This is a genomic window from Cryobacterium sp. PH31-O1, assembly GCF_030063455.1.
Lineage (GTDB): Bacteria > Actinomycetota > Actinomycetes > Actinomycetales > Microbacteriaceae > Cryobacterium.
The window spans coordinates 57,672-246,660 of the sequence record NZ_JASITB010000008.1 but is presented as its reverse complement, the minus strand read 5'-3'; the positions used below and the strand labels follow the sequence as shown (position 1 = coordinate 246,660).

Annotated in this window: 179 protein-coding genes, 1 tRNA gene and 2 pseudogenes (1 of these 182 running past the window's edge); 109 read left to right on the top strand and 73 right to left on the bottom strand. The window is 64.5% G+C overall.

What is annotated here, in order from left to right; genetic code table 11:
• Positions 1–432: 432 nt before the first annotated feature.
• Positions 433–1,851: a chromosomal replication initiator protein DnaA gene (gene dnaA / locus QMK31_RS16490; protein ID WP_283502028.1), complete on the bottom strand. Its 1,419-nt coding sequence runs from the start codon at positions 1,849–1,851 to the stop codon at positions 433–435.
• 464 nt (positions 1,852–2,315) lie between these two features.
• Here dnaA and rpmH point away from each other — a divergent pair, with 464 nt between their 5' ends.
• The 8 genes from rpmH to QMK31_RS16450 all read left to right on the top strand — a co-directional run bounded on the left by rpmH (position 2,316) and on the right by QMK31_RS16450 (position 7,526).
• Positions 2,316–2,453, top strand: coding sequence for a 50S ribosomal protein L34 (gene rpmH, locus QMK31_RS16485; RefSeq protein ID WP_010204566.1), 138 nt, complete (start codon positions 2,316–2,318; stop codon positions 2,451–2,453).
• 40 nt (positions 2,454–2,493) lie between these two features.
• Positions 2,494–2,871, top strand: coding sequence for a ribonuclease P protein component (gene rnpA, locus QMK31_RS16480; protein ID WP_283502027.1), 378 nt, complete (start codon positions 2,494–2,496; stop codon positions 2,869–2,871).
• Positions 2,868–3,179 (top strand): membrane protein insertion efficiency factor YidD, encoded by a 312-nt coding sequence (yidD, locus tag QMK31_RS16475; RefSeq protein ID WP_283502026.1) that lies wholly within the window; start codon positions 2,868–2,870, stop codon positions 3,177–3,179. Before rnpA ends, yidD begins: the two co-directional genes overlap by 4 nt.
• An 8-nt stretch (positions 3,180–3,187) precedes the next feature.
• Positions 3,188–4,171: a membrane protein insertase YidC gene (gene yidC, locus QMK31_RS16470; protein ID WP_283502025.1), complete on the top strand. Its 984-nt coding sequence runs from the start codon at positions 3,188–3,190 to the stop codon at positions 4,169–4,171.
• Between the two features lie 11 nt (positions 4,172–4,182).
• Entirely contained in the window at positions 4,183–4,776 is a 594-nt protein-coding gene (locus QMK31_RS16465; protein ID WP_502853423.1) for a Jag family protein, read from the top strand.
• A gap of 11 nt (positions 4,777–4,787) precedes the next feature.
• Complete coding sequence (gene rsmG, locus QMK31_RS16460; protein ID WP_502853430.1) at positions 4,788–5,528, top strand: 16S rRNA (guanine(527)-N(7))-methyltransferase RsmG; 741 nt, start codon at positions 4,788–4,790, stop codon at positions 5,526–5,528.
• A 76-nt stretch (positions 5,529–5,604) separates the two neighbouring features.
• Positions 5,605–6,576, top strand: coding sequence for a ParA family protein (locus tag QMK31_RS16455; RefSeq protein ID WP_283502023.1), 972 nt, complete (start codon positions 5,605–5,607; stop codon positions 6,574–6,576).
• On the top strand, positions 6,576–7,526 hold the full coding sequence (locus tag QMK31_RS16450) for a ParB/RepB/Spo0J family partition protein (protein WP_283502022.1): 951 nt from the start codon (positions 6,576–6,578) through the stop codon (positions 7,524–7,526). The genes QMK31_RS16455 and QMK31_RS16450 overlap by 1 nt, the downstream gene beginning before the upstream one ends.
• Before the next feature lie 982 nt (positions 7,527–8,508).
• Here QMK31_RS16450 and QMK31_RS16445 read toward each other — a convergent pair.
• The 6 genes from QMK31_RS16445 to QMK31_RS16420 all read right to left on the bottom strand — a co-directional run bounded on the left by QMK31_RS16445 (position 8,509) and on the right by QMK31_RS16420 (position 16,328).
• Positions 8,509–9,465 (bottom strand): D-alanine--D-alanine ligase family protein, encoded by a 957-nt coding sequence (locus QMK31_RS16445; protein ID WP_283502021.1) that lies wholly within the window; start codon positions 9,463–9,465, stop codon positions 8,509–8,511.
• 55 nt (positions 9,466–9,520) lie between these two features.
• The gene (locus QMK31_RS16440; RefSeq protein ID WP_283502020.1) at positions 9,521–10,870 is read right to left on the bottom strand and encodes an aminotransferase-like domain-containing protein; all 1,350 of its coding nucleotides are present in this window, start codon (positions 10,868–10,870) and stop codon (positions 9,521–9,523) included.
• 100 nt (positions 10,871–10,970) lie between these two features.
• Positions 10,971–11,294 (bottom strand): thioredoxin, encoded by a 324-nt coding sequence (gene trxA, locus QMK31_RS16435; RefSeq protein WP_092110604.1) that lies wholly within the window; start codon positions 11,292–11,294, stop codon positions 10,971–10,973.
• 10 nt (positions 11,295–11,304) lie between these two features.
• Positions 11,305–12,276, bottom strand: coding sequence for a thioredoxin-disulfide reductase (trxB, locus tag QMK31_RS16430; protein ID WP_283502019.1), 972 nt, complete (start codon positions 12,274–12,276; stop codon positions 11,305–11,307).
• 190 nt (positions 12,277–12,466) lie between these two features.
• Positions 12,467–14,092: a murein biosynthesis integral membrane protein MurJ gene (gene murJ / locus QMK31_RS16425; protein ID WP_283502018.1), complete on the bottom strand. Its 1,626-nt coding sequence runs from the start codon at positions 14,090–14,092 to the stop codon at positions 12,467–12,469.
• Positions 14,085–16,328: a DUF6049 family protein gene (locus QMK31_RS16420; protein ID WP_283502017.1), complete on the bottom strand. Its 2,244-nt coding sequence runs from the start codon at positions 16,326–16,328 to the stop codon at positions 14,085–14,087. Before QMK31_RS16420 ends, murJ begins: the two co-directional genes overlap by 8 nt.
• Positions 16,329–16,504: 176 nt before the next feature.
• On the opposite strand from QMK31_RS16420, the gene QMK31_RS16415 reads away from it, so the two are divergent.
• From QMK31_RS16415 to QMK31_RS16365, 11 genes and pseudogenes are all read left to right on the top strand, one after another.
• On the top strand, positions 16,505–17,935 hold the full coding sequence (locus QMK31_RS16415) for a CCA tRNA nucleotidyltransferase (RefSeq protein WP_283502016.1): 1,431 nt from the start codon (positions 16,505–16,507) through the stop codon (positions 17,933–17,935).
• On the top strand, positions 17,925–18,806 hold the full coding sequence (locus QMK31_RS16410; RefSeq protein WP_283502015.1) for a carbohydrate ABC transporter permease: 882 nt from the start codon (positions 17,925–17,927) through the stop codon (positions 18,804–18,806). Before QMK31_RS16415 ends, QMK31_RS16410 begins: the two co-directional genes overlap by 11 nt.
• A complete protein-coding gene (locus QMK31_RS16405; protein WP_283502014.1) occupies positions 18,793–19,623 on the top strand; it encodes a carbohydrate ABC transporter permease in 831 nt (276 codons plus the stop codon). The genes QMK31_RS16410 and QMK31_RS16405 overlap by 14 nt, the downstream gene beginning before the upstream one ends.
• Before the next feature lie 45 nt (positions 19,624–19,668).
• Positions 19,669–21,009, top strand: a complete 1,341-nt coding sequence (locus tag QMK31_RS16400; protein WP_283502013.1) for an ABC transporter substrate-binding protein — start codon at positions 19,669–19,671, stop codon at positions 21,007–21,009.
• A 164-nt stretch (positions 21,010–21,173) separates the two neighbouring features.
• A pseudogene (gene rpsF / locus QMK31_RS16395) lies at positions 21,174–21,542 on the top strand (30S ribosomal protein S6); the annotation flags it as partial.
• Between the two features lie 240 nt (positions 21,543–21,782).
• Entirely contained in the window at positions 21,783–22,301 is a 519-nt protein-coding gene (locus QMK31_RS16390) for a single-stranded DNA-binding protein (protein ID WP_092110566.1), read from the top strand.
• A gap of 48 nt (positions 22,302–22,349) precedes the next feature.
• On the top strand, positions 22,350–22,613 hold the full coding sequence (rpsR, locus tag QMK31_RS16385; protein ID WP_035835236.1) for a 30S ribosomal protein S18: 264 nt from the start codon (positions 22,350–22,352) through the stop codon (positions 22,611–22,613).
• A gap of 9 nt (positions 22,614–22,622) precedes the next feature.
• On the top strand, positions 22,623–23,072 hold the full coding sequence (gene rplI / locus QMK31_RS16380; protein ID WP_283496543.1) for a 50S ribosomal protein L9: 450 nt from the start codon (positions 22,623–22,625) through the stop codon (positions 23,070–23,072).
• 579 nt (positions 23,073–23,651) lie between these two features.
• A complete protein-coding gene (gene dnaB, locus QMK31_RS16375) occupies positions 23,652–24,959 on the top strand; it encodes a replicative DNA helicase (protein ID WP_370448759.1) in 1,308 nt (435 codons plus the stop codon).
• A gap of 95 nt (positions 24,960–25,054) precedes the next feature.
• Entirely contained in the window at positions 25,055–25,690 is a 636-nt protein-coding gene (locus tag QMK31_RS16370; protein WP_283502012.1) for a DUF308 domain-containing protein, read from the top strand.
• Positions 25,691–25,761: 71 nt separating this feature from the next.
• On the top strand, positions 25,762–25,956 hold the full coding sequence (locus tag QMK31_RS16365) for a hypothetical protein (RefSeq protein WP_283502011.1): 195 nt from the start codon (positions 25,762–25,764) through the stop codon (positions 25,954–25,956).
• 67 nt (positions 25,957–26,023) lie between these two features.
• Here QMK31_RS16365 and purB read toward each other — a convergent pair whose 3' ends face one another.
• Together purB and QMK31_RS16355 are read right to left on the bottom strand one after the other, a co-directional pair.
• Positions 26,024–27,406 carry an adenylosuccinate lyase gene (purB, locus tag QMK31_RS16360; RefSeq protein ID WP_283502010.1) on the bottom strand — a complete coding sequence of 461 codons (1,383 nt, stop codon included), beginning with the start codon at positions 27,404–27,406 and terminating at the stop codon, positions 26,024–26,026.
• Positions 27,403–27,930 carry a low molecular weight protein-tyrosine-phosphatase gene (locus QMK31_RS16355; protein ID WP_283502009.1) on the bottom strand — a complete coding sequence of 176 codons (528 nt, stop codon included), beginning with the start codon at positions 27,928–27,930 and terminating at the stop codon, positions 27,403–27,405. Before QMK31_RS16355 ends, purB begins: the two co-directional genes overlap by 4 nt.
• A gap of 126 nt (positions 27,931–28,056) precedes the next feature.
• On the opposite strand from QMK31_RS16355, the gene QMK31_RS16350 reads away from it, so the two are divergent.
• Complete coding sequence (locus tag QMK31_RS16350) at positions 28,057–28,347, top strand: hypothetical protein (protein WP_283502008.1); 291 nt, start codon at positions 28,057–28,059, stop codon at positions 28,345–28,347.
• The gene (locus tag QMK31_RS16345) at positions 28,335–29,801 is read left to right on the top strand and encodes a lipase family protein (protein ID WP_283502007.1); all 1,467 of its coding nucleotides are present in this window, start codon (positions 28,335–28,337) and stop codon (positions 29,799–29,801) included. Before QMK31_RS16350 ends, QMK31_RS16345 begins: the two co-directional genes overlap by 13 nt.
• Positions 29,802–29,829: 28 nt before the next feature.
• Here QMK31_RS16345 and QMK31_RS16340 read toward each other — a convergent pair whose 3' ends face one another.
• Positions 29,830–30,222, bottom strand: a complete 393-nt coding sequence (locus QMK31_RS16340) for a phage holin family protein (RefSeq protein ID WP_283502006.1) — start codon at positions 30,220–30,222, stop codon at positions 29,830–29,832.
• An 89-nt stretch (positions 30,223–30,311) separates the two neighbouring features.
• Between QMK31_RS16340 and QMK31_RS16335 the strand changes: the two genes are divergently transcribed.
• The 14 genes from QMK31_RS16335 (at position 30,312) to QMK31_RS16270 (ending at position 42,784) form a co-directional block, all read left to right on the top strand.
• Positions 30,312–31,418: a histidinol-phosphate transaminase gene (locus tag QMK31_RS16335; RefSeq protein ID WP_283502005.1), complete on the top strand. Its 1,107-nt coding sequence runs from the start codon at positions 30,312–30,314 to the stop codon at positions 31,416–31,418.
• 118 nt (positions 31,419–31,536) lie between these two features.
• Complete coding sequence (locus QMK31_RS16330; RefSeq protein WP_283502038.1) at positions 31,537–32,628, top strand: thiamine pyrophosphate-dependent dehydrogenase E1 component subunit alpha; 1,092 nt, start codon at positions 31,537–31,539, stop codon at positions 32,626–32,628.
• Complete coding sequence (locus QMK31_RS16325; RefSeq protein ID WP_283502004.1) at positions 32,628–33,632, top strand: alpha-ketoacid dehydrogenase subunit beta; 1,005 nt, start codon at positions 32,628–32,630, stop codon at positions 33,630–33,632. The genes QMK31_RS16330 and QMK31_RS16325 overlap by 1 nt, the downstream gene beginning before the upstream one ends.
• Before the next feature lie 112 nt (positions 33,633–33,744).
• Positions 33,745–35,142, top strand: a complete 1,398-nt coding sequence (locus QMK31_RS16320) for a dihydrolipoamide acetyltransferase family protein (protein ID WP_283502003.1) — start codon at positions 33,745–33,747, stop codon at positions 35,140–35,142.
• Between the two features lie 56 nt (positions 35,143–35,198).
• On the top strand, positions 35,199–36,263 hold the full coding sequence (locus QMK31_RS16315; RefSeq protein WP_283502002.1) for a metal ABC transporter substrate-binding protein: 1,065 nt from the start codon (positions 35,199–35,201) through the stop codon (positions 36,261–36,263).
• A 7-nt stretch (positions 36,264–36,270) separates the two neighbouring features.
• A complete protein-coding gene (locus QMK31_RS16310; RefSeq protein WP_283502001.1) occupies positions 36,271–37,068 on the top strand; it encodes a metal ABC transporter ATP-binding protein in 798 nt (265 codons plus the stop codon).
• Positions 37,069–37,962 carry a metal ABC transporter permease gene (locus QMK31_RS16305; RefSeq protein ID WP_283502000.1) on the top strand — a complete coding sequence of 298 codons (894 nt, stop codon included), beginning with the start codon at positions 37,069–37,071 and terminating at the stop codon, positions 37,960–37,962.
• Entirely contained in the window at positions 37,962–38,813 is an 852-nt protein-coding gene (locus QMK31_RS16300; protein WP_283501999.1) for a metal ABC transporter permease, read from the top strand. Before QMK31_RS16305 ends, QMK31_RS16300 begins: the two co-directional genes overlap by 1 nt.
• Positions 38,810–39,214: a Fur family transcriptional regulator gene (locus QMK31_RS16295; protein ID WP_283501998.1), complete on the top strand. Its 405-nt coding sequence runs from the start codon at positions 38,810–38,812 to the stop codon at positions 39,212–39,214. The genes QMK31_RS16300 and QMK31_RS16295 overlap by 4 nt, the downstream gene beginning before the upstream one ends.
• 196 nt (positions 39,215–39,410) lie before the next feature.
• Entirely contained in the window at positions 39,411–39,647 is a 237-nt protein-coding gene (gene rpmB, locus QMK31_RS16290; protein WP_035835252.1) for a 50S ribosomal protein L28, read from the top strand.
• Complete coding sequence (gene rpmG / locus QMK31_RS16285) at positions 39,647–39,814, top strand: 50S ribosomal protein L33 (protein ID WP_035880539.1); 168 nt, start codon at positions 39,647–39,649, stop codon at positions 39,812–39,814. Before rpmB ends, rpmG begins: the two co-directional genes overlap by 1 nt.
• A 2-nt stretch (positions 39,815–39,816) precedes the next feature.
• Complete coding sequence (gene rpsN / locus QMK31_RS16280; protein WP_092110538.1) at positions 39,817–40,122, top strand: 30S ribosomal protein S14; 306 nt, start codon at positions 39,817–39,819, stop codon at positions 40,120–40,122.
• Positions 40,123–40,433: 311 nt separating this feature from the next.
• Positions 40,434–40,721 carry an HU family DNA-binding protein gene (locus QMK31_RS16275; RefSeq protein WP_035835256.1) on the top strand — a complete coding sequence of 96 codons (288 nt, stop codon included), beginning with the start codon at positions 40,434–40,436 and terminating at the stop codon, positions 40,719–40,721.
• A 74-nt stretch (positions 40,722–40,795) separates the two neighbouring features.
• Entirely contained in the window at positions 40,796–42,784 is a 1,989-nt protein-coding gene (locus QMK31_RS16270) for a bifunctional copper resistance protein CopD/cytochrome c oxidase assembly protein (protein WP_283501997.1), read from the top strand.
• 18 nt (positions 42,785–42,802) lie between these two features.
• Here the strand turns inward: QMK31_RS16270 and QMK31_RS16265 are convergent, their stop codons facing one another.
• Positions 42,803–43,885 carry a hypothetical protein gene (locus QMK31_RS16265; RefSeq protein WP_283501996.1) on the bottom strand — a complete coding sequence of 361 codons (1,083 nt, stop codon included), beginning with the start codon at positions 43,883–43,885 and terminating at the stop codon, positions 42,803–42,805.
• 137 nt (positions 43,886–44,022) lie between these two features.
• On the opposite strand from QMK31_RS16265, the gene QMK31_RS16260 reads away from it, so the two are divergent.
• Positions 44,023–45,357, top strand: coding sequence for an ATP-dependent DNA helicase (locus QMK31_RS16260; protein ID WP_283501995.1), 1,335 nt, complete (start codon positions 44,023–44,025; stop codon positions 45,355–45,357).
• A 37-nt stretch (positions 45,358–45,394) separates the two neighbouring features.
• On the opposite strand, the gene QMK31_RS16255 is transcribed toward QMK31_RS16260, so the two are convergent.
• From QMK31_RS16255 to QMK31_RS16230, 6 genes are all read right to left on the bottom strand, one after another.
• Positions 45,395–45,991, bottom strand: a complete 597-nt coding sequence (locus tag QMK31_RS16255; RefSeq protein ID WP_283501994.1) for a hypothetical protein — start codon at positions 45,989–45,991, stop codon at positions 45,395–45,397.
• 51 nt (positions 45,992–46,042) lie between these two features.
• Positions 46,043–46,453, bottom strand: coding sequence for a DUF4383 domain-containing protein (locus tag QMK31_RS16250; RefSeq protein WP_283501993.1), 411 nt, complete (start codon positions 46,451–46,453; stop codon positions 46,043–46,045).
• A gap of 183 nt (positions 46,454–46,636) precedes the next feature.
• Positions 46,637–46,900: a GlsB/YeaQ/YmgE family stress response membrane protein gene (locus tag QMK31_RS16245; RefSeq protein ID WP_283501992.1), complete on the bottom strand. Its 264-nt coding sequence runs from the start codon at positions 46,898–46,900 to the stop codon at positions 46,637–46,639.
• Between the two features lie 224 nt (positions 46,901–47,124).
• On the bottom strand, positions 47,125–48,045 hold the full coding sequence (locus QMK31_RS16240) for a Rossmann-fold NAD(P)-binding domain-containing protein (protein ID WP_283501991.1): 921 nt from the start codon (positions 48,043–48,045) through the stop codon (positions 47,125–47,127).
• Positions 48,046–48,059: 14 nt separating this feature from the next.
• The gene (locus QMK31_RS16235; RefSeq protein ID WP_283501990.1) at positions 48,060–49,016 is read right to left on the bottom strand and encodes an alpha/beta hydrolase; all 957 of its coding nucleotides are present in this window, start codon (positions 49,014–49,016) and stop codon (positions 48,060–48,062) included.
• A 299-nt stretch (positions 49,017–49,315) separates the two neighbouring features.
• Positions 49,316–49,389 (bottom strand) — tRNA-Gly (locus tag QMK31_RS16230).
• 71 nt (positions 49,390–49,460) lie between these two features.
• On the opposite strand from QMK31_RS16230, the gene dcd reads away from it, so the two are divergent.
• Both dcd and QMK31_RS16220 read left to right on the top strand, forming a co-directional pair.
• Positions 49,461–50,042, top strand: coding sequence for a dCTP deaminase (gene dcd / locus QMK31_RS16225; RefSeq protein ID WP_283501989.1), 582 nt, complete (start codon positions 49,461–49,463; stop codon positions 50,040–50,042).
• A gap of 71 nt (positions 50,043–50,113) precedes the next feature.
• A complete protein-coding gene (locus QMK31_RS16220; RefSeq protein ID WP_283501988.1) occupies positions 50,114–50,635 on the top strand; it encodes a hypothetical protein in 522 nt (173 codons plus the stop codon).
• A 34-nt stretch (positions 50,636–50,669) separates the two neighbouring features.
• On the opposite strand, the gene QMK31_RS16215 is transcribed toward QMK31_RS16220, so the two are convergent.
• A complete protein-coding gene (locus QMK31_RS16215; RefSeq protein WP_283501987.1) occupies positions 50,670–51,470 on the bottom strand; it encodes an isocitrate lyase/PEP mutase family protein in 801 nt (266 codons plus the stop codon).
• Positions 51,471–51,574: 104 nt separating this feature from the next.
• Positions 51,575–52,885 (bottom strand): MFS transporter, encoded by a 1,311-nt coding sequence (locus QMK31_RS16210; RefSeq protein WP_283501986.1) that lies wholly within the window; start codon positions 52,883–52,885, stop codon positions 51,575–51,577.
• Positions 52,886–53,104: 219 nt separating this feature from the next.
• Here QMK31_RS16210 and dnaK point away from each other — a divergent pair, with 219 nt between their 5' ends.
• From dnaK to QMK31_RS16185, 5 genes are all read left to right on the top strand, one after another.
• On the top strand, positions 53,105–54,979 hold the full coding sequence (gene dnaK / locus QMK31_RS16205; protein WP_283501985.1) for a molecular chaperone DnaK: 1,875 nt from the start codon (positions 53,105–53,107) through the stop codon (positions 54,977–54,979).
• Positions 54,980–54,988: 9 nt separating this feature from the next.
• A complete protein-coding gene (locus QMK31_RS16200) occupies positions 54,989–55,615 on the top strand; it encodes a nucleotide exchange factor GrpE (protein WP_283501984.1) in 627 nt (208 codons plus the stop codon).
• Complete coding sequence (locus tag QMK31_RS16195) at positions 55,608–56,606, top strand: DnaJ C-terminal domain-containing protein (protein WP_283501983.1); 999 nt, start codon at positions 55,608–55,610, stop codon at positions 56,604–56,606. The genes QMK31_RS16200 and QMK31_RS16195 overlap by 8 nt, the downstream gene beginning before the upstream one ends.
• A gap of 2 nt (positions 56,607–56,608) precedes the next feature.
• Entirely contained in the window at positions 56,609–57,022 is a 414-nt protein-coding gene (locus QMK31_RS16190; RefSeq protein ID WP_134556418.1) for a heat shock protein transcriptional repressor HspR, read from the top strand.
• A gap of 130 nt (positions 57,023–57,152) precedes the next feature.
• Positions 57,153–58,277, top strand: a complete 1,125-nt coding sequence (locus QMK31_RS16185; protein ID WP_283501982.1) for a class I SAM-dependent methyltransferase — start codon at positions 57,153–57,155, stop codon at positions 58,275–58,277.
• 21 nt (positions 58,278–58,298) lie between these two features.
• On the opposite strand, the gene QMK31_RS16180 is transcribed toward QMK31_RS16185, so the two are convergent.
• The 4 genes from QMK31_RS16180 to QMK31_RS16165 form a co-directional block, all read right to left on the bottom strand.
• The gene (locus QMK31_RS16180; protein ID WP_283501981.1) at positions 58,299–58,892 is read right to left on the bottom strand and encodes a histidine phosphatase family protein; all 594 of its coding nucleotides are present in this window, start codon (positions 58,890–58,892) and stop codon (positions 58,299–58,301) included.
• Positions 58,889–60,211 carry a glycosyltransferase 87 family protein gene (locus tag QMK31_RS16175; RefSeq protein WP_283501980.1) on the bottom strand — a complete coding sequence of 441 codons (1,323 nt, stop codon included), beginning with the start codon at positions 60,209–60,211 and terminating at the stop codon, positions 58,889–58,891. The genes QMK31_RS16180 and QMK31_RS16175 overlap by 4 nt, the downstream gene beginning before the upstream one ends.
• 221 nt (positions 60,212–60,432) lie before the next feature.
• The gene (locus tag QMK31_RS16170) at positions 60,433–63,906 is read right to left on the bottom strand and encodes a DEAD/DEAH box helicase (protein WP_283501979.1); all 3,474 of its coding nucleotides are present in this window, start codon (positions 63,904–63,906) and stop codon (positions 60,433–60,435) included.
• A 94-nt stretch (positions 63,907–64,000) separates the two neighbouring features.
• Entirely contained in the window at positions 64,001–64,489 is a 489-nt protein-coding gene (locus QMK31_RS16165; RefSeq protein ID WP_283501978.1) for an Lrp/AsnC family transcriptional regulator, read from the bottom strand.
• 188 nt (positions 64,490–64,677) lie between these two features.
• Between QMK31_RS16165 and QMK31_RS16160 the strand changes: the two genes are divergently transcribed.
• The 4 genes from QMK31_RS16160 to QMK31_RS16145 are packed head-to-tail and all read left to right on the top strand — an operon-like array spanning position 64,678 to position 67,886.
• Positions 64,678–65,748 (top strand): thiamine pyrophosphate-dependent enzyme, encoded by a 1,071-nt coding sequence (locus tag QMK31_RS16160; protein WP_283501977.1) that lies wholly within the window; start codon positions 64,678–64,680, stop codon positions 65,746–65,748.
• On the top strand, positions 65,741–66,763 hold the full coding sequence (locus QMK31_RS16155) for an alpha-ketoacid dehydrogenase subunit beta (RefSeq protein ID WP_283501976.1): 1,023 nt from the start codon (positions 65,741–65,743) through the stop codon (positions 66,761–66,763). The genes QMK31_RS16160 and QMK31_RS16155 overlap by 8 nt, the downstream gene beginning before the upstream one ends.
• Positions 66,756–67,085 carry a biotin/lipoyl-containing protein gene (locus tag QMK31_RS16150; protein ID WP_283501975.1) on the top strand — a complete coding sequence of 110 codons (330 nt, stop codon included), beginning with the start codon at positions 66,756–66,758 and terminating at the stop codon, positions 67,083–67,085. The genes QMK31_RS16155 and QMK31_RS16150 overlap by 8 nt, the downstream gene beginning before the upstream one ends.
• A 3-nt stretch (positions 67,086–67,088) precedes the next feature.
• Positions 67,089–67,886 carry an alpha/beta fold hydrolase gene (locus QMK31_RS16145; RefSeq protein ID WP_283501974.1) on the top strand — a complete coding sequence of 266 codons (798 nt, stop codon included), beginning with the start codon at positions 67,089–67,091 and terminating at the stop codon, positions 67,884–67,886.
• Positions 67,887–67,953: 67 nt separating this feature from the next.
• Here the strand turns inward: QMK31_RS16145 and QMK31_RS16140 are convergent, their stop codons facing one another.
• From QMK31_RS16140 to hisC, 4 genes are all read right to left on the bottom strand, one after another.
• Complete coding sequence (locus QMK31_RS16140) at positions 67,954–68,745, bottom strand: ABC transporter ATP-binding protein (protein ID WP_283501973.1); 792 nt, start codon at positions 68,743–68,745, stop codon at positions 67,954–67,956.
• 7 nt (positions 68,746–68,752) lie between these two features.
• Positions 68,753–69,664: an ABC transporter permease gene (locus QMK31_RS16135; RefSeq protein ID WP_283501972.1), complete on the bottom strand. Its 912-nt coding sequence runs from the start codon at positions 69,662–69,664 to the stop codon at positions 68,753–68,755.
• 28 nt (positions 69,665–69,692) lie between these two features.
• Entirely contained in the window at positions 69,693–70,685 is a 993-nt protein-coding gene (locus QMK31_RS16130; RefSeq protein ID WP_283501971.1) for an ABC transporter substrate-binding protein, read from the bottom strand.
• A 92-nt stretch (positions 70,686–70,777) separates the two neighbouring features.
• A complete protein-coding gene (gene hisC / locus QMK31_RS16125; RefSeq protein WP_283501970.1) occupies positions 70,778–71,839 on the bottom strand; it encodes a histidinol-phosphate transaminase in 1,062 nt (353 codons plus the stop codon).
• A gap of 270 nt (positions 71,840–72,109) precedes the next feature.
• On the opposite strand from hisC, the gene QMK31_RS16120 reads away from it, so the two are divergent.
• From QMK31_RS16120 to QMK31_RS16110, 3 genes are read left to right on the top strand one after another with little or no spacing between them, the layout of a single operon-like run.
• The gene (locus QMK31_RS16120; protein ID WP_283501969.1) at positions 72,110–74,263 is read left to right on the top strand and encodes an ATP-dependent Clp protease ATP-binding subunit; all 2,154 of its coding nucleotides are present in this window, start codon (positions 72,110–72,112) and stop codon (positions 74,261–74,263) included.
• Positions 74,264–74,315: 52 nt separating this feature from the next.
• The gene (locus tag QMK31_RS16115; protein ID WP_283501968.1) at positions 74,316–75,365 is read left to right on the top strand and encodes a zinc-dependent alcohol dehydrogenase family protein; all 1,050 of its coding nucleotides are present in this window, start codon (positions 74,316–74,318) and stop codon (positions 75,363–75,365) included.
• A gap of 54 nt (positions 75,366–75,419) precedes the next feature.
• Positions 75,420–75,890: a hypothetical protein gene (locus QMK31_RS16110; RefSeq protein WP_283501967.1), complete on the top strand. Its 471-nt coding sequence runs from the start codon at positions 75,420–75,422 to the stop codon at positions 75,888–75,890.
• A gap of 7 nt (positions 75,891–75,897) precedes the next feature.
• On the opposite strand, the gene QMK31_RS16105 is transcribed toward QMK31_RS16110, so the two are convergent.
• Positions 75,898–76,503, bottom strand: coding sequence for a nitroreductase family protein (locus QMK31_RS16105; RefSeq protein ID WP_283501966.1), 606 nt, complete (start codon positions 76,501–76,503; stop codon positions 75,898–75,900).
• Positions 76,504–76,677: 174 nt separating this feature from the next.
• Here QMK31_RS16105 and QMK31_RS16100 point away from each other — a divergent pair, with 174 nt between their 5' ends.
• Positions 76,678–76,995 (top strand): hypothetical protein, encoded by a 318-nt coding sequence (locus QMK31_RS16100; RefSeq protein ID WP_283501965.1) that lies wholly within the window; start codon positions 76,678–76,680, stop codon positions 76,993–76,995.
• Between the two features lie 22 nt (positions 76,996–77,017).
• Here QMK31_RS16100 and QMK31_RS16095 read toward each other — a convergent pair whose 3' ends face one another.
• From QMK31_RS16095 to QMK31_RS16060, 8 genes are all read right to left on the bottom strand, one after another.
• Positions 77,018–78,703: a long-chain-fatty-acid--CoA ligase gene (locus tag QMK31_RS16095; RefSeq protein WP_283501964.1), complete on the bottom strand. Its 1,686-nt coding sequence runs from the start codon at positions 78,701–78,703 to the stop codon at positions 77,018–77,020.
• Positions 78,700–79,782: a threonine aldolase family protein gene (locus QMK31_RS16090; RefSeq protein ID WP_349361575.1), complete on the bottom strand. Its 1,083-nt coding sequence runs from the start codon at positions 79,780–79,782 to the stop codon at positions 78,700–78,702. Before QMK31_RS16090 ends, QMK31_RS16095 begins: the two co-directional genes overlap by 4 nt.
• A 33-nt stretch (positions 79,783–79,815) precedes the next feature.
• A complete protein-coding gene (locus tag QMK31_RS16085) occupies positions 79,816–80,886 on the bottom strand; it encodes an ABC transporter permease (RefSeq protein ID WP_283502037.1) in 1,071 nt (356 codons plus the stop codon).
• Between the two features lie 38 nt (positions 80,887–80,924).
• The gene (locus tag QMK31_RS16080; protein ID WP_283501962.1) at positions 80,925–81,809 is read right to left on the bottom strand and encodes an ABC transporter ATP-binding protein; all 885 of its coding nucleotides are present in this window, start codon (positions 81,807–81,809) and stop codon (positions 80,925–80,927) included.
• A 124-nt stretch (positions 81,810–81,933) separates the two neighbouring features.
• A complete protein-coding gene (locus tag QMK31_RS16075) occupies positions 81,934–82,665 on the bottom strand; it encodes a response regulator (RefSeq protein WP_283501961.1) in 732 nt (243 codons plus the stop codon).
• Positions 82,662–84,044, bottom strand: coding sequence for a sensor histidine kinase (locus QMK31_RS16070; protein ID WP_283501960.1), 1,383 nt, complete (start codon positions 84,042–84,044; stop codon positions 82,662–82,664). The genes QMK31_RS16075 and QMK31_RS16070 overlap by 4 nt, the downstream gene beginning before the upstream one ends.
• 141 nt (positions 84,045–84,185) lie before the next feature.
• The gene (locus QMK31_RS16065; RefSeq protein WP_283501959.1) at positions 84,186–84,854 is read right to left on the bottom strand and encodes an SDR family NAD(P)-dependent oxidoreductase; all 669 of its coding nucleotides are present in this window, start codon (positions 84,852–84,854) and stop codon (positions 84,186–84,188) included.
• Entirely contained in the window at positions 84,854–86,263 is a 1,410-nt protein-coding gene (locus tag QMK31_RS16060; RefSeq protein WP_283501958.1) for a DUF6421 family protein, read from the bottom strand. The genes QMK31_RS16065 and QMK31_RS16060 overlap by 1 nt, the downstream gene beginning before the upstream one ends.
• A gap of 471 nt (positions 86,264–86,734) precedes the next feature.
• Between QMK31_RS16060 and QMK31_RS16055 the strand changes: the two genes are divergently transcribed.
• A complete protein-coding gene (locus QMK31_RS16055) occupies positions 86,735–88,237 on the top strand; it encodes a hypothetical protein (RefSeq protein ID WP_283501957.1) in 1,503 nt (500 codons plus the stop codon).
• Positions 88,238–88,247: 10 nt separating this feature from the next.
• On the opposite strand, the gene QMK31_RS16050 is transcribed toward QMK31_RS16055, so the two are convergent.
• Entirely contained in the window at positions 88,248–89,138 is an 891-nt protein-coding gene (locus QMK31_RS16050) for an amidohydrolase family protein (RefSeq protein ID WP_283501956.1), read from the bottom strand.
• Between the two features lie 71 nt (positions 89,139–89,209).
• Here QMK31_RS16050 and QMK31_RS16045 point away from each other — a divergent pair, with 71 nt between their 5' ends.
• The 4 genes from QMK31_RS16045 to QMK31_RS16030 all read left to right on the top strand — a co-directional run bounded on the left by QMK31_RS16045 (position 89,210) and on the right by QMK31_RS16030 (position 90,855).
• A complete protein-coding gene (locus QMK31_RS16045; RefSeq protein WP_283501955.1) occupies positions 89,210–89,695 on the top strand; it encodes an SRPBCC family protein in 486 nt (161 codons plus the stop codon).
• A 159-nt stretch (positions 89,696–89,854) separates the two neighbouring features.
• The gene (locus QMK31_RS16040; protein WP_283501954.1) at positions 89,855–90,277 is read left to right on the top strand and encodes a DUF3592 domain-containing protein; all 423 of its coding nucleotides are present in this window, start codon (positions 89,855–89,857) and stop codon (positions 90,275–90,277) included.
• Between the two features lie 179 nt (positions 90,278–90,456).
• Complete coding sequence (locus QMK31_RS16035) at positions 90,457–90,660, top strand: hypothetical protein (protein ID WP_283501953.1); 204 nt, start codon at positions 90,457–90,459, stop codon at positions 90,658–90,660.
• Positions 90,661–90,708: 48 nt separating this feature from the next.
• Positions 90,709–90,855, top strand: a complete 147-nt coding sequence (locus QMK31_RS16030) for a hypothetical protein (RefSeq protein WP_283501952.1) — start codon at positions 90,709–90,711, stop codon at positions 90,853–90,855.
• Positions 90,856–91,099: 244 nt separating this feature from the next.
• On the opposite strand, the gene QMK31_RS16025 is transcribed toward QMK31_RS16030, so the two are convergent.
• The 4 genes and pseudogenes from QMK31_RS16025 to QMK31_RS16005 all read right to left on the bottom strand — a co-directional run bounded on the left by QMK31_RS16025 (position 91,100) and on the right by QMK31_RS16005 (position 95,561).
• Entirely contained in the window at positions 91,100–92,329 is a 1,230-nt protein-coding gene (locus QMK31_RS16025) for an FtsK/SpoIIIE domain-containing protein (protein WP_283501951.1), read from the bottom strand.
• Positions 92,330–92,467: 138 nt separating this feature from the next.
• Positions 92,468–93,158, bottom strand: a pseudogene (locus QMK31_RS16020) (FtsK/SpoIIIE domain-containing protein); the annotation flags it as partial.
• A gap of 498 nt (positions 93,159–93,656) precedes the next feature.
• On the bottom strand, positions 93,657–94,340 hold the full coding sequence (locus tag QMK31_RS16010) for an FHA domain-containing protein (protein ID WP_283501948.1): 684 nt from the start codon (positions 94,338–94,340) through the stop codon (positions 93,657–93,659).
• Between the two features lie 87 nt (positions 94,341–94,427).
• On the bottom strand, positions 94,428–95,561 hold the full coding sequence (locus QMK31_RS16005) for a cation:proton antiporter (RefSeq protein ID WP_283501947.1): 1,134 nt from the start codon (positions 95,559–95,561) through the stop codon (positions 94,428–94,430).
• 86 nt (positions 95,562–95,647) lie between these two features.
• On the opposite strand from QMK31_RS16005, the gene QMK31_RS16000 reads away from it, so the two are divergent.
• From QMK31_RS16000 to QMK31_RS15990, 3 genes are all read left to right on the top strand, one after another.
• The gene (locus tag QMK31_RS16000; protein WP_283501946.1) at positions 95,648–96,484 is read left to right on the top strand and encodes an SDR family NAD(P)-dependent oxidoreductase; all 837 of its coding nucleotides are present in this window, start codon (positions 95,648–95,650) and stop codon (positions 96,482–96,484) included.
• A gap of 126 nt (positions 96,485–96,610) precedes the next feature.
• Positions 96,611–98,080 (top strand): APC family permease, encoded by a 1,470-nt coding sequence (locus QMK31_RS15995; protein ID WP_283501945.1) that lies wholly within the window; start codon positions 96,611–96,613, stop codon positions 98,078–98,080.
• A 170-nt stretch (positions 98,081–98,250) separates the two neighbouring features.
• Positions 98,251–100,086 carry an HNH endonuclease signature motif containing protein gene (locus QMK31_RS15990; RefSeq protein ID WP_283501944.1) on the top strand — a complete coding sequence of 612 codons (1,836 nt, stop codon included), beginning with the start codon at positions 98,251–98,253 and terminating at the stop codon, positions 100,084–100,086.
• Between the two features lie 34 nt (positions 100,087–100,120).
• Here QMK31_RS15990 and QMK31_RS15985 read toward each other — a convergent pair whose 3' ends face one another.
• The gene (locus QMK31_RS15985) at positions 100,121–104,356 is read right to left on the bottom strand and encodes an SCO7613 C-terminal domain-containing membrane protein (RefSeq protein WP_283501943.1); all 4,236 of its coding nucleotides are present in this window, start codon (positions 104,354–104,356) and stop codon (positions 100,121–100,123) included.
• Between the two features lie 138 nt (positions 104,357–104,494).
• Positions 104,495–105,310 carry an alpha/beta fold hydrolase gene (locus tag QMK31_RS15980; RefSeq protein ID WP_283501942.1) on the bottom strand — a complete coding sequence of 272 codons (816 nt, stop codon included), beginning with the start codon at positions 105,308–105,310 and terminating at the stop codon, positions 104,495–104,497.
• Positions 105,311–105,391: 81 nt separating this feature from the next.
• Here QMK31_RS15980 and QMK31_RS15975 point away from each other — a divergent pair, with 81 nt between their 5' ends.
• Together QMK31_RS15975 and QMK31_RS15970 are read left to right on the top strand one after the other, a co-directional pair.
• Positions 105,392–106,312 carry an AEC family transporter gene (locus QMK31_RS15975; RefSeq protein ID WP_283501941.1) on the top strand — a complete coding sequence of 307 codons (921 nt, stop codon included), beginning with the start codon at positions 105,392–105,394 and terminating at the stop codon, positions 106,310–106,312.
• Between the two features lie 115 nt (positions 106,313–106,427).
• A complete protein-coding gene (locus QMK31_RS15970; RefSeq protein WP_283501940.1) occupies positions 106,428–107,186 on the top strand; it encodes a fumarylacetoacetate hydrolase family protein in 759 nt (252 codons plus the stop codon).
• Here QMK31_RS15970 and QMK31_RS15965 read toward each other — a convergent pair.
• Genes QMK31_RS15965 through QMK31_RS15955 form a run of 3 tightly spaced genes read right to left on the bottom strand, consistent with a single transcriptional unit; the run spans position 107,177 to position 110,330 of the window.
• Positions 107,177–107,839 (bottom strand): GntR family transcriptional regulator, encoded by a 663-nt coding sequence (locus tag QMK31_RS15965; RefSeq protein ID WP_283501939.1) that lies wholly within the window; start codon positions 107,837–107,839, stop codon positions 107,177–107,179. The two genes, QMK31_RS15970 and QMK31_RS15965, sit on opposite strands and share 10 nt — an antisense overlap.
• 24 nt (positions 107,840–107,863) lie before the next feature.
• Positions 107,864–109,084, bottom strand: coding sequence for an acyl-CoA dehydrogenase family protein (locus QMK31_RS15960; RefSeq protein ID WP_283501938.1), 1,221 nt, complete (start codon positions 109,082–109,084; stop codon positions 107,864–107,866).
• 52 nt (positions 109,085–109,136) lie between these two features.
• Entirely contained in the window at positions 109,137–110,330 is a 1,194-nt protein-coding gene (locus QMK31_RS15955; protein WP_283501937.1) for a CaiB/BaiF CoA transferase family protein, read from the bottom strand.
• A gap of 228 nt (positions 110,331–110,558) precedes the next feature.
• Here QMK31_RS15955 and putP point away from each other — a divergent pair, with 228 nt between their 5' ends.
• Complete coding sequence (gene putP / locus QMK31_RS15950; RefSeq protein WP_283502036.1) at positions 110,559–112,061, top strand: sodium/proline symporter PutP; 1,503 nt, start codon at positions 110,559–110,561, stop codon at positions 112,059–112,061.
• 95 nt (positions 112,062–112,156) lie between these two features.
• Here the strand turns inward: putP and QMK31_RS15945 are convergent, their stop codons facing one another.
• Positions 112,157–113,341, bottom strand: coding sequence for a PucR family transcriptional regulator (locus QMK31_RS15945; RefSeq protein ID WP_502853391.1), 1,185 nt, complete (start codon positions 113,339–113,341; stop codon positions 112,157–112,159).
• A gap of 164 nt (positions 113,342–113,505) precedes the next feature.
• On the opposite strand from QMK31_RS15945, the gene QMK31_RS15940 reads away from it, so the two are divergent.
• The 4 genes from QMK31_RS15940 to QMK31_RS15925 are packed head-to-tail and all read left to right on the top strand — an operon-like array spanning position 113,506 to position 119,477.
• Entirely contained in the window at positions 113,506–114,837 is a 1,332-nt protein-coding gene (locus QMK31_RS15940) for an MFS transporter (protein ID WP_283501935.1), read from the top strand.
• Between the two features lie 34 nt (positions 114,838–114,871).
• Positions 114,872–116,551: a thiamine pyrophosphate-binding protein gene (locus QMK31_RS15935; protein ID WP_283501934.1), complete on the top strand. Its 1,680-nt coding sequence runs from the start codon at positions 114,872–114,874 to the stop codon at positions 116,549–116,551.
• Positions 116,548–118,224, top strand: coding sequence for an amidohydrolase (locus QMK31_RS15930; protein ID WP_283501933.1), 1,677 nt, complete (start codon positions 116,548–116,550; stop codon positions 118,222–118,224). The genes QMK31_RS15935 and QMK31_RS15930 overlap by 4 nt, the downstream gene beginning before the upstream one ends.
• Positions 118,221–119,477 carry a M20 family metallo-hydrolase gene (locus QMK31_RS15925; RefSeq protein WP_283501932.1) on the top strand — a complete coding sequence of 419 codons (1,257 nt, stop codon included), beginning with the start codon at positions 118,221–118,223 and terminating at the stop codon, positions 119,475–119,477. Before QMK31_RS15930 ends, QMK31_RS15925 begins: the two co-directional genes overlap by 4 nt.
• A gap of 16 nt (positions 119,478–119,493) precedes the next feature.
• Here the strand turns inward: QMK31_RS15925 and QMK31_RS15920 are convergent, their stop codons facing one another.
• Both QMK31_RS15920 and QMK31_RS15915 read right to left on the bottom strand, forming a co-directional pair.
• Positions 119,494–120,102, bottom strand: coding sequence for a putative antibiotic biosynthesis monooxygenase (locus tag QMK31_RS15920; RefSeq protein WP_283501931.1), 609 nt, complete (start codon positions 120,100–120,102; stop codon positions 119,494–119,496).
• A 24-nt stretch (positions 120,103–120,126) separates the two neighbouring features.
• Positions 120,127–120,963 (bottom strand): exodeoxyribonuclease III, encoded by an 837-nt coding sequence (locus QMK31_RS15915; protein WP_283501930.1) that lies wholly within the window; start codon positions 120,961–120,963, stop codon positions 120,127–120,129.
• A gap of 108 nt (positions 120,964–121,071) precedes the next feature.
• Here QMK31_RS15915 and QMK31_RS15910 point away from each other — a divergent pair, with 108 nt between their 5' ends.
• Together QMK31_RS15910 and QMK31_RS15905 are read left to right on the top strand one after the other, a co-directional pair.
• A complete protein-coding gene (locus QMK31_RS15910) occupies positions 121,072–122,073 on the top strand; it encodes a TIGR03557 family F420-dependent LLM class oxidoreductase (protein WP_283501929.1) in 1,002 nt (333 codons plus the stop codon).
• A 48-nt stretch (positions 122,074–122,121) separates the two neighbouring features.
• Positions 122,122–122,922: a coenzyme F420-0:L-glutamate ligase gene (locus QMK31_RS15905; RefSeq protein WP_283502035.1), complete on the top strand. Its 801-nt coding sequence runs from the start codon at positions 122,122–122,124 to the stop codon at positions 122,920–122,922.
• Here the strand turns inward: QMK31_RS15905 and QMK31_RS15900 are convergent.
• Positions 122,919–123,269: a nuclear transport factor 2 family protein gene (locus QMK31_RS15900; RefSeq protein ID WP_283501928.1), complete on the bottom strand. Its 351-nt coding sequence runs from the start codon at positions 123,267–123,269 to the stop codon at positions 122,919–122,921. The two genes, QMK31_RS15905 and QMK31_RS15900, sit on opposite strands and share 4 nt — an antisense overlap.
• Before the next feature lie 134 nt (positions 123,270–123,403).
• Between QMK31_RS15900 and QMK31_RS15895 the strand changes: the two genes are divergently transcribed.
• From QMK31_RS15895 to cofC, 3 genes are read left to right on the top strand one after another with little or no spacing between them, the layout of a single operon-like run.
• Positions 123,404–123,640 carry an AbrB/MazE/SpoVT family DNA-binding domain-containing protein gene (locus tag QMK31_RS15895; RefSeq protein WP_283501927.1) on the top strand — a complete coding sequence of 79 codons (237 nt, stop codon included), beginning with the start codon at positions 123,404–123,406 and terminating at the stop codon, positions 123,638–123,640.
• Entirely contained in the window at positions 123,637–124,050 is a 414-nt protein-coding gene (locus QMK31_RS15890) for a type II toxin-antitoxin system VapC family toxin (protein WP_283501926.1), read from the top strand. Before QMK31_RS15895 ends, QMK31_RS15890 begins: the two co-directional genes overlap by 4 nt.
• Positions 124,010–124,702, top strand: a complete 693-nt coding sequence (gene cofC, locus QMK31_RS15885; RefSeq protein WP_283501925.1) for a 2-phospho-L-lactate guanylyltransferase — start codon at positions 124,010–124,012, stop codon at positions 124,700–124,702. The genes QMK31_RS15890 and cofC overlap by 41 nt, the downstream gene beginning before the upstream one ends.
• 33 nt (positions 124,703–124,735) lie before the next feature.
• On the opposite strand, the gene cofD is transcribed toward cofC, so the two are convergent.
• The 5 genes from cofD to QMK31_RS15860 form a co-directional block, all read right to left on the bottom strand.
• Positions 124,736–125,728 carry a 2-phospho-L-lactate transferase gene (gene cofD, locus QMK31_RS15880; RefSeq protein ID WP_283501924.1) on the bottom strand — a complete coding sequence of 331 codons (993 nt, stop codon included), beginning with the start codon at positions 125,726–125,728 and terminating at the stop codon, positions 124,736–124,738.
• The gene (locus QMK31_RS15875) at positions 125,725–126,501 is read right to left on the bottom strand and encodes an ABC transporter ATP-binding protein (protein ID WP_283501923.1); all 777 of its coding nucleotides are present in this window, start codon (positions 126,499–126,501) and stop codon (positions 125,725–125,727) included. The genes cofD and QMK31_RS15875 overlap by 4 nt, the downstream gene beginning before the upstream one ends.
• Entirely contained in the window at positions 126,492–127,508 is a 1,017-nt protein-coding gene (locus tag QMK31_RS15870; RefSeq protein WP_283501922.1) for a putative F420-0 ABC transporter permease subunit, read from the bottom strand. The genes QMK31_RS15875 and QMK31_RS15870 overlap by 10 nt, the downstream gene beginning before the upstream one ends.
• Positions 127,505–128,506, bottom strand: coding sequence for a putative F420-0 ABC transporter substrate-binding protein (locus QMK31_RS15865; RefSeq protein ID WP_283501921.1), 1,002 nt, complete (start codon positions 128,504–128,506; stop codon positions 127,505–127,507). Before QMK31_RS15865 ends, QMK31_RS15870 begins: the two co-directional genes overlap by 4 nt.
• Positions 128,507–128,686: 180 nt before the next feature.
• Positions 128,687–130,084, bottom strand: a complete 1,398-nt coding sequence (locus QMK31_RS15860; protein WP_283501920.1) for an aminotransferase-like domain-containing protein — start codon at positions 130,082–130,084, stop codon at positions 128,687–128,689.
• A gap of 152 nt (positions 130,085–130,236) precedes the next feature.
• On the opposite strand from QMK31_RS15860, the gene QMK31_RS15855 reads away from it, so the two are divergent.
• The 9 genes from QMK31_RS15855 to QMK31_RS15815 all read left to right on the top strand — a co-directional run bounded on the left by QMK31_RS15855 (position 130,237) and on the right by QMK31_RS15815 (position 140,282).
• Positions 130,237–131,112: a nitrilase-related carbon-nitrogen hydrolase gene (locus QMK31_RS15855; RefSeq protein ID WP_283501919.1), complete on the top strand. Its 876-nt coding sequence runs from the start codon at positions 130,237–130,239 to the stop codon at positions 131,110–131,112.
• Positions 131,113–131,138: 26 nt separating this feature from the next.
• Positions 131,139–132,572 (top strand): dihydropyrimidinase, encoded by a 1,434-nt coding sequence (gene hydA / locus QMK31_RS15850; protein WP_283501918.1) that lies wholly within the window; start codon positions 131,139–131,141, stop codon positions 132,570–132,572.
• A 10-nt stretch (positions 132,573–132,582) separates the two neighbouring features.
• A complete protein-coding gene (locus QMK31_RS15845; RefSeq protein WP_283501917.1) occupies positions 132,583–133,599 on the top strand; it encodes a TIGR03842 family LLM class F420-dependent oxidoreductase in 1,017 nt (338 codons plus the stop codon).
• Positions 133,600–133,603: 4 nt separating this feature from the next.
• The gene (locus tag QMK31_RS15840) at positions 133,604–134,554 is read left to right on the top strand and encodes an ABC transporter permease (RefSeq protein ID WP_349361574.1); all 951 of its coding nucleotides are present in this window, start codon (positions 133,604–133,606) and stop codon (positions 134,552–134,554) included.
• Positions 134,551–135,372: an ABC transporter ATP-binding protein gene (locus QMK31_RS15835; RefSeq protein ID WP_283501916.1), complete on the top strand. Its 822-nt coding sequence runs from the start codon at positions 134,551–134,553 to the stop codon at positions 135,370–135,372. The genes QMK31_RS15840 and QMK31_RS15835 overlap by 4 nt, the downstream gene beginning before the upstream one ends.
• Complete coding sequence (locus QMK31_RS15830; protein WP_283501915.1) at positions 135,369–136,139, top strand: ABC transporter permease; 771 nt, start codon at positions 135,369–135,371, stop codon at positions 136,137–136,139. The genes QMK31_RS15835 and QMK31_RS15830 overlap by 4 nt, the downstream gene beginning before the upstream one ends.
• 45 nt (positions 136,140–136,184) lie before the next feature.
• Entirely contained in the window at positions 136,185–137,330 is a 1,146-nt protein-coding gene (locus tag QMK31_RS15825) for an ABC transporter substrate-binding protein (RefSeq protein ID WP_283501914.1), read from the top strand.
• A 102-nt stretch (positions 137,331–137,432) separates the two neighbouring features.
• A complete protein-coding gene (locus QMK31_RS15820) occupies positions 137,433–138,755 on the top strand; it encodes an aspartate aminotransferase family protein (protein WP_283501913.1) in 1,323 nt (440 codons plus the stop codon).
• A gap of 27 nt (positions 138,756–138,782) precedes the next feature.
• Positions 138,783–140,282 carry a CoA-acylating methylmalonate-semialdehyde dehydrogenase gene (locus tag QMK31_RS15815; protein WP_283501912.1) on the top strand — a complete coding sequence of 500 codons (1,500 nt, stop codon included), beginning with the start codon at positions 138,783–138,785 and terminating at the stop codon, positions 140,280–140,282.
• Positions 140,283–140,330: 48 nt separating this feature from the next.
• Here the strand turns inward: QMK31_RS15815 and QMK31_RS15810 are convergent, their stop codons facing one another.
• Positions 140,331–141,263 (bottom strand): LysR family transcriptional regulator, encoded by a 933-nt coding sequence (locus tag QMK31_RS15810; protein ID WP_283501911.1) that lies wholly within the window; start codon positions 141,261–141,263, stop codon positions 140,331–140,333.
• Between the two features lie 63 nt (positions 141,264–141,326).
• Here QMK31_RS15810 and QMK31_RS15805 point away from each other — a divergent pair, with 63 nt between their 5' ends.
• The 4 genes from QMK31_RS15805 to QMK31_RS15790 all read left to right on the top strand — a co-directional run bounded on the left by QMK31_RS15805 (position 141,327) and on the right by QMK31_RS15790 (position 143,938).
• Positions 141,327–141,515, top strand: coding sequence for a hypothetical protein (locus tag QMK31_RS15805; protein ID WP_283501910.1), 189 nt, complete (start codon positions 141,327–141,329; stop codon positions 141,513–141,515).
• A gap of 31 nt (positions 141,516–141,546) precedes the next feature.
• The gene (gene pyrE, locus QMK31_RS15800) at positions 141,547–142,095 is read left to right on the top strand and encodes an orotate phosphoribosyltransferase (RefSeq protein WP_283501909.1); all 549 of its coding nucleotides are present in this window, start codon (positions 141,547–141,549) and stop codon (positions 142,093–142,095) included.
• On the top strand, positions 142,095–143,150 hold the full coding sequence (locus tag QMK31_RS15795; RefSeq protein WP_283501908.1) for a hypothetical protein: 1,056 nt from the start codon (positions 142,095–142,097) through the stop codon (positions 143,148–143,150). The genes pyrE and QMK31_RS15795 overlap by 1 nt, the downstream gene beginning before the upstream one ends.
• Positions 143,151–143,299: 149 nt before the next feature.
• Positions 143,300–143,938: a hypothetical protein gene (locus tag QMK31_RS15790; RefSeq protein ID WP_283501907.1), complete on the top strand. Its 639-nt coding sequence runs from the start codon at positions 143,300–143,302 to the stop codon at positions 143,936–143,938.
• A gap of 27 nt (positions 143,939–143,965) precedes the next feature.
• Here QMK31_RS15790 and QMK31_RS15785 read toward each other — a convergent pair whose 3' ends face one another.
• The 3 genes from QMK31_RS15785 to QMK31_RS15775 form a co-directional block, all read right to left on the bottom strand.
• Positions 143,966–144,766: an HAD-IIA family hydrolase gene (locus QMK31_RS15785; RefSeq protein ID WP_283501906.1), complete on the bottom strand. Its 801-nt coding sequence runs from the start codon at positions 144,764–144,766 to the stop codon at positions 143,966–143,968.
• Positions 144,767–144,858: 92 nt separating this feature from the next.
• Complete coding sequence (locus tag QMK31_RS15780) at positions 144,859–145,503, bottom strand: metal-dependent transcriptional regulator (protein ID WP_283501905.1); 645 nt, start codon at positions 145,501–145,503, stop codon at positions 144,859–144,861.
• 37 nt (positions 145,504–145,540) lie between these two features.
• Positions 145,541–146,812: an Nramp family divalent metal transporter gene (locus QMK31_RS15775; RefSeq protein WP_283501904.1), complete on the bottom strand. Its 1,272-nt coding sequence runs from the start codon at positions 146,810–146,812 to the stop codon at positions 145,541–145,543.
• A 74-nt stretch (positions 146,813–146,886) separates the two neighbouring features.
• Between QMK31_RS15775 and QMK31_RS15770 the strand changes: the two genes are divergently transcribed.
• The 8 genes from QMK31_RS15770 to QMK31_RS15735 all read left to right on the top strand — a co-directional run bounded on the left by QMK31_RS15770 (position 146,887) and on the right by QMK31_RS15735 (position 153,198).
• Positions 146,887–147,552 carry a TrmH family RNA methyltransferase gene (locus QMK31_RS15770; RefSeq protein ID WP_502853376.1) on the top strand — a complete coding sequence of 222 codons (666 nt, stop codon included), beginning with the start codon at positions 146,887–146,889 and terminating at the stop codon, positions 147,550–147,552.
• A gap of 42 nt (positions 147,553–147,594) precedes the next feature.
• Complete coding sequence (locus tag QMK31_RS15765; protein ID WP_283501903.1) at positions 147,595–147,963, top strand: nuclear transport factor 2 family protein; 369 nt, start codon at positions 147,595–147,597, stop codon at positions 147,961–147,963.
• Between the two features lie 62 nt (positions 147,964–148,025).
• On the top strand, positions 148,026–148,511 hold the full coding sequence (locus QMK31_RS15760) for a DUF3151 domain-containing protein (RefSeq protein WP_283501902.1): 486 nt from the start codon (positions 148,026–148,028) through the stop codon (positions 148,509–148,511).
• Positions 148,512–149,798, top strand: a complete 1,287-nt coding sequence (locus QMK31_RS15755) for an adenylosuccinate synthase (protein WP_283501901.1) — start codon at positions 148,512–148,514, stop codon at positions 149,796–149,798.
• A 63-nt stretch (positions 149,799–149,861) separates the two neighbouring features.
• Positions 149,862–150,611 carry a GNAT family N-acetyltransferase gene (locus QMK31_RS15750; protein WP_283501900.1) on the top strand — a complete coding sequence of 250 codons (750 nt, stop codon included), beginning with the start codon at positions 149,862–149,864 and terminating at the stop codon, positions 150,609–150,611.
• Between the two features lie 291 nt (positions 150,612–150,902).
• Positions 150,903–151,805, top strand: coding sequence for a DMT family transporter (locus tag QMK31_RS15745; protein ID WP_283502032.1), 903 nt, complete (start codon positions 150,903–150,905; stop codon positions 151,803–151,805).
• Between the two features lie 21 nt (positions 151,806–151,826).
• Positions 151,827–152,264, top strand: coding sequence for a chorismate mutase (locus QMK31_RS15740; RefSeq protein WP_283501899.1), 438 nt, complete (start codon positions 151,827–151,829; stop codon positions 152,262–152,264).
• A gap of 10 nt (positions 152,265–152,274) precedes the next feature.
• Entirely contained in the window at positions 152,275–153,198 is a 924-nt protein-coding gene (locus QMK31_RS15735) for an SDR family NAD(P)-dependent oxidoreductase (RefSeq protein WP_283501898.1), read from the top strand.
• Between the two features lie 167 nt (positions 153,199–153,365).
• On the opposite strand, the gene purL is transcribed toward QMK31_RS15735, so the two are convergent.
• The 12 genes from purL to QMK31_RS15675 all read right to left on the bottom strand — a co-directional run bounded on the left by purL (position 153,366) and on the right by QMK31_RS15675 (position 165,311).
• Positions 153,366–155,672, bottom strand: coding sequence for a phosphoribosylformylglycinamidine synthase subunit PurL (purL, locus tag QMK31_RS15730; protein WP_283501897.1), 2,307 nt, complete (start codon positions 155,670–155,672; stop codon positions 153,366–153,368).
• Positions 155,673–155,819: 147 nt separating this feature from the next.
• Positions 155,820–156,104 carry a muconolactone Delta-isomerase gene (gene catC / locus QMK31_RS15725; RefSeq protein ID WP_283501896.1) on the bottom strand — a complete coding sequence of 95 codons (285 nt, stop codon included), beginning with the start codon at positions 156,102–156,104 and terminating at the stop codon, positions 155,820–155,822.
• A 32-nt stretch (positions 156,105–156,136) separates the two neighbouring features.
• The gene (gene catA, locus QMK31_RS15720; RefSeq protein ID WP_283501895.1) at positions 156,137–156,994 is read right to left on the bottom strand and encodes a catechol 1,2-dioxygenase; all 858 of its coding nucleotides are present in this window, start codon (positions 156,992–156,994) and stop codon (positions 156,137–156,139) included.
• 73 nt (positions 156,995–157,067) lie between these two features.
• Positions 157,068–158,177 (bottom strand): mandelate racemase/muconate lactonizing enzyme family protein, encoded by a 1,110-nt coding sequence (locus QMK31_RS15715; protein WP_283501894.1) that lies wholly within the window; start codon positions 158,175–158,177, stop codon positions 157,068–157,070.
• Entirely contained in the window at positions 158,174–159,472 is a 1,299-nt protein-coding gene (locus QMK31_RS15710; protein WP_283502031.1) for an NAD(P)/FAD-dependent oxidoreductase, read from the bottom strand. The genes QMK31_RS15715 and QMK31_RS15710 overlap by 4 nt, the downstream gene beginning before the upstream one ends.
• 5 nt (positions 159,473–159,477) lie before the next feature.
• On the bottom strand, positions 159,478–159,798 hold the full coding sequence (locus tag QMK31_RS15705; RefSeq protein WP_283501893.1) for a 2Fe-2S iron-sulfur cluster-binding protein: 321 nt from the start codon (positions 159,796–159,798) through the stop codon (positions 159,478–159,480).
• A gap of 84 nt (positions 159,799–159,882) precedes the next feature.
• Complete coding sequence (locus QMK31_RS15700) at positions 159,883–161,391, bottom strand: glutamine synthetase family protein (RefSeq protein ID WP_283501892.1); 1,509 nt, start codon at positions 161,389–161,391, stop codon at positions 159,883–159,885.
• 71 nt (positions 161,392–161,462) lie between these two features.
• Positions 161,463–162,173, bottom strand: coding sequence for a type 1 glutamine amidotransferase (locus QMK31_RS15695; protein WP_283501891.1), 711 nt, complete (start codon positions 162,171–162,173; stop codon positions 161,463–161,465).
• Positions 162,170–162,451 (bottom strand): hypothetical protein, encoded by a 282-nt coding sequence (locus tag QMK31_RS15690; RefSeq protein WP_283501890.1) that lies wholly within the window; start codon positions 162,449–162,451, stop codon positions 162,170–162,172. Before QMK31_RS15690 ends, QMK31_RS15695 begins: the two co-directional genes overlap by 4 nt.
• Before the next feature lie 10 nt (positions 162,452–162,461).
• Positions 162,462–163,058 carry an aromatic-ring-hydroxylating dioxygenase subunit beta gene (locus QMK31_RS15685; RefSeq protein ID WP_283501889.1) on the bottom strand — a complete coding sequence of 199 codons (597 nt, stop codon included), beginning with the start codon at positions 163,056–163,058 and terminating at the stop codon, positions 162,462–162,464.
• A complete protein-coding gene (locus QMK31_RS15680; RefSeq protein ID WP_283501888.1) occupies positions 163,055–164,377 on the bottom strand; it encodes an aromatic ring-hydroxylating oxygenase subunit alpha in 1,323 nt (440 codons plus the stop codon). Before QMK31_RS15680 ends, QMK31_RS15685 begins: the two co-directional genes overlap by 4 nt.
• Positions 164,378–164,537: 160 nt before the next feature.
• Positions 164,538–165,311, bottom strand: coding sequence for an IclR family transcriptional regulator (locus QMK31_RS15675; RefSeq protein ID WP_283501887.1), 774 nt, complete (start codon positions 165,309–165,311; stop codon positions 164,538–164,540).
• A 127-nt stretch (positions 165,312–165,438) separates the two neighbouring features.
• Between QMK31_RS15675 and QMK31_RS15670 the strand changes: the two genes are divergently transcribed.
• The 11 genes from QMK31_RS15670 to QMK31_RS15620 all read left to right on the top strand — a co-directional run bounded on the left by QMK31_RS15670 (position 165,439) and on the right by QMK31_RS15620 (position 179,324).
• A complete protein-coding gene (locus tag QMK31_RS15670; RefSeq protein WP_283501886.1) occupies positions 165,439–166,623 on the top strand; it encodes a M24 family metallopeptidase in 1,185 nt (394 codons plus the stop codon).
• Positions 166,607–168,394: a hydantoinase B/oxoprolinase family protein gene (locus QMK31_RS15665; RefSeq protein WP_283501885.1), complete on the top strand. Its 1,788-nt coding sequence runs from the start codon at positions 166,607–166,609 to the stop codon at positions 168,392–168,394. Before QMK31_RS15670 ends, QMK31_RS15665 begins: the two co-directional genes overlap by 17 nt.
• Positions 168,395–168,416: 22 nt before the next feature.
• Positions 168,417–170,516: a hydantoinase/oxoprolinase family protein gene (locus QMK31_RS15660; protein ID WP_283501884.1), complete on the top strand. Its 2,100-nt coding sequence runs from the start codon at positions 168,417–168,419 to the stop codon at positions 170,514–170,516.
• Positions 170,517–170,624: 108 nt separating this feature from the next.
• Entirely contained in the window at positions 170,625–171,644 is a 1,020-nt protein-coding gene (locus QMK31_RS15655) for a sugar ABC transporter substrate-binding protein (protein ID WP_283501883.1), read from the top strand.
• A complete protein-coding gene (locus QMK31_RS15650; RefSeq protein WP_283501882.1) occupies positions 171,644–173,137 on the top strand; it encodes a sugar ABC transporter ATP-binding protein in 1,494 nt (497 codons plus the stop codon). The genes QMK31_RS15655 and QMK31_RS15650 overlap by 1 nt, the downstream gene beginning before the upstream one ends.
• Positions 173,121–174,152, top strand: a complete 1,032-nt coding sequence (locus tag QMK31_RS15645; protein WP_283501881.1) for an ABC transporter permease — start codon at positions 173,121–173,123, stop codon at positions 174,150–174,152. Before QMK31_RS15650 ends, QMK31_RS15645 begins: the two co-directional genes overlap by 17 nt.
• Before the next feature lie 220 nt (positions 174,153–174,372).
• Complete coding sequence (locus tag QMK31_RS15640) at positions 174,373–175,773, top strand: styrene monooxygenase/indole monooxygenase family protein (protein ID WP_283501880.1); 1,401 nt, start codon at positions 174,373–174,375, stop codon at positions 175,771–175,773.
• Between the two features lie 65 nt (positions 175,774–175,838).
• Positions 175,839–176,987 (top strand): LuxR C-terminal-related transcriptional regulator, encoded by a 1,149-nt coding sequence (locus QMK31_RS15635; RefSeq protein WP_283501879.1) that lies wholly within the window; start codon positions 175,839–175,841, stop codon positions 176,985–176,987.
• The gene (locus tag QMK31_RS15630; RefSeq protein WP_283501878.1) at positions 176,984–177,769 is read left to right on the top strand and encodes an SDR family oxidoreductase; all 786 of its coding nucleotides are present in this window, start codon (positions 176,984–176,986) and stop codon (positions 177,767–177,769) included. The genes QMK31_RS15635 and QMK31_RS15630 overlap by 4 nt, the downstream gene beginning before the upstream one ends.
• Positions 177,770–177,802: 33 nt before the next feature.
• Positions 177,803–178,330: a flavin reductase family protein gene (locus QMK31_RS15625; protein WP_283501877.1), complete on the top strand. Its 528-nt coding sequence runs from the start codon at positions 177,803–177,805 to the stop codon at positions 178,328–178,330.
• Positions 178,331–178,478: 148 nt separating this feature from the next.
• Positions 178,479–179,324, top strand: coding sequence for an endonuclease/exonuclease/phosphatase family protein (locus QMK31_RS15620; RefSeq protein ID WP_283501876.1), 846 nt, complete (start codon positions 178,479–178,481; stop codon positions 179,322–179,324).
• Positions 179,325–179,374: 50 nt separating this feature from the next.
• On the opposite strand, the gene QMK31_RS15615 is transcribed toward QMK31_RS15620, so the two are convergent.
• Together QMK31_RS15615 and QMK31_RS15610 are read right to left on the bottom strand one after the other, a co-directional pair.
• Entirely contained in the window at positions 179,375–181,075 is a 1,701-nt protein-coding gene (locus tag QMK31_RS15615) for an ATP-binding protein (protein ID WP_283501875.1), read from the bottom strand.
• Between the two features lie 180 nt (positions 181,076–181,255).
• Positions 181,256–182,848, bottom strand: a complete 1,593-nt coding sequence (locus QMK31_RS15610; protein ID WP_283501874.1) for an AMP-binding protein — start codon at positions 182,846–182,848, stop codon at positions 181,256–181,258.
• Positions 182,849–183,254: 406 nt separating this feature from the next.
• Between QMK31_RS15610 and QMK31_RS15605 the strand changes: the two genes are divergently transcribed.
• The 6 genes in view from QMK31_RS15605 to QMK31_RS15580 are tightly spaced (at most 35 nt apart) and all read left to right on the top strand, a layout consistent with a single transcriptional unit that may run on beyond the window.
• Positions 183,255–184,202 carry a phosphate/phosphite/phosphonate ABC transporter substrate-binding protein gene (locus tag QMK31_RS15605; protein ID WP_283501873.1) on the top strand — a complete coding sequence of 316 codons (948 nt, stop codon included), beginning with the start codon at positions 183,255–183,257 and terminating at the stop codon, positions 184,200–184,202.
• A 14-nt stretch (positions 184,203–184,216) separates the two neighbouring features.
• The gene (phnC, locus tag QMK31_RS15600) at positions 184,217–185,107 is read left to right on the top strand and encodes a phosphonate ABC transporter ATP-binding protein (RefSeq protein WP_283501872.1); all 891 of its coding nucleotides are present in this window, start codon (positions 184,217–184,219) and stop codon (positions 185,105–185,107) included.
• Positions 185,104–186,798: a PhnE/PtxC family ABC transporter permease gene (locus QMK31_RS15595; protein ID WP_283501871.1), complete on the top strand. Its 1,695-nt coding sequence runs from the start codon at positions 185,104–185,106 to the stop codon at positions 186,796–186,798. Before phnC ends, QMK31_RS15595 begins: the two co-directional genes overlap by 4 nt.
• Positions 186,795–187,955 carry a TIGR03364 family FAD-dependent oxidoreductase gene (locus QMK31_RS15590; RefSeq protein ID WP_283501870.1) on the top strand — a complete coding sequence of 387 codons (1,161 nt, stop codon included), beginning with the start codon at positions 186,795–186,797 and terminating at the stop codon, positions 187,953–187,955. The genes QMK31_RS15595 and QMK31_RS15590 overlap by 4 nt, the downstream gene beginning before the upstream one ends.
• Positions 187,952–188,716, top strand: coding sequence for a phosphonatase-like hydrolase (locus QMK31_RS15585; protein WP_283501869.1), 765 nt, complete (start codon positions 187,952–187,954; stop codon positions 188,714–188,716). The genes QMK31_RS15590 and QMK31_RS15585 overlap by 4 nt, the downstream gene beginning before the upstream one ends.
• Before the next feature lie 35 nt (positions 188,717–188,751).
• Positions 188,752–188,989, top strand: partial view of an alcohol dehydrogenase catalytic domain-containing protein gene (locus QMK31_RS15580; protein ID WP_283501868.1) — the start only. 929 nt of this gene lie beyond the right edge of the window; 238 of the gene's 1,167 nt are visible here — the first part of the coding sequence; its start codon is at positions 188,752–188,754; its stop codon lies beyond the right edge, outside the window.

Sequence of the window (188,989 nt, the reverse complement as noted above, 5' to 3'; positions counted from 1 at the left end):
CCTCAATGCTAGCTGTTGTCACCGACCGGTTCGATACCGTGCTGGTTCGAGGGCCCCCAGTCGTCAAGGTTGTCGGCTAGATCCAGTTAAGGAATTCTTGTTAATCTTCTTAACCGTTGTGGAAACTGTGGATAACTCTGTGAAAACCGCTCGGTCGTTGGGAACTACACGATTGTAAGTTGTGGGCCAGTTGTGGAAGTTTGTCATTCGTTTGAGCAAGTCGAACTTTCGAAAATTGCACGTTTCTACAGGATGGCCCGAAGTTTCTACAGGAATACCCACGTTGTGTGAGTTAATTCCACAGGGTTATCCACAGGTGTGAAAACTTAAAAAAATAGCGCCCCTCCGGGTTTGAACGCGTTCCACCAAGGTGAAAATCGTGAAAACTCTCGGAGGGGCTGCGAAATTTAGGCGCTGCCTGACGATGCCGAACTATTTGTAACGGTGGTCCTGCTTGATTCGGTTGGTCAGCTCAGTCACCTGGTTGTAGATCGAGCGGCGCTCCTTCATAAGCTCACTGATCTTCTTGTTCGCGTACATGACGGTCGTGTGATCGCGGTTGCCGAACAGTTGCCCGATCTTGGGCAGAGACAGATTAGTCAATTCACGGCACAGGTACATGGCGATCTGCCGAGCCGTAGCAATGGCCTGGGATCGGCTTGACCCGTAGAGGTCATCAACGGACAGCTTGAAGTAATTGGCCGTGTTCGTGATGATATCCACCGGCGCGATTACATTGTCTTCGTCGAGGGTGATGAGGTCTTTCAACACCGTCTGCACCAGGTCCATGTCGACTGGTGTTCGATTGAGGCTCGCGAAGGCGGTGACTCTGATGAGAGTTCCCTCCAATTCGCGAATATTCGACGACACCTTTGACGCCATGAACTCGAGAATGTCGTGCGGCACTTGCAGCTTCTCGCTTTGGGCCTTTTTACGAAGAATGGCGATGCGGGTCTCAAGGTCGGGAGCCTGAACATCCGTGATGAGGCCCCACTCGAAGCGGCTGCGCATGCGGTCTTCGAAGCCGGTGAGGTGTTTGGGCGGCAGGTCGCTCGTGATGACCACTTGCTTGTTGTGATCGTGCAGAGTATTGAAGGTATGGAAGAAGGCTTCCTGGGTCTCCGCTTTGTTCTGCAGAAACTGGATGTCATCGATCATCAGGATGTCGATGTTGCGATAGCGCGCCTGGAACGCGGCGCCGCGGTTGTTCGCAATGGAATTGATGAAATCGTTGGTGAACTCTTCGGAACTGACGTACCGCACCCGGATGCCTGGATACAGGCTCATGGCGTAATGGCCGATGGCGTGCAGGAGGTGAGTCTTGCCGAGGCCCGATGATCCGTAGATGAAGAGAGGGTTGTAGGCCTTTGCCGGCGCTTCGGCCACGGCCACGGCGGCGGCATGCGCGAACCTGTTGGACTGCCCGATTACGAAATTATCGAAACTGTACTTCGGGTTGAGCCTGGTTTCGTGGGGTTGCGCCGGAACGGCACCTTCGAACACCGATTGCGGCGGGGCCGGCGTGACTACGTCGGGCGGAGTCAACGTCTGCTGAACCGGGCGTAGCGAGTCCTGCTCGAGTTCGGGGTTGACGACCACATAGAACGTCGAGACAGCGGTGGCCTCATCGAGTTGTCCCATTGCGGTGAGCAAGGGAACCCGCATCCGCTGGTTTAGCATGCTGGCCGTGAATTCGTTGGGAACCTCGAGATAGAAGGTACCGGCGGCGATGCCTTTGGGCTCGACCAGACTGAGAAACCCGTAAAGCATGGGCGTTATGGTGGCGTCAGATTCCAAGGTGGTCAAAACGGACCGCCACGTCTCGGCTATCGGCGCTTCAACGTCTGCCATTGTTCCTACAATCTGTGTATTTCGGATTTTTGCTATCGGGCCTCTGGTCAACCTGCGCGCGAGGCCGGTCTGTGACGTTCTTAAACCACAGCTACGTGGGCCGGACGGCGCGCGATTCGGTGCACGGTTCAAGCTCATCGTTAAAGTTATCCACCGCTTGTGTATAAAACCGACCTAATTCTCAGGTTGGGGCCACCAACCTGTGGATAACTTGTCTTTACGGTAGTCAATCCCGCTCAGCGAGGCGAATTCACCGGTGAGGTCGCCTCGTCCGTTTGGTATCTGCGTTGGAGTCATTATTGTGGAGATTCCGCAGATTGGTGGCCTGAGTTTGACCAGAGGTGGCCAAGGCCGTAGTTTTAATCAGTTGACCCCATCCCGCGGGCTTCCAACTTCTGTGCGCGCTGCTGTTCTGGCCGAGGGGAATTTGGCCAGCGGTGATTCAAATACGTGGAGATTGAACTATGAGCAAGAGAACCTTCCAGCCGAACAACCGTCGTCGCGCCAAGGTGCACGGCTTCCGCCTGCGTATGCGCACCCGTGCAGGCCGCGCCATCCTCGGTGCTCGCCGTCGCAAGGGTCGCACCGAACTCTCCGCGTAGGCCAGAGTCTGCCTAGGTTCAGTGTGGTCGCCAGGTTCTCGTGCTCGCTCACGTAAATCGCATCACGAGCGGCAGTGACTATCAAGGCGTTGTTCGGCGCGGTGTGCGGATCGTCGGTGCGCACACCGTTCTTTATGTACGAAAAAGTGCTGAGGCGCCCTCGTTCGCACTCGGTACACCGGTTCGTTTCGGCTTCATTGTCGCGAAGAATGTGGGTAACGCCGTGCGGCGCAATCTCGTTCGACGCCGCCTCAAGGCGGTCACGTTCGAACTGCTCTCCCTGGTACCTCCGGGAACGGATGTTGTGATCCGTGCTTTGCCGACGGCGCGCGACGCTGCGTGGCAGACGCTGCACGAAGAAGTTCACCGTTCCCTCTCTCGCCCGCAATCAGCGCGAAAGGGCAGTGCGGGCCGATGAACCCGATACTCGCGACGATCATTCTGCTGCCCCGCAACGTGGGTGTGCTGGTTCTCCGCGTGTACCGAGCCGTTATTTCTCCGTTGTATGGAGATGTCTGCAGATTTTATCCGTCCTGTTCTGCCTACGCACTGGGGGCCGTTCAGGAACACGGACTAGCGTGGGGTTGCGCCCTCGCTGCCCGCAGACTGAGCCACTGTCATCCGTGGTCTGAGGGCGGCATCGATGATGTACCTCTCAAAAAGAAACGTCGCTTTCGTGTGACGTCGTTCGGTTTTGTCGTCGCACCCAGCCACGGAAAGGGCTAACCCACAGTATGGACCTCATAGGTACGATCCTCTGGCCTCTGAAATGGGTGGTCGAGCTGCTGCTGGTGGCCTTCCACTGGCTGTTTTCCCAGATGGGAATCGCGGGACTGGGCTACGACGACGGCCTCACCTGGGTGTTGTCCATCGTCGGCCTCGTTTTGGTCGTGCGTGCCGCCCTCATTCCCATTTTTGTGCGGCAGATCAAGAGCCAACGCAAGATGCTTGAGGTGGCCCCCCAGCTCAAGAAAATCCAGGACAAGTACAAGGGTAAAAAAGACCAGTTCTCGCGTGAGGCCATGAGTCGCGAGACCATGGCCATGTACAAGAAGACGGGTACCAACCCGCTGAGTTCCTGCCTGCCCCTTTTGCTGCAGATGCCGATCTTCTTCGCACTGTTCTCCGTGCTGAACGATGCTCAGCGGTCCAACGCTGGCGTCGGACCGCTCAACCAGAGCCTCGCCGAGAGCTTCGGCAATGCGACGCTGTTTGGTAATGCGCCCTTGCACGACACCTTCGCTTCGCAGTGGTCGCTGTGGACCGCGGGTGAACCCTTCAACCTGACCGTCATGATCATCGCCGCCACCATGGTGGTGTTGATGACCGCGTCGCAGTTCATTACTCAGCTGCAGATCGTCTCCAAGAACATGTCACCGGAGACCAAGGCGAGCCCCATGTTCAAGCAGCAGCGCATCATGCTCTATCTGCTCCCCCTCGTCTTCGCCTTCTCCGGTGTGGCATTCCCGCTCGGCGTCATGTTCTACTGGCTCACCTCCAACTTCTGGACCATGATTCAGCAGTTCCTGGTGATTCGAAACATGCCGACCCCCGGCAGTGAGGCCGCCAAGGCCCGCGAAGAGCGCCTCGCCCGTAAGGGCAAGCTCATCGCGACCGATGGTGACATTATTGTCGTTGAGGAGCCCGCCAAGCCCGTGCAGCGTCAGCAGCCGGTCGGTAAGGCCCGCGCCAAGAAGCAAACCGGCCCGAAAAAGTAGTGGAGATCACCGTGACGGACAAGACCGGCCTCACCGAGGTCAGCAGCGTCTCTGCTGACAGCGCAGTTCCCACTGCCCCCGCAACAACGGATGCCTCCCCCACCGCGTTCGAGACGGGAACGGTCACCGAGGTCCCCCTCACGACCGATCAGTTGGAACGCGAAGGCGACATCGCCGCAGACTACATCGAAGAATTTCTTGATATCTGCGACCTGGACGGCGACATCGACATCGATGCGCGTAACGGACGTGCGTATCTCTCGGTCAAGGCCTCAGACGCCGACAACCTGCGCGTGCTCTCCAAACCGGAAACGGTCAACGCCCTGCAGGAGCTGACGCGGCTGGCCGTACAGAACAAGACGGGCTCGTTCTCCCGCCTGATCCTCGACATCGGCGGTTCCCGCGAGGCGCGCGAAGCCGAGCTCGCCACCCTCGTGGCGCGCGCAATTGAGCGGATCGTGGCCGGCGCGCCCGAGGCCGACCTGCCGGCGATGTCCTCCTACGAGCGCAAGCTCGTGCACGACATCGTTGCCGCGAGCGGCGGCTACCGGTCCGAGTCCTCCGGCGAGGGTCGCGACCGTCACACCGTCATCACCGCAGGGTAGTCTCGTTGGTCATGTCGGAATCTGTTACGCCGGAAACCTCACGTTCAGTGGGGAACAAACGTGAATCTGCGTCTCCAGAACCAATCGAGCCAGACCCGGTAACTGGTGACTTGTCTTCGGCTGAGCCGGTGCTGCTGGAGATCGAACCGGCCACTGCCGTCGAAATTTTCGGTTCTCAGATTGATGTCATTCGTTTATTCACGAGAAATTTGGCTGATCAGGGCGAAATTCTTGGTCTGATTGGACCGCTGGAACTCCCCCGTCTGTGGTCGCGCCATATTCTCAACTGCGCCATCGTGGCGCCACTTTTGCGACCGGGCCTCGTAGGTGACGTGGGTTCCGGAGCCGGCCTGCCCGGCCTGGTCCTGGCCATAGCGCGACCCGATGTCAATTTCGTGCTCATTGAACCGATGGAACGTCGCGTCGCTTGGCTCAATGATCAGGTTGCCGCGCTGCATCTATCGAACGTGTCGGTCGTGCGGTCGCGGGCCGAAGAGGCACGGCTGGCGCATCCGCTCGACCAGGTCACGGCCCGGGCAGTTAGTGCGTTTAGCAAACTCATACCGTTGACGGCGCCCCTATTGCGTGCCGGCGGCGAGCTTATTCTTATGAAGGGTGAGGGTGCTCAGCGTGAAATCGAGGCTGCAGCGAAAACCGTTCGCAAGTATCGCCTGCGCGATGTCGAGGTGATTACCCTCGGCGACGGCGTGCTGCCCGAGGTAACCCGGGTCATCCGGGCTACAGTGGACTAGGCCCGAATTTCACCAGAATTGGTGTTCGGGGGTCCCTTTTAGGTGGCTCATCAACCGTCGATCGTAAAGGTTTCACGTGAAACATCCTGCTGAAAATCAGCGCAAGGGCAAAGCTGCGGGGTTCGACGGTACAACGCCGCTTGCCCGTGAAATAGCTGAACTCACGCGTCGTCGCCAGGTTATCGCGGCCGGCGAATTGCCCAAACCCGGGAAGACCCGGGTACTGACGATCTCTAATCAGAAGGGCGGCGTCGGTAAGACCACGACTGCCGTCAACCTCGCCGCCGCCCTCGCGCGGCAGGCAGCCCGGGTGCTGGTCATCGACCTTGACCCGCAGGGCAATGCCTCCACCGCCCTGGGCGTGGAACACCGCGCCGAAACTCCGAGCGTCTACGACGTCATCATCAACGACATGCCCATGGCTGAAGTCGTGCAGAAGAGTCCGGAATTTGGTGCACTCTTCTGTGTGCCCGCCACCATCCACCTCGCCGGTGCTGAGATTGAACTGGTGTCGCTCGTCGCCCGCGAGCAACGTCTACGCCGGGCACTCGACCTCTATCTGGCTGAGATGGCCGAACCCTATGACTACGTCTTCATTGACTGCCCGCCATCCCTGGGGCTACTCACCATCAACGCGTTCGTCGCGGCGCGCGAAGTTCTTATTCCCATTCAGTGCGAGTACTACGCTCTCGAGGGGCTGAGCCAGCTGCTTAAGAACATCGCTTTGATCGAGAAACACCTGAACCCCGATCTGGTCGTATCAACGATTCTGTTGACCATGTACGACAGCCGCACCAATCTGGCAACCCAGGTAGCCAAGGAAGTACGCGATCACTTTCCCAAAGAAGTGCTAAATACCGCAATTCCGCGCTCTGTGCGCGTTTCTGAGGCCCCCAGCTACGGTCAGAGCGTCGTCAGTTACGACCTCAACTCCGCAGGATCGCTCTCCTACCTCGAAGCCGCAGCAGAAATGGCCCATAGAGGGGCTCCCGGAACGGGAGAACAGGCCCAAAGAGGAGAAAAGTCCCAATTAGGAGAAAAGCTATAATGGCGAAACGTACAGGCCTTGGCCGCGGCATTGGTGCACTTATCCCGGTGCAAGACGACGTTTCAGCGCCTCGCCCGGTGGATGTCTTCTTTCCTCGTGGGGTGGCGATTGAAGCAGAGGTCTCCCCCGACCTCGTTCCAGTGCCCGGAGCTCGTCTAGCTCACCTGAACCCGCAGGACATTGTGCCTAACCGGGCCCAACCGCGCACGATCTTCGACGAGGATGACCTCGCCGAGCTCGTTCACAGCATTCGGGAAGTCGGGGTACTGCAACCGATCGTCGTGCGCCCTCTGTCCGATACGCCGGGCAAATATGAGCTCGTCATGGGTGAACGTCGTCTGCGCGCGACGAAAGAAGTTGGGCTTGACACCATTCCGGCGGTCGTGCGGGAGACGGCCGACGTCGACATGTTGCGCGATGCGCTGTTGGAGAACCTGCACCGCGCCCAGCTGAACCCGCTTGAAGAGGCATCCGCTTATCAGCAGTTGCTCGCCGACTTTGGGATCACACAGGAGGAACTGGCGTCCCGCATTGGTCGCTCGCGTCCCCAGATCACCAACACCTTGCGCCTGCTGAAGCTCCCGGAACCGGTGCAGCTGCGGGTGGCTGCTGGCGTTCTGTCCGCAGGGCACGCCCGTGCGATCCTATCGGTGGGTGACCTGGACGGCATGTTGCGCCTAGCCGACAAGATCGTCGAGGAGGACCTCTCGGTGCGCGCGGCGGAGGTCGCGGCAACGTCGGTACCAAAACTCCCGAAAGCCAAGCCGCTGCCGGGGCGCCGTCAGGGGCACCTCGATGAGATCGCTGAGCACCTGGGTGACCGTCTGGATACCCGCGTTAAGATCAACTTGGGCGCACGAAAAGGCCAGATCACAGTAGATTTTGCAACCATCGGAGACCTTAACCGCATCCTGACTGTGCTCGGAGAGCCGGGCTTTAGCGCGAGCTAATTTGTCCCCGGTTTCCAATGTTTCACGTGAAACCCTCCGAAGTGTGCGGGACTGAACGCTGGCTTCAGGCGCTGAGTTGGGCGTCATCGGTGGGCTATTCTCGGTCCAGGTCTGAGAACTACCTGGGTGGCATTGATGCTCGAGGTCGGCCGCGGGTGCCCAGGTGCACCTCTCCTGAGACATCGTTGGTGCTCCGGGGCTCGCGCGCAAAGCCTGCGCGAGCCCCGGAGCTCCGCGAAACGTGCGACCCCGGGAACTACCTGCGCCCTAAGCAACATGTGCTTAAACAACTGGCTCTCGAACGACCAGCGCCTTGAACAACTGGCGTCGTAGATATCTTGCACCTTAACCAACTTGCACCAGTCCAACCCGTTGTTGCCACAATCGATCTCGAGAGACGTACATCGCCGCTTCTTCGGTGCGCGGGACCTGAGGGGCCTAGTTCCACGGAATCATGCGCCGACGCGGGATGTTTCACGTGAAACGTGTGTTCAGCCCAGGACGTGCGAGGTGTGCTAGCCGTGGCGCGGCCACGGATTGGCTGTGGACGGATTGGCTGTGGACGGGTTCCCTCCCGGATGGTCGAGTGTGCCGAGCGCGGCATCGTCATCTCGTGAGCTCTCTGCGGAAGGGGTGGTCCGATGTTTCACGTGAAACGTGTGCTCAACGCTAGTCGGGTTTGGTGTGATCGCCGTCGCGCTCCCGGGGCGGCCTGTGGGCAAGTTCCCTCCCGCATGGTCGAGTGTGCCGAGCGCGGCATCGCCATCTCGTGAGCGTTCTGCGGAAGGTTGGGTGGCCCATGTTTCACGTGAAACGGGTGTTCAACGGAGGTCGTGCTTGGCGTGATCGCCGGGGCGCTGCGGTGTTCTGTCCGCGTTAGAGTTCCCGACCCGTCCGTCGAGCCTGCCGAGACCGACATCGCCCTCCCGTGACTTTTGCGGAACGCTGGGTGGCCGATGTTTCACGTGAAACGGGCGGAAGACTACTGGTTGGTGAGGGCGTGCGTGGCCAGAGCGGAGTAGGTGGCACTGAGCGTCTGGCCGGCGGCCTCGATGGCTTGGGGTACCAGGGAGGTCTCGGTGAGGCCGGGCAATACATTGGCCTCCAGGAACCATGGGATTCCGGCACTATCAACGATGAGGTCGATGCGGCTCAGGTGACGCAGTCCCAATAGTGCGTGAATGGCAACAGCGGCGTCAGAAACGGCCACTGCTACCTCGTTGGCCAGGCGGGCGGGCGTATAGAAGTCGGTTTCTCCAGCGTTGTAGCGTGCCTCGAAGCTGTAAACGCCGTCAACGGGAACAATTTCTACGATGGGGAGGGCTGCTGCGCCTTCGCCGGTGTCGATAATGGCCACGGTGACCTCGGTGCCCTCAATGTAGGCCTCGACGAGGGCAGTATTGGCGTAGGTATAGGCGTCCACCATGGCGCGGGGCAGGTCGGCCGGGGTGCGCACGATGGTGACCCCCTGGGAGGATCCACCCTCGGCGGGCTTGACGACGAGGGGCAGGCCGATCGCGCTAATCAAGTGCTCCAGCACACTCGTGGCGCCGAGGTCTCGAAAGGTCTCGGTGGACAGGGCGATGGCTGGGGGAGTGGCTATGCCGGCTCGCAGCACGAGCTCCTTGGCTGTGGCCTTGTTCCAGGCCAGAGCCGCGGCGGGGCCGCGCGACCCGAGAAAGGGAATGCCGGTTGTTTCGAGCAGGGACAGCAGCGCGCCATCCTCACCGGTAGCACCGTGCAGGGTGGGCCAGATCAGGTCGGGAGCCTGCTGGCTGAGGGTGGTGAGCAGGTTGGCGCCGGGGTCGAGTACGGTGACGGAGTGGCCAGCGTCGGTGAGGGCATCCGCTACCCGGCGCCCTGAGCGCAGCGAAACGTCGCGTTCGTGCGAGATTCCCCCGGCTAGAATGACAATCTTCAATGCAGTGAATTCGCTCATGATCAGGTCTTTTCCTAGCTGATTGAGGGTGAGGTGGCCAATCGAGGCGATGCGGTCATGAGATGTTGGCTGGCGGGCCCGCGTACCGCTGGTTCGTGGCTCCAGGTCGATCGGGCGCGGCGCCGAGCGAGCCGGTGCCGGCGAAGGTGTCGAGCAGATCGAGCTCGCCGCGAATCACCGTAGCGAGGCGACGAATGCCGACCCGAATGGTTTCGGGCGTGGGATAACAAAAAGCCAAGCGCATATTCTGTCGGCCGTCACCGTCGGCGTAGAACGCCGTGCCGGGCGTGTACGCAACGAGTTCCTTGACCGCCCTGGGCAGCATGGCCTTCGAATCGAGCTGTTCGGGCAGGGTTAACCACACGTAGAAGCCCCCGGTGGGGTTGGTCCAGGTGAGGTCGGGCAGGTATTCTTCGAGCCCGGCGAGCATGGCGTTTTTGCGCTCGTGATACACGCCGCGGAAGGTGTTGATCTGCCCCTTCCAGTCGGCGGTCGAAAGGTACTCCGAGATGACCATCTGTGTAAATGAGCTGGGGGACAGCACCGCGGCCTCGTTCGCCAATACGAGTTTCTCGCGGATCGCGTGCGGAGCGAGCGCCCAGCCGACCCGAAAACCGGGGGCTAAGGTCTTGGAGAAGGTGCCGAGGTAGACGACACCGTCGCGTTCGAGTGAGCGGATGGCATCCGGTGCCGGTTTGTCGAAGTAGAGCAGCCCATAGGGGTTGTCTTCGAGCACCAGGATGTTGTTGGAGCGGCAGATCTCCAGAATTTGCAGACGACGCTCCCAGCTGAGGGTCACACCAGCCGGATTGTGAAAACTCGGGATGGTGTAGAGAAACTTAATGGTGCGTCCGGCGGCCTTGAGGGCAGCGATGTGCTCGATCAGAGCGGCCGGGATCAAGCCGTTCTCGTCCATGGGCACGTGGTCGACCTCGGCCTGGTAAGACTTGAAGATGACCATGGCGGTGACGTAACTCGGCCCTTCCGAGATCACGACGTCGCCGGGGTTCAGAAAGAGTTTGCTGACTAGTTCCAGAGCGTGCTGGGAGCCGGTTGTGACCACGACGTCATCGGCGTTGGCCTTGATTCCTTCGAGCGCCATGACATCGAGAATCTGCTCGCGCAGCAGAGGAACTCCCTGACCAGAGCCATATTGCAGGGCGGTGGCACCCTTTTCGCGCATAACGCGGTCCATGGCATCGATGACGAGGTCTTGCGGCAGGGCGGCAACGTACGGCATCCCTCCGGCGAGAGAGACGACTTCGGGGCGTGACGCCACGGCAAAGAGCGCACGCACCTCGGAGGCGGTGAGGCCAGCTGCTCGCTCGGCGTAGTGGTGGTACCACGGGTCGAGATTGTTGCCGCCCTGGGGGCTAACGGCCTGGGGAGAACCCTGATTTGTCACGTCGCATCCGTTCTGCTGTCATCTTTATCGTATGGGGTGGTGCCCGGCACGAAAAAACCCGCCCGATCGAGACCGGGCGGGTTTCACGCAGGAAGACTGGTTAGACGAGGTAGTCGGCCAGGTCCTTTTCGAGCTGCGGCTTCGGCTTGGCGCCGATGACGGTCTTGACGACCTCGCCCTTCTGGAAGACCTTCATGGCCGGGATGGAGGTGATCTGGTACTTGGCCGCGAGGGCGGGGTGCTCGTCGACGTTGAGCTTGACGATGTCGAGCTTGTCGGCGTTCTCGGCGGCGATCTGGTCGAGAATCGGGCTGACGGCGCGGCAGGGGCCACACCACTCGGCCCAGAAGTCCACCAGCACGGTCTTCTCGTTGTTGATGACTTCCTGATCGAAGTTGGCTTCGGTGACGGATCGTGCGGTCATTCGTTGCTCCTTAGTTAGCTGAAACGAGTTCGGTGTCGCCGGCCTGAGCCAGCAAAGCGGTGGGAAGGGTGCTCAGATAGTGCTCAGCGTCAAGAGCCGCGGCACAGCCGGAGCCGGCCGCGGTTATGGCTTGACGGTAACTGGAGTCGATCACATCACCAGCCGCGAACACCCCGGCCTGGCTGGTAAGCGACGACCGGCCCGCGACGGCTATGGTGCCTTCGGGGGTAAGGTCGAGCTGCTGGTGAACGAGGTGGGTGCGTGGGTCGTTGCCGATCGCCACGAAAACGCCGCCGACTGGGAGGCTGCTCTCGGTGCCGGAGACGGTGTCACGCAGGGTTAGACCGTCGACAGCGTCGGCTCCGGTGATGCCGACGACCTCGGAATTCCAGGTGAATTCGATCTTGTCATTGGCGAAGGCGCGGTCCTGCATGATCTTGGAGGCCCGCAGTTCACCCTTGCGGTGGATGACGTGCACCTTGGAGGCGAACCTGGTGAGAAAAGTCGCTTCCTCCATGGCGGAGTCTCCGCCGCCGATGACGGCGATTTCTTTGCCCTTGAAGAAGAAGCCGTCGCAGGTGGCACACCAAGACACTCCGCGACCCGAGAGTCGTTCTTCGTCGCTCAGGCCGAGTTTGCGGTAGGCCGATCCGGTGGCGAAGATGACCGCGAGGGCCTGCTCCACGTCGCCGTTGCCGAGGGTCACCGTTTTGATCGGGCCGGTCAGGTCTACCGACTCAACATCGTCGTAGACGACCTCGGTACCGAATCGTTCGGCCTGCTCCTGCATCTTGGTCATCAGGTCGGGCCCCTGCACGCCCTCCGGAAAACCGGGAAAGTTCTCGACGTCGGTCGTGTTCATCAGTTCACCGCCGGCCTCTACCGAGCTGGCGATCAGGAGCGGCTTGAGGTTGGCTCTGGCGGCATAGACTGCCGCGGTGTAGCCGGCCGGTCCGGAACCGATGATGATGATCTGACGCACGCGCACACTCCTTGCAGTGGTGGGCAAGACGGGCAAAATCCCGGCTCACGTTTCGATACAACACATCCTAATCGGATGCTATTCCAGGCCCTCTCAGCTTGGGAGGTGCTGCACAGCCACGGGAACGGCCCAGCAGAACCGGACGCGGCCATCAGCGCGGTGCTGCGGGCAGCTGTGACCGTCGGGGTACTCAGCGGCGCAAGCGCGCCCGCAGGGGCGTGAGGAACACTGTGAGCTCGCCGCTGCGCATGAGCAGCAGCAGACCGAAGTAGCTGGCGGCCATGACCACCCCGATCAACACCATTGAGACCATGGCTGTGAGCCTCGAGGCCACGGCGAATCCGCCTTCGACGTTGCCCCCCAACACGGTCATGAGCGTCACGCCGGCAGCCAGGGGAATGATGACGGCAACAAGATACTTCACCAGGCTGCGCAGAATTCGGCGTCCGTCGATACCGGCCATTCGACGGCGCAGGAGCAGGGCGGCCAGGATGGCCTGCAGGGTACCGGTCACCGTGATTGACGCGGCGATGCCAACGGCAATCCATTCCGTGGGCAGCCATGCGCAGGCCACCACGGCGCCGATCAGCAGCACGACCTGAAACAGGGTGAAGAAGAACGGTGTGCGGGTGTCGCCGAGGGCGTAGAAGGTGCGCTGTAGAACGAACAGCACACAGAAGGGCACCAGCCCCAGAATGAACGCGATGATGACGTTGCCGATGGACTGCACCTGGTCGAATGGTGCTACGAAGACCGCCGCGAACGGGTAGGCGCAGACTGCGATGACGGCCGCGGCGAGCACGATCACGAGCGACGTTCCCCGAATCGCGCTCGAGGCATCCGTTCGTACCAGTGACCAGTTACCGACGGCGGCGTGTTGGCTCATGCGGGTGAAGTACGCCGTTGCGACCGACACGGTGATCACGGAGTGCGGCAGCATGAAGATCAGCCAGGCGGTGGCGAGAACGGCAACGGATGCCTCACCGTGGGCCCGCGTCACGACCTGCGTTTCGACAATACCCGCGAAAGTGGTGAGCAGCAGCATGCCGAAGGTCCAGCTCGCCATTTTGCCCGCGGCGCCGAGGCCGACGCCCCGAAAATGGAAGTCCGGGCGGTAGCGCAGACCGATGCGGCGCCAGAAATAGAACAGCACGACGGCCTGGGTGATCACGCCGAGGGTGGCACTGCCACCGAGCACGGCGACCATGGCCGACGTGATCTCGGTGGCCGATCGATCACCGACCGGGTCTGGGCTGAACAGCGTTGCGAAAACGATCAGGCCGACGATGGCCACGAGGTTGTTGAGCACCGGCACCCAGGTGAACGGGCCGAAGGACTTGCGGGCGTTGAGCACTTCGCCGAGCAGGGTGTACAGGCCGTAGAAGAACATCTGTGGAAGGCACCAATAGGCGAATGCCACGGCCAGTGCCTTCTCGTTCTGCGGGAGGTTCAAGCCGATGAACCCGGTGATGGTCGGGGCCAACAGGGTAGCGACGAGGGTCGTCGCGAACAGCACGAGCAGGGCGAGCGTGAGTAGCTTGTTGATATACGCCGTGCCACCGTCAGCGTGCAGGCTGGCACGAACGATTTGCGGAACCAGAACGGCCGTCAGGATTCCGCCGGCCACGATCACATAGATGGTGTTGGGCAGCTGATTGGCGATCGCGAAGGTGTCGGCAGCGGCGCCAAACTGTCCGATGATGGCGGCCAGCACGATGACCTTCACGAACCCGAGAATGCGCGACACAATCGTGCCGGAGGCCAGGAACGCGCTGGCTCGACCGATTCCACCGTTGCCGGTCATGGTGTCAGACATCGGCTTCCGCCTCCGCTTTCGCCGGTTCAGCTGCAGCGGATGCTTCGCCGGCGCGTTCCCGGCGTCGGCGCACGATATTGCGCCAGATACCGAAGCCGAAAAAGCCGATGACGAGGATCGCGAAGATGCTCGCGCCGACTCCCTCCCAGTCGGCGCGCACGCTGACGTCGATGGGGGCCGGTTGGCCCAGCGGGGTGCCATTCAGGGTAAACAGGGTGACCCGCAAGACGACGTCACCGTTACCGACGGCGGCGCTGAGCGGCACAGAGACGGCCTGTGCGGAGTTCGGCTGAATGATGGTCTCGAGAGTGTCACCGACGACGAGGCGTCCGTTGGACGGCACGATCTCGGTGCGCACGGTGACTGCCTGGTCGAGGGCGTTGTTGAGTGTGATGCGCAGGTCGACCTTGCTCCCCACCACGATGATGGGACCGCGGGTGGTCACGGTCACGGCGTGCATCACGTCGAAGGAGGCGGCGAGGCTCGCCCGAACCTGGTCTTCCCAGACCGAGGTCTGTGTCGTCCAGGTGGTGTCCAGGAGTGCCAGCAGGTCGAGGCGTGCCGGGGCGGTGATGGCCGCCGGATTGGCCAGGATCGTCGCGAACTCGGCGAGTGCACCCTCGCGCTCCAGCAAGGACCGGGCGAGCGTGACCCGGTTACTGTCGATGGCTTCACCCTGAAAGTTCACCGTGGTTGCCGGGGTGGCGGCCAGGGCAGATTGCAGCGAGGCCGCGTTCGACCAGGCGGCGCCGTCGAGGGCCGCGAGCGTTTGGCCAACCCTGGTCGCGGTCGTGGGGCTGCTGCGGTCGAACGTGACCAGCAGTGTGCGCGCAGCATTAGGGTTTTCCGCAGAGACGATCGCCAGAAGCGAGGCCGCCTCGGCGACATTCACCCGCCACTCCTCGTCGGTGGTGGCTTCGGCGGCGGCGCGGATGGCCGCGGAGAGAGGACTGTCACTGACCAGGCCCAGCCCGGTCGGGAGGGTGAGCGCGGTATTCGGCGTGAAGACGTCTGATTGCTCCACGTTGCCGCTCGAGAGGATGGTGGTGGTCAGGCCGCTCGCGGCAAACACGTCCAGGTCGGTGCGAGCGGCCTGACCGGCGGCCGGCCAGGCGATCGCGGTGCTCGTGTAGTTCCAGGACAGTAGATCGCTCGTGCTCGGAATGACCGTCTGACCCGGCTCCACCGTGGGCGTGGGCGTGGGCGTCAGCGTTTGAGGCGGTGGCGGTGGCGGTGACGAGCTGGTCTGGGCCTTTGTGCGCGAAGTCACAATCGGTACGTCCGTCGGGTCAGTACTCGTCTCGGGGATCGGCGTGGCCGAGGGGACCACGAACCGGCTCGCATCGATGGCCGGGTCGAAGGAGGTCGGCGCGAGCAGGGTCGCGGCGCCCGCCTGCGCTTGCAAGGCAATGTCGGCATCCGCGTAGCTGAGCGGGAAGATATCATTACTCGCTGCGGCCAGGCGATCGAGCCAGGCGAGTGCCGAGGCGGGAGCCGCGGTGCCGAGCACTCGAATGGAAGCGATGATCTGTGGATCGATCGCGATCGTTGCCGTCGGTGCGTCAATCGCCCCATCCAGTTGGCGGGAGAGCAGACCGACCGAACTCGTATACGATTCGAGCGCCTTGGCGGTGATCAGGCCGGTCGAGCTGGCCGGGGTCGTGATCGGCAGAATGGTTGCGAGTGCGACCGGGGTCATCGCGCTGCCCTGCGACCAGACGAACGTCCCGCGGCCCTCCGCTTGAACCACATCATCCGCGCTGAGGATCGCGGCGATTCCCCGCGCTCCCCAGGCATTCTGCTCGGTCAATCCGACGGAATCGGCCGGAACCGTGACGCTGATGGTTGTACTGGCACCTGGCGCAATGATTCCCGCCATCGGTACGCTCATCACCTGGTCGCCGGAATTTGCGTCTGCGTCGGGTCGCAACCAGTTGTCGAGCGCAGCGCGGGTGGTGAGGGCCAGCTCTGCCAGGTAGACATCGACTCGGCCGAGGGGAATGGCCGCGTCGGTGTTGTTGTGAACGGCCACCGTCAGCAGCAGGTCTTGGCCGGGCAAGAGCTCGGAAGATTCGCGTGGAGAAACGGTGACATCGACCGTGTCGGCGGGGGTTGTGGCACTCGGGGTGGTGCTGTTCTCGCTTTGCGCGCTGGCCGGTCTGAGAGATTGAGACGGCGCGAAAACCAGCGCTGCCAGGGTCAGAAATCCGACCAGAAATGCCGTAAAGGGTCGCATTATTCGTCGCCTTTGTATGCTCCGGGCCGGGCGCACGGCACTGCACGCGGCAGCCGAGAGCGCGGGCCGATGCGCGGAATCTGAATCGGCCACCATAGGTGGATTCTACGGCGTGCCAGCCTAGAGCCGCCTGCACCGCGACTGCGCGCCCCCTGATGGCAACTAATATGGGGCATATGCAGAGCGTCGCGGCAGCCCTCGCACGACTGGGCGACCTGGCTGCCACCCCCACGGTATCCCGTCTGGCGAACGCATTTGCGGCGGCTGGCCATGAGCTGGCCCTGGTCGGCGGCCCGGTGCGCGACGCGTTCCTGAATCGTGCGCTGCATGACCTGGACTTCACGACCGATGCGACGCCGGATCAGATTCTCGCACTCGTCAAACCGCTCTCCGAAGCCCAGTGGGATATCGGCCGGGCCTACGGCACGATCGGTGCCAGCCTGGCCGGCGAGACCGTGGAGATCACCACGTATCGAGCCGACAGCTACGACGGCACCACTCGTAAGCCCGACGTCGTGTTTGGCACGACCCTCGAGCCCGATCTGCTGCGCCGGGACTTCACCGTCAACGCGATGGCCCTGCGGCTGCCCCAGCTGACGCTGGTCGACCCGGCCGGCGGCATTGACGACCTGCTCGCCCGGCGCCTGCGTACGCCGAGCACCCCGGAGGTTTCGTTCGGAGATGACCCGCTGCGGATGCTGCGCGCGGCCCGCTTCACCGGTCAACTTGGTTTCACGCTGGATCTGGACACCGCACTGGCCATGGAGAAGATGCGGGACAGTATCCGTATCGTGTCGGCCGAGCGCATCGGTGACGAACTGTCGAAATTGTTGGTCTCGACGGACCCGCGCGCCGGCATCGAGGTGCTGATGGAATCGGGCCTCGCCGAGATCGTGCTCCCCGAGATTCCCGGCCTGCAATTGGAGATCGACGAGCACCACCACCACAAAGACGTCTACCAGCACACCCTCACCGTGTTGCAACAGGCCATCGGTTACGAGGCGTCGCGCGGCAACCTCGACCACCCCGACCTGATCGTGCGTCTCGCCGCACTGCTGCACGATATCGGCAAGCCGGCCACCCGCAGGCTCGAAGCGGGGGGAGTTGTGAGCTTCTACCACCACGACGTGGTCGGGGCGAAGCTTGCTAAGAAGCGACTGCGCGCCCTGCGCTTCGACAATGACACCATCAATGCCGTCGCCCGCCTGATCGAGCTGCACCTGCGGTTCTTCGGCTACACCGAGGGGGCCTGGACCGACTCGGCTGTGCGCCGCTATGTGCGCGACGCTGGGGATCAGCTGGAGCGCCTGCACATTCTGACTCGCGCCGACGTCACGACCCGCAACCGACGCAAGGCCGACCGGCTCGGCTTTGCCTACGACGACCTTGAACAGCGAATTGCGGCGCTGAATGAGCAGGAAGAGCTCGGCGCGGTGCGCCCCGACCTCGACGGAGAACAGATCATGGCTGTGCTCGGCGTGAAACCGGGGCGTGAGGTGGGCGAGGCCTACCGATTCCTGCTCGAGCAGCGGCTGGACGACGGGCCGCTCGGCGAGGAAGCGGCCACCCGCCGGTTGCTGGCCTGGTGGGCGGGTCGTGCGCAGTAGGGGCGGCCTGCGTCGACGCAGTGCGATCACCGGCTATGCCCTGCTCGCCCCCAGCCTGTTCGGCGTGGTCTGCTTTCTTCTGCTTCCGGTCCTTGTCGTGCTGTGGCTCAGCTTTCAGAGCTGGGACCTGATCGGCCCGATCACCTTCGTCGGCCTCGACAACTACCGATCGGTGCTCAGCGACGGCGTCTTCGGCAACTCCCTGCTGGTCACGCTGGTCTTCGTGTTGCTGGTGGTGCCGATTCAAACCCTGATCGGGCTCGGCGCTGCGACCTTGCTCACCCGGAGCCTGCCGGGGTCAGCCTGGTTTCGCACGATCTATGTTCTGCCATGGATTTGTGCCCCGCTTGCTCTCGGTGTGGTGTGGAAGTGGATTCTCGCGCCCACCGACGGAGCCCTCAATACCCTGCTCGGCCAGCGCGTCGAGTGGCTCAGCGACCCCGCCCTGGCGCTGCCGGCGGTCGCCGCCGTCGTGATCTGGACCAATGTTGGCTACGTCACACTGTTCTTCATGGCCGGGCTGCTCAACATTCCCGGGCAAATTCTCGAGGCGGCCCGCATCGACGGAGCCGGCGCGGCGAAGATGTTCTGGCACATCAAGCTGCCGTTGCTGCGTCCAACCATGTTCTTTGTACTTGTCACCACCGTCATATCGGCTTTTCAGGTCTTCGACCAGGTGTACGCACTCACCCAGGGCGGCCCGGCGCGATCAACGGATGTCGTGGCCGCGCGCATCTATTACGAAGCTTTTGACGCCTTCGACCTCGGCCGGGCGGCCGTCATGGCCGTCATTCTGCTGGTCGTGCTGGTCGTCATCACCCTCGCTCAACAGCTCTATTTTCGCCGGAGGGTTACCTATGAAATGGACTAATTTCTCCAAAACGGCCGCCATCTACCTGGTGCTGCTGCTCGGCGCCCTGCTCACCCTTGGCCCATTCCTGCTCAGCATTCTGACCGCCTTTAAGACGCGGGAACAGTTCGCGCAGCAGTCGGCGTTGAGCTGGCCCGACCCGTTCACGTTGGAGAACTTCGCGCTGCTGCTGAACGGGCCGGCACAGTTCGGTCGCGCCATCGTGATCACGGTGCTCGCGGCCATATTGATTCTGGTCGGGCAGTTGATCTGTTCGATCCTCGCCGCCTACGCCTTCGCTCGGGTCGATTTTCCCGGTCGCCAGGTGCTGTTCTGGGTGTATCTGTCGACCCTGATGATCCCGCCGGTCGTGCTCGTCGTGCCGCTGTACCTCATGATGACCGAGGCCGGGCTGCGCAACTCGTTCTGGAGCCTCGTGCTGCCGTTCGCCTTCGCCTCGCCCTACGCGATCTTTTTGCTGCGCGAATATTTTCGCGGAATTCCCCAGGAGCTCATCGATGCCGCCCGGCTCGACGGGGCGAACACCCTCGACGTGTTGGTCGAGATCGTGGTGCCGCTGTCCAGACCGATCATCGCCACCCTGACCCTCATCACGATCGTGAGCCACTGGAACAGCTTCATGTGGCCGCTCGTAGTGACGACCGGCACCGAATGGCGGGTCGTGACGGTAGCCACCGCGAGTCTGCAGAGCCAGTTCAACGGCAACTGGACGCTCGTCATGGCGGCCACCACACTCGCCCTGGTTCCGCTCCTCGTATTGTTTCTGATGTTCCAGCGCAGCTTCGTGCGGTCGATCACCATCGCGGGTTCTGCGTAGGCTGGTCAACTGGGGTTCACGTTCGAATCGTCAACAGAGGACATCATGGCCAAGCGTTCTACCATCATTGCTGCCGGCGCTGCCGCCGTGCTGCTCGTCATCGTCGGGGCCGTTGCCGCACTGAACTTCTCCGACTCTGATGCGCCCGGCGAGGCCACACACGTCACCGTGCGGCTCTGGGACGAACCCGTCGCCGCCGCCTATGAGAAGTCCTTTGCCGCCTTCGAGGAGGACAACCCCGACATCCAGGTGGACGTCGAGATCGTGCCCTGGGACGACTACTTCGAAAAGCTGCGCACCGACGTGGCCGGTGACGGCGCTCCCGATGTTTTCTGGGTCGACGGCGGCAGTTATCCTGCGTACGCCGACGCGGGAGCACTGCTCAACATCACGACCGCTCTTTCAGCGGATGCCCAGGCCGGCTGGTCCCCGGCCGTGACCGCCCAGTACACCCGTGACGCCGCCCTGTGGGGTGTACCTCAGCTTGCCGATCCCGGCATCGCGGTGTACTACAACGCCGACCTGCTCGATGACGCCGGCCTGACCCCCGCTGATGTGTCAGCACTCACCTGGGATCCCACCGGTGAAACGGACACCCTCATCGGGGTCCTGCAGAAACTCACCAAGGACTACAACGGCAACACGGCTGATAGTGCGGAGTTCGACGGTTCCAACCTGAGCCAGTACGGCTACAACGCGGGCTACGACCTGCAGGCGATGGTGCTGAACTATCTGGCCTCCAATGGTGCCCACTTTCAGGACGACACCAACCAGTACTCCTTCGCTTCCGACGCCGGAATCGCTTCATTCCAGTATCTGGTCGACCTCATGAATAAGTGGCAGGTCGCTCCGTCGGCCGCCGATACCAACACCAACGGCGATTTCAGTCGCGAGCAGTTCCTCCAGGGCAAGATGGCTCTGTTTCAGAGTGGTGTCTACAACCTCGCCAACGTGAGCGCCGGGGCGAATTTCGACTGGGGTGTCGTGCAGCTGCCGAGCGGTCCGGCCGGCGCGATCAGTGGTGTCGACGGAATCGCGGCCGCCGGAAATGCCGCGTCTGGGCATCCGGCCCAAACCCAGCGGGTGCTGGAGTGGCTCGGAAGCGCAGCCGGAGCCGAGTTCATCGGAGCCTCCGGCGCTGCTTCCCCCGCCGTGCTCGCAGCGCAGCCGGCATACGCGGCCTATTGGGCCGCTGAGAAGGTCGACATCAGCCCGTTCTACGACGTGTTGGCCGCCGGAACAGCGCCGGCACCGCGCGGAGCCGGGTGGCCAGCCGCCGAGAACGCCATGCGACCCTTGCTCGACGAAGTCTTCCTCGGGCGTATGCCAGCAGGTCACGGTGTGCGCGCCGCCCAGGAAGCCGCCAACGCCACCCTGTCCGAATAGTCCAACCGGTCAACTGGCACCTGGACTGGCGCATGGGCCGGGCATCCGGTAGTCTGGGCAGGTTGCCTGCGCGCCGGATTCCCGGCCTCCGCGTTCAGCACATGCACAACCCTCCTGTTACAGAAAGTCTGTAGCCGTTTTAGTCCGAAGGAGGTGGGTTAGTCATGCATCAGTACGAACTTATGGTTATCCTCGATCCCGAGATCGATGAGCGCACCGTAGCTCCCAGCCTTGACAAGTTCCTCAACGTTGTTCGCAACGATGGTGGCACCATTGACAAGGTTGATGTTTGGGGTCGTCGTCGTCTCGCATACGAGATCAACAAGAAGACCGAAGGCATCTACGCCGTCGTTGACTTCACCGCGAACGCCTCAGCCACGGTTGAGCTCGACCGCCAACTGGGCCTGTCCGAGGCCGTCATGCGCACCAAGGTGCTCCGCGCCGAAGAGGGCATCGCCCAGGTCGTCGTCGCCACCAAGCTGGCTGCAGAGAAGGCCGCCCGCAAGGCTGCCAACCCCAAGGTCATCGCTGCCAAGGCTGACGCTGCTGCTGCAGCCGCCGCCGCTCCGGCTGCGAAGGTTGCCGCTGCTGCCAAGCCCGTCGTTGCCGACGCAGTCCCGGCCACGGCCGCGGCTGCTCCGGTTACCGCCACGGTCGAAGCTGCTGCTCCGGTTACTGCCGCCTCCACCGCGGTTCCTGCCGCCAAGGTTGCTGCTGCCAAGCCTGCTGCTGCCAAGCCCGCTGTTGCCGACAAGGCGAGCGACAAGTAGCCCATGGCTGGCGAGACCGTAATCACCGTGGTGGGCAACCTCACCAGCGATCCGGAGCTGCGTTACACGCAGAACGGGCTGGCGGTTGCTAACTTCACCATCGCTTCCACTCCGCGCACGTTCGATCGCGCGGCTAACGAGTGGAAAGATGGCGACGCGCTGTTCCTGCGTGCGAGCGTTTGGCGTGAATTCGCCGAACACGTGGCGGGTTCATTGACCAAGGGGTCGCGTGTCATCGCTTCCGGGCGTCTCAAGCAGCGTTCGTATGAGACGAAGGAAGGCGAAAAGCGCACGAGCATGGAGCTCGAGATTGACGAAATTGGTCCTTCGCTGCGCTACGCCACCGCTTCCCTCACTCGCGCGCAGTCGTCCGGTCCCCGCAGCGGTGCTCCCGCTGCCGGTGGGCAGGGCAACGATGAGCCGTGGGCACCCAGCGCCCCCGCCAAGACTGCGTCGCCCGCAGCATCTGGCGGAGACGTCTGGAACAGTCCAGGCAACTTCAGCGACGAGACCCCCTTCTAAGCCGCGCCTGGCGCGTAGCTAAAACCTTTTTGAGAAAGTAAGGAAATCATGGCTGGAAAGTCGAGCGGCGACCGCCGCAAGCCGCTTCGCGGAGCTAAGGGTGGCAAGAATGCCGCTCCCGCGAAGTCGATTCGGGTTGGTGTCATCGATTACAAAGATGTCCCCACCCTGCGCAAGTTCATCTCCGAGCGTGGAAAGATCCGCGCTCGTCGAATCACAGGCGTTTCCGTTCAGGAACAGCGCCTCATCGCCCGTGCCGTCAAGAACGCCCGCGAAATGGCTTTGCTGCCCTACGCAGGCTCAGGCCGGTAAGGAAACCAAATGTCGAAATTGATTCTGACGCATGAGGTCTCCGGCCTCGGTGCACCCGGCGACGTCGTAGACGTCAAGAACGGGTTTGCTCGTAACTACCTCGTTCCCAAGGGCTTCGCTGTTGCGTGGACCCGCGGTGGCGAGAAGCAGATCGAGCAGATCAAGGCCGCTCGCGCAGCCCGCGAGCACGCCACCTTCGAAGAGGCTGAGGCGCTCAAGGTCAAGCTTGAGAACACCAAGGTCACACTGGTCGTCAAGGCCGGCGCCGGCGGTCGCTTGTTCGGTTCGGTCAAGACCGCGGATGTGGCCAACGCCGTCGCCGCCGCCGGTCTCGGCACGGTCGACAAGCGCAAGATCGAGCTCGCCGCCATCAAGCTGACCGGTGAGCACACGGCAACGGTTCGTCTTCGCGACGAGCTCAGTGCCACGATCACCCTCGTGGTCGTCGCCGCCAAGTAGCAACGCACGCCAGTAGGCCCGGTTCTGTACGGCCGGGTGTTTTTCCTACTCCCATAGCGGGGGGTTCCGAGAGGAACCCTCCGCTATGTGGCGTTTAAGGGCCCCTTTGGGGGTATTGACCCGCCGCTTTTGTGCACAGGTGAGCATTCGTCTCAGCAAGCTTCAAGGGTTGATTGAGGTTACTTTATTCACACCGGTGTGTGAACCTTAAACCCCTGATCAACGTCTTTATATTTGAAAAGAATTGGTGTTTGTCCACAGGCGAGTGCACAGGTTCTGCACAATCTCCACGGCGTTTCGCGCAGATTTTCCACAGACTTATCCACAGGGGGGTTTGTGACGGATGGCGCTGGCTCCTTAGGGTGTTCCAGTACCGGTATCTCGCTTCGGCTGGTGCGTCACGTCCCGTGTCGGTGGGTCCTGATACACCTATTAGCACGACAGAGAAAGAGGTGCCGAGTGTCGATCGCTCACCTGGGCCTGGCCAACCAGCCAGCGTCAAACGAGTACGGTTCGTCGGCCCGCGGAACGGGCGACCGTGGCGAGCGACCCGCCGAATCCTGGAAGTCGGAGCGAGCACTGCCCCACGACCTCCTGGCCGAACAGAGCGCCCTCGGTGGAATGATGCTCAGCAAAGACGCCGTCGCCGACGTCGTCGAAACCGTGCGTGGCGGAGATTTCTATATCCCCAAGCACGAGATCATCTTTGATGCGATCCTCTCGCTGTACGCCCAGGGTGAGCCGACCGACGTCATCACGGTCACCGATGAGCTCACCAAAGTCGGTGAACTTTCCCGAGCCGGTGGTGCCGACTACCTGCACACCCTGACGAGCCTGGTTCCCACTGCAGCCAACGCGGGCTTCTACTCGACCATCGTGGCCGAACGTGCGCTCCTGCGCCGTCTCGTCGAGGCTGGCACGCGCATCGCCCAAATGGGCTACGCGGCCGAGGGTGAGGTACTCGACCTCGTGAACACCGCCCAGGCCGAGATCTACTCGGTCACCGGGGGCACGCAGACCGAAGATTACGTTCCCCTCACCGATGCAGTGACAGCGGCCATCGAAGAGATCGAGGCCGCCAAGCTCAAAGACGGTCAGATGAGCGGCGTGCCTACGGGCTTTGCCGACCTCGACGAACTCACCAACGGGTTCCACGGCGGCCAGCTCATCATCGTGGCGGCGCGCCCGGCGCTGGGTAAGTCCACGCTCGCCCTTGACTTCGCGCGCTCGGCCTCCATCCACCACAACATGCCGAGTATATTCTTCTCGCTTGAAATGGGGCGCAGTGAAATCGCAATGCGCCTGCTCGCGGCGGAGGCATCCGTTCCCCTGCAGAGCATGCGCAAGGGAACCGTTGAGGCCCGTGACTGGACCACGATCGCCGCCACGCGGGGGCGAATCAACGATGCACCGCTCTACATCGATGACAGCCCAAACATGACCCTGGTGGAGATTCGCGCCAAGTGCCGCCGGCTCAAGCAGCGGGTCGGGCTCAAGATGGTCATCATCGACTACCTGCAGCTGATGACCAGCGGTAAGAAGGTGGAGTCACGCCAGCAGGAGGTCAGTGAGTTCTCGCGGGCGCTCAAGTTGCTCGCCAAGGAGCTTCAGGTTCCGGTCATCGCGCTCTCTCAGCTAAACCGTGGGCCGGAGCAGCGCGCCGACAAGATGCCGGCCATCTCCGACCTTCGCGAGTCGGGTTCGCTCGAGCAAGACGCCGACATGGTCATTCTGCTGCACCGCGAAAGCGCCTACGAGAAAGACAACCCGCGCGCTGGTGAGGCCGACCTCATCGTGGCCAAGCACCGCAACGGCCCGACCCGCACCGTCACCGTCGCCTTTCACGGCCACTACTCCCGGTTCGCTGACATGGTGGCAGGCGGTTAGTCCGCGCGATTCGTGCATGCAGGCGGCTCGCAGATGCGCCGGTGGGTCGCCGCGTAGACTGGACCTGACAAATTTTGCAACGAAAGAGGTTGTGCGTGGCGAACGCCCCGGCACCATCAAACGTCGGGCCAGGGTACTGGTCCGTTGCCGTCGGGCGCGCCCTGATCGCCGTCGTACCCGCCGTGATCATCACCTTCAATCGCGATCACTCGGCCCAGTTAGGCCTGAGTGTATTCGGTGCGTTCGCTCTGGCGAGTGGGCTCCTGCTGGTTCTGACCGGCCGACGCAACCTAACGGTCGCGGCCGACCGTAGCCTGTTCCTCATCAGCGGCATCGTGAGCATGATCGCCGGCGGGTTGGCGCTGGGTTTTCACACCGGTGGCCACGGGTTCTTCCTGTTCGTGGTCAGTGTGTGGGGAGCCGTTACAGGTTTTCTTGAAATCTATGCCGGCATCCGCGTGCGTAAACGACCAGCGCCTGCCAAGGACTGGCTGTTCACCGGGATCGGCACCGCGGCGCTCGCCCTGTTATTTCTGCTGCTACCGCCAAACCCGGTCGTTTCGGTGGGATTATTTGGCGCCTATCTGGTCTTTCTGGCTGTCTTCCTGCCCATCGCCGGGCTCTCCCTCAAATGGGATGCTCCCCGCCAGCGCCGCAGCACACCCACGAGCGCTGCACCCACGAGCGCCGCACCTACGAACACCGCACCCAATGATTCGGACTCCCTGTGACCCCTAAGACTCCTGGTACCCCCAACTCGGCACACCAGCCCAGCAGATCCGATCGTTTGAAGCCGGCCGAATTGCTCGCAATCTCCGGCGGAATGGCTTTGTTCGTCGGTGTGACCATTCTGGTGACCACCCGTGAACTGCTGTTCTCGGCCATCGGGCTGGGTGTGACGTTTATTGTTGCACTCGTGGTGATCGCCATGCTCGTGCTCGGAATGAAGCCGAACGCGTCGGAACAAACAGACTTAGACGAGCAGAACGGCCACTAGCCAGGCGCTTGAATGAAAAAAGGCACCTTCGCCGGTTCGACGAAGGTACCTCTATTCCTGATGCAGATCAGGGCAGGTAGTCAACCAGGGGGTCGGCCAGCCCGACATAGGTCGCCGGCGTCAGGGCGAGAAGCCGGGATTTGGCTGCGGCGCCGATGTCGAGGGTGGTGACGAAGGCAGACAGGTCGGCGCTGGTGATGCGCTTGCCGCGTGTCAGCTCCTTGAGCAGCGCGTAGGGATCCTCGATTGATGAGCGCCCGGCCGAGACCTCTGCCCGAATCACGGTCTGGATCGCCTCACCCAGGATCTCCCAGTTCGAGTCGAGGTCGCTCGCGAGAAGCGCACGGTCAATGTCGATCTCACCGAGGCCGCGCAGAATGTTGTCGAGGGCGAGCAGTGAATGCCCGAAGCCGACACCGATGTTGCGCTGGGTGGTGGAGTCGGTGAGGTCACGCTGCAGTCGGCTGGTCACGAGGGTGGCCGCGAGGGAGTCCAGAATAGCGCAGGACAATTCGAGGTTCGCTTCGGCATTTTCGAAACGAATCGGGTTGATCTTGTGCGGCATCGTGGACGAGCCGGTGGCGCCGACCTGCGGAATCTGGCGAAAATAGCCGATGGAGATGTAGGTCCAGATGTCGGTGGCCAGGTTGTGCAGAATGCGGTTCGCGTGCGCGGCGCGGGAGTAGAGCTCGGCCTGCCAGTCGTGCGATTCGATCTGGGTGGTGAGGGGGTTCCAACCGAGGCCGAGACCCTCAACGAATTCCCGCGAGACGGCGGGCCAGTCGACGGACGGTTCGGCGGCCACGTGCGCGGCGAAGGTGCCGGTGGCACCGCTGAACTTGCCCAGGTATTCGCCGGCGTCGATCTGGTCCACGATGCGTTCGAGGCGGTAGACGAACACAGCGAGTTCTTTACCCATGGTGGTCGGCGTCGCGGGCTGTCCGTGGGTGCGGGCGAGCATCGCATCCGCTCGAAACTCGAGTGCGCTGCCGCGGAGGGCCTCGATGACCAGGCGCAATTTAGGCAGCCAGACGGTCTGCACGGCGTCGCGCACGGTCAGCGCGTAGGAGAGATTGTTGATGTCTTCGCTGGTCGCGGCGAAGTGGGTCAGTTCACCGATGTGGTCGAGGCCGAGCGTGCCCAGGCGTCGACGCACAAGGTATTCGACGGCCTTCACGTCGTGGCGTGTGGTGGCTTCAAGCTCGGCCAGTTCGTCGATCTCGCGCTGGCCGAAGTCGGTCACCAGGGCGCGCAGGGACAGCTTCTGCGCGGACGTCAGTGGCGCGGAGCCGAACAGGCTGCGGTCGGTGAGGGTGATCAGCCATTCCACCTCAACGCGAACCCGGGCGCGGTTGAGGCCCGCCTCGGACAGGAACTCGCCCAGATCAGAAACGGCGGCTCGATAGCGGCCATCTAGCGGGCTCAGAACCTGTACGGGTAGGTGACTCATCGGACTCCCTGTCGAATTGCGGGTGCAAGTTGTTTCACAAGTGCGTGACTTGCCCTCTCAATCATGCCTAATACGGCGTCAAACAACGCATCGTCGGAATAGTACGGGTCAGGAACGTCGAACAGGGCAGCCTGCTCGGCGTCAAAGCTGAGCAGGAGACGCACCTTGGCACGATCGCGATCCTCCAACGCCCAGTCGCGCAAAATGCGCTCCTGGCTACGGTCCAGTACGACGACGAGGTCGTGCTCGGCGAACCAGACCGGGTCGAACTGGCGGGCTCGATGGTGGCTGCCGTCGTAGCCGCGTTTGGCCAGGGCGGTGATCGTGCGACCGTCAGCCTGCTCACCGACATGCCAGTCTCCGGTTCCGGCGGAGCTGCTGGCGATGAGTCGGCCGAGTCCGAGCTTGGTCACAAGGTCGCGCAGCACGACCTCTGCCATCGGCGATCGGCAGATATTTCCGGTGCAGACGAAAATAATGCGAAACGGTGTCGACTCATCGGGGGTGAGTGACGCGAAGGGCATGCCTCCCATTGTGGAGCAGATTCGACTTCTCCACACGCCCAGTATTCGGCGTCTGTGCACAGATTGCGCGAAGAACGGTCGGGCCAGGCCTGAGGCTGCGAGGATCGGCCCTGACCTGGAGGTGTCATGGACGGTGTGGACGTACTGCTGCACGGCCAGGATCGCGACGAGCGCCTGGCCATGTTACGCACCCAGCGCAATCTGCTTTTCACCCTGCACGCTGAGATCACGGCGAGCCGCCGAAACCTGGGCCTGCTCGATCCGAGTGCGGCATGGAGTTCCCGCTCGCAACGCGAATACTCGCATCGTGTGGCCGAAATGCTCGGAGACCTCGATGTGGTCCTGCACTTTCTCGATGAGGCGCTCGCCACCGCACGAAACCACATTCACGAGGAGGAGCAGATGTGTCGAGTGTGAGCGCTGGCCTGGAAGGCGGTGACCTTCTTGTCTCGGTGGGCGGCACCACCATCGTGGCAACGGATGCCATTCTGGCTCAGTCCCAGTTTCTGGATGCACTCCACGCCGATGCCACCGATTGGGCTCGGCGGGCTTATCGCATTCGAAACTTGGATCCCATGCGGCCGGCGAACTGGCTGGGACAGGATCCCTGGCCGGATCTTGTGCAGGCGGCCGGCAGGCTCCATCAACTCGCAGTGCTCTGTTCGGAAGTCGCGAGCTATCTTCGAGCAACAGCCCGCAATTATGGCTACGCGGAGCGTCTGGCGCAAGAACTTGCGCTGCTAAACGCTGCAAGTATCGCCCATGATCTCGGTCGTTTTCTTCGTGCTGGCTTGTTTGCTCTCTCTGGCACGTCGATCGGCGTCACCGTGACCGGGATTCTCGCCCTCGACCTTATCCGCCGTCACGGAACCACGCATCCCGCTTCTGCGGTGCAGAACGGCTCAGCCCGGGGGTTGGAGATCAGCCCTCGCCTACTCACCAACGCGGCCACCGTGTCGCTCGTGCGGATCGCAGCCTCGTCAATCGACGACGCCGCTGCTGGTTTTGGAGGGACGCCGCGTTCTGTCGGTATTACATTCGGCGACGAGGGTTTGGGCCTGATCGGCGTCTCCCAGACGGCCCTCGGCGTTCTGGCTGCGGCGCGCGGCCACGGTCTGCTCCAGGAAGGTGCGGTGAATACGGCGGCGGTGGGAGCGCCAACCCGAGCGAATCCTCCAACAGGGACCGGTGACCTGGCGGCTCGCATACCGAAAAGCGTGCCGGGGCAGCCGCAGGTGCGCATCGAGAGATATGGCACGCCAGAAAGCCCGTCCTGGGCGGTCTACATCGGTGGAACGGTCGACTGGGATGTTGTCGCCACGACTGAACCCTGGGACCTTACCGCCAACGTCGCAGCGTTGGCGGGCGAGAACGCGGGCTCATTCTCGGCGGTCATCGATGCTATGAAGGCGGCTGGAATTGCACCGGCCGATCCGGTTGTTCTTGCCGGTCACTCCCAGGGCGGGCTGGTCGCGACCCAGGTTGCCGCTTACGCCTGGTTCAACGTGCAGGCGGTCGCGACCTTCGGGGCGCCCGAATCGAAGGTTCCCGTGCCACCTGGTGTTGCCACACTGACAGTGGAACACACGGATGACGTCGTGACCGCCATGGGCGGCGACAGCCTGATCGATTCCGACGATCGACTCCTCGTTCGGCGCGAGGCGTTCGCTGTGCGGGAGCCGCCGCCAGGGACTGTGCTGCCAGCTCACGATCTCAACACCTATCAGGAGACGGCGCGCATGATTGACGCCTCGCCGGAAGAAAACCTGACCGACTTTCGAGACGCCGTGACCGGGGTTCTCGGGAGCGAGCCGGGCGAGGCTGTTTTGTGGCGGGGCATCCGCCTGCCGGAAGGGCCAACGCCACAGTGAGGGGGCCCGGATCAGTAAGGGCTCCGGATCAGTCGCGGGCTGTGACCGGGCGCAAAATGAGGCCGAGCAGCCAAGAGATGATGCCGAGCACCAGGGCGCCGAGCACGCCCCACCAGAAGCTGTCCACGACGAGTCCGAAGCCCAGGAATCCCGAGATCCACCCCACGAGCAGCAGCAGTAAACCGTTGACGATCAGGGAGAACAGGCCGAGCGTCAGAATGTAGAGCGGAAAAGCGACGACGCGCAGCACCCCGCCAACGACGGTGTTGACGAACCCGAAGATGAGAGCGATGAGCAGATAGGTCAGCACGCTGGCACCCGCGTCCGGCGCGTACGGGATGACGTGCACCCCGGTCACGAGCAGGGCGGTGAACCACAGGGCTACCGCATTGACGATCAGTTGGATCAGAAATCTGGCCATGCCCCTACTATCTCATCGGCACGTGGCGGGCGAAAGTCACGCGAACATTCATTCGTTATTGCGAATATATCCGGGCGTAGACTCACCGGGTGAGCCTCTCAGACCGACCCTCCGTCCGCCTGCGCCCGGAGATCATCGCCCTCCCGGCCTATAAGCAGGGAAAACCGGCTGACGCCAGTGCCTTCAAACTTTCCAGTAATGAGAACCCGTTCGACCCGCTGCCAGGGGTCGTCGCGGCGGTCACGGCCGAAACGGCGTACAACCGCTACCCGGATGCCTCGGCGCTCGCCCTGCGTGAACGCCTCGCCGCCAAGTACAGCCTCGGCGTCGATCAGGTGCATATCGGCTCCGGCTCCGTGGCGCTGCTGGCCCAGCTCATTCTGGCTGCCGCCGGCCCCGGCGATGAAGTGCTCTACTCCTGGCGGTCGTTTGAGGCGTACCCCTCCCTCGTGACGGTTGCAGGGGCCACAAGTGTGCGCGTCGCGAACCGCCCCGATCACGGCCATGACCTGCCCGAAATGGCCGCGGCTATCAGCGACCACACCAGGGTCGTCATCGTCTGCTCGCCGAACAACCCGACCGGCACCATCGTCACCAAGGACGAATTCGAAGCCTTCATGGCCGTCGTCCCGACCGACCTCCTGGTCATTCTCGACGAGGCATATATCGAGTTCGTCACCCAGACGGATGCCGTGAACGGCCCACCCCTGCTGGCCCGGTACCCGAATCTGATCGTTCTGCGCACGTTCTCGAAGGCCTACGGGCTTGCCGGCCTGCGGGTCGGCTATGCGCTCGGCCCTGTGCACATTCTGAATGCCGCCCGATCCACCGCGATTCCCCTGTCGGTGACCGCGCAGGCCGCCGCCGCCGCGATCGCCTCGCTCCAGGCTGAGAAGGAGTTGCTCGCCCGGGTTCGAATCATCGCCAGCCGCCGTGACGCGACCTGGCAGGCGCTCACCCGCCAGGGTTGGAACATCCCCGTGCCGCAGGGAAACTTTCTCTGGCTGCCCACCGGGGCTGAAACGACGAGCGTGGCCGAGGTGCTCGGTGCGGCCGGGCTCGTCGTGCGTCCCTTCCCGCCTGAGGGCATTCGGATCTCGATCGGGGAGGAGGAGGCTGTGGCGACACTCCTACGTATGAGCGCGGATCTTGTCGACGCCCTTCCCGCCGATCACCCGGCACGGCGGATAGGTTAGTACGGTGTCAGCCACCCGAAACGACTCGACCGCACCAGCTTTTGACGTGCGCACTGCCGCAGCGCCCTCCTCCGCAACTGCGGTCTTTGGCCTCGACGGGGCCGAGACCTGCGTGCGTATGATCGCACCGAACGGGGTGTTTGAGCCGAACGCCGCCGCCGAGGAGTACCTGCCCTACCTCGATCGCCTCACCGAGGCCGATCATCGCCGTTTCTACCGCGACATGGTCGTGGTGCGCAGGTTCGATACCGAGGCAGCCAACCTGCAACGGCAGGGCCAGCTCGCCCTCTGGGTACCGAGCCACGGGCAGGAAGCCGCCCAGGTCGGGTCTGCCTACGCCACCCGGCCGCAGGACCACGTATTTCCCTCCTACCGGGAGCACGTCGTTGGCATGATCCGCGGCCTCGACGTCGTCGACATCCTGCGCATGCTGCGCGGGGTCACCCTCGGCGGCTGGGCGCCCGAAGAACACGGAAACTTTCACCTGTACACCCTGGTGCTCGCCGCGCAGACCCTGCACGCGACAGGATATGCCATGGGCATGCAGCTCGACGGCTCGACCGCGACCGGCAACCCGAAAACCGATCAGGCCGTCATCGTCTACTACGGCGACGGTGCCTCCTCGCAGGGCGACGCCAACGAGGCGCTCGTGTTCGCGGCGAGTTACCAGACGCCGCAGGTGTTCTTTCTGCAGAACAATCACTGGGCCATCTCGGTGCCCGTCGCACGGCAGTCCCGCACCCCGCTCTACCTGCGCGCTGGCGGCTTCGGTATGCCGGGAACGCAGATCGACGGCAACGATGTGCTCGCGAGTTTCGCCGTCACGGCCAAGTCGATGGATGATGCCCGCGCCGGCCACGGCCCATCGCTGATCGAGGCGCTCACCTATCGGGTCGGTGCCCACACCACAGCAGACGATCCCACCAAGTATCGCGATCCCGACGAACTCGCCTACTGGGTGGCCCGCGACCCGATCGTGCGCTTTCGCAGCTACCTGCAAAGCCGGGGCATCGAGCAGCAGTTCCTGGACTCCGTCGACGAGGAAGCGGCTGACTTCGCCGCCGACACCCGCCGTCGGGCGCTGGAGGTCACCGGTCCGGAACAATCGGTGATGTTCGACAACGTCTACGCCGAACCGCATCCGCTCGTGGCTGAGCAAAAAGCCTGGCTGGCACGCTACGAAGCGTCTTTTGACGAGGGTAAGAACTGATGAGCGCTGCAACCGACACGAGCGTCGCATCCGCTGCGCTGCCGATGACGAAGGCCCTGAACGCCGGGCTGCGCCGCGCCATGCTGGACGACCCCAAGGTGCTGCTGATGGGCGAGGACATCGGCCCGCTCGGCGGCGTCTTTCGGGTCACCGAGGGCCTGATCGCCGAGTTCGGTGACAAGCGGGTGCTCGACACGCCGCTCGCTGAATCCGGCATCATCGGCACGGCCATCGGCCTGGCCATGCGCGGTTTTCGGCCGGTGTGCGAGATTCAGTTCGACGGATTCGTCTTTCCCGGCTTCGACCAGATCACCAGCCAGCTGGCCCGCATGCGCAACCGCCACGAGGGCGGTCTCATCATGCCCGTCGTCATTCGCATTCCCTACGGCGGACACATCGGCTCGGTCGAGCACCACCAGGAGAGCCCAGAAGCGTACTTCGCGCACACCCCCGGCCTGCGGGTGGTGAGCCCGTCCAACCCGCACGACGCCTACTGGATGATGCAGGAAGCCATCCAGAGTGACGACCCGGTGATCTTCTTCGAACCGAAGAGCCGCTACTGGCCCAAGGGCGAGGTGCGTTTCGGCGAGAGCGGAACCCCGCTGCACGCCAGCCGTGTGGTGCGAACCGGAACGGATGTCACCGTTGTCGGCCACGGTGCCATGGTCAGCGTGCTGCTGCAGGCCGCCGACCTCGCCGCAGCCGAGGGCATCAGCCTCGAGGTCATCGACCTGCGTTCCATCTCCCCGATCGACTACGGACCGATTCTCGGCTCCGTGCAGAAGACCGGCCGCCTCGTCGTGACCCAGGAAGCCCCCGGCTTCGTCAGCGTTGGCAGCGAGATCGCCGCCACGGTCGCCGAGCGCTCGTTCTACACGCTCGAAGCTCCCGTGCTGCGGGTCTCCGGCTTTGACACGCCGTTCCCCCCTGCCGCCGTCGAGACGCACTTTCTGCCGAGCCCCGACCGGGTGCTCGAAGCCGTCGACCGCGTTCTCGCCTACTGATCATGTTTTCCCCACGTCGAGAGTCCCCCTTTCTCCCGAGAGTCCCCGTTCCAACGGGGCCACTCGGGAGAAAAGGGGCGTCTGGACCCACCAGCAGCAGGAAAGGCACAGCATGAGCATGTCGAAGTTCACTCTCCCCGACGTGGGCGAAGGCCTGACCGAGGCCGAGATCGTCGAATGGAAGGTTGCCCCCGGCGACACCGTGACGATCAACCAGGTGCTGGTCGAGATTGAAACGGCCAAATCGCTGGTCGAGCTGCCGTCGCCGTTCGTCGGCGTGGTCGGGGAAATCATGGTCGCTGCGGGCACCACCGTTGACGTGGGCACGCTCATCATCACCATCAATTCCGACGGCACCGCGAGTGCAGACCAGCGGGCGGACGCTCCGGCAGCGGATGCCGCCGCATCCGCTGCCGCCGACACCCTGGCAACGGACACGAGCAGCACTATCAGCGACGAGGCCCCAGAGCCGGTGCTCGTGGGTCGCGGTGCCGCCGCCACGATGCCGACCCGCCGTCGCCGGCACAGCGGAGCTCCCATCGCCCACGAGACCCTGGCCCCGAAGGCCCCGAAGGCCCCGAAGGCCCCGAAGGCCCCGACGCGGGAGCGGGCCGAGCCGCTGGAACCGACCCGGCGTCCGGCATTCGCTGGACCGGTCATGGCGAAACCGCCCATTCGCAAGCTGGCCAAGGACCTCGGCGTCGACCTGTCCCTCGTTACGGCGACCGGGCCGGTCGGTGACGTCACCCGCGAAGACGTGCTGCGCGGGGCGACCCAGGCCAGCGTATTCCGCAACATTGCGACGCCGGAATGGCCCGTCGATCGCGACGAACACATTCCCGTAAAGGGCGTGCGCAAAGCCATTGCGCAGGCGATGGTTAAAAGCGCGTTCACCGCCCCGCACGTGAGCCTGTTCGTCGACGTCGATGCCACCCGCACCATGGAATTCGTCAAGCGACTCAAGTCGTCCACCGATTTCGCCGGAATTCGGGTGTCGCCGCTGTTGATCATGGCCAAGGCCATGATCTGGGCGGTGCGCCGTAACCCCACGGTGAACTCCACGTTCACCGATGAGGAAATCATCGTGCGGCACTACGTGAACCTCGGGATCGCCGCGGCGACCCCGCGCGGCCTGATCGTGCCCAATATTAAGGAAGCGCAGGACATGAGCCTGCTCGAGCTCGCCGCGGCCCTCGAGAAGCTCACGATGACCGCGCGCGACGGCAAGACCAGCCCGGCCGAGATGAGCAACGGCACGATCACGATCACCAATATCGGTGTGTTCGGCATGGACACTGGCACCCCCATCCTCAACTCTCCCGAAGCCGGAATCGTGGCCCTCGGCACGATCAAGCAAAAACCGTGGGTCGTCGACGGTGAGGTACGGGTGCGGTACGTGACCACGATCGGTGCGAGCTTCGACCATCGCGTCGTCGACGGTGATGTCGCGAGCCGCTTTCTCGCCGATGTCGCGAGCATTATCGAGGAGCCAGCACTGCTCCTTGAGTAGTGGGCCCGCTCGCTAATGGTTTTGACAATCATTATCAGCAAGGCTAGTGTCGAGGAATGCACAAGAAATTTTTCGGCGTTCCCGCACTCCTCGCGTCAGCCGCCCTTGCACTCTCGGGGTGCTCGGCTGGAACCACCGCGAACGCCGACGGCGGGCCCGCCGACCTCAAGATCGTCGCGACGACCACCCAGGTCGCCGACTTCACCCGCAACGTCATCGGTGACGCCGCCGATGTCGACCTGACCCAGCTCATCCAGCCAAACCAGAGCGCTCACAGCTACGATCCGTCCGCGGCGGACCTGACCGCGCTCGGCGCCGCCGACGTGCTCGTGATCAACGGTGTCGGCCTCGAAGAGTGGCTCGACGACGCCATCGCCGCGTCCGGCTTCGATGGCGCCACGATCGATGCCGATACGGGCATTGCCATCTCCGAGATCGGTGCCGGCGAGGAGCACGCCGATGGCGCCGACGAAGCGGATGCCCACGCCGACGATGCCCACGCCGACGATGCTCACACCGACGAGACCGAGGACGCGCACGCTCACGACGGCGATGATCCGCACATCTGGACAAACGTGCAGAACGCCGAGACAATTGTCGCGACGATCACCGACGGCCTCACGGCCGTCGACGCCGGCAACACGGCGACTTTCGAATCCAACGCGACGGCCTACACGGCTCAGCTGGTCGCCCTCGACGGATGGATCCGCACCAACGTCGAGACCGTGCCGGAGAGCGACCGTCTGCTCGTGAGCAACCATGACGCCCTCGGTTACTTCACCGCGGCGTACCACATCGACTATGTCGGCTCGGTAATTCCAAGCTTCGACGACAACGCCGAGCCGAGCGCCGCCGAAATCGATACCCTCGTGGCAGCCATCACCGCGACCGGCGTCACGGCCGTCTTCTCCGAAGCGTCGCTCAGCCCCAAAACCGCCGCGACGATCGCAACCGAGGCCGGTGTCACCGTCTACTCCGGCGACGATGCCCTCTACGTCGATTCCCTCGGCCCCAAGGGCAGCGCCGGCGACAGCTACATCAAGGCGCAGCTGCACAATGCAACGCTCATGCTCGAATCGTGGGGCGTCACGCCCTCTACGCTGCCCGCCGACCTGCAATAGTTAATCCGTGATCGAGAACACTTCTGGGGAAACGCCGCCAGCGAACGCTGCCGCCGCTCTACGAGTGTCGGCGGCGTCATTCGCGTACGATGCCGAGCCCGCGCTCACCGGGATCGACTTCACCGTGCTGCCAGGCCAGGCCGTTGCCCTGATCGGTCCCAACGGCTCGGGTAAGTCGACCCTGCTCAAAGGCATCCTCGGGCTCATCACCCGCACGGCGGGTACCGTCGAGGTACTCGGGCAATGGCCGGCGCCGGCCGGCTACATCGGTTACGTGCCGCAGACCGACCAGCTCGACCCGCACTTTCCAGTCTCGCTCGAGCAAGTCGTCATGATGGGCCGTTACCGCTCGCTCGGCTGGTGGCGCATGCCAGCCAAAGCCGATCGACGCGCCGTCGCCGAGGCGCTGGAGACCGTCGGCCTGGGGAACCGTGCGAAGACCCGCTTTGGTGAACTGTCGGGCGGACAGCAGCAACGCGGTCTGCTCGCTCGCGCCGTCGCATCCGCCCCGCGCTTGTTGTTGCTCGATGAACCGTTCAACGGTCTGGACCAGGTCAACCGGGACGCCCTCATCGACACCGTGAAGCGGCTCAAGCAGCAGGGCGTTGCGGTGCTGGTCTCGACGCACGACCTTGATCTTGCTCGTGCCGTGTGCGAGAGCGTGTTGCTGCTCAACGGGGCGCAGGTGGCGTTCGGGCCGCGCGACACTGTGTTGACCCTGGCCAACGTGCAGCAGGCCTTCGGCTCGGTCGGTGTGGAGATGGACGAGCACACCATCGTCGTGCCGGGCCACGGAGGTCACTGAGTGGACGTGGCCATCCCGTTATTCACCGCGTTCGACCTGCCGTTCATGGCGCGGGCGCTCCTCGTGCTCATCGTGCTCAGTCTGGTCGCCGGGCTGGTGGGCGTGCTCGTTAACCTGCGCGGGCTTGAGTTCATCAGCGACGGGCTGACCCACGCGGTCTTTCCCGGTGTTGCTATCGGCTTCGTCTGGGGCGGCCGCGACGGACTGTTCGTGGGCGCCGTGGTGGCGGCCCTCATCGCCGCCGTCGTGCTCACGGTGATAGTCAAACGCGCGGTCACCTCGGACGCCGCGATCGCCATTGTGTTCACCGCCATGTTCAGCGTGGGAATCATCGTAGTTTCACGGGAAACAAATTACGTCGGTCAGCTCGACGCCCTACTGTTCGGACGCCTGCTGACCGTGAGTCCGGCCGAAGTCAACCAGACCGTCGTGGTGTGCCTGCTTGCGTTGATCATCGTGGGGTTCACCCTCAAGGAACAGGTTTTTCGAGCCTTCGACCTCGAGGGCAGCCGTGCAGCCGGTTACCGCCCGCTCGTGCTCGACATTCTGCTCAACGTTGCCATCGCCCTTGTCGTGGTGGCCGCGAGCAGTGCCGTCGGAAACCTGCTCGTGCTCGCCGTGCTCATCGTGCCGGGTGCCGTCGCGCGCCTGGTGACCAATCGCCTGTGGCTGCTCTTTCCGGTCGCCGCCGGATTCGCGATCCTGGCCGCCTGGGTCGGGCTCGCGCTCGGCTACGCCGCCTCCGTTAACGGGGGCGTCGACCTTCCGAGCGGAGCCACCGTCGTGCTCGTGCTCGTTGCCGGCTACGTGGTGGCCCTGCTGATGCGCCTCGCCCTGGACAGAATCGGCGGTCCCCGCCGCGCACGCGGTTCCGCGCACGAGGTGACGCACTGATGGGCTACTTCGAGCAGGCGCTGTTAGCCGCGGTGCTGATCGGGGCGGTCAGCGGCCTCGTGGGCACGCTCGTGGTGTTGCGCCAGCGCACCTTCTTTGCTCAGGCCCTCACGCACGCGACCTTTCCGGGTGCCGTCGGCGCGGCAATCCTGGGAGTGAGCGTCCCGCTCGGCGCGGCGGTGGCGAGTGTGATCATCGTGGGCATCATGAGCATGATCGGGCGCGTTAAACGGCAGGGCAACCAGGTGGCCTCGGGCATTCTGCTGACCGCCGGGTTCGCCCTCGGTGTGCTGCTGCAGGGGCTCAACCCGGGCCTGCCCGTGAAGGTCGACTCCTACCTGGTCGGGTCCATTCTCACGGTGACCGACCGTGATGTGGCGCTCGTGGCCGTCGTGTTGGCCTTTTCTGTGCTGGCCATCGCCCTTCTTGGGAAGCAGATCATGTTCTCGACCTTTGACGTGAACGGATTCCGCGCGGCCGGATACCGGGAATGGCCGATCGAACTGCTGACCCTGGTGTTGATCACGGCCACCGTCGTGACCGCGATGCCCGCCGTTGGAGCCATCCTCGCCATCGCCCTGATCGCTGCTCCCGCCGCGGCCGCCCGGCTCCTCTCGCGCACAACCACCCAGATGTTCGTCATCGCCCCCCTGCTCGGGGCGCTGTCAGGACTGGCCGGGGTGATGCTCTCACGCTCCCTCAACGTCGCGGCCGGCCCGGCGATCGCCCTCACGGCGGCCGTGCTGTTTTTACTCGCCCTGCTGCTGAGGCCTCTGGCGCAAGCAGTCGGAGGCCCCGGCCTTGCGAATGCGCGCCGGTCGTCGCGAACATCGCTACGGTTGAAGGCATGAAGCGAAACACCTGGCAGCGTGAGGCCGTGCGGGGCGCCCTCGACGCGAACGACGGCTTCGTCAGCGCCCAGGCCTTGCACTCCGCACTGCACGCGACCGGATCTCCGATCGGCCTCGCCACGGTCTACCGTGCGCTCGCCGACCTCGCGACCACGGGAGATGCGGACTCGCTGCAGTCTCCAGAGGGCGAAAGTCTGTATCGCGCGTGCAGCACGAATGAGCACCATCACCACCTGATTTGCCGCAATTGCGGGCTGACGATCGAGATCGAACCGCATGCCGTCGAGCAGTGGGCGAACGACGTCGCCGTCGCGAACGGGTTCACTCAGGCTGAGCATATCGTGGACGTCTTCGGGCTGTGTGCTGCCTGCAGTGCCCTGACCGCGGCATCCACTTTGTAGATTATTCAGGTCTCTCGCGCGGGCCAATTTGCAGGACGCTCCGTGATCTAGTAGCGTGGGCAGCTGCTACGCCTGTGCGCGTACACTGCGGGCGTTTCTCCCCCCGGCCTTGAGTTAGCTCAGGGCTGATCTGGGGTTGTGCCCGTCGACAAGGGATCTTGGGAAGGGCACTCGCCCTTCGGTAATGGAGGTAACCATGGCATCTGTATGCCAGGTGACCGGAGCTGTTCCCGGCTTCGGACACAACATTTCGCACTCGCACCGACGCACCAAGCGTCGTTTCGACCCGAACGTTCAGAAGAAGACGTACTACGTGCCGTCGCTTCGTCGCAAGGTCACACTGACCTTGTCCGCAAAGGGCATCAAGGTTATTGATGCTCGTGGTATCGAGAGCGTCGTCAAGGACGTTCTCGCTCGTGGGGTGAAGATCTAATGGCTAAGGCTCATGACGTACGTCCGATCATCAAGCTTCGTTCCACGGCTGGAACCGGTTACACCTATGTGACCAAGAAGAACCGCCGTAACGACCCCGACCGTCTCGTGCTGAAGAAGTACGACCCGGTCATCCGTAAGCACGTTGACTTCCGTGAGGAGCGCTAAACATGGCGAAGAAGAGCATGATTGCCAAGAACAACCAGCGCAAGGTCATCGTCGAGCGCTACGCCGTCAAGCGCCTTGAGCTCAAGAAGGCTCTGGTTGACCCGGCCGGCACCGACGAGTCGCGTGAAGCAGCTCGCAAGGGCCTGCAGAAGCTGCCGCGCAACGCTAGCCCGGTGCGCCTGCGCAACCGTGACGCCGTTGACGGTCGTCCCCGTGGCCACCTCTCCAAGTTCGGCATCTCGCGTGTTCGTTTTCGCGACATGGCGCACCGCGGCGAGCTGCCCGGTATCACCAAGTCCAGCTGGTAACTCCTGCTGGTAGCCGGTTTCGCCGGCCTGTGCAGCATTCAAACGGGATGTCGACTTCGGTCGGCATCCCGTTTTGTGTTCGAACGGTGCCCACCGTGGGTTCTGTGCTGTTTCGCGGAAAGCGAAAATCGGGTGCTTCTGAGGGTGAAATTGCCTTGAAATGGCTCGAAAACGCCGTAGATCCGGGGTTTTTGGTGGATCAATGCTAGATTTCAACTCGGTCGAACCGACCAGCGGGGCTTCTCTCTCGAGGAGCATCCGCACTACGAATATCGCTGTTTTTACAGACGAAGGTCCGAGGAGGACACTCAATGGCTGACAAGTCGCTGAACAAGACCGAGCTCGTTGCCAAGGTTGCCGCTGACTCCGGACAGAGCCAGGCCGCCGTTGACGGCGTTCTGAACGCATTCTTTGCAACCCTGGCCGAGACCGTTGCCGCTGATGGCAAGGTCACCATCCCGGGATGGTTGGGCGTTGAGCGCACCGCAACCGCCGCTCGCACCGGCCGCAACCCGCAGACCGGCGAAGAGATCGCCATCGCTGCCGGCCACCGCGTCAAGCTGACCGCCGGAAGCAAGCTCAAGGCCGCCGCCAAGTAGCTTTTGTAGTAAAAGAAGGGCGTCGACTACGGTCGGCGCCCTTTTGTCGTTGCCGGGGCGAATAAGCTGGTCTGGTGCTTCGTATCGTCCGCGTTCTTGGACCGGCAGCCCTGCTGCTGGTCGCTGTGTTGTCCACCCTTGTCGCCCTGGCTTATGGCGGTGGCGCCTCGGCGCAGCTGCTCGCCGACCCCGGGCCGGTGGTGCGCTGGGGACTCCCCATCGCCAAGCTCGTGGTTAACGTCGCGGCAGCCGGCACGATCGGCGCCCTCGTGCTCACGCTGTTCGCGCTCAGCCCAAAGGAACGCGAGTTCGGCACCGCCCTTGACTTCGCTGCGGCGTCGGCTGCGCTGTTCGCCGTCGCATCCGCTGTCACCGGTTTTCTGACCTTTCTGCAGGTCACCAACGTGCCTTTCGGTGTGAGCGACCAGTTCAGTGCGACGGTCGGGCAGTTCTTCAGCCAGATCGAGCTCGGGCAGGCCTGGCTCGCAACCACGCTGATCGCGGCTGGCGTCACCGTATTGTGTTTCGCCGTGCGCAACCAGACCGCGCTGGTCTTCGTGACCGTGCTGGCTCTGACCTCGCTTCTGCCGATGGCCCAGCAGGGCCACTCAGCCGGCGCTGCCGGGCACAACGCCGCGATCACGGCCCTGGGCCTGCACCTCGTCTTCGCGGCGATCTGGCTGGGCGGCCTGCTGACCATCATTGTGCTGCGCACCCAGCTGGACGGCGAACGCATCCGCCAGGTGATCGGGCGGTATTCCTCGCTTGCGCTGGTCTCTTTCATCGTCGTGGCGGCGTCTGGTTATGTCAGCGCGGAGCTGCGCATCGGCAGCTGGGACAACCTGTTCAGCCCCTACGGAATTCTGGTGCTGGTCAAGGTCGTCGCACTCGTGGCCCTCGGCGCCTTTGGGGTTCTGCAACGCCAGTTCTTCATCAAGCGGATGCAGCGGACCGAGCCCGCGGGCGGGCGCTGGTTCTGGTGGCTCGTTGTGACCGAGCTCGGCTTCATGGGGCTCGCCTCCGGCGTGGCCGCCGCTCTGGCCCGCACGGCGACACCCGTGGCCCAGGTGGTTGCAACCGAGGTTGCGCAGAGTACGCCGGCGCAGGTTCTCACCGGCGAGTTGCTGCCGCCCGAACTGACCTCGTCGCGCTACATCACCGAGTGGAACTTTGACCTCGCCTGGATCCTGTTCTGCGCCTTCGGCATTTTCTTCTACCTCGCCGGCGTCTGGCGGCTGCACCGCCGCGGCGACGCCTGGCCGATCTACCGCAGCGTGCTTTGGATTCTCGGCATGCTCACCCTGTTCTACATCACCAACGGCGGCGTGAATGTGTACGAGAAGTACCTGTTCTCTACCCACATGCTCATGCATATGATGCTGACCATGCTCGTGCCGCTGATGCTCGTGCCCGGCGCCCCGGTGACGCTCGCCGCGCGCGCCATCGCCAAGCGACAGGACGGCAGCCGCGGGGCGCGTGAATGGATCCTGACGGCGGTGCACTCGCGTTTCGCCGGCATCGTGGCTAACCCGATCGTCGCCGCCCTCCTGTTCGGCGTCTCGCTCTGGGTGTTCTATTACACCTCGATCTTCAGCTGGGCGACGACCGACCATATCGGCCACCAGTGGATGATCGTGCACTTTTTGATCACCGGCTACCTGTTCGTACAGTCCCTGATCGGTATCGACCCGGTGCCGTTCCGGTTGCCGTACGCCTTCCGCCTGCTATTGCTGCTCGTGACCATGGCGTTCCACGCGTTCTTCGGTCTTGCACTGATGAGCGGCACCGGACTGCTCCTGGCTGACTGGTACGGCGCGATGGGCCGTACCTGGGGGCTCTCGGCCATCGCCGACCAGCAGATGGGCGGCGGCGTCGCCTGGGGAATCGGCGAACTGCCGACCTTCGTGCTGGCCGTCGTCGTAGCGATCCAATGGAGCCGCGACGACACCAAGGTCACCCGGCGACTCGATCGCAAGGCCGACCGCAACGAGGACGCCGAGTTGATCGCGTACAACGCAAACCTGGCCCGAATCGCCCAGCGCGACGCGCAGACCCCCGGGTAGGGGTTCGCGGCCCGGGCGCTAGTGCAGTTGGATGGCGAGGGCGCCGCTTGGCTGCACGACAACGCTGAGGCCCATCGTGAACGGCACGTCTTCGTCGCGAATGTTGACGTCGCCGTCGAACAGGGACTGTACCTCGACCACGATATGGGCCAGCCCGTCCGTGCCGACCATCTCGAACGAAAACTCGCCGGCAGTCAGGGTGACGGGTGGATACGCCGTGATCGACCAGGCCGGCGTGCCCTCAATACGGTCATCAATGGGGAAGCTCATCGGGCAGCTGGTCGGTTGCAGCACCGTCTGGGTGGCGCACGCGTCGAGGAACTTGTTCAGCTCCGACTGCACCTGGGCCACCATGGTCTCGCTCGGCACGGCGTCGACCTCGACGGCGGTCGGGCCGGCCGCCGTGACGCGCACCGTGGCCTTCTTTGCGGTGAGCATGGCCGAGTCGTGCTCGAACGTGTAACGGTTCGGGGCGAAGGCGAGATAGGCGGCAGACGTGGAGAACGTGGTGGGGGCATCCGCTGCGCTGTGGGCGCGCGTGTCGAGGGTAAGGCCGTTGACCGTGAACGATCGTTCGTGCAGCACCGAGACCTGCAGCACCGCGAGAGGGCTGACGGTGAACCGCCAGGCGTGGAAAACGCCCGCGAAGGTGCCGGCCCGCTCGACGGTGAACGTCATGCTCGACGCGGTGCCGTTCAAATCGAAGTCGAACACCACGGTCTGGGCGGTTCCGTCGTCGGTGGCCGCTGTGGCGGTCGCGCTCCTGAGCTCAATATTGTCAAGGCCGCCGAGAACGGATGCCCGCAGCAGCGTCTCCGGCAGATTACTTGCCGCCTCGTCGGTCAGTCCCCACGCGGCAAGATCGGCCGCGCCCGGCTTGACCCCGTCGAGGGCGAGGGCTCCGACGGTATCGCCGCGCGCCAGTGCGTCGAGGTACTGTCGGGCAAAGCCGCCCGCGCTGTAAACCGTGCGATTGAGGGCTTCTATCGTGCCAACAAGGCCGACGGTGAGGAGCGCGGCGACCACAACGGTGGCGAGAACGGCCCGGAGCATACTGCCGCGGCGCCCGCTCGCCCGCTTCTGCTCGGCCGGAATGGTCACTTCAACATTGTATGGGGGGGTGCGTCGGTCAGGGGGCCAGCTGCCGGGCCGGCCCCCGCGCGGCTGTCGGCGGTTACAGTGGGATGTCCCCTGTGCTGTAACACCGTGCAGTATTCGCCTGCCAGAGAAAGTCTGCCGTGTCCGAGATTCCGCTCAGCCGTGAACAAGCACTGGTTTTCGCCGCCATTGAGGGCACGAAACAGAACGTTTTCGTCACCGGCCGGGCCGGGACGGGTAAGTCCACCCTGCTCAACCACCTGTCCTGGAATACCAGCAAGCAGATTGTGATTGCCGCTCCCACCGGGGTGGCCGCACTAAACGTGGGCGGACAGACCATCCACTCGCTCTTTCGCCTGCCGATCGGCGTCATCGCCGACAGCCCGATTGACCAGAACGACCAGGTGCGCAAGCTCCTCAACACCATTGACACCCTCGTCATCGACGAGGTCTCCATGGTCAACGCCGACCTGATGGACGCCATCGACCGCAGCCTGCGGCAGGCCAGGCAGCGACCGTTCGACGTGTTCGGCGGCGTGCAGATCGTGCTGTTTGGTGACCCGTACCAGCTGGCTCCGGTACCAGGCGGCCCCGACGAGCGCGCCTATTTCGCCGACCACTACCGGTCGATGTGGTTCTTCGACGCGAAGGTCTGGCGTGATGCCGAGCTGCGCATCTTCGAGCTGACCGAGATTCACCGCCAGCACGACAATGATTTCAAGCTCATGCTCAACGCTGTGCGCCACGGGCAGGTCACCCCCGAGATCGGCGGTGCGCTCAATGGCGCCGGTGCGCGCACGCCGCCGAGTGAGGGCGTGATCACTCTCGCGACGCGCAATGATGCTGTCAACCGCATCAACGCATCCGCTCTAAAAAAGCTGTCGGGCAAATCGCTCACCGCCAAGGCCGACATCACCGGCGATTTCGGCGGCAAACAGTTTCCCGCCGACGAGGTGCTCGAACTGAAGGTGGGCGCGCAGGTGATGTTCCTGCGCAACGATTCGCCACTCGACGGTGGCCCGCGCTGGGTGAACGGCAGCATCGGCACGGTGACCAAGGTCACCTCCACCGTGTTTGTCGACATCGACGGTGACGTGCACGAGGTCGAGCCGACCGTCTGGGAGAAGTACAAGTACACCTACAACGCCGCGACCAAGAAGCTGAGCCGGGATGTCGTGGCGGAATTTACCCAGTTTCCGCTGCGACTGGCCTGGGCGGTCACCATTCATAAGTCGCAGGGTGCCACCTATGAGCGGGCCATCGTCGACCTCGGCGCACGGGTGTTCAGCCCCGGCCAGACCTATGTGGCGCTGAGCCGGCTAACCAGCCTAAACGGGTTGTATCTGACCCGTCCGCTGCGACCGAGCGACATCATCGTTGATGAAAACGTCAAACGGTTCATGACGATTGAGGTCGTGCCACCGGTGGCCGACCTGGCGGGGCTGGATGAGTCGGGGCTGGACTCTTCGGGGTGAGGCAAGTCGGCCGGGGCTGATTGCTTCGCGAGGGACTTTAGTGCGACCCGTGGCCGCCCGAGTTTGGCACGGTGACCTGCGTCACTCCGTGCGAACCGTGGGGTACCGCGTGGGAGCCGACCTCGGTGGCGGCGAGGGCCGGGGTGGTGAGCGCCGAGAGCAGAAAGCCTCCGACGACAAGACCGGTGAGAAAGCGCCAGCCACCGGGTGTGGCGGCACGCGGTTCACTGGCCTGCGGGGCACGGGCCGCAGCGGCACCGACGGGTGTAGGGATCCCGCTCGGTGCGCGCCGCAGCGCGATGGCCACCGTGACGGCCAGAAAAATGTTGAACAGGGAGGCCACGGCCATCGGATACAGCGGCAGGCCGGTCTGGGCGCTCGTGACGCCGAGGCCGCTGCCCAGGGCGGCCGTGGCACCCCAGATGAAGACTGGGATGAGGGCTGCGCCCACGACGACGCGGGGCGCGATCACGCGGCCCGCGGCGAGCGTGGCGATTGCCCAGCCGAGTTCAGCGATGCCGAACCCGACCAGGAGTACCGAGAGGGGAAACGGAGCGGTCACGCCCACGGCCAGATGAATCAGGGCGGCGCCGAGTGCGGCGAAGCCGAGCCAGGTGCGTAAGACCGGGGACATGATGCTCCTTGGATGGATCTGCTGCTGTGAACGGATGGAGTGGGGTTTGCTTTAGACCGTCGCGTGGCTGCGAACCGTCTTGTCGGCGGTAAGACCGACCCCGAGGAGCACGATCGCACTGGCGAGGTGCAGGAAGTGGTCAGCGGTGTTGAGCGCCAGGATGTTCAGCGAGGTGCTCGCGATGAAGAATCCGACGATGCCTAGGAGCAGGTATACGGCGCCGATTGTCGTGTTGGTGGCCTTGGCCGCCATGGCGTTGGAGAGTCCGGCGATCAGCAGGGCCGCTCCAATCAAGAGGTGCGCAACGTTGTGCAGCGGGTTGACCTCGAAAATTCCGAGAAGCAATCCGCCCTCCGTGGCGATGAAGCCGACGCTGCCGGTGACGGCGAAGCCGAGTAGTCCGACGAGAACGTAGACCGCGCCGAAGACAGTGGCGATCAGGCGATTGGGTGATGTGCGCATTTCAGGTGCCTCCTAGGTGATTCACGGCTAACCCGTGGTTGCTATGTATTCGGAGCTCCATCTGCTTCGGATTGGTACTAACTGTGGGCCTGCTGCCCCGAGCGGTGGCGACTGGTATGACACGCGGGCACAAAACAGCGCGGCACCCATCATCTGGGTGCCGCGCTGATTCGACCGGGTAGGTCAGGCCTTGCGGCGGTTCGTGATCGCGCCGTAGATGAGGAGCACGATGAGAGATCCGACGATGGCGAGAATCCAGGTGGTCACCGAGAAAAACTCCTGCAGATTCACGTTGAACAGGAGGCCGCCGAGCCAGCCGCCAAGCAGTGCACCGACGACTCCCAGCAGCAGGGTGATAAACCATCCCCCGCCTTGGCGACCGGGCAAGATTGCCTTTGCAATGGCGCCGGCGATGAGACCGAGTAAGAGGAATCCGAGGAAACTCATGAGACTGCCTTTCCTTTGGTCATGCTGTCAGGGAGTCAGCGAAGGGTGACGGCGTACTACCGCTCGCGTGAACCTACCCGCCTGCGTGCTCACCGTCAATGGCAGCTGGAGATGAGTTCGAAAGATTCTCAAAAAGTGGATGCTGATCACCCTTGTTCGCAGTGGCGCTCACCGTCGGGGGACGACGGCTTAAGGCTGGTCGGGCCGTCGTCCTCGTCGAACGCTTAGGGGTGGCGGGTTCCGACTCCGGCCAGTAGCGCTCGGTAGCCCTCGCGATAGCTGGGGTAGCTGAAGGTGAAGCCGGTCTGCAGCAGGAGCTGATTGCTGAGGAGCTTGTCACCACCGCGCTGGCTTTCGCGCGATTCTGGCTTGCTCGGCGTTGCCTTCGGGGCTGGCTTCTGGGCTGGCGTTTGGGCGGGCGTCGCCTTCAAGGTTGGCTCAGGCAGGCCGAGCTCGGCGGCGAGAAAGGTCAGCACCTCGTTGGCCGGAACCGGGGCATTGTCGACGCCGAGATAGAGCGGCGCGGGCGGCGCCGATCGCAGCAGAAGGTGAACGATCGCGGCGGCTGCGTCGTCCCGGTGTATGCGGTTGGTGTGGCGTGACGGGGTGGAGAGCTGGGCGCCGTCTCGCACCTGCTTGATCAGGCGTTCCCGACCGGGGCCGTAGATGCCGGCCAGGCGCAGCACGGTGGCGGCGGGGAGGCGCTGGTGGAGCATCCGCTCGGCTTCAAGCACGATGGAATCGGTGCCCGGCTGGGGGTTCGCGGGCGTCTGCTCGTCAACCCGGCTGCCGTCGTTGACGTCGTAGACGGCCGTTGACGACACCAACAACACGCGGCGGGGCGTGACGCCGGCACTGTTCTCGTCGTCAGTGGCGAGGGCGTCGAGCAGGTTGCGTAGGCCGTCGAGGTAGGCGGCGCGGTAAGCGTCGATAGTGGGGCGGCCGGCGGAGATGGCGATGACGACGAACTCGGTGTCGAGCGGGATGACGGGCTTCTCACTGCTGAGGTCAACGGTTTGGCCGGTGATCTCTGGCGGGAGCACGCTCGCGTCGCGGCGCAGCCCGACCACAGTGTGCCCCAAGCTCGCGAATCGCAGCCCTACCTCGGTGCCGAGGTCGCCGCATCCGGCAATGAGAACTGTCATGAAATTCCTTTGTTCTATGGGCTGAGCTGGTTGACGAAGGCAAGGCTCCGTTGGGAGATCTGTTTTCGGGCGTCATCGTGGCTGATCGTGGGCGTACCATCTCCGGGTTGCGCGCCGTAGTCGCCGAAGTAGGCGTGTACGGCCCCATCGATCACGGTAAATGTAGACGCTGCGGGTAGGGTGGCGCGGGTGGCCGCGATCTTGTCGGGGGTAGCGAGGCCGTCGTTGGATGCCGAAATGGACAAGACCGGCGCGGTCAGGGTTGCACTGATGTCGCTGGCGGGATACGAAGCGTAGAGAAGCAAGCCCATCACGGGGGAATCCGGGTCCCCGTCCCCCGCATCCGCTTCAAGCGCGGCGACGGTGCCGCCGAGGGAATGCCCGCCCACGACCCAGGCGGAAATGCCGCGAAAGTCGGTTTTGGCCGCGTCGAAGGCCGAAATGGCGAGAAAAGCTATGCCGAGCGGCTGCTTAGGAATGACGACGGTGTAGCCGGATTCGGCTAGGGGGCGAAGGACCGCGGCGTAGGCGCGGGCATCCACTTTGGCGCCGGGCTGAAAGAACACCCCCGTTGCACTGACAGCGCCGGTGGGGGTGAGCACAATCTGGGTGGGGCTTTCGGAGACGGTCACACTTTGGTCAGAACCCATCGCCGCCACCGCGGGTTCGAGGGCGGAGAATGGCCGCAACCATGCCATCAGTGCGATCCACCCGATGGCGATTACGATAAGAATGACCCGCAGAACGCGGCGCCACCGTGGTCTAACGGTGTGAACACGAAACGTGCGCCAGCCGCTGACGATGGCTACCAGGAGGGTCACGGCCAGCAGCGCCGCATAAAGCGGATGCCCGTGCACGATGGCGCCCCATCCGGTCAGGCAGGCCCAGACGACGACCACAATGGCTGCCACGGCGGCGACTCGCACGGTCCAGGTGATCCAGGAGGTGGCTGTTGAAGGCCGCTCAATCATCGGCGCACTCTCCAGTGGGGTGCAGACTCACTGTGCGCTCATTACGGGCATCCTTATCGTTCGTCGTGCAGGTTGCTCACGCTATCGGGTCTACCAGAGCGCTGGCCCAGAGCCGTAACAATGCTGGTCCGCAGCATAATGACCTGGTTAGCATTACGGGCGCGCCCGATTGGAACGGGGTGCACGATTAAACTCGTCAGGGCACATACCGGCACGTAGAGGGCACAAACTGCTAATTTTTGAACGGAAAACTTTGTTCAGTACAGACAGAAAACCCCCGGTGATCGGGGCTCGTGCGGTGGAGCGGATGACGGGAATCGAACCCGCGCTATCAGCTTGGGAAGCTGAAGTTCTACCATTGAACTACATCCGCGCGCCCGGCCGTGAGTGAACAACAACCGGAACCGTGCCAGCATATCAACCCCGCGCGGCTAGGCTGGCACCGTGCTGCTCTCCGATCGCGATATCAAGGCCGAACTCGACGCTGGACGAATCGGTTTGGAGCCGCTCGATCCCGCCATGATCCAGCCGTCGAGCATCGACGTGCGCCTCGACGGCCTGTTTCGGCTGTTCGACAACCACAAGTACGCCTACATCGATCCGGCCGAAGACCAGCCCGAGCTGACCCATCTCATTGAGACCAAGCCCGACGAACCGTTCATTCTGCACCCGGGTGAGTTCGTGCTCGGTGCCACCTACGAGCAGGTCACCCTGCCGGACAACGTGGCGGCCCGGCTCGAGGGCAAAAGTTCGCTCGGTCGCCTCGGCCTGCTCACGCACTCGACCGCCGGCTTCATCGACCCCGGGTTCTCCGGCCACGTCACTCTGGAACTCAGCAACGTCGCCACCCTGCCGATCAAGCTGTGGCCCGGAATGAAAATCGGCCAGCTGTGCTTCTTTCAGCTCAGCTCCCCGGCCGAGAAACCGTACGGCTCGAGCGAGTACGGGTCCCGCTATCAGGGCCAGCGCGGCCCGACCGCTTCGCGTTCCTTTCAGAACTTTCACCGCACCTCGATCGACCGCTGAAGCATCTGCCCCGCACAAGCGGATGCCTGAGGGTAATCAGAACGTAACCTTGCGTCGGGTAAAATCTGGGTATGACCTCCATGCCCACCCGATTCGACGAGGCGCTCATCGCGCACGGCCCAACGCCGGCATACCCAGGGCGCATGCACCGCTTCGGCCAGATGGTCGGCTCCTGGGCCGCCAAAGGATCCCGGCTCGATGAGACAACGGGCGAATGGATCGAACGCGACTTCGTCTGGATGGTCGAATTCATCCTCGACGGTCGGGCCGTGCAAGACGTTGAGGTCGTCGCGAGCACGACGCATCCGTCGGGATTTGAAACCGTCGCCACCACAGTGCGGGTCTACGACCCGTTCGCCGGTGCCTGGCGCGTCAGCTACTTTGCGCCGGTGCTCGGCGAATACTGCCAGCTCATCGCCACCCCGTACCGCCACGGCGTGCGGCAGGAGGGCACTCGCACCGACGGCCGCCCGATCCGCTGGAACTTCACCGCCATCACGCCCGACAGCTACAACTGGGAGGGCTGGGTCTCAGCCGACGAGGGGGCGACCTGGCAACTGATCGAACACAACGAGGCCACCCGCATCCGCTGAAAACGGATGCGGGTGGCCTCGGCGCCTATGCGGCTTACAGCGCGAACTTGAAGCCCAGGTCGGCGGGGTAGTCGCCGAGCGCGGTGAGATTAGTGGCCGCGGCCTGCAGGGCGGCGAGGGTGAGGCCGAGTGTGCCGGGGCCGAAGCTGACTCGGGAGATGCCGAGCTCGGCGAGGCGAGCGAGCGGCACGAGTCCGGGGGCACCGATCACCGAGATACGGCCCTTGACCTGTTCGATGGCGCGGGCCACCTTGTCCTCGTCGGTCAGACCCAGGAAGAAGATGACGTCGGCGCCGGCGCCCAGGTAGGCGTTGGCGCGGGCGACGGCTTCGTCCCAGCCGCCGCCGCCGGCGAGGGTGTCGACGCGCGCATTGATGACGAGCGGAATCCCGCTCTGGTCGGCGCCAGCTCTGGCGGCGGCCACCCGGGCTGCGGCGGTCTCGACATCGAACTGCGGGGCCTTCGGGGCGCCGACCGAGTCCTCGATGTTAATGCCGACGATGCCGGATTCCTCGATGAGGCGACGCACGTTGCGGGTCACGCCGAGGGCATCCGGTGCGTAGCCCTTCTCGAAGTCGGCCGAGACCGGCAGGTCGACGGCTCCGGCGATGATCGTGGCGGCAACGATGGCCTCGTCAAGGGAGAGGCCCTCACCGTCTTGCAGGCCGCGCACGTTTGAGATGGAGTGGCTCGCGGTGGCCAGGGCCTTCACGCCGGGGGCGTCGGCCACGATTTTGGCGGTGATGGCATCCCACACGTTGGTCACGATCAGGGGTTCACCGGGCACGTGCAGCGAGTTGAGGAGTTCGGCCTTCTGGAGCTGGGTCATTGTCATGCGTGTCAGTCTGACCGACGCCTATCCCCCAAGCGAGGGGACAGCCTCATTTCAGGGAATGCTCAGGTAAAGGCGGGCTGGCGTTCAGCCCGTGGCTCCACCGGTCACCTGATCTGTTGCTGCCTGGCCGAGACCGGGATGAGCAGGAGCAGGCCCACGAGCAGCACGAGCATGATGCCGAGAATACCCCAGTAGGTTTCACCGAAAATCGTGACCGACAGGGCGAAAGCGGCGGGAGCGAGAAAGCTCACGGCCCGTCCGGTTGTGGCGTAGAGCCCGAAGACTTCGCCCTCACGGCCGGCCGGAATGAGCCTGGCCAGAAAGGTGCGGCTGGCCGATTGGGCCGGACCGACGAACAGGCACAGGGCCAGCCCGGCCGTCCAGAACACGATCTGCCCACCATCGTGCAGAAAGAACACCGCGAGCCCGCTCACCAGGAGCCCGATCAGGGCGGTCATGATGACCGGCTTCGCGCCGAGCCGGTCATCGAGCGCGCCGACGCTCATCGTGGCGATACCGGCGACAACGTTGGCCGCGATGGCGAAGATGATGACCTCGCCGGGCGAGAACCCGAAAACGGATGCTGCGAGCACCCCACCGAAAGTAAAGACGCCGGCCAGACCGTCGCGAAAAATAGCGCTCGCGATGAGAAAGTACACCGTCTGGCGGCTGGTCTTCCACAGCCTGGCAATATCGTGGCCGAGCACAACGTAGGAGCGAAAAAAGCTGACCTTGTCGCGTCGGGCTGCCTGGGGTGCACGGTACTCCGGAACCCGCAGCAGTAGCGGGAGTGCGGAGAGGCCGAACCACGCGGCGGCGATCAGCATCGACACCCGAACGGCGAGTCCATTGTCGCCGGTCACCCCGAACAGGCCCACCTCGGGCTGGATGAAGCCGAAGTACACGACGAGCAAGAGCACGATGCCGCCGAGATACCCCATGCCCCAGCCGAATCCGCTCACCTTGCCGATGGTGGACGGCGTGGAGATTTGCGCGAGCATCGCGTTGTAGTTGACCGCGGCGAACTCGAAGAAAACATTGCCGGCCGCGACCAGAAAGAGGCCGAGCATGAGATAGCTCGGTGAGGCCTGCACAAAGAACATCGCCGCGGTGATCGCGACGACCACGAAAGTATTTACCCCGAGCCAGAATTTGCGGCGGCCCGAGGTGTCCGAGCGCTGCCCGGTGATCGGGGCTAGCGCGGCGATGAGCAGCCCGGCGCTGGCCAGGGCCCAGCCGAGTTGGGCCGAGATGACGTTCTCATCACCGAAGGATGATCCCGTTATATAGACGGTGAATACGAAGGTCGTTACGACCGCGTTGAAGGCCGCCGAGCCCCAGTCCCAGAATGCCCAGGCCACCACCCGGCCGCGCGTTGGAGCGGAACCCGCGTCTACGGCGACAGTCTCGACCATGTGCACAATCTACTGTGCCGGGGTCAACAACGGGGTTGGCAAACCCGCGGCATCCGCTCCGGCAACCAACTTGGCAAACTTGAGTCACTCACACTCAACTTTCAGCGTTAGAAATTGACAGTTACGAAACGACTCTGGAATACTTGAGTCATCGAGGCTCAAGTCTTGAGATTACTTTGCAAGGTGCGTCTCGCACACGATTGAAGGAGAACAACCCACATGGCTCGTGCAGTAGGTATTGACCTCGGAACCACCAACTCTGTGGTGGCCGTGCTCGAAGGTGGAGAACCCACCGTCATCGCCAACGCAGAAGGTCTGCGCACCACCCCCTCGGTGGTCGCTTTCACCAAAGACGGCGAGGTTCTCGTTGGAGAAACCGCCAAGCGTCAGAACGTCACCAACGTTGACCGCACCATCTCCAGTGTCAAGCGCCACATGGGCACCGACTGGGATGTTGCCATTGACGACAAGAAGTACACCCCGCAGGAGATTTCGGCACGTATTCTCGCCAAGCTCAAGCGCGACGCCGAGCAGTACCTGGGCGAGAAGGTTACCGACGCCGTCGTGACCGTGCCCGCGTACTTCAACGACGCCGAGCGTCAGGCCACCAAGGAGGCCGGCGAGATCGCCGGGCTCAACGTGCTGCGCATCATCAACGAGCCCACCGCCGCCGCACTGGCCTACGGCCTCGACAAGGGCAAGGAAGACGAGCTCATCCTGGTCTTCGACCTCGGAGGCGGAACGTTCGACGTGTCGCTGCTCGAGGTGGGCAAGGACGACGACTTTAGCACCATCCAGGTGCGCTCGACCTCCGGCGACAACCGCCTCGGCGGCGATGACTGGGACCAGCGCATCGTTGATCACCTGATCAAGCGCTTCAAGGAGACCACCGGTGTTGACGTCTCGAAGGACAAGATCGCCAAGCAGCGCCTTAAGGAAGCTGCCGAGCAGGCCAAGAAGGAGCTGTCGTCGAGCATGTCGACGAGCATCCAGCTGCCTTACCTGTCGCTGACCGAAAACGGTCCGGCCAACCTCGACGAGACGCTCACCCGCGCCCAGTTCGAGAAGATGACCGAAGACCTGCTCGACCGCACCAAGAAGCCCTTCCAGGACGTCATCCGTGAGGCCGGCGTCAAGGTCGGCGACATCGCCCACGTCGTTCTCGTCGGTGGTTCCACCCGTATGCCCGCCGTGTACGAGCTCGTCAAGAGCGAGACCGGCGGTAAGGACCCGAACAAGGGCGTCAACCCCGATGAGGTCGTCGCCGTCGGCGCCGCGCTTCAGGCCGGCGTACTCAAGGGCGAGCGCAAGGACGTTCTGCTCATCGACGTCACCCCGCTGAGCCTCGGCATCGAGACCAAGGGCGGCATTATGACTCGCCTTATCGAGCGCAACACGGCCATCCCGACCAAGCGCAGCGAAACTTTCACCACGGCCGACGACAACCAGCCGTCCGTTGCGATCCAGGTGTTCCAGGGCGAGCGCGAGTTCACCCGCGACAACAAGAACCTCGGAACCTTCGAGCTCACCGGCATCGCACCGGCACCGCGCGGAATCCCGCAGGTTGAGGTCACCTTCGACATCGACGCCAACGGTATCGTGCACGTCTCCGCCAAGGACAAGGGCACCGGAACCGAGCAGTCGATGACCATTACGGGCGGTTCTTCGCTCGCGAAGGAAGACATCGAGCGCATGGTGCGCGAGGGAGAAGAGCACGCCGCAGAAGACAAGCGTCTGCGCGAAGTCGCCGAAACCCGCAACACGGCCGAGCAGCTCGCCTACTCGATCGAGAAGCTCATCAAGGACAACGTCGACAAGCTGCCCGAAGACGTGAAGAATGAAGTTCAGGCCGATGTCGACGCTCTCAAGTCCGCTCTCGCCGGTGACGACGAGGACGCTGTGAAGACGGCGTTCGACAAGCTCAACGAAAGCCAGGGCAAACTCGGCGAAGCCATCTACAAGTCCAGCCAGGCGGATGCCGAAACCGGGTCTGATGAGGCCGGTGCCGACGAGACTGGTGCCGACGAGAATAAGGACGAGGACGTTGTCGACGCCGAGGTTGTTGACGACGACGAAGACGACAAGAAGAAGTAGGCCGCAACTATGGCTGATAAGAAACATCCAGACAACGACGCTGCGGGGGTGCCCGATGACGGCACCGCCGCGGCGGGCGCGGGCGTCCCTTCGGGTGCGGCGCCCGATGCGGCATCCGCTGCTGAGGGCGATGCCGCGGCCTCGGCCGACGGGATCGAAGAAGACGAACTGACCGTTCAGGACATTCTGGACGCGGCAGAGCGTGAAGCCGCTGAGCCCACGAGCGAACACCTCGCCGACCTCAAGCGCGTGACGGCCGAGTACGCCAACTACCGTCGGCGGACCGAAGCCAACCGTGCCATCGAGAAAGAGCGCGTGACGGGCGATATCGTCAAGGTGCTGATTCCGGTACTCGACGACATCTACCGTGCTGAGAAGCACGGCGATCTCGTGCCCGACTCCGCCTTCGCGACGATTGCGGCCAAGCTGCGAGCAAGCGTTGAACGCCTCGGCCTGACCTCCTTCGGCACGGTCGGTGACCCCTTCGACCCGACCATGCACGAGGCGATTTTCCAACAGCCGAGTGCGGCCGTCGACACTGAAACCGTCGGCGACGTCGCGGAGACGGGGTACTACCTCGGCTCCACGCTGCTGCGCGCCGCCAAGGTCGTCGTTCAGGTACCGAGCGATGGCTAGCCAAGACTGGTTCGACAAGGACTTCTACAAGGTTCTCGGGGTATCGAAAGATGTCACGCCGGCCGAGTTGAAGAAGGCGTACCGCAAACTCGCCCGTAAGTACCACCCGGACTCCAACCCGGGGAATCCCGCCGCCGAGGCGAAGTTCAAGGAACTCAGCGAGGCGCACTCGGTGCTGAATGATGCCGCCCAGCGTAAGGAATATGACGCCGTGCGGGCCATGGGCAGCGGGGCGCGGTTCGCCGCGCCCGGCGGCCGGGCACAGAGCGGAGGCTTCGAGGACGCTTTCGGAGGCATGTTCGGCGGCGGAAGCCGGCAGCAGAGTTATACCTTCGAGCAGGGCGGCTTCGACGATATCCTCGGGGGTATGTTCGGCAGAGGTGGTGGGGGGGCAGGCTTTGGCAACCCCACGGGCGGCTACCGCGGGTCGGGCGCGCCGACCAGGGGCCGCGACGTTATCGCGTCGACCACCATCGACTTCATCACGGCCACCCAGGGCGACCAGATCAGTCTGCAGACCCAGGACGGCCGACCGATCAAGGTGAAGATTCCGGCGGGAGTCGCCGACGGGCAGAAGATTCGCCTGCGCGGCAAGGGTCAGCCCAGCCCCGACGGAGGAGAATCCGGCGATATCGTGCTGACCATCACGGTGCGCAAGCATTCGGTGTTCGAACGTGACGGCCTCAACCTGCGGGTGACCGTTCCGGTCACCTTCGTCGAGGCCAGCCTCGGGGCGACGATCGAGGTGCCAACCCTCGGCGGCAGCCCCGTCAAGCTGCGCGTTGCCCCGGGTACTCCCGGTGGCCGCGTGCTGCGGGTCAAGGGTCGGGGAGTGACCACGGCGAAAGGCACCGGCGACCTGCTCGCTATCGTGCAGGTCGCGGTGCCCTCGCACCTGTCAAAGGATGCGGAAGAGAAGCTCACCGCGTTCGCCGAAGCGCTGCCCAAGGAAAACCCGCGCGATGAACTGATCGCTCGAGCGAAGGGCTAATCATGGACGAGACGACCCGGGTTTTCGTGATTTCCACGGCCGCCGAGCTTGCGGGCATGCACCCGCAAACACTGCGCCAATACGATCGCCTGGGCCTCGTCAGCCCGGAACGCACCCCCGGCAAGAGCCGCCGATACTCCATGCTCGACGTGGCAAAGCTCCGTGAAATTGCATTCTTGGGCTCTGAAGGTGTGAGTCTGGAAGGCATCCGTCGTATCCTCGAACTCGAGGATCACGTGCGCGGGCTTGAAAATCGCCTGCGCGAGTTGGAATCGACCCTCGCCGACGAACTGCTGAACCGTCCGGGCCGCCGCGTTTTTGCGGCTGGCTCGGCCGGTGATGTCATTTCGATGAAGGCGGGTACCCGCACCAGGCGCAGCAACCAGATCGTCATCTGGCGGCAGCCCAGACCATAGTCAGCTCCACGTTTCGCTTTCACAGCACGAACTGGTTGCACCAGCACCACTTTCAGGGGGAACCATGTCCGAATCGGGCACGCACGACCAGTCCGCGTCGCGGAACACCAGCAAGCACGAGAATGAGAATGTGAACGAATTCGATTTCGACCGTCTGCGTCGTCGCCCCGATATCGAGGCGGAGAACCTCTTCGCCGTCGACGCGAGCGACCGCCTCATTCTCGACGAAGCAGCCGGAGCGCTCGCCGCCTACCGCTCCGGTGGCGTCGTCGTGCTCGAGGACCGTTACGGCGCGCTCACCCTCGGCGCGGCTGCCCTGCACAACGCGCGCGGCATTCGCGTCTACCAGGACGCCCTCTCGGGTGAATACGCCCTTGACAGCAACGCCTCCGGCGTTAACCTCACGGAGGCCTACCGCTCACTGCCGCTCGGTGAAGAACTGCTGAAAGACGCCCACGTTGTGCTGCTGCAGCTGCCGAAAAGCCTCGACGCCCTCGACGAGATCGCCGGCACCATCGCGCGGTATGCCGCTGACGACGTCATCGTTTTCGCCGGTGGCCGCATTAAGCACATGACCGTGAGCATGAACGAGGTGCTGCGCCGCCACTTCGGCGCCCTCAACGTGCGTCCGGCACGCCAGAAGTCCCGCGTGCTCATCGCATCGTCCCCGCTCGCCACGTCGACGTCCGTCTGGCCCCACTCAGAGCGCCACGAAGACGTCGACCTGACCGTGCGCGGCCATGGCGGTGTGTTCGCCGGCACCAGCATCGACATCGGCACCCGGGCGCTGCTCGAGGTGCTCGACCGCATGAAGCCCGACGCCGAACGCGCCGTCGACCTGGGCTGCGGTACCGGTGTGCTGGCCGCAGCACTAGCCGCGCAGCGCCCGCTGTTGCAGGTGCTCGCGACGGATCAGTCGGCCGTAGCCGTCGCATCCGCTCGCGCAACCATCGACGCAAACGCGCTCGCCGATCGCGTCACCGTCGTGCGTGCTGACGGGCTATCCGGCCAGGCGGACAGCTCGGCCGACCTGGTTCTGCTCAATCCGCCGTTCCATATCGGAGCGTCGGTGCATGCGGGCCTCGCCGAGAAGTTATTCATCGACGCGGCGCGAGTGCTCGCACCCGGCGGCGAATTGTGGACCGTGTGGAACACCCACCTCGGCTACCGTCCGATGCTCACCCGCATCGTCGGTTCCACCCGCCAGGTCGGCCGCAACACCAAGTTCACCGTGACGGTCTCCACCGGCCGCTGACGAGTGCGCTGACCTAGCGGGTCAGACGCTCACGAGCTGCTCGCCGTTCAACACGTCGAGCTGCCAGGCGGTCGCCCCGTCAGAGTGGGCGTGATGGTGGTGCACGAGGTTGAGCGTGGCGTTTCTGATGCTGCCAATTCGCGCATCGAGCGCGTGCGCGAGGCTCAACCGAATGAGCGTGCCGTGGGCAACGACGATGATGCGCGCGCCGGGATGCTGCTCGGCTAGCTGTCGCAGGGCATGAACCCCTCGTGCCGCGACGGCCGCTTCGGTCTCGGCTCCGTGGAATCCGCCGGGAAAACGCAGGGCGTCGAGCTCCGCTCCCGCGCTGAGCCCCTCGGCCGGCCCATAATTGCGCTCGATCAGGCCCGGAATGCGCCGGACCGTGTCGAGGCCGAGTTGTTCGCCGATCAGGTCAGCGGTTTCGGCGGCCCGAGACAGCGGGGACGAGACGATGAAATCCCAGTCGTAGCGTTTCAGGGGAGCGACGGCATCCGCTGCCTGGACCCGCCCGACGTCGTTGAGCGGGATATCGGTGGCACCCTGGATGCGCGCGGCGGCGTTCCAATCGGTTTGGCCGTGGCGGATGAGGGCGAAGGTCGTCGTCGTGGTCACTCGTCTATTCTGCCTTGGCCGACTGGGAGTGGGCGGCGGGCTCCGGTATCGATTTTTCGCTCCGGCTTGGCCAACGCCAATCGAGCGAGAACCGTGACCGACCAGCCCAACAGCATGACGAGGAGCGCGTTGCGCACGGTGAGCAACAGCAGCGAGAACGGGTCGCCGTTGATGAGCGGCAGGTAGAAGATGGGGAAGACCAGCGTTGTCAGGCCCGCGATGGCCAGCATGAGCACGGCCGGAACCCGCCAGAGCATCCAGCTGCGGCTAACACCGACGGCAACCACCGGCACCAGCCACAGCATGTACTGCGGCGATCCGACCTTGTTGAAGACGACGAACGCGCTGACCAGGGCGAGGGAACCGAGCAGAATGAGCTGGGCGGCATCCGCTCGCCGAAGTGTGGCGAATAGCAACAGCACAAAAATGGCCGTGATGGCCCCGAACATGACCGGCGTCATGAGTGAGGCGACCAGATCCGTGCCGGGGCCGGCTACCTCGCGCGTGGCAATGGAATAGTTCTCGTAGATGACCGTGCCGGGGCGGCCCAGTGTGGCCAGCCACACCCACGGGGTGGTGATGGGCGCCTCGAGTTGCAGGGCGCGGTCGGTCTGTTCCGTGATGAATCCGGTGAAAAATCGCAGTCCGCCGAGCAGCCAAACGGATGCTGCCACTCCGGCCGACAGGCCAGCCCCCGTGAGCAGGACCGTGCCTCGACGGGGCGACACGGTGACCACGGCCAGAATGACGGCGGCCGGCCAGACCTTGATCCAGGTGGCGAGAGTGAGCAGGGCCGCTGCCACAAACGGACGCCGGGCGAGTAGCACGAGGCCGACGATAACGAGGGGGGCGGTGATTCCTTCGAGGCGCAGCAGGCCCACCGGGCTGAGGAGGAACGATGCGAGCAGCCAGTACCAGGCTGACTTGAAGCCGCTGCGGCGGCGACCCCAGTCGGTGAGCGCGGCGACGGCGACGGCGTTGAGCGCGGTCGTCATCAGGAACCACAGCAGTTGATACAGAAGTGGACCGGCGATCCCCGCGAACGCGATCGGAAGCATGGCGCCGATCGGGTAGACCCAGGCGGTATCGATACCTTGCCAGAGACTGTTGTTCCGGCCGAGTTCGGCCCAGGTGCGGTAGAGCGGAAGGTCTCCGAGCACGCGGCCGGTGAGGATGGTGGGGAGCAGAGCGAACAGGAAGACCGTGTGCAGGCCGAGGAAGCCCAACGCCAGGGCGCGCGGGCGTTGGAGGGTGAGGCGGCGGCTCGGGGTGAGCATCGTCGCCAGGCGGGTGTCAACCCGGTCGAAGATAGTGGACATTGAACCCGTTTCTGCAGGGCGCTGGCGTTGGCAGTCGCGTGCAGTCTAGGGGTGGCGGGTTAACTTACGGTGCCGGTTCGCACGCTGAGCTCGCGAACGGTAGCGACGCCTTCGGCGGTTGCGGGCCCATGTTATGGCCGTGGGCCCAGTTTATAGACTGGGCCCACGGCTCGGGCCCGGGCCCCGTCCATATTTTGGTGCGGGGAAGCGGACAGGCGAGGTCAGGCCAGGAGCTCGCGGATGTCGGCGGCGGTCAGGGCGGTACCCTGCGGTGCGCCGTCGGTCATGACGCTTTCGAACAGGCGAGCCTTGGTGGCCTTGAGGGCCATGACCTTCTCTTCGATGGTGTCCTTGGAGACCAGACGGTAGACCATGACGTTCTTGGTCTGACCGATGCGGTGTACCCGGTCGACGGCCTGAGCCTCGGTTGCCGGGTTCCACCACGGGTCGAGCAGAATGACGTAGTCGGCCTCGGTGAGGTTGAGGCCGAATCCGCCGGCCTTGAGGCTGATCAGAAAGACGGAGCTCGTGCCCTCTTTGAAGTCGCTGATGGCCTTGGCCCGGTTGCGGGTCTTGCCGTCGAGGTAGGAGTAGCTGATGCCGGCCGCGTCGAGCCGGTCGCGCGCCTTGCCGAGGTACTGGGTGAACTGGCTGAATATGAGCGTGCGGTGGCCCTCGGCGACCGTGTCTTCCAGAAGTTCGAGCAGAGCGTCGAGCTTGGTCGACGGCACACTGTCGTATTTCGCGTCGTAGAGGCTCGCGTCGAGGCTGAGCTGGCGCAGCATGGTGAGCGAGCGAAAAATCTCGAACCGGTTCGCATTCATGTCCTCGATCAGGCCGAGCACCTTCTGGCGTTCGCGGGCGAGGTGCATGTCGTAGACCTTGCGGTGCCGTGGGTGCAGGTCGAGTTCGAGCACCTGCTCCTGCTTCTCGGGCAGATCGCTGGCCACCTCAGACTTGGTGCGCCGCAGCATGAAAGGACGGATGCGGCGGCGCAGCTGCGCGAGCCGGTCGGCGTCGGCATCCGCTTCAATGGGTTTGCGGTAGTAGTCGGCGAACCGGCTGGGGCTCGGGAACAGGCCGGGGGCGGTGATGGAGAGCAGCGACCACAACTCCATGAGGTTGTTTTCCATGGGCGTGCCGGTGATGGCGAGCTTGAACGGGGTGCGCAGTCGGCGCGCGCAGACGTGCGCCTTACTCTGGTGGTTCTTCACGAACTGGGCCTCGTCGAGCAGCAGTCCGGCCCAGTCCTGTGCGTTGTACTCCTCGAAGTCGAGGCGGAACAGCGTGTAGGAGGTGATCACGACATCCGCTTCGCCCATCGCGTCGAGCAGGCTGGAGCCGCGCTTGCCGGCGGTCTGGGTGATGGCGGTCGTCGCGAGGTCGGGCGCGAACCGGGCGCACTCGGTAGCCCAGTTGGAGACGACGCTCGTGGGAGCGACGACGAGGAACGGTTTGCGGGCAGCACCGTCGGCAGCGCGTTGGCTGTCCCGAGCGTGGGCGATGAGGGCGATGGCCTGCAGGGTCTTGCCGAGTCCCATGTCGTCGGCGAGTACGCCGCCGAGCCGGTGGTCGTAGAGAAAGCTCAGCCAGTCGAATCCGGTCTGCTGGTAGGCGCGCAGGGTAGCGTGCACGGCTGGCGGGAGCGGGCGTTCGGCGATCGGTGCTGCTTCCGCCAGCCCCTGAAGGGCGGCGAGGCCCTCCACGGCGCTGCGCCAGGTGGCGGCCTGTTCGGCAACGACACCGAGCAGCTGCAGTTCGTCCCACAGGTCGGCCTGAAACCGGCTGAGGCCGAGCGTGCCGGCGTTGCTCTCCTGCAGGCCGCGAGCCTCTTCGATCAAACGCCGCAGCTGCTGCAGCTCGGGCCGATCGAGGCTGAAATAGGTGCCGCTGTCGAGGATCATCAGGTCTTGGTCGGTAGCCAGCGCCCGGAACAGGTCGTCGAAGGGAATGTCTTCGCCCTCGATCGTCACGGTGACGGCGAGGTCGAACCAGTCGCGGGTATCCGTGCTTTCGGTGGTGGCGAGGCTGATCACCGGCGCTTCGTCGGCCTCACGGTAGCTCGGGGCGTCGGCCGAGACCTGCACGACGATGCCGGCCGCGGTGAGCTGCGGCACGCTGTGCTCGAGAAAATTGATCATGACGGCGCCGCGCAGCTCGGAGTGCTCAAGTAGTTTGGCCGCGCTGATCGCCGTGGCGGGCTGCCAGAGCGGCTCGAACGAGCGGATCGAGCGTTCAACGCCTCGCAGCGTATCGGCTTCGCGGGTCAGGTCGCGAAAGCGGGTGTCGCCGGGCGTGGGGCGCAGGGGGTGTCGGTAGAGCACGGTGTTTGCCGCGGCAGCGTCGGATGTCGGGATCTCGCCGGGGCCTGCCTCGACCTGGCCCGTTTTCGGGGGCGTGACGTATTGCCACTCCCAGGCCAGGGTGATGCGGGCATCCGTCTGGTGGGTGATGGCGAGGGCCAACAGCGGGCGGGCGGTCTTTGGCAGTTCAAACGAAGCGTCGTGGCTGGTCAAGGCCAGTTTCTGTTGCAGGAACGGGTAGTAGTCGGCGAGAAAAGCTGCTTCGTCGTCGGCGGGAATGTCAAAGCCGCCAGTGACCGCGAGGGCACGGATCTCGGAACTGACCTGCGCGTTCAGCGGGGCGAGAACGAGCTGCCGGCCGGTCGCCAGCGGGTCTGCGGGGCTCGTGAAGGTGTACGCGCCGTGCGCCGGATCGCCCAGAAATCCGAATTCAGCGCCGCGGTGCAGCCGCTCGTTCAACAAAAGTAATGGGGTCAGTTGCAGGCCCTCGTCGTCACGCCGGATGTCGACCTCGAGCGCGGCGGGCGTGGGCGAGAGCAGAACGGGATTCTGGGCATCCGTCGCGCAGACCATGGGCAGACCGCTCAGCTGGGCCTCGTGCAACAGGTCCCAGAGCGCCTTGTTCTCGAAATTGTCAAGGTAGAGCCAGTGGTCGGTGTAACTGTAATAGCGCTGCCCGGTGGCCGAGAGGGCGTAGAGGGCGTTGAGAATTTTGCGGTGTGCGCGATTGTAGGTGCCGGGGGTCCAGGACAGGTTGTCCCAGGTGAGGGAGCCGCGAATCCACTTGCCCTTCTTGCCCATCACCATGGGGCGGGCCCCGAGACGGCGGGGCTGTGGGCGCCGGTTGGGACTGTAGGCGGGGTCGAGCAGATCGAATTGCAGGGCGAGGGCCGTGCTGGTGGCCGTCTCGGTGCTGGTCGGTTTGGCGATCGGCGCCAGGGCGGCGCGCCAGGCGGGCACCGGCGGGCGAAGTGGAATGACCGGCGCCGGGGAGGGCGGCTGGTAGGCGGCCGGCACGAAGGTCGATTCGAAGACCGGAGTGCGGCGGTCGCCGATAGCGCGCAGGTTGGACGTGTTGCGCTCGGCCGCGCGCTCGGCCGGGGTGCTGCGGCTGGCCAGCAGCAGGGCGGCGACGTGTTTGCAGTTACTGCCCATCGGGCAGGTGCAGGTTCCGCTGGCTCGAACCGCCTGGCCCGCGGCATTCAGCGTGAACGAGACGAGCACCGTGTACGGCTGGGGGCTGGTGCCGCTCACGCGGCCGGTGAGGTGTGTTCCCGACGGGGCCCAGGACTGTTCGGTGACGTGACCGTTGCGGGCGTAGCGTTCACCGCGCGAGAACGACTGGCTGCCAACGATGCGGGCGATCTCGTGAGTGCTGAGGGAATGGGCCATAGGTGTGGGAGCTCCGTAAGAACAAGGGACCAACCCTTATTATCTCACGCGCGACCGGTCGGGTGGCCGGGGTGGCCGGGGTGAGTGTGGGCGGCTAGGGGCGTGAAACGGGGTCAGATGGGGCGGTGGCCTGCAGCAGGGCGAGGGCCTGCGCTTCAATGTGGGTCTGCAACACGATTACGCTCGAGGAACGTACGACCGTCTGCGTCGCGACGATCAGATCGAGTACGCGCTGCACGTCGGCATTCGACCGGGCGACGACCCGGGCAAGCATGTCACTGTCGCCGGAGACGGTGTGCAGTTCGAGAATCTCGGGAATCTTCGCGAGGGCGGCGACGACGACGGCGTGGCCGGAATCCTGCCGCACGGTGAGCGAGCAATAGGCAGTGACCGGGTAACCGAACTCACTCGGATTGAGCGTGGGCGCCCAGGACTTGATGACTCCTCGGTTCATCAGTCGGTCGAGGCGAGCCTGCACCGTGGCCCTGGCCACCTTGAGCCGGCGCGAAGCCTCGAGCACCGAGAGCTTCGGTCGCTCGCAAAACAGGGTGACGAGGCGGGAGTCCAGGGAGTCGACATCCATGTGGGTGACCTTTCGTGCATGTCCGTCGGGCGGCGGTGCTACGACGGGTGAATGTACCAACTGTATGGTATTTAGTCGATAAACCACACAAACATTCGCAGATTGTGCACTCTAATTGGGCACTGTGGCAGACGCTCGACAAAGTCACTAACTTTACTGTGACCCGCCCACCGATGGAAGGAGCCAGCATGGCGCCTCGCGCACTCGCTGCCACGCTCGACACCCTGCCCAGTTCTTCAGCGGATGCCGCCGGTCCGGGCCACGACGAACTGCGTGACCTGTACCGGATGCTGTCCAACGTGCGTCAGCTCGACCGCGATGCGGTGGCCTGGCAGCGCCAGGGCCTCATTCCCGGCTACGCCCCAATGCTCGGCCAGGAAGCCGCCCAGGTCGGTGCCGGTGCCGCTGTCGACAGGAGCAGGGACTTCGTCTTTCCGACCTACCGCGAGATGGGCGTGGCTTACACATTCGGCGTGAACATGGTCGAGTACATGTCGACCCACAAGGCCATCTGGCACGGCGGGCTCTACGATTCCGTCGCCACCCGCTTCGCCCCATTTCAGGCCGTCGTCGGTGGTTCCGTACTGCACGCGGTCGGGTGGGCGCACGGCCAGACGCTGAACGGGGCATCCGCTGGCGGGCTTGGCGTGGGCCTGGCCTTTCTCGGCGACGGTGCCAGCTCGCAGGGCGACGTGCACGAGGCCATGAACTTCGCCGCCATCCTCAAGGCGCCGGTCATCTTCTTCGTGCAGAACAACGGCTGGGCCATCTCGGTACCCACCGAGCAGCAGGTAGCCGGCGGATCCGTCGCGGCGCGCGCCGCCGGCTACGGCATGGCGGCCGTGCGGGTCGACGGCAACGACGTGCTCGCTGTTCTTGAGGCCACCCGGCGGGCTGTCGCGCACGCCAGGGCCGGCCTCGGCCCGGTTGTCGTCGAGGCCATGACCTACCGGCGTGGTCCGCACTCCACGAGCGACGACCCCGGTCGGTATCGCACCCTCGACGACGAGAAAATCGACGGTGGCGAAGACCCGCTGAGCCGGTTTCGCGCGGTGCTGCTCGCCCGGGGCGTGGCCGATGAGGCCTTCTTCGCCGAGGCCGATGCCCAGGCCCAGCACCAGGCGAACGACATTCGCGCCGGCGTGGTCGCCCTGACAAGCCGACCAGGCAGCGAAATGTTCGACTTCGTTTTTCAAGAATCAACGCCGACGCTCGGCGCCCAGGCGCGCCAGTGGAGAGAGGAATCCGAACATGTCTGAAATTCTTGAGCTGGTTCGTCAGACGCCCCTCCTGCAGCTTTCCATGCAGCAGGCCATCAACCGGGCGCTCGGTGAAATTCTCGAAGACGACGACCGCGCCCTCATCTTCGGCGAAGATGTCGGTGTGCTCGGCGGTGTCTTTCGCGTCACCGACGGGTTGCAGCAGCGTTTCGGAGCGAACCGGGTTTTTGACACCCCGCTGGCGGAGTCGGGCATTCTCGGCACTGCGATCGGCCTGGCAATGGCCGGATTCCACCCCATTCCCGAGGTGCAGTTCGACGGCTTCGCCTACCCGGCGGTGAACCAGATTATTACGCAGCTGGCCCGCATGAACTATCGCAGCCGCGGACGCCTGCCCATGCCGGTGACGTTGCGCGTGCCGAGCTTCGGCGGCATTCGGGCCCCCGAACACCACGGCGAGAGCCTGGAATCGCTGTTCGCGCACGTTCCGGGGCTTAAAGTTGTGTCTCCGTCGAACCCGCAGCAGGCCTACCACCTGCTCAAAAAGGCCGCCTCAATGCCCGACCCGGTCATCTTCATGGAGCCTAAGGCCCGGTACTGGAACAAGGGCGAGGTTGACCTGGCCGTGGAAGACACTTCTTCTCTCGAAGGTTCGGTAATTGCCCGTTCCGGCAAGCACGCCACCCTCATCGCCTGGGGCGCCATGGTCTCACGCTGCCTGCAGGTGGCCGAGCTCGCCGCCGAAGACGGCATCGAACTTGAGGTACTTGATCTGCGCTGGCTGAAACCGATCGACGAGGCCGGGCTGGCGGCATCCGTTTCGCGCACGCGTCGCGCCATCGTCGTGCACGAGGGCCCGCACACCGCTGGCCTCGGTGCTGAGGTGGCCGCGCTCGTCTCGCAGAGTTGTTTCGATTCGCTGCGGGCGCCGGTGGAGCGCGTGACCGGCTTCGATGTGCCGTACCCCTCTGGCGACCTTGAAGACGAGTACATCCCGAACATTGATCGAATTCTCTTTGGAGTTCAGCGAGTATTGGAGTATCGCCGTGGCTGAAATCTCATTTCCCCTGCCCGACCTCGGTGAAGGCCTGCTCGAGGCCACCGTGCTCGAATGGCTCGTCGCCGTTGGCGACCAGGTTGAACGCAACCAGCCCTTCGTTGAGGTCGAAACGACCAAATCGTCGGTGGAATTGCCCTCGCCGATTGCCGGTATCGTGCTCACCCTGCACGGCGACCCCGGCGATGTCGTGCTCGTCGATGCCCCGCTGATCACCTTCACGGTCGCCGATGATTCCGCCGGCATCGTGGGCACCGTGCCGCAGGAGGCTGCGCCGAAACGGCGCGTGCGACTCTCCGCCGTTCTCGATGAGGATTAACGAATGACCGCTGACACGCTTGCCGTGGGACTGCACGGTACAAATCTGCACTGGCAGCAATACGAACCTGCCTTTGACGCTGGCCTCGCCCCGGTGCTCCTCGTGCACGGCTTTGCCTCGTCGAGCGCCCTCAATTGGGAGGCGACCGGTTGGGTGCGTGATCTCGCTGCCGCCGGCCGCCGGGTGCTTACCGTCGACCTGCTCGGCCACGGCAACAGCCACGCCCCACGAGAAACGGATGCTTACGCCCCGAGCCGCATGCGCGCCAGCCTTCTCGAGGTACTCGCGTTAGCCGGCGTCCGGCCCCGTGAGGCCGGCGATTCTGCCTCCGGCGTCGACCTCGTGGGCTATTCGTTTGGCTCCCGCCTGGTCTGGGAGCTCGTCGCTGAGCGCTCCGACCTGATCAATCGCGCCGTGCTCGGCGGTATGAGTGCCGAAGATCCACTCGCTGACTTCGACCTCGCTGCGGCCGACCGCTTTCTAGAGGACTCAAGCGCAATTGACCACGAGGCGACCGCCGCCCTCCTGGCTATGATGCAGCTCGCGCCGGGTGCTGATACCGCGGCCCTGCTGCGGCTCATCGCTGCGATAAAGACGGAACGCTTCGAGCCGAACGTCGCCGTTCCGGCCCGTCCGATGCTTTTCGTTACCGGCGACCGCGACGTGCTCGCAACCGGAACGACCGAGCTCGCGGCGCTCGCCGCCGACTCCGAGGTACTCTGGCTGCCCGCCCGCACCCACACCAATGCCGTCAGCGCGCGCGCCTTCAAGCAGGCCGCCATCGAGTTCCTCGCCCGCTAAAACCACACGAGGACTGGCCCGTACCGCGCACGTGCGCGGGACGGGCCAGTCCTGTAACCATCCGGCACTAGCCGAGCAGAGCCCTGTCGTCGAGTGAGGCACCCTTGATCTTGGCGAACTCGGCGAGCAGGTCGGGCACCGTCATGGTGGCCTTACGCTCGGCATCGATGTCAAAAATGATTTGCCCCTCGTGCATCATCACCAGCCGATTGCCGAGGCGCAGCGCCTGCTCCATGTTGTGCGTCACCATGAGGGTCGTCAGGTTGTGCTTAGCAACGATGGTTTCGGTGAGGGTCGTGACCAGCTCGGCGCGCTGCGGGTCTAGAGCAGCGGTGTGCTCGTCGAGCAGCAGGATGCGCGGCTGGGTGAAGCTGGCCATGAGCAGCGATAGCGCCTGTCGCTGGCCGCCGGAGAGCAGCCCGACCCGGGCCTTCAGTCGGTCTTCCAGGCCGAGTTCGAGCGAGAGTAGTTCTTCGCGAAAGAAGGCGCGGCGTTTGTGCGTGACACCCCATTGCAAACCTCGGTGCTGGCCACGCCGCAGCGCGAGGGCCAGGTTCTGCTCAATGCTGAGGTCGGGGGCGGTGCCGGCCATCGGATCTTGAAAGACGCGGCCGACGAAGGCGGCGCGGGCGTAGTCAGGCATCCGCTTGACGCTACTGCCGTCGATCGACAGGTCGCCCGAGTCGAACGGCAGTTTGCCGCTGATCATGTTGAGCAGGGTGGATTTTCCGGCGCCATTGCTTCCAATAACGGTGACGAAGTCGCCCGTATTGAGTTGCAGGGAGACGTTATTGAGGGCAACGCGTTCGTTGACCGTGCCGGGAAAAAAGGTCTTGGTGATGTTCTCGATCTGCAGCATGAGGCTCCTAGTTCGCTTTGCTGTAGTTGGCACTGCCGGCGGCTGATCGCATCTGGCGCAGCGAGGGGATGCGTTTCAAAAAGCCCCAGCGCGGCAGCAACAGCGCTGCAACGACGAGCAGCGCCGAGATGAGCTTCATATCGTTGGGGTTGAGGCCGGCGCCGAGGGCGAAGAAGATCACCAGGCGGTAGATGACCGCGCCGCCGATGACGGCGAGCGAGGCCAGAAAGATGTTGCGACGACCGAAAACGGCCTGGCCGACGATGACCGAGGCGAGGCCGACCAGAATGAGGCCGATGCCCATGCTCACGTCGGCGAAGCCCTGGTACTGGGCGATCAGCGCGCCACACAGCGCGACGAGTCCGTTCGAGATGGCGAGGGTGAGGATGGTCGTACGGTGCGTGTTCACGCCGAGGCTGCGGATCATCTGCTCGTTGTTGCCGGTGGCCTGGATCGACAGGCCGAGGTCGGTGCTGAGGAACCAGTCGATGGCGAACTTGATCACGAGGGCGGCGACGGCGAAGATCAGGATGCTCCAGGCTCCGCCGAGCAGGCCGGCGTCACGCAGTGGGGTCATCAGGGTGTCTTCGCGCAGCAGGGGCAGGTTGGATTTACCCATGATGCGCAGGTTGATCGACCACAGGGCGATCATGGTGAGGATTCCGGCGAGCAGACCGTCGATGCGGCCCTTGGTATAGAGCACCCCGGTGACCAGGCCGGCCACCGCCCCCGACGCCGCCCCGGCGAGGGTGGCGAGGGGAGCCGGCACGCCGTTGATAATGAGCGACGCTGCCACTGCGGCACCGGTTGTGAAACTTCCGTCAACTGTGAGGTCGGGAAAATTGAGGATTCGAAAGGTCAGGTAGACACCCAACGCCATGATTCCGTAGAGCAGGCCGAGTTCGAGAGCCGCATTCATCTGGTTATTCCTTTAAGTAGAAGAGCGGCTATTCGATGATTCGGTCGGCCTTGGCGACGAGCTCCTCCGAGAGGGTCACGCCCATGCGCTGTGCGGCGGCCGGGTTGAGGATGAACTCGATCGTGTCGAGGGTCTCGACGGGCATGTCGGCGGGGTTCTCGCCGTCTTCGAGGATGCGAATGGCCATCTGACCGGTCTGATAGCCGAGGTCGGTGTAGTTGATGCCGTAGGTCGCGATGGCGCCACGCTCAACCTGGCCGTTCTCGGCGCCGAACAGGGGAACCTGGTTGGCCTCCGAGTACTGGATGACGGCTTCGAGGCCCTCGGTGACGCGGTTATCGGTGGGAATGTAGATGGCGTCAACGTTGCCGAGCGACTCGGTGGCCTGGGCTACCTCGCTCGAGTTGGTGACGGTGGCTTCCTTGATGGTCAGGCCGAGGTCCTTGGCCGCCTCCTTGGCCAGCTCGACCTGCACGTCGGAGTTGACCTCGCCGGAGCTGTAGATGATGCCGACCGACTTGGCGTCGGGCAGAATCTCCTGGATCAGTTCGAGCTGCTCTTTAACCGGGTTGAGGTCGCTGGTGCCGGTGATGTTGCTGCCCGGCTTCTCCCAGCTCTCGACCAGTCCGGCCTCTTTCGGTTCGGTGACGGCGGTGAACAGCACTGGAATGTCAATGATTGTCTGCGCGGCGGCCTGCGCGGTGGGCGTGGCGATGGCGAGCACGAGGTCAACCTTGTCGGCGGCGAACTTGGCGGCGATGGTGCTCGCCGTTGCCTGTTCGCCCTGCGCGTTCTGCTCGTCGAAGTTGATGTCTGTGCCCTCGACATAGCCGGCGTCGGCAAACGCCTTCTTGAAACCCTCGCGGGCGTCGTCGAGCGCCTGGTGCTGCACGATCTGGCTGATGCCGATCGTGATCATCTCGTCTGAAACGGATGCTGGATCGCTCGCCGCGCATCCGCTGAGTGCGAAGGCGCTCGCGGCGACGAGAGCGAGGGCTGACAAAGAGGTGGTGTGCTTCATGCTGGAAAATTCTCCTTTGAATTTATGTTGACGAACGGTTTGTGCAGCGCGCGCGGGAACGAGCGTTCTCGCGCGGTGCGAAGAGTGAGCGGTTAGACCGGCAGGAGCGCTGCGGCCGCGGCGACCAGGAATCGATCGTTCTGCTCTGCTGTGCCAATGGTCACACGCAGGCCCTCGCCGGGAAAGGCCCGAGCCAGGATGCCTTCGGCAGTGAACACGTCGTTGACCCGGTTAGTGCCTTCGCCGGTGCGCAGCCAGATGAAGTTTCCCTGCGAGTCGGTGACGCGCCATCCGCTGGCCCGCAGTGCGGTGAGCACGCGGGTGCGTTCGGCGACGATCAGGTCGATGCGCACCATCAGTTCGGCTTCCGCATCGAGGGAGGCGAGGGCGGCCCGTTGGGCCAGCGCGGTCACGCCGAACGGCAACGCCACGCGACGCAGGTTGGCGGCGACAGCGCTCGGCGCGATGGCATAACCGATGCGCAGGCCGGCCAGGCCGTAGGCCTTGGAGAAGGTGTGCAGCACGGCCACGTTGGGGTAACGGCGAAAGAAGTCGATGCCGACGGCCGAGGCGGCGTCGCGGTTGAAGTGCACATAGGCCTCGTCGACGACGACGAGAACGTCGGCGGGTACCCGGGCCATGAAGGCGTGCAACTCATCGGCGGTGACGAAAGCGCCGGTGGGATTGTTGGGGTTGCAGACCAGAATGAGTCGGGTCTGCGGTGTGATCGCGTCGGCCATGGCGGTCAGGTCGTGACGCTCGTCGTCGGTGAGGGCGACCGGCACGGGCGTTGCTCCGGCGACCTGCACCAGAATCGGATAGGCCTCGAACGAACGCCACGCGAAGACGACCTCGTCGCCGGCCCCAGCGCTGGCATGAATGAGCTGCGACAGCACCTCGACCGAACCCGCCCCGAAGGCCACGTTTTCGTGCGAAACGTCGAACCGGACCGCAATGCGGTCGGTCAGTTCGGCCACGGCCATGCTCGGATACAGGTGAATCTCACCGAGAGCGGATGCGAGGACTCGCGTCACGGAGGCAAGCGGGACAAACGGGTTCTCGTTCGACGACAACTTGAACGCTCCCGAATCACCGGCAGCAGCGCCCTGCTTATAGGCGGGCAACCGACCGATGGTCTCGCGTTGGTGCACCATAACTGTTTCAACCTCACTCGTGAACCCTGTTTTAGATCGGCTCGGCGAGTACAGCGTCGGCGATGACGGGTTGGTTTAGAGCGTAGCGAGGGTGCTGAAGTTTGACAATTCGACCATTCGACACGGCACAAACTGCATAATTTGATCGGTAATTGGGGGACGCGGCTGAACAAGTTGCTCAGTTATCAAAACTTCACCGTACTATTTCGGCCGTTGGCCTTCGGGTACTAAACTTGAGCCAGTTAGGCTCAACTTTTAAGGAGACAGCCCATGCAAGCCGGTCAGCAACCACCGCAGCAAGACGCCAAGACGGCCCTCGAGCTGTATGGGGTGAACCTCACCGACATTGCCCGCAGCGGCAAACTCGACCCGGTGATCGGGCGAGACGCCGAGATTCGTCGGATCAGCCAGGTACTCACCCGGCGCACCAAGAACAATCCCGTGCTGATCGGTGAACCCGGCGTCGGCAAGACCGCGGTGGTGGAGGGCCTGGCCCAGCGCATCGTGGCCGGCGATGTGGCCGACTCGCTCAAGGACAAGCAGCTGGTCTCGCTCGACCTGGCCGCCCTCGTGGCCGGCGCTAAGTATCGCGGCGAATTCGAGGAGCGGCTCAAGGCCGTGCTCAAGGAGATCAACGACGCCGACGGGCAGATCATCACCTTCGTCGACGAACTGCATACCCTCATGGGCGCGGGCGGCGGCGAAGGCTCCGTCGCGGCCAGCAATATGCTCAAGCCCATGCTCGCCCGTGGCGAACTGCGCCTGATCGGCGCCACGACCCTCAACGAATACCGGGAATTCATTGAAAAGGATGCCGCGCTCGAGCGCCGCTTTCAGCCGGTGCTCGTCGACGAGCCGTCGGTGGAAGATACCGTCGCCATTCTTCGCGGGCTCAAGGAACGCTATGAAGCCCATCACAAGGTGACGATTGCCGACTCGGCTCTCGTGGCTGCGGCATCCCTCTCAAATCGTTACATCACCGCCCGCCAGCTGCCCGACAAGGCCATCGACCTCATCGACGAGGCCGCGAGCCGGCTGCGCATGGAGATCGATTCCTCACCGGTAGAGATCGACGAGCTGCGGCGCAGCGTCGACCGGCTGAAGCTCGAAGAACTCGCGTTGAAGAAGGAGAAAGACGACGCCTCGAAGGCGCGCCTGGTGAAGTTGCGCGACGATCTCGTCGAGCGTCAGGCCAACCTGAAGGAGCTGCAGACCCGCTGGGACACCGAGCGGGCCTCGCTCAACCGGGTCGGCGAGTTGCGTGAGCGGCTCGACACCGCGCGCATAGCATCCGATCGGGCCCAGCGCGAGGGTAACCTCGAGAAGGCGTCCCGGCTGCTTTACGGCGATATTCCGGTGATGGAACGGGCACTCGCTGACGCCGAGAAGGAAGAATCCGTAGGCCCCCGCATGGTCAACGACCAGGTCACGAGCGAGGACATCGCCGCCGTGGTCGCGGCCTGGACCGGTATTCCGGTGGGGCGGCTGCTGCAGGGCGAGACCGACAAGCTGCTCAACCTCGAAAACGAGCTCGGCCACCGCCTGATCGGCCAGAAACGTGCGGTGCGTGCAGTCGCCGACGCGGTGAGACGGTCACGCGCCGGCATCTCCGACCCTGACCGCCCGACCGGATCGTTTCTTTTTCTCGGGCCGACCGGAGTCGGCAAGACCGAGCTGGCCAAAGCGCTCGCCGAGTTTCTGTTCGACGATGAAAAAGCCATGGTGCGCATCGATATGAGCGAGTACGGCGAGAAGTTCGCGGTTTCACGCCTGGTCGGGGCTCCTCCTGGCTATGTCGGTTACGAGCAGGGTGGCCAGCTCACTGAGGCTGTGCGCCGCCGCCCGTACTCGGTGATTCTGTTCGATGAGGTCGAGAAGGCACATCCCGAGGTCTTCGACGTGCTGCTTCAGGTGCTCGACGATGGTCGACTCACCGACGGTCAGGGCCGCACGGTGGACTTTCGCAACACCATCCTCGTGCTCACCTCCAACCTCGGTTCGCAGTTTTTGGTCGACTCGACCCTGTCCGCGGCGCAGAAGGAGGAGGCCGTGCAGGGCCTCGTGCGGCAGGCCTTCAAACCGGAGTTCATCAACCGGCTCGACGACATTGTGGTGTTCTCCTCGCTCACGACTGATGAGCTCGGTGAGATCGTTGAACTCGACGTCGACCGGTTGCAGAAGCGTCTCGCCGAGCGACGCCTCGAGTTGGCCGTCACACCGGATGCCCGCCGCTGGCTGGCCGAGCGCGGCTATGACCCGATCTACGGTGCGCGCCCGCTTCGGCGACTGATGCAGCGCGAGATCGACGACCGCCTGGCGCGAGCGCTGCTCGCCGGCGATATTCGCGACGGCGACACGGTGCTCGTTGCGCTCGCGGCCGACGGCGATTCGCTCACCGTGGCATCCGCTCCGGAGTTTATTTAACCGCTTTCACGTGAAGGAGAGGATGCCCAGAGTCGCGGGTTAGGCTTAATCCATGCGTGCAACTGTGATTTATGGCGAACGGGACGTTCGCCTCGAGGAAGTTCCCGAACCCGTACTCTCGACCGGTGGTGACGCCATCGTTCGCGTGGTCGCGGCCTGCGTCTGCGGGTCGGACCTGTGGCCCTACCGTGGCATCACGCCGACCAAGGAACCGCACCGCATCGGCCACGAATTCGTCGGCATCGTCGAAGCCATTGGTGCAGACGTATCAACGGTGAAGGTTGGCGATTTCGTGATCGCGCCGTTCTACGACTGTGACGGAACCTGCGTCAACTGCAAGAACGGTGTGAGCGCCTCGTGCCTTAACGGCGGCTGGTGGGGAGCGGATGATCAGCTCGGCGGGTTCGCCGACGGCGCCCAGGGGGAGCGCGTGCGGGTTCCGCACGCCGATGGTTCCCTGGTTGCCACCCCAAGCGTTCCGAGCGACGACCTCGTTCCGAGCCTGCTCACCCTCGCCGACGTGATGGGTACCGGACACCACGCGGCCGTCTCGGCCGGTGTCGAGCCGGGCAGCACGGTGGTCGTCGTCGGTGACGGGGCCGTCGGGCTCTGCGCCATCCTCGCGAGCAAGCGCCTCGGTGCGGGTCGCATAGTGGCCATGTCCCGCCACGCGGACCGCCAGGCTGTGGCGCGCGAGTTCGGAGCGACCGACATCATCGAAGCGCGCGGCGATGACGGTGTCGCGGCCGTAAAGGCCCTCTTCGATGGCATTGGTGCCGATTACGTGCTGGAGTGTGTTGGCACCCAGGAATCGATGGACCAGGCCATTCGCTCGGCTCGGCCCGGCGGAATGGTCGGCTACGTTGGGGTTCCCAACGGTGGTGCCGAGCTGCCCATCCGCACCCTGTTCGGAACGAACGTGGGCGTGAACGGCGGCGTCGCATCCGTTCGCAGCTATGTTGAAGAGCTGCTGCCCGAGGTGCTCTCCGGTGAGATCAATCCGGGGCTGGTCTTTGACGTGCAGGTGCCGCTTGCCGAGGTTGCCGAGGCTTACGCCGCTATGGACGAACGCCGCGCCATCAAGGTGCTCCTGCGTCCGTAGCGACGACAAGCTCGCCGCACCCACCGCAGTTCCAGCCGGCCAGAAAGGACAGTTGTGAATCAACCGTTTCTCTGGGGAGCGCTGCTGGCGTTCGCGATTGTGGCTGGTGCGCTGCGGCTGGTCGTTGGGCATCCGCTGCTGCGATCACGCTCGGTCCGCGTTGGGCCGCTGGGAGCCGCTGTGGCCCTGGTGAGCGGGTTGCTGCTCGTCTTTCACTGCGCCGCCATGTTCTTCGGCCCGTGGATCAACGCTCTCCCGCTCCTGCAGGCGCCCGCCGACATGGTGCGGTCGATGGGCGTTGGCAGCGAAATCGCCTACTGGGTGCCGGCAGCACTGCTTGTGCTGGCGTGGCGCCGAGTCTGGTGGCCGGCCCTCGCCGCCCTGGCCGTCGCCGTCGTTGGAGTTGGCGTGACCATGTACTGGCCGTACCCGCTCGCGGTACATCTCGCGTGGCTCACGGCGATCATCGTGGTGGGATCTTTGATCCCCACGTTGCTGCTGCGTGGGCCACGCGCTGCACGATAGCTCGCGCTTAGTCGTTTACGAGCAGCAGTTCGGCAAGCGGCAGGCGGCTGCGCGGGGCGACCTCGCGTTCACGCAGCTCGGGGGTGAGATCGTCGGCACTTCCCAGCACTCCGAGCGCCGTCACCGTGACAACGGCCTGGTCGTCGGTGAGATTGAAGGCCGTGGCAATGGCCTCGCCGTCGAAGCCGCCCATCTGGTGGGTGTGTAGTCCCTCGCTCTGGGCCTGAATGGTGAGGTGTGCAACGGCCTGGCCGAGGTCGTAGCGTGCCCACGGGTTGTCCCGGGTCTCATCAATGGCAAGTTTGGCAACATTTACAATCAAAACGGATGCCGTATCGGCCCACGCTTTGTTGAAACCCAGGAGCGCATCGTTGATCTTGGCGAAGCTTGCTGAACCGCGCCGGGCCACGATGAAGCGGGCCGGCTGCATGTTGCTCGCGGATGGCGCCCAGCGGGCGGCTTCGAGCACCGTGGTGAGGACGGCCTCGCTGATGACGGCGGTCTTGTCGTAAGAGCGGGGGCTCCAACGTTCGGCCAAAACGTCCAAGAGCGGTGACTCGGTGTTGGCGCGCCGGGTGGACTGGGCAGGTTCGGTGTCAGTGATGAGGGTCATGGGCGTTTCCTTTGATCGAAAAGTACGGACGGGGCAACGCTGACCCAGCTTCGTAAACGCTTGCAGCGAGTGCACTATTCCGCAAATCCGGACACCGGGGTGACGGGCCGTTGAGGATGGCGCGTTTCCCGCCTATTTCGAAAAAGTACGCCCGCCTATTTCGAAAAGGATTGGGTGGATTTTTTACTCGAGGAGTTCGACCGCACGGGCCAATCCACCGCCGATCCCGTCAACGTAGACAATTACTTCGACTCGGCAACTCTGAACGATCCGCCCGAAGGGGTGTCGATCATTGGCTATCAGATCACCCAGGTGCGAGTGGAATTCAACCTGGAATGTCGCGGCAAAGACGTCGGTTCTGGCTGGTTGACAACCGTTGACAGCGGTCTGCGCACCACGCTTATCTACTGCGGTGACGACCGGGTTGTCGAGCCGGGCACAGAGAATGATCTCTATCTCAACGAGCTGCACTCCTACTGCCCGGCACCCTGACGACGACGATTGTTGGGGCGAGTTACTTGCCCTGCAGGCGGTCACGCACCTGGCGCCGCAAAACCTTGCCGAGCAGGCTGCGCGGCAGGTCGTCCACCTCCACGATGCGCTTAGGCACTTTGTAGGCCGAAAGTCGGGTGCGGCAGTACTCGCGCACCGCATTCACGTCGAGTTCGGCAGCTGGCGACAGCACAACAACGGCCACCACGTCTTCACCGCCGTTGGCGCTCGGCAAACCGACCGCCGCAGCATCAAGAATGTCGGGGTGTGAGAGCAGCGCCTCTTCGACCTCGGAGGGCGACACGTTGAAGCCACCGGTGACAATGAGTTCCTTGATGCGGTCGACGACGGTGATAAAGCCGTCGGCCGAGACGCGCACGATGTCACCGGTGCGCAGCCAGCCACCGGGCAAAAGCGCCTGCGCGCTCTCGGTGGGACGGTCCCAATAGCCGGAGAAGACTTGGGGACCGCTCACGAGTAGCTCACCCTCCTCCTCGAAGCCGCGGTCAATTGTCGGGTCTTCCGGATCGACCACGCGAATATCGGTGCTCGGAAACGGCACCCCTACCGTTCCAGGCCGCCGGCTCGGGCCGATCGGGTTTCCGGCCACGATCGGTGACGCCTCGGTCATGCCGTAGCCCTCCACCAGCAATCCCCCGGTGGCGCTCTCCCAACGCTCCACAATGGAGACTGGCAGGTTCATGGCACCAGAAATAGCAAAGCGGATGCCGGCCAGGCTCACCTTTTTCTTTGCGGCGGCCGTGACCAGGCGGTCGTAGATCGGCGGCACTGCTGGCAGAAAAGTGGGCGGTGCATGCTTGGCCGCATCGAGTACGAGCTTCTCGTCGAACTTGGGAAACAGTACGAGACGGGCACCGATGCTCATCGCGAAGGTGAGGCAGAGGGTGAGGCCGTATGCATGAAACATGGGCAGCACGCCGTACACGGTTTCATCGCCGGGGCGAAGTCCGGCGACCCAGGCCGACCCCTGGGCGGCGTTGGCGCGCAGGTTCTCGTGACTGAGAATGGCGCCCTTCGGGGCGCCGGTGGTACCGCTGGTGTACTGCAGCACCGCGGTGTCGGACAGCAGCGGTCGCTGGTGCGACGGGTGCAGTTTGCGGGCGCCCACAATGGAGTCCCAGGTAATCGATCCCTTACCCGGGCCCGCGGTGAGTGCCGCCCGGGAATCTCGTGCCTTCCTGATCGGCAAGGTGAGAGCCAGCCGTTTCGATAACGGCATGGCGCGCGTGAGGTTGACGGTCACGACATCCGCTACCCCCATATCTTTGGGAAAAGCGCGCACCGCGTCGTACACCTTGTCCCACACGATTGCTACGCGGGCGCCGTGGTCTTCAAACTGGTGGCGCAGCTCACGGTCGGTATAGAGCGGGTTGTGCTCAACGGCAATAGCACCGAGGCGCAGCACTGCATAGAACGCGACGACGTGCTGGGGGCAGTTGGGCAGCACGAGGGCCACCCGATCGCCCGGGCTGACGCCGAGTTTGCGTAGGCCATTGGCGGCCCGAGAGATCTGCTCTCCCAGCTGCTCGTAGGTGGTGGTGGCCCCGAAGAAGTCGAGGGCAACGGCCGGGGCGAAGTGCTCGGCCGAGGTCTCCATCATGTCGGTGAGGGTTTCGGTGGTTTCGGCGATCGTGCCGGGAACTCCCGGTGCGTAAGCGGCCAGCCAGGGCCGATCGCGAAAGGTCACGATAGTTCCCGGGTAATGGCGGCGATGAAACTATCGATGTCGTCCTCGGTGGTGTCGAAGCCGCACATCCAGCGCACCTCGTTTTTCGAGGCGTCCCAGTCGTAGAAGCGAAAGGACTCCCGCAACCGGTCGGCAACACCGGTCGGCAGGGTGGCGAAGATGGCGTTGGCCTGCGTGGCCTGGCTGAAAGCCAGCCCGGTAATGGTCCCCTCCGCCAGGTTGCTTTCGAGCGCGCCGCGCAGGCGGGCCGCCATAGCGTTGGCGTGGGTCGCGTTGCGCAGCCACAGGTCACCATCCAGCAGCGCAATGAGCTGGGCCGAGATGAACCGCATCTTGCTGGAGAGCTGCATGTTCGACTTGCGCAGAAACTTGAGCCCGGTGGATGCCTGTGGATTCAGCACCACGATGCACTCACCCAGCATCATGCCGTTCTTCGTGCCGCCGAAGCTGAGCACGTCGACGCCGGCATCGCGGGTGAAGGTACGAAGCGGCACACCGAGGCTGGCGGCGGCATTGCTGATCCGGGCCCCGTCCATGTGCAGCGTCATTCCCTTGGAGTGGACATGGTCGGCGATGGCTCGCACCTCGTCGACACTGTATGCGGTGCCGAGCTCGGTGGTCTGGGTGATTGAGACGACCAGCGGTTGGGCACGGTGCTCGTCGCCCCAGCCCCAGGCTTCCTGGTCGATCAGTTCGGTGGTGAGCTTGCCGTCGGGGGTGACGACCGGCAACAGCTTGAAGCCGCCGACATGCTCGGGTGCGCCGCCCTCGTCGTTGTGAATGTGCGCGGTGGCCGAGCAGATGACGGCGCCCCAGCGCGGCAGCATCGACTGCAAACCGGTGACGTTGGCGCCGGTGCCGTTGAACACCGGAAACACCTCGACGCCGTCACCAAACGCGTCGACGAAAACTTCGCGTAACCGGGCCGTGTAGACGTCTTCGCCGTAGGCGACCTGGTGGGCGCCATTGGCCTTGGTGATCGCCTCCAAAATTTCCGGATGAATTCCGGAGTAGTTGTCTGAAGCGAAACCGCGGGAGTTGAGATCGTGGAGTTGGGTCACCAGTCCATCCTCTCGCATTCTGCTGGTGGTCTGCCCGGCGCGAGGTGCGGCTTAGCGTTTCAGGGCATCACGGAAGGAGACCCTGGCACCCATGCGCAGCAGCGCATTGGAGTAGATGCGTGAACCGATCACGATGACCACCATGGTCGACAGCGCCAAAACCACCAGGGAGAGCACGGGCTCCCACCACTGGGCCTCGCCGAGGAAGATGCGTACCGGCATTCCCACCGGGGCCGAGAACGGAACATACGACATGATCGCAAGGACCAGCGGGTTGTCGTTGAAGAAGATGACCAGAAAGTACGGAACCATGACGAGGAACAGTACCGGCGAGGTGGCCGATCCCACGTCTTCCTGCCGGGACACCATCGATGCTGTGGCCGCGTAGAGCGAAGCGAGCAGAACAAAACCGAAGGCGAAGAATACGGCGAACCAGACGATGGCCGGGCCAACATCGGCCAGCAAAACCCGTTGCCCGGTCACCGCCAGGCCGATAGATACGAGCAAGCCGATGGCGACAATCTGCGCGAACGCCATCAGACTGTTGCCGAGCACCTTGCCGGCCAGTAGGGCGCGCACCGAGATGGTCGACATCAGGATCTCTACAATGCGGGTCTGCTTCTCTTCGACAACACTCTGGGCGATGGTGGCGCCGAAAGTGGTCGCCGACATCAGAAAGATGATGCCAAAACCGATGGCGACCAGGTAGGCGAGAAAACCGTCTTGCTCGGCCGGGTCGAGAATCTTTACGTTGGGGCTCACGCTGAGCGCGCTGAGAACCTCGCTCGGCGCCGACGTTTTTGCAATCACCGTGATGCCCAGCACGGAATCGGCCCGCGCATCCGCAACCACGGCGGCCTCGACGCTGCCATCGCGCACGAGCGCTTCGGCGTCGGCGATGGTGTTGGCCTTCACAATGTCGAAGGCGTCGGCCTGTTCAACGGCGCTGATGGCTGTTCCTACCGCAGCCACTTTGGTCAGGGTGGTGCTCTGGCTCAGAATTCCTCCGACGATGACCGAGGCCATCGAGATGAGCAACAGAATTCCCGTGGCGATGAGAAACGATTTGCTGCGCACGCGCGCCTTTATCTCGCGATTAGAGACCAGCCAGACCCCCTGCATAAAGGTGGGCGCAGTGTGCACGGGCCTTATGGTGTTGCTCACGAAATAACCTCCTTGAAGATGGTGGCGAGGGATGGCCGTTGCTGGGCAAAGGCGTGAACCGCACCGAGACCGATCGCGCGCTGCAACACGGCCTGGCTGGCGGCATCCGTTTCGCATTCGAAGATGGCGTAGTCGCCATCAAAGTCGACGACGGTGACGCCGGGCACCTCGCGGATCCAGCCGGTGTCTCCCGCAGTGCGAATCTCGAAGCGTTCCCTGCTGTGCTGCGTGCGCAGGGTTTCGGGAGAACCGTTCGCGCGAATTACCCCATCGGCAATAATGACGAGGTCATCACACAATCGTTCGACGATGTCGAGTTGGTGTGAGGAGAACAGTACGGGTGCGCCCTGGGCGGCGTAACCGGAGAGCACGCTGGTAACCACATCGACCGCGAGCGGGTCCAGGCCCGAAAACGGTTCATCGAGCACGAGAAACTCAGGGTCGTGCACGAGGGCGGCAGCAATTTGCGCGCGCTGCTGGTTGCCGAGCGAGAGTGATTCTACGGTGTCGTTGGCCCGGGCATCGAGACCGAGCCGCTCCAGCAGGTCGCTGGTGTTGCGGCGAGCGGATGCCGGGTCGAGCCCGTGCAGGCGGGCCAGGTAGACGAGATGCTCGGCCACCTTCATCTTGGGGTAGAGGCCGCGTTCTTCGGGCATGTAGCCGAAGCGGCGGCGGTCATTGGCGGTGACCGGTGTGCCATCGATGAGTACCGTGCCGGAATCGGGGGAGAGCACGCCGAGGATGATGCGCATCGTCGTGGTCTTGCCGGCACCGTTGGCGCCAACGAAGCCGGTCATGCGGCCGTCTCCGACGGAAAAGCTCACGTCGGTGAGCACCTGCCTGGTGCCATAACGCTTGTTGACGCTCATGATGTCGAGCATTCTTGCCCCTTCGTAGCCGGTCAACTTCACGCTAGCCCGATCGACGGCCCCCGGGTATCCGTCGCTCGGGTGATGGCATCCGTCGCGCGGTGGTTTGTCTGGCTCCGGTGCGCTTTTGGTGCGGTTAGTCGGTGCTGGCAGCGCCGGGTACGACGAGGCCGTGCTCGTAGGCGAAAACCACGGCCTGAATGCGGTCGCGCAGGCCGAGTTTCATGAGCACTTTTGACACGTGTGTTTTGATTGTTGCCTCCCCGAGATAGAGCGCGGCGGCAATCTCCGCGTTGGCTCGTCCCTGGGCGAGGAGGGCAAAAACTTCGGCCTCGCGGTCGGTGAGGGCGTTCATGATCGTGGGTTTCACCGTTGCGTTGGTGCCCGCGTTATCGGTATTACCGCCGCCCGCGACGAGAGCGGGTGACCGCGCCGCGGTGACACACCGTTCGATCACCCGACGGGTCACGTCCGGCGCCAGCAGGGCATCGCCGCGGGCGAGCACCTGCACCGCGTCGATCAGGGACTCGGGGGTGGAATTCTTCAAGATGAATCCGCTTGCCCCGTTCTGGAGAGCGGCAAACAGGTAATCTTCACGGTCGAAGGTTGTGAGCATGAGCACAGCCGAATGGATTGCGGGATCGCTCACGATGGCCCTGGTGGCAGCGAGCCCGTCACTGCCGGGCATCTGCACATCCATGCAGATCACGTCGGGGTCGAGCTGCTGGGCCAGGGTCAAGCCGGCTGCGCCGTTCGCCGCTTCACCTACCACGCGGATGCCCGGCTCAGATTCTAAAATAATGCAAAACCCGGCGCGAACCAGCGTCTGGTCGTCGACCAGGAGTACGCGAATGTCGGTGGCGCTCATGCCGGCGCATCCTGGGCATCCGGCGCGCCGGTGTGCGCGGGGGCAGCCAAGGGAAAGCGGGCCCGAACCAGGTAGCCACCACGGGGCCGCGCCCCCACGTGGAGGTCGCCGCCGACGGCCGTGACCCGTTCCTGCATTCCGCGCTGCCCAAGGCCGCAACCCGTTGCCGGGGCGGTACCGCTGTGGCTGGCTACGCCAGAAAGCAGGCGTCGCGGTCCGATGCCGTTATCGGTGACCTCAAGCTCCACGGCATCCGCTTCATAGCGCAGCCGCAGGTCACCGCGCGCTCCGGCACCGGCATGTTTGCGCGTGTTGGTGAGGGCCTCCTGGGCGATGCGGTAAATGCTCAGACCGATTGTGGCCGGTACCGGGCGCGGCACGCCGACAATGCTCATTGTCACGGGTACGCCGGCGGCGCTACTCTCGTCGACCAATTCGTCGAGCTGGTCAATGCCGCGGGTACTGGTGCTGGCGTTCGCGGCGTCATCAGCAGTTGGGTTGGCGCTGCCCGCGGAACTATCACTATCGCCGGATCGCAGCGACCCGAGCATGGTGTGCAGTTCATCGACGGCAGTGCGGGCGCTCTGCTCGATAACGCCGAGGGCCTCAGCCGCTTTCGCCGGGCTCTGGTTCATGATGCGGCGCGCGGCCCCGGCCTGCACGCCCATCAACGAGACGTGGTGGGCGACCACGTCGTGCAGTTCGCGCGCGATGCGCACGCGTTCGAGTGAAATGGCCTGGCGTGCGCTGTGTTCTCGTTCGGCGATGAGTGCCAGTGTGCTGGCCTCCAACGCCGCCGTATTGCGTGCCGACCGCCAGGCGGAATCGCCAAAGTACCAGGCAGCGCCAAAGTAAAGCAGGTTGATCAGAACCTGCAGGAGTCCGAATGCCGCGTAGGCGGAGAAGAGCCCGTCTCGCGAGAGCTCGGGCAGCGTGGTGGCTTGATTGGCTTGCATAAACAATTGGCTGATCAGCCAGGTGAACATACCGACCACGATTGCGATGCGCGTCCAGGTGGCAAAGGTTCGGTTGCGGCTGGAAGCCCCGACCGAAAAGATTGCGATGTAGAGAGCGATGTTGGAGAAGAGCACGTCGCCCACGCCGAGTATGGCGCCTCCAGCAAATGTCATGGCCACCAGAAGAGCGATCACTTCGGGCCAGCGCCGCCGCCAAATCAATGGCAGGCTGATGAGGGGAACCCACACCAGAACGAGCCAGACCGGAGAGTCGGCGAACGCACCGGCACTGCGGCCCAGTGACACGCTCAGCGCGGTTCCGGCAGCCAGGCCGAGGGCGATCCACAGGTCAATTCTGGCTTCGCGCGGGCTCGGCCGTGGCCGACGCCAGTTCTCAGCGAATGGCTCGCCCAAATTGCTCATGCTCCCACGCTAGCCTGCTGCAACGCCGCGGCTACCAGCATCCGCACTGCCAGCATTACCTAAACTCGGACTTTTTCGCGACACCCCCGCCCGTCATGTCGCTCACAACGGCGTGTCGTAAAAATCTCCGACTTACGACACTCAGACCGCCGTGAGCATAACCCGGCTGCCATTGACGGATGCCGCGGTGTCGCTCCACAAACCGGTCACCCGGGTAGCCAGCTCGTTCTCCAGCCCGTCGAGGGATCGAACGACGAAAGTTACCGCTGCGGCTGTGTCCCCTGCCTTTGCGAACCCCTGCCCCACTGCACGCACCCACGTCTCAGCTGCGGATTTCACTGTGGCGTAGTTCGCACCGCCCGCGGTCGGCCTATCAACCGACACGCTCGACACAATCGCGAGCCGGCCGGCGGGTGAAGCGAGTAGGTCGGCATTGAACGCCCGGGTGGTGTTGCGCAGGGTGGTAACCACGTGGGAATACAAAAAGTCCCAGTCCATATCGGTCTGACCGGCCAGCCCGCCGCCGCCGCGCCAACCGCCCACCAAATGAATCAGTCCGTCGATCGGGCCGTGCGCTGCCGACACGCGGGCCGCCAGCGCGGTCACAGCCGCAAAATCCGAGAGGTCGCACTCGTAGAGCGCAGCCTCGGGGGCGACGGCCAGCACCGACTGCAACCGCTCCAGGTTGGAGCCGACCGCAACAACGTGCGCGCTGGCATCCGCTAAGGAGGCGGCGACGGCCAGGCCGGCCGTGCTGGTCGCGCCGGCGATCAGCACGGTGCGACCAGCTACGGCCGGACTGGCACCCATCAGTCGACCGCGCTGCCGGTGATGCCGGCCGTCGAGGCGATGACCGTTTTCATTTTCTTTTCGAGAGCCTCAAAGAACATCGACAGCGGGAATTCGTCGTCGAGAACCTGATCGGTGTAGCCCTTGGGAGCCCCGGCGAGCACCTCAAACGGCAGCCCGCGGGCCCAGTTGGAGGCCGGGTTGGCCGTGAGGGTCTTCGAGATCATCTCGTAGGCAGCGAGCCAGTGCGCCTTCTTCGGCCGATCGATCGATGCCCAATACAGCTCATCGATCTGCGCTCCGAGAGCGATAACGACCTCGGGAACGGCCTCCCAGTCGAAGGTGAGGCGAGTGTCGGTCCAGTGCAGCACGCCGTGTTGGTGCATCCAGGCGAACAACAGTTGCCCGCCGAGACCGTCATAGTTGCGCACCCGGCTGCCGGTAATGGCGAACCGAAAAATGCGGTCGAAGATAACGGCGTACTGCACCAGCTTCGCGTGCTTGCGCGACTCCGGGCTTGCCAACTCGCTGCGTTCAATCGAGACCGACTCACGAAAAGCAGTCAGGTCGCAGCGCAACTCCTCGAGGGAATAGAGGAAGAACGGCATGCGCTGCTTGATCATAAACGGGTCAAACGGCAGGTCGCCGCGCATGTGGGTGCGGTCGTGAATGAGGTCCCACATGACGAAGGTTTCTTCGGTGAGCTGCTGGTTGTCGATCAGCGCGGCGGCATCTTTAGGCAGCTCAAGCCGTGTGATCTCGGCGGCGGCACGAACGACTCGGCGAAAGCGTGCGGCCTCTCGGTCGGCGAAAATGGCGCCCCAGGTGAACGTGGGCACCTCGCGCATGGCCACTGTCTCGGGAAACAGCACCGCCGAGTTGGTGTCGTAGCCCGGGGTGAAATCGAGAAAGCGAATCGGCACGAACAGTTTGTTCGTGTAACCGGCTTCAAGCTCACCGATAAACTCCGGCCAGATGACCTCGATCAGCACGGCCTCGACCAGGCGATTCGTGCTGCCGTTCTGCGTGTACATGGGAAAGACCACGAGGTGGCGCAGGCCGTCTACGCGGTGCTGCTGCGGCTGAAAAGCCATGAGCGAGTCGTAGAAATCGGGTACGCCAAAGTCTTCGCCCACCCAGCGGTCGAAGTCCGTGATCAGGGCGGCCAAATAGGCGGCATCGTGTGCGAAGTGCGGCGCGAGGTCTGCGATGGCCGCGGTGATGCGCGAAACGGATGCCGCGGCATCCGCGTGCCGTTCGGCGTCGGCAATCGACCCGTTCTGAGCCTGCAGTGACTGCAGCGTTGTCGCGGCAGCCTTGAGGCTCAACCACGATGGGTCGAGCGCGAGGTTGCTGGAGCCGTCTTCGAGAACCTCGGGCTCTCCGACCAGAGCGTTAGCTACGTGTGTTTTTTCAACAGATATCGACATGGGAACCTCCCGTTCTCGTTTGTGCCGCGGTCGCGGCGGGCGTGCGCGCCGAAAAAGACGTTCCTTCAGAATATCGGGCGCCACGCGGCGTTTTCTTGCGATCTGTCGCAACGAATCGAGGCTCAGAGTCGGTTTCGGCGCGGAGATTTGCCGCTGAGGCCCCATTCGCGCACTTCATGCCGGAAGAGCGGTTCAGAAGTGCGGAGATTGCTCGTCGCTGCGTTTCGCTGCCCCGTGAAGGCGCGGATCTCAAAGAGCGCACTCTGGCAAGGTGGAAATTCTCCGCAGTTCTGAACCCGACCTCCGCTAAGGACGGGTTTAGTCTGCTGAGCCCGGAGCAGCGCGCCGCCTACCGCGCCGCGCGCGAGACCGAGTTATCCACAGATTGTTGTAATACGGATTTCGCCCGTCGCTGCCGTGGGAGCATCGCTCAACTGAATGCTACTCACCAATGGCGTGGAGGAAACGAACATGGCTAAGCAAGCTCTTGCGTTCTCCGTTCTTGCTCTGTCGGTCTTAGTCGCCCTGGCCGGCTGCACCAACCAAATGGATGCCCCAGCGAAACCACCCAGCGCAGCCTCCGACCCCGGGCCCGACTTCACGACCCCGGTCAAGGCCGATTGGAACGTCGATGTCGACCTTGTCGGGGCGCCCGTGGCCAAGGACGGTGTCGTCGTCTCCTATGTCACGGGCGCCGAGGGAGGCCTCGATATCGTTGTCTGGAACGCGAGTACCGGCGTGGAGCTGTGGCGCGACGCTGCGCTGGCCGGAAATGGGTCTTCCGACATTTCTGTCGATGCGCACATTGTTCAAACCGAGGGCCGAACGGTAGTCCCGTATATCCGCGACCTGGCCGGCGATGAAACTGGTTGGCAGGATGTTGTAGTCGCCGATGCGGTGACGGGAGCGCCAATCGCTCTCGACCAACCTTCGGGCTGGGTGACTCAACGCCCGGGGGAGTGCGCCGATGGCACGGGCGTGTGTTTTTCCGGCATACCGATCAACGGGCAAAACGCCGACAATACGAGCTTTCGCGTTGACCTGACCGCCGGAACAGTGGGTCGGGATCAGGATGTTGCCCTCCCGACAAACTCGCGGCTTCTGGGTAGCCGGGTCTATTCCACATTCGATCGCGCTCCCGATGGGGTCGAGATGCTCGGGTTTAGCGCGAGGGGCAAGGCCGCTTGGGAGGTTCCGTATACCGATGTTTTTGGCGAGAATTACACCTCCGACGACGGTTGGGCGTGGCAGGACCGCGGCGCAGATGGCCTCGTGGTCGGAAGAGGAACTATCTGGGACGCCTCTATTGATATGAGCGCAGATTATTCCTACGAACGGGCCGATTCGCACATTGTCGCGCTCGACCCCGTTGACGGAACGACGAAGTGGGACCTCGCCGATGTCGGAGATTGCACGGCAGCCCAGCTACGGCAACCGTTTGCAGGGGAAATAATTCCGGCGTGTCGGGTCAATTCCGGTGTCGTTCACGTGGTTGTCGCATCGGACGGCTCCGTGGCTGACACTACCGACGAGGACGTTGACGTCGATCTCGTCGGTATCAACAGGGCCACCGGCGATATCGAATGGTCCACACCGGTGGGCGGCGACGGGTCATTATTCAATTGGCGGCTGGCTGGTTTCGCCAGCAATATCGCGACTAGACCGATAAATGTGAATGGACACGTGCAGATCATTGACGTGCTGACCGGGAAGGGCAACGCAGCACCCGAAAAGGGAGTCTTTGCGTGTCGAAAGATGCGCGCGACTGCGGAACTGCCTTACTACTCGGAGGCGAACCAGCCGTATTACATCGGCGACAACGTGTTCCCGTGCGACATCAATACCGATTCGCTGGACGCATCGGTGTTCTCGCCGCAAGCGCTTCTCATGGGCGGCGTCGACGCTGGCGATCGGTATTACGTGGTGGGCGGGGCATCCGGTCTCAGCGGTTTTCGACTTCCCGCCACCGGCTGATGTGTGCGGCTTATTCGCCGATCAGGCGCAGCCCGTTATACCAGCAGACGGCGCGCAACCAGTCGTCGTCGAGGCGCGGCTCGAGGTCGCGCAGACGTTCGAGCGACTCCAACTGGTGAGCGTACGGGTACGGAATGTTGGGAAAGTCGCTGCCGAGCACGACGCGGTCGGGCAGGTCGGCCAGCCGTGGCAGCAAAGCGGGGTCGAACGGCGCGAGCTGCTCGAAAAAGTCGGTGAACACCATGGTCGTATCGAGGTGCACCCAGGGGTAGCGTTCGGCGAGGTCGAGAAAGTCGCCGTATTCCGGGGCGCCGAGATGCGCTACCACGGCCGTCAACAGCGGATGCCGCGCCAGCACTCCCGCAAGCGTGTGCGGCCCGGTGATTCCCGGCCGGGAAACCGGCCCACTGCCGACGTGGATCACGACCGGAATCGCGGCGTCGGCGAGCAGCCCCCAGACCGGGTCGAGTACCGGCTCGCGCAGGTCGAATGCGCCGATCTGCGCGTGGATCTTGAACACCCGAGCGCCGCGATCGAGGGCGGACTGCACCTGTTCGAGCACGCCGTCCTCCGGGTAGAACGTGGCGCTCGGCACGCAATCGGCGTGTTCCGCGGCGAGGTCGAGTGAGAAATCCGTCAGGGAAGCCGCCATCCCCGAGCGATGCGCATAGGACAGCGCGGTGAAGCGGCGCACGCCAAGCCGGCGAATCGTGGCGAGCCGGGAGTCCTGGTCGTCGCGGTACTGGATCGGCCACTCCTGGCCGATCAGCGGCTCGATCTCGTCGAAGTGGGCCCAGACGCGCCGCAGCATGCGCTCGGGCAGAAAATGGGTGTGCAGGTCGACCAGACCGGGCAGGCCGAGCGTGCGCCACCAGGCCGGCACCTCGTTGTCGAGCATCATTGCCCCAGTGTGCCAGACCTTGACAAGCGCATGCCCCGAGCCTATTTTCGCCCGCGAAGAGAGGTATCTTAATGAACACGCTGAAGGTCACTATCACCCCCAACACTCCGTTCGTCGAGTATGTCCGCGAGTTCGACGCCCCCGTGGCAGCCGTCTACCGAGCCCACGCGGATCCCGACCTCGTCGAACAGTGGCTCGGCCCGAACGGGTACATCACCGAGATCGACCACTGGCATCTGCGTACCGGCGGCAGCTACCGGTTTACCCACATCGATCCCGACGGTGAGCGTTACGAATTTCACGGCGTCTTTCACGAGGCCAGGCCGAGCGACCTCATCATTCAAACCTTTGAATATGACGGCTACCCCGACGTCGTGAGCATAGAGACCCTGCGCTTCGAGGATCTCGGTACGGGCCGCACGCGCATGGTCGGCCACTCGACCTATCCGAGTCAGGAGGCTCGTGATGTAATGGCCGAAAGCGGTATGGAAGAGGGCATGGCCCAGGGCTACGACCGGCTCGATTCCGTTCTCGCCGCTCTGCTGGCCACCCGCTGAAGCGACCGGGGCCGGTAAGGTCATTCCAGCCCGAGCCGGTGAGCCGCGCCGTCAGAAAGCGGATGCTGAGCGCCGGTTCTGCGGGACCGTGCCGCCGGCGCGCGGCACCCGATACTCTTGAGCCATCGGGGTAAGCGCCGCGAGCAGACGAGATGACGGATGGCGGTGCCAGTGAACGCCCTCGACTTCGCCGGCATCATCAGCGAGATTCTTACCCTCTTCGGCCTCATCATCGGAGCAATCCTCTACATCGTTGGTCTGTCGGTGCGCGGCATCAGCGGTCGCTGGACCCACACCACGGCCGTGATCGCAGCGTCAGGTTCGGCAGCATCAGGACCGGCCACGGTCATCCGCTGGTTTGACGACGACGGCGATGTGCACGAGTGCCCCGCCGACACTCACGAGACGCACCACCTCGCGCCGGGGGACGACGTGCGCGTGTGGTTTCGCAATCGCCACCCGGAACGCTGCCGCACGCACGACCCTGAACTGGACGGCAAGGGCCTGCGCCTGATCGGCCTGGTGCTGCTCGGCATCGGCGTTTTCGCCGGTGTGGCCGGCATCGTGCTGATGTTCCTCTGACGCCTCTCCAACGGGGGTGGGTGTTACCCCGGGCTGCTACGGTGTGGCCAACAGAACGTGAAACCTAACCAGGGGGTGCCACTTGCATGGCAAACATTAGCGTCTCGCACCACGAACTGAATTCGTCGGCCGATCGCCTCACCGTGGGCCGTGAAGATCTCGACTCCAAGCTCGATTAATTGCAGCGCATCATCGCCTCCTTGGTGAGTTCGGGCTTCGTGACCGATAAGTCGTCCGGCGCGTTCAACGCGTCCTACGCTGAGTTCACCAACGGTGCCCGTTCCGCGATCCGGGGCCTGGAAGGCTTGTCGAGCTATCTCCGCAACGCGGCGCTCACCCTCGACGACGTCGACGCCCAGCTCGCCGCCCGCTTGTCGCGCTAATTCCGGTCAACCAATAGGCCGTACGCGGCCAGGTCCGGAAGGCGAAGCATGTACGGGGACATGACGACGGTGCACAGCGACGCGTCGTATCTGCGCACGCGCGCTGAGGATATGCGCTCGCGCGCACTGCAACTCACAGCGCAGGCCGAGGGGATGAACTGGAATTCGGCTGCCGCCCAGGCCTTTCGCACGTAAATAACGCTGACCGCGGCCGATATCGGTCGCACTGCCGCGACCCTCGATGCGGCAGCGGATGCCCTGGCCACGCACGCACGTGCTGTCGACGACGTGAAGGCGCTCATCGTGCAGGCGCAGGCCTGGGCCGCCGAGCGCCTCGAACGCGGTCAAGGTCATTCAGGACGTCGCCGAAAATGCTGTGACGTCGTTCATGACCGTCGTGAATTCCGCCGTAGACACGGTCACGAAGACCGTGCAGGTCTCAGTCTTTTCTCGCCGCCTTGATGAGCGACGCGACGACCGCCTCGGCGGACGACCCCTCGAAATCACCGGCACTCTCGACGACGATCATGCTGGGTTCACCGCCAGCCGGCCCGGTTTGGCTACCGTCCCGCAGGGTGGTGCGCACGAAAGTCTTAATCGTGGTGGTCTTGCCGCTTCGGAACGGGCCGGTCACCACGACCAGTCCTTCGGGCGCGATGCCGACCGGCAGCAGGTCGGCATCCGCTACACCGATCACGGCGCGGCCGCCGTCAGCGCCGAGTTGCGACAGCGGGATGCGCTCGGCGAGGCGCTCGATTGCGGGTGCCGCAGCGATGCCGGTCTGGCGCAGCCGATCCGCGAGCTGCTGGGCGGCCACCGACTGTTCACCGAGGCTGGCCGAACCGCCGAGTACCGCGATCTGCACTTCATTGCCGTCGATGACGGCGCGTCCGGCCGGTGCATCTTCGAGAATGTCGGCGGGCACGCCGAGAATGCCGTAGTCGTTCGACGAGGCCAGGCGCAGCACGACGTTCTGCTGGATGTTGGCGTTGAGTGCCGAGGGGATCACACCGGATCGATCCGCGCTCAGAATGAAGTGGATGCCCACCTGCCGTCCCACGCTCATCAGCTGGGCGAGCGCGGCGAACGTCGTGTCGCCGCTTCGAAACTCATAGCTGCTGCGAAAATTGGCCATGCCGTCGATGACCACGATGATGCGTGGTTCCGAAACGTTGCCGCTCACCTGTCGATAGTCGGACAGCGTCGAGGCTGGCAGCGCGGAATAGCGCACCGCACGGTCGGTGGCCGTGGCGACCAGGTGCCGCATCAGCCGGGCGACCCGTTCCCCATCCTCACCGGCGATGATGCCGCCAACGGTGGGGAGCGCGCCGAGCATGCCCAGGGCACCGCCGGCGCAATCGATCCCATAGATATGCAGGGGATTCTGCTCGGCATCGCGTGACGCCGACAGCAGGAGCGTGCGGAGCGCGGTGCTCTTGCCGGAGCCGCTGGTGCCGAGAACGGCCAGATTTCCCTGGCTGTCCGGGTCGAACAGAAAAGGACTCTGCCGCTGCTGGCCGGGCTCGCCCTGCATTTCGAGCGCGATCGCGGGCCCACCAGCGACTGGGAGTTGCGCGAGGTCGAGCACCCGCTCCAGCGGCACGAGCCAGGGCTTGCGCGGCGTCGCCAAGCCGAGCGTTGCCCCGGCAGTCTGGATCGAGTTCAGCATGTTCTCAATGTCGCGGGGCGCCTCCCGACGAGCGGGCGGGGCGGCGAGATCGATGGACCAGGTGTGACCGACCTCGAACGGAAAGTCGGCGATGTCGATGTCGGGCAGTTTGGCCGTGCCCTTGCTTCGACCATTGAGGTAGGCGGTCTGAAAATGGATCAGCTTGCCCGGGCCGAGCTTTGCCGCTCCGCGGCCGGGTGTCGACGGGTCGAACCCGGCAGCGTCTTTTACCTCCGATCACGTCTTGGCTGTTTGATTCGTCGGCCACGCGCAGGGCAATTCGCAGGTTGGTATTGGCGCGCAGGTTGTCCTTGATCACGCCGGCCGGCCGCTGGGTGGCCATGATCAGGTGCAGTCCGAGCGAGCGGCCCCGTTGGGCGACGTCGACTATCCCGTCGACGAATTCCGGTACCTCACCGACCAGCGCGGCGAACTCGTCGATGACGATGATGAGCGACGGCGGGGCATCCGGGTCGCCGCGCTTCTCGAGGCTCACGAGGTCCTTGGCGCCCTTCTCGTTGAGCAGGGTTTTACGGTAGTGCAATTCCGCCCGCAGCGAGGTGAGGGCCCGGCGCACGAGGTGGGTGTTCAGGTCGGTCACCAGGCCGACAGTGTGCGGCAGTTGGGTGCACTCCGCGAACGCGGCGCCGCCCTTATAGTCGATCAGCAGAAAGGTCAGGCGGTCCGGGCTGTGTTCGCTCGCCATGCTCATGATCCAGGTCTGCAGGAATTCGCTCTTGCCCGACCCGGTCGTGCCGCCGACGAGGGCGTGCGGTCCCTGCTCGCGCAGGTCCAGCCGCAGCACACCAGTTGCGCCCTGGCCGACGAGATCAGTCGGGCAGCCACGGCGGCGTCCTGCCCCGAGATCGCCTCGAGCGGGCTGACGTCGACCCGGGTGGTGGTGCGCACGAAGCCGACCACACCGGTGCCGTCGGGCTGAACCTCGACGTAGGTGCGGCAGGCGGCCGGAAGGTCGGCGACCTCGGCCGCGTGCCAGAGCAGGTGCACGCCCACGTCGGGGCCGTCTTCGGCCAGGGCGACGAGCCTCCCGCGGTCCACCTGGCTGTCGCTCGTGACGATCACAATGACAACCGGGGTGACCGGCAGAGCCTGTACCGCTTGCCCGTGCAGCTCGTCGATGTCGGCGTCCTCGCGCAAATGCGAGCGGATGTCCGACCCGCCCGGGCGGGTCGCCCGACGTTCAGCCACCAGTTGTTCGAGCTGGGCGAGCAGGTGACCGCTCGTGGCCGGATCAGCCGCGAGGTGACTCGTGGTGAGGGGGCTGTAGACCGAGCCGATGTGCGGCATCCACTTGAGCCATTGCCATTCAAAGTGGTTGTCGCAGTTCGCGAAGCAGGCCAGGACGAGGTCGGCCGGCGAGTGCAGGCCACACAGCTGAACAATGATGGAACGCAGCACGCCCTCTGACCAGAGTTCGCTGGATGGGAAATTTCTGCGGTTCGAGGCGCTGCGGCGGCACCGGTGCCGCCAGCTTCTGGGCACCGAAACGCACGTCGCCGCGCGGCGACCGTGCAAATTCGACGACCGCCTCCGGCCGGTTCGACGGTGACACGTGGGCGACGCTGGACTCGCGGGTGACGACGAGAACCGTGTCACCCACCGAGATGAGGTTCGCCGCGGTGACCGGGCCCGACACGGCCCGACGTTCGTCGATATACGGTCCGTTCCCTGAATCGAGGTCGGTGACGGTGATGGCCGCTCCGATGTCGATCGTGGCGTGGGCGCGCGAGACCGTCTCGTCGATCAGTTGGATTCGGCAGCCGCGGCCACGCCCCACGACGTTGGGGCCGGTCACGAGGGCAAACTGCTGGCCGGCCTGCGGACCGCGCAGGATCGACGCGGTGGCGGCGCGCTGATAGAGAAAGACATCGCTCGCATCTGCCTGGCTGGGCTGGATCGTCTCGACCCAGCAGCCAGAACTAAGGCCGGCGTCGCTCACGGTGGCGAGGGGGTCGAGCACGTGCAGAATCGGGTTGTTGGGGTACCGCACGCGAAGGGTGAGCGGCGCGCTGTTTCGGCGGGCAGCGTCTTCGTGCGGGGAGGTGCCGGGCTGCTGGTCGGCAGGCCGGCTGGCCGGTTAAGCGGATGCCGCGCGCGGCCGCGCCCATCCGCTCGCCACCGCGGTCACCGCGATGGTCACGAGCGCGCCGAGCAGCACGGCCGCTGCTTCTCCGGGGGCAAGCAGGTGCAGTTGGGTGCCGATCGTCGCGGCCGCGATCGGAATTCCGAGCTGGGCCGCCGACAAGAGTGAGTGCGACAGCGGAAGGCCCAGCACGCGGGTGGTCGCGTGGGTGAGCAGGGTGCCGACGCCGAGGGCGAGGCCGAGCCCGATCATCTGCGGGTGGTCGGCGAGGTCGCGCAGAGCGAGCGAGGCGCCCAGCCAGACGAAGAACAACGGCCCGAAGAATCCGTCGGCGAGAGCGAACAGCTGGCGGGCCAGGCGGCGCGGTTCACCGACTGCGGCGACGGCGAGGCCGAAGGCAAACCCGGCGAGCATGACCGAGACGTGGCTGAACACGGCCACCGCTGACAGGGCGAACAGAATGGCCAGTTGGATGCGCAGTTCGAGCGCGAATTTGCGGTTGGCCGAGAGCTTGTGCAGCCGCTGGCGGGAACCGTTTCGTTCCAGCCAGGCCAGCACAGCGTAGAGGGCCACGGCCAGCACCGCGACCAGGGCGGCGCCGAGGGCTGCGCGGCCCGCATTCGGCGGGTCGATGGCGAGCGGCAGGGCAACGATCGCCGCTACGTCAGCGATGGCGATCTGCGCGGTGAGCTCGAGCATCGAACGGCCGCGCAGCCCTAGCGAATGAATGAGGGGCAGCACGAGCGCGGCCGAGGAGGAAGCGAGTAACACGACATATAAGGGGGCGTGCTGGGTGCCGAAGGTCATCGCGATGGCCACGCCGAGGGCGCTCGCCGAGACGGTCACGAGCATGGCACGTGCCAGGCCGACCGAGAGCGCAGCGCGGATCGCGCCGGAGCGAACGGGCACGTGCGTGCCAGCCACGAACATGATCAACGCGAATCCAACATCCGCTAAGAGGGTCAGCGTGGGGTCGTCGGCGTCGATGAGGCCGAATCCGGTGCGGCCGACGATCACGCCGGCGCCGAGCTGGCCAATGACGACAGGAAGGTTCCAGCGCCGCGGCGTCGCCAGCAGCGGCCCGAGCAGCGCGATCACCGAGATGATCGCAAGGGTCTGAAAGTCCATGCGCACCACCCCCGGTCTCTCGCGCGCCTGCCTGCGCTGAATCGAGCGTAGTCCCGCGCGGCCCGCGCAGGCGGCATGATGGGGGTATGAGTCGAACCGTTGCCGGAGCCCGCGTGCTGATTACCGGAGCCGCCAGGGGAATGGGCCGTCTGTATGCCGAGCGCTGCGTCGCCGAAGGGGCGAAAACCGTGATCCTGTGGGACCGCGACGGTGCGGCGCTCGCCGACACCACCGCCATTTTGAATGAACGCGCGAACGGGCGCACGCAGGTGGCCCCGTACGTCGTTGATATCGCCGACCTGGGCGCCATCGCGCAGACCGCTCAGCGGGTGCGCACCGAGATCGGTGACCCCGACGTGATCATCAACAATGCCGGAATCGTTCGCGGCAAGTATTTCTGGGAACACGACAACGGCGCCGACACCCGCCCGACCATGCAGATCAACGCGCTCGCGCCCATGTACATCGCCCGCGAGTTTCTCCCGGCAATGATTGCGAGCGGATCCCGCGAGTCGCGCCTCGTAAACATCGCATCTGCCGCCGGCACGCTGAGCAATCCGCGCATGAGCGTCTACGCCGCGTCCAAGGCGGCGCTGATCGGCTGGAGCGATTCGCTGCGGCTCGAACTCGTGCAGCAAGGGTACGGGCACGTCAAGGTGACCACGGTGTGTCCGAGCTACATCGATACTGGCATGTTCGCGGGAGCCCGCGGGCCGCTGCTCACTCCGTTGATGACCCCGGAGTACGTGGTTGACCGGGTGTGGCGGGCGATGCTCGCCGGCAAGCCGCAGCTGCTGCTGCCGTGGACGGTGAACCTGTCCAAGGTGCTGCGCGGGGTTCTGCCGTTAGCGGCGTGGGACGCCGTCGCCGGTCGCGTTTTCGGCGTGTATCGGTCGATGGACCGCTGGGTCGGTCGCTCGTAACTCTGGGCACTGCGACCGTTAGTGTGATCGGCGGCGTCAATAGGGTGACAGACTGTCCCAGTAAAAACGTGCAGCGTAGCGGCCCGATGGGTTCGTTGCCAGCGCACCGTCCGGCACGGGTCACACATGACGCGTGCCGAAACCAATGGGGACACCATCGCTACCACGCACCACCACCATGCACCGGATACTCTGCTCAAAGTCCTCGGAAATCGAGACGCGCTAGCTCTCGGCTTCGGGGCCATGATCGGCTTCGGCTGGGTCGTTTTGACCGGCGGCTGGATCAACGATGCTGGAACAATGGGCGCCGTTGCCGCCATGATTGCCGGCGGAATTATTATGTGCATCGTGGGCCTCACCTACGCCGAGCTGACCGCCGCCATGCCGAAAGCCGGTGGCGAGCATAACTTTCTACTGCGAGCGATGGGGCCGCGGTGGTCGTTCGTTGGATCGTGGGCCATTACCGGCGGCTACGTCACCATCGTCGCGTTCGAGGCGGTCGCCCTGCCTCGCACGGCCGGCTATCTCTTTCCCAACCTCAGCCAGATCCCGCTGTGGCAGATCGCCGGAGAGCAGGTGTACTTGACCTGGGCGCTCGTGGGAGCCGTCGCAGCCGTCGTGATCACGGGCATCAACATCCGTGGTGTAAAGCTGGCCGGCGTTGTCCAGACCTTCGTCGTGCTCTTTCTGCTCATTGTGGGCGCAATGCTCGTGCTCGGATCGTTCACCGGCGGCTCGACCACGAACATGCAGCCATTCTTCACCGGAGGCATGGGCGGCTTCTTTGCCGTGCTCGTTGTGGTGCCGTTTCTTTTCGTGGGTTTCGACGTCATTCCGCAATCGGCCGAAGAGGTTAACATTGCGCCGCGCCAGATTGGCAAGCTGGTCGTTATCGCCGTCATCCTGGCCACCATCTGGTACGTCATGATTTTGCTGACGACCTCGTCGTCGATGTCTGCCACTGCCATCGGCCAAACCGACATCGCTACAGCGGATGCCATGGGCGCCCTATTCGGCAGCGATATTATGGCCAAGGTGCTTATTGCCGGTGGAATTGCCGGCATTCTCACCTCGTGGAACTCGCTGCTACTCGGCGCTTCGCGCCTCATGTTCTCCATGGCGCGCTCCGGCATGCTGCCGGCCTGGTTTGGCAAGCTCCACCCCAAGTTTAGAACCCCCACCAACGCCCTCTATTTTGTTGGTGCCCTGTCGTTTATCGCGCCGTTCTTTGGCACCCAGATGCTCGGCTGGTTGGTTGATTCTGGCGCTCCGAGCATCGTGCTTGCCTACCTGCTGGTAGCCGTCGCATTCGTGTTGCTGCGTCGCCGGGAGCCGAAGATGGATCGTCCGCTGCGCGTTGGGGGCAAGGGCAACGGCGGAATCGTGATCGGTGTGACCGCCGCGGTCCTGTGCCTGGCGCTGTTCAGCCTGTACATGCCGGGCATGCCCGCGTCGCTGTCGCTGGAACCCTGGCTGTTGTTTGGTTTGTGGTGGGTCGGCGGACTCTTCTTCTTCCTGCGCATTCCGGCTGGAATCGTGCCGGGCCATGACGCCGAAGAGCGCCTGCTCGAGAGCTTGGGGTCACGTCGCTCCTAGTCCCGCGAATCCCGACTGTTCTCCGTAAGTCGTGGGTGCTGAGACCGCCATCACCCACCGCGAGCTGGTCTCGAAAACCCGACCTCCAGTGCGAATGCAGCTTCGGTCAGAAATCCCAATACATGTGAGAATCCCTCGACTTTGCGGGTTGAGCTTGGTACACTTGTTCTATGAGCCAGAGCGGCGACACCCCCCACGAGCAGGGCGTGATTGAGCGCTTCTTGGCGGGGCTGCCCGACAGCGACTATGCGTACTGGTCGTCCGATGAAGACCGAGCCTGGAAGGCTGCGTTCCGGGAGGAATGCCGGGTGGTCTGGGAGGCCGAAGAAGCTTCCGATGCCGCTGCTGCCAAAGCGGCGGCGGCGCAGAACCCCCGGCTCGCTGACGGCCCGCCCATCCCGGCTGGCCTGGACCTGACCGAGGTGTTCGCCGCGGTGCCGCCCGAGCACCTGTTCGACCAGGACCTCCGCGAGGAGTTCCTCTACACCGAGTACCTCGCGGCCAATTTCCGCCCGGCCGATTTCCGCCCGGCCGATTTCCGCCCGGCCGATTTTCTCTCGGACGATTTCCGCCCGGCCGAGCACCCCGACCCGGCCGAGCACCCCGACCCGGCCGAGAACCCCGACCCGGCAGACGGCGGCCCGGCAGAGTCGCTGAGTCCGTTCCAGCGGCATCAGGCGCAATTCGTGGACCGGGTGCTCTACCTCGAGAAGATCATCGCCTGGGCGCAGGCGAGCAAAGCTGAGGTCCTTACCGAGGCGTGGGACTACACCACCAACACCGCCGACACCGGCCGCCCCCTGTCCGGGCCGGGCCACGAACATGACTGGGATGCGACCTTCGCCGCGCAGCAGGGCCTGGTCGCGGAGATGGCGTGCGCGCTGCGCATCCCCTCCGGCACCGCCTCCGGCCTGCTCCAGGAGAGCCGGCAACTGGTGGTCGAGCGGCCCGATACTCTCACCGCGCTCCGCAGCGGCGAGATCTCCCTCCGCCATGCCCGCCGGCTGCTCGACCAGCTCGGCTCCGTGCCGCAGCCCGCTCGCGCCGAACTGGAAGCGGTGCTCCTCCCGCACGCCCGCAGGCTCACCCCCACCCAGTTCGACGGTAAGGCCCGCAAACTACGCGAACGCTTCCACCCCGACAGCATCACCCTGCGTCGCGCCCGGTGCCTGGCTGATCGCCGAGTGCAGTTCTTCCCCGACAAGGACGGCATGGCCACCCTCTGGCTGCGCGCCGCCGGTGAGGACCTGCAGGCGGTCTACACCCGCGTCACCGACGCCGCCCTCAGCCTGCAAGGCCCCGACGAAGAGCGCACCCTCAGCCAGCTGCGCGCCGATGTCGCCGTCGACCTCCTCCAGCAGGGCGTCACCGGCAGCGGCCTCGGCGCCGGCCTGACCGCGAATGTCAATATCACCGTGCCGGTGCTCACCCTGATGGGACGAGCTGGTGGCACGCGCGAAGAACCGGCCGACCTCGAAGGCTACGGCCCGATCGACCCGGAAACCGCCCGCCGCCTCGCCGGCACCGCAACCAGCTTCCTGCGCATCCTCACCCACCCGCACACCGGCATCGTGCTCGACGTCAGCCAAGAACCCTTCCGGGTACCGGCCAGCCTGAAGAAGTACCTGCGGCTGCGCGATGGAACCTGCCGGTTCCCCGGCTGCAACCGCTCCGCCGGCCACAGCGACCTCGACCACACCATCGACAAACAATTCGGCGGCCCCACCACCGCCACCAACCTGCACTTCCTCTCCCCCGCCCACCACAACCTGAAGCACTTCAGCGACTGGAAAGCCATCGCCACCCCCGACGGCACCCTGCACTGGACCAGCCCCGCCGGCAAACACTACGCCACCGACCCCGCCACCCGCATCAGCCCACCACGACAACACACCGACCCACCACCAGCAAAACCAGCCCCACCACCACCCCTGGACGACCCCTGGACCTCCGACTGGGATGCCAACTACACCAACAAGACCGACCCCGACGCGCACCCGTTCTAGGAGCCGGGTCACGGCACTGGACCGAAGGTAATGGCTATCGCAGCGCGCTGATGCGCAGGGCCACAGACTTGAGATTCGCGATGCGCTGCTCGTAGCGTGCAGCGAGCACGATGAGCACGATTCCGCCGCCGCCGAGCCAGAGGAACCAGGGGATAGCGCTGTAGGCGAGGGCGATCCACGGCCAGAGTTGGGCGATACCGTGAATGAGCAGCACGCCAGCGCCGATCAAGAACGGCGCCTGCAGTCGCCGCGTGCTGCCGATCACGAGCACGGTGATCGCGACAATGCCGAGGCTCACGATGCGCCACAGGTCGCTGTAGGTGAGATCCAGCAGCAGCGACGGCATCAGGAGCAGCAGCAGGCCGGGGCCGATCCAGGGCCAGCTGCGCGCTCGCGAGTCGCTGTGCAGCCGCAGCCAACCCGAACCCAGCAGCGCGAGCGCCACCGGAACGGTGACCAGTTCGAACGGATCGACCGCGCCGAAGCTTGCGGCCGTGAAAGCGGCCAGGCCAGCCAGCGCGAGCACGCTCCAGGCAGTGAGAGCCCCAAACGGCGCGTTGGGGCGCCAGAGGGCCAGTACATGCACGGCCGAGAGAGCGACGACGAGCAGCAGGGCCCGCGGTGTCGATAGCCCCGCATCGGCGGGGGCGATGGCCACGGCGAGTTCGATCCAGGTGACAACGGATGCCCACACGAGCACGAGCGCGATACTCGCGCCGCGACGAAGCGGAGCGGAGGCGGCATCCGCGTGGCGTGCCAGGAGGAAGGCGGTCGCGACGGCGACGGCGGCGGGAACCAGCAACCAGAGTTCAAGGCGTGCATCGGGAGCGCCGCGCAGCCGTAGGGTTTGCGCGACGGCTGTGATCACGAGAACGACGGATCCCGCCAGGGCAGCTGCGGCGAGATAGTGCGAACGCGGTGGCGACCACTGCACCGCTCCGGCGCCGAGTACCAGGGCGGCTGCCACGAGGGCGACGACGACCGCGCGCACCAGCGACCCCGACTGTGCTGCGAGGGCGAGCGGCGCGAGGGCAATCAGCAGTGCGGCCAGGGTGAGTAGTGCGGCCACCGGGCTTGCCGTGCTCGCACGATCGATTTGGCCGTAGCGGCGAATGAGCGCGGCCGTGACGAGCACGACGCCGGCGACGGGTAGCACGTATGGTTCAAGCGCCACTGTTCCGGCCCATGCGAGGCCCAGCCAAAGGCCGGCGGTGCCGAGCGCGAGGGCCAGCCAGCCGAAGTGACGTCGATTCGAGCGAGAGCCGAAGAGCCCGTCGGGGGCGATCGCCAGGATGAGTGCCACGATGCCGGCGAGCACGACCACGAGCCAGCCGAGCGAGCGAAAGGTGACCGCTGCGGTGAATGCCGCCGGAACGAGCACGATCACCGCACCGATCTCGAGGGCGATCCTGTCCCGGGGGGCGAATCGGTCGACACGCTCGCTGCTCGCCACGATGCCGGCCGCACCGGCGCCGGCCGCACCGGGGCCGGTCGCAACGCTGCCGCGAAACAGCGCGAGCGAGCAGACCACGAGCGCGACCGCCGGTGGGGCGAGGGTGACAACGGATGCGACGGCATCCGTTGCGAAGACGACCTCGCGCACCAGCAGAAGCAGCAGTGGGGCCAACGCGACGGCAGCAATGGCGCGTTCCGCGTGCAGGGTGCCGCGGTTGGCGCGCAGGAACACCCACAGGGCGCACGCGGCTACGAGCAGACCTGTACGCACGAGTGAGCCGAAGGGTTCGGGCTGCAACAACGATTCGTCGGCGGCGAGCGACCACGATCCAATGGGCAGCACGAAAACGACCACGCTCGGAACCAGCAGGGTGAAGAAAGCCCAGCGCCGCTCGAGGGTTGGGAGTACCGTCGGCCGCAACGCTGCGGCGCCAACGAGCAGGTGCAGCAGTGCCGTGGCGAGCGCGAGGGCCGCCGTGACATTGGCCAGGTTGACCGGCTCCGACCAATTCTGATCGGGCGCAAGGGCCAAAGGAACGTGAGCGAAGCCGATCAGGGTGACCACGATGGCTGCGGCCAACAGCGCTCCGCGAGCGTGCGCGCGTGCCTCGGTGGTGAAAGCCGGGCCGGCTGGTACGGGGTCGGAGGCAGGCAGTGTCACCAGCAGGCGCGCAAACCAGAGGGCGAGCACGAGCGAGACAGTGCCGAACCACCAGGTTGTCGGGTGCGCCCAGCTGATGAAATAGCCGAACGTTTCACCGGTAATCAGCAACCCGACGAAGCCTGGGGTCAAAAATCCAAGGGAGAATCGACCGGTTGTGCTTCCCTTGCCAAAGGTGGGTGCGTACTTGGGTTTTCGAGCGAGAAGCAGGCTGGCGAGCGCCCCCGCGCCGAGCAGCAGGTAGAGCGCGACGATGACCCCGACCGACTCGACGAAGGGCACCGCGAGAACGATGACGATCAGTGTGAGGGCGGTCACGATCTGGCGCCGGGCGTGGATCAGGCCCCCGAGCGTCCATCCGATCAGCAGGATGACGCCGATCCCGACCAGGGCGAACAAGGCCCAACTGTTGTCAGCGGTCGCGAGGTCGGTGACGATTTCTTGCCCGTGCACTCCGTTCTCGGTTGCCTGAGCGAGGGGACGAGTCGCATACCAGCCCGTGAGGAGCAGCGGGATGACTCCCACGATGGCCGCCGATCCGGCCGCCACCAGGCCGGCGGTGCGTGCTGCAGTCGGAGCGACGAATCGACGGCCCAGCACTTCCAGGGCGACGGCGAGCGCCACCGCCACGAGCACGGGCGTGGTGAGGGCGAACGGCAAGTTGCCGAAGCGACCGGCAATGACCGGCACGATGCCAGCAGCCGCGACCGCGGCCAATACCGCCGAAACATAGGCGAACGATCGGTATTCCGCCATAAATCGGACGGACGCGTTCGTCGCGTGCACGTCTGCAGGCTGGGCGAGCAGGGCGCTCATGGCGGCGGCTATGCCGGCCGGTCGGGCGGGGGCAGACAGACCCGCTGGCGGCGGGGCGATCGTCGCCTTGAGTGCGCTCTGCGGCGCGCGCAGCACGAGCACGACGTGGGCGGTGGCGACGACCGTGACTGCGCCGAGGCACCAGACCGGGGCGATGAGGCTGTCGGATTCGACGAAGACAGCGACGATGCCCGACGTGACGAGGGCCAAAGCGCCGAGGGTGAGCAGCAGCATCCGCTCGGGAAAGCGATCGATCACCGGCCTCCGGCCCATGACGGCTGCCGGCCGGGGAAGCGTCACACGGTGCAGCAGCGCACCGACGGCAGCGCCGAGAAAGCCGACGAACACTCGGGTGAGGGTTTCCTGGCCCTGAAACAGACCGGCCGCGAGGAGCCCGATACTGGGAGCCGCAACGGCGAAGCCGGCGACACTGCCGACGCGGAGGTTCGACCGATCGTGCCAGCCGAGAAAGAGCGCCGCGCAGACCGTGAGGGCGACTCCCCAGTACAGCGCGCCATCGCCGGCAGCGAGCCCGAACAGGTTGTTCTGCCGCATGCCCCAGACATCGAGCAGCACGAGCACGACGGCAAAGCTACCGATGCCCTCTGCGGTGGAGGTGAGCCGCGAGCGACGCATCCGGGCGGCGACCACGAGGGCCGCCACGGTCAGCAGTGCGACGACAACAGAGCGAAAGCCCAGTCCGGCGACGATCCACGCGACCGTGAGAAAGAAGATCGCGGCGACCGAAACCAGCAGCACGCCGATGGACAGCAACACGACCTGCACGCTGGAACGCTGGGGCTTAGCGGGCAGAGCCGGCGCGGCGCCTGGTGGCGGGGACGAGGGTCCCCGCGGGGGCTCGACCGGGCGCTGAACCCGGGTGCTGGCCGTCGGGTCGAAGACCGGTGGCGCGGTGGGGAGCGCGGCGCGCGGCGTGACGCGACCGGCCACCGTCGGCTGGACCGGTGCCGGCAGTGTCAGGCTGGACGAATTGGCGCTGGACGAACTGGCGCTGGACGAACTGGCGGCGCGCGGCACAACCGCAACGGGCTGGGGCGCGCTGACACGGCCGGGTGCAGTCTCGTAGCGGATGCGCCCGATCAGCTCGGCGCGCCTATTTAGCGCGGCCGCGGCATCCGCTGAGCTGGCCAGCAATGCGCTTGCCGTCGCACGCCGCAGGTCGAGCCGGCATGCCGAGCACACCGGCGACTTCAGCGGGGCGTGGCAGGCCGGGCAAAGCGACGTGTCGGTGAGGTCTGTGATGTGACGCGGCCAGATGATTCGTCCCGCATGGCGAAGATAGAACTCCCCGCTCTGAACTGGCTCGTGCTCTGACATCGATCTCCCCGCCGTCGGTCACTCTCCCCTCAGGCTACCGGGCGCGCAAAGTGCGGGGCCGACGCGCAAGGTTCTGTGGAGAACGAGCGGCGGGAGGAGACGCTCGCTCAGCGGCTCAGCGGCTCAGCGGCTGCGCGGTCAGAGGTTGTTGGTCGCGAGCCAACTCACGAGCACACGCTGAAACTCAAGCGGATGTTCCACACTCGGCAGGTGGGCTGTCTCCCGAAAGGTGCAGCCGCTCGCCTGCGGCAGCATCTCCAAGAGAAATTCGTAGTGGGCCAGCGACGACGTGACGTCGAGCTCACCCACGGTGACGAGCGCCGGAATATCGATATCGCTTACCCGATCGAGTGCCGGCGGTTCGAGCGGCAGGGGGATTGGCTTTTCCGTGGCGTGGATGACGTTGCGCAGATTGAGCTCCTGCGCGAGGGCTAGAAAGGCCGGGTCGACATCGGCCGCCTTGCGCGTTGGTCCGACCGCCCAGAGTGCTACTTCGAGTCGGGCCAGCCGTGGCCACTGCCGGGCTTCGAAGGCTGCATCCAGCTTGTCGAACAGGGCGTCCTCTTTCTCGGTGAGTTCCACCTCGGGAAAGCCGCTTGGCCCGGATCCGATCGTGACCAGGCCGGCGGCCCGCTCGGGGTGTGCCACAGCCAAATCGATCGCGATCGTGCCGCCGCGTGAGCAGCCGATGAGGGTGGCCTGAGCGACGCCGAGATGATCGAGCAGAGCCGTGGCATCCGCTCGGTTGGAGAATTCGACATTCTTGGTCGTCGTCTGGCCGAACCCACGGGCGTCGAAGCGAATGACGTAGTGGCGTGCAGCGAGGGCGGCGACCTGCGGATCCCACATGCGCAGGGTCGCGATACCCGCGTGAATCAGCAGCAGGGCTGGCGAGTCGGGGTCTCCCTGGGTCTCGTAATAGAGGGAAGCGCCAGGAACGTCGAGTCGGGGCATGCGTTGAGCGTAGCAACGCGGCGTGCCGGCCCGAAAGAGCCGCGCGGTCCATTGGCCGGGCCAAGCCGTAGGCTCGACGGAATGGGCGGTGTACTGATCGGTTTCTCGATTATCGGATTTGTGATCCTGATCGGGTACTTCGTTGAGCGCTTCGGCATTGCCGGAAAAGGCGCGGGCCGGGTGCTCAACCGCATGGCCTTCTTCGTCGCCACGCCCGCGCTACTGTTCACCGTGCTCTCGCACGCGGATGTCTCCGTACTGTTCTCCGAATTCCTGGTTGCCATTGTCTGCACGATCGCGGTCGGCGTGCTCCTCTATATCGTCGCTGCTCGGCTGTTCTTTCGCACGCCCCTGGCCGAGACCGTGCTTGGCGCATCGAGTGCAACCTACGTGAACGCGAACAATATCGGGCTGCCCGTGGCCATTTACGTGCTCGGCAGTGCTCAGTACGTGGCACCGGTGCTGCTGCTGCAGCTGGTGATTCTGGCACCGACCATCCTGGCGGTTCTCGACGTGACCACCCGCGGTAGAGCCTCCATCGTGTCGATTCTGACACAGCCATTTCGCAACCCGATGATTCTCGCCTCGCTCGCCGGCGTGCTCGTGGCGACGTTTGGCATTACCCTGCCGGCTCCGGTGCTCGCACCGTTCGAACTGATCGGCGGCGCAGCGATCCCGATGGTGCTGCTGTCGTTCGGCATGTCACTGCACGGCCAACGCTTGCTCAAGGCCGGAACCGGGCGCAAACAGGTTGTCGCGGCCACGATGATCAAGGTGGTGCTGATGCCGATCATCGCCTACCTGTTCGGGCATTTCGTGTTCGACCTGGGCGGCGCCGAACTGTTCGCCGTGGTCGCTGTGTCGGCCCTGCCGACCGCGCAGAACATCTTCAACTTCGCCTCGCGTTACGACCGGGCGATCGTCGTCACCCGGGATACCGTTCTGCTCACCACGATCGCGTCGATGCCCGCGCTGCTCGTGATCGCGGCCCTCCTCGCGTGAGTCCCGTTCCGATCTGCGGAGATTTTGCACGTGTGACCGTGAACTTGCCAAGTTCCGGCAGTAGATCGAAGAATTTCCGCAGTTCTGCACGGCGACCACTCTAGAAAGGAACAAAATGGCGCACTCCGGCTCCGAATTTGGCCCCGCCGCCCCCTTTACCGCACCTGAGCCGAGCAGCTTGCCGATCATCGGCTCCGATGAACGTTTTTACCTGAGCCGGGTGTACTGCGTGGGCCGCAACTACGCCGAACACGCCCGCGAGCTGGGCAACGACCCCGACCGGGAGCCGCCGTTCTTCTTTGCCAAACCGGCCGACGCCGTGTACGCCGTCGCCGAGGGTGTTCCCGCCCGCGGAGTGGCCCCGCATACAGTTCCGTATCCGCCACAAACTGACAACCTGCACTACGAGATGGAACTTCTGGTCGCGATCGGTATCGGCGGCACCGACATTTTGGCAGCGGATGCTCTCAGCCACGTTTTTGGCTACGGCGCCGGCGTCGACCTCACCCGGCGGGACCTGCAGGACGCCGCCAAGGCCCTGCGCCGCCCGTGGGACCTCTCCAAGGGTTTTGATTTCTCCGGACCCTGCACTCCCATCGTTCCGGCGAGTGCGGTCGGTCACCCCGCGGCCGCGCGGATCTGGCTCGACGTTGACGGTGCTCGGCACCAGGACGGCGACCTCGCCGAACAGATCTGGCCGGTGCCTGACGTGATCGCCGCGCTCTCCCGCTTCGTCACCCTGCAGCCCGGCGACCTCATTTTCACCGGCACCCCCGCCGGCGTCGGCCGGATCGAACCCGGCAACGCCGTCACAGCGGGCATCTACGGGGTCGGCGACCTCGGATTTCGCGTGGTCGGCCCCGGTCAGGTCTGAAGCAGCGCACCCAGGGCGGTCGTTGCATGGCCGCGATGTTCGTCGAGCAAGCGGATGACCAGCTCGGCATCCCCCGCGGCGAACGCCTCGACGATGCCGGCGTGCTCGTCTTCGACCCGTGCCCGGTTGCCGGATTCTTCGTAGTAGAGCCGCCGATAGGCCTCGGTTGAATCCCAGAGCGCACGCAGAATGCGTTCGAGCCGGGGCAGCCTGGCGCTCGTCACGAGCACGAAGTGAAACCTCCGGTTGGCCTCGTTCATGGCGAGCAGATCGCCGGCCGCATTGGCGCGTTCGACGTCGGTGCCGGCCGCGCGCAGATCGGGGAGTACCCGCCCGATGCCGAGGGAGATCGTGGCGCGTACGGCTTCAGCCTCGAGCAGCTGGCGCAGCCGATAGACCTCGAGCAGGTCAGCAAGCGACAGCTCGGTTACCCGGTAGCCGCGATGCGGCTCGTGCACGACGTGTCCCTCGGTTTCCAGTGTGTTAAGCGCCTCTCGCACCGGAACCCGGCTGACGCCGAGCCGCTCCGCCAGGTCTTCCTGCCTCAGCGGCTGGCCGGGCACCAGCTCGCCGACCGCGATCAGCCGACGCAGCTCGCCGAGCACGAACGCCGGAACGGTCGGCGGGCGGGGCGTTTTTTCGAGGGCAGGCACGCTCAAAACTCTAACTCAGGCGGTTCAGCGAAAGGCTGCAATGCCGGTGATGTGCTGGCCCAGAATGAGTGTGTGCACCTCGTCGGTACCCTCATAGGTGCGCACGCTCTCGAGGTTGTTGGCGTGGCGCATGGGGGAGTAGTCCAGGGTGATGCCGTTGCCGCCCAGCATCGCACGGGCCTCGCGGCAAATGGCGATCGCCTCCCGACAGTTGTTGAGCTTGCCCACCGAGATCTGGTGCGGAGCGAGCGTACCGGCGTCCTTGAGCCGGCCGAGCTGCAGCGCGAGCAGGGTGCCCTTGTTGATTTCCAGGGCCATGTTCACAAGTTTCTGCTGCGTGAGCTGGTAGCCGGCGAGCGGCTTGCCGAACTGCATCCGCTCCTTTGAAAAGGCCAGCGCGGTGAGGTAGCTGTCGCGAGCAGCGCCCATGACACCCCAGACGATGCCGTAGCGGGCCTCATTGAGGCACTCGAACGGTCCGCGCAGGCCGCGCGCCTTGGGAAGCATGGCCGAGTCGGGCAGGCGCAGCTCGGTCAGTTCGATCTCGCATTGAATGGACGCGCGCATCGAAAGCTTCTGCTCGATGGGGGTGGCGACGAACCCGGGGGTGTCGGTGGGTACGACGAAGCCGCGAATCCCGTCGTCGGTCATGGCCCAGATGATGGCGACCTGGGCGACGGACGCGAGGCCGATCCAACGCTTGGTGCCATTCAAGACCCAATCGCTACCGTCACGCCGAGCGAAGGTGGTCATGCTGGCCGGGTCAGACCCGGCAGTGGGCTCGGTGAGTCCGAAGCAGCCGATCACCTCACCCTTCGCCATGCGCGGCAGCCACTCGTTCTTCTGCTCCTCGGAGCCGTGCTTGTGAATGGCGCTCATGGCAAGTGAACCCTGCACGCTCACAAAGGTGCGAAGCCCGGAATCGCCGGCTTCGAGCTCGAGCGCGGCGAGGCCGTATTCCACAGAGCTGCGCCCCGGGCAACCGTAGCCTTTCAGGTGCATGCCGAGCAGTCCGAGCTTCGCCATCTGCGGAACGATCTCGAGCGGAAAGACTGCCTTCTCGTACCATCCGGCGATGTTGGGCTTGATGGTGGTGTTCACGAAGGCCCGAACCTCGTTGCGCAGGGCGATCTCGGTTTCGGTCAGCAGGGAGTCGATGCTCACGAGGTCCGCGGCGTCGGTTGGGTCGGATTCGATCAGGTCGGTTTCGGTTAATTCGGCTGAGGTCGGGGCTGCAACGGTCATGAGTCGTCCTTCGGTAAATGAAATGGAATATCGGGTGGGCGAAGAGAAGCGCTCAGGCGTCGAGGGCGCTCAGGGTGCACGCCCTGTCGTAGAACGCCGCACCGGCGTGCTCGCCAAGCAGGGGTGGCGGGCGCAGATACCGTGCGGGAGTAGCGGAGAGGGTGATGGGGTTGGAGATCTGCTGGCTCACGCGGGAACCCCTGTCATCTGAAACGGGCACGACGGGCGCTAGCCCGAGCACTGCGGCTAGATCGAGGGCTTCCGCAATCGAGTTGACCTTGCCGGCCGGCACGCGGGCGATGGAGAGTTGCGCCGTCCAGTCGGAGCCTGAACGTGTTGTGAGCTGTTCTTCCAGTAACGCCTTCAGCACGGCACGGTGAGCGAGGCGCTGGGCATTGTTGCCGAACCGCGCATCAGCTGCGAGCTCCGGCAGGCCCAGCACGTCGACGAGGGCGCTGAATTGTTTGTCCGTGCCGACCGCGATTGCGATCGGGTCGTCAAGGGTGCGGAAGGTCTCGTACGGCGCGATGCTGGGGTGGGCATTGCCGAGACGTTGGGGCGCGACACCCGTTGCGAGCGTGCTTGAGGCCTGGTTGACGAGTCCGGCGAGCAGCGACGAGAGCAAGTTGACATCGACCCGCTGGCCGCGGCCAGACTCTTCGCGCGAGCGCAGCGCAGCGAGAACGCCGATGACCGCGTTCTGCCCGGTGAGCACGTCGACCAGCGCAACGCCAACTTTGCTCGGTTCACTATCGGGCGAGCCGGTGACGCTCATAAGCCCGCCAACTGCCTGCACGAGCAGGTCGTAACCGGGTAGCGCAGCGCCGCCCGTGCGACCAAATCCGGTGATCGAGCAATAGACCACACCGGGGCGCTCTGCCTTAAGGGTGTCGTAGTCGAGGCCGTACTGTTCCATGACCCCGGGGCGAAAGTTCTCGATCACCACATCGGCGTCGAGCGCGAGCGCGCGAGCTTCGGCGAGGCCGCTCTCGGTACGCAGGTCGCAGACAACCGAGCGCTTGTTGCGGTTGACGCTGGCGAAATAGCTGCCCATACCGTTTTCGTCGACCGGAGGAACCCAGGCGCGCGTGTCATCGCCATTGGGGTGTTCGATCTTGATTACGTCGGCTCCGAAATCGGCCAGCATCATGGTTGCAAATGGCCCGGCGAGTACGCGGGAAAAATCGGCAACACGGATGCCGTCCAGCGGCCCGCGCGTCGGCACGTCGTTTTCATTCCAAGTCATTTGGATACTGTATCCAATTTTAGAAGAAAGGGGAAGTACCCGACCACAGCAACCGGCGGATGGTCCATCTGAATCGTTCCGTATCGGTTTGAGCCACCCCAAGCGGGGGGAAGGCTACTGGCCCAACATGGCAATATGCCCACATTTCTGCGAGACTTGAATTTTTATCTCGCCCGGAAGTCGGGCGGTATCGTCCAGTACATCGGGCATCCCAACAAAGGAATCCCATTGACGGATCAAACTTTTCAGATAATCGCAATCGTTCTCTATCTCGCTGGCATGGTCGCCATCGGCTACTTTGCTTTTCGTCAGACCAAGGATCTTGACGACTATATGCTCGCCGGCCGTGGTCTTAAACCCGGCACCGCAGCGTTAAGCGCCGGCGCGTCCGACATGTCCGGCTGGCTCCTGCTCGGTCTCCCCGGAGCCATCTACATCTCGGGGTTGGTCGAAGCGTGGATCGCCATTGGCCTCACGATAGGCGCTTGGCTGAACTGGAAGTTCGTGGCCCCGCGGCTTCGTTCCTACACCAAGGTCTCCAACAACTCGATTACCATTCCCAGCTTCTTCGAGAACCGGCTGAAAGACACCTCCCGTCTGCTGCGAGTGGTGTCGGGCATCATCATCCTGGTGTTCTTCACGTTCTATGTTTCCTCCGGCATGGTGGCCGGCGGAGTCTTCTTTGAAGAATCCTTCGGCTCGACCTTCCTGACCGGCATGCTCATCGTTGCCGGTGTCACCCTGCTTTACACGCTGTTCGGCGGTTTTCTTGGTGCCACCCTCACCGATGTCGCCCAGGGAATCCTCATGCTCGTCGCGTTGATCGCGGTGCCCCTGGTGGCTCTCAATGCCACCGGCGGAATTGCAGCAACCTTGGAATCAATTCGCGAGGTTAATCCCGACCTGCTCTCACTGACCGCCGGAGGATCCGTCCTGGGTGTCATTTCCGCCGCAGCCTGGGGCCTTGGTTACGTCGGCCAACCCCACATCATCGTTCGTTTCATGGCCCTGCGCTCCCCGCAGGACGCCACAGCGGGTCGACGCATCGGCATCGGCTGGATGATTGCGACCGCGCTCGGTGCTGTGGCGACCGCGCTCATCGGAATTGCCTACTTCCAGCAGAACCCCGACCTGACGCTCGCGAACCCTGAAACGGTGTTCCTGTTGCTCTCGCAGACCCTGTTCCACCCCTTCATCGCCGGCCTCGTGTTAGCCGCCGTGCTGGCGGCCATCATGAGCACGATCTCCTCACAGCTGATCGTCTCCTCCTCGGCGCTGGTGGAAGACCTCTACAAGATCGTGGGTAAGGAAGCTGCGCCGAAGCAGCTGGTCATGCTCGGCCGAGTCGGCGTGCTGCTAGTGGCCGTCGTGGCCGGACTCATTGCGCTGCAGCAGAACTCGACGATCCTCGACCTGGTCGGCTTCGCATGGGCCGGTTTCGGTGCAGCCTTCGGACCGGTTGTTATTCTTTCGCTGTACTGGAAGAAGCTCTCGACCTGGGGCGCCCTCGCTTCCATGGTCACCGGTGCCGTCGTCGTGTTCGTCTGGGGTAGCTCCTCGCTCGGTGACACGCTGTACGAGATCGTGCCGGGCTTCGCCGCCAGCCTGCTCGTCGCTGTCTTGGTCTCGCTGGCCACGCACAAGCCCAACGCCGAGATCGATGCTGAATTTGATGCGGCTGCGGAACAGGCTCACCCGAAGTACAAGGCGCCCGAAAAGGTTTCTGTCTAACCAAACACCGGCACAGAACCTCAAGGTCTGTACAAAAACGGCACTCGTTCCCGGCCTCGCGCCCCGGAAGGGGTGCCGTTTGGTGTTGGAAGCGGCTAGGCCCAGGCCACCACCAACCGGGCGGCCTGTTGGGGCACGGTTACATCGACGCCGGTGATGTCAGCGAATCGCCGAAGACGATTCATCAGGGTGTTTCGGTGGCAGAACAGTGTGTCTGCCGACGCTGCGATACTTCCCGAGGCGAGATAGGCCCGCACCGCCTCCACCAATCGGTTTCGTTCCGCGCCGCCGCACTGGGCCAGGGCGGCCTCGACGTCGCCCGCGATGGGGGACCCCGATGCCCCCAGCCGACGGCGAGCAATGCGCGCCCAGGCGATGGTCATCGTGAGCGCCTGGCTGTCTTGCGGAGTCAATAGCTGGGCAAGTTCCCTGGCGCGCCGCGCCGCGCCTCGGAGATCCGCAATTCCCCGCACGGCCTCGACCAGCCCCAGGCGCAGCGAGCTGATTTGTGCGGCCGCTTCCTGCACGGCCGAGCCCGGCCGGTCGTCTCGCGGCCAGAACGCCACGAGCCCGTCACCGAGGTGGTAGGTGAAGATTTCCCCATCACGATGCGCGGCCGACGCCACCACGACACGTAGTCCAGCCATATCCTCCCCCAACGCCATCGCGACGCAGAACGCACCGGCTTGGTCGATATCCAATTCTCCAGCGATCTGGCTGAGCATCTCGGCGGGCGGGCTGGTCTCCCCGAAGAGCGCCGCCACGTATCCCTGCCGCACCGAAGACGCCTCGCTCTGCATACGCTGACGTTCGGCCATATAGGTGGATTGGGTTTGACTGGCATAGGAATCGACGATGTTCCACACGCGGTCGGCATGACGCACCAGAAGCCCGGCATCGCCGTCCTTGGCGATGGCGGTCAGCTCGCCCCACAGAATCGAAAAGTCGAGGCGGATCGCGGTCATGAGGGACTCGATCGGAATTCCGGCGCGAGCACGCGAAACGCCCACATCGGTGGCGATGGCCAATCGTTCCGCCCGTCCGCTTCTACCCTCGGTTCCCTGCTGTAGCCCCCGAATCAGGGCGTCGAAGGAGGCGGACCCGGTGCGCCGAATCTCGCTGCTGGGAAGGGGCAGCGTGTCATACCCCGGCACCCGAAGTACCCGCGCTAAAAAGTGCTCCGTCAGATCAGCAACCGATAATTGGGCAAGGAGTGTGCTCCACCGCTTGTCATCGCCTTTAACGGATTCGGCCTTTTGCGCGGCCCCAAAAGAGTTCATTGGGCCATTTTATGTGCTTTTGCACAGTTTCGTTCGATCATCTCGTTTCATTTCGTTCAGCCTGAAACGGCCATCCGCTGCAAGACTTTTAGAAATTACCTCAGAGGCCACCGCAGTTCTCTCCCGGAATGCGCTTGGCTTCATCCTCCCCAGGAAAGATGCTGATGACGATTTCAAATGAAGTTACAAATGTGGAGGCTGGTGCAACCCGCCAGATCACAGACAAAGAAGCCACGAAAGTTGCGATCGGTGCCCTCATCGGCACGGCCATGGAATGGTACGACTTCTTTCTGTTCAGCGCGGCGGCCGCTCTGGTATTCAACGTTCAATATTTCTACAGCGAGAACGCCACCGCTTCAGCCTTGGCAGCCTTTGCCACCTTCGGGGTCGGGCTGGTTGCTCGTCCGCTGGGCGGAATGTTCTTCGGGGCGATGGGCGACAAAATTGGTCGTCGCAAAACACTGATGATCACCATCACCGGCATCGGCATCATTACCGGCCTGATCGGGCTGCTGCCGACCTACGCCGCCATCGGCGTGGCCGCTCCGATCCTGCTCGTTCTGCTCCGCGTGCTGCAGGGCCTCTTCGTCGGCGGTGAGTGGTCAGGCGCCATGACTCTCGTCGTTGAGAACGCCCCCTTGCACCGACGCGCTCGCTACGCTGCCATCCCACAGATCGGCTCGCCGATCGGAACGATCCTGTCGTCGGGAGGGTTCTTCCTCATGACGTTCTTCTTCTCGCAGGAGAATTTCTCTTCGTTCGGATGGCGCATCCCGTTCTTGGCTGCTTTTCCGATGCTTCTGCTCGCGCTGTACATCCGAAGTCGGCTGGAAGAATCCCCCGTCTTCACCGAACTGGTGGAAAAGGGTGAGACGGAGAAGGCGCCCATTCGCACCACCCTCGTTCACCATTGGAAGCAGATCATCGTTGGTATGGCGGCCGGAATGCTGGGCGTCGGCGGCTTTTATCTCGTCACGGCCTTCATCGTCTACTACGGCGTGAGTGTCATGGGGTACAGCGCCCGACTGATGCTGCTCGGCGGCATGGTTGCGGCGACCGTGGAGATACCGGTACTGATCCTCGGCGGCCGCCTCGGCGAACGGTTCGGCTCCAGCCGGGTTATCTTCTATGGCGGCATTGTGTCTGCCATCGTTGCGATTCCGGCGTTTCTGCTCGTTGTCAGTAACGTTCCAGCACTGGTCGTGATTGGAATGACCCTGGCCGTTGCCGCGCTTTCCTTCCCCTATGCCGCTTCCGGTACGGTACTCACCGGCCTGTTCCCGGCCCGCACCCGCTACACCGGTGTGGGGTTCGCCCAGAACACCGCCGGAATGATCAGCGGCTTCATCCCGCTGCTCGCGACGGCTCTTGTCGCCGCCGCCAGCAACGCGTGGTGGCCGGCGGCAGCGATGCTGATTTTTCTGTCACTGTTCACCGCCGTGGCAGGCCACCTTGCACCGCGCATGAGCGTCGACCTGCCCGGTTTCAAGCACTAACCATTCCGCCCCGCCCTACCGGAAAGCTCCTCCTATGCCACAATCAGCTGGCCACCTCATCGTTGCCCAACTCGAAGCCCACGGCGTACGCCGCGTTTACGCCGTGCCCGGCGAGAGCTACCTCGATGTTCTGGACGGCCTGCACGATTCGCCCATTGAGACGGTGGTGTGTCGCCACGAGGGCGGTGCCGGTTTCATGGCACTGGCCGAAGGGCGGCTAACCGGCACGCCGGGGGTCGTCATGGTTACCCGTGGCCCCGGTGCCGCGAACGCAATGATCGCGGTGCACACGGCCTGGCAGGATGCCACAGCGTTGGTACTCTTTGTTGGTCTCATTCCCGTGGCCGACCGGGAACGCGATTCCTTTCAGGAGTTCAGCCTCACGGGATGGTTTGGCAGCACCGCCAAGCGCGTGATCGTGCTGGATGATCCGCGCCGTGCCGGTGAGATCGTCGCGGAGGCCATGCACTTGGCGGCATCGGGTCGCCCCGGTCCGGTCGTCATCGGACTGCCCGAAGACGTTCTGGTTCAGCAGGTCGGAGCTACCACCGCGCCACTTCGCCCGGTCGCCAGCGCGACGCCATCCGCGGCCGAGATCGCCGCGGTCACCGAGAGGCTGGCAGCCGCGCAGCATCCGCTCATCATCGTCGGCGGGGACGGCTGGAACGATGAGACCGGGCGTACGCTCATGGATTGGGCCGAAAATGCGGCTGTTCCCGTGGCAGCGGATTGGCGAGCCTACGACGCCGTGCCACATTCCGCCGCCTACGCTGGCTGGCTGGGTTACGGCCGTGCCGATACGCTCGCCGCCCGCCTGGATGAGGCAGACCTTCTGCTTTTCATTGGGTGCGGACGTTCCGACGTGCAGAGCGACGGATATACCCGCGGGTTCGCCGCCCCGACCGTGTTGGTGCTACCCGACCCGGCGGCGACCATGCATTCTGGCCGTATCGACCAGCAGATCTTCAGCAGCCCGGCCGCTTTTGTTGCCGCACTGGCCGCATCCGCCGCAACATCCGACGCGGCATCCGGCGGTGCGCGCGGCACCCGAACGGATGCCTGGATGCTCGCGCTGCAGCACGACCAGCAGCGCTTTGCGATACCAGCCCCCGACGGTGGCAACGGCGTTGACCTCGGCGTGGCGTTCGCGCTCCTGGAACGAGAACTACCCCGCGACCGCGTAGTCACCTACGGTGCCGGGAATGCCACGATCTGGGGCCATCGCTACCTCTCGCACGATCACGCGCATTCCCTGGTCGCCCCGCGGAACGGCGCGATGGGCTTGGCCGTGCCCGCAGCCGTAGCAGCTTCTCTAATATTTCCCCACCGACAGGCGGTGGCTATCTGCGGTGACGGAGATTTCTTCATGACCGCGCAAGAAGTCTCCGTAGCCTTTGCAGAGGGCAGCGCCCCGCTCGTGATCGTCGTGGACAACGGAATCTACGGAACAATCGTGCAGCACCAGCGTGCGCACTATCCGGGTCGTTCATCGGGAACCTCGATGACGAACCCCGATTTCGCCGCCTGGATGCGATCATTCGGCGGATACGGGCAGCTCGTGGAACGTACCGACGACTTTGAATCTGCACTGACGGCAGCGCTGGCCAGTGGCATTCCCGCCCTGTTACACCTCCGCACCGATCCTGAAACCATGCCGCCGCCGGCGACGAACGCCACCCCGCCCGCACACCGAAACACGGAGGCCGGACTGTGATCCTCGACCGAATAATTCAAGGCGCAACCATCGTCACGCTCGACCCCCTGCGCCCCGAGGCCCAATGCATGGGAATCCTTGACGGTCGAATCGTCGGCTTCGACGAAGAAATCGATGGCTGCACAGCGGTCAGCGTTGAGGACTTTGCCGGCGCGACCATCGTGCCCGGCTTTATCGACGCGCACTGCCACACCACCTGGTGGGGACTGGGCTTGTCGGCCGTTGATCTGCAGCACGCACGCGGGCTGGACAGCCTCTATGAGCTCATTGAGGCCGAAGCGCTTCGCCTCGCCGACGAGCCGGACGCCTGGATCAAGGGAACCGGCTTCAACCACAAAAATCACGGCGGCCACTACCCCGACATTCGCCGCCTCGACGAGCTCACCGGTGACCGCCCACTGTACCTGCGGCACGTCTCGGGGCATCTGTCTATTACCAACTCCGCCACCCTTCGGCTCGCCGGAGTTTTCGAACCCGATTTTTCGAATCCGGCCGGCGGCGCCGTTTTGCGCGACGCCGACGGCTATCCCACCGGCGTGATCGAGGAGTCCGCGCAGGCCCTGATTCAGAATCTGCTGTTGCCCTACTCCGTTCCCCAAATCGTGCGGGCCCTGGACGATGCGACCACCCGGTACGCCCAGCAGGGAATCACGAGCTTTACCGAAGCCGGGATTGCCGGGGGCTGGATAGGGCACAGCCCCATCGAAGTACAGGCCTACCAGCAGGCACTGCGGGATAAACGGCTTCATTCCCGGGCGCAGTTGATGCCGACCCTCGACGCGCTGCGTCCGATCACCGCCCACGCAGACGATATGCACGGCGCTGGCCACGGACGCGGAATCGATCTGGGGATTGGAGCCGGCTTTGGCAACGACTGGCTTTCGATGGGGCCGGTGAAGGTCTTCATGGACGGCTCGCTCCTCGGAGCAACCGCCGCAGTCACGGAGGACTACTGCGGGCATCCGCACAACAGCGGATACCTGCTGGACGATCCCGAGGCCTATCGCGAACGGGTGACAGACGTTTATCGGGCAGGATGGCCCATTGCCCTGCACGCCATTGGTGACGCGGCAATAGACCTCGCCGCGGAGATCATCATCGACTGCCAGAATCGTTTCGGAAAAAATGCCCTCCCCAACCGCATCGAGCATTTTGGAATCTCCCGTCTCGATCAGGTGGACCTCATTGCCCAGGCCGGAATTGCCGTCACGCCCCAGGCCGGGTTTATCGGCCCACTGGGGGACCAGTTCGCCGAACTGGTCGGGGTGGAACGGGAGGGGTGGCTGTATCGTGGTCGGTCGCTGGTGAACGCCGGCGTCATCATTGCGGGAAGCTCAGACCTTCCCGTCGCTGACAACAATGTGCGCCGAGCCCTGCAGTCTTCGGTGGATCGAACGACGGAGAACGGCCTGGTGCTGGGCGGCAGCGAAGAAGGGCTAACGCCCGAGGAGGCACTGCGCAGCTACACCGAGTGGGCCGCCATCGCCACCGGCCTCATTGACAGCCGGGGAACCCTGGTGCGTGGAAAACTCGCCGATTTTGTCGTGTTGTCCGGCTCCCCGCTTGAGGCCACCGACATCGGGTCGCTTGACGTTATCGCGACCGTTGTTGATGGTCAATTCACTTTTGATTCGCGCCGAGAGGCGACCGAAAAGACCGGAGCACGAGCATGAGCACGACCCAAGCCCAACAACAGGCATTCCTGGCCGATTTTCACTCCCTGAGCACCTTTGGGGCAACCAAAGGCGGCGGTGTTGATCGACAGGCCGGCACGCTGGTCGATGGCCAGACCCGAAACTGGTTTCGCGGCCTCGTTGAGGGACACGGTTGCACGGTTCGCTACGACCGGGTGGGCAACCAGTTCACCCTCGTGGAACTCGTTCCCGGCGCCCCGTACATCGCTATCGGGTCGCACCTGGATTCCCAACCGCTCGGTGGTCGGTTTGACGGAGCCTATGGCGTGCTGGCCGGGGCCCATGCCGCGCTGCGCCTGCGGGAGGCCTTTCTCGCCGGGGGAGAAACTCCGCTGTATAACATCGTCATCATCAATTGGTTCAACGAGGAGGGCTGCCGGTTCAAGCCCTCGATGATGGGCAGTTCGGTCTTCACCGGCAAACTACCCGCCGAACAGGTGCTGGCCACAACCGACCCCAACGGGGTCACGGTGCAGCAAGCGCTCGAGTCGATCGGAACCATCGGGGACTTCAGCCTTGAGGTGGCTGCCTACCTCGAGATCCATATCGAACAGGGCCGTTCACTCGAAGATGACGGCCTCACCATCGGCCTGGTGGAATCAACCTGGGGTGCCAACAAGTACGAATTCGTGGTGCACGGGGAGCAGGCCCACACCGGAGCTACCGAAATTGCCGATCGCTCCGACGCCCTGCTGGGCGCATCAGCGCTGGTTGTCGCGGCGCGTGAAATTGCCAACCAATTCACCACGGATGAGCACATGGTCATTACCTCCTGTGGAGAGTTCACCGTGTTTCCCAACTCGCCGGTCGTGGTCGCCAGCCGGGTCAATTTGCTGGTCGACGTGCGCAGCACCGACCCCGCCGTGTTGGCCGCGGCCGACGCTGAACTACACGCCCGTGTCGCCAAGATTGAACAGTGGGCCTCCGTGCGCATTGAACGCGGCGCCGAGCACATCTGGGCCGCAAAAGACTACGACGCCCGGGGGCTCACGCTCGCCGCCGCCAGTGCGGAGTCGCTGGGTTTGCCCTACGGCACGGTTCGCACCCGTGCTGGTCACGACTCGACCAATATGAAGGACATCGTGCCCACCATCATGCTCTTCGTGCCGAGCGTCGAGGGTATTTCGCACAATGAGCGCGAACTCACCTCTGACCCCGACATGCTCGCCGGGGTTGACCTGCTCACCGACCTTGCGCAGCGGCTCGTCACCGGGGAGCTGGTTCGGCCCTGAGCTGGTGCGGCCTGAGCTAGGAGCGCTGCAGCCAGGGCCGCAGCATACGCGTCACCCAGGGCAGCACGAAGTAGGCCATGAGGGGCGTGAGCGCGAGCGTGGTCAGCAGCACCTTGAGAATGGTCGGAACGTCGTTCCAGCCCGGTACGAGCCACGTTATGAGCAGGGTGAAACCGAGATTGACCGGGAAGAATCCGAGCCAGATGCTCACGGCCTGCTTCCAACGTGGCGGAGGAAGAGGCGTGGAAGCCCCGGGCGGGGTCTGCTGCACCATGTCGAACCAGCCCTCGATGCCGGTGCGTTTCTCGACCTGGGCATCGAGTACGAGGTCGGTGCCAGCTTCGAGCCACTCTGTACGTTCGTCAGAATTCTCCCAGGCGGCGAGCCCTGCGCTGTTGGAAAAGCGGTACAGCATGTTCCAGGTGGCGGAGTCTTCGCTGCCACGCACCCAGCCTGATCCGAGAAAGCCTGGATATTTATGGGCGAGGTTGATGCCGAACTGCACCCACTCGCTCGTTTCCGTAAAGCGCGCCGGGTCGACTCTTCGGGTGATGGAAACGGTTACGGATGCTGACGCAGGCGGGGGTGGTGCCCAAGCGAAGGGATCCGACTTTTGTAAAGTCATTGCTCCAGTATGGGGGCGCGACCCTTAGAAGATCATTGGGCGATCGTCGTCATCGCCGCCCAGGTCGAGGTCGACGAGAACCGGAACGTGGTCGCTCGGGGCATCACCCTTGCGCTCGTTGCGGTGGATGCTGGCATCCGTCACGAGATCAGCGAAAGCGGGGGAGCCGAGGATGAAGTCGATGCGCATGCCCTCGTTGCGCGGAAACCGCAACTGCTTGTAGTCCCAGAAGGTGAAACCCTCTGGAACGATCGGCCGCACGACGTCGGCCAGACCGGCCTGTTCGAAGGCGTCGAACGCTGCCCTCTCCTCGGGCGAGATATGGGTGGACTGACCGGGCACGAAGCTTGGGTCGCCCATGTCTTCGTCGCGGGGGGCGACGTTCCAGTCGCCCATCATGGCCAGCGCAAGCGCGGGGTGGCGGCTGAGCTCCTCGGCCGCGTGGGTCTCGAGGGCCTTCAGCCAGGCCAGCTTGTAGGCGTAGTGCGGGTCGCCGAGCGCGCGCCCGTTCGGCACGTACAGGCTCCACAGCCGCAGGTCGTTCACCGTCACGCCGAGGGCGCGCGCCTCGAGCGGCTGATCCGGCCCGACCGCACCCTTCAAAAAACCGGGCATATTCGGAAAGGCCGTGACGACATCTGTCATCGGTTCGCGACTGGCGAACGCCACACCGTTCCACTGGCTGAGGCCGTGAATGGCGAGGTCGTAGCCGGCATCTTCGAACACCTGCGCCGGAAACTGTTCGGGCTTGCACTTGATCTCCTGCATGGCGAGAACATCGATGTCCTCGCGTTCCATCCAGTCGACGATTCGCCCGGAGCGGGCACGAACGGAGTTGACGTTCCAGGTGGCAATGCGCATACCTCCAGCCTATAAGCGCCAACGGATGCCGCCTCCGCGGTATCGAATGCGGTCCCGGTCGTGTTGCGATTGAATAGGTACCACCCATCAATGCGCAGGAAGGTCACCATGACGAAGTTGCAAATTGGCTATGCGGCCATGTTGGAGCAGTTCGCACCGGCCGAAGCGGTCGCGCTCTCTGCCTACGCCGAGGAGCACGGCTTCACCGGCGTCATGGCGGCCGACCACTTTCAACCGTGGGTTCCGGCGCAGGGTCAGTCGAGCTTCGTCTGGAGCGTGCTCGCCTCGATTGCCGAGCGCACCAAGGGCGACTTCGGGCCAGGCGTGACCGCCCCGACTTTTCGCTGGCACCCGGCCATGGTCGCCCAGGCCTCAGCGACGCTCGCATCAATGTATCCCGGCCGGCACTGGCTCGGCCTCGGTTCAGGTGAGGCTCTGAACGAACACATCGTCGGCGGCTACTGGCCCGAAGCCCCCGAGCGCATCAACCGCATGTTCGAGGCCATCGAGATCATCTCGAAGCTGTTCGCCGGCTCGATCGCCGGCAAGGACGTCAAGCATTCCGGCCAGTTCTTCAAGCTCGAATCAACCCGGCTCTGGACGATGCCAGAGGTTGCCCCCGAGATTCTGGTCGCCACCGCCGGGCCGGTCACCGCTAAGCGTGCCGGTCGACTCGCCGACGGCCTCATCACGGTCGGTGCGCCGCTCGAGAAGATCTCGATGCTGTTCGGTAAGTTCGACGACGGCGCCCGCGAGGCTGGCAAGGATCCTTCGGTGATGCCCAAGGTGCTGCAGCTACACATGAGCTGGGCCGAGACCGACGAAGAGGCCATGATCAACGCGCTGCACGAGTGGCCGAACGGCGGGATGAAATTTCCGAAGGGCGACATCCGTTCGCCGTTCGAGTTCGAGCAGATGGCGAAGCTCGTGCGACCGGAGGACTTCGAGGGCCGCATGATCATCTCGGCCGATCCCGATGAGCACCGCAAGTACATTCAGAAGTTCGTCGACCTCGGTTTCGATCGCATCTACCTGCACAACGTGGGCCGCAATCAGAAGCAGTGGATCGACGTGTTCGGCGCATCCGTTCTGCCGAAACTCGTTCGGTAGATGCCGCACGACTCGCTGCCCGACGCCGCAGCCGCAGAAGTCGGCGCCATGGAACTGTTCGGGCTGAAGGTGTTCACGCTGAGTGGTTTCGGAGAGATCAGGGCTGGCGACGACCTGGCCGCCCTCATCGCTGAGGCCGCGCAGTCGCGCCTGCTCGATGGCGACATTGTGGCGGTGACCAGCAAGATCGTCTCCAAGGCTGAGGGGCGTACCGTGCTGGCCGCTCACCGGGAACAGGCGATCACCGATGAGACCGTGCGCGTCGTGGCGTCGCGAAAGCACCCGGGCGGGGTTACCCGCATCGTCGAAAACCGGCAGGGGCTGGTGATGGCCGCGGCCGGCGTCGACACGAGCAACGCACCCTCCGGCGTGGTTCTGCTGCTGCCGGTCGATCCGGACAGGTCGGCGCGCGCCATCTGCTCGGCCCTGCGCGAGCGCACCGGGCTGCGCCTCGGCGTGCTGGTGACCGATACGGCCGGGCGCCCCTGGCGCGAGGGCCAGACCGACATCGCCATCGGCGCAGCCGGGCTCGCTGTGCTCGACGACCTGCGCGGCACAGCGGATGCCTCCGGTCGCCGCCTTGACGTCACCGTCGCGGCCGTCGCCGACGAGATCGCCGCTGCCGCCGATCTGGTTAAGGGCAAGACCAGCGGCCACCCGGTCGCGGTCGTGCGCGGACTTGGCCGGCTGGTCGGCGACCTGGCCGCCGTCGGCGCCCGGGCGCTGCAACGGCCAGGCGACACCGACATGTTTCGACTGGGCACGGCGGAATCCCGCGCCGAAGGGTATAGCGAGGGGTATGCGGTTGGATACGCCGCGGGGCTCGCTGCCGCAGCCGACGAGGGTTAGATCGAGATGGTGAGGGCCTGAATCAGGCCGCTCTCGGCGTCGAGTTCGAACCGGTAGTTGAGGTCGACGCTGCGGCCCGGAAAGTTTCCCGCAACGCGGTTGACGACGGTCGTGGCCGTTTCGTCCTTCTCGACGCGCAGCTGGGTGGTCGTGTACGCAAGCTCCGCCGCGGAGCCGGCCAGCCAGGCGGCGATGGCCGCCTCACCGGCGTGGGTCTCGCCATCATCGACGACGACAGCGTTCTCGGTGAAGGTCGCGCTGGCCGAGGCGGGCCTGGCGCTCGCGCTGCGTTCGAGGTAGGTGACAATCGCCATGGGGAGCGTACGCGACTGGGTGGTGAGTGACATGGAGCCTCCTGGGCCGTTCAAGTGAACGAGTTCGGGTCGACGGATGTTTGCAGTCGACCCTTGAGGCTACCGCGCAGCGGTGGAGCACGGGATCGCCCTGGCTGATCAGGGAGAACGCTGGTAACGTATTCCCTATGGAAGTTACTCTCGACGCCGTCGGACGTCTCCTGGTTCCTAAAGCCCTTCGCGACGCGTTGGGGCTCCAGCCCGGCTCCACCGTGGATATTTCTCAGTACGGTAGCGGGCTGCAGGTGCTGCCAGCGGGCCGGACCGCCCGGCTCATCGAAGAGGGCGGGGTGCTCGTTGCGACGTCCTCGACGCCCATTGACGATGACACAATGTTCGGCCTGATCGATGCGGGACGTCGTTGACGATCCTCGCCCTCGATACCAGCGTTGCGGTGCCGCTGTTGGTTGCGAGCCATCAAGCGCACCGAGCCGTCGTCGACTGGTGGCAGGGTCGTGAGGTGGCTCTGGCCGGACACGCTCTGGCCGAGACCTATTCGGTGCTCACAAGATTGCCCGGTGACGCCCGGCTTGACCCTGGATCGGCGGCCCGGCTTCTGGCCTCGCGGTTTGTGGCGCCGGTGCTGATGACCGCTGCAACGGCAGGTCGGTTGCCAACCATTCTCGGGGATTTAGGAATTGCCGGTGGAGCTGTCTACGACGCCCTGGTTGCTCTCGCGGCACAAGAAAACGACTGTGTTCTCGCCACCCGGGATTCCCGTGCCAAGGCAACATATGACGCCGTCGGCGTTCGGGTTGAAATTGTTGGCCGATAGCTGGGTCGTCGTGGTTCCGGTGAAGGGAAGTCCCGGGGCGAAGAGTCGACTCGGGCCTGGGCCTGGGCCTGGGCCAGGGTCTGGCCCTGAGTCTGGGGCTGGGCGTGCAGCGCTCGCCGAAGCCTTCGCGCTCGACACGGTGGCTGCGATCGTGGCGGCATCCGCTGTGGAGCGGGTGTTCGTGGTGACCGCGAGTGCTCGGCTTGGCAAGCTGCTCGCCGAACTCGGCGCCGTCATCGTGCTCGAGCAGCCGGGAGTGCAAACCGGCCATGCCCGGTTGAACGCGGCGATTGAGCAGGGCATTGCTGCCGCTCGGCACGCCTATCCTCAGGCGAATCTGGCCGTGATGACCGGGGATCTGCCCGCCCTGCGCCCGACCGACCTCGAGACCGGGTTCGTGCTCGCCGCCGGGCACCCGCGCTCGATGGTGGCCGACGCCGAAGGCGTGGGAACAACGACCCTCTTCGCCCGCGGCGGCGTGGCCTTCACGCCACGGTTCGGTTTCGGCTCCCGCGCCGCGCACGAGGCCGACGGTCACGCCGTTCTCGACTTGCCGTCCACCTCGTCGCTGCGCCTAGACGTCGACACCGAGGCCGATCTTGCTGTTGCTCGCGCACTCGGGCTCGGGCCGTGCACGAGCGCGCTGCTCTGAATTACACCGGCACACAATTACACCGGCACACAATCACACCGCCAACACGGCAGCGGCCAGTGCGGTCGTGGCGGGCAGGTCGGTCATCCACAGCGGTACGGCAGCCGAACGGATGCCGGCGGCCGCCAGCGCGGGCAGCGCCGCGGCATCCGTTTCGTCGATCAGCCAGGCATCGAGGAGCCCGCCGGCGCTGCGGGCGCCATAGTGCCGGCCGACGGCGAGGGCACTGGTCTCGACGCCGATCGTGTGCAGGCAGGCATCGGCCATGCCACGCACCGCCGCGCCACCGATGATCGGTGACACGCCCACAACCCGGGCGGCCGTGGCATGCAGCGCCCCGCGCACCCCAGGCACCGCAAGGATCGTTCCGACCGATACGACCGGGTTCGACGGTGGCAGCACCACGAGGTCGGCCGCTGTGATGGCCTCAAGCACACCGGGCGCGGCTACGGCTTCAGCCAGCCCGCGCTGCTTGAACCTCGTGATCGAGACCCGGGCCCGGTAACGAACCCACCATTCCTCAAAGTGAATATAGTCGCCTGCGGCATGCTCGTCGATATTCTCGGCGAGACATACGTGGGTCTCCACCGGCTGGTCGCTCATCGGGAGCAGGCGCGCCCCTGGCCGCCAGCGGCGACAGAGAAATTCGGTCGCCTCGCTCAGCGTTGACCCGCCGCGCAGCAGGTCGGTGCGCACAATGTGGGTCGCGAGGTCGAGATCGCCGAGGGTGAACCAGGACCAGCCGCGACCGTAGGCGGCGATCTCGGCCGAGACCCGCCGGGACTCGTCGGGACGGCCCCAGCCCTGCTCCTCGTTGATCCCGCCGCCGAGGGTATACATCACGGTGTCGAGGTCGGGGCAGATGCGCAACCCATCCAGCCACATATCGTCACCGGTGTTGACGATCACCGTCACGGCCGCCTTGGGCGCGGCGACGGCGAGGTGGGCCAGCAGGCCGCGGGTGAACCGGGCGCCGCCGACGCCGCCCGCCAGCACGGTCACGCGCTTCAAGTTAATACTCGTCATGCTGACACCGCCGAATACACGATGACCGGATGCCCGCCGCGCGGATGCTCCAGGATGAAGCAATTCACCCCGTAGACGGTCCCGATGATCGCGGGGGTGAGCACTTCGGCTGGCGTGCCCGAAGCTACGACCACGCCGCCGTCGAGCAGCACGATCTGGTCGCAGTAGGCCGCCGCGAGGTTGAGGTCGTGCAGGGCCATGATCGCCGTCACCCCGAGCTCGCGCACCTGCCCGAGCAGCGACAGCTGGGCGCTCACGTCGAGGTGATTGGTCGGTTCGTCAAGCAACAGCAGGCTCGGCTGTTGCGCCATCGCCCTGGCGATCTGTACCCGCTGCTGTTGCCCGCCGCTCAGTGTGTGCCAGGAGCGATCGGCCAGCGCGCCGGCACCGACGGCTGCGAGGGCGTCGAACGCGACGGCGCGATCCTCATCGCCGCTGAACGATCCCATGAGTTTCGTGCGGTGCGGAATGCGCCCGAGCAGCACGACCTCGAGCGCGGTCAGCTCCACGCTGGGCGCCGCATTCTGTTCGAGCAGAGCGATGCGCCGGGCTGCGTCGCGCCGCGACAGCGACCCGATCGTGACGCCGTCGAGGGTGACGGTGCCGGCATCCGCTTTGTCGATGCCGGCGACGAGTCGCAGCAGGGTGGATTTACCGGCGCCGTTCGGCCCGAGCAGGCCGGTGACCGTGCCGGTCGGTAGCGACGCCGAGACGTCGCGCAAAATCATGGCGCCGTCGATGGCGAACGACAGCCGGTCGAGGTCTACGCCCACAGGTGGGACTTCTTTCTCTTAATCAGCACAATGAACACCGGCACGCCGATGAACGCGGTAATGATACCCACCGGCAGTTCGCGCGGGTCGAACACCGTGCGGGCGAGCGTGTCGGCGATGACCAAAAACAGGGCGCCGCAGACAGCGACGAGCGGCAACAGCCGGCGATGGCCCGGCCCGCTGACGCCGCGCACGAGGTGCGGCAGAATGAGCCCGACGAACCCGATCGAGCCGCTGACGGCCACCATCGCGCCGGTCAGCAGGGCGACCGAGCCGAGCAGCGCCCAGCGGGTGCGGTTCACGTTGATGCCGAGGCTCGCCGCTGAGGTGTCACCGAACGCGAACGCGTCGAGCCGGGTCGCCGACCAGAGGATGCCGGTGCCCACGACGGCAACGGCCGTCGCCGCGATCGCGACGCTGCTCCAGGTCGCTCCGGCCACCGAGCCGAGCAGCCAGTTGAGGATCTCCCGATAGGAGTCGCCCTTGGCGGCCCAGAAAATAATGAACGAGGTCAGGGCTCCGGCGAGCTGCGCGATGGCGAGTCCGGCGAGCACCGCCCGCACCGGAGTGATCGTACCGCCGACCCTGGCAATGCTCAGCGTCGCGACGAGGGCCAGCAACGCGCCAAGAAAGGCGGCGGCCGGCAAGGCGAAGCCGATGCCGAGAATGACCACGCAGACCGCGCCGACGGATGCCCCGCTCGACAGCCCGAGCAGGTATGGGTCGGCGAGCGGGTTGCGCGTCACGCTCTGCATGACCGCGCCACTGAGCGCGAGCCCGGCGCCGACCAGCGCGGCGGTGAGCACCCGGGGCAGGCGCAACTGCCAGACGATCGAGTCGATGAGCAGCGGTACCGGCTCGGTCACGAGGCCAAGGTGCGCGCCGATGCTGCCGGCCACCTGCGCGAGGCTTACGGCTGCCGGCCCGATGGTCACTGCAATCAAGCACACGAGAATGAGTGCAGTCGTGGCCGCGACGAGCCACCCGAGGTATCGCGCGCGAGTCACTCGTTCAGAGCGGCTAGCTGGGCGATGGCGGACGCGGCAGCCTCGACGTTGCGCAGGCCTGCCTCGGTGGAGGCGAACGGCAGGATGATGTAACGCTGGTTCTTCACGGCGTCGAGCACCTGCGTGGCCGGGTCCGATTCGAGGTGGGCGATCTTCGCGGCGGCGGTGTTCCAGCTGGCGTCCACGAGCACGATGACGTTCGGGTTGGCCTCAATGATTGATTCCCAGCCCACCGACGTCCAGGTGTCGCTGACATCGGCGAAGATATTGCTGAGCCCGGCGGCTTTCATGATCATGGCCGGCGAACCGATGCCGGCGCCGACGTAGGGGGTGGTCGTGCCGCTGGAATACCAGAGCGCGCTGGCGACGTCGGTGGCTGGTACCAGACCGGCGAGATCGTACTGCAGGCTGCGCACGAGCTCCTCAGCGGCGGGTTGCGCATCGAAGATCTTGCCGGCTTCCTCAATTTCGGAGAACACCGCCCCGAAGGTCAGCGGGTCGGGCATCCGCTCGCCCTTGCACGCGGCCGGAGAAACGTAGCTGCCCACTCCGAGCGTTTCGAGGGCAGAGCGTTCGCCCACCCCGTCGGCGCTGAAGTTGGATTCCCAGCCGCCGTAGATGAAGTCGGGGTTCAGTCCGAGCACGGCCTCCTGGCCGGGAAGGAACTCGCTGATCACGTTGAGATCGACGCCTTTCGTGGCGAGCGACTCTGGCAGCGGGCCGTCGAGGAAGGCCGCGCCCACGATGCGGTCACCGAGCCCCAGCGCCAGCAGCAGCTCGGTCGCCGATGACTTGATCGACACGATGCGTTCCGGGGCCGACGTGACCGTGACGGTCGATTCGCAGTTCAGGACCGTGAGCGGGTAATCTGCGCCGGCGGCCGAGGTCTTGTCGGGTGGGGCCGCGGGCGTCGCCGTCGCGGCGCATCCGCTGAGCAGCAGGGTCGCGGCGACCAACGCGGTCATGCGCCCGGTCCTGCGCACGGTGATTCGAATCATGAGGTCTCTTTCGACGCGGCGCGGCGCGCAGCAGATGGCAGCGCGGGCGCAGACTGGCACGGTGTTGGTGACACAGCGGTGTTGGTGGCACTGCGGTGGTGGACCTCAGCCCAAATCCAGGCCAGCTCAGCCGGTCAAAGCAAACCGGTGGTCTGCCTCAACCCTAGGCCCCCGGCAGCACTACGACCAGCGTGCCCCGACCGGGTGCACGGCCGAATCGAGCGGATGCGCCGCCGCAGCCAGCGCCTCCGCGACCGGAATAACGTCGTCGGGCAGGGCGCCGGCGGTCACCCGAACGAACGCGGGGCCGCCGTTGTTGGTCAGGTACGGGTTTGACAGGATCGGGTTCGCCAGGAACGGGGAGCCGCCGGCCACTCGAATGCCAGACGCTGCGAGGCGCACCAGGGCGTCACGCTCGTTCTGTACGGGCAGCCAGGTGTTGATGCCGTCGGCCTGCAGCACGTCGAGCCCGAACCCGGTCAGGGCGTCGGCGAGGGCACGCTGGCGGGCGAAATAGATGCGGCGCGCTTCGCTGACCTGCGCCATGCTCTCCCCGTTGGTCAGCAGGTCGTGCAAAATCGTCTGCAGCATGCGGCTGGTCCAGCCCGGGCCGAGCATGCGCCGCGACACGATCGGGTCGATCAGCGCGGCCGGGCCGCCGAGCGCCGCCATGCGAAGGTCGGGGCCGTGCGACTTCGAGAAACTGCGCACGTGCAGGGTGCGAGCGGGCAGCCACAGTCCGAGGCTCACGTCGGGCGCGATGCTGATTTCGGCAGAGTGGTCGTCTTCGATCACGATGGTGTCGGCACTCGCCGGGGTGTTCCGCATCAGGCTGGCCAGTTCCTCGGCCCGCTGCGCGGTCATCGACGCTCCGGTGGGGTTCTGCGCGCGCGGCTGCAGCAGCACGACGGCCGGGCCGAGCTTGAGAGCTGCGGCGAAATCGGCCGGAATGATGCCGTGCTCGTCGACGGCCACCGGTAGGCGTTCCAGGCCCAGCTGGTCGAGCAGGTCGAAGAACGGCGGAAACGAGGGGTTCTCCACGATCACCCGGTCGCCGAACCGGGTGACCGCGTCGAGGCAGCGCGAGATGGCGTCGAGGGCCCCGTCGACGATGGTGATCGTCTCGACCCGGTACGGCCACGACCCGCGCAGCACCTCGAGCAGCTCCGGAAGGATCGGCAGGTCCTGGTAGCTCGGTGTCACCGCCCGCTGCGAGACCCGGGAGAGGGCCGGCCCGAGCGCCGGCAGCAGCAGCGGGTCGGGCGTGCCGCGGGAGAGGTCGAGGCGGGCCGGACCGACGGTGCCGATCATGGACTGGCTGCGCGCCGGCAGCCACTTGGGCGCGGCATCCTGCACGAACGTGCCGCCTCGACCACGCGACACGATCAGGCCGACCGCCGACAGGGCCTGCCAGGCGTGGCTGACCGTGGCGGGACTCACGCCGAGCTCGCCGGCGAGCACCCGAACGGTGGGCAGGCGGTCGCCAGGGGCGAGGCGCCCGGAAGCAATCAGGCGACCGATGGCCGCGGCGATCCCCGCGGGCGTGCGCTGCTCGATTTCGTCGATAAAGTTCTGCATTGCTCTTGCCTCTGGCTGCGTCGGGCGACAGGATGATTAATGCGTGCGATACACAGAGAAACACATTTGAAATGTTTACGTCAAATAATAACAATACGAACAGCGCAGTTCGTAACGGTCATTGACTAACTGAAGCAAGTGGAAGGCACAGCATGAGCAAGGGCACCACCTCCGACACCAGCCAGATTGTTAGAACCGCCATCACCCAGGCCACCTGGACCGGCGACGAAGAATCCATGATCCAGAAGCACGAAGGGTTCGTGCGCACCGCTGCCGCCCAGGGCGTGCAGGTGATCTGCTTCCAGGAACTCTTTCACGGCCCGTACTTCGGCATCGTGCAGGACGCCAAGTACTACGACTACGCGCAGGCCGTGCCCGGCCCGATCGTCGAACGCTTCCAGAAGCTCGCCGCCGAGTTCAAAATGGTCATCGTCGTGCCGATGTACGAAGAAGAACAGCCCGGCATGCTCTACAACACCGCGGCGGTCATTGACGCCGACGGAACCTACCTCGGCAAGTACCGCAAACATCACATTCCGCACCTGCCGCAGTTCTGGGAAAAGTTCTACTTTCGCCCCGGCAACACCGACTACCCCGTCTTCGATACGCAGTACGGCAAGATCGGCGTCTACATCTGCTACGACCGCCACTTTCCCGAGGGCTGGCGTGCGCTCGGCCTGAACGGCGCCGAGATCGTCTTCAACCCCTCGGCCACCAAGCCCGGGCTGTCGAACCGCCTGTGGGAGCTCGAGCAGCCGGCCGCCGCGGTCGCCAACCAGTACTACGTCGGCGCGAACAACCGCATCGGCAACGAGGAGTCTGAGTTCGGCGATGAGGCCGTGACCTTCTACGGCAGTTCCTATTTCGTCGACCCCAAAGGCAATTACGTGGGAGAACGCGCCTCGACCGATACCGAGGAGATTCTCGTGCGCGACCTCGACCTCGGCTTGATCCGCGAGGTGCGCAACTCCTGGCAGTTCTACCGCGACCGTCGCCCCGACTCCTATGAGCCCCTCGTCGCCCCGTAGTTTGAGCTGACCCACCGGAGGATGCCATGAAGACTTTGATCAAGAACGGCACCGTGGTCAACGCCACGGGCCGAGGACTCGCCGACGTGCTCATCGACGGCGAGAAGATCGTCGCGGTGCTTGCGCCAGGCTCGAACCTGCTCGGCTTCGATGTGGCTGGCAATGTCGACCGCGTCATCGATGCGGGCGGCAAGTACGTCATCCCCGGCGGCATCGACGCTCACACCCACATGGAGATGCCGTTCGGCGGTACCCAGGCCAGCGACACCTTCGAAACCGGCACCCGAGCTGCTGCCTGGGGCGGCACCACGAGCATCGTCGACTTCGTCGTGCAGTACGCCGGCGAAGACGTACTCGAGCGCTACGCTGCCTGGCAGCAGAAGGCCGCCGGCCAATGCGCCATCGACTACGGTTTTCACCAGATCCTCAGTGACGTGCAGGACAGCTCGCTGACCGCCATGGACGAACTCGTGAACGAGGGCGTCTCAAGCTTCAAACTGTTCATGGCCTACAAGGGCGTCTTTCTCAGCGACGACGGGCAGATCGTCAAGGCCATGCAGCGCGCCGCCACCAACGGCAGCATGATCATGATGCACGCCGAGAACGGCAGCGTCATCGATCTGCTCGTGCAGCAGGCGGTCGCCGCCGGCAACACGGGCCCGCTCTATCACGGCCTGACCCGGCCCTGGCAGGCCGAAGAAGAGGCCACGCACCGGGCGATCATGCTCGCCAACCTCACCGGCGCTCCTCTTTATATAGTGCACGTGTCGGCGAAGCAGGCCGTGGACCAGATCGCGCAAGCTCGGGACAACGGCCAGAACGTGTTTGGGGAGACCTGCCCGCAGTATCTCTACCTCTCGCTCGAAGACAACCTGGGGGCAGAGAGCGAGGAGTGGGGCAGTTTCGAGGGTGCCAAGTGGGTCTGCTCCACGCCGCTGCGCGCCAAGGCCGAGGGTCACCAGCACCACATGTGGCAGAGCCTCGCCACGAACGACATCCAGATGGTCTCCACCGACCACTGCCCGTTCTGCATGAAGGGCCAAAAAGACATGGGCCTGACCGACTTTTCCAAGATTCCCAACGGCATCGGCTCGGTCGAACACCGCATGGACCTGCTGTACCAGGGCGTCGTCGACGGTAAGATCTCGCTGGAACGCTGGGTCGAGGTGTGCTCAACCACTCCGGCCCGCATGTTCGGCATGTACGGCCAGAAGGGCGTGATCGCCCCGGGCGCCGACGGCGACGTGGTGATCTACGACCCGAACGGACACACGTCCATTGGGGTGGGAAAGTCACACCACATGAACATGGACTACTCGGCCTGGGAAGGTTACGAGATCGACGGCCACGTCGACACCGTCATTTCCCGCGGCAAGGTCGTCGTCGACGCAAACGCCTATCTCGGCACCAAGGGCGACGGCCGCTACATCAAGCGCGGCCTGAGCCAGTACCTGATCTAAGGCGGACGACATGGATTTCGGAGTAGTACTACAGACCAACCCGCCGTCGGCGCGCACCGTGCAACTGGCCAAACTGGCCGAGGCACACGGCTTCAGCCACGTCTGGACCTTTGACTCGCACCTGCTCTGGCAGGAACCCTATGTCATCTACAGCCGCATCCTGGCCGAGACCAGCAAGATCATCGTCGGCCCCATGGTCACCAACCCGGCCACCCGTGACTGGACCGTGACGGCATCCACTTACGCGACCCTCAATGAGATGTACGGTAATCGCACCATCTGCGGCATCGGCCGTGGCGACTCAGCGGTGCGCACCACCAACGGCGCCCCGACCACCCTGAAGACCCTGCGCGAGTCGATCCACGTCATTCGGGAGCTCGCCAACTCGCGTGCGGTCGAGTACAACGGTGCCACCGTGCAGTTTCCGTGGAGTCGAGGGTCGAGCCTCGACGTCTGGGTCGCCGCCTACGGTCCGCTCGCGCTCAAGCTCGCCGGTGAGGTGGGTGATGGCTTCATTTTGCAGATGGCCGACCTCGACGTGGCCAAGTGGATGATCGAAAGCGTACGCACCGCAGCCTCCAACGCCGGCCGCGACCCGATGGCAATCAAGTTCTGCGTCGCTGCCCCTGCCTACATCGGCGAGGACTGGGAACATATGCGCAACCAATGCCGCTGGTTCGGCGGCATGGTCGGCAACCACGTAGCCGACATCGTGGCCAAGTACGGCGCCGACTCCGCCGTGCCGAAAGCGCTCACCGACTACATCAAGGACCGCGAGGGCTACGACTACAACCAGCACGGCAAGGCCGGCAACGAGCACGCCGCCTTCGTGCCCGACGAGATCGTCGACCGGTTCTGCCTGCTCGGCACTGCCAAAGAACACATCGAGAAACTCGAAGCACTCAAAGAGCTCGGCGTCGACCAGTTCGCCGGGTACCTGCAGCACGACAACAAAGAAGAAACCATGCGGGTTTACGGCGAAACCGTGATTCCGGCCATGACCGACTCCATCACGGCCAAGAAATAAGCGGATGCCCACCCAGACCGAGCAGATCGCCCGGCCTCGACGCAGCGTGCGCGGGGCAGCTGAACTGCGCGTGCGGCGCGCCGGCATGCCCCAGCGCCTGAGCGGTGGCCTGTTCGGCCTGGCCGGCCTCGCTGTGCTCGCCCTGGTCTGGGAGCTCTATAAATCCTTCGGCCCGGCCGATGGGGTCATCCTGGGCGGCGTGACGGTGCTGCCGCGCACGACCGACCTCGCAATGCCACACCTCTTCGTTATGGCCGAGCGGCTGTTCGAGCCGGTGACGGGCGCGGCATCCGCTTCGCCGTTGTGGCTGGCGGTGCTGCAAGGCTCCCTGTTCACCCTCGGCATCGCCGCGGTCGGCTGGCTGGTCGGCGTGACCGTCGGGCTCGCGCTGGCCCTGCTCATGCAGCGGTTTCGGCTCGCCGAGTCGGCAATTCTGCCGTGGATCATTCTGAGCCAGACCGTGCCCCTCATCGCCATCGCGCCGCTCGTGCGGCGCTGGGGCGCGCAGATCCAGTTTGGCGAATTCACCTGGGAGAGCTGGATGTCGGTGGCCCTGATCGCCTCCTACCTCGCGTTCTTCCCGGTGTCGATCGGCGCCCTGCGCGGCCTGGGCTCGCCCGATGCCAACCACGTCGACCTCATGCACTGCTACGCGGTGGGTTGGTGGAAAACGCTGTGGCGGCTGCGCCTGCCGGCGAGCGTCAGCTACCTGCTGCCGGCCCTGCGCCTGGCCGCGGTCAGCGCCGTCGTCGGCAGCGTCGTCGCCGAGGTGTCGATCGGACTGCGCGGCGGCATCGGCCGGCTCATCGTGGAATACGCTGGCGCCGCCGGCGGCGACCCGGGCAAGCCCTGGGCACCCATCTTCGGATCGATCCTGGTCGGCCTCGTCGCCGCCGGCTTTGTGGGCCTGATCAGCCTGTTCCTTCGTCGATTTCGCAGGGGAGAAGCAGCATGACCGGTATCGTGCCCGCTGTTGAAGTGCAGGGTGTGACGCGCCGTTTCGCTGCCCGCAAGGGGCCAGGCGTCACCGCCCTCGACGACGTGAGCCTCACGGTTGCGCCCGGCGAGTTCGTCAGTCTGATCGGGCCGAGCGGATGCGGCAAGAGCACCCTGCTGCGACTCGTGGCCGACCTCGACGTGCCAACGAGCGGCAGCATCGAGGTGTTCGGCAAGCCGGCCAGGCAGGCCCGCATCGATCAGGACTATGGCATCGCCTTTCAGCAGGCCGGCCTGCTGCCCTGGCGCACCGTCGCCGGCAACATCGAACTGCCGCTCGAACTGCACGGGGCCGGCAAGGCGGCGAGGCGTCGCCGCGCGGCCGAACTCATCGCCCTGGTCGGGCTCTCCGATTTCGCCGGGCACTACCCTGACCAGCTCTCCGGCGGCATGCAGCAGCGCGTCGCAATCGCCCGTTCGCTCGCCGAAAGCCCGAGCCTGCTCCTCATGGACGAACCGTTCGGCGCCCTCGATGAAATGACCCGTGAGCGCATGCAGAACGAACTCGTGCGCATCTGCGCCGAAACGCAGGCGGCCGTAGTCTTTGTGACCCACTCCATTCCCGAGGCGGTGTTCCTGTCGACCCGGGTGGTGGTCATGTCGCCCAGGCCCGGACGCATCCGTTCTATCGTGAGTGTTGGCTTGGGTGAGATGAGTGGCCGGAGCGAGGACCTGCGTGAGGACGAAGGATTCTTCCGCGCGCTCAGCCAGGTTCGTGAGCTGCTGCACGGTGACGAGGCTGCCCCGACCGGCGCCCGCGGGGTGGAGAGGCGATGAGAGCCAGCCAGCCAGGTCTGCTCCAGACCGTGCTCGCGCCGATCGTCTTCGGGGTGGCGGTCATCCTGCTCTGGCAGGGCCTCGTCACCGGCCTCGCCATCAAAGCCTTCATCCTGCCAGCGCCCTTTGCGATCGGTGCCGAATTCACCGCCAACCTGCAGAATGTCACCAACGGAATGGCTGTGACCGGCCGCAATGCCCTGATCGGCCTCATCATCGGCGCACTGCTCGGCATCGCCCTCGCGATCGTGTCAGCGCTCGCCCGCCTGTTCGACGAGATGGCCGCTCCGGTTGTCGCCGCACTTTCTGTTGTGCCGATCGTGGCACTTGCTCCGGTGCTCTACACGATGTTTGGGGCCGGCGCCGAGACCGCCCGGCAGCTCGTCGCGGCGCTCGCCGTGTTCGTGCCGGTCTATTTCAACACCCTCCGCGGGCTGCGTCAGGTACGCCCGGTGCACCGCGACCTGATGCGCGCCTACGCTGTGACCAACTGGCAGGCCACCAAGGCGGTGACCCTGCCCACCGCGCTGCCATTTGTCTTCACCGGCCTGCGCATCGCGTCGTCGCTCGCCGTGATCAGCGCCCTCATCGCCGAATACTTCGGCGGACCGGTCGGCGGCCTCGGTAAATCGATCACCTCGGCCGCGTCGAGCAGCAACTATGGGCTCGCCTGGGCTTACGTGCTCGGCTCCATCATTCTCGGACTCGCTTTTTACTGTGTAGCCCTCGTCGTGGAGAAACTTGTCACCCGGCGTTCCGGCGGCTAACCGATCCACCCGCACACACACGGCACCAGCAACCAAGGAGGCACCATGAAACACCGCATGACATGGCTCGGCACCGTCGGAGCGATCACGGCTGTCGGCGTGCTCGTACTTTCTGGCTGCAGCACCGCCAGCGACACCCCCTCAACGGATGCCGCCGGCGAGCTCACGCCCATCACGCTGCAACTGCAGTGGGTCGCCCAGGCCCAATTCGCCGGCTACTACGCAGCAGTCGATCAGGGCTTCTACGAAGATGAGGGACTCGACGTGACCATCGTCGAGGGCGGTCCCGACATTGTTCCGCAGGATGTGCTCGCGGCCGGCGACGTGGACTACGCCATTTCCTGGGTTCCCAAGGTGCTCGGCTCGATCGAACAGGGCGCGAACATCACCAACGTCGCGCAGATCTTCGAGCGCAGCGCCACCACGCAAATCTCCTTCAAGGACAAGGGCATCGAAACCGCTGCCGACCTGGCCGGCCAGAACGTCGGCAGCTGGGGCTTCGGCAACGAGTGGGAACTCTTCGCCGGCATGCAGCAGGCCGACGTCGCGCTCGATGACATCTCGCTGATTCAGCAGGCCTTCGACATGAATGCCTTTCTCTCCGGCGACATCGACGCGGCCCAGGCGATGACCTACAACGAATACGCCCAGGTGCTGGAGACCGTGAATCCCGACACCGGCGAGCTCTTCCAGCCCGATGAACTCAACGTCATCGACTGGAACGACGAGGGCACGGCCATGCTCCAGGATGCCATCTGGGCCAATGCCGACCAGCTCGAGAGCGATGAGGACTACGCCGCCAACACGGTGAAGTTCATCAAGGCCTCCATCAAGGGCTGGATCTACGCCGGCACCAACCCCGAAGAAGCAGCGGCCATCGTGACCGCCGCGGGCTCATCGCTCGGCCAAAGCCACCAACTGTGGATGACCAACGAGGTCAGCAAGCTCATCTTCCCCTCGACCAACGGCGTCGGACTCATCGATGACGCGGCCTGGGCCAACACGGTCGACATCGCCCTCAACACCAAGAACGAGACCGGCGCGACCATCATCACCACCGAACCGCCCGCCACCGCTTACTCCAACGAGTACGTGCAGCAGGCGCTCGACGAGCTGACGAACGATGGCGTCGACGTGAATGGCGCCGACTGGACCCCCACCGAGGTCGCCCTCAACGAGGGCGGCAACTAACACCAGCACGACCAACACCACCGGCCGGGCGGCCTGGCGGGCCGCCCGGCCCCACACCTTTCACCGTTCCACCAACACCAACACAGAAAGCCAGCGATATACGTGACTGACACCAGCACCATAAGCCTCAACGCGCACACCAGCGAACTCGACCGGGCGCACGTCTTCCACTCCTGGTCGGCCCAGGCGGCACTGAAGCCGCTCGTCATCGCCGGCGGTTTGGGCTGCCGCGTCTGGGATCATGATGGGCGCAAATATCTGGATTTCTCGAGTCAGTTAGTGAACGTGAATATCGGCCACCAGCATCCGGCCGTCGTGAAAGCCATCACCGAGCAGGCCGCGCTGCTGAGCACCATCGCGCCGTCCACGGCCAACCTGACCCGCGGCGAGGCGGCCAAGCGCATCACCGATCGTGCGCCGGCCGGGTTCAACAAGGTGTTCTTCACCAATGGGGGAGCGGATGCGAACGAGAACGCCATCCGCATGGCCCGCCTGCACACCGGGCGCGACAAGGTGCTCTCGCTCTACAAGTCCTACCACGGCAACACCGGCGCGGCCATCGTTGCGACCGGGGACTGGCGTCGCATTCCCAACGAGTATTCGCGCGGCCACGTGCACTTCTTCGGCCCATTCCTCTACCGCAGTGAATTCTGGGCGACCAGCGAGGCCGAGGAATGCGCCCGCGCGCTGCACCACCTCGAGCGCGTCATCCAGGGCGAGGGTGTGGCGTCGGTCGCCGCGATTCTGCTCGAATCGATTCCCGGTACCGCGGGAATCATGATACCGCCGGCCGGCTACCTGCCCGGCGTGCGCGCACTCTGCGACAAGTACGGCATCATGCTCATCCTCGACGAGGTCATGTGTGGCTTCGGGCGCACCGGTCACTGGTTCGCCTTCCAGGCCTACGACGTCGTTCCCGATCTGATCACCTTCGCCAAGGGCGTCAACTCCGGTTACGTGCCCACCGGCGGCGTGATCATCTCCGACGCCATCGCTGCCGACTTCGACGAGACGGTGTTTCCGGGTGGACTCACCTACAGCGGGCATCCGCTCGCGATGGCGTCGATCGTCGGCGCCCTCGACGCGATGGAGACCGAGGGCATCGTCGAGAACGCCGCCCGCATCGGCCGCGACGTGCTCGAGCCGGGGCTGAAGGCGCTCAAAGACAAGCACCCGATCATTGGCGAGGTGCGCGGTGTTGGAGTGTTCTGGGCCATGGAACTCGTCGTCGACCCCGAAACCCGCCTACCGGTGAGCGCCGCCGTCATGGCAAGGTTGAAGGCCGAACTGCTCGGCCGTGGCCTGCTGCCCTTCCTTGTGGAGAACCGCATCCACGTGGTGCCGCCGTGCGTCGTGACCGACGCCGAGGTCGCCGAAGCCCTGGCCATCTACGACGAGGTGCTCAGCCTCGACCTACTTTCCTAACCGCCTCAACTCTAAGGACGCTTCACAATGACCAACATCCCCACCGTCTCGCACTACGTCGACGGAGCTGCCTCCGCCGGCACCTCCACCCGCACGGCGCCCGTCTACAACCCGGCCACCGGCCAGGTTGCCAAGAATGTGCTTCTGGCCAGCACGGCCGACCTCGACGCGGCCGTCGCGGTCGCCCAGGCGGCCTATCCTGCCTGGCGTGACATGAGCCAGGCCCGCCGCCAGACCATCATGTACAACTTTCGCGAACTGCTCAACGCCCGCAAGGGCGAGCTAGCCGAGATCCTCACCGCCGAACACGGCAAGGTTCTCTCCGATGCGCTCGGCGAAATTGTGCGCGGGCTTGAGGTCGTCGAATTCGCGCTCGGCATGCCGCACCTGTCCAAGGGTGAGTTCTCCGAGAACGTCTCCACCGGCGTTGACGTCTACACGCTGCGCCAGTCGCTCGGCGTGGTCGGCATCATCAGCCCGTTCAACTTTCCCGCCATGGTGCCGCTCTGGTACTTCCCTATCGCCATCGCGGCCGGCAACACCGTCGTGCTCAAGCCAAGCGAGAAAGACCCCAGTGCTTCAAACTGGCTCGCCGAGCTCTTCACCGAAGCGGGGCTACCCGCCGGTGTCCTCAACGTCGTGCACGGTGACAAGGAGGCCGTTGATGCGCTGCTCGTGCACCCCGACGTGCAGGCCATCTCTTTCGTCGGCTCCACCCCGATCGCCCGCTACATCTACGAGACGGCGTCCAAGCACGGCAAGCGCGTGCAGTCGCTCGGTGGTGCCAAGAACCACATGCTGGTATTGCCAGATGCCGACCTCGAACTGACGGCGGATGCTGCCGTCAACGCCGGTTTCGGCTCCGCCGGAGAGCGCTGTATGGCGATCAGCGTCATCGTCGCCGTCGAGCCGGTCGCCGACGAGCTCATTGCGAAGATCGCCGAACGGGTGAAGGGTCTCACGGTCGGTGACGGAACGCGAGGCTGCGACATGGGACCGCTGATCACCAAGGTGCACCGCGACAAGGTCGCCGGCTACATCGACATCGCCAAAGCCGACGGAGCCGACATCGTCATCGACGGTCGCGGCATCAAGGTTGACGGTGACCCGAACGGCTTCTGGCTCGGCCCGACCCTGTTCGACAAGGTCAGTGTTGACTCGGCCGTGTACCTCGACGAGATCTTCGGCCCGGTGCTGTCGATCGTGCGGGTGGCTACCTACCAGGAGGGCCTCGACCTGATCAACGCGAGCCAGTACGGCAACGGCACCGCGATCTTCACCAACGACGGCGGAGCCGCTCGCCGATTCCAGAACGAGGTGCAGGTGGGCATGGTCGGCATCAACGTACCCATTCCGGTGCCGGTGGCCTACCACTCCTTCGGTGGTTGGAAGAACTCCCTGTTCGGTGACGCCAAGGCCTACGGCCCCGCCGGCGTGAACTTCTTCACCCGGGAGAAAGCAGTGACCAGTCGCTGGCTCGACCCGAGCCACGGCGGCATCAACCTGGGGTTCCCGCAGAACGAGTAGCACCGTTTAGCAATAGAAATGCCCGTACGAATTTTGGTACGGGCATTTCTATTTGGCTGTGCCGTGGTGCGGGGCCGCGTGGGATTGCTGCACGCGGGCCGCTTCGGCCTGCAGGGCGTCAACGACGGTGCGCACGGCCAGTCGTTCGGCGCGATCGGGCCGCATCAGGGCCACGATCTGGCGCTCCGATTCGATGCCGCGCAGTGGCTTCAGCACCAGGCGGCCGGGCTGGCCGCCGCCGGAGGTGTAGCGCGGCACGAGAGCGATGCCGAGCCCGGCGATCACGAACGACTCGATCAGGGCGAGGTCGGCGAAGCGCTGCGACATCTCCAGCCGGGCGCCAGCTTCCTGTTCGATGGCATGCAGGATGCGCTCGAACGGGTAGCCGTCGGTCACCCCGATCCACGTTTCGCCAATCAGATCGCTCGGGCCGACCCAGGCGCGTTCGGCGAGCGGATGCCCCACCGGCAGCCCCACATCCAGCGGCTCGGTCATCAGCGGCACGACTTTCAGGCCGCGGCCGGCCCAGGACAGTTGGCCGCTCATGGAGTGCGCCAGCACAATGTCGTACTCGGCGGTGAACGCGGGAAAGTCGCTCAGCTCGGGGTCTTCGTCGGCACAATTGAGCACGAGGTCTGGCCCGAGTGCCTTGATGACGCCGGGGAGCAGCATCTGGCCGGCGGTGGGAAAGGTGACGAGGCTCACTTCGCCCGAGGCCTGGTTTCGAAATTCGTCCCAGAGCGCGGTGGCCTTCGCCAGCGACACCGCGACATCCGTTGCGCTGCGCGCGAGCGCCCGGCCGGCGTCGGTGAGAACGAGGCCGCGCCCCTTTCGCTGGGTGAGCGGCAAGCCCGCCTCACGTTCGAGCACTTTGAGCTGCTGGGAGACCGCCGAGGGGGTGCGGTGGGTGGCGAGGGCGACGGCCGTGACGCTGCCGCGGTCGGCGAGTTCGCGGAGCAGTTCGAGTCGTTGCACGTCCATGTAGCAAGTCTAAAGAGTTCATGCACAATTAAGCGATTGTGCTGCACGGTCAGGGGTGATCAAATGAGAGGGTCATACACGAGCAATGTCGCCTCCGTGCCGGGCCACTCCATCTCCTTCGAAAGGCATCTCGTGTTCGTTCTCATCGCTATCTTGCTCGTAGCCGTTATCTCCATTTCAGCCCTCGTCGTCGAGGTGCACCGCGATGGGTACCGTCAGACTGATCGTCGTAACCTGGTGCGCATCTTCTAGGGTCTGTAAGGCATGCCCTAAACTGGCAGGCGTGACTGATACACGGCAGAAACTCATCGACTTCATCTCGGCCGAGGCCGTTTTTCACGGAGACTTCGTTCTCACCAGCGGTAAGAAGGCCACCTACTACGTGGACCTGCGCCGGGTGAGCCTCGACCACCGGGTGGCCCCGCTGATCGGGCAGGTCATGCTCGAGCTTATTAAGGACGTGCCCGACGTCGTTGCCGTCGGCGGGCTGACCATGGGAGCCGACCCGATTGCGGCGGCCGTCATGCACCAGGGCGCGGCTCTCGGTGCGACCTACGACGCGTTCGTCGTGCGCAAGGAGCCGAAAGACCACGGCCGTGGGCGCCAGGTTGAGGGTCCTGACCTCGCCGGCAAGCGCGTTATCGTGCTTGAAGACACCTCGACCACGGGCGGATCGCCGCTGGCTGCCATTGAAGCCCTGCTCAAGGTGGGCGCTGAGATTGCCGGCGTCGCCGTCGTCGTCGATCGCAACACCGGTGCCCGAGAAGTGATCGAGGCCGCTGGCTACCCCTACTTCGCCGCGATCTCCCTTGAGGATCTGGGGCTGAACTAGTGGCACCAGACGACGACGAGCGCGGCATCGACTGGCTCGCGTCGCAGCTGGACGACCCTGCCTCTGAAGCGCCGCTAGCGGAAACAGCAGGTACCGAAACAGCAGGTACCGAAACAGCAGGCACCGAAACAGCGGATGCCGCCGCGTCCGATCCCTGGTGGACCACCCCGCTGCCGCAACCAGCACCGAGTGCCCCCGCGACCGAGCTGGCCGACCCAATTGTTCCGGCCACTGGTGAGCCCGACTCTCTGGCAGCCGACCGTGACGTTGACGTTGACGTTGACGTTGCAATCGACCGCGATCAAGCAGCCGACCCCATGCCAGAGAACCTCTCGCCCGCCGTCATTGAGCCGGAGCCGAGCTTGGTCGTCCTGCCTGCTGCCGCACCGACCTCTGCCGCACCGACTGCTGCCACACTGACCTTTGCCACACGGGCTCTGGCCGCACCACCGAACCGCCACCGTTCCCGGCGCGGGGCTTCCGGAGTAAGCCAGGCCGCCCTGGTCTGGACCGCCGTTGGCCTGCTGGCCATCATCGTGCTCGTTGGGCTGTTCTATCTCGGCCAGCGCCTGGTAGCTCGCCCGGCACCGGTAGCGGCGCCGACGACATCCGCTTCGGCCACCCCTACCCCCACGCCGATCCCGGCACCGGAGATTACGGCGATGCAGCCGGCCGGAGTGCACCAGTGGAACGCCCTCTTCGGCGGCGAGTGCTTGGAGCCGTATGTGTCGCCGTGGGAGGAAGAGTTCACGGTCGTCGATTGCGCGGCCGCGCACACTTCCCAGCTTGTTTATCGGGGCAGCTTCGGTGGGGACGCCTCAACCGCATTTCCGGGCGAGGCCGCACTGGCCGCCCAGATCAACCTGCTCTGCACGGCACCCGGAATTCTCGACCTGACTGCGGCGGGCGCCTACCCGAACCTGCAAATGCAGGGCAGCTACCCCATCACCGCCGAGCAGTGGACCGCCGAGCCGCGCAACTATTACTGTTTCGTCACCCGAGCCAGCGCCGAACCCCTCACGGCGAGCATCTCGGGAACTGGCCCAACCGCCTAACAGAATCTCGCGGCGGACTAGCCGGGCTGCAGCTCAGCGCGGCCACGTGTTGCACGGCTGAGCGGATGCTGCTGACACCTGAAATGTGGTGTCGCATGCAGCTTCCGGCGCAATTCCACACCGGCAGGCGCCGGTGCTAGCGTGTGCCAATGAGCGATACCGACGCGCCAAACACAGCAGAGCTCCCTTCCGGCTGGCTGCGGCTGGACCGCGCGGGCTGGTGGGGAACCTTTGCGTCGACGCCCGCTAACGGAGTACTTCTGGGCATCGTGCCCCTTCAAGTGGGCTCCTATATTGCTCAGGGGCTCGATATCTCGTTCTGGTGGGGCCTGCTGATCGGCTTGGGCGTGGTGCTGCCGGTACTTCTCGTGCTCTATTTAGTGCAGCGACTGCGCTATCCCCAGCCGTGGGTGAATTTCGATACCGGGCAGCTGCGTGCGGGCCGGCGGGTCGTGTTCATCGCCGGCATAACCTGGGCCCGCCTCGATATGTTCGACCACCGGCGCCGGCATAACCGCATGCTCAGGCTACGATTCGGCGCGGAGGGCGGCCCAAGGGCATCCGTTCGCCTGCGTGGTCGTTCCGGCCAGACTCCCGCTGCCGCGGTCACCGAAGTTCTCGCGCAGATTATGCGGTGCTCATCGATAGCAGTGCCGCTCTCTTCCGATGACCCGACGGGGCGCTTCGCTCGCTACAACTTTCCGGGTTTCCTCAGCCGCGAAGACGCCCTGGAAGTCGTACTCAATCCACCGACCATCGACGATCCAGCGCCCGTCCTGATTGCCTAGCGCTCGACGGAAAACGCCAGCGGACGGTTAGATCTCGTCGCTCTCGACGGGCTCGGCCGACAACAGCTCGTGCACTCCGACCACGATCTCGTCGGGCCGAAACGGGTACCGGTTGATCTCGGCCTCGTCGGCGATGCCGGTGAGCACCAAAATGGTGTGCAGCCCCGCCTCGATGCCGGCGACGATATCGGTGTCCATGCGGTCACCGATCATGCCGGTATTCTCCGAGTGCGCACCGATCTTGTTCATGGCCGAGCGAAACATCATGGGATTGGGCTTGCCGACAACGTAGGGCTCCATGCCGGTGGCCTTGGAGATCAGCGCCGAAATGGCGCCGGTCGCCGGCATCGGGCCATCCTTGCTGGGGCCGGTCGCATCCGGGTTCGTTGCAATGAAGCGCGCCCCGCCCAGAATGAGCCGAATCGCCTTGGTGATCGCCTCGAACGAGTAATTGCGCGTCTCGCCGACGACCACATAGTCGGGGTCGGTTTCGGTCATGATGAACCCGGCCTCGTGCAGCGCGGTCGTGATTCCGACCTCGCCGATCACGAATGCCGTGCCGCCGGAAACCTGCGACTTCAGAAAGTCAGCCGTGGCGAGTGCCGAGGTCCAGATGCGGTCCTCCGGCACGTTTAGCCCGCTTGAGCGCAGCCGGGCGCTCAGATCGCGCGGCGTGAAGATGGAATTATTGGTCAGCACCAGGAACGGCGTCCCGGTATCCGTCCACTGCTGCAGCAGTTCGGCCGCCCCTGGCAGGGCCTGGTTCTCGTGCACCAGCACACCGTCCATGTCGGTGAGCCAGCATTCGATCTCGTCGCGTCGTGCCATCAGGCGCTCCTTTTCGTCGACTCCCAGCCTAGCCGCGCGAAGTTTCCCCACGGTTACCGGTATCGATCAAATAAGCGCATACCCGCCACGCGTCAGGCGGTCACCCAGACCGCCCCGGCCGCAGCCGACGTAACCAGCCGGCTCTGGCCATCCGCTAATTCGATGGTGAGCGGTGCCGTCAGGGTGAATTCGGTGCCGGGCCCGATCAGGTCGGCGGCGAGTTCGCGGAGCACCGCCGGGTCCCGGTCGCTGATGCGCAGCACCGTGCCAAAATGCCCGACCGCAGCCTCGGCCAGCAGTAGCGCCGGCGACCGCAACACGGTACCGTCGGCGGCTGGAATGGGATCGCCGTGCGGATCGTGCGCCGGAAATCCGAGCCTCGCGTTAATGGCCTCGAGCAGCCGATCCGAGAGGGAATGCTCGAGAATCTCGGCTTCGTCGTGTACCTGGTCCCAGTCGTAGCCCATCTCGCCGACCAACCAGGTCTCGATCAGGCGATGCCGCCGCACGACGGCGGTTGCACGCAGGCGGCCGGCATCTGTCAAAGCGAGCGGACCGTATGGAACGTGGGTGATGAGCCCGCTCGCGGCGAGCTTCTTCACCATCTCGGTAACGGATGACGGCGCCACCCCCAATCGCGTAGCCAGCACCGACGGCGTGATCAGGTCGGATTGCCACTCGGTGTGGGCGTAGATGGTCTTGAGGTAGTCCTCGGCCGCGCCGGTCGTGTACGTCATATCTGGTTCAGGGTAGCCCGGTCACGCGACGGTTCCCTTAGAGTGAGCCGAAGACGAGCACGAGCAGCACGACGTTCAGCGCAACGAGGGCCACCGCGCAGATCGCGCCGGCCACGGTCGTGAACCACCGGTTAGTGAAGGAGCCGAGCAGACCGCGCTGGGCGGTGAGCCAGACCAGCGGAATCAACGCGAACGGAATGCCGAACGACAGCACCACCTGGCTGAGTACAAGCGCCTGGGTGGGGTCGAACCCCGCTCCGAGAATGAGCAGCGCCGGAATCAGGGTGACCAGTCGGCGCAGCAACAAGGGAATGCGCACGTGCAGCAGGCCGTGCATGATCTCGGCTCCGGCATAGGCGCCCACCGAGGTCGAGGCCAGCCCCGACGCGAGCAGTCCCACCGCGAACAGGGTCGCGACGATCGGCCCGAGCGTGTCTTTCAATGCTGCGTAGGCCCCTTCGAGGGTGTCGGTTCCGTCCACCCCCTGCAAAGCGGATGCCGCGAGCAGCAGAATCGCCAGGTTCACCGTTCCGGCGATCGCCATGGCGATGGTGACGTCCCACTTCGTGGCCCAGAGAAGACGGCGGGTGGCGACCACGCCCTGCCACTCCGGGAACCGGTCGCGGGTGAGTGAGGAGTGAGCGTAGATGGCGTGCGGCATGATCGTGGCGCCGAGGATGGAGGCGGCGAGAAGCACCGAATTGGAGCCTTCGAACCGCGGCACCAGGCCGTCGAGCACACCGCCGCCATCGGGCGGCGAGACGAAGACACCCGCCGTGAAACCGACGGCGATAATGAGCATGAGCATGATGATGACTCGCTCGAAGATGCGCGGCCCCCGCCGAGAGTGCACCATGAGCACAATCATCGAGATGGTGCCGGTGATCACGCCGCCCCAGATCAGCGGCAGGTTGAACAGCAGGTTGAGGGCGACGGCACCGCCGATGATCTCGGCGAGGTCGGTGGCCATCGCGACCAGCTCGGCCTGCACCCAGTACAGCCGCCGAGCCATCGGCCGTTTCATGCGCACCCCGAGAATCTCGGGCAGGCTCGCGCCGGTGACGATGCCGAGCTTGGCGGAAAGGTATTGGATGAGCCAGGCCATAACGTTGCCGGCCACGACCACCCAGACCAGGAGGTAACCGTAGCGGGCGCCCGCGGTCATATTGCTGGCGACATTGCCGGGGTCGAGGTAGGCGACTCCCGCCACGAGAGCCGGACCGAGCAGCCAGAGCAAGCGGCTGGAGGCGACCGTGGTGGGAGCCTGCGAGAGCACACGGTCGGTGGCCGGGGCATCCGTTTTAGTCATACCGAAACCATAGCCAGAAGTTAGGCAGACCGAAACCCCGAATAAGTGCGTTGTCGGCAGGATACGGTTGGGTAGTGACAGAACCAGCAGGCCCATCGTTCGCCGCCGACGTGCCGGCCAATGGCAGCTTCACACCGGAACGCTCGACCTACGGCGTCGGTCCCTGGCCGGGGGAGTGGCCGAGCGAAGATCGTTACGACGCCGACCTGCTGCAGCACGGCGACACCCGCAACGTGATCGACCGTTACCGGTACTGGACCATGGCGGCGATAGTGGCTGACCTGGACGAGCACCGGAATCCGTTTCACGTGGCCATCGAGAACTGGCAGCACGACATGAATATCGGATCGATCGTGCGCAGCGCCAACGCGTTCGGCGCCGACACCGTGCACATCATCGGCCGCAAGCGCTGGAACAAGCGTGGCGCCATGGTCACCGACCGGTACCAGCACGTGCTGCACCACCCGGATGTCGCGGCGTTCGTTGAATGGTGTGCGACCGGGGCGCTGCCGATCATCGCGATCGACAACGTGCCAGGCAGCGTCATCATTGAGACGTTCAGCTTTCCCGAACGCTGCGTGCTGCTATTCGGCCAGGAGGGACCGGGGCTGTCGGAAGAGGCCATCGCCGCCGCCGATGCCGTTGTCGAAATCAGCCAGTTCGGATCGACCAGGTCGATCAACGCCTCGGCCGCCGCCGCCGTAACCATGCACGCGTGGGTGGTTCAGCACCGGTTCTGATTTTTCTGGCCAAACCGGCTCGGCAAGGGCTAGCGTGGCGTTATGACTGCGATCACTGATGATCTTCCGGCCCGGCTCCTCCACGAAGAAAACGCCGGCTGGCAGGCCATCCTGGGCGGCCAGGGCGGCGCGTACTATCAGCGTGAAATGACCGACGATGGCCTGATGATCGTGCCAGGCGCCGTCATTACCCGTGACGAGGTCACCGCCTACTTCGACCAGGCGGCGCCGTGGGAAAGCTACGGTATTCACGAACCAGCCATCATCCGCCTCGGCGAGCACGCCGGAGTCGTTGTCTACAAGGCCATCGCCCGCCGCGGCGAGGTCGTCGCTGAACTGAACATGTCGACGACCTACCTGTTCGTCAACGGTGGCTGGCGAGTCGCGGCCCGACAGCAAAGTCAGGCCTAGTGTTTTAGGCCGATCGGGCCCGTCGCCGGGGTGACGGCACCGCGGCCTTGGTAGGGTTCAGTGTGACCGGCGACAATTTGATTTCAGAGCCCGAGACCCTTCTTCCCGCGGAACCGGAGGTGCTCGAGGCCCTGCGCCGAACCGCGAGGAGCCAGCTCGCCGCCGTGGTGCAGGTGCACCCGACGTCCCCGCTGGCCTGGGCCGAACTGGCCGACGCCACCCACTCTGAGGGTCGCCTGTTGGAGGCATACGCCTACGCGCGGGTCGGCTACCACCGCGGACTCGACTCCCTCCGCAAGGCCGGCTGGCGGGGCCACGGCCCCATTCCGTGGCGCCACGAACCCAACCGAGGGGTGCTCCGCGCCCTGTTCGCGCTGCGTCGCGGCGCGGAAGAGATCGGCGAGGCCGACGAAGTCTCCCGGCTCACCGCTTTTCTGACGGATGCCGACGCCAGCGCCATTGACATCATTTCGACCCTGCACACTGGCAGCCCGGGGTTCGACCCGGCGCCGCCCACCGAAGCTTTTGTTATTCGAGGAGAAGACTAAATGCCCGCGATCGTACTCATCGGAGCCCAGTGGGGCGACGAGGGCAAGGGTAAAGCTACCGACCTTCTCGGTAGCCGCGTCGACTATGTCGTCAAGTTCAACGGCGGCAACAACGCCGGGCACACCGTCGTGGTTGGCGATGAAAAGTATGCGCTGCACCTGCTGCCGTCCGGCATCCTGAGCCCCGGCGTCACCCCGGTCATCGCCAACGGCGTCGTCGTCGACGTCGAGGTCTTGTTCGAAGAGCTCGACGCCCTCTCCGAGCGCGGCGTCGACGTCTCCCGGCTCAAGGTCAGCCTTAACGCCCACGTCATCACCGCGTATCACCGAACTCTCGACAAGGTCACCGAGCGTTTTCTCGGCAAGCGCCAGATCGGCACCACCGGACGCGGCATCGGCCCGGCCTACGCCGACAAAATCAACCGGGTCGGCATTCGCGTACAGGACCTGTTCGACGAGAACATCCTGCGCCAGAAGGTCGAGGGAGCCCTCGACCAAAAGAACCACATGCTGGTCAAGGTGTACAACCGCCGCGCCATCGAGGCCGAGGAGATCGTCACCGAACTGCTCAGCTATGCCGAACGACTGCGCCCCATGGTCACCGACACCGCTCTGCTGCTGCACCAGGCGCTGAACGACGGCAAGACAGTGCTGTTCGAGGGCGGCCAGGCCACCATGCTCGACGTCGACCACGGCACATATCCCTTCGTCACGTCGTCGAACGCTACCTCGGGCGGCGCGGTGACCGGTTCCGGCATCGCCCCGAACCGCATCGACCGGGTCATCGCCGTGGTCAAGGCCTACACGACCAGGGTCGGCAGCGGCCCGTTCCCCACCGAACTGTTCGACGAGTCGGGCGAATACCTGCGCGCCAACGGCTTCGAGTTCGGCACCACCACCGGTCGCCCGCGTCGCTGCGGCTGGTACGACGCCCCGATCGCCCGCTACACGGCGCGAATCAACGGTGTCACTGACTTCGTACTGACCAAACTCGACGTGCTCACCGGCCTGGCCGAAATCCCGGTCTGCGTGGCCTACTCGGTCGACGGCGTGCGCGTCGATGAAGTGCCTGTCTCTCAGAGCGACTTTCACCACGCCGTGCCGATCTACGAGAACTTCCCCGGCTGGACCGAGGACATCACCGGCGTGCGCACCTTCGATGAACTGCCGCAGGCAGCTCAGGACTACGTGCTGGCCCTTGAATCGATGAGCGGATCGCGCATTTCGGCGATCGGCGTCGGGCCGGACCGTGAAGCCATTGTGGTACGTCACGACCTGATCGACTAGATTTCTCGGCGGGTTGCCGCGAACCACGTACGATTCCTCACTTTGACCTGTCAAACTGAGCGAGTGAACGCCGTGAGACCCCATTCCCTGACCCTGACCGGTCGCTTTGTACAGCTGCAACCGCTCGGAAGTGCGGTGCTCCCCGAACTTGCGCGCGCCATCGCGCACCCTGAGGTGTTCGCCGCCGGCTACGGAGGCGGGCCTGCCGCCCTGCACCAGGGCGTCGAGGGATTCATCCAGTGGGCGCACGACTACTTTCAGTGGGAAGGCCTGCCCTACGTGGTGCGCCTGCTCGGCGGTCCGAACGACGGCGACGTCGTCGGCACCACGACCCTCGGTGACATCGACGTCGTCAACGAGGCGATCCATCTCGGCTGGACCGCCTATGACCCGCGTGTTTGGGGCACCGCCGTCAACGCTGAGACCAAATTGCTCGTGCTCGGAACGGCCTTCGACAACGGTTTCGGCCGGGTCAAGATTCAAGCGGACGCCCTCAACGCCCGTTCCCGTGCCGCCATCCTCGGCATCGGAGCCTCGTTCGAAGGCATCCAGCGCCGCGATCGGCCCCGCGCCGACGGAACCTGGCGGGACAGCGCCGTCTACTCGATCCTCGCCGAGGAATGGCCGGCCGTGCGCGCCGGGCTTGTTGCACGCCTCGACGCGATCCCTGGCCGGTTCGTGACCTACCGCAGCCTGCGCCCAGCTGCGACCGGCGGCACCATCGTGGGCGGCGGACCGCAGGGCGGCATTCGTGGCGGCAGCCCGGCCGGAACCGACACCGAACGCAGTGCCGGGGCCGAGGCCTCGCCGTAGGGGAGGCATCCGCCCATGCCGGGTGATTCGGGGGGCTCTATCAGGAAAAACCGCACGAGCCGGTGTCTGAACCCCCGGACCCACCGTTGCCGGCGACAGGCTGAGCGGATTTTCTGAATTCGCCACGGGAGCAGGCGAGCCGAACCCAATGCGGCAGGCACTGCCAATGTTCGGCGCTTTCAAGACGCTGAGTTCGTGCCGATTCGCGGCGGGATCCATGCGCTATAGGCTCGCAGGGTGACTCAAACGCCTGCCGCCAGCAAGACCCTCGTCGCGGCGCAATTCCTCGGAATGGGCCTGATCTGGGGCGCGAGCTTTCTGTTCATGAAGATCGCCCTCGACGGCGTCAGCTTCGGCCAGATCGCCTGGTCAAGGCTCGTTCTCGGCGGGTCGACCCTCGGGCTGATCGTGCTGGTGACCCGTCCACGCATCAACAAAGGGCCGGTGCTGCCGCGGGAGGGCGCCGTCTGGTTACACTTTTTGGTGATCGCGTTCAGCGGATGCGTGATTCCCCACCTACTTTTCGCCTGGGCCGAACAATACGTCTCGTCGAGCCTGGCCAGCATCTACAACGCGGTCACCCCGATCATGACCGCGTTGATGGCGACGCTGGCCTTTCGAGTGGAGAAACTCGTGCGCGCGCAGGTCGCCGGTATCGTGCTCGGCATCATCGGCGTGGTCGTGATCATCGGGCCGTGGCAGTATTCCTCACTCACCGGAGACCTGTGGGGCCAGCTCGCCTGCCTCGGATCGGCCGTCTGCTACGGCTTCACCTTCGGCTACACCCGCCGATTTCTGAGCGGGCGGCCGATACACGCGTCGACCTTCGCCTTTCTCAACATCGGCATTGCCGGGTTCATCATGCTGCTGCTCACACCGGTGCTGGCCTGGAGCCCGGTGGTGCTGACCTGGCCGATCGTGCTGTGTCTGCTGGCCCTGGGGGCGCTCGGCACCGGCCTGGCCTACATCTGGAATATCAACGTGTTGCGCGCCTGGGGGCCGACCAATGCGTCCACGGTGACCTACGTGACTCCCGTCGTCGGGGTGGGGCTCGGAGTGCTCGTGCTCGCTGAAACATTCTCCTGGCACGAACCGACCGGGGCGCTCCTCGTGCTGCTGGGCATCCTTCTGACGCAGAAACGCTTGCGGCTCCGGCCATTCGGGGTGCGCGGCCGGGCGGCGGCATCCGCTTAGGGCATGCATTATCGTAAAAGTATGGCCGCACACGAGGAACTACCCGCTGATGCCGACGCTGATGCGATCGAGCAGCTGCACAGCATTCGCGAGAGCATCGACAATATCGACGCCGCGCTCATTCATCTGCTGGCCGAACGATTCAAATTCACCCAGTCGGTTGGCCGGCTCAAGGCCGCGCACGGGCTGCCGGCCGCCGATCCGGCGCGCGAGCTCATGCAGATCGACCGCCTGCGCGGACTGGCCGGTGAGGCGCACCTCGACCCGGCTTTCGCCGAGAAGTTTCTGAATTTCATCATCGCCGAGGTCATTCACCACCACGTGAAGATCGCCGGCGGTGAGGCTGTAGCGCTGCCGGAGCGCGCTGCCGGGGCTGCTCCGACCGGTGCAGCGGCGGCCGCCGCGGCGCACCCGGTGCCGCACCCGCCGACCGTGCACGCGCCCAGCGTCACGTCGTAGGTTTCCTGCAGTGACCTGGAACCCGCGCGAGCTACCCGACCAGTCCGGTAAAACCTTCGTCGTCACCGGCGCCAACGCCGGCCTCGGCTACTTCACGAGCGAACAACTCGCCGGTGCGGGCGCGCACGTCGTGCTCGCCTGCCGCAATCTGCTGAAAGCGGATGCCGCGGCGGCGGCCATTCGCGCCCGCGTGCCCGGGGCATCCGTGTCGGTGCTTCAAATCGATGTCTCGGATCTGCAATCGGTGCGCGGGGTCAGCGAGACGCTGCGCGCTTTGCCGCGCCTCGACGGTCTGATTCTGAACGCCGGAATCGTGCACCCGCCGCGGGATCGCCAGGTGAGCCTCGACGGCAACGAGCTCGTCTTCGCGACGAACTTTCTGGGGCACTTTGCTTTGACTGCTGGGGCGCTCATGGCGCTGCGCCGCACGCCCGGCAGCCGGGTGGTCTCGCTCGGGTCGTTGATCTCCCGGCTGATGGACTCCTCGCTCGACGACCTGCAGCTGGCGACCACCTACAGCGGGTGGACGGCGTACGCGCAGTCCAAGATCGCCATGCAGGTGTTCGGCTTCGAACTCGACCGGCGCCTGCGGGCCAACGGTGCCGGCACGGTGCAGTCGCTGGTCGCGCATCCGGGGTATTCCATTTCGGGGTTGACCCCGGGCATCCGTTCGGTCAATGAGGTGTCGCGCGGCAAGCGCGTGATCGACGGCCTGCAGCTGCTCGTGGGGGCCCAGAGTAAGCAGCAGGGAGCCTGGTCGACCGTGCGCGCTGCGATCGACCCGGATGCCCACGGCGGCGACTACTTCGGCCCGCGACTTCTGGTGCGCGGCCGCCCGGTAGAGCAGCCGGCCACTCGCACCTCCCGCGACCGAGCCGTGGCCGCGCGCCTGTGGGAGCGCGCCGAGACCCTGATCGGCGACCCCTTTCTGTAGCCCTTCTACAGCGCACCCGGCGGTTCCCTACGCATAACTCCTGCAATTCGTGCGCCGAAGCTGAGAGTCCCGCGTTATTTCGCGACCGAGATTCTGCCTTCGCAGAAATTGCAGGAGTTATGCGCAGAGTGGTCGTCGCTGGACCGGTGCGGCGAGTGCCTTCGGGACTAGGCGAAGGCTGCGGGGAGGGGGGATTGGTGACGGTTGCGCATCTCCGAGAGGGTGGCGGCGAAGACGTCTTGCACTTCGAGGGCGTGCAGGGTGGCGTCCGTCACGCCGATGCGCAGCACCGGAATGTAGCGGCCGGCACACAGGCCGAGGAACTTCACGTCGTCTTCGCGGGGCACTGAAACGATGACGCGACCGGCCGATTCCGAGAACAGGGCAGTGGATGCGTCCACGCCGTCGCGACCCAGAATGTCACCCAGCCAGACCCGCGCGCCCACCCCGAAGCGCATCACTGCTTCGGCGAGGGCCTGGGCGAGCCCGCCCTCGCTGAGGTCGTGCGCACTGTCGATGAGGGCTTCCTTCGACGCGGCGTGCAGCAGACCGGCGAGGGCCTTCTCCTGGCCGAGGTCAACGACCGGCGGCCTTCCGCCGAGGTGATCGTGCACCACACCGGCCCAGGCTGAACCGTCGAGCTCGAGACGGGTCGTACCGAGCAGGTAGATGTTGTGCCCGTCGTCCTGCCATCCGCTCGGGATGCGTCGGGCGACGTCGTCGATCACGCCGAGCACAGCCACGACCGGGGTCGGGTGAATCGGCTGGTCGCCGGTCTGGTTGTAGAACGACACGTTGCCGCCGGTGACGGGGATCTCCAGCTCGAGGCAGCCGTCGGCGAGAGCGGTGACGGCCTCACGGAACTGCCACATGACCTCGGGGTTCTCTGGCGAGCCGAAGTTGAGGCAGTCGCTGACGCCGGCCGGCACGGCGCCGGTCGCGGCGACGTTGCGGTACGCCTCGGCCAAAGCGAGCTGGGCGCCGCGGTACGGGTCGAGCTGGCAGTAGCGGCCGTTCGCGTCGGTGGCGATTGCAAAGCCGAGGCCGCTCTCCTCGTCGACACGGATCATGCCGCCGTCGTCGGGAAAGGACAGCGCTGTGTTGCCCTGCACGTAGTGGTCGTACTGGTCGGTGATCCAGCTCGGGTCGGCCAGGTTCGGCGAACCGAGCAGGTCGAGGAACTGCTCGTGCAGGGTTGCTCCGTCGAGGGCGCGCGGCAGCACGGAAGCGGTATCGGCCTGCAGGGCGTCGATCCAGGTCGGGTAGGCCAGCGGACGCTCGTAGACCGGGCCGTCGACGGCCACGGTGCGCGGCAGCACGTTGACGATTTCTTCGCCGTGCCAGTTGATGATCAACCGGCCGGTATCGGTGACCTCGCCGAGCACGCTGGTCTCGACGTCCCACTTGGTGGTGACGGCGAGAAAACCCTCGAGCTTGTCGGGGGTGACGATCGCCATCATGCGTTCCTGGCTCTCGCTCATGAGAATCTCTTCGGCGGTGAGCGTGGGATCACGCAGCAGCACCTTCTCGAGTTCGATGAACATGCCGCCGTCGCCGTTCGAGGCGAGCTCGCTGGTCGCGCAGCTGATGCCGGCGGCCCCGAGGTCCTGGATTCCCTCGACGAGTTTGCCGGCAAACAGTTCGAGGCAGCACTCGATGAGGACCTTTTCAGCGAACGGGTCGCCGACCTGCACGGCCGGCCGCTTGGTCGGTCCGCCGGCGCTGAAGGTGTCGGAGGCGAGAATGGATGCCCCGCCGATGCCGTCGCCGCCGGTGCGGGCACCGAACAAAACAACCTGGTTGCCGACACCGCGGGCGTTGGCGAGGTGCAGGTCTTCGTGGCGCAGCACGCCGACCGAGAGCGCGTTGACCAGCGGGTTGCCCTGGTAGACCCGGTCGAACACGGTTTCGCCGCCGATGTTGGGCAGGCCGAGGCAGTTGCCGTAGAAGCTGATGCCGCTGACCACTCCGTGCACGACTCGGGCGGTGTCAGGGTCGGTGATGTCGCCGAAGCGCAGGGCATCCATCACGGCGACCGGGCGGGCGCCCATCGAGATGATGTCGCGCACGATGCCGCCGACGCCGGTCGCGGCGCCCTGGAACGGCTCGATGTAGGAGGGGTGGTTGTGCGATTCGATCTTGAACGTGACCGCCCAGCCCTCACCGACGTCGAGAACGCCGGCGTTCTCGCCCATGCCGACCATGAGGTTCTTCTTCATGGCGGGGGTGACCTTGTCGCCGAACTGGCGCAGGTACATCTTCGAGCTCTTGTAGGAGCAGTGCTCGCTCCACATCACCGAGTACATGGCGAGTTCGCCACTCGTGGGGCGGCGGCCCAGAATCTCGCGAATCTTCGCGTACTCATCCGCCTTGAGCCCGAGCGCGCCGTAGGGCTGCTCCTTCTCTGGCGTCGCAATGGCGTTGGAAACGGTGTCGGCGACGCCGCGGGAAGAGGTGTTGGAAACAGCGGTCACGTGTGGAATTCTCCCCGAGATAGCGGATGCTTGACCCGGCAAGTCTACCGGTCGCCTCGCCCCGCCCGATTGGTCGATGCTCGGTGGCCGCTGAAATGATTCGGCGGCCACCGAGCGAATCGTCGCTAAACGGGCCAGACGCCCTTGCTAGGACGCACTCACCCGGGACGGATGCCTGGCCAGCGGCGTCACTTCGATGTCCAGATAGGGGAACAGTGGCAGATTCCAGAGGATGCTGTGCAGCCGCTCGTTATCGGCAACGTCGAAAATACTCAGATTGGAGTACTGCCCAACGCACCGCCAGATTTGCTGCCATTCTCCGCGATTTTGAAGGTCCTGGGAATAGGTCTTCTCTCGGGTCAGGATGTCGGCCTGGACGTCCTCGTCCATGTCGGGGGGCAGGGCGACGCTCATCCGCACGGCGAACAACATCAGCTTTCTCTATTTCGTTGGGTCGTCACCGGTCAGGCCGGGTCGAGCACAAAGTTGTAGGTGACGTGTCGGCCGTTACCGTCGGCCGTGGGGAGCGGCTTGAGAACCAGCTCCGGCTTCACAGCTGATGCGACGTCATTGGAGAGGTAGGAGTCTCCCTCGAAATAGAGCTGGGCGGTGAGTAGCTGGCGGCCAGGGGCGGAGATCTTCAGGTGCAGGTGCGCCGGACGCCAGGCGTGCCAACCGGCGGCGGTGATCAGGTTGCCGCACGAACCGCCCGTCGGAATTTGATAGGGAGCCGGCTGGATGGTGTTGATCTCATAGTTTCCGAACTCGTCGGCCACGATGATTCCGCGCAGGTTCCACTCGGGCAGGCCGGGGGCAAACTGGGAATAGAAACCGTCGTCATCGGCGTGCCAGATCTCCACGTGGGCGCCGGCCAAGGGCGCTCCATCGGTTCCCGCCACCGTGCCGCGCAGAAGCAGAGGCGTGCCAGGTTCGTTGTCGCGCATGGGCAAGGTACCTGGGGTGGGCAGTGTCGGCGCGTCGGGAACGTAGTAGGGGCCCTCGATGGTGCCCTTTGAGCCTTCGCGATCGCCGGTGGCGACCTCTTCGATGACATGCTCTACCCAGACGTCCAGAAAAAGCGGCCATTCGCCGTCTTCACCGACCTGGATCAACCACGCCTTGAGCGCGTTGAATTCTGCGTAGGTGACCTGGTTCCGTCGCACGGTGTCGTAGACGGCAGACAGTACCTCGTTGGCGAGGAGGGAGACTCGTTCGGTGGAGGTCTCAACAGCGGTGGTCTTGCCGCTCTCCCGGAACCGCGCCGTTGCGGCATTTCCCGAAGCTGCAGCGGAGGCTTCCACTTCGATAATTTCAGATGACATCTTTTTCTCCATTTCATTGTCCGTCCGCATCACAGCGATGGGGCCGTAGTCTGTTGCGACAGAGGGCAGTCGGCTAGTCCGACTGGTCCTGCCGATATCTGGTGAGTTTCTCGGGATCGATATGGATGCCCAGGCCGTGGGACTGGCGGATGGGGAGCATCCCGTCGCGGATCGTGAGTGGCTCGGCCAACAGATCGTCGGCCATGTCCAGAAAATTTGACAGCTCACCGGCCCGACGGCTGGTGGACTGAAAGGCCGAGCCGAACGCGGCGCTGCACACGGTGCCGACCTGGCCGTCAATTTGGTTTCCCATGATCACCTCAACCCCCAGTCCTTCGCATGCGAAGAGAACGCGCTGCGAGGCGGTGAATCCGGTGCGTGCCGTCTTGATGCTGATGGCATGGGCGGCACCGCCCAGAAGCTCGCGGGTCACCTCGCCCGGTCGGGTCACGCTTTCGTCCGCGACGAGCGGTATCGGGCTGCGTTCGGCGAGCCATCGACGACCGAGCACATCGTCTGCGGGGCACAACTCTTCTGCGAAGGTGAGGTCCAGGTCGTCCATCGCCCGCAAAGCCCGCAGCGATTCGGATGCCGTCCATCCGCGGTTCCCGTCGATATAGAGCTCTACCGCATCGCCCAGTTGGTTACGCAGGGCCCGGCAGACGGCGACATCGAGGTGGATCGGGTTGCGGCCGACTTTGACCTTGAATGTCGTAATGCCGTGCAGGTCACGCATCCGCTCCGCTTCGGCAACCGCTTGCGCCGGGTCGGCGAACCCCAACATGTGTGACACCCGCATCCGATCCGCATACCCGCCCAGGAGCCGAGTGACCGGCACCTTGAGTGACTGCCCAATCACGTCCCACACCGCCATATCAATGGCGGATTTCGCCGTCGGGTTTCCGATTGTGCGGTTCATTACGGCATGGATGGCCTCGCGGTCGAGGCAGGACAGACCGACGATCTCCGGCGCGAAGACCGTGTCGATCACCGCGGCGATCGACTGCTGCGTTTCACCGTAGGTGAACGGACGCGGCGGGGCTTCTGCGGTGCCGACTATGCCGTCTTCGCTGTGCACGCGCACCAGAACGTGCGCTGCCGTTCGCACCTCCCCACTCGCGAATCGCAGCGGTTTTGTGTAGTCGATGGCAAACGGAATCGTCTCAATTCGGGTGATTCTCACGGCCGCACTCCCACCGTGAGGCGCTCGTCGGCCTGGTCGGACGCGCCCATTCGGGACTTCAGCGACGAGCGCGTGTCTCCGGCCACGGCGGCCGGTATCGATACTCCGAGGGCCAGTGCGCGCTTGACGGCCATGAAATCGTGCGGCTGGTTGACCGCATCGACCGCGATGAGGCGCAACTGGCGGTAGTACAGCACGGAGAAGGACTCCGTCGCGGGATCGCCGCGCACGACGAACTCGTCGTATCCGGTCGACAGCCCTGCGATCTGCAGTTTGAGGTCGGCCTGGTCAGACCAGAACCACGGCACGACGGCGGGTGGGCGCGACAGCCCGAGGATTGTGGCGGCGGCAACTTTAGCCTGGTCAACCGCGTTCTGCACGGATTCCAGGCCGACGAGAGTTTCCGGATATTGAGGATGCGGCTGCACGGTGCAGTCGCCGGCCGCGACCACAGACGGGATGCTCGTCTGCGCCCGGTCGTCGACGATGATGCCGCGAGCGCAGTCCAGCCCCAATTGCCGCGCCAGCTCGATGCGCGGCTCGACGCCGATCCCGACGATCACGATATCGGCCGCGACCTGGGTGCCGTCGGAGAGCTCAACCGTCGTCACTCTATTGTTCCCGTCACCGTGCACGGCGGTGACGCCACAGCCCATCCGAAAGTGCACTCCCCGTTTCTCGTGGGCCTGCCGGTAGAACTCGGAGATCGGCGGTGCGACCACTCGTTTCAGCAGGCGACCGGACGATTCGACGACCGTCACCTGCAACCCTCGGCGACGAGCCGCGGCGGCCACTTCCAAGCCAATGAATCCGCCGCCGATGACGACGACATCGCGCGCTGCCTCGAGCAGCCGGCGCAGTCGGCCGGCGTCGTCGACGCTGCGGAGGTAGCAGACGCCGAACAAGTCGGCCCCCGGTACGGTGAGTCGGCGCGGCCGCGATCCGGTGGTCAGCGCCAGTCGCTCGAACCGTAGGACCCGACCCCCATCGATGAGTGCGCTGCCGCCGTCGCCCCGATCCGGGCTCACCGTGACGATGCGGCTCGCCGGGACGATGTCGATGTCATGGTCGGTGTAGAAACCGGCGGCACGAAGGGCCAGATTGTCTTCGTCGACGGTGCCGGCCAGAAAAGCCTTGGAGAGCGGAGGCCGCTGGTAGGGGCCGCCCGCCTCCGCGCCCGCCAGCGTGATCGGCGCGGTGTATCCGCCCTCGCGCAGCGAAACGGCCAGTTGCAGACCGGATTGGCCGGCACCAACGATGAGAGTGCCAGCGGATGCGGCGCGCGAGCCGTGCATGATCGTCACTGCTCCGGGGCGATGTGGGCTTCGAGACCGTCGAGTGCAGCGGTCATGCGAATCTGGCAGGACAGGCGGCTATTGGGCTTGCGGTCAGCGGCCGTGTCATCGAGCATCTCGTCCTCGAAGTCATCAGCTCGGCCGGTGAGACCGATGAACGCATCCGAAATGTAGACGTGACACGTGGCACAGGAGAGCGCGCCGCCGCATTCAGCGACGATTCCGGGAACTCCATGCTTGACCGCGGTCTCCATGACGGATGCCCCGATCTGGGCGTCGACGGTGAACAGTGCGCCGTTCGGGGCGTGAAGGATGATCTTGGGCATGAGAACCTACCTGGTTTGGTGATGCGCCGTTGTTGTGGTCCGCCAGACGGCGCGGACCACAACAACGGCGGATGGAGGAACGGGTTAGTAGAGCTCGAAATATTCGCGGTGCTCCCAATCGGTCACACCGTTGACGTAGGTCTCCGGGTCAGGGTTCGCGGCAACCCAGGCGTCGTACCGGGTGACTTCGCTCCGCTTGATCAACACCAGGTAGTCGATGAAGTGGTCGCCGAAGGCTTCGCGGTAGAACGTGTCGGCTTCCAGCTCGTCGATGGCGTCGGCGAGCGTTGTCGGAAGCTGCACGACATCCTGGGAGTACGGGTCCTCGGAGAGCGGACCGGGGCTCGTCTTTTTCAGGATGCCGTCCAGACCAGCGGCTGCCTGGGCGGCGATGTACAGATACGGGTTGGCAGCGGAGTCGCCGACGCGGTTTTCGACGTGGGACGACACGTCTCCGGGTGCGCTGATGACGCGCATCATGGCGGCCCGATTGTCCTGGGCCCAGGTCAGCCGGTCGGGGGCCAGCGAGTACGGCCGGCGGCGGCGGTATCCGTTCACGGTCGGAGTCGTGAAGACCGATGCGGCTACACCGTGGGCGAGGGTTCCGCCGACGTAGTGCTGGCCCAGTTCAGACAGGGGCTCGCTCGTGTCCGTGACCATCAGGTTCTGGCCCGATTCGAGGTCAACCACCGAGGTGTGCAGGTGCCATCCGTTGGCGTAGAAGCCCTGAATAGCCGGGGTGCACATGAACGAAGCGAGGAATCCGTTTCGCTTGGCGATCTGCTTGGTGGCCATGCGGAAGATCACCGCCGCGTCAGCGGCGGCGAGGGCCTCCAGCACGTCGAAGGTGGTTTCAACCTGGCTGGGTGCCCACTCGTCGTCGATCGAACGCAGCGGCAATCCCATGTCGATGATGGCTTTGCGGATCGGGCGGAGGATGTCGTCGATCTCATCGAGGTGGTCTCCGAGGAGGTAGCTGTAACCGCGAGCGACCGGGGCGACCTTGGGCGGGTCGGCCGGCGAGCCGGGCGCTCCCATCGAGCCAGTGCTGAGCAGGTCGTCGACCACCCGGGTCAGATACCACTCCATCTCGATACCGGCGATGAGTTTGAAGCCGAGGTCGGCCATTTTCTGCAAGGCTTGTTTGAGGATGGACCGGGGGGCGAAGGGGAAGAGCTGCCCGTTCGACATGTACAGGTCGCACAACACAAACGCGGTATCCGGAACCCACGGCAGGATGGTGAAGGTGCCCGGATCGGGGACCATTTTCACGTTCGGGCTGCCCCCGAGTCCTTCAACCCCGAACCCGCCATCTGCGGTGAACGGATTTAGCACCACAGCGTTGGCCGAGTCGAAGAAGAACGGCGCCATCGTTATGTCCATGCCGCTTTCCAGAGCCGACAGGTAGGCCTCCTTGGTCAGCGATTTGCCGCGCAGCAGACCGTGCTGGTCCGGCCAGGCCAGCCGCACGATTTCGATTCCCGCCGCGTCCATCGCGATCCGGGAACGCTCAGCGGCTTCCAACTGCTTGTCCGTGTAAAGGTCGTGCTTTGCAATGAACTTCATTCGGGTCAACGTGACTTCGTCCAGCATGTGAGTGCTCCTTGATTGTGCGGCTCCGGTGGGGCCGCGTTCGGGTGATGGAACAGGTACGGATCAGTCCGTCAGGGAATCGTCTGGCGCTCGCCTGCCAGCACGGCGGTGTCGATCCAGCCGCCGATGACTCGTCGCGCGCTCGTCCACGCGCGCCCCTCGTCTCGGATCGCCGCGCTCAGCAGCTCGGCCAGGTCGACGCCGTTGGCGGTGAGTTTGGCCGCTTCAACGGTCAGGAGCGTCTGGATCCCGGTCGGGGAAATTTCCGGGTGAAACTGAATGGCGAGAGCGGAACCGAACCGCCAGGCTTGCGGATAGCGGTCTGAGACGGCCAGCAGCTCGGCTCCGACCGGCGGAATAAAGCTGTCGCTGTGGAAGGAGAAGAATCGACCCGTCACCTCCGGCAGGGTGTGGTTGCCGGGAGCCAGCCGCACGTCGATGAGTCCGCATTCCAGACCCTGGGAGCCAGGAACGACAGTGCCGCCGAGGGCGAGAGCCAGAATCTGTGACCCGAGGCAGATGCCCAGAACGGGAACCTGCTGCTCGACCGCGCGAGCAAGGAAGGTCCGTTCATCGACGAGAAACGGATGCCGCGCCCCGTCATAGGCGCTCTGCGGGCCTCCCAGAGAGATCACCGCTGCAAGTGAGCCGAGCTCCGGAAGATCGTCCCCGGCGAACGGATGGACGACCTGTGACTGCAGGCCGCGCGCCTGCACCAGGTTGTGAATCCACTCGAGATCTGTGCCCTCAAAGTGGGTGACGATGAGCACGGTCCCGGTCATGGCTGGGGCCTCGGTTCGATGCGGGAATGCCATGGGCTCCAATGGTCGGTGCCGGCGAGGGCCTGCATCAGCTGAACGGCGTTGACCCGGTCGAGCGCGAGCCAGGAATCGTCGAGCTCGACGCTATAGGGCGTAAAGTCCCAGATCTTCAGCCGCTTGACCTGTGCGATCACCGGGCGCATCGTGGCGATTTCACCCTCGAGACGCTTGATCTTCTCCGTGAGCAGCGCATTCTCCCGGCGAAGCAGGAGCGTGGCCTCACGAGTGTTCTCGTTCATGCGCTGCCTTTCAGAAGACCAGGGTGAGATTTTCGTGGCCGTGCTCGGAGTCGAGCAGGTTCGCCTGTTTCAGGCGGATCTTCCAGCCGTCGCCGTGGGGTGCGAGGACGTGCGCATACCAGCCTGGGTAGGTCTTGCCGACACCGGCTCGAAACTCGTGCACGATGAAGTTCGACCGCACCAGGCGGAGTCCGGTTCCGGGGTCGTCGAGTACCTCGACGTTGCTGATCACCCGGCGGGTTCGTGACTGCGGAATCTGGCTGAAGGCCAGCCCGGTGCGCAGCCAGAAGACCCGGTCGGTCAGGCGCCGACGGTCGTCGAAGGCGTGGGAGACCTCCCGCCGCGGGTCGCCACCGCCGGGACTGATCGGCACCCAATACAAGCAATCGTCCGTGAATAGCTCGACCCAGTCGTTGAACCGTGCCTCGTCAATCAGGCGTGCCTCGGCGGCCAGGAATCCTTCGGCACTCCGGGCCGCGTCAACGTCGGCGACAGCCCAATCCGCGGTGAACAGCTCCGCGAAATGCTCCAGATCTGCATAGAAATCGGCATCAACGTGGTGGGACCAGCGTGATGTGTCGGAGTAGTCGATCCCCGGCATCGTCATGGGTTCGTCCCGTCCATCAGGCGCAGCCATTCCTCGAAGTAGCTGCGCATATGAATCTCGTCGGTCACGGCCGAGACCACCACACCGTTGGCGTCCAGGGTCTGCCAGCCGTCCACGTTGAGGCCACGGTTCATGAGGATCCACTCCACCTCGGTGACGGCCAACCCGCGTTGCACCTCTTCGAAGTTCGCCTGGTCGTCCGGTTCGCCGAACGCCGGAAAGTCCTCCTGGGTGCGCATGCGCATGGTGTTCACTTCGTCTGGCACCCCGCCGATGCTCGTGGCATTCCAGACGAGCTGTGTCTTGTCCACGCTCAGCGGTTCGATAACCTGGATTTGGTTGCCGATGATCAGCAGGTTCGGAAAGATACTCAGGTTGATCTGGGCTCCGGCGCTCACGTCAAGGAGCCGTTCGGCGTCCTCGGGATAGCGGGCTCGAATCAGTTCCTCAAAGTGTTCCCGGCCCGGTTGCGGCCGCTGGTTGGCCCAGATACTTCCCGGTCCGTCGAAATTCGGGCGCTGGTCGATCACGCTGTGGCCGTTGCCGAGCGAGTAGATCTTCATTGCTCCGTCGTCGGGGGTCTTGCCGAAGTACGACATGTCCTTGCTGTCTCCGAGGCGCGATGCCATTTCCAGCAGTGACCGGTGTGAGAACGAGGGGTGGTACCCGTCGCCGCCGTTGTCGTAGGCGAGCTTCCAGTTTCCGCGGTAGACCATACGGTGCGCGCCGGCGCGCACGATGACCTCTCCCTCCGGAGCGCGATCGATCCAGTAGTCCAGCCAGGGCTTCGCTTCGCCGAGAAAGTCCTCGAGCTGTGGCGCGGATTCGTTGAGCGTTCCGAAAATGAATCCGCGGTAGCTTGCGACGCGGGATACCTTTCCAAGTCCCAATTCGTCTTTGTTGAAAGTGTCGCCGTAGCCGCCGGGCCAGGGAGCCCCGACCAGCTCACCGGTGTTGCGAAAAGTCCACCCGTGGTAGGGGCACTGGAAACTTTTCGCGACACCGGTCTCTTCCCGGCAGACGGTTGCGGCGCGGTGCGCACACCGATTGAACACAGCGTGCAGGGTCCCCTTGCGGTCCCGCGTGATGATGATGGGGCGCAGGCCGAGTTTTCCGGTCACGAACGAATTCGGCTCGGGAAGCTGGGACTCGTGGGCGAGATACACCCAGGTCTGCCCGAAAACCTTCACCATTTCCTCGGCGAAGACTCGATCCTCGGTGTACAGCGACCGGTGAACCCGGTCCTCCTGTACGAGGGCGGTCCAGCCTTCGGACACCGGATCCAGGGGATCCGTCACTACTGAAAGTACGTCGACCATCTGTTCGGCTCCTCAGAACAAGGTGACTTCGATGTCGAAGCCACTGAATTGAGCCGAGCCTAAGGATGGTAGTTCGAGCGGTAAATAGAGTTGTCCGAAATTTCGTCAGGAAGAATCTATATCACTCAATTTCTCTGCGAAGAATATGCGACCTGATTCTCTAGCCGCCGGCCGTGGTGAGCAGTCGCTTCTCGACAGCGTGCGCAGCGCTGAGTAAAGCCGATGAGCAGGCGGCCACCTTTTCCTTGCTGAAGCGGATGCTCGGAATTGCCGCGCTGATCGCCACGACGGGTCGCCCTTGCCGGTCGAGCACGGCCACGCCGATTCCGTTGACGCCCTGGGCGGCCTCCTCGATGTTCGTCGCGTACCCCTGTTGGCGCACCGTGGCCAGGTGGCGTTTCAAGGCAATGACGCTCGTGATGCGCGTCGAGCGCCACGGCGGAAGCCCGCCGCTGTGCAGCTGCTCGATCTCGGAATTGCTCAGAGCTGCCAGGAGCGCTTTGCCCCCGGCCGAACAGTAGGCCGGTACCTGATCCCACATTCCGACCCGAATCCGCAGGGTCTGGTCGCTCTCCACGCCGTCGACGTAGCGCACCTGGGGCCCCTCGAGAACCCAGACCTGAACGGTCTCGTCAAGCACGCCGACCAGTGTTTCCAGTTCGGGGCGCACGATCTGCCGCACGTTGGAGATTGACCGGGAGGCTTCGCTCCACGCGGCGAGTTCCGGCCCGGCCCGGTAGAGGCGTTCCCGGTTTTGCATGGCAAAGCCGCCATGGCAGAGTGCGGCCAGCAGTCGATGGGCCGTTGACGGCACAACATTGAGACGTTCAGCGGCGGATTTGACGCTCAAGACCTCGCCGTTTCTCAACGCCACAATCAATTTCAGCGCCCGATCGACCGAATCGAGGGGCGGTTGCTGCTCTGGATTTCGCATAAGAGAATCTATACACGACTTATTGCGCTAGGGAAAACTTATTTTGTAGAGTCCGGCTATCGCCCGGCGAGAGGCGCACGAAAAGACCAAGTTCGACATCGAGTCAACCGAGGAAGTGGACGGTACCGTGAGTACAAATCTGGAAGAGCGGGATCGCCGCTGGGAATTGCTCAACGCCTCCATGCGAGACAACGACATGGATTGTCTGATCTTCGCGGCAAACGACTATCGGGGTCACAAGGGCGCCCTCCGCTATGTCACCGACTACAACCTGTGCCACCGCTCGGGTAATGCAGTCATGTTCAGGGATGAGGCGCCGATCGTGGTGCTGTCTGGAAACCTGGCCGGCGCCCGGCGGCCCACCACCGACTGGGTCGACGACTACCGGTTCCCTGGCACGATCGGCCAGGGACTGGTCGACGTCTTCTCGGATCGAAAGAATGTCAAGCGAGTGGGCATCATCGGATTCGGCCAGATCATGAAGGTCGACGAATACCTCGCCCTCACCCAGGGGCTACCCGCGATTGAGTTTCTGGACTACTCCGCGAACTTTGAGAAAATTCGCGTGGTCAAGAGCCCGGAAGAGATCATCGGTGTGGAAGAGTCCGCTTATGTTCTCGACCAGTGCTTCACGCGACTGCTCGAAATCGCCCGCCCCGGCGTGACGGAACGAGAAATCGGCGCGGAGATGTACAAGGTGGGCTACAAGCTCGGCGGTGAGGATCCCCTTTTCCTCACGATGTACACCGAGACTTTCAACGACCAGGTGTCGGCCAGTTTCGCGCCGCCGCGTGGTCGGGAACTCACCGCGCACGACCTGCACACCTTCTCCTTCGAGATCGTCGGCCCGCGCGGTTACTGGACCGAACTGTCCCGCATGGTCACCTTCGCCACACCGCACGACGACGACCTTCGCATGGCCAGGGCGGTGTCGAAGGGTATGGCCGCCGCCACCACGAGCCTGAAGCCCGGCGCTTCGCCCGACGTGGTGCAGCGGGCAGTTCTGGAGGCCATCGAATCCGAGGGCGCGGTCTCCTCCTATTGGTCCGGCCATTCGCTCGGGCTGGATGTGCTGGAGCAACCGTGGATCGGGCTGGACGTTGTCGAAGATGATGGCGGCCAGGCCACCGACACGATCGAAGTCGGTAACGTGTTCACGATTCACCCGATGGTGGTCGATCACGCCAAGAAACGAAGTGGATACATGTCCGACACCTTCGTCGTCGAGCCCTCCGGAGCCCGCAAACTCTCTGAATTCAGCACCGCCCTGCACTGCCTGACGAAAGGAAACGTCAATGTCATCGACTACTAGTTCATCGACTACAAGTTCATCGGCCACCAAAACCAAGATCGACCCCATCACCGCGTCGGTGCTGCAGCGCCGGGTCGACGCGATCGCGAAAGAAATGGCCGGCATGCTCATGCGGTCGTCCCGTTCGCCCATCTTCAACGAGATCGGCGACCTGGTAACTGTCGTGTTCGACAAGCACGGCAATACCCTCGCCCAGGCGGAATTCGCCGCCATCATCGCGTTCGGCGCGCACCCCTCACTCGAATTCATCATCAACTACTACGGCGATGACGTGCACGAGGGCGATGTCATCATTCACAACGACGTGTATTCCGGCGGCAATCAGAATGCCGACACCGGGATCTACGTGCCGGTTTTCGCCGACGGCGGCCTCGTCGGCTGGATGGCCGCCAAGGGTCACATGGCGGACATCGGCGGAATGACGGCGGGAGGCTACGACCCGAACGCGAAGGACATCTGGCAGGAGGCCTTGCGAATTCCGCCGGTCAAGATTGTGCACCGCGGTGTGCTGCAACGCGACGTCTGGGATTTCATCGCCGCGAACATTCGCATGGACTTTGTCATGGAAGATATTAAGTCGATGATCGGCTGCTGCACGGTGGGCGGCCGCCGCCTCGTCGAGGTCATCCACCGCTACACGCTGGAAACCTACGAAGACCACATGAACTACATCCTGGAAAGCTCGGCACGCCAGGTGCGGGCCGAGGTCGGCCGGTGGGCCGACGGGCACTACTACGGCGAGAGCTGGATGGTCTCCGACGGGTTCGACACCACCAAGAAGTACAAGATCGCCTGCGAAATCGAAATCAAGGGCGAAGAGATTACCTTCGACTTCTCCGCGAGCGACGACCAGGCCCCCGGTATTACGAACATGCCGCCGGCATCGGCCAAGGGGGCCGTACGCATCGCCTTCCTCATGATCATGGCTGCGGGCGGCATCAATATTCCAACCAACCAGGGGCTCTTCGAACCGATCAAGACGGTGTTTCGGGAAGGGTCGCTGCTCAACCCGCGGTTTCCGGCCGCAACGGTCTTCGGCAACCAGATGTGCGATGAGGTCGTCGAATGCATCATGACCGCCCTGTCCGGCATTCTTCCAGATCGGGTCACGGCCGGGTGGAATAAATACCTCTGCACCTCCACTCACGGTGTGGACCCGCGCACCAACGAGGCGTTCGGCACCCTCACGGTGTTTCAGCGCACCGGACCCGGAGGAATGCTCGGCACCGACGGCTGGGACGCGCTCGGGTTCACCGGCACCGCCGGCCAGATGCGTGCTCCCGACCCGGAGATGTTTGAACTGACCTCCCCGCACTTCCTCGAGTATCTGGAATACCTGCCCGACTCGGCCGGCGCTGGAGAGTTCAGGGGCGGAATGGGCACCCGAACCGCCTGGCGCAACTACGGCGAGCACCAGCACGGCGTCACCCTCGGAGACAACGTTCGCCACGAAGGAGCCGTTCCGGCCCAGGGACTGTTCGGGGGCGCAGACTCCGGCCTCAACGAAATCACCGTCACCTATCCCGATGGGCGGGAGCACCTGTGGGGCTCCAAAGAAATCATCGAGCTGCCGTCGGGAACGCGCATGGAATCCATCAGTGGGGGAGGAGCCGGCTACGGCGATCCGAGAAAGCGGGCGGTCTCCAAGGTGCTGGCCGAAGTGCGGGACGGCGTGCTGTCCCGACAGAAGGCACTCGACGACTACGCCGTCGTCATCGCCGACGACGGCCTGTCCGTCGACCAGGTACGAACCACGGCTCTTCGGGCCTAGAGAAGAATTGGAAGAAGAGCTCATGAACATCAGAATCGGTATCGACGTCGGCGGCACGTTCACAGATTTCCTCGTGATCTATCCCGACGGCAAGCGGCGCATCCACAAGACCAGCTCCGTGCCCTCCAATCCGCCCCTGGCAGTGCAGATCGGCCTGGCTGAAATCGCCGCCGCCGAGAACAAGAGCATCGAAGACTTCATGGCCGAGGTCGGACTCATCGTGCACGGAACCACCGTCACCACGAACGCCCTCCTCACCCGCAACGGACCGACCACGGGCTTGTTGACCACCGAAGGATTCCGCGACGTGCTGCCGATGCGCGACGGCACCCGTGAGGAGGCTTATGACAACCGCCTCGAGCAGCCCGTGCCCCTGGTTCCGCGTTACCTGCGCCAGCCGGTCGGCGGCCGGGTCGACTATAAGGGCGACGTGCTCACCGCGCTCCAGGAAGACGACGTGTATGCGGCCGCCGAGATCTTCAAGGCCAACGCCGTGGAATCTGTGGCCATCTCGTTTATGCACTCCCACGCGGAACCCAGCCACGAGGACCGCGCTGCGGAAATCATCGCGGAGGTCATGCCGGGGGCCTACATCACGAAATCGTCCGAGCTTCTCGCACAGGCCCGGTACTACCCGCGCATGAGCACCGCCGTGCTCAACTCCTTCGCCGGACCGATCATCAGCTCCTACCTCTCGACGCTCACTGAGCTTCTCGAGGAGGCGAACTTCGAAGGCATCCTGCTCCTCATGCAATCAAATGGCGGCGTCGCAACTCCGGGCGAGCTGTCGAAGCGCGCCGCGCTCTCGCTGCTCTCCGGGCCGGCGTCTGGGCCGACTGCCGGCCTGCTGGTGACCGCGGCCCACGGCTGGGACTCCTGCCTCACGGTCGACATGGGCGGCACGAGCTTCGACGCCGCCGTGGTCAAAGACAACAAACCGCTCATCATGACCGACGGCATCATCGACCGGTGGCGGATCGCCCTGCCGATGGTTGACATCAACACCATCGGCGCGGGCGGCGGCAGCATCGCCTCGGTGGATGAAGGCGGCCTGCTCCGGGTCGGCCCGCAGAGCGCCGGCGCCACGCCGGGACCGGCCTGCTACCGACGCGGCGGAGTGAACGCCACCGTCACGGATGCTGACGTCGTGCTCGGCTATATCGACCCGGACACTTTTCTGCACGGCCAGATCGGACTCGACCGGGAAGCGTCGATCCAGGCGATCAAGAACGACGTCGCTGACCCGCTCGGCATCAGCGTGGAAGAAGCAGCCTTCGGCATCTACCAGATGGTCAACGTGAACATGGCGACCGGAGTGCGCGACATCACCGTGCGTCGCGGGCTCGACCCCCGGGACTTCCCGATCGTCGTTGCCGGTGGCGCCGGACCGGTGCACGCGGCCGCCATCGCCCGAGAGCTGGAAATCCCGATCCTTCTCACCCCCCGCGACTCGTCGATTTTCTGCGCGGCCGGCATGCTCGTGTGCGATTTCAAACACGACTACGTGCAGAGCTCGAACCAGCGACTGGAAAGCCTGTCCGACGAGTACCTGATCGAAACGTGGACCGGCATGATGGCCGAGGGCCGCCGAACCCTGCACGCTGAGGGCGTTGCCGACGATGCCATCTCCTACGTGCCATCCGTCGATCTGCGGTACAAGGGCCAGTGGTACGAAATCAACGTCGAACTCGATCCCGCAAATCTCGTCTCGCCGAACATCGCCGAGTTCTACGCCACTTTTCATAAGCTGCACGACACGCTCTTCGGTTACAGCACCGTCGACATGCCGATCGACCTGCTCAACATTCGGCTGACCGTCGTCGGCTCCACCCCCAACGATCGCGTCGACCTCGCGGCTATGACCCCAGGGGCGGGCATTCCGCAGCAGAAACGGCGAAACATCTACTCGCCGCTTCAGCGTCGGATGGTCGAAGTCGAGGTGTATCAGGGCGCTGCCATGCTCCCGCTCGACGAGATCGAGGGCCCGGCGATCATCGAACTGGGCACCACCACGATTGTGGTGCTCGATGAGTACAACACGGTCGTCGACATCAACGGTTCCTTCGTGATGTACCTGAGGGACCAGATGCTCACCCTGAAAGCACGGCTCGACCTCTCCTAGCCAGACAGCACAACCAGAACCTGCCCAACCCGTAGCCACGACTGGTGGTTACGTCCTGCAACTACGCCCAGATGCTCCCTGCCTACCCGAAAGTAAGGATCGATTGAAATGATGAAGAAGACGCTTCTCCTCGCCAGCGCTGCAGTGTTGCTACTGTCCTTGAGCTCCTGCGCAGCCAACCCGACGGATGCCTCCATCGGCGGCGACAAGAAATTTACCATCGGTTACGCCGGTGCGATCCAGTCCAACCCCAATAACAAGGCGATCGAGGATGGTATCCGCGCCAAGGCCGACGCTTTGGGCATGGAGCTCATCGTCACCGACGCCCAGTACGACACCAGCAAGCAACTCTCCGACGTACAGTCGCTGCTCAATCGCAAGGTCGACGTGCTCATCGTGTGGCCCATCGACCCGCTGGGCATCCAGCCGGCCATTGAACAGGCCAACGAGCAGGGTATTCCCGTCATCGTGCAGGACACGACAGAGGGCGGCCCGTACACGTCGAATTTCCAGGTCACCAACTACGCTTCCGCCGAGCAGGCCGCGAGCTACATCGGTGAGAACGTCGACGCCGCGGCCAACGTTGTGCAGATCGAGGGCGTGCCGACCGTCGGCGTTCTCGATGCGCGCAACAAGGGTTTCCAGGACGGAGCCAAATCCACGGGCCTGAACATCCTGGCCAGCGAGGTCAACGGACTCGACACCGCCGACGGCGCCCGCCCGATCGTGGACGCCTGGAAATCGCGCTTCGGCACGGAAATCCAGGCCATCTTCGCCTACAACGACGACAGTGCTCTGGGTGCTGCATCAGCCAAGTCGGGTGATTTCACACCGATCGTCATCGGCATGAACGGCTCCCAGGAAGGCGTCGACGGGGTCAAAGATGGCCGACTCGCGGCGACCTTCGACTTCCACCCCGTGCAACTCGGCATGGGACTCGGCTGGGCCGCCCACGAGCTCGCCGAGGGGCGAACCATCCCGGCGACCGTGGTCATGGAATCCACCCTCATCACGAGCGCCAACGCGTCAAGCTGGACACCGATCAAGGCCCTGCTGGCCTCGAAGACGAGCGTGGACATCAGCACAAAGGATGGGGTTTCCACCCTCAACGTAACTGCGAGCAAGTAATGATCTCGCTGTCCGGCATCACGAAGACGTACGGAGCCGTCACGGCACTGTGCAACATTGACCTCACGGTGAATCGCGCCGAAATTCTCGCCCTGGCCGGCGAGAACGGCTCAGGCAAATCCACCCTGGTCAAGATCCTGTCTGGTGTCGTGGTGCCGGACAGCGGAACGATCCGAATCGAGGGTCGGCCGGTCAGCTTCCACAGCCCGTTGGAGGCCCTGGACCAGGGCATTGCCCTCGTGGCCCAGGAACTGACCGTGCTTCCCCACCTGCCGGTCTATGAAAACGTGATGCTGCCATTCCTGCGGCACCGCACCCGTCGACTGGTCTCCCGCCGAAATCTGGTCGCCCGCACCACGCGCATTCTCGATGAGCTGGGTGTTCAGATCGACCCCTACCTGCCGGTGTCCCGCCTAGGCCCGGTGCAACAAACTTTTGTGGAGATCGCGAAGGCACTCGTCGTCGAACCGAAGCTCCTGATTCTCGACGAGGCCACAAGTCGGCTCGGCGAGAAGGAGGTCGAATTTCTGCTCGCCCTCATCAAACGACTTCAGGCGCGCGGGCTCTCCACCGTCATGATCACACACCGGATTATCGAAATGACCTCCACTGCTGACCGTGCTTTTGTGCTTCGCGATGGCGCCTTTGCCGGTGAGCTGCCCAAAGAGCATCTGCGCGAGCACGAGCTGGTCAACCTGATGGTCGGCCGAGACATCGTGCGTCGCACCAAGGACTACGCGACATCAGCTGCTGCGCCGCGGCTGGTGGTGCAGGATCTGCAACTGGCGGGATCGCACAAACGCCTCACCCTGAACGTTCAGGTCGGAGAAATCGTGGGATTGGCTGGCCTCGTCGGAGCCGGACGCACGGAACTGCTTGAGGCACTGGCTGGCGTGCGGAAGGTGACTGACGGCGTCGTCACAGTGGACGGCACCCAGGTTCCGCTCAACAATCCGCGGCGCTCCCTCCGCTGCGGCCTAGCTCTGGTGCCAGAGGACCGGCACACTCAAGGTCTCATCGTCACCGACAGCATCTACGAAAACTACGAGCTCGGCGCCGTTCCCTGGCTCGGTTTCGTCAATCGCGCGCGTGGACGTCGGCGAACCCGCGCAGCGGTGGCCCGGTTCGGGATAAAGACGTCCAACGTGCTGGCACCGGTCACCTCCCTCTCGGGCGGAAACCAGCAGAAAGTCGTGCTAGCCCGAGCGCTGTCGAAGGACCCCACCGTGCTCTTGCTCGACGAGCCGACGCGGGGTGTGGATATCGGGGCACGCGATGACATCTACCAGATCATCGAAGAGCAGGCCCGAAGCGGCATGGCCGTGCTGCTGGCATCGTCGGATCTCGTCGAAATTCTCGGCATCTGTGACCGTGTCCTGGTCATGCACGAAGGCGAAGTCGTCGGCGATCTGCGTGGCGACCTCATTTCTGAACACAACATCGCCCTGCTGTCAGCGGGCGGGAAGCTGGAGTCTCATGTCTACGCACACTAGTCAGTCAGCGCCAGCCCGAAGCATCGTCCCGCCGGGATCCCGCCGACGCCTGGCCGGAAGGATCTACGAGGGCATCCGGGTCTATATCGGCATCGGAGTGATGCTGGTGGTTCTGGTCGGCTACCTCGCGATTACCCAACCGACCTTCGCTACCCCGCAGAACCTGATTGCCATTTTGGAAACCAACTCCGTACTGCTCCTCGTCGCCATCGGGCTCACCTTCGTTCTGCTCACCGGCGGATTTGACCTTTCTGTGGGCGGGATGCTGGCCCTGTCCGGAATTCTGGTGGCCAAACTGCTCGAAAGCGGTGTGAACTTCTACGTCGCTGCCATTCTCGTGATCATCGCCGCAGCGATTCTCGGCGGGGTGTTCAACGGCCTGCTGATCGGCAAACTGGGCTTGTCCTTCTTCGTCGTCACACTCGGAACCATGTCGTTGTTTCGCGGCACCGGGCAGGTGATCACTGAGGGGCACGGCCTCTCGCTCTACCAGGTGGAGGCCTCGCGACTCATCGGCAGCGGGCGATTCCTGGGCGTACCCTGGCTGGTGATCATCGCGCTCTCTGTGCTTGTGTTGGCGATCTTGGTCACCCGGTACACCGGGTTCGGCCGCATGCTTTATGCGGTCGGCGGCAATGCTGAGGCCGCTCGCTTGTCGGGGATCAAGGTGTGGTTGGTCAGGGCGGTCGCCTACGCGATCTGCGCCGGCCTGTGCGGGCTGGCCGGCGTCCTTGAATCCAGCCGCCTGGCCTCTGCTTCGCCGACGGCGGCCACCGGCATGGAATTGGTCGCGGCCGCTGCTGTTCTGCTCGGTGGCACCAGCTTTGCCGGCGGAGCCGGAAGCATGGTCGGTACCCTGCTCGGCGCTCTCTTCCTGGGCATCATCTCCAACGGCATGACGATCAGCCAGATCTCGTCGTTCTGGCAGAGCGTCGTCACGGGCTTTGTGCTCCTCGCCGCAGTGCTCTTGGACTGGTTCCGGATGCGCCGCGACAGAAGACTGTCCGGTACCTGAAACCAGCCTGCCCTGTTCACACGACATCCTTTCCTGCGCCGGCATTCTCGCTGCGCCGGTGAGGATTTCGTGCGTTGGGCCCGTGCATCCCTCATTCGAGGGAGGGACTTTTTCGACCCATTCGAGTGATGTCGGTGCGGAATCTCTCCGCCGTACACTTGCCCAAATCGCCACGGGGTGCCGCACAGGGGGCGCACCGAGACCCAGGAGGAGAATCACAATGGAGCAAATCTCGATTATCGGAGCTGGACACGCCGGAACTCTCTTGGCGGTCGGGCTGGCCGGTGCCGGCTACGATGTGCGATTGTTCAGCGACAAGGATGCCGAGGGTATCCGCGACGAGACCTCCCCAACGGGCACTGCGGCAATTTTCGCCGACTCGGTGGCTACCGAGATTCGTCTCGGGGCTGCGGACTATTCAGATCAGGGCGCTCCGATGGACGCGGTCCACCTGTTTTTCTCTCCCAAGGTGGGGCAGGAGCTCATCGCTTTTGGGAGCCCGCTCGAGGAAGCGGCCGGGCTCGCCACGGACGTGCGGCTCAAGTCCTACGACCGCATGAAGCAGCTAGCGGCGCTCGGCGGAGATATTCAGATCGAAACGGTCTCTCTGCGCAGGCTGGACGAGATCGCGGCGGCAAGCGCGCTGACCGTTGTGGCGACCGGCAAGGGCGGGCTGTCTGCCCTCTTTCCTCGCAATGCAGCGCGCAGCGTGTACGACGCGCCCCAGCGCAAACTCGCCATGATCCTGGTGCGCGGCATCGCCTCCGACGGAACGGCGTTCAGCAACCGGCTTCCAGGGATGACCCCGGTCTGCTTCAACCTTTTCGGCGGCGCTGGGGAAATTTTCTGGGTTCCGTTCCTGCACAAGAGTGGCGAAAGAGTCTGGTCGCTGGTCTTTGAAGCCCGCCCGGGCGGACCGTTTGACCGGTGGGACCAGGTGACTGATATCCATCAGGCCTTCGCAACGGCCAAGGCACTCATTCAAGAATTCGTCCCCTGGGACTGGCCGGCCATGGAGAACATGGAACCACTCCTGGACGATCCGTTCAGTTGGCTCACTGGGTCTTTTGCCCCGTCGGTGCGTACCGGGTCCGGTGTCACGAGCGGTGGTTACCCGGTGATGAGTCTCGGCGACACCTCGGTCAGCTACGACCCGATTTGCGGCCAAGGTGCCGGTTCAGGCATCCGCCAGGTCGGGCAGTATTTCGACGCCATCTTGGCGCGCGGTGACCTGGCCTTCAGCCGGGACTGGATGGATGACACCTTCGAGGCCTTCTATGCCAGCCACATCGAAGGCGCCTACCGTTTCACGAACACTTTCTTGGAGCCCTTGATTCCAACGGGGGTGCGCGTCATGACGGCTGCGTTTGCGGACTCGCGCTTGCGCGGCCCGTTGCTGAAATCCTTCAACCGGCCGCCGAGCGCCTTCCCCTGGCTGGCCGAGAAAACTGAGACGGACAAGTGGATCACCCACCACACCGGGCGCTCCGCAGCATCGGTCGTGGCCCGTGGAAACGCCAAAGCATTGGGCGCCATGATCAAGAACACGGTCAGGGGAGAGAACTTTCCCCGAGCCGAGGCGACTGAAATTCCCTCCAGCGTTCTCGCCCGAAACTCGTAGCGCAGACCTCTGGCCCGCCTGGCACACGGTGCGGTTCTACAGCGACCTGAAGGAGACGACCCCACATGAATGTTTCGGATTCAACGGCCGACAGGTTCGGCGCCGACTTTGCCGGGAGCCTGGCCGCGTTCACGAGCGCGCTCACCGAAGCCGGCAGCCGTGGCGAGGTGCAGGACGTGTGTATGGCCACACTTCCCGGCATGATCAAGACCAAGGCGTTCGGTATCTACCTGTTCGAGGTTCCGCGCGAGGCTGCGGCGATGGCCGCCGCGACCGGGGTGAGCGATCGCTTTCTCACCCTGTACGAACACTTCGGGCGCCACGTTGATCCAGTATTGCGCGAGGCCGTTGCCAGCAAGAAGCCGGTGCACAGCTCCGGGCTGATGTCGGAGTCAGCGTGGGTCGACTCCTCCTTCTTTCAGGAGGTCCTCGCGGTGCACGACATGCGCATGGTGCTCGAGGCTCCCATCCTCTTCCGGGGGCAGGTGCTGGGAACGCTGAACTTCGCCGATCGCGATCAGAACGCGTTGTCATCCTCGATAGAGCAGGTAATGGCCGGCACGCTTGGCAACGTCGTGGGCCTGGCTGTCGGCGGCATGACGGAGCGGCAGGGGGTATTCACCGAGCGAGACCAGCTGCTCGAGGCATTTCAGCGCTCCGACCAAGCCATGGTGGTGAGCGACACCACGACAGGCAAGCGCCGCATGAATCCGGCCGCGATTGACCTTCTGCACAGGCTGGCGCCGAACAACCCTCTGCTGTGGTTCGAAGAGTTGATGGCGGCGGCCCGCACGTCAAAGGAGAGCCTCTGCCAGGTCTTCTCAAGCGAAGTTGTCGTGGAGGGCGAAGAGCGCCGAGTTGCGCTGCGGAACTTCACCTCTACCACCCACGATCGCACCGTGTTGGTGAGCGTTATCGAGTTGAATGCGTCGATCCAGTCCGCTAAAGCGCTCCCGGCCGCGTTGGCACGCGATCTCTCACCGCAGGAGAGTAGGGTCGCTGGCCATGTGGTCTTCGGCCGCAGCGACGACGCCATCGCCAAAGCGCTCTCCCTCAGCCCGTACACGGTCAAGCAGCACGTGAAGTCGGTCTACCGCAAGCTCGGCGTGCACTCGCGCGTCGAATTGACCCGACTGGCGCTGGGCACAGCCGCAACGAGCCCGCCGCCCCATTTTCCCTCCCCGGATGAACCCACTGATCGGAGCCAGAAATGAATCCCCACGCCAGAAGCGTCATCATCACCGGCGGTGCCACCATGATCGGCGCCGCGGTCGCGGAAAATTTCGTCAACAACGGTGATCAGGTCGCCGTCTTCGACATTGACGTGGTGGCCGGAACGGAGGTTGCCGCTCGCCTGGGTTCGGCGGCGCGCTTCTACGACGTCAACCTGACCGACGACGCTGCGGTCGCCCGAGCGGTCGCTGATGTCGTCGCCCGCCAGGGCGGTGTTGATGTGCTCGTCAACCTCGCCTGCACCTATCTGGACAACGGGCTCGCGACCACCCGGGCCGACTGGCTCACAGCGCTCAACGTGAACCTGGTCAGTGCCGCCATCGTCACCCAGCTTGTGGTGCCGCACCTGCAGAATCGGCGCGGCGCATCCGTTGTCAATTTCACGTCCATTTCGGGGGATGTGGCCCAGGCCGGCCGCTGGGTCTACCCGGCGAGCAAGGCCGCGATGAGCCAGCTCACGCGGAGCATGGCGATGGATCTCGCGCCCCACGGGATCCGGGTGAATTCGGTGTCACCGGGCTGGACCTGGTCCTCCGTGATGAATACGCTCAGCGGCGGTGATCGCGCGCGCACCGATGCGATCGCCGCGCCGGTACACCTCACCGGACGCACCGGGAACCCGTCCGAAGTCGCGGCCGTGGTCGCATTCCTTTGTTCTGATGCTGCGTCGATCGTGACCGGCGCCAACTACACGGCTGACGGCGGGTACTCAGCCATGGGTCCTGAACGTGCCGACCAACTGATGGCCCAGCTGACCAACTAACGCAGTGACCACACCACAGGAAAGGACAAAGCAATGACCATTTCAGCAACCACAGCGACGCCGTTTGACAGCGTTGATCTGCGAAACACCCTCGGCAAATTTGCGACGGGTGTCACCGTGATCACCGCTCGGGGAGCTGACGGGCGGCCGGTCGGAATGACCGCAAACTCGTTCACCTCCGTTTCTCTTGATCCGCCCTTGCTGCTGTTCTGCCTCGCGAATTCGGCCGGAAGCCTGCCCGACTTCGTCGCGGCCGAGGCCTTCGCCATCCACGTGCTTTCGGCGGATCAGCACCTGCTGTCACGCCAATTCGCCACCCCCGCTGCCGACAAGTTTGCGGGACTCAACGTGGCAGAAGACGCAGCCGGTGTACCGGAAATCGAGGGTGTCCTCGCCCGATTCTCGTGTCGCACAGTGTCGCGCACCCAGGAAGGCGACCACACCATTTTCATCGGCCAGGTCGAGAACTATAAGAAACTCGACGGCGACCCGTTGCTGTTCTTCTCCGGCGGATACCGGCTTTCCCAGGAGCATCCGGCGGCGCCGAGCCGGCGCCAGTAGGCGGCAGCGGGCACCGAGGTGAAGGCATCAGTCGGCGGGCTCGTCCGAGAAAGCCGACTCAAGCGGAACGAGACAGCGCGAACCGCTGGTGCCCGGCAGAAGGTCGCCAGCCACATCAGCGTCTGTCAGCGCGCCCTAGGCTGTTCCCATGACAGCCAGCGCACTCATCGGCACCGTTGCCGCGCCGGATCTGCACGTCATGAGTTTCAACATCCGTCGACGCCTGCCGCACCTCAACGCGCGCAGCCCCGATCGGTGGGTGCACCGCCGGCCGCTGCTGAAACGACTGCTCGCGGCGGAACAGCCCGCCCTGATCGGCATGCAAGAAGCATTGTTCGACCAGGCGAACTTCGTGCGTCACGCGCTCGGCGATGGTTACCGCTCGATCGGCTATGGCCGGGAAGCCAACAAGGGCGGGGAAGGCTGTCCGATCTTCTACGATTCACGTCGACTGCGCGTGCTCGAGTGGAAGCAGTCGGCACTCTCCGACACACCGTCGCGGCCGGGTTCCACCTCGTGGGGCAATCACACTCCGCGGGTCGTCGTTGACGCGTCCTTTCGAGACATCGCCACCGGCGTCGAGTTTCAGGCCGTGAACACGCACTTTGACCACCGCTCCCGCTCCTCGCGGCTGCGATCCGCCGACGTACTCCGACGAATCGTGGCCGCATCATTGCTACCCACTATCGTGACCGGCGATTTCAACACGGATGCGGCTACCGCCCCCTATGACCGTCTCACCGGCCAGGGCCTGCTTCTGGATGCCTGGAACACAGCAGAAGAACGCGTCACCGAAGAGTGGGGAACGTTTTTGAACTACCGCCCGCCGCAGCGCAACCTCAAACGCATCGACTGGCTCCTCGTCACGCCCGGCGTCACCGTGCTGAAAGCCGCCATCAACGTGAATCGCTATGAGGGCGGCTGGCCCTCGGACCACGCCCCGATGCAAACCGTCGTGAATTTCGGGGCACCGCCCTCGAAACTCGAGAAGTGACTTCGCACTGACCTGTTCTCTGGGAGACACCGAACCTGGCAGATTGAGATTTACTCGCCAGGGGGCCGTCGATAGCGTCGGTTGCGGCTTTGTGGTGGAGCAGTCGGAACCAGGGCACCCTGTTCGATGAGTACTCGCAAGCGAGGGCGCAGGGAGTTTGTGCTGCTCTGTGTAATTGTCGCCAGCTCGTTGATGCTGAGTTGATCATTTTGCCCGATGGCCTTGATAATCCTCTGATCGAGACTACCTCCAGGGTGTTTGGCCGGTGGCACCGCAACGTCCGAGAACAGGGTGTTTTCGTTCAACTCGGCATCGAGGAGTCCTGGACCCGGGCGGTATGCGCCGCCAGGTTGCGACGGGAATCGAAGCCAGCTGTCGGCCACGAGTGCTCGCAAAATCAGTCGCGCGTCGGTGGAATCCATGCCAAATTGGGCCCGTAAAAGTTGATCTTCGACGTCGTAGCCCCGATGCACCAGGGCCAGAGTTCGCTGCGCATCGGGATCCAGCGACGCTGCCCCGATGCCCGACAGCCAGGAGGACATCTCCGGTGTGAGCAATCCATGCCGGTCGAGGGTGACGGTCATGCTGGTGGACGTAGCGGTGAAACGCGGAGCGGGGAGTCCCATTCCACCCAGCACACCAGCCATCCGCAAGATTCCCGACCCAGCGTTTTCACAGACGGTTTCGTCTCTGTCGGGGAAGGGGACTTCCGTGAGCAAACTCGCGAGCACTTGATTGCGAGAGCGAGAGCTGCCGTCGAAAAGATCTACCACCCTGCGACCGCCCCAGATGCCACCCGGGCTCCAGACTTCCAGCCGGTCCGGGTAAATCTCCACTCGCACTTGGTCGCCAAGCGCGAAGTCGCTGTAGTCGCGATGGGTGAGGGCATTGGCAATGGCCTCGCGCACGGCGTCCACCGGGATTTCTGGTTCATCCGCAGCTCCGGCACCACGGGAAACGCGCCGCATCTTGAGATTGCTCAGGACCGCGCGAACGGCATCGTCGACCATCACGGGGATCGGACCCTCAATGACCTGGCGGTCGAGCATCCGAATGTCGCCGACGATATCGGCTTTAGTGCGTCCCGGGTAGGCCGCAAATGTGATCATCAGCTGAGGGAAGTACTGCTGGGGGTAGCGCCCCAGGGTCAGGAGCCCAGCGCGCGTCAGAACTCCGCCGGTACCTATGACATTGTGCCGCTGCAGAATATCTGCTGTTGCCGTCAGATCCGCGATCGATCGCGCGCGCGTTCTTCTCAGCCGCGCAATGAATTTATCGACGAGGGCTGGGTCCAAGTCAGTGATCGTCGAGCCGGCAACGAGTGCGCTGTCGTCACGAGGTTGACCGCGGTCCGAGGTCAGGAGAAATATTGCGTAGGTACTCATGCGCCGATCACCATCACCCACCCGCTCGTAGGTGCCAGCCTCGACGCCTTGATTCGTGACGTATGACGGCTTGCTTTCTGGGGGGAGCTCGGCGACGTCGACGATCACGACCTGGGCGCCGTCGACGTCGACTATGTCGATCGCGCCGACGGGGCGTGGACTGATGGGGCCAGCTGGTTCGGAAGGTCCGCGCGGCCGAAATGCATCGGAGATTGAATCACGGATGCGGGCTGCGTCGAACCCCTCGGCTGGGTTGAAGCCATTTTCTTCGGAGAGACCGAGGATGATGAGCCCGCCACCATGGTTGCTGAAGGCGCTGACTGTGGGCCAGAGACTCTTGGGCAGCTCGCGGACGGCAGCTTTCACCTCGATCTGTCTCAGATCCGTTCCAGCGCGTCGAATGCTGCTGATGACTTCTCTGAGCGATCCCTGACTAGTCTTCACTGCGCCCTCACTATATATTCACTGTAGTCTCACTATAGCTCTCAGTGAGAAAATGAGTCAGGCCAAAGTGAGCAACTCTGCGGCGTCGTGGTGCGGCCGGCGCTACTGGGCGGCGGCACGCTCCTGGGCGCGCAGGTCCTTGCGCAGGATCTTGCCCGACGCTGACTTGGGGATCGCGTCGATGAACTCGACCGCGCGCACCTTTTTGTGCGGGGCGACCCGCTCGGTCACGTACGCCATGACCTCCTCGGCCGTGACGGCCGACTCGGGCACGACGACGACGTAGGCCTTCGGAATCTCCTGGCCGTCGGCATCCGCTACCCCGATCACGGCCGCATCCGCAATCTCTGGATGGGTCAACAGCAGCGCCTCAAGCTCGGCCGGTGCAATCTGGTAGCCCTTATATTTGATGAGCTCTTTGCTGCGGTCGACGATGGTCACCTCGCCCTGCGCGCTCACCGTGGCGATGTCGCCGGTGTGCAGAAAACCGTCTGCGTCGATGGTCTCCCGGGTGGCCTGCTCGTTGTTCAGATAGCCGAGCATCACATTCGGGCCGCGCACCAGCAGCTCGCCGGGCTCGCTCACCCCGCTCTCGGGCACCACGATTTCCTCGCCGGTCTCGGTCGATACCAGCTTGCAGTCCATGTTCGGCACGGTCACGCCGACCGAGGCGCGCGACAGGTGCAAAGCGTCGATCGGAATCAGGTGACTCACCGGGCTCACCTCGGTCATGCCATAACCCTGCAGAATGCGGCAGTCGAGCCGGGTGGCAACGGCCGCCGCGAGGGCGCCGTCAAGCGGCGCCGCCCCCGAGAGGATGGTGTGCACGCTCGACAGGTCGTACTGCTCGACCAGCGGATGCTTCGCCACGGCTACCGCAATCGGCGGCGCGATGAACACGTAGCTGCAGCGGTGATCCTGGATCATGCGCAGGAACTCGACGAAGTCGAACTTCGCCATGGTGACCAGGGCGGCCCGTTGTTTGAAGGCGAGGTTCAGCAGCACCGTCATTCCGTAGATGTGGTAAAACGGCAGCAGAGCGAGCACCTTGTCGTCCGGCACGACGCCGATCAGGTCGCGGGCCTGCTGCACGTTGGCGACCAGGTTGCGGTGGCTGAGCATGACACCCTTCGGCGCCGCGGTAGTGCCCGACGAGTACGGCAGAACGGCCACGTGGGTGGCGGGGTCGATGCTGATGACGGGGGCGGCGGCATCCGCTTGCAGCAGATCAGCCAGGGACGGATGCCCCGCCTCACCGTCGAGCACGATGATGTTCTCGTTGGAGATGCCGGCGGCGTGAGCGGCGGCCCGGGCGCCAGCCAGCAACGGTGAAACGGTGACGAGCCAGGTGGCGCCGGAATCGTCGAGCTGGCGTTGGATATCGTCGGGGGTGTAGAGCGAGTTGATGGTCGTGACCGTGGCGCCGGAGCGCAGGATTCCGTGGAAGACGGCGGTGAATTCGGGGGTGTTCGGGCAGAGCAGCCCGATGACGGTGCCAGGGCCAACGCCGTCGGCTGCGAGGGCGCCGGCCACCCGGTTGATCTGATCGACCAGGGTGCGATAGCTGATGCTCGCGCCGCTGGCGCCGTCGATGACGGCGGTGCGATCGAGCTCCGCGTCAGTGAGATCACCGAACAGGTAGTCAAAAATGCTTTGCACGGGAATCTCGACGGGAGCGTAGGGGCTCGTGAACACGGGGGATCTCCTTTGATCGGGTGCAGGCGTTCACGGTACTGCCCCGGGCTTCGGTGAAACTGTGCGTTGGGTGCCAGTCAGCCCCGGTTCAACTCGTCGATGATCGCGCCCAGGTCGCCCCGAACGCAGTCGCTGCGCGCACTCAGGCTCAATGCACTGTCTTTAGCTACAAAAATTAACGGTCCCGCCACGTTCGTTCCCCCCACAACCCAGTAGCCGAGTTCTTCTTCGCCCGACGTCTGCCCGGGTTCTCCATCAGGGACCCCGGTTCAGCCAGTTTACGCGGTCTCCTCTGCAGAAACAGTGGCCATGACGCGTTCACCTGCCCGTTACCCAGGGCGCCTGTGCCGTTCGGGCGACCGGCTTAACGTGAGTGAACGTAATGCCCCGACCAGGAAGGTTTCACGTGGCAATCCACAGCGCACGCACCACTTCTCCCGCAGCGAAAGCGGCCTTCGCGGCCGGCGCCGCCGTTCTGCTCACTCTGAGCCTGGCCTCCTGCTCGGCAGACCCGGCCGATGCGACCGGCACTGACACCACCGGCGTGAGCTATGCCGCCGATGAGAACACCCTCGTCTTCGGGGTGGTGCCCGACTCCGTCGACACGCAGACCAACTACCAGCCGCTGATGGACTACATCGGGCAGGAGACCGGCAAGACCGTCGAGTACCACGAGTCGACGGACTATGCCGCCCTGATCGAAGCGGCTATTGCCGGCAAGATCGACGTGGCATCGTTCTCCGGCTTCACCTACATCACCGCGACCAACAACGGCGCGGCCATCACCCCGATCTCCTCGATCGTCACGACCGAGGGCGAGGTTCCTGGGTATTACTCGCAGGCGATCGTTCCGGCCGACAGCGACATCACGACGCTCGAGGAGTTCGCCGGCAAGAAGGTCTGCTTCGTCGACCCGTCGTCGACCAGCGGCTACCTGTTCCCCTCCTACAACCTGCTCGAAGCTGGCGTCGACCCGGTCGCCGACGTCACCCCGGTGTTTGCGGGGAAGCACGATGTGAGTGTGCAGAAGGTGGGCGAGGGCAAGGAATGCGAGGTCGGCTTCGCCGAAGACAGCGAGGTCGCCAAGAGCGACAAGGTCAAGGTGATCGCCGAAACCATGGTTCCCGGTGCGCCGATCGTCGTCTCCGACACCCTGCCCGACGAACTCAAGACCACTCTCACCGAGGTGCTTGGCCAGGTCACCATCGACGACATCATTACCTCCGGCGTGACGAGCGCCGACACCCAGGCCTTCCGCGACACGTTCTACGCCACCGAGCCGGTCGACGACGCGTACTACGACACCATTCGCGACATCTGTGTGAAGACGTCGGCCTCGCAGTGCCAGGGCTGACAGCGACTCCAGGCGTGGTGACCGGTTCCGCCCTCGCGGCGGAACCGGTGATCGACGTGCGCGGTGTGACGAAAACCTTCGGGGAAACCACGGCCCTGAACAACGTGTCGCTCACCGTCGCGCGCGGCGAGATCGTGGTGTTGCTCGGGCTGTCGGGTTCGGGCAAATCCACTCTTTTGCGGCACCTCGACGGCCTGGACCGGCCCGATACCGGCACGGTGACCGTGCTGGGTTCAGAGGTATCGGGACTGAAGGGTCGACCGCTCCGCGCCCTGCGCGGTCGGGTCGGCTTCGTCTTTCAGCAATTCGAACTGGTCGGATCACTGACCGTTCTCGAAAATGTGCTGACCGGAGCCCTGTTTCGGGTGCGCGGACCGCGGCTGGGCCTCTGGGGCTACCGCCGCGAACTCAAGCTGGCCGCGCTCGGCCACCTCGACCGCGTCGGCCTGCTCGCTCAGGCCTACCAGCGCGCCGACACCCTCTCCGGCGGGCAGCAGCAACGGGTGGGCATCGCCCGGGCACTCATGCAGAACCCCGATATTCTGCTCGCCGACGAGCCCGTGGCTTCGCTCGACCCGGAATCCAGCGCCCAGGTCATGGCGCTCATTCGTGAGATCGCGATCGACAGCGGTCTCACCGTGGTGTGCAGCCTGCACCAGGTCGACCTTGCGCTGTCCTGGGGCGATCGCATCGTCGGCCTGCGGCACGGCGAGGTCGTGCTCGACACCTCCACCCAGGGCCTGTCCAAGCAGAACGTGATGGAGATCTACGGCCGGGTCACGACCTCGACCGGTGAGCTCGACGCGATCGAAACCGAACTGGGCGCCATAGAACAGGGTGAGCCCGACGAGCAGGACGAGCTCGACCTGCAGACGTTTGCCTTCGCGCGGGACAACCGGCGATGACCCTCACGCTCGAGCATCCCCGGCCCGGCCCAGCGGATGCCGCCGCCCCGCAGCATCGCACCCCACAGCATCGCGCCCAGCCGGAGAAAATCGCGGCCGGGCTGACCCTGCTGGCGCTGGTGGTGGCATCCGTTCTGTCGCTGGTCAGCGTGGATATCTCGCTGCCGCAGATGGCGGCGAGCTTGTCGAACGCCACCCGGTTCTTCGACCGAGTCGGCGTCATCAGCTTTCCCGCGCCGGGCGAGCTGCTCTACCTGACCGGCCTCACGGTGGGTCTCGTGCTGCTCGGCACCCTGTTCGCCGCAGTCTGTTCGGTGCCGCTGGCCTGGCTGGCCGCCGCGAATACCTCGCCGGGTCGGGGCTGGATGGGCCTGGCTCGTTTTCTTGGTGTGCTGGCCCGGTCGGTGCCCGACGTCGTGCTCGCGATGGTGTTCGTGCTGATGTTTTCGCTGGGCACCCTGCCGGGAATCCTGGCCATCGGCATCCACTCGATCGGCATGATCAGCAAGATGTTTGCCGATGCGATCGAGCAGATCGATGAGGGTCCACGCTTGGCGATCCGCGCGGCGGGCGGCAGCCGCTCGCAGGAGTTCTTCGCGGGCGTGCTGCCGCAGGTGCTTCCCTCGTGGGTCGCCACCGTGCTGCACCGCAACGACATCAACCTGCGCGGGTCGGTCATCCTCGGCTATGTCGGCGTGGCCGGGCTCGGCCTGGAGATGTCGTACGCCTTCAAATCGCTCAACTACTCGCTCGGGCTCGGCATCGCCCTCGTCATGTTCGCGCTGTGCGTCGTCATGGAGATTGTGTCGAGCTCGGTGCGCGTCGTCATGCTCGGCCAGGCCCCGACCGGTCGCGGGCTCGGCGACCGGCTGCTGCGGCGACTCGGCGTGACCGGGGTGACAGCGGATGCCTCGCACCATCCCTGGACCTACGCCCGGCTGCGGAACGCAGCGTGGGGCGTGCTCTTCGTGCTGGTCGTCGTCGGCAGCGTCTGGATCTGCGACATCAAGTGGGGCGACTTTCTCACGGTCTGGTCCTACGTGCCCGAGACGGCCGCCAAGTTCTGGCCGCCGAGTTTCGGCAGCTACACCGCGCCCGTCATGGTGGCCGCGATGGGCGAGACGATCGCGATCGCCCTCGCCGCGACCATCCTGACGATCGTCGCCTCGATCGTGATCGGGTCGCTCGCCGCCCGCAACGTGGCACCGTCGGCTCGGGTGCGCAGCGGAATGCGGCTGTTCCTCGTCGCGATCCGCGGCATCCCCGAGATCATCCTGGCCATCGCGCTCATCGTCGTGACCGGCCTCGGCGCCCAGGCCGGCACCATCGCCCTCGCGATCGGCGGCGTTGGCCTGCTCGGTAAACTGCTCGCCGACTCGCTCGAAGAGGTAGGGCCCGGTCCGGAACAGGCGTTGACGGCCGCGGGCGCGACTCGCCTGCAGGTCTATGCCGGTGCGACCGTGCCGCAGGGTATGAAAGCACTGATCGGCCACAGTTTCTACCTGCTCGACACCAATATTCGGGCGGCGACCATCCTGGGACTGGTTGGCGGCGGCGGGGTCGGCTATTACCTGCTGAACGCCGGCCAGGGGTCTCGGTATGACCTGGTCACCACCATCGTGCTGATGATTCTTGTCACGGTGCTGGTGGTCGAGGGCCTCGCCATGTGGATGCGCCGGGTGTTCCGATGACGGCCTTCGACGTTGTCGTTGTCGGCAGCGGCATCGTGGGCCTCGGGCACGCGCTCGCCGCGATCGACCGGGGCCTGTCCGTGGTCGTCGTGGACCGCGCGGCGGCGCCGAGCGGGGCATCCGTTCGCAATTTCGGGCACCTCTGTTTCACCCCGCAAAGCGGACTGGCTCGTCAGTTCGCCGCGCTTTCCCGCCCGATCTGGCTGCGGCTGGCGACGGATGCCGGCCTCTGGTTGCGCGAATCGGGCACGGTCGTCGTCGCCCGCCACGACGACGAGATGACGGTGCTGCGCGAGCTGGCCGACGAGCGGGGGAGCGTATCGGTCTTCGGCTCCGGCCAGCCCGATGTACTGCTGCTGAGCGCTGCCGAGGTCGAGGCGCGCCTGCCGCTCGCGCATGGCACGGCCGTTGGCGGGGCGCTGCTGCCCTGGGATCTGCAGGCCAATCCCCGCCAGGCCGGCACCGGCCTCGCCGACTATCTGGCCGGTCGGGGCGTCGTGTTTCGCTACCGCACCGCCGTCACAATGGTGTGCCCTGGAAGGGTCACGACGACGCGTGGTGCGATCGACGCCGGAGCGGTCATCGTGGCGGTCAACCACGACATCGACCAGTTGTACCCCGAGGTCGCCCTCCGTGACGGCATCCGTCGGTGCGGCCTGGACATGCTGCGCGTCGACGCTGGTCTGCGTTCGCCGCTGCCCGCACCGGTTCTCACTGGCTGGTCACTGCTGCGCTACGGAGCGTTTGACGAGCTGCCGGCTGCCGCCCTGCTGGGCGAACGACTGCGGCGGGAGTATCCGGCGCTCGCCGAACTCGACCTCAACCAGATGTACACCCAGCTGCCCGACGGCTCACTGATCGTTGGGGACACCCACTATCGCGGGGCATCCGTCTCGCCATTCCAGAATGAGAATGCGTTCGAGCAGTTGCTGAAACTCGCCGCTGAGCTCTTCGGCGTGCCGCGCCCGCGGGTGCTCGAACGGTGGCAGGGCGTCTACGCCAGCGGCCGCGCCGACTTTCTCATCGACGAACCCGAACCCGGTGTGCACCTCGTTGCGGCGACGACCGGGATCGGCATGACGACCGGTCTCGGCCTCGCCGAGCATGTCATTGCCTCTGTCTGCGATTCCATCCCCTCACTGAAAGGCACCTCATGAGCACCGCACCCCTCTCCCTCGATCTCGATCTCGACCTCGACCTCGACCAGGATGACTTTGACACCGAAGACGTCGACGTCGAACTCGTCGTCTTCGACATGGCCGGAACCACGGTGAGCGACGATGGACTCGTCGAACGGGCCTTCGTGCGCGCCGCCGAGCGCAGCGGCCTGGCCGAGACCACCGACCAACTCGAGGAAGCCGTCGCGTTCGTGCGCGAGACCATGGGGCAATCCAAGCTCGATGTCTTTCGCGAACTGGCCGACTCCGAAGAGGCGGCTGTCGCCGCGACCGCCGCTTTCGAAACCGCTTACGGGGAACTCATCGAGCAGGTCGGTGTGACGGCGATCGCGGGCGCCGCCGACCTGTTCCAGGAACTCCGTGACGCCGGAGTGAAGGTGGCCCTCGTCACCGGATTCTCCCGGGCAACGCAGAACACGCTCATCGAGAAGCTCGGCTGGAGCGACCTCATCGACGTGAGCGTGTGCCCGGCAGAGGCCGGCCGTGGCCGCCCTTACCCCGACCTGCCGCTCACCGCGCTGCTGCGCACCGGGGCGTCGAGCGTCGCCGCCATGGTCGTCGTCGGCGACACGGCCAGCGACATGCTCTCCGGCCTGAATGCGGGCGCCGGCCTCGTCGTTGGTGTGCTCACCGGCACCCACGACACCGACACCCTCGAGGACGCCGGAGCTGACGTGGTCATCAAGAGTGTCGCCGACCTCGCCGAACTACTCGGTCTGCGTGAGAACACGATCGAGTAGTCATGACCGAATACGACCCACACGCACCTTCGCCTGTGACGCTGACTGCCCGCCCAGTCGGCCGTGAGGTCGTTTTGCCGCGCGCCGCCGAGGCCATGGTCTGGTCTGGTATCGGCCTTCCGTTAAACGCCGTGGCGGTCCCTGGCGTGCTACTGGGTCTCGGCGACGTGCTGGTCGAGGTCGAACTGGTCACGGTCTGCGGTTCCGACGTGCACACGGCCCTGGGTGACCGCCCGGCCGATAAGCCGCTCGTGCTCGGTCATGAGCAGGTCG

Coding starts and splice junctions, on each gene's coding strand:
- dnaA (WP_283502028.1), bottom strand. CDS start 1,851: ATGGCAGACGTTGAAGCGCCGATAGCCGAGACGTGGCGGTCCGTTTTG.
- rpmH (WP_010204566.1), top strand. CDS start 2,316: ATGAGCAAGAGAACCTTCCAGCCGAACAACCGTCGTCGCGCCAAGGTG.
- yidD (WP_283502026.1), top strand. CDS start 2,868: ATGAACCCGATACTCGCGACGATCATTCTGCTGCCCCGCAACGTGGGT.
- yidC (WP_283502025.1), top strand. CDS start 3,188: ATGGACCTCATAGGTACGATCCTCTGGCCTCTGAAATGGGTGGTCGAG.
- rsmG (WP_502853430.1), top strand. CDS start 4,788: ATGTCGGAATCTGTTACGCCGGAAACCTCACGTTCAGTGGGGAACAAA.
- QMK31_RS16450 (WP_283502022.1), top strand. CDS start 6,576: ATGGCGAAACGTACAGGCCTTGGCCGCGGCATTGGTGCACTTATCCCG.
- QMK31_RS16445 (WP_283502021.1), bottom strand. CDS start 9,465: ATGAGCGAATTCACTGCATTGAAGATTGTCATTCTAGCCGGGGGAATC.
- trxA (WP_092110604.1), bottom strand. CDS start 11,294: ATGACCGCACGATCCGTCACCGAAGCCAACTTCGATCAGGAAGTCATC.
- murJ (WP_283502018.1), bottom strand. CDS start 14,092: ATGTCTGACACCATGACCGGCAACGGTGGAATCGGTCGAGCCAGCGCG.
- QMK31_RS16420 (WP_283502017.1), bottom strand. CDS start 16,328: ATGCGACCCTTTACGGCATTTCTGGTCGGATTTCTGACCCTGGCAGCG.
- QMK31_RS16415 (WP_283502016.1), top strand. CDS start 16,505: ATGCAGAGCGTCGCGGCAGCCCTCGCACGACTGGGCGACCTGGCTGCC.
- QMK31_RS16405 (WP_283502014.1), top strand. CDS start 18,793: ATGAAATGGACTAATTTCTCCAAAACGGCCGCCATCTACCTGGTGCTG.
- QMK31_RS16400 (WP_283502013.1), top strand. CDS start 19,669: ATGGCCAAGCGTTCTACCATCATTGCTGCCGGCGCTGCCGCCGTGCTG.
- QMK31_RS16390 (WP_092110566.1), top strand. CDS start 21,783: ATGGCTGGCGAGACCGTAATCACCGTGGTGGGCAACCTCACCAGCGAT.
- rpsR (WP_035835236.1), top strand. CDS start 22,350: ATGGCTGGAAAGTCGAGCGGCGACCGCCGCAAGCCGCTTCGCGGAGCT.
- rplI (WP_283496543.1), top strand. CDS start 22,623: ATGTCGAAATTGATTCTGACGCATGAGGTCTCCGGCCTCGGTGCACCC.
- purB (WP_283502010.1), bottom strand. CDS start 27,406: ATGAGTCACCTACCCGTACAGGTTCTGAGCCCGCTAGATGGCCGCTAT.
- QMK31_RS16355 (WP_283502009.1), bottom strand. CDS start 27,930: ATGCCCTTCGCGTCACTCACCCCCGATGAGTCGACACCGTTTCGCATT.
- QMK31_RS16350 (WP_283502008.1), top strand. CDS start 28,057: ATGGACGGTGTGGACGTACTGCTGCACGGCCAGGATCGCGACGAGCGC.
- QMK31_RS16340 (WP_283502006.1), bottom strand. CDS start 30,222: ATGGCCAGATTTCTGATCCAACTGATCGTCAATGCGGTAGCCCTGTGG.
- QMK31_RS16330 (WP_283502038.1), top strand. CDS start 31,537: ATGATCGCACCGAACGGGGTGTTTGAGCCGAACGCCGCCGCCGAGGAG.
- QMK31_RS16325 (WP_283502004.1), top strand. CDS start 32,628: ATGAGCGCTGCAACCGACACGAGCGTCGCATCCGCTGCGCTGCCGATG.
- QMK31_RS16320 (WP_283502003.1), top strand. CDS start 33,745: ATGAGCATGTCGAAGTTCACTCTCCCCGACGTGGGCGAAGGCCTGACC.
- QMK31_RS16315 (WP_283502002.1), top strand. CDS start 35,199: ATGCACAAGAAATTTTTCGGCGTTCCCGCACTCCTCGCGTCAGCCGCC.
- QMK31_RS16300 (WP_283501999.1), top strand. CDS start 37,962: ATGGGCTACTTCGAGCAGGCGCTGTTAGCCGCGGTGCTGATCGGGGCG.
- QMK31_RS16295 (WP_283501998.1), top strand. CDS start 38,810: ATGAAGCGAAACACCTGGCAGCGTGAGGCCGTGCGGGGCGCCCTCGAC.
- rpmB (WP_035835252.1), top strand. CDS start 39,411: ATGGCATCTGTATGCCAGGTGACCGGAGCTGTTCCCGGCTTCGGACAC.
- rpmG (WP_035880539.1), top strand. CDS start 39,647: ATGGCTAAGGCTCATGACGTACGTCCGATCATCAAGCTTCGTTCCACG.
- rpsN (WP_092110538.1), top strand. CDS start 39,817: ATGGCGAAGAAGAGCATGATTGCCAAGAACAACCAGCGCAAGGTCATC.
- QMK31_RS16275 (WP_035835256.1), top strand. CDS start 40,434: ATGGCTGACAAGTCGCTGAACAAGACCGAGCTCGTTGCCAAGGTTGCC.
- QMK31_RS16255 (WP_283501994.1), bottom strand. CDS start 45,991: ATGTCCCCGGTCTTACGCACCTGGCTCGGCTTCGCCGCACTCGGCGCC.
- QMK31_RS16250 (WP_283501993.1), bottom strand. CDS start 46,453: ATGCGCACATCACCCAATCGCCTGATCGCCACTGTCTTCGGCGCGGTC.
- QMK31_RS16245 (WP_283501992.1), bottom strand. CDS start 46,900: ATGAGTTTCCTCGGATTCCTCTTACTCGGTCTCATCGCCGGCGCCATT.
- QMK31_RS16240 (WP_283501991.1), bottom strand. CDS start 48,045: ATGACAGTTCTCATTGCCGGATGCGGCGACCTCGGCACCGAGGTAGGG.
- QMK31_RS16235 (WP_283501990.1), bottom strand. CDS start 49,016: ATGATTGAGCGGCCTTCAACAGCCACCTCCTGGATCACCTGGACCGTG.
- QMK31_RS16220 (WP_283501988.1), top strand. CDS start 50,114: ATGACCTCCATGCCCACCCGATTCGACGAGGCGCTCATCGCGCACGGC.
- QMK31_RS16215 (WP_283501987.1), bottom strand. CDS start 51,470: ATGACAATGACCCAGCTCCAGAAGGCCGAACTCCTCAACTCGCTGCAC.
- QMK31_RS16210 (WP_283501986.1), bottom strand. CDS start 52,885: ATGGTCGAGACTGTCGCCGTAGACGCGGGTTCCGCTCCAACGCGCGGC.
- dnaK (WP_283501985.1), top strand. CDS start 53,105: ATGGCTCGTGCAGTAGGTATTGACCTCGGAACCACCAACTCTGTGGTG.
- QMK31_RS16200 (WP_283501984.1), top strand. CDS start 54,989: ATGGCTGATAAGAAACATCCAGACAACGACGCTGCGGGGGTGCCCGAT.
- QMK31_RS16195 (WP_283501983.1), top strand. CDS start 55,608: ATGGCTAGCCAAGACTGGTTCGACAAGGACTTCTACAAGGTTCTCGGG.
- QMK31_RS16190 (WP_134556418.1), top strand. CDS start 56,609: ATGGACGAGACGACCCGGGTTTTCGTGATTTCCACGGCCGCCGAGCTT.
- QMK31_RS16175 (WP_283501980.1), bottom strand. CDS start 60,211: ATGTCCACTATCTTCGACCGGGTTGACACCCGCCTGGCGACGATGCTC.
- QMK31_RS16170 (WP_283501979.1), bottom strand. CDS start 63,906: ATGGCCCATTCCCTCAGCACTCACGAGATCGCCCGCATCGTTGGCAGC.
- QMK31_RS16165 (WP_283501978.1), bottom strand. CDS start 64,489: ATGGATGTCGACTCCCTGGACTCCCGCCTCGTCACCCTGTTTTGCGAG.
- QMK31_RS16160 (WP_283501977.1), top strand. CDS start 64,678: ATGGCGCCTCGCGCACTCGCTGCCACGCTCGACACCCTGCCCAGTTCT.
- QMK31_RS16155 (WP_283501976.1), top strand. CDS start 65,741: ATGTCTGAAATTCTTGAGCTGGTTCGTCAGACGCCCCTCCTGCAGCTT.
- QMK31_RS16145 (WP_283501974.1), top strand. CDS start 67,089: ATGACCGCTGACACGCTTGCCGTGGGACTGCACGGTACAAATCTGCAC.
- QMK31_RS16140 (WP_283501973.1), bottom strand. CDS start 68,745: ATGCTGCAGATCGAGAACATCACCAAGACCTTTTTTCCCGGCACGGTC.
- QMK31_RS16135 (WP_283501972.1), bottom strand. CDS start 69,664: ATGAATGCGGCTCTCGAACTCGGCCTGCTCTACGGAATCATGGCGTTG.
- QMK31_RS16130 (WP_283501971.1), bottom strand. CDS start 70,685: ATGAAGCACACCACCTCTTTGTCAGCCCTCGCTCTCGTCGCCGCGAGC.
- hisC (WP_283501970.1), bottom strand. CDS start 71,839: ATGGTGCACCAACGCGAGACCATCGGTCGGTTGCCCGCCTATAAGCAG.
- QMK31_RS16120 (WP_283501969.1), top strand. CDS start 72,110: ATGCAAGCCGGTCAGCAACCACCGCAGCAAGACGCCAAGACGGCCCTC.
- QMK31_RS16115 (WP_283501968.1), top strand. CDS start 74,316: ATGCGTGCAACTGTGATTTATGGCGAACGGGACGTTCGCCTCGAGGAA.
- QMK31_RS16105 (WP_283501966.1), bottom strand. CDS start 76,503: ATGACCCTCATCACTGACACCGAACCTGCCCAGTCCACCCGGCGCGCC.
- QMK31_RS16090 (WP_349361575.1), bottom strand. CDS start 79,782: ATGCGAGAGGATGGACTGGTGACCCAACTCCACGATCTCAACTCCCGC.
- QMK31_RS16085 (WP_283502037.1), bottom strand. CDS start 80,886: ATGCAGGGGGTCTGGCTGGTCTCTAATCGCGAGATAAAGGCGCGCGTG.
- QMK31_RS16080 (WP_283501962.1), bottom strand. CDS start 81,809: ATGCTCGACATCATGAGCGTCAACAAGCGTTATGGCACCAGGCAGGTG.
- QMK31_RS16075 (WP_283501961.1), bottom strand. CDS start 82,665: ATGAGCGCCACCGACATTCGCGTACTCCTGGTCGACGACCAGACGCTG.
- QMK31_RS16070 (WP_283501960.1), bottom strand. CDS start 84,044: ATGAGCAATTTGGGCGAGCCATTCGCTGAGAACTGGCGTCGGCCACGG.
- QMK31_RS16065 (WP_283501959.1), bottom strand. CDS start 84,854: ATGGGTGCCAGTCCGGCCGTAGCTGGTCGCACCGTGCTGATCGCCGGC.
- QMK31_RS16060 (WP_283501958.1), bottom strand. CDS start 86,263: ATGTCGATATCTGTTGAAAAAACACACGTAGCTAACGCTCTGGTCGGA.
- QMK31_RS16055 (WP_283501957.1), top strand. CDS start 86,735: ATGGCTAAGCAAGCTCTTGCGTTCTCCGTTCTTGCTCTGTCGGTCTTA.
- QMK31_RS16050 (WP_283501956.1), bottom strand. CDS start 89,138: ATGATGCTCGACAACGAGGTGCCGGCCTGGTGGCGCACGCTCGGCCTG.
- QMK31_RS16045 (WP_283501955.1), top strand. CDS start 89,210: ATGAACACGCTGAAGGTCACTATCACCCCCAACACTCCGTTCGTCGAG.
- QMK31_RS16040 (WP_283501954.1), top strand. CDS start 89,855: ATGGCGGTGCCAGTGAACGCCCTCGACTTCGCCGGCATCATCAGCGAG.
- QMK31_RS16030 (WP_283501952.1), top strand. CDS start 90,709: ATGTACGGGGACATGACGACGGTGCACAGCGACGCGTCGTATCTGCGC.
- QMK31_RS16025 (WP_283501951.1), bottom strand. CDS start 92,329: ATGCTGAACTCGATCCAGACTGCCGGGGCAACGCTCGGCTTGGCGACG.
- QMK31_RS16005 (WP_283501947.1), bottom strand. CDS start 95,561: ATGGACTTTCAGACCCTTGCGATCATCTCGGTGATCGCGCTGCTCGGG.
- QMK31_RS16000 (WP_283501946.1), top strand. CDS start 95,648: ATGAGTCGAACCGTTGCCGGAGCCCGCGTGCTGATTACCGGAGCCGCC.
- QMK31_RS15995 (WP_283501945.1), top strand. CDS start 96,611: ATGACGCGTGCCGAAACCAATGGGGACACCATCGCTACCACGCACCAC.
- QMK31_RS15990 (WP_283501944.1), top strand. CDS start 98,251: ATGAGCCAGAGCGGCGACACCCCCCACGAGCAGGGCGTGATTGAGCGC.
- QMK31_RS15985 (WP_283501943.1), bottom strand. CDS start 104,356: ATGTCAGAGCACGAGCCAGTTCAGAGCGGGGAGTTCTATCTTCGCCAT.
- QMK31_RS15980 (WP_283501942.1), bottom strand. CDS start 105,310: ATGCCCCGACTCGACGTTCCTGGCGCTTCCCTCTATTACGAGACCCAG.
- QMK31_RS15975 (WP_283501941.1), top strand. CDS start 105,392: ATGGGCGGTGTACTGATCGGTTTCTCGATTATCGGATTTGTGATCCTG.
- QMK31_RS15970 (WP_283501940.1), top strand. CDS start 106,428: ATGGCGCACTCCGGCTCCGAATTTGGCCCCGCCGCCCCCTTTACCGCA.
- QMK31_RS15960 (WP_283501938.1), bottom strand. CDS start 109,084: ATGACCGTTGCAGCCCCGACCTCAGCCGAATTAACCGAAACCGACCTG.
- QMK31_RS15955 (WP_283501937.1), bottom strand. CDS start 110,330: ATGACTTGGAATGAAAACGACGTGCCGACGCGCGGGCCGCTGGACGGC.
- QMK31_RS15945 (WP_502853391.1), bottom strand. CDS start 113,341: ATGAACTCTTTTGGGGCCGCGCAAAAGGCCGAATCCGTTAAAGGCGAT.
- QMK31_RS15940 (WP_283501935.1), top strand. CDS start 113,506: ATGACGATTTCAAATGAAGTTACAAATGTGGAGGCTGGTGCAACCCGC.
- QMK31_RS15935 (WP_283501934.1), top strand. CDS start 114,872: ATGCCACAATCAGCTGGCCACCTCATCGTTGCCCAACTCGAAGCCCAC.
- QMK31_RS15925 (WP_283501932.1), top strand. CDS start 118,221: ATGAGCACGACCCAAGCCCAACAACAGGCATTCCTGGCCGATTTTCAC.
- QMK31_RS15920 (WP_283501931.1), bottom strand. CDS start 120,102: ATGACTTTACAAAAGTCGGATCCCTTCGCTTGGGCACCACCCCCGCCT.
- QMK31_RS15915 (WP_283501930.1), bottom strand. CDS start 120,963: ATGCGCATTGCCACCTGGAACGTCAACTCCGTTCGTGCCCGCTCCGGG.
- QMK31_RS15910 (WP_283501929.1), top strand. CDS start 121,072: ATGACGAAGTTGCAAATTGGCTATGCGGCCATGTTGGAGCAGTTCGCA.
- QMK31_RS15905 (WP_283502035.1), top strand. CDS start 122,122: ATGGAACTGTTCGGGCTGAAGGTGTTCACGCTGAGTGGTTTCGGAGAG.
- QMK31_RS15900 (WP_283501928.1), bottom strand. CDS start 123,269: ATGTCACTCACCACCCAGTCGCGTACGCTCCCCATGGCGATTGTCACC.
- QMK31_RS15895 (WP_283501927.1), top strand. CDS start 123,404: ATGGAAGTTACTCTCGACGCCGTCGGACGTCTCCTGGTTCCTAAAGCC.
- cofC (WP_283501925.1), top strand. CDS start 124,010: ATGACGCCGTCGGCGTTCGGGTTGAAATTGTTGGCCGATAGCTGGGTC.
- cofD (WP_283501924.1), bottom strand. CDS start 125,728: ATGACGAGTATTAACTTGAAGCGCGTGACCGTGCTGGCGGGCGGCGTC.
- QMK31_RS15865 (WP_283501921.1), bottom strand. CDS start 128,506: ATGATTCGAATCACCGTGCGCAGGACCGGGCGCATGACCGCGTTGGTC.
- QMK31_RS15860 (WP_283501920.1), bottom strand. CDS start 130,084: ATGCAGAACTTTATCGACGAAATCGAGCAGCGCACGCCCGCGGGGATC.
- QMK31_RS15855 (WP_283501919.1), top strand. CDS start 130,237: ATGAGCAAGGGCACCACCTCCGACACCAGCCAGATTGTTAGAACCGCC.
- hydA (WP_283501918.1), top strand. CDS start 131,139: ATGAAGACTTTGATCAAGAACGGCACCGTGGTCAACGCCACGGGCCGA.
- QMK31_RS15845 (WP_283501917.1), top strand. CDS start 132,583: ATGGATTTCGGAGTAGTACTACAGACCAACCCGCCGTCGGCGCGCACC.
- QMK31_RS15840 (WP_349361574.1), top strand. CDS start 133,604: ATGCCCACCCAGACCGAGCAGATCGCCCGGCCTCGACGCAGCGTGCGC.
- QMK31_RS15835 (WP_283501916.1), top strand. CDS start 134,551: ATGACCGGTATCGTGCCCGCTGTTGAAGTGCAGGGTGTGACGCGCCGT.
- QMK31_RS15830 (WP_283501915.1), top strand. CDS start 135,369: ATGAGAGCCAGCCAGCCAGGTCTGCTCCAGACCGTGCTCGCGCCGATC.
- QMK31_RS15825 (WP_283501914.1), top strand. CDS start 136,185: ATGAAACACCGCATGACATGGCTCGGCACCGTCGGAGCGATCACGGCT.
- QMK31_RS15815 (WP_283501912.1), top strand. CDS start 138,783: ATGACCAACATCCCCACCGTCTCGCACTACGTCGACGGAGCTGCCTCC.
- QMK31_RS15810 (WP_283501911.1), bottom strand. CDS start 141,263: ATGGACGTGCAACGACTCGAACTGCTCCGCGAACTCGCCGACCGCGGC.
- QMK31_RS15805 (WP_283501910.1), top strand. CDS start 141,327: ATGAGAGGGTCATACACGAGCAATGTCGCCTCCGTGCCGGGCCACTCC.
- QMK31_RS15790 (WP_283501907.1), top strand. CDS start 143,300: ATGAGCGATACCGACGCGCCAAACACAGCAGAGCTCCCTTCCGGCTGG.
- QMK31_RS15785 (WP_283501906.1), bottom strand. CDS start 144,766: ATGGCACGACGCGACGAGATCGAATGCTGGCTCACCGACATGGACGGT.
- QMK31_RS15780 (WP_283501905.1), bottom strand. CDS start 145,503: ATGACGTACACGACCGGCGCGGCCGAGGACTACCTCAAGACCATCTAC.
- QMK31_RS15775 (WP_283501904.1), bottom strand. CDS start 146,812: ATGACTAAAACGGATGCCCCGGCCACCGACCGTGTGCTCTCGCAGGCT.
- QMK31_RS15765 (WP_283501903.1), top strand. CDS start 147,595: ATGACTGCGATCACTGATGATCTTCCGGCCCGGCTCCTCCACGAAGAA.
- QMK31_RS15755 (WP_283501901.1), top strand. CDS start 148,512: ATGCCCGCGATCGTACTCATCGGAGCCCAGTGGGGCGACGAGGGCAAG.
- QMK31_RS15745 (WP_283502032.1), top strand. CDS start 150,903: ATGGGCCTGATCTGGGGCGCGAGCTTTCTGTTCATGAAGATCGCCCTC.
- QMK31_RS15740 (WP_283501899.1), top strand. CDS start 151,827: ATGGCCGCACACGAGGAACTACCCGCTGATGCCGACGCTGATGCGATC.
- catC (WP_283501896.1), bottom strand. CDS start 156,104: ATGTTGTTCGCCGTGCGGATGAGCGTCGCCCTGCCCCCCGACATGGAC.
- catA (WP_283501895.1), bottom strand. CDS start 156,994: ATGTCATCTGAAATTATCGAAGTGGAAGCCTCCGCTGCAGCTTCGGGA.
- QMK31_RS15710 (WP_283502031.1), bottom strand. CDS start 159,472: ATGCACGGCTCGCGCGCCGCATCCGCTGGCACTCTCATCGTTGGTGCC.
- QMK31_RS15705 (WP_283501893.1), bottom strand. CDS start 159,798: ATGCCCAAGATCATCCTTCACGCCCCGAACGGCGCACTGTTCACCGTC.
- QMK31_RS15700 (WP_283501892.1), bottom strand. CDS start 161,391: ATGCTGGACGAAGTCACGTTGACCCGAATGAAGTTCATTGCAAAGCAC.
- QMK31_RS15695 (WP_283501891.1), bottom strand. CDS start 162,173: ATGACCGGGACCGTGCTCATCGTCACCCACTTTGAGGGCACAGATCTC.
- QMK31_RS15690 (WP_283501890.1), bottom strand. CDS start 162,451: ATGAACGAGAACACTCGTGAGGCCACGCTCCTGCTTCGCCGGGAGAAT.
- QMK31_RS15685 (WP_283501889.1), bottom strand. CDS start 163,058: ATGACGATGCCGGGGATCGACTACTCCGACACATCACGCTGGTCCCAC.
- QMK31_RS15680 (WP_283501888.1), bottom strand. CDS start 164,377: ATGGTCGACGTACTTTCAGTAGTGACGGATCCCCTGGATCCGGTGTCC.
- QMK31_RS15675 (WP_283501887.1), bottom strand. CDS start 165,311: ATGCGAAATCCAGAGCAGCAACCGCCCCTCGATTCGGTCGATCGGGCG.
- QMK31_RS15665 (WP_283501885.1), top strand. CDS start 166,607: ATGTCATCGACTACTAGTTCATCGACTACAAGTTCATCGGCCACCAAA.
- QMK31_RS15660 (WP_283501884.1), top strand. CDS start 168,417: ATGAACATCAGAATCGGTATCGACGTCGGCGGCACGTTCACAGATTTC.
- QMK31_RS15655 (WP_283501883.1), top strand. CDS start 170,625: ATGATGAAGAAGACGCTTCTCCTCGCCAGCGCTGCAGTGTTGCTACTG.
- QMK31_RS15650 (WP_283501882.1), top strand. CDS start 171,644: ATGATCTCGCTGTCCGGCATCACGAAGACGTACGGAGCCGTCACGGCA.
- QMK31_RS15645 (WP_283501881.1), top strand. CDS start 173,121: ATGTCTACGCACACTAGTCAGTCAGCGCCAGCCCGAAGCATCGTCCCG.
- QMK31_RS15640 (WP_283501880.1), top strand. CDS start 174,373: ATGGAGCAAATCTCGATTATCGGAGCTGGACACGCCGGAACTCTCTTG.
- QMK31_RS15635 (WP_283501879.1), top strand. CDS start 175,839: ATGAATGTTTCGGATTCAACGGCCGACAGGTTCGGCGCCGACTTTGCC.
- QMK31_RS15630 (WP_283501878.1), top strand. CDS start 176,984: ATGAATCCCCACGCCAGAAGCGTCATCATCACCGGCGGTGCCACCATG.
- QMK31_RS15625 (WP_283501877.1), top strand. CDS start 177,803: ATGACCATTTCAGCAACCACAGCGACGCCGTTTGACAGCGTTGATCTG.
- QMK31_RS15620 (WP_283501876.1), top strand. CDS start 178,479: ATGACAGCCAGCGCACTCATCGGCACCGTTGCCGCGCCGGATCTGCAC.
- QMK31_RS15595 (WP_283501871.1), top strand. CDS start 185,104: ATGACCCTCACGCTCGAGCATCCCCGGCCCGGCCCAGCGGATGCCGCC.
- QMK31_RS15590 (WP_283501870.1), top strand. CDS start 186,795: ATGACGGCCTTCGACGTTGTCGTTGTCGGCAGCGGCATCGTGGGCCTC.
- QMK31_RS15585 (WP_283501869.1), top strand. CDS start 187,952: ATGAGCACCGCACCCCTCTCCCTCGATCTCGATCTCGACCTCGACCTC.